This is a genomic window from Nitrospirota bacterium (assembly GCA_016214855.1).
GTDB lineage: Bacteria > Nitrospirota > Thermodesulfovibrionia > Thermodesulfovibrionales > UBA6898 > UBA6898.
The window spans coordinates 229,241-459,926 of record JACRMT010000004.1; the positions used below are offsets into that span (position 1 = coordinate 229,241).

Consider the following 230,686-nt stretch of genomic DNA (forward strand, 5'->3'; position numbering starts at 1 on the left):
GCAGACCTTCAACGGGATCCTGAATGACAGCGGCCAGAAGTTCCCGTAAATGCTGCAGCGGTCTTCCCTGCAGAACGGTCCTTCTGCCCATACCGTTGATCTCGATGAGGCTATCCTTGACCGTGAAGATCAGATAGGGTTCAATGCCGATGAATGAGTAGCGGGAGATCTGCTCCGGACCCTTCAGACTCTCCATGAGCAGGCTGTTTTCCGTGCACACCTTCTTATACGCGTCAAAAGGGCTTTGAAAAGGGATCTCCCGGAAAACAGGCTGACAGCGAAATGCGGTCGAATCTTTTGGTGAGGACATCGGTCATTTGAGATGGCGTTATGCCCTGGCCATCTCTTCCTGTATAAGTTTGATCGCCTTCTCAGGATCAGCATGATTCAGAATAGCTCTGCCCATGACAAGGTAGTCAGATCCCTCCTGGAGAGCTTTTTTAGGCGTCATCATCCTGTGCTGATCGTCTGCAGATGCCCAGGAAGGCCTGATCCCGGGCGTCACGATAAGAAAACCCCTCCCGCAATGCCCCCTGATCAGGGCCGCCTCAAGGGCAGATGCAACAACACCATCAATCCCTGCCTTAAGCGCAAGTCCGGCGAGGTGTCTCACCTGTGTTCTGAGGCTGTGCTGTATACCGATCTCATTCTTCAGAACTTCCTGCGACATGCTGGTCAGCACCGTAACGGCTATGATCCTCGGTCTCGCGATATTCTCAGCAAGACAGACGTTCACAACTTCGTCCCTGCACTTCTGCATCATATCCAGTCCGCCTGATGCATGGACGTTGAACATGAAAACGCCCAGCCGTGCCGCTGAAATGCCGGCCTTTGCAACAGTATTGGGAATATCATGGAATTTGAGATCCAGAAACACCTTCCTGCCTCTTTTATGAATAGCCTCAATTATTCTCGACCCGGCAATAGTATGCAGTTCAAGTCCCACCTTGAATATCTCTATATGCGGAGAAAATCTATCAACCAGATCGACTGCGTAAGAGTAATCATCGACATCAAGGGCAAGAATGAGTTTTTCGTTTAGGCTCATATTTTCTCTACCTTTGGCAGCACAATATCTTTCTGCGCCTGGTATTTACCCTTTTTGTCGGCATACGATGTCACGCAGACCTCATCCGCACGCAGAAATACCAGCTGCGCAAGTCCTTCGTTCGCATAGAGTCGTACCGGAAAAGGCGACGTATTCGAAACAGAAATGGTTATATATCCCTCCCACTCGGGCTCAAGAGGCGTGATATTGACGACAACACCGCTCCGGGCATAGGTAGATTTTCCAAAACAGATCACGAGTACGTCACGAGGTATCCTCAGATATTCGAGTGAGCGGCAGATGACATAGGAGTTTGCCGGTATCAGGCAATCATCGCCCTTGAAGTGCTCGAAATTGTTTTCGTCGAAATTCTTGGGATCGATCACCCTGCCGGTCTGAGGTTTTGGGACCTTGAAATCATCGGCAATCCTGATGTCATAACCGTATGCACTTACGCCATAGGAAATGACGCCTTTCCTCACCTGTGCCTGCTCAAAGGGCTCTATCATGCCCTTCTTTGCGGCCTCTATGATCCATCGGTCGTTCTTTACCATACATTCACTTCCCCCTGTGCGCGAGCTATTATATCACGGGCAACCTGTTTTTATTGAAGAAGACGATTTTGAAAGAGTATAATTCAGCAGATGGAATGGTGCCAGATATGCGATAGCCCGCCGGATAAGTGCATCTGCTGCCCTGAATGAGGGCATGTCTGCCCCCTGGATCTGGGGGAACTTTTCTGTCCGGTCTGCAGACCTGAACCCAGGAAAGACCGGGAGAAGGATAAAGGGGAACGAATGAATTTAAGATCGAAAGGAGATACAGATGGCAGATGAGCATTCTTTTGACATTGCGAGCAAGATAGACCTGCAGGAGGTCCTGAACGCTGAACAGCAGGCCACAAAAGAAATATCACAGAGGTTCGACTTTAAGGGCAGCAAGAGCTCGATAGAGCTGAACAAGGAAAAACACGAGATCACCCTTATCTCTGACGACGAGCTTAAACTGAAAACGGTTGTCGATATTCTTCAGACAAAACTGGTCAAACGAGGCATATCGCTAAAGGCTCTCGACTACGGCAAGATCGAACAGGCGTCCGGCAATAGTGTGCGCCAGATAGTGACCCTTCAGCAGGGTATTCCGGTCGAGAAATCAAAAGAGATCGTCAAGATCATCAAGGATACGAAGATGAAGGTCCAGGCAGAGATACAAAAAGACCAGGTCAGAGTAAAAGCCAAGAAGATCGACGACCTTCAGGCGCTGATAGCCCTGTTACGGGGAAAGGACCTCGGGATCCATATCGACTGCATTAACTTCCGCTGAGCCTGACACTATTTCAAGCGCTTTTTTTGCAGCAAGGGACTCAGCTTCCTTTTTTTTCCGCCCTGAGGCGATGCCGAGCTGTTTTCCATTCAACGAGACGGCTACCGTAAATATTCGCTCGTGCTCTTCACCCTGCTGTTTGATGACATGGTACTGCGGCAGGTTCCCGAACAACATCTGACTTTTCTCCTGAAGTTCCGTCTTGTAATCAAAAAAGTCTCCGCTTTCCAATGCGCGTAAAATACGCTCGCGAAACAGGTTGTGGATCATCTTTCTGACGGTCTCAAAGCCGCCGTCAAGATAGATCGCACCCATGACCGCCTCAAGCGTATTGGCAAGAATGGACTTCTTTGTTGTGCCCCCTGTTGATTTCTCGCCCTTCCCCAGCAAAAGAGAATTGCCGAGGGAAAGCTCCTGCGCAATCCCGGCAAAGACCGGTTCGCTCACGATATAGGACTTGATCTTCGCCAGGACCGCTTCACTGCAGGTCTGTTCATGAAGGAAAAGGAATTCCACTATAACAAGGCCTATGACCGAGTCGCCCAGGAACTCGAGCCGCTCGTTATGCACGTCGGTTCTTTCCCTGTTCTCGTGATAATAGGACTTATGGGTGAGTGCTTCGAGAAGGAGTTCTTTGTTGCTGAAGCAATACTGAAGGTTCTTTTCCGCTTCCTGAATAAGGTCTTTTTTGTTCAGCCGGATCAATTCTCGAACTTTTTAAAGAGCAGGCAGGCGTTGGTGCCGCCAAATCCAAAGGAATTGGAAAGTGCATAGCGCACTGATGCAGGCCTTGCCTTGTGAGCCACATAGTCAAGATCACACCCCTCGTCAGGGTTGTCGAGATTTATCGTCGGCGGCAGCATGCTGTTATGAATACTGAGCACGCTGAACACGGCCTCAACGCCGCCTGCAGCGCCCAGAAGATGACCGGTCATGGATTTTGTAGAACTCACGGCAAGGGTATATGCGTGATCCCCAAAAACAGTCTTAATGGCATTCGTTTCAAGCTCATCGCCGTGCTTTGTTGAGGTGCCGTGGGCATTGATATAGTTGACCTCGGAAGCCGGTACGGCAGCATCCTTAAGGGCCATGTTCATGCAGCGAACAGCGCCCTCCCCGCCCGGCGCAGGAGACGTGATGTGATAAGCATCGCCGGTCAGTCCATATCCCACGAGTTCAGCATAGATCTTTGCATTACGGTTACGTGCATGCTCGAGCTCCTCAAGGATAACGATACCCGCCCCTTCGCCCATGATAAATCCGTCGCGGTCGCGGTCAAAGGGTCTGCTCGCCTTTTCAGGCTCATCGTTTCGCGTAGAAAGCGCCTTCATGGCATTGAACCCGCCGATACCCATGGCAGTGATAACTGACTCGGTGCCGCCTGCTATCATGGCATCAGCATCGCCGCGCTGAATGATCTTGAAGGCATCGCCGATGGCGTGACTCCCTGTTGCACAGGCAGTCGCCGGAGCGGCATTGGGGCCTTTTGCGCCAAACCTGATCGATATCTGCCCGGCAGCCAGATTAATGATAAGCATCGGAATAAAAAAGGGTGTTATCTTTCTCGGTCCTTTTTCAAGGAGGACCTTGTGATAATGCTCAATTGCCGGAAGGCCGCCCATACCGGCACCCACGTAAACGCCAACGCGCGGAGCCTCCGTTTCGTTGATCTTCAGGCCCGAGTCCTCCATCGCCATGGCAGCAGCAGCGATCCCGAACTGGATGAACCGGTCCATCTTCTTGATCTCTTTGATCTCGATATAATCTTCGGGATTAAAACCATCGACCTCTCCCGCTATCTGCGTGGGAAAGGTCGATGCATCAAAATGCGTTATTCTCCGGATCCCTGATCTTCCCTGCATGAGTCCCGCCCAGCTCTTTTCGACGCCGATGCCGAGAGGGGTAACAAGGCCGAGCCCGGTTACGACTACGCGTCTTCTGTTCATTAAGCCTGTTTCTTGCTTATGTAGCTGATGGCGTCCTTGACCTTCGTGATCTTCTCTGCATCTTCGTCAGGGATTTCTACATTGAACGCCTCTTCAAACGCCATAACCAGTTCAACCGTGTCGAGCGAATCGGCACCCAGATCCTCCACAAATGAAGACTCTGTCGTGATCTCTGCAGCATTCACCCCAAGCTGCTTCGCTATGATCTCTTTTACTTTTTCCTCTACCATTCTTCTTCCTCCATAATAATTTTCTTATTTTGTTTCCGAGCTTGAAAACTACATGTACATGCCGCCGTTCACATGGATCACCTGGCCGGTGACATAGCCGTTTCCCGGCGCAGCAAAGAAGGCAACTGCACCGGCAACATCCTCCACAGAGCCGAACTTGCCGATAGGGATAGATTTTAACATTTCCTGCCGTATATTTTCACTCAGCCCATCAGTCATGGCAGTTGAGATAAAACCCGGCGCAACCGCATTTGCAGTAATTCCCCTGTTGGCATATTCCCGGGCCGTTGTCTTTGTCAGGCCGATGATGCCCGCCTTCGACGCGCTGTAGTTGGCCTGTCCGGGATTGCCCATGAACGCCACAACAGATGCAATATTGATGATCCTGCCATAGCGCTGCTTCACCATCACTTTTACCGCTTCCTTCGTACAGAGGAAAACACCCTTGAGGTTGATGCCGAGCACAAGGTCCCAGTCTTCCTCCTTCATCCTCAATAACAGGCCGTCCCTGGTGACGCCCGCATTATTGACCAGTATGTCCACTCTGCCGAAATCCTTTATTACTTCCTCGAATACGTTGGCAACTTCGGCTGATTTCGAGACATCCAGCCTTGCTGCCCTTGCCCGGACGCCTTTTTGGGCCAGTTCCTTTGCCGTTTCTTCTGCGCTCTCGAGGGATACGTCAGCGATCACGAGATCTGCTCCCATGAGGGCAAACTTCTCAGCAATGGCCTTGCCTATGCCACGAGCGCCGCCGGTTACCATTACCACCTGTCCCTTAAGTTCCATAACACCTCCTGAAAATCGGTGTTAATTTTAACAAAGTATGGCGTGCTTTCGCCAGCTTTTTCTCCTGATTTTATGGGTACTTATTGAGGGCGCCAGGCTCTTCTTACGTGAAGACTGACGTTTATTTGATTTTTCTCTTTTTATAACATAGAATGAAGTAAATAAGTTTAGCACCTCAATACCTGTGTAAGGAGACCGTCTATGACTGAAACAACAATAGTGATCGATGGAATGTCGTGCATGCATTGTGCCATGAGAGTAAAGAAGGCCATTGAGGCCCTTGCCGGAATCAGCAGCGCAAATGTCGAAGTGGGCAAGGCAGAACTGCAGTACGATGAATCTCAGATAAGCCGGCAGGATATTGAAGCGGCTATCATCAAGGCAGGCTACAAGATCAGGGCCTGATCAATCAGCTCCCCGAATTCTTGCACCTGCTTTTCCGGCAACATGCTCAACAAGCGCAAGGTGTACAGGTTCAACATCTTCTTCAGCGAGCGTATGATCTTTGCTTCTGTACGTCACACGAATGCCGAGACTCTTCGTCCCCTGCGGCAGGTTCTTTCCCTTATACTGATCAAACAGCTCAACATGCTCAATAATATCGGCCGGATATGCCTTGAATAAGGCGATAATATCGGCTGAAGCGATCTGATCATCCATAATAAGGGCAACGTCACGTTCAACAGACGGGTATCTCGGCATCGGATGATAGACGATCTTCTGTTCCAAAAGCAACAGCATCTGTTCCAGATCAATTTCAAATACGATCACCTGAGGCTTCTGGATCTTGAGTGACAGCTTCTCTATAACCTGTGGTCCGAGTTCGCCCAGATACCCGATCTTTTGATCACCCGCGTATATGTCAGCAGACTTCCCGCTATGCAGGAATATCTCCCGGGACGGAACAAAGGTGTACTGCCGAAGGCCTGTTTCCTCGAACAGTGCTTCCAGAACACCCTTGACCTGATAGAATACCGGGACCGCCTCTTTCCACAGGGAAGGCATCATATCCTGGAAAAAAAGGCCTGCCAATCTCAATCCCTCTGAGGGAAGCGGCTTTCCCCAATCAATAAAGACACGTGAGATCTCATACAGCCTGATATCCCTGATTCCCCGGGACAGGTTATAGATAAAGTTATTCACTATGGCCGGCATTAGAGTGGTCCTCATAAGGCACTCCTCCTGCCGCAGCGGGTTTCTGAGCGTCACATGCTTCCGTCTCTGCTCATGTTCATGCAATTCGATCGAAAGGATGTCGAGATCTGCACGGTTCATAAAGCTGAAATTGACGACCTCTGTAAAGCCGTTCTTCCGGATTGATTCACGCACCGCAAAAAGAGTGCGTTCGGCAGCGTTCAGCACGCCATCAGAGACCGTTGCACGCGGGGGCCTCGCAGGGATACGGTCATAACCGTAGCAGCGCACCACCTCCTCAATGATATCCACGGGAGCGCTGATATCTGCCCGGAAGGGAGGCGGCCATGCAACCAACTCCTCGCCTCTGTCCTCTGTTTTGATGCCGATCGCATTCAGAAGAGCAAGCACTTCTTCCTTGCCGATCGATATGCCGATCAGCGCATTGATCTTGCGATAGGAAACCGTGATCTGAACAGGGACATAAACTACTGGATACTTATCAACCATGGCGCAGATACGTCCGCCTGCAAGCTCTGCGATCAGAAGCGCAGCCCTGTTCAATGCCGTTTCGAGAAATACCCGGTCAGTGCCGCGTTCAAAGCGGTAGGATGACTCGCTTCTGAGGCCGAGCGCCTTTGACGATCTTCTGATCGATGCAGGTGCAAAGTAAGCGCTTTCGAGAAAAATATCCGTAGTATCGTCCGTAACGGACGACCCTTCCCCGCCCATGATGCCAGCAACTGCCACGGGTGAAGCGGCATCCCAGATGAGCAGCGTCTCTTCGGGAATTATTCTTTCGATCGTGTCCAGCGTAGTCATAACCCGGTCTTTGCCTGCCCTTGCAACGCGGATCTCCCGGCCGGAAAGCTTTCCGGCATCAAAGGCATGGAGCGGGTGTCCAAGTTCGAGCAGTACATAGTTTGTGATATCGACCACATTGTTGATCGACCGTATGCCGCATTTTTCCAGTCTGTTTTTCAGCCATGCAGGAGAATCGCTGACCGCAGCGCCTACTATCGATCTTCCCGTATAACGCGGACACAGGTCAGGATCATCAATCGTCACCTGAATATCGGAAGGGAGAAGATCATGCGGCATTTCGGTCCGCGGTGATTTAAGAGGCAGCCGGTACAAGGCTGCAACCTCGCGTGCAAGCCCGAAGACATTAAGACAGTCCGGTCTGTTGGGTGTAACATTAACCTCCATCACAACGTCGTCACCGATCTTTTCCATGCCCTCGATCTCGAGTCCTGCCATGGTCAATTGATGAGCAACATCCTCCGGAGATGCGGTGACATCCACAAATTCCTTTATCCACTCAAGTGATACGCGCATGCTCTCCCCTGTCTCTCAAAATTGCCGCAGGAACCGAAGGTCGTTCTCGTAAAAAAGACGAATGTCGTCGATCGCGTATTTCAGCATGGTGAGACGCTCTACCCCCATCCCAAAAGCAAAGCCGGTAAACTCATCCGGCGCATAGCCCGACATTTCGAATACGCGGGGGTTCACCATGCCGCATCCCATAACCTCAAGCCATCCCGTTGTCTTGCAGACCCTGCAGCCTTTGCCCGCACAGAAAATACAGCCGATATCGACCTCTGCGCTCGGTTCCGTAAAGGGAAAGTAGCTCGGCCTGAACCTTACCGGCGTGTCCTTGCCGAAGAAACTATGGATAAAAAGCCCGAGCACCCCTTTCAGGTCGCAGAAAGAGATGTCCGTGTCAACCATAAGACCTTCCACCTGGTGAAACATGGGCGTATGCGATATGTCGGCATCACAGCGATAGACCTTGCCGGGAGCAATGATCTTCAGCGGCGGTTTCTTCTTCTCCATGACCCGGACCTGCACCGGAGAAGTATGCGTCCTGAGCACTACGTCATCGGAAACATAGAATGTGTCCTGCATATCACGGGCTGGATGATGTTTCGGGATATTAAGGGCCTCGAAATTATAATAGTCGAGCTCTATTTCCGGCCCCTCATGAATGCTGAAGCCCATCGGGACAAAGATGTCCTTGATCTCATCAAGGACCTTATTCAAAGGATGGGTTTTGCCAAAGAGACAGGGTTTCCCGGGAAGCGTGATATCGATCTTTTCGGAAAGCAGTCGTTTTTGTTTTTCGGCATCCCTGAACAGTAATTCTTTCTGTTCGATGGCCTGATCGACAAAGTCTCTCAGTTCATTGACTGACTTGCCAAAAGCGGGTTTTTGTTCAGGCGGGACAGTGGAAAGGGCCTTCATCTGGGCTGTTACCAGCCCTTTCCGTCCTGTATATCTTGCCTTGAGCTGCTGAAGTTCTGCTATATCCGAAACCGTATCGATCTCGGAGAGAAAAGATTGCTTTAGGGAGAGCAGATCACCCACAGCAGACTATGATGCAAGCTTTGCCTTGGCGGCCTCTGCGATCTCACTAAACGCCTTCGGATCATGGTAAGCAAGATTGGCAAGAGCTTTTCTGTCAAGAGTTATCTCCGCCTTCTTAAGGCCATTCATGAACTGACTGTAGTTCAGTCCGAGCGTCCTCACAGCCGCACTTATCCTTATGATCCAAAGCGCCCTGAATTCACGCTTCTTTGCTTTTCTGTCACGGTAGGCGTATTGAAGGGCCTTGTCAACGGTCTCTCGTGCCGCTTTAAAAAGACGGCTCTTTGCCCCGTAATATCCCTTGGCCTGCGAAAGGAGCTTCTTTCTCCTTCTTGTATTCTTTGTACCACTTTTTGCTCTGGGCATCTTCCTATCCTCCTGATTCTATATTACTCGCGATGGGCACACAGTACCGCCCGCTGATCTCGTGTCTTAACCGTACGGTAAAAGTGTCTTGATGTTTCTCTGGTCAGTCTTGTCAACAACCGTTGACTGACGCAGACTGCGTTTCCTCTTTGCCGGCTTGCTGGTAAGCAGATGGCTCGTAAAACCCTTGTTCCGCTTGACCTTGCCAGTACCGGTAAGCTTGAACCGCTTGGCAGCACCCTTGTGCGTCTTCATCTTTGGCATCGTTTCCTCCAATAATAAATATTCCTGTCCCGAGCAGACAATCCTGTCCTGCTCCTGAACAAGAGTGGGTAGTATACCCCAAATGGATTTATTTTGTCACTCAGAAATTGCTATGATTTCGGCGCGACAACCATAGTTATGTGATTGCCCTCAAGTCTGGGATTCGTCTCGATCTGAAATTTACCGGTAAGGCTCTGGATGATCTTGTCAAAGACCTTCATGCCCAATTCCGGACGGATGATCTCACGCCCCCTGAAATACATTACGACCTTTGCCTTGTCGCCGTCCTCAATGAAGCGGTTGATATTCCTGATCTTGAGCTGAAGATCGTGCTCGTCGATCTGCGGCCTGACCTTCACCTCTTTGAGGTCAATGGTCTTCTTCTGCGTATGCTTCTTATGGAGCTGATATTTGTATTTGCCGAAATCAAGGATCTTGCATACCGGAGGTGCTGCCGTAGGCGACACCTCAACAAGGTCAAGCTCCCTCTGTTCGGCAACATGAAGGGCTTCACGCACGGTCATTACGCCGAGCTGACCGCCGTCGCTGTCAATGACCCTGAGCTCTTTTGCCCTGATCTGCTCATTTACCCTGATATTTTTGCCAATGTCCCTGTTACTGATGTTTTCACCTCCTGAGGTTGATCTCTTCACAAAGAAAAGATATAAGTTCATCGATCGCAAACGGGCCGACATTCTCCCCATTGCGCTTCCTTAAGCTTATTGAGCCCTGCTCCATCTCTTTATCGCCGATCACAACGGCATACGGGATCTTCTTAACCGTGCTTTTCCTGATCTTGTTGCCGATCTTTTCACTGTCTGCATCAAGCTCGGCACGAATGCCTTTCCGGATGAGGTCCGATGCGATCTTTTCGGCATATTCCCCGTGCTTCTCTGATATCGTGAGCACGGATACCTGCACCGGCGCAAGCCAGAGAGGAAAGGCTCCGGCATAATGCTCGACCAGCACGCCAAAAAAACGTTCCAGAGAACCCATAAGCGCCCGGTGGACCATGATCGGCCTATGCTCTTTTCCGTCAGAACCGCGGTACGTCATATCAAACCGTTCCGGCAGATTGAAGTCAACCTGGATCGTACTGCACTGCCATGCCCTGCCGAGCGAGTCCTTCACTTTTATGTCGATCTTCGGCCCGTAAAAGGCGCCGCCACCCTGGTCAATATTGTAGCTGAGACCCTTTGCCTTAAGTGCATCCTCAAGAGCGGACGTGGACTTCTGCCAATGCTCGTCACTGCCGACATACTTTTCAGGGCGCGTCGAAAGATAGGTTTCGAACTGCTCGAATCCAAAGGTGCGCAGGATGAACAGGATAAAATCCAGGACCTGCAGGATCTCGGTCTCTATCTGATCCTCACGGGTAAAGATATGCGCGTCGTCCTGCGTAAAGCCGCGGACGCGGAGCAGCCCATGGAGTACGCCCGACCGCTCAAAACGGTACACGGTCCCGAGTTCGGCATACCGCATCGGGAACTCACGATAACTCCTGAGCGAATTCTTGTAGATATAAATATGGAACGGACAGTTCATCGGCTTGAGCTCATACGGCGCGCCCTCGACTTCCATCGGCGCGAACATGTTCTCATGATAGAAATCGAGATGGCCGCTCGTCTTCCATACGTCAAGACGTGCGATATGAGGACTGTACAGGAGCTTGTATCCTGCCTTCTGATGCTCATCACGCCAGAAATCCTCGATCGTTTTCCGGATCATGGCTCCGTTGGGGTGCCAGAGGATCAGGCCCGGTCCTACCTCTTCATTGATACTGAACAGATCCAGTTCCTTGCCGAGGCGCCGATGGTCACGCTTCTTCACCTCTTCAAGAAAATCGAGATATTTTTTCAGGTCCTTCGGATTATTGAATGCTGTGCCGTAAATCCGCTGGAGCATCTTGTTCTTTTCATCACCCCGCCAGTAAGCGCCGGCAATGCTCAGAAGCTTCACTGCAGCGATCTTTCCGGCAGAAGACAGGTGGGGGCCTCTGCAGAGATCCATAAAGCCGTCCTCATCATAGACCGTCACGGTCTCGGCATCAATGCCCTGAAGCAGTTCCACTTTGTAGGTCTCTCCGCTCTCGGCGAACAGATTCATCGCCTCGTCCTTTGTCAGCTCCCTGCGCACAAAGGGCGCGTCCTTCTTTATGATCGACTCCATCTCTTTCTCTATGGCAATCAGATCTTCAGGAGTAAAGGTCCGGTCAATATCAAAGTCATAGTAAAAGCCGTCCTGGATGGATGGCCCTATGGCTACCTTTGCCTGCGGGAAGAGTTTTTTGACCGCGTGGGCCATGACATGGGAAGTGCTGTGACGATAAAGGTCTTTTCCCTCGTCGGAGTCAAACGTAACTGCCTCGACAGTATCGCTATCCTTGATCTCCTTAAGGGAACTGAGGTCTGAAAGGTTTCCGTTGATCCTGACCGCTAAGGCTCTTGCTTTTGCGAGATATTTTTCCAGATCGGAAAGTTGGCTGAAATGTCTCTCGCTTCCATCACTTGCTCGTACGTTAATGTGCTCTTACCTCCAAACGCCAGAATGACTGCAGAATGCGGATATGATACAGGATAGTTTAATTCAATTTCAATCACTTTGGCATCATGCCGCTGCCCCGCCTGTAGCCTTATGGACCGGTTCCCCCTGAATATCCTGTCATTCTTTTCGCTCTCTCGTGGTATGATTGTGAAAATAACTATATCTTTTTTCGTATGATCATCCTCACATCGTTCAGAAAACAATGGTTGACAGACTAACGAGCTTCCGAAAGAGAAGCGGAACCACAACCGGGGAGGACACGATGGAACTGACACATGCAGACCTCAGGAAGTACACCTATTTTTCCGGCCTTTCTCAAAGTTCATTGCAAGTCCTTGCTGACAGGATCAGGACCGTTGATTTCCCGGCTGGATCGGTGATCGTGGAGGAAGGTTCTGTTGGCGATGCCTTTTATTTCGTACAAAAGGGCGAACTGATCGTAACGAAAAAGACGAATTCCGGTCCTGAGGCTCAACTGTCCGTTGTACGAAGCGGTCAGGGTTTTGGCGAGATGGCCCTGCTGACCTGTTCCATCAGATCGAGTTCTGTTCATACCATAACTGACTGCACACTGTACGAGCTGCAAAAAAAAGATTTCGAAGAAGTCCTGCTGCATGAATCAGCATTTAAGGAGCGCCTGAACAGAAGGGCTGATGACCTGTCAGAGATAACGAAGATCAAAACCCTTCAGCCCTTTGCACTGCTTGACCCGGAAAAGATGTGCGCGGTCATGGAAGCGATGACAGAAGAGAGTTATGCTCCGGGTGAGAATATTATTGTTCAGGGGGACAGGGGCAATACCTATTACATAATCAGGTCAGGCCGGGTAGCTGTTCTGAAAAAGAAAAAAGGGGATGAGGAACTGCATCAGATAGCAGCATTAGGTGAAGGAGAGGCCTTTGGGGAAGAGGCGCTTATACGCGATGACCCGCGTAACGCAACGTGCCGGGCAATAGAGGCCACAACCGTTTTTGTACTCCAGAAGAAGGATTTCAATCAGATCGTCAGATCTGCTTTTATTGACAATATATTCCCTGAAGAGATCTCTCTGGATACATACCTTGACGATTACATGCTCATTGATGCAAGGATCCCGTCAGAATATGAGGAAGAACACATTCACGGGGCAATTAATATCCCCGTTGAACTACTGCGTCAGAAATGCACTGAGTTCGACAGGTCAAAGCGCTACATTACCTACTGCCTCAACGACTCACGGGGTATGGTTGCCGCATTCCTCCTGAAGAACCGCGGCTTCGACGCAAAATGTCTGCGCGGCGGTGTCAGTGCCTGGCCCGGTGCGCTGGTAACCGGTTCTGATGGGATACATCTGCCAGGTCAATAGTTCCACCGGTATGGCAGCGATACGGAATGGATCGACCGGCCTGAGCTGAGACGCGGCTACTGCGGTCTGGCCGGATTACCAAAGTTATAAAATGAACTTCCTGGTATTTAACATGCCCTATCTTTTATATTATTCGGCTCAACCTGCTATTCGGCTCTGCTCTTCCTGCTCCCGCTATAGAGTTCATATGCAAGCAGGCGGCATTCGATCGGTCCGTTGAAAAAGAGCATCTTTTTGCTGCTTCTGAGGCCTATTATTTTTGCCAGATCAGGATTGCCGGTCAGCACATACCCCGTATATCCACGACATTTCTGTTTCAGGAAATCCCCTATTCTTCCATATACCTTCTCAAGTTCTGCTGCCCTGCCCAGCCGCTCCCCGTATTCAGGGTTCATCACTACAACGCCGCCGCCTTCAGGGACCTCAGTATCGGCAAAGTCAGATACACTGAATTCGATCAGATGTTCAACGCCCGCAGTGCGGGCATTTTTCATGGCCGCTTCGACAGCTTCTGGACTGATATCGGTCGCAATGATCCTGCTCTGCAGACCCTTCTTAACTTCAGTCTTTGCATCGTTTCTCAGCTCTTCCCAGGCATGAGCATCGTAACCCTTGAGGTGCATAAATCCAAAGTTGTTTCTCAGAATACCTGCCGGCCTGTTCAATGCGATAAGAGCAGCTTCGATGGCAAGCGTGCCACTTCCGCACATGGGGTTTATAAAAGAACCGCTGTCATTCCACCCTGATGCCTTAACAAGGGCAGCTGCAAGCGTCTCCTGCATGGGTGCCTTGTAAGGAATCTTGCGGTATCCCCTTTTGGAGAGCGGTTCTCCCGAGGTATCGATATAAATCCTGCAGTCCTCGCCCTGCCAGTGAAGATGAAGCACTGCCCGGTCGCGTTCAGGACCCGAGTCAGGCCGCTTATTGAATTTCTTCAAGAACCTATCAACGATGGCATCCTTGCACTTCTGGCTTGCGTACCGCGTATTGTCTATGGTGGGAGTATCAACCGTTGAGGTGATGCTGAAATATCCGCTCAGGGGGATTACTTCTTCCCAGGCAATATCATGGATCTTCCGGTACAGCGCTTCAGGATCTTCCGCCGTAAACTCGGCGACAAGAAAAAGCACCCTGAGCCCTGTCCTCAGGCGCAGATTAAGGTCCATGGCATCCATCATGGTACCCTCGGTCTCTATGCCGGCCTGTGTTCTGAAAAAAATCGAGAAACCGAGCTGCGCTGCTTCCTGCTCGATATAATGATCTATGCCGCGGCTGCAGGTAATGAATATCCTGTTCTTTATCACGCGATCATCCGATGAGCCGCTTTCCAGACCGCTTCTTTGTCCTCATCTTCGGCCTGATATCAGCAAAGACCCTGAAATGTTCATTAATAAGAAATCTCACTTCCTCCGGCTTATCAACCAGAGAAAAGAGCGCAAAGTCTTCTCTCTCGATAGTACCCTCTGCAACAAGCGTCTTTTTCATCCAGTCGATCAGACCCGCCCAGTATGCCGACCCATAGAGAATTATCGGGAAGGACTTGATGCGCTTAGTCTGGACAAGGGTAAGTGCCTCGAAGAGTTCATCCATTGTGCCAAACCCGCCCGGAAAAATAATGTACGCAATGGCATATTTTACGAACATCAGCTTCCTGATAAAAAAATAACGGAAGGAAAGGCTGATATCCTGATATTTGTTCGGTATCTGCTCACTCGGTATCTCAATGTTCAGACCGACTGAATGGGCCTTTCCTTTCTTTGCCCCCTTATTCGCTCCCTCCATGATGCCAGGGCCGCCGCCCGTGATGATGGCAAATCCGTCATCCGCAAGTTTTCTTGCCACGGTCATGGCATCGTCGTAATAGTTATTGCCCGGTTTCAGCCGAGCGCTGCCGAAGATCGTGACCGCAGGGCCAAGATCATTGAGCGTTTCGAACCCTTCCACGAGCTCTGACTGTATCCTGAATACGCGCCATGTTTCAGATGTCTTAAGATCTTCCATATGAGCTATCTCCTTTATCTGACTTTCAGTTCTTTCAGCAGCCGTGCAATATCAAACTCTTTCTGCATGATCTCTTCTGTCTTCTGCACCTTCTTCTGCTCCCTGATACTGATCTTGCCCATCACTGATTCGATCTTCTGCACCGTTGCAAACGTGTCCTCATGCACTGAAATGATCGGCGTGTTGGTCAATTTTGCCTTGCCGATGATCACGTCGTTCGTATAGAGCCCGCCGGTCAGGATAATGCATCGGGTCGAGGTCTCAAGCGCTGCAAGCTGAATATCAGAGCGGTGTGCGCCGGTAATGACAGCCTTGTTCGGTGTCCGCCTGAAATATTTCAAAGCACTGTCTACATCCATGGCTCCGATCGAAAATGATTCAACGAATGCATCCAGACCCTCTTCGCAGCAGAGCACCTTGCCGCCGAGGATCTCGTTCAACTGCCGCACGGTTATCGCATCAAGCAGCATATCCTTCTGGAGAGCAGCAAATACCGCAATGCCCCTTTTTTCGAGGAAAGGACGGACAGATTGTTTTATATGCTCATGGACCGCATCGGGCACCTTATTGATCACGGCACCCATAAAGTCCTGACCGAGCAACTCCTTTGCGCCGACAATTGCGTCAATCGAACTATCGCCATTCCAGGGCTCTACGATCAGCGTCCTTGCCTTAAGGTGACGGATCAGCTTCAGACCATGAATACCAAAGGTAACTCCTTCGTAAAGATCAGCCGCACCGTTGACCAGCACCAGATCTTTGTTCGTAATAGAAGAAATCGCCCTGTTAATATCATCGAACTTATCCGAGGGTCTGCCTTTCAGAAGGTTATTCTGAAGCTCATAGGTCACGACAAAGGGAGAGACAATCTCTGCGGGCTCGCTGATATCGAGCGCTTTTCTCAGGAAATCGGCATCAGCGTCAACAATGCCTGTGCCCTGCTGCAGGGGGATCTTGCCGTATGGTTTGATGTACCCGATCGAAAGACCCTTTTCCTTCAACATAAGGCCGAGTCCCAGAGTGATCAGGCTCTTGCCTGAGAACCCTGTAGTGGACGCTATATACAGGTAATGCATTTACGTACCTCCTTTATCTTCATGACTGAGGATGATCCTTGAGTCAAGGGCTACAGCCCCATTATTCAAAACGACAAGGGGATTGATATCAAGCTCATGTATCAGCGGAAAATCCGTTGCGAGCATCGAGAGCCTCACAATGCTCCGGGCAATGGCATCAAGATCAGCAGGCTGCTCTCCGCGAACACCCTGAAGAAGCTGGATCGTCCTGATCTCATGGATCATCTCACTCGCCGCTGAAAGGCTGACCGGCACGATCCTGAACGAAACATCCTTTAATACCTCAACATAAATACCGCCAAGGCCGAACATGATCATATGGCCAAAGGTCCTGTCAAAGGTGATGCCGAGAATCACCTCTTTGCCCTTCGGCACTGTCTCATACACCGTTACGCCGTTGATGAACGCCTTGGGCATGAATTTCCTGGCATTCAGGGTGATGGCGGTAAAGGCATCCTTTGCCTCTTTTTTGGAATTGATATTGAGCTTCACCCCGCCGATATCGGTCTTGTGGAGAATATCAGGCGATGAGATCTTCATGACGACCGGAAACCCAATGGCAGCGGCAGCATTTGCAGCCTCATTCGGTATCTTTGTCAGCTGCTTCGTCGGGAACCTGAACCCATAGTGCATCAGGATCTCGCGCGCACTGTCCTCTGCAAACTGTATCTGCCCATTCACACGTGCCTTTCTGATGATCTCTGCAACAGCATCCCGGTTCACTTCAGGACAGAAAGACAGATCCTCTTCCTTCTTCTTCCAGAGTGCGTAGTTGTAGAGTTTCCTGAACGACTTCACTGCAGGCTCAGGATAGGAAAAATTCGTTATCGCTGCAGCCTTGAGCATGGCCACTGACGACCGCACCCTTTCCTCTCCCATGAAGCTCGCGATCAGGGGCTTGTCGGTCTTCATCGACGACTCGATCACGGTCTTTGCAGTCTCCTCAACATTCACCATAGCCTGCGGCGTGAGAATGATCAGCATGCCGTCCACATTCGGGTCATTCAGCGTGCGCTCGATCGCCGCAGCGTACCGCTCAGATGTCGCATCGCCGATGATGTCAACCGGGTTATAGAGCGATGCGTTCTTCGGAAGCGCGGTCATAAGCTGTTCGATCGTTTCCCTGGAAAGCTGCGGCAGATTAATACCGAGCTTTTCCGCCATATCTGCAGCGATAATGCCAGGGCCGCCCGCATTCGTGATAATAAGCAGGTTATTCCCTTTGGGCAGCTTGCCGAAATGAAATGCCAATGCTGACTCAAAAAGGTCTTCTACGCCTTCTGCCCTGATCACCCCGGTCTGTTTGAACGCAGCGTTAAACGCATTTTCAGAGCCCGCAAGCGCACCGGTATGGGACGATGCAGCGCGGGCTCCAGCCTGCGTGCCGCCGGATTTGACAAGGATGATAGGTTTGACCTTTGTGGCTTTTTTGGCGATCTCAAGGAACCTCCTGCCCTCGACCACATCCTCGATATACCCAAGGATGATGTCTGTCTCAGGGTCCTGCATAAAATATTCTATGAAGTCCGTCTCGTTCAGGTCAGCCTTGTTGCCGAGACTGATGAACTTTGAAAAGCCGATCTTGTTGCCGATGGCCCAGTCGAGTATCGCAATACCGAGCGCCCCTGACTGGGAGAAGAATGCAAGTCTGCCTTTGGGGAGCATGCCTGCTGCAAAGGTGGCATTCAGGTCATTTGTGGTATTGATGATGCCAAGACAGTTCGGGCCGAGTATCCGGATATCGCCGGTCTTTCTGAGGGCTTTAAGCTCTTCCTCAAGCAGTATGCCTGCAGAGCCAGCCTCCTTGAATCCGGCGCTGATGATGACCGCTGACCTGATTCCTCTTTTTATGCAGTCCCTGATGCAGTCCGGTACCATGGCAGCAGGGATCGAGACAACGGCTAGGTCGATCTCTTCAGGAACGTCAAAGATGCTTTTGTATGTCTTGATGCCGAGGATCTGGTCTGCCTTGGGATTGATCGGAAAGATCTTATCCTGATACCCGAACTTTTGGAGGTTATTCAGGATCGCAAAGCCGACCTTCTGGGAGTCCTGCGACGCGCCGATGACAGCAACTGACTTTGGATAGAAAAGTGTATCAAGCACGCTTCATCATACTAAAGAACCGGTACGATGGCAAGGACGAATGACAAATGCATACCATAAGACCGGAGCGGGATAAATGCCTCTGCATATGCTATTACTATGGTATAAAATCAGGATCAGGAAAGCCGGGGACTACCATAAAAATTGCGGAAGTATATGCGCATCAGAAGAGTTTTACGATGCTCCGGCTGTCATGGAAAGCATGACAAAAATCCTCATGTCCACTACTTGCCTTCTATCTTTGTCTTGTCCTCGATTACTCCCTCAGCGATGCCCTTTTTGAAGTTCCTGATCGCCTCACCGAGGCTTTTCCCTGCAGAAGGCAGCTTGCTGGGGCCGAAGAATACAAGCGCTATCACCAACACAACGATCATCTCAGGCAATCCGAGTCCGAACATGTTTCCTCCATATGAAACGCTTATCTCTATAATATGCTTACATTGCCAACAAGTTCAAGGGCAGGCGGAAGAACGCCAATAACCTCATCCCCTCCCAGCTCCTATCGTAAAGAGGGGGTGCTGAAGGCCGGCGCGTTATTGTCAGACGCCTTCCTGAATCGGGTCATGGACCGTATCCTCAGAGGCAGCTGCCGACGACTCCGAAGAAGAAACCTCGCCTCCTGCCGGACGCTTTTTCCCTCTGCGGGGTCTCCGCTTTCTGCGTCTCTTCTGCTCCTGCGGCAGAGCAGGCACAGCTTCGTTCACCGCGCCTGCCTGTTCTGTCGGTTCCTCAGCCTGAGCAGGTTCAGCCGCCTTCGCATGTTTCTGGGGAATCTGTTTCTGCTGTGACTGCTTCTGCTGGGCATGCTTCTGTTCAGGCCGGACATGCTCTTTCGGCGGTTCAGGTCTGTCTGTTTCGATTTTGTACTGGCCGGTCAGGAGCTTCGGGTCAGCGATCAGGGCGACCGTAATGCCGAATTCTTTTTCCGTGGCCGCAATATCAGACCGCCAGGTATTGATCATATAGTTCATGCTCTCGACCGGGAGACGGCAGGTGATCTCTTTGGCACCTTCCTTTGTTGCCTGCACATGCATCTCACGGAGTGCAGCGACCGCTGCCATCTCGGCGCTCTTGACAACACCGGTGCCTCCGCAGAGCTCGCACTTATGGTGGCTCGACTCCTGGTACGCAGGCCGCATACGCTCCCGGGTCATCTCGACAATACCGAACTTCGAAATGGGGGTCGTCTCAAAATGAGCCTTGTCCGGGCTCATCGCATCCTTCAGACGCTGCTCGACCTCACGCCGGTTCTTGGAGGATTCCATGTCGATAAAATCAATCACCACAAGTCCTCCCAGATCGCGAAACCTGAGCTGCCGGGCTATCTCATCAGCAGCCTCAAGGTTCGTATTGAGCGCTGTTGCCTCGATATGCTCCTCCTTGCGGGACCTTCCAGAGTTGACATCAATTGCGGTCAGTGCCTCGGTCTTGTCGATCACAATATACCCGCGGGAAGGAAGGTACACAAAGCGCTCATGGATCTTGGCGATCTGTCCCTCGATGTTATGGCATGCGAAGATTGGTTTCTTGTCCTTGTACTGCCTGATGTTTATCTTGCGCCAGGGAACGGTCTTTCGAAGGAATTCCTTGGTGTTCTTGAACGCCTCCGGATCATCGATCAGGACCTCATCGACATCCGAGGTGAGATAATCACGAACGGTCTTAACTGCAAAATCCTGTTCCTTATAGATAAGCGCCGGCGCATGCACCTTCTTTGATTCTGCCTGTATTTTTGCCCAGAGCTTGGTCAGGTACTTCAGGTCATTATCAAGGTCCTCTTCTGTCTTGTCGCTGCCTGCGGTCCGCAGGATAAAGCCCATCTTCTTCGGAAGTTTCAGGGAATTGAAGATCTCCTTCAGTCTGCCCCTGTCCTCCCGGTCCTCGATCTTCCTCGATACGCCAACCTTTTCCTGGCCGGGCATCATGACGATGTACCTGCCGGGGATAGAGAGATAGGTGGTCAGACTTGCGCCCTTGTTGTCCCGTTCGTCCTTCTCGACCTGTACGATAAGCTCATGACCCTTTGCTATGACGTCCTGCATCCTCGGCTTCTTGCTGCCTTCGACCGTGTGCTGATAAAATTCGGGTTTTATCTCGCGAAGCTGGAGGAAACCGTGCTTCTTCTGGCCGAAATCAACAAAAGCAGCCTGCAGGCCCGGCTCCACCCTCACCACTTTCGCCTTATAAATATTGCCTTTGAGATGCTCCTTGCCTGCGGTCTCGACATAGAAGTCGATCAGGGCGTCGCCTTCCACAATAGCCACGCGCTTCTCCTCGGAATGAGCAGCGTTAATCAGTATTCTTTTCTTCACCTTCACCTCGTTGTTCCGTATTCTTTTTGTCCGGTTCATCTGCATCCCGGTCAGGATCTTTGTGAACCAGCAGTATTGATGCTCTCAGCGGCATGTCCGGATACAGGACCGTCGCTTCAATGATCTCCTCAAGAGGATAATCATGAAAATGGGTATCAGGGAACACGATCCTCAGAAACCTGCGTTTCAGCAGAAAACAGCGCCTCGATCTGCCGTCCCCAGAAACCAGAGGGATTATAACATGTTCAAGGTCTTCCTCAAGACCATATTTTCGAATGAGCTCCTGTAATTGCTCCATACATGCAGTTCCTCACTGTCATTCTATCAAATAAATCGGAGAAGACCAACTACGCAGAGCCGGCGGCGTGGGATCTCATTGCGGATTTGACTTTACGCCAAATTGGAATTTAGACTGTATCCCTATGAAAAAAGACCTTATTGCCGTTTTGACAACAGCGCTTGAGACGCTCAATGTTTCCCCGCTGCCGGTCATCGAGATCGAGACGCCGCGCGAGGAATCCTTCGGCGATCTTTCAACGCCGCTCGCCATGGGACTCGCCAGGGCATTGAAGAAAGCCCCGAAAAAAATAGCAGAAGATATCGTGAATGCGATCAGGGAAAGGCAGATCTTTGAGAAGATCGAGATCGCAGGTCCCGGATTCATCAACTTCACCTTTACCCGGGAATATCTCGCGGCATCGTTCAAAGAACTTCTGAAGGCGGAAAGATCATTCCTGCGCGAAAATGTAGGACAGGGCCGCAAGGTGCTGATCGAATATGTGAGCGCCAACCCGACCGGGCCGCTTCATATCGGCCATGCCAGGGGCGCAGCAGTCGGCAATGCGCTCTGCAATCTGCTCGAGGAATCGGGGTACCATATCGAGCGCGAGTACTACATCAATGATGCAGGCAGGCAGGTGAAACTCCTCGGCATGTCTGTGCATGCCAAATATCAGCAGCTTCTCGGCATTGAGGCTCCGTTTCCTGAAGACGGGTACCGGGGTCAGTATATTGATGACGAAGCAACAGCACTCCATGCGGAGAGGAGCGACGCATTCAAAGGCCTCCCCTTTGAGGCCTGCGGCAATGAAATTACGACATGGACATACAGGCGGATGATCGAACTCATCAGGCGAGACCTCGGCCGCTTCGGCATCAGGGACTTTGATACCTGGATCAGTGAAAAAGAGATCTTCGAAAGAGGCGAGGTCCAACAGGCGATCGATGACCTGCAGCAAAAGGGCTTTTTGTACGAAAGCGGCCATGCGCTCTGGTTCCGTTCCACGGATTTTCGTGACGACAAGGACCGCGTCGTGATCAAAAGCGACGGGCAGCACACGTATTTTGCCTCTGACATTGCGTACCACAAGAACAAGCTCGACAGACATTTTGACATCATCATAGACATCTGGGGCGCTGACCATCACGGGTACATCCCGAGGATCGAATCGGTGATGCAGGCATATGGGTACGACATTGCACGGTTCAAGGTGATCCTTGTGCAGATGGTCAATCTCCTGAAGCACGGAGAGCCTTTCCAGATGTCAAAGCGGGCAGGCACCTTTGTAACCCTGAGCGACATAATGGACCTTGTCGGTCCTGACACGACCAAATTCATCTTTCTTACCAGAAAGGCAGACAGCCATCTCGATTTCGACCTCGACGTCGTGACCGCGACCACTGCGGAGAATCCGGTCTTTTATGTGCAATATGCCAATGCCAGGATCAACAGCATCATCGCCAATGCACGGGAAAAGGGCATCGATGCAACGGATGCAGACCTCTCCTTCCTGTCTGAGCCTGCAGAGGTCGGTCTTATCAAGAAACTTCTGACCTACCCCATGGTCCTCGAAGGCGCAGCACGCTCCTTTGAGCCGCACCGGATAACCTTCTATCTCCAGGAATTAGCCGCCATGTTCCACACCTACTACCATAACCACCGGGTCGTCGGCGATGACCCCGGTCTGACCAGCGCCCGCCTCGCCCTCTGCGCAGGCATCAAGATCGTCATCGGCGATGCACTCGGCATCCTCGGCGTTACTGCGCCGGAAAAGATGTAAAGGGTTTTCGGCGCTCCTGACTGCTCCCGCATGAGTTGACAGGGCCCTGAATATCCTGTTTTAATAACGCACGATGATAAAGAAATCAGACAAAATATGGATGGACGGAAAACTTGTTGACTGGGACAAGGCACAGGTCCACGTACTTACGCATACGCTGCACTATGGCCTCGGCATGTTCGAGGGTATTCGCTGCTATAAGACAGACAAAGGCTCAGCGATCTTCAGACTTGACGAACATGTCGACAGGCTCTTCGCATCAGCCCATATCTTTAACATCGAGATACCCTTTTCCAAAAAAGAGATCAGGGATGCGATCATCAAGACCGTCAAGGTCAATAAGCTGAAAGAATGTTACATCAGACCGCTCGTGTATATCGGGTACGGGGCCATGGGGCTCTATCCGAAGGGAAATCCGATCAGCGTTGCCATAGCTGCCTGGCCGTGGGGCGCATACCTTGGCGATGAAGGCATCGACAGGGGTATCAGGATCCAGGTCTCTTCTTTCACACGGCACCATGTGAATTCTTCCATGACGCGGGCAAAGGTCTGCGGTTATTACGTGAATTCCCAGATCGCCAAGAAAGAGGCTATTGCCGGCGGGTTTGACGAGGCGCTGCTTCTTGACCCTGAAGGCTATGTCTCTGAAGGCAGCGGCGAGAATATCTTTATTGTCCGCGACGGACAGATCAAGACCACGCCTCTTACCACCATTTTGGAGGGCATCACACGAGACAGCATTATGAGGATAGCGCGGGACAATAAGATCCCGGTTGTGGAGGAGCGGTTCACCCGTGACGAGATCTACATAGCGGACGAAGCATTTTTTACCGGCACTGCAGCTGAAGTGACGCCCATCAGGGAGATCGACAACAGGAAGATCGGCACAGGAAGCCGCGGCAGGATCACAAAAAAACTGCAGTCCGTATTCTTTGATGTCGTCAAGGGCAAGAACAGGAAATACGATTCCTGGCTTACGAGAATTTAATCGGCAGACAACAGCTGTTCAGGTTGTTCAGCCTGCAGCTTTTAGTCCTAACCCTACAGACTATCAACCTAACCTGCTTTGTATGCATAAATAAAAAAGCCCCCTGAAAGTTCAGGGGGCTTTTTTATTTAATCGAGGCTGCTTATTTCTTGTGGCACTTTCCGCAGTTCGCTGCGTCGCTGGTCTTGAATGCCTTGGTGCCGTTATGGCACTCGCCGCAATTCTTGCCTGCGTTCATGTCAGCCATAAGGTATTTGCCACCCTTCTTCATCGGGAAGATCTTGGTGTGGCAGTCGTTGCACTTCAGGCCCTTGTCAGCGTGGGTCTTGCCATCAAACACGACCTTTCCTGCGCTGCCGCCTGCGAACTCAACGTTCTTTCCCGGAGGAACTGCAAGCGCGCTGCCTACGAATGCTACAATAACAAGCAGAGCTACAAATAATACTGTCTTCTTCATCTCTTCACCCCCTTCCTTTGTTGAATTTTATTCCCTGAATGATCAAGGATTACAAGAACTATGCCAGGCGCATTATACCCCACAAGGGAGTATAAATAGCAAACAAAAAAGGACCTTTCTGCTGATACACCCCCCTTGTGGGATATACGCAGATTCCCGATACGGTCAACACGGTTTCCCGTTTCGGAAAGAGAGCTCAGCAAGTATATCTCAGAGGTAATCCTGTATGTCAAGTATAAAATCTGCGGTTTGCTTTATCGATTACCACCGTGGTAATATTTCTGAAAACTTCCAGGAGAATTTCATGCGTGACAAGATCAAACCAGGATTAACCTTTGACGATGTCCTGTTGCTTCCTGCCAAGTCAGAAGTGCTGCCGAGGGACGTTAATATTCATACCCATCTGACGCCAAAGATCAGGCTGAATGTTCCCCTGCTCACCTCTGCCATGGACACGGTAACCGAGGCATCCATGGCGATAGCTATTGCCCGGGAGGGCGGCATTGGCATTGTCCACAGGGCCATGGCGCCGGACCGGCAGGCCTTTGAGATCGACAAGGTAAAAAAATCTGAAAGCGGCATGATCATAGACCCTATCACGGTCTCTCCTGACTCACCTGTTTCAGAGGCCACAGGCCTTATGGAACGGTATAAGATCTCAGGCGTCCCGGTCACGGTCAATGGAAAATTGGTCGGCATCCTGACGAACAGGGACCTCAGATTTGAGAAGCATTACAGCAAAAAAGTATCTGAGATCATGACAAAAACCAAACTCGTTACCGCAGGGGTCGGCACGACGCTTGATGAAGCAAAAGACCTCCTCAACAAGTACAAGATCGAGAAACTTCCGATCGTAGACAAGGATTACAGGCTCAAAGGCCTGATCACGATAAAGGACATAGAGAAGAGAAGAAAATACCCGAACTCCTGCAAGGACAAAATGGGCAGACTCATGGTCGGCGCTGCCATAGGCACAGGCCAGGATACCATGAAGCGGGTCGAACTCCTGGTCGCTGCAGGTGTTGACGTTCTTGTCATTGATACCGCACATGGCCATTCCAATGCAGTCATATCCACGCTGAAAGCCATAAAAAAGAAATATGATATCGAGATCATTGCAGGAAATGTTGCAACGGCTGAAGGCACGCTTGACCTTATCAGGGCGGGCGCTGATGCAGTAAAGATCGGCATCGGTCCCGGCTCGATCTGCACAACGCGCATTGTTGCAGGAGCGGGTGTTCCGCAGCTGACTGCCATTATGGACTGCTATGCTGTGGCAAACAGAAATAAGATCCCGATCATCGCAGACGGCGGCATCAAATATTCTGGTGACATTGCCAAGGCTCTTGCCGCAGGTGCGAGTTCGGTCATGATCGGCAGCCTGTTCGCCGGCACCGATGAATCACCGGGCGAGGTCGTTCTCTTTCAGGGAAGAAGCTATAAGGTATACCGCGGCATGGGCTCGATCGGGGCCATGACCCAGGGAGCAAAGGACCGTTACCAGCAGGAAGGCGTAGAAACGCAGAAGCTGGTCCCTGAAGGCGTTGAAGGCAGAGTGCCGCACAAGGGTTCTCTGGCCCAGACCGCTCATCAGCTATTAGGCGGCCTTCGTTCAGGTATGGGTTACTGCGGGGCAAAAAATCTTGCTGATTTCCGCAAAAAGGCACGTTTTGTTCAGATCACCAATGCAGGACTGAGGGAAAGTCACGTGCATGACGTCATAATCACCAAGGAGGCTCCCAATTACCGGCCAGAGTGGTAGAACGCTCACCGTGCACACAGGGAGACAGACGAACAGCCATGCATGAAGAAAAGATATTAGTCCTCGATTTCGGCTCACAGTACACTCAGCTCATTGCGCGAAGGATCCGCGACGGTAAGGTCTATTCCGAGATATTCCCGTTCAATGCCCCCAGCGAAAAAATCAGAGCCTTTAACCCCAAAGGCATTATCCTGTCGGGCGGGCCGTCGAGCGTGTACGACGAAGGTGCGCCTGCCCCTGATCTGGAAGTATTAAGACTGGGCATACCCGTGTTAGGCATCTGCTACGGCATGCAGGTTATGGCCCATTATCTGGGCGGCAAGGTCGCCCGGTCAACAAAGAGGGAATACGGCCATGCTGAGCTTATCATCGATAATGACAGGGACTTTCTCTGGGGCATCTCGCAGGAGTCCAAGGTCTGGATGAGCCATGGAGACAAGATAGAGCAGCTGCCCAAAGGTTTCTCGGTCATCGGCCATACGGCCAATTCTCCGGTTGCTGCCATGGCGGATGTCAACAGGCATTTTTATGCGGTCCAGTTCCATCCCGAGGTGGTCCATACGGACGAAGGCACTCGCATACTGCAGAACTTTGTGCACACGGTCTGCGGCTGCAGACCTACCTGGGAGATGTCATCCTTTATTGACTGGTCTGTGGCGGACATACGGACAAGGACAGAAGGCAAAAAGGTAATCTGCGCATTGAGCGGCGGCGTGGACTCATCGGTCGTTGCGCTCCTGCTTCATAAGGCGATCGCCGACAGCCTCACCTGCATCTTTGTTGACAACGGTCTTCTCCGCAAAGGAGAGGCTGAAAAAGTGAAAAAGACCTTTGAGGGTCATTTTCATATCAGACTCATCTATATCGACGCACGGAAGCGGTTTCTGGAAAAGCTGAGCGGCATTACTGATCCGGAGAAAAAGAGAAAGATTATCGGCAACGAGTTCATTGCCCTCTTCGAAGAAGAGGCTAAGAAGATAGCGGATGCCGAGTTCCTTGCGCAGGGAACGCTCTACCCGGATGTGATAGAAAGCGTATCCTTCAAGGGGCCCTCAGCCGTGATCAAGAGCCACCATAATGTCGGCGGTCTGCCTGAGGTGATGAACCTGCAGCTCGTGGAACCGCTCAGGGAACTCTTCAAGGATGAGGTCCGCATACTGGGCGAAGAGCTGGGCCTGCCTGAGGAGATCTGCTGGCGCCATCCCTTCCCCGGCCCCGGATTGGCCATACGCTGCATCGGTGACATAACCGGGGAAAAGCTGCATATCCTCAGAGAGGCTGATGCGATCGTGCTTGATGAGATCAAGGCCGCAGGTCTGTACCGCGAAATATGGCAGGCCTTTGCCGTGATCCTGCCGATCAAAAGCGTCGGGGTCATGGGAGATGAACGCACCTACGATAATGTTGTCGCTGTTCGGGCGGTCACCAGTGTCGACGGCATGACCGCTGATTGGGCAAAGATCCCCTATGAGGTGATGGGAAGGATATCGAACCGGATCATCAATGAAGTGAAAGGCGTCAACAGGGTAGTGCTTGACGTAACCTCAAAGCCTCCCGGAACGATCGAGTGGGAGTAGAAATAGTAATAAGTAATAAGTAACGGGTGAAAGATGTTACCCTTCACTCATCACTCATCACCTATCACGTAATATTATGGATATAAAATTTTATCTTAAAGATAAACAGACGCTGATAGATACGTTCTTCAGGGAATTGTACGGCAGACAGCATCATCCCCCTATTCTGCAGGAAGCTATGCTCTATTCGCTTTTTGCCGGAGGAAAACGAATACGGCCTATCCTTGCGCTCGCAGCATACGAAACCTGCGGCGGCGATCCGAACGAGATCGTTCCCTATGCGTCGACACTCGAGCTGATCCATACCTATTCCCTGATCCATGATGATCTTCCTGCCATGGACAATGATGATCTGAGGAGGGGTAAACCCACGAACCACAAGGTATATGGCGAGGCGGTCGCTATCCTTGCGGGAGACGCCCTTCTCACCGAAGCATTCAGTATCCTCTCGGATACTTCCCTGTCATCTAAGGTTCCCGTATCTCACCAGATGGCAGCACTGCGGGAAATAGCCCTCGCCTCAGGCCTTGACGGCATGGTGGCCGGGCAGGTTCAGGATATGCTCTCCGAGAATCAGGAGCCTGATGCTGAAACCCTTCAGTTCATCCATTCGCACAAGACCGGGGCCTTGCTGCGCGCGTCAGTGCGTATCGGTCCTATTCTCTGCGGGAGCAGCCAGGAAGTGCTTGATGCCCTGACGACCTATGGGACCAACATCGGCCTTGCGTTCCAGGTGATCGATGATATACTTGACATAGAGGGCGATACCGAGGAAATGGGCAAAACAGCAGGCTCTGATGAAAAGATCAACAAGATGACTTACCCTCGTTTTTACGGCCTGCAGAGGTCAAAAGAGATAGCCCAAAACCTTATTACCAACGCAAAGACTGCTCTCTCTCTCTTTTCATCTGAAGCTGATCCGCTCAGGGAAATTGCCGATTATCTCCTGACAAGGAGGAACTGATGATCCTCGAAAAAGTATCTTCCCCGCAAGACCTCAGAACGCTCAGTGCTGATGAGCTTAAAACATTGTCCGATGAGCTCAGGACCCTGATCATAGAGACCGTTGCCGTAAATGGAGGGCATCTGGCATCCAACCTCGGCATCATCGAGCTGACCATTGCACTTCATCATGTCTTCAACTCGCCCGTTGACAAGATCGTATGGGATGTCGGCCATCAGTCCTATGCCCACAAAATTCTGACCGGCCGAAAAGAGACATTCACGACCCTCAGGACAGAGAAGGGTATTTCGGGTTTTCCAAAAATAGCGGAAAGTCCGCATGACGCCTTCGGCACAGGCCATAGTTCAACATCCATATCCGCCGCCCTCGGACTGCTTGAGGCGCGGGACAGAAATCATGAGCAGTTCAAGGTGATAGCGGTGATCGGTGACGGCGCCCTCTCAGGAGGCATCGCCTTTGAAGGCATGAACAACGCCGGCCACGGCAAGAAAGACCTTATCGTGATCCTGAACGACAATGAGATGTCCATATCCCCCAATGTCGGGGCCCTTTCAGCATATATGAACAGGATCCTTACCGACGAGCGATATCGCAAATTCAAAAAGGATACGATATCCTTTCTTGAGGGCATACCAAAGCTCGGCGGCTCTGTTGCAAAGATCGCGAGAAAGACCGAAGAGACCCTGAAAGGCATGATCCTTCCCGGCCTGCTCTTTGAAGAGCTCGGCTTTGACTATATCGGTCCTATTGACGGCCACAACACCGAACTGCTGATCGAAACATTGAACAGGATAAAGTCCTCGACATCGCCCACCCTTGTCCACGTGATCACAAAAAAAGGCAAGGGATATGAGTTCTCCGAAAAAGACCCCTGCGTGTTCCACGGCATCGGCCCGTTTGAAGTCGAGACAGGCTCGCCGCTCAGCACCGGCTCGGTCAGCTACAGCGCTGCCTTCGGCACCTGTCTTGCTGAACTGGCAGAATCAGACCCGAAGGTTATCGCCATCTCTGCGGCAATGAAGGAAGGGACCGGGCTCGACTGCTTTGCGGAACGTTTCCCTGACCGTTTTTATGATGTCGGCATTGCAGAGCAGCATGCCGTAACCTTTGCTGCAGGCCTCGCTGCCGGAGGACTCAAACCCGTGGTTGCTGTGTACTCTACATTTCTGCAGCGCGCGTACGACCAGATCATCCATGATGTCTGTCTCCAGAACCTTCCGGTCGTATTTGCCATAGACAGGGCCGGTCTCGTCGGTGAAGACGGTCCCACTCACCATGGCATCTTTGATATATCCTTCCTCAGACATATCCCAAACCTCACCTGCCTTGCACCGAAGAATACCGAGGAGCTGAGATTGATGCTTGCCTGGGCATTGGACCATGCAGGCCCGGTGGCGATTCGCTATCCGCGCGGCAGGGCGCCGCAGTCCGGTATTCCTGCTTCTCCCATGGCTCCGGGACGGGCGGAACTGCTCCATGAAGGTAATGACATGATCATCATGGCGATCGGCAACACTGCCATCGATGCTCTCCGGGCAGCAGTTCGTCTTGAAGCCGCAGGCATTCATGCTTCCGTGATCAATGCCCGGTTCATCAAGCCCCTTGACCGCGACATCATCCTGTCCATGGCATCTCGCATACCCAGAATCCTTACCGTAGAGGAGAATGCCCTTCAGGGAGGGTTCGGCAGTGCTGTTATGGAGTGCCTCAATGAAGCAGCGATATCACACACAGCCGTGAAACGACTCGGCATTCCGGATCATTTTATTGAACAGGGCAGCATGAGCAGTCTCAGAGCCGCCTGCGGCATTGACGAAGAAGGCATCTATCAGGCCGCCCTCTCCTTCATGAAAGAACCCCTGAAGACAGGTGGGTAATCTGCAGGTATTTAGGGGGATACGTGGAAACAATGTTCCGGGATCTCAAAAAGTTCATACCTGACAGACTACGGTCTAAGCAACCTAATAAGCTCCACCGATGAAACAAAAAGACAGATTGGACAAGATCATGGTTGACAAACAACTGGTGAAGAGCAGAGACCGGGCAAAGGCGCTCATCATGGCAGGAAATGTCCTCGTTGACGGAAGACAGGAATCCAAGGCAGGCGCTCTCATTGATGTCAACGCTGTTGTAGCTCTCACGGAAAAGGATATTCCGTTTGTGAGCAGAGGCGGCGTCAAGCTCGAAGGAGCGCTGGCCTTTTTCAGGATCGATCCTGCCGGCAAGACCATAATGGATATCGGAAGCTCCACCGGCGGTTTTACCGACTGCGTATTAAAACACGGAGCAGCACGCGTCTATGCCATTGACGTCGGTTATGGCCAGCTTGACTGGTCTCTGAGGAATGACCCGCGCGTCATCCTGCACGAAAAGACGAACATCCGGCATCTGGAGCATGACCGCATCCCTGAACTGGTCGATCTCGTCGTGATCGATGTATCATTCATCTCCCTCACCCAGGTGCTGCCCAGAGCGCTCGATTTTCTCTCTCCCGAAGGCAACGTGCTGGCCATGGTCAAACCTCAGTTCGAGGTCGGCAGAGAAATGGTCGAAAAAGGCGGCGTCATACGCGATGAGCAGAAAAGACGCTCTGCAGTACAAAAAGTAAGCGAATTTTCCGCAACTGCCGGGTTCCTGGTCATGGGGGATTACGAGTCTCCCCTGCCCGGACAGAAAGGCAACAGGGAATATTTCATTCACCTAAGGAGAAAGAATCATGTATGAGCCGAAAATTCTGATAGGACTCGACTACTCCGTCGCGTCCAAAGAAGTCATAGAGATCCTGATCGAGGCGGCAGATGACGCGGAGATCTTTCAGGAGATCGCGAGGACGAACACGAACAGACCGGAAATCCTGGAATTGCTGCATGAACACCCGGACACGCCTGCTGATGTCAGAAGCCTGATCTCAGGGTCTCTTCATCTGCCTGCCAAAACTGCAACAGAGATTGCAAAGGTGGAGAGGCCGAAAGAGGCCCGCGTGCAGAATGTCCTTCAGAAGATCCAGACGCTGACCGTCTCCCAAAGGGTCCAGCTTGCCATGAAAGGAAGCAGGGAGATCCGCGGGATCCTGATCAAGGACACCAACAAAGAGGTCATGCTCAGTGTGCTGGACAACCAGAAGATCACTGACACGGAAATTGAACTGATCGCCCGCTCCCGTTCGGTCAACGAGGAAGCACTGCGCAGGATCGCCAAGAACAGGGAGTGGCTCAAGTGCTATGCTGTGGTTTATGCATTGGTGACAAACCCCAAAACACCTCCCGGGATCTCGGTCGGTATGGTAGGCGATCTCAAGACCAAGGACCTGATAATCCTCGAAAAAAATAAAAATGTGCCTGAAGTCATCCGGAGTGCAACGAAGCGGCTGCTACAGATGCGAAAACCGAAATGAGCTGCACCTCCCCGGAGCGTATGATTTGAGAACAAGACCCGGTTTCCGATGAAGCTGTCCGCCGGGCGCCTCCGCAGCAGCCTTGCATTCCGGACGATCGCTCCTGTTGTAGCGATAGCGCTGATAGCCTGGATCAGCCTGTACATCTTTGTCCTGCGTTCAGTCTCCCAATTCGCTGACAATCGGATACGCGAGTCATTTGTCGAAATGGCCCATGATGTATACCTGGTCTGTGACCGGAGCCTGAACGAACTGTATAAGACCGGCACGTTTGATGAGGAAAGCACCATACGGATAAAAAAGACACTTGCGCTCGACATGATCGGGGATTTCATGCGCCAGAACAAGCTCGCAGGCATGGTCATGCATCAGGGGAAGATGCTGTTTGCTGCAGAAGGCACCCCAAAAGAACTTTCAGACGCTGCCGCAAAGCTGAACAACAGCAATGCCGTTACGGCCTTTCCTCTCGGCAGTCGTACCTACTACGCCTACCAGATCAGATTTCAGCCCTGGGAATGGGACATTACGCTGATCAAGGACGCTGCAGATTACGCGTCCCTGCTGCACAGCGTCAAGCTCGCTTATGGCATTACCGGCTTTATGCTGACCGCCGTGACCCTGCTCTTTATATATTCTCTCAGAAAGAATATCCGTTATCCTCTCAGCAGCATCCTCGACCCGATCAGCAGAGGGGAGATGCCTGTCTATAGGGGTATCACTGAATTCGAGCACTTGAGCAACAGCATTAGAAGTGCCATGGAACTCCGTGACCGGGAGACCCGCATGCTGAACAATATTTATCACCTTGCGGCAGTGAAGCGGGGAAAGGATTATTTTGACGAAGTTGCGATGACGATCTCGCGGCTCTTCTCCCTGCACGCCTATCTGTCTAAGCTTAACCCTGACGGAGAAACCGAGCAGATCGTTTCCCTGCATATAAACGGCGCCATCCGCAAGGGTTTCGGCATGCCCCTCAGGGGTACCCCGGACGAAAGCGTGATCGAGAAAAAACATATTGTTGTCATCGAAGCTGGGCTGAGGCAGCAGTTCCCTGACGTAAAGGCCTTTGCTGAGGTCAATGCCGATTTTTTCATCGGCTTCGCGATCTTCAACAGTAAAAGTGAGGCGATCGGTATTATCGGCGCTTTTGGCGAGAGGCGGGAGATCACAGAATCGGACATCAAGGTTCTTCAGACCATAGGACAGATCGTTGCAGCAGAGTTCGAACGCAGCGACGAGGAAAAAGAGAAGGAGAGCATCAGGGAGCAGCTTTTTCAGGCGCATAAAATGGAAGCTATCGGCACCCTTGCGGGCGGTATAGCGCATGATTTCAATAATATGCTCCAGGGCATTCTGGGACATGCATCCCTGCTGAAGGCTCTGATCAAACCGGGGACATCCCTGTATGAATCAGCGGATACGATCGAACATATTGCGGACCGCGCTGCACAGCTTACCCGGCAGCTTCTTGGCTTTGCAAGAAAGGGGAAATACCTTATAGAGCCCATTTCGGTCAATGAAGTTATCAACGCTGTTCTGAAGATCATTACAAAGACCTTTGACAGGAACATAGAAATAGAAACCGACCTCAGCAGTGAAGGCATGACCATTGAAGGCGACCGAAGCCAGATCGAGCAGGTTATTCTGAACCTCTGCCTGAATGCCAGGGACGCCATGCCGGGCGGTGGGACACTCCGCATTGAGACAGCCATAAGGAGCGATGCGCCGGACAGCATCGGCCGCGGAGATACGTTTTCCCAAAAGGTGACCATAAAGATAACTGACACAGGGTCAGGCATTGCCGAATCAGTTAAAGAGCATATATTCGAGCCTTTTTTTACGACAAAGGAACTGGGCAAGGGAACCGGCATGGGTCTTGCCATGGTTTATGGCGTTGTCAAGAATCATGCAGGCACGATCAATGTTGAAACTTCTCAGGGAAAGGGCACTACATTCACCGTAAGCTTTCCGGCTTCAAATCCGGTCGCCAGTGTCATACAGGCAGTGCAGCCGGCGCCTGCTTCCGGCAGAGGAACGATCCTTATCGTTGACGATGAAGATTACATCAGAAGCATACTCCAGACCATGCTTGAGAAACTTGGATACCGCGTGATCTCTGCGGTCAACGGCAAAGAGGCTCTTGAGGTATATGCCGAACAGCAGGCAGACATTGACCTCGTGATCCTGGACCTTATCATGCCTGTCATGAACGGCGAGGAAGCATTCCACCGTCTCAGAGAAATCAACGAAAAGGTAAAGGTCCTTATAGCCTCCGGACATACCACTGCAGGAGATCCGGGTTTTCCGCTTCAGCAGGGCCTGCACGGCTTTATCCAGAAGCCCTTCTCTCTGCACAGTATCGCTGATAAAGTCCAGTCCCTGCTTTCCGTCTGATCCTGCGCTGCCTTGCGCAGAAGCCGACAGGCGGCTCTGTTTACAGCGCAGTCGATCTCATCAATCCTCCCGGGACGTTCTCGCGCTTTCTTATGCAATTACCTTTGAAATAATGCTTCTGCCCATTACACTCCCCGTTCGTTCGGGTCGAATATAATCTTATGCAGCTGCATATTAAGCCTCACCTCAAGCCTGTCCTGAAGGATCCAGCCCGCAAGCTCCCGCGGCTCAATACTGCCGGCTGCCGGAGAAAAAAGGACCGTGCAAAGGTTCGCAAGTCCCTGTTCCCTTACCAGCTTCCTTGACCATTCATAATCGTGCCTGTCGCAGATAACGAACTTGATCTCGTCTGCCGGTTTTATGTGTTCAAGATTGGCAATATCGTTTTTTCCGCTCATACGGCTTGAAGGTGTCTTCATGTCCATGATCACGATCGCGCGCCTGTCCAGAGCGCTGATGTTCATGCTGCCGTTCGTCTCAATAAGCACCCGGTATCCTGCATCCAGCAGCCTCTTCGTAAGTTCCACGACCTCATCATGCTGCAGCAGCGGTTCGCCGCCGGTGATCTCCACAAGGTTCAGCCCGGCGACTCTTACTTTTTCGATGATCTCTGCAACGGTCATTTCGGTCCCGCCCTCATAGGAATAGGAGGTATCACAGTACGCGCACCTGAGATTACAGCCGCTCAAACGGATAAATGTGCAGGGAGTCCCTGCATAGGTTGATTCGCCCTGAATGCTGGTAAACAGTTCGCAGACCTTCATGGATTTCCGTTATGTCCCTGATCTGATCGTCATATAGCCTGAGAAGAGTATAAGAGCTCCGCCGAGAAGAGAATTCTGGCCCGGCACTTCCTGGAGAAAAAACATGCTCAGCAGGATTGCACACACCGGCTCCAGATAACCGAGCACTGCGGCCCTGCTTGCCGATACTTCCCGGAGCCCGCGGTAATACAGGACCGGGGCAATGATCGAATGAACCAGGCCCGTGAAAAGAAAGCTCCAGAGCGCATGCATGGGAAACTCCCGGATAAAGGGTGCAAGACATACAAGGATGGTGATATTCACGATGTAGGCAATCATGAAGGGTCGGTATTGTGCGGCATATCTCCTTGCGATAATAATGATTACAGCATATGAGGCACCGGAAGCAAGTCCGGACAGGATCCCTATCAAATGACCCGGTTGCACCGAAAACCCGTCGAGCATGATCCAGAGTCCTATGGACGAAATGACAATAGATCCGATCAGCAGCATCGTGATCTTTTCCTTAAGAAACAGGGCAGCGAGAACAGCAACAATAATAGGGGCGGAATAATGCGTAAGTACGGCATTCGATATGGTCGTCATTTTAAATGCATAGAAAAAGGCAAGGCTGTTCACCAGGCTGACAAGACCTAACAGAACAGGTGCTGCAAGCTTTTTCCTGCCCCCTACTTCTTTGATGTAGCCCTTATGCCATACAATAAGCGACTGCACCGTGACAGCAATAACCAGTGAGTAGAACAGAAATATATGCACCGGCACGTCAGAAAGTCTGACTATCACACCGAGGGAACTCCAGAGAACAATGGCAAGAAGGATGTAGAACTGGGCCATGAGGCGGCGTTACGGTTTCCGGAATCTCTTTTTTAAGGCTTTTTCGACATGGGGAGGGACCAATCCTCGCACTGAACCGCCGAGGGATGCCATCTCCTTGACGATCGTGGCGGTAAGATACGAGTACTCCTCGCTCGGCATCATAAAGACCGTCTCAATGTCAGAAGAAAGTCGTCTGTTCATAAGAGCCATCTGCAGTTCGTACTCAAAATCCGATACTGCCCGAAGCCCCCTTATGATGGCAACCCCTTTTCTCCCGGACACATAATCCACCAGAAGGCCGTCGAACATCTCCACCCTCACCTGTTTATATTTCTTCAGCGTTTCGCGAATCAGGTCCAGTCGTTCTTCGATGCTGAACAAGGGGTTCTTTTTCGGATTCGGAGCAACACCCACAATAAGATGATCGAATATCCTCAGACCCCTCTTCACAAGGTCAAGATGACCATTGGTGAATGGGTCAAACGTACCCGGATAAATGCCTAATTTTCTGTTCATGGTCCATTCCTGTAGAGGGCAAGTCTCGTATCGCCGTACCGGTACTGCTTCATGAGCCTGAGGCGGCCTGCAGCATCGGGTACAACCACCTTTGCTCCATGCTCACAAAGCAGCACGCCCTGTGCATCTAAAATACCATATTTGCTGATCAAGGGAAGGATTTTCTCTATCTCATCCGAGTTATAAGGCGGATCTGCAAAGATAACGTCATATGTCTCTCCGGTCAAAGAAGCTCTCTGCAGGAATGATTCAACCTCCTCGCAATGAACAGATGCCTTTGACGCCAGATCGAGCTTTTCGATCAGTTCACTGATCGCCCTTGCCCTCGGACGCACGGATTCAATGAAAACCACATGTTCTGCTCCGCGCGACAGCGCCTCTATGCCCATTGTGCCGGTCCCTGCGTAGAGGTCAAGAAAAGATGCGCCCCCGATCTCATTTCGCAGGATATCGTAAACAGCCTCCCGGACCTTTGCCGGCGTTGGCCTGAGGTCGTCCTTCCCTGCCCTTTTGACAAAGAGTTTCTTTGAACCGATCTTTCTTCCCTTAAATTCCCCTGCCGAAATGCGCATATATTACCTCAGCCTTCTAGTGTACGATCCTGATGTAGTCTACACCCTCAAAGGTCGTAGCCACCACCCTGCCGGTCACATGCACCGGGACATGCGTCCCGTTCGACAGAAGGGTGATCACCGCATTGCGGTTGCACTTGACCATCAGATCAGGTATTCCGTCATGATCATAGTCGCCAAGCGCATAGGGCCATGTAACCGCAGGGATCGATCCGCCCAGCCGCAAGAACCTTGCCCTGTTCGTTATACGTCCAGCTCGTTATAACTGCCTGTCCTGAGCTTGTCGAATGGGTCTCTGAAAGCCTGTTCTTCTTGCTATCGTAGGTCCATGTGGTTGTGTTGCCCAGAGGGTCTGTTTCCGACAGTTTGTTTCCTACCGCATCGTAGGTGAAGGTTGTGCTGTTGCCTGCAGGGTCTGTCTTTTGGAGCACCCTGCCTTTGTTGTCATAGATGAATACCGTCAGGTTGCCGTTTCTGTCTTTGACAATCTCCTGTCTGCCTGCGATGTCGTGGCTGTATTCGATCTTATTGCCATATGCATCTATATGGGCAGTGAGTCTGCCTGTTTTGTCATAGATGTTTCTGACCGGGGTTATACCCCTGGGGTCTTTGATGTCTGTCAATCCATGGTTGCTGTTATACGTATATGTGGTCTTGTTGCCAAGCTGGTCGGTGACAGAGGCCAAGTCTCCCTTTGTGTTGTATTCATAGGTGATCACTCCGTTGTTCGGGTCGGTAATCTTTGTTATGCGTTTTTGGCTGTCCCTGACAAAGGTCACCCCTTTACCTGCAGAGTGGGTTATGCCTGCTGTGTTATATGTAACTGTGTTGCCGTTGGGGTCTGTGATACCCTTTACCCCGAAGCTCTGGTCAAGGTCAAAGACCATGCCCTCAACCGTGGTGAGGATATAACCATTAGGGTCGTAGGGCTCAAGGGTATCGAGGTCAAGGAGCAGGCCACTCGTAAAATAGAGCTGGCCCAGGTTTTTTGGCCTGAGGGTCGAGGTCGTGCCGGGCCGTGCATTATACCCTATGGCAAGGGTCAGACTCTCAAAGGGCATAAGGTATTGGCAGTTGGCCGGGATGCCGGACTGGTGATAGGTGTCTGTGGCAGTGACTGCCATGTCGAACTCCTCGACCTTGCCGTCAGGCAGGGTTATGGCAACATACGGGCCGAAATCGTTCTGGATACAGTATGTGGTTGATAATCCGGTCCCGTAGGCGATCTCATACCAGCCTACGCCCTGAAGCGTGCTCTCCTCGATCTTGATGTTCTGAATATCAATACTCCAGCCATATCCGAAATCACGGCTTGCCTTGTCTCTGCTGTCATACGTGCGGGTGACGGTCACCGGTATGCCGGCAACAGGGATGTTTACATCGGTAAACGATACGGTGAAGTTGCCTACCTTCATATCGCCGCTGATCTGGTATGTAACCATGGAAGACTGGGTTGCACCGTTTACGTCTGTTACGGTCAGGAGGATGTCATACAGTCCGTTCTTGAGAAGCGTTGGATCGAGGCTGCCGAGCGGGCTGCTGGTGACTGATGTGGTACCACGACTGAACTCAAGGAACTGGCTCTTTCCAACAGGCGAATACCAGAGCTGGTAGTACAGGAGGCCCTGACTGTTGGCAGTCCCGGTGATCGTCACCGGGGCAGAGACGTTTGTACCATCTGAAGGGCTTGTGATTTCGACCGAGGGCTGTGACGTAACAGCAGGGTTCCTGATACCAAAGGTCATTGTGCTGCTGGTGGTATTGGAACCGGCATCCGTTGCCGTGACAACTACGGTATGACTGCTTCCGGCTGCATATCCGGCTGTGCTGATCTGCGTAACCGGCAGGGTCGTTGTCTGGGTCAAGCCGTCAAGGGTCATGGCGATCACCGCATTCCCGGAGTTGTCAGTGGCAAAGGTCTCCTGGTCGCCGTTAGCAGCAGAGAGAGGCTCTACACTGTCGCATATCGAAGCTAAGGCAATAAGCCGCCTAAGGACAACAAAGGCGATTGCAGCCTTCAGAAGCATGATCTGTTGTTGTCTTTGTCTTATGTGGTCAATTGGTGCCATGTTTTTCTTCGTACTGCTACCCTTGCTCATGTTGTATGGTTTAAGTTGGCAACGTCCCACACGAGCTCTCATAGTTGATCTTCTTGAGGGCCTGCAGGGCCATGACGGTATCAAGGTTGGTCACTTCATACCCATCATGGCCTCCTCAGGCATAACTCAGCTCGTCGATATAAGAAAGAAGAAGGTTGCTGTCTGTGCCTGCCATGGAAAGAGCCTGTACGCGTTCGGAAAGGTGATCGCTGGTCTCAAGGCCCTGTGACCTGAGCCAGGTATCGGCATATTGATACTGGGCGGTGTATGGGTAGCTGAAGCGCTGCAGGGTTTCGATGACAGCAACGGTGGCAGGGAGAACGTCTCGCTGTGATATCTCGTTGCCCCATGAGCCGTCAGGGTTCTGGACGGAGAAGAGGTAATTCAGTCCCTGTGTGATCGCAGGCGTCTGCGCAAGGGCTGCAGATGCAGAGATGAACTGGATAATCACCAGCAGCATGATTGCTATCTTTTTCATGTATTTCCCCCCAAGTGGTGTATCGTTATAGTGTTGTTATCGCTCTTAATGATGCCTTATAAATTCAATCTCTGGAGCATCCGGGTATAACTACTACGGCTTTCATAATCACGATTTATCGTTTAACCTTGCGCCTTTTAAGGAAGGCAGCAGCAGCCTGCATCAGCATGATCTGCCGGTGGTGCCGCTGTTGTCTTCTATGGTCAATTGCCATTATCGTCTTGTTTGCCTGTATCTGTCATTTCGTCAAATTACATCGCCACGGTCATCACAAGATTGTATCCTGTGAAGGGCGTGGGCATGGCCCTGATTGCTGTTTTACAGCTAATTGTCCCTTGCATGTTAAGGTCTTAAGCTCTTTTGGCAAGGTGAAAGAACTACCATCTTGCGCGGTATGTCAGGCACTTTTCCAGAATGGAGAAGTGCCTCAAATGGCACAGCAGCAGGATCATAATCTTTCTCAATCATGATCGTATCTGACACAATGCTTAGAAAATCTTTATCATCAGATGCTATGCTTAACTCAACAATGTAGTCTGTGTTTAATGAGCTTATGAAATCTATAATTTGTAGGTATCTCTTCCCTTTTTCTTTATATACATACACGGGATATGTTTGATCAATCGTCTTAGTCTGTCTACTTCTTTCTCCTTTTTTAGCAACATCAACAGAAATATTGAAACGATATCTTTTATTCATGAAGTTCAATGAAATAGTTGGACCAGCCTCATTTTGTAGTAATAAGAAAATATTGGTCTTACCTGAACATATTCCCTTAAATTGTCCGCAGTATATAAGGCGTTTCTCTGCAGCCATCGCTATGGATGAACTGACCATCAGGACAATAATGATAATGACCGTAAGCATAATAGCTCTTTTCATTCGCAATATCCTCCAAGTTTGTTTTTTGCCCATTTTTGACAATTAAAACCAGTTAGGCAATAACGTTCCTCTGTTTCATCGAGTGATGCATCAGCTTTGACTGCGCTCAAAAGAGCTTGGGTATTTTTGCATTTTTTCTTCTCGCACTTACCCTGCATATCTCCATTATCAGCTGCTTGTCTATCTAAATTCAGATCAACCATTACATGACCGGGGCCTTTAATAATGCACGGCGATATGCCCTTTTGGGGGCTAAGAGAGGAACATACTTTGGGGACGTTGATTCTAATAGTGTCATTAATCCTCACTTCGCTTTTCCGCCCTAGCGATAGTTCTTGATATGCTCGAACTATTTACACCCACATGCCGGGCTATCTCTGCAGACGTCAGTCCAAGCTCATCCCTGCCTTTCAGAGCAATCTGTGCCCGCGCCCCGCTCACCTTGCGCCGCTTGCTCCCACCCCTAAGCTCCACTGAACTTATTCCATGCTGTTGACATTCCTCTTCAATTATCATCTCGATCGTCAGACCGCTACGCTTATTCCTGTGTTGCCGCAACTGCCGGCCTTCAGCATCGTTAAGCACCTTGTTCACAAAATCACCACCACCTAAAATGCGCTCATCAAAGGCCTCTTTCTGCCCCCTTCTCCTCATGGACAATACCTGGGACCATCCCCCCTGACTCCTGATCAGCCCTCCTCCTCTTAGCTCCTTTACGTGGTCTTCTCCAATTTCTTCGTTCATATACTTCCGGTATCCATGAAGGGCTTCCCGCCGGGTAATGCCAAACTGGGCCAGTACATAATCAGTATCCATCCAGGTGTTCCTGTCCTTGCCGATAATGGTACGATGACCGCTCCATTTATAGCTGTCCAGTTCTTCCATGGTCTTTACGATCCCCGCACGAAGCGGATTCAGATGGATGTACCGGAGAAGCGCCAGAAGGTATGTATCTTCGTCGCAGAGAATCGATTTATATCTGTTTTCAAACAGATGCCCGGTTCGATGATGGCGACGATTATAATACTGGGCATACCACGTCAGGAGTTTTCTCATGACAGAGGAAAGACCCTCCCTGCCACTCTTAAATAATAGGTGCACGTGATTGCTCATGAGCACCCATGCGTAGATCGTAGAACTGCCCTCTGTGACATTCTTCTCCAGACGTTTCAGGAAAAGAGCCCTGTCCTGGTCATCGTCGAATATGTCTGCCTTGTTGATGCCCCGCACCATAATATGATGCAGGGCTCCTGATATATCCAAACGGGCCTGTCGTGGCATGAACTATCCTATCGGGCATTCGCCTGTCTGTCAACTATATTACGCGTTTAGCATCTACGTCCCCAAAGTTCTTTCCTTTGAGATGGTCAATGCTGACGAAGATGCTGCTGGCTGCTGCTGACGAAATGGTACAGGTGATCGATACGGGACAGCTGCTATAAGAGTAATAGTGACAGTAAAACAGTTCGTCGGGGAGATAAAAGAAACTTTGACAACTTAAAGCATATGTTTATGTAATATTCATTAATTATTTGGAAATATTAACTTTTTATATATCTCCCGTTCTTCATTGCTGAGTTCATGCCAGAATTGTGAGCGCTCAAGCCTTCTCATCCTCTCCTCAGGCGGAATATGCTGCATTCTCCTGATCCTTCGGGTCATATCCTGACTATTTCCGGCAGATTGGGGGGCAACTCTCTGCAATCTTTCCCTCAGTCTTTCCTTTCCATGCGGATCAAGATCTCGGTATGTCCGATACCGTTCTCTCAGTTTCTGCCTTTCCTCCGGATTAAGCTCCCGGAACGTCTCAAAATTGCGCTGTATCCGTTTCCTGCTCTCCGGCGGCCGGGATTTCCATGCCCGGTAATTCTCGATCACCTGCTTCTTCTGATCAGGAGGCATGGATTGCCAGCGCTTTCTATTGTTCTCATTGTGGTCATCGCCGGCAGAGGCTGTACCGAGTTGCATCACCAGAAGCAATGCCGCAGCAGCCATGTATAACATGTTAGTCATGTAAGGCTCAGCTCCAGGGAGCTTCTTTCCGGTTCCTTTATGCTCCTGGACGGCTCTTCAGCAAAGGGCAGATCGTCAATCTTGACGAGCTCATCAAGCTCTTCAAAAAAGTCACCCTCCTGCAGAATGAGCAGATTTGCGATGATCTCATCCTCACTGATATCGCCGGCGGTGACTGCCTGGATCGGAGACTGCTTCCTGGCAAGCTCCTGTATGGATCGGCCCTTTAGTCCCGTATAATACACCGCAAGTCCCACGACAAGGATCAGGGCAGCAGCCAGTGACATAATCGCGCGCACTGAGACCGCATTCCTCCGGGGCTTCGCAGACTGAAGGATATTCCTGCGCATTCCGTCGGGAGGGGCACTATCCTCCCATGCATCAAGTACCTGCCACCCCTTGAGCAGTTTTGCGTAGTTAGCAGCGCACTGATCACAAACGCCAAGATGCTGACGAATGCTCTCCCCGGCGGCCGGAGCAAGCTCGTGATCCATATACGCTGACAGATTATCCTTAATTTCCCTGCAGTCCATGCCTGACCTCCTGTTCATTGAACACAGTTAACTGCTCCTGGTTTCATCTCTTAAAGCTGAAAGCTCTTCCGCAAGAACAGATTTTGCCCTGTGGACCCTTAACTTGATGGCATTGACAGAGCAGCCCATGATGCCCGCAATCTCGTCATACGAGAGGCCGTGATACTTGCTCAGGATCACGGCAAGACGCATATTATCAGGAAGCCTGCTCACGGCATGCGTCACCTTTTCCCTAAGCTGTTCCCTGCTGATACGCTCCACAGGATCCTCGTTCTTTGCAGGCAACTCCGGCAGCGACTCGTCATCAACAGAAACGATAACCGCCTGTCTTCTGACCCTGAGGACATTGAAGCAGAGATTTCTGACAATGGTATAGAGCCAGGTGGTGAACTTTGCTTCAGGGGTATAGGTTGCTGCTGCCTTATAGATGCGGATAAAGGCATCCTGGGTCACGTCCTCAGCCTCATCAGAATCATTCAGAAAACGCAGGGCAAGGTTATAAACAGAGCGCTGATGCCGGGCAACAAGGAGTTCAAAGGCCTTTGCGTCGCCCTTCCTGATCAGCCCCATGAGGCGGACATCGGTCTCTTCACTGCTGTCAGTCAAGCGGGGGGAACACGAGGAAACTCTTATCCGGAGCAGCTCCTGCTATCTTCACTTTTCTGCCTATGACCTCAAGCCTGCCTTCGGAAAAGAGTCTGATCGCCTCGGGGAATATCTTATGCTCCAGCCTCAGTATTCGCTCAGAAAGGGAGTCCTCTGTGTCTTCAAATGCAACGGGGACCGCAGCCTGAATAATAACCGGACCGGTGTCCATACCCTCATCGACAAAATGCACGGTGCACCCTGATATTCTGACGCCGTAATCCTGGGCCTGCTTCTGCCCGTGCAGTCCGGGGAATGACGGGAGAAGTGCAGGATGTATATTCATGATCCTTTCCCGGTATGCCTCGATAAGCGGTCTGCCGATGATCCTCATAAATCCGGCAAGCACAACCAGCCCGACCTCCCTGATCCTCAGTTCCCGGGCTACAGCCGTGTAATAATTATTCCTCGTCCCATACTGCTGCGGCACCATGATAAGAAGTTCAATGCCGTGCTTCCGGGCACGCTCGATAGCAAAGGCATTGGGATTGTCGGTTATCAGCAGGACGATCCTTGCCTTGAGTCCGCCCGATTCAATGGCATCGATAATAGACTGAAAATTCGACCCTCTTCCTGATGCGAGAACGCCGATATTCAGCAGTTCCATGTCCGCCCCGGTATAAAATAATGCATGCGTTAAATCCTCTTCAGTAAATTAGAGCCGAACATCAATAAAAGACTTCTCGCGCAAAGACTTGAGCCAGACCTTGTATTTCTCGTTAAAGAGCATCTCCTGGAGAGCCATTCTTGCCTCTTCCTTAAGTTCTGCCGCAGTCTTGGGAGCAGCTATCTGTTCAAGCCTGAGTATATGAAGGCCTCTGTCACTCCAGAAGGGTTTGCTTACGTCTCCCGGCTTCATCGCAGACAGTGCGGCACTAAACTCCTTTGCCAAATTTCCCTTTTCAATGAACCCGAGATCTCCGCCTGCGCTTTTGGTAGCATCCTCGGAATGCTGGCGTGCCAGCTCAGCGAAGTCAGCCCCCTGTCTGGCCCTGGCGTGGACAGCCTGCGCCTTTTCCTCTATCCCGCTTTTTTCGGCCGGATCCTTCGGTATTTTGAAAAAGATCTGGCGAATATGGAAAGCCCCTGTGCTGCCTCTGAAATCCTTATTTTCCTGCATGAATTTTTCTACATCAGCATCGGTCACGAGGATCTTGCTGCGTATCTGCTGATTCACGATCTTGCTCTGCAGGATCTGATCAGTCAGCCGCTTTTTATACTCCCCCATAGTGTAACCCTCTGTCTTGAGTGATTCCTGAAACTGGACATCAGTCATGGCATATTTCTTTTTTATCCCGTCAATGGTCGCCATTATTTCGTCATCAGAGACCTTTATTCTGTTGTTAACTGCTTCCTGGACCTGGAGCCTTAAGACAATAAGGTTCTCAAGAAAAAGGGCCTCATTTCCCTTGAAAAGTTTCGTTCTTTCCTCCTCGGGCAGACTCTTCACCGCTGCAGTAGCATCAGTCTCCATGGAGCGGTACAGTTCACTCCAGGTAATGACATCCTGGTTTACAACAGCAACAACGCGGTCAAGGAGAAATGTTGCCTGCGAACGCGTCGAGAGCATGAAAAAAAAGAACAGGCAATACACTATTTTTTTATAGATCATGAATACCTCCGAATTGATACTATATACCATGTTTTTTCGGAAAATCCATGTGTTTATTTTCTTATAAGCTTATGAGCTTTATTTATATTGAAGATTGTCCGATAATACTGCTATAATCTCGCAACTGAAGGCAACTATTGAAGAAAAGTGCTTTTTTAAAAGCCTGTTTCTCAAGACAAGTATTCATTTCAATAACAATTAAATCATCACGAGGAGGTTTACAATGCCGTATGATGCAACAAAGTTAGCCGACTGGCAGATTTCCGAGGAAGCCGAAAAGAATATGCCTTCCCCGGAGGAGTGGCGCGAAAAACTGGGACTGCAGAAAGATGAGCTGCTGCCCATGGGACGCCTCGCAAAGATCGATTTTCTCAAGGTCTTCAATCGCCTCAAGAACAATCCCGACGGCAAGTACATAGAGGTCACTGCCATCACCCCTACCCCTCTGGGCGAGGGTAAAAGCACGACCTCATGCGGCCTGATGGAAGGTCTCGGAAAAAGGGGCATGAACGTCGGCGGCGCGCTGCGTCAGCCGTCCGGCGGACCGACCATGAACGTTAAGGGCACGGCAGCAGGCGGCGGCAATTCACTGCTGATCCCGATGACCGAATTTTCTTTAGGTCTCACCGGCGATATCAACGACATCATGAACGCCCACAACCTGGCCATGGTGGCGATGACCTCCCGCATGCAGCATGAGCGTAACTATAACGATGAGCAGCTGCAGCGGCTTACGAAAATGAGAAGGCTCGATATTGATCCTACCCGGGTGGAAATGGGATGGATCATGGACTTCTGCGCTCAAAGCCTTCGCAATATCATAATCGGCATGGGCGGCAGGACAGACGGCTATATGATGCAGTCCAAGTTCGGCATCGCCGTCGGTTCCGAGTGCATGGCCATCCTCGCGATAGCAAACGATCTCGCAGACCTGAAGAAGCGGCTGAATAATATCACGGTCGCCTTTGACAAGAGCGGCAGACCCGTTACCACGGGAGATCTTGAAGTCGGCAATGCCATGGCCGCTTTCATGCGCAATACCATAAACCCCACGCTCATGTGCACGGCAGAATACAACCCCTGTCTGGTACATGCCGGTCCTTTTGCAAACATAGCCGTTGGCCAGTCCTCGATCATTGCTGACCGCGTAGGGCTGAAGATGTTCGATTACCACGTAACAGAGTCAGGCTTTGCAGCTGACATCGGTTTTGAGAAGTTCTGGAACGTCAAGGCACGCATAGGAGGTCTCAAGCCCAATGTCTCGGTGCTCACGACCACAGTTCGCGCCCTGAAGATGCATGGCGGCGGTCCCAAGGTGGTCGCCGGCAAGGCCCTGCCGGATGAGTACACAAAGGAAAATATCGGTCTGGTCGAAAAAGGCTGCTCCAACATGGTCCATATGATCAACGTTATCCGCAAATCGGGCATCAATCCGGTTGTCTGCGTGAACCGCTTTTATACAGACACCGATGCTGAAGTTGCCGCTGTCAAGAGGGCTGCAGAGGCTGCCGGAGCCCGTTGCGCAGAGTCCCAGCACTGGCTCAAAGGCGGAGATGGCGCTCTTGAGCTTGCAGATGCGGTCATCGACGCCTGTAAGGAAGACAATGACTTCAGGTTCCTCTATCCGCTCGAAATGAAGCTGCGCGACCGCGTGGCGCTTATAGCAAAAGAGGTATACGGCGCAGACGGCGTCTCCTGGCTGCCGGAGGCTGAAGCAAAGGCCAAGATGCTTGAAGACGATCCCCAGTATGCTGACTACGCCACCATGATGGTCAAGACACACCTGAGCCTGTCACACGACCCGACGCTCAAGGGAGTTCCAAAGGGCTGGACCCTGCCGATCAGGGATATCCTGATATACTCAGGCGCCAAATTCCTCTGCCCCTGCGCCGGCACCATCACGCTGATGCCCGGAACAGCATCCAACCCCGCATTCAGGAGAATTGACGTGGATACTGACACCGGAAAGGTAAGCGGATTGTTCTAAGCATCCTCTCGCCTCATCGCCGTAAAAAGGAACCCCCTGCTCATTCAGGGGGTTCCTTTTTTTTTGATGCAATAATCAATTTCCCTGAGATTATGATATGATGCAGAAAGCAAAGGACACGGGTGATGATAATGCAGCCGACTCTATCGGAAATCAGCAGTTCTACGGAGAGAGTTAACAGTAATGGATGAATTGCCGAAGGGCGGCAGCGAGACGATACTCGTGGCTGAAGATGATGAAACACTCAGAAAACTTGCCATTACGGTATTGAGCGAGTTCGGTTACACGGTCATTCTTGCAGAAGACGGCGACGATGCCGTAGAGAAATTTAAGGCCAACAGAGATGCCATTCGGCTCGTGATTTTGGATATGTTAATGCCGAAAAAAAACGGCATGGAAGCCTACGATGTCATCAGATCTCTCAGTCCTGATATCAAAGTGCTGTTTGCAAGCGGATATGCGCAGGACATGATCCGGAAGGAGGACATGATTGACGCACAGTTCGACTTTGTCATGAAGCCCCTCTCTCCGATCGACCTGCTCAAAAAGGTCCGGGATATCCTCGACAGATAATTCTCCATCCAGTCTCTCATCTGACCATTGCACTATGCGGCAACTCCCTTGGCAGGCAACAGGGAAGCCGTGCCCGAAAAAAAGCAATTCAGGCAGCGCGCGTCCACTTCTGAGGAACTGCGCCAGAAGCCGGGCTGTTAGTGTTTGTCAGAGACTTCGTATAAAATAGGTGGCATGCTTATCTATGCCGGAACAATATTCATCGGCGCTTTTCTGCTCTTCCAGATACAGCCGATGATCGCAAAGATGATCCTCCCCTGGTTCGGAGGGTCTGCAGCAGTCTGGATCACCTGTATGCTCTTTTTTCAGACCTGGCTGTTGGCCGGGTACATTTATGCCCATCTGGTCGTGCGTTATCTCAAACCAAGGATCCAGATCATAACTCACGCAGGCCTGCTCTGCGCAAGCCTGCTGCTCCTGCCCATTGTGCCTGCGGCCTCCTGGAAACCCTCGGGCAGCGAAGCTCCTATTCTGAAAATACTCGGCCTGCTTGCCGTTTCCGTAGGACTCCCCTATTTTCTGCTCTCGACCACAAGCCCGCTGCTGCAGGCATGGTACAGCAGAAAGTATAAGACAGCGCTGCCCTATCGCCTCTTCGCCCTGTCAAACCTTGCATCCCTTCTCGGCCTGCTTGCCTATCCGTTTCTGATTGAGCCGAATATCACGATCCGGCAGCAATCAACCGGCTGGTCCGCGGCGTACGCAGTATTCGTGCTGATCGCGATTATCACCGCATGGATAAGCAGGAATGCAGCAGTTGATGAGGTCTGCCCGGTCAGCGAACAGGCAGCAGCGGATCTGCCGGAATGCCGGCAGCCCTCGTTCACGGAAAAATTGCTCTGGGTGCTCTTTGCAGCCTGCGCCTCGACCATGCTACTTGCGGTTACCAACCACCTGACGCAGAACGTCACATCCATCCCGTTCCTCTGGATACTGCCGTTAAGCCTTTATCTGCTCAGTTTTATCCTCTGCTTTGACTATGAGAACCTGTACAGCAGAAACGCGTATCTCTGGATCGTTGCCCTTGCAGTCGGGGTCATGTCATACGGCCTGGTCAACTGGACTGCCCGCACAAGCCTGACGCTGGTCATTATCTCTTTTTCAGCAGGCCTGTTCGCCTGCTGCATGTTCTGCCATGGGGAGCTGGTAAAGCGCAAGCCGCATCCCCGTTTTCTTACTTCGTTCTATATCATGCTGTCTGCCGGCGGAGCGCTGGGCGGCCTTATCGTCGGTCTTGCCGCACCTTCGCTCTTTTCCGGATATTATGAGCTGCCGGCCTCACTTGCGATCTCTGCAGCGCTTCTCTTTATCGTGCATATCCGGCGACGCTGGTTTAATTTAGTTGGCAGCCTTCTTGTCGTCGGGGTGATGCTGTCCTGCGCTTACTATATCTACTCCTATCAACAGACAGCCCGTGCCATGGCCAGGAATTTCTACGGCATGCTGCGTGTCAATGAATACAACAAGGGCGAAGAGATCGAGACGAGAAGACTGGTGCATGGGGCTATCACTCACGGCGTTCAGTTCGTAGACCCCGAGTGGCGGAGAGACCCGATAGCCTATTATGCCCCGGTCTCCGGCGTGGGCATGGCAATAGAGCACCTCAGGAAACCGTCTATGCGGGTCGGGGTTATCGGACTTGGCGCCGGTTCCCTCGCAGCCTATGCACGAACGGGTGACCTGTTCCGCATATACGAGATCAACCCCCTTGTCGAAAAACTCGCCCGAGAAGAGTTTACCTACCTGTCTGATTGCCAGGGCAGTACAGAGATCATTCTGGGTGATGCGCGTCTGTCCCTTGAGCAGGAGAGAAACCAGCAGTACGACCTGCTCGTGGTCGATGCCTTCTCGGGTGACTCAATCCCGGCCCATCTGCTGACTACACAGGCGATCGAGCTCTATTTCCGTCATCTCAGGCCTGACGGGATCCTTGCTCTCCACATCTCCAATGCCCATCTTGACCTTGAACCTGTTGTCGATAAACTGGGCGCTGCCCTGGGCAAATATGCAGTTTTGATAAGCAATGCAGAAGACGAGGCAGAGGAGATCTATTCTTCAGACTGGGTTTTGATGACCTCAGAGCCCCTGACAGACCCTGATATCGCAAAGGCTTCAGCCAGGCTCAGATCAAACCCCGGGATGCGCGTCTGGACAGATGACTACAATAATCTTTTTCAGATTCTGAAAAAGACCCAGTTCTGGCAATAGACAGGCAGCTCTCCGTTACCTCGATACCAATGAAATGGCGTCAACGCTGCATGCTTTTCTGCAGATGCCGCAGCCAAAACATTTTACCGGATCAATGCGGCTGACTGACCTTCCGCTTACCGTGAGGCTGTCCACTGCATTAAAATGGCAGATCTGGTCGCAGAGTCCGCAACCAGTACAAAGCGCTTCGTCGACCCGCGCCGAATATTCAGCCCTAGCCATGGTCTCGACATGAATCCTTGACAGAGTTGTCATGGCAAGGCAGCCCTCGGCAGAACAGTTGCAGATGGCGCCGATGAAAGGGGTCATCATGGTCCAGATGGTATGGATCGCACCCTGCTCTTCCATCTCCTCCATCTGCTGCAGTGCGATCTCCGCACTCAGGGATTCGAGGCCCTGATCGGATGCTGTGCCAAAGTAGCTCATGTCTATGGCGTTATACCAGGGCTCAGGGCCGTAGCTGACTGCATAGCAGCAGCGGACTTCCTTCTTCTCAATATCCCAGCGGCAGGCACAGGGCATGCGGACCACGGTCCTGGCCTGCCGAACCAGTTCCCGTATCTCCTCGATCGGCAGCACCTGGCCAAAATGCTCCTGCTCTGCCTTTTTGATCAGGGCTGATCGTACCCCTTCGGGCAGACGACCCTTTTTCTGATAGATAGTTTCAAGTCTGCCGAGTGTCTGAAATCCTTCTTTGAAGGCAGAGGTTAAAAAGGTCTCGATATAATTGCGCCTGTTGAGATCAGACAGAAGATCCTCTGCATAGTTCGCCGCATTCTTATACCAGATCTTGCCTTCGCCGTGCTTCGTGCAGAATTCACACATCTCTTCGCTCCTGTCACTTATTGCTTTATTATTAAAGAGTTTTCGTGCACTGATAATAATGAAGAAAACTTAACGATGTTTTTTGCTTGCCATGTGATAATATAAAATATCTTGAAGAAGCTTACGATTATTCCATGCTTATTCCTTTTGTTCTTTGCGTCGTTCCCGCTGTATTTTTCTTCCCCGGCCATGGCCTATGATCCAAAGAAAGATCTCGTTTCAGCCATTGATCTTAAAGCAACCGGGCTTATGATGAAAAAGACCCTGTCTGCAGATGGAACAGTAAAAGAAGGGAGCCCATCACGTGAATACAGCGTTCCTGTCGGCGACGGTCTCAGCACCTATGTTGATTGCAGTGCACCAAGCCGTCAGGACCAGACCAAACAGACGGCAAAGGATTTCCGCACTATAATCGGCTTTCATATTCTCCTGAAATAGCGCTCAATAGCTATCTCCTGATCTTCTTCAGTTTTACTGCCAATTCTCTCGTCTCCTGAAGAAGGGCCTCGATCTCGTCAAGCCCTTTATCCCAGAACCTGCGGTCTGCGATATCAATACCGAGCCTCATGAATATGTTCTTCGGGCTGTCCGAAAGGCCTGCGCACAGGAATTCCTTCACCTGTTCAATGAACTTCCGGTCTTTATGCACAGAGTTCTGCAGAGACTTGGAGATGAGCAGTCCGCTCGCATAGGAATAGACATAGAAGAACTGGCGGATATGGCTCCAGTAGACCCACCACTTGTCAGATCCCGCTGACTGTTCAACAGCGTCACCCATATAAGCAGCCATATGCTTCTGAAATATCCCACCGATATCTTCCTTGGACAGATAGCCCTTCTCTCTGAAGCTGCGGTGAAGCTCCTGCTCGAACCGATAGCATGCAACCTGCCTGCAGATGGTAGAGACCTCATCATTGAGCTTCATCATCATGATGCTCAGTCTGAGTTCGTCATCAGCTCGTCGCAGTATCTCCTTCAGAACGAAATCTTCCATAAAGGTGCTGGCGACCTCTGCAGTAGATGTGGGCGTGCCGAAGTTAAGGGCATGATGCTTCTTTCGTATCAGTTCATTGTTGATGCCATGGCCGAGCTCATGCGCAAGTGTCAGCACGTCAGAAAGCTTGCCCGTATGGTTCAGAAGAATGTAGGTCGGTTGTGATATGAGATGATGCACACAAAAAGCGCCGCCGCCCTTGCCCTTTCTCGGATATACATCGAACTGCCCGTTGCCGACAAACCCGGTAAAAATATCAGCGAACTCCCTGTCCAGATCAGCAAAGACCTTCCGGGTAAGCGTCAGGGATTTGCCGTAGGGATATTTGGCATCAATCGAGCCGTATTCGACATTTCGCTCATGGTATTTCAGGACCTTTACGCCCATGAGTTCAGCCTTCAGTTCATAAAAGCGCCGGGAGATATCGAACCGCTCAGAAACCGCCTGGATCAGGGTATCAACCGTCTCACTCTCCATATCATCGCTGATATGGCGCAGCAGATCAGGCCGGGCAACGCCCCTCAGTTCATCGTCAACCTTCTTATTGGCAAGAATAGAGTTGATCTCGATCTCGGCAATATCTACGTTCTTGTCCATGATGTCATTGAATGCCTTGGCAGCAGTGTCACGCACCTTCCTGTTCCTGCTCTTCGTGAGGCTCGAGATATCAGGCAGGGGTTTTACGGCATAACTGCCGTCCTCAAGCTGGACCCTGCGCTCCTCACGGGAGAGAAAGTCAGACGTCATCCTCACCCAGTTGCCATAGGATGTCGTTGCCTTGAGGTTCATGATCTTCTCTTCCGGCTCGGAAAGCATGTACCGGGACTCTGCAAAAATACGGTCAAGGTAATGCTGATATTTCCGGAGACCCTTATAGGCAAGAAATCTCTTCTGCAGGGACCGCGGGATCTTTGCGATCCTGAGATGGAAAAACTGGATATCATTGCCGATCTTCTTGCTGAATTCCTCGATCTTGTTGAATTGGGCCTTGAGTGCCGGATTATTTCTGTCGATCTGATTTCTGAGCCAGAAATAGTAACCGGGATTGCCGTCTGAGCCATAGTTCCGCGTCCAGATCTCATATTCATCAAGAGCCTCTCTGAGGACTGCAGGATCTTTCAGGTAATCCCTGCGCGGCTTCCACTTATTGATGAATGCATAGCTCTTGTCCTGGATCAGTTTCTTCTGTTTATCGATGCGCGGGTCTTCGTCGCTCAAAAAAAGATGTTTCAGGTTCCAGACAACATTCCTGCTTTGTGCTTGTTTATTGCTCTTCTTGATCAAAATTATCTCCTCGTGGTATGTGTATCAGGTACTTAGACTATAGTCTGCCAGACTATTAGCCTGAACACCTTCAGACTATCCACCTATGCGGTTACTTGAACTCTGCAAAATCCCTGACAGAAGCGGCAACAATAATAGCCCCGTTAACAAGGTCCTCGATTTGGATGAATTCATCATGCGAATGGACCTTCTGCATACCCGAAGAAAGATTAAGCGTAACAATGCCGTGCTGGTTAAAGATATTGGCATCTGATCCGCCGCCGGTCACTGTATGCTCCGGCCTGATCCCTGCCTTGAGAAATATACCGTCCATGTATGCAAGAAACGGTTCCTTTCTGCTGATCCTGAAGGCCTGATATTCTTCGCCTGCCTTGACATGGATCCTGGCGTTTCTCTTTTTGGCAATGCCCCTGGCCGCGTCAAAGATCTCCCTGCTGACCGCTCTCAGCGTAGCAGGCGCATGACTTCTCACCTCACCATTGATCACAACCTCTCTTGGCACCACATTCGTAGCAGTGCCGCCTCTGATCATGCCGATATTGGCAGTCGTCACTGCATCGATCCTTCCGTCAGGGACGGCAGCGATGATCTCTGAAGCGACCCGTATGGCGCTGATGCCCTTCTCCGGCTCTATTCCTGCATGCGCCGGCTTGCCGGTGACACGCATCTCATAGGTAACATGCGTCGGAGCAGCCACAACGATCCTGCCGACCGGGCCGCCTGAATCGAGCACAAGGGCATGTCTGCTTTTTATCTTCTTGTAATCGAGATTTTTGGCCCCGCAGAGCCCCTTTTCTTCAGCAGATGTTATCACTACCTCTATATCACCATGGGGAATATTCTGCTCCTTCAGCGCTGTTATTGCTTCGAGGATCTGGGCAATCGCACTCTTGTCATCAGCGCCGAGCACCGTCTCACCTGTTGACCTGATGATGCCGCCCTTAACGGCATATCTGATGCCCTCTGTCGGCTCGATAGTGTCCATATGACCGCTCAGAAGAAGGGATCTGACGTTCTTCAACGATCCCTTCTTGCGAGCAATGATATTGAATGACCGGTCATAGCGCTGTCTCGTGACCCTGAAGTCCAGATGTTCAAACAGTTTTTCAAGATGCCTGCCAAGCAGGTCTTCTTCAAAAGAAGGCGAGTTGATCTTAATAAGGTCGATGAAAGTGCTGACCAGCCGTTTCTTATTAATGAGCAGTTCTTTTCTCATGGCAGTAAGCATACCAATTATGCTCTCTTCATTTCCATGCAGCGTTAAGATAAGCCCTGATTCCCTGATAAGGATTTGATCAGGGGGATCTTGGGGTAAAAAATGGCAGCAGAGCACTGAGTGGACGTTTTAAGATGTAGTGAAGTCATAAATGAAACAATGAGAAGGGATTTTTCCGCAGAGTTTAGCCGAAGCATTTGGTTTTCAAGCGTACCAGTCCCCTGGATATATCTGAGGTGTGTTACTGAAGGATAAACGTATAACGAGGCAATAACACCTGTCTTCATACGTCGAGCGCACCACTACATAGGCCTGTTCCTGTTTCCATCTGCCGGGACGATGATAGATGAATGCTGCATGTTCTGTATAATCATCATTGATAGCAGTCCTGTCTTCTTCACAGTCCTGTCTTCTTCACAGTCCTGTCTTCTTTGCTGCCCCTGAGAGAAACACTGCTCCAGCTGATGCTGTTATCCTCTCATCCGTGAAGTCTATTTCGATCTTGCTTGGTATAATATTCATAAGGCACCTCCTGGGTGATATGTCGTTTCTCGCGGAAACATTGACATTATAACCCTCGGGTGCCTTTTTCGTTTCTCTTATCAGGGAATATTAGGATTGTACACCATTGCCCTGCAATAGCCTTTTTGGATAAAATAGTCTGGCTCATACTTGTCATTCTCATGGGGCTATGCTTGGACTACATCAGGGTGATAAAATAGGCTTTTGCGCTTCTAGTACGACAGCTGCGATGCAAACTTCTCTGTGAGGTTTCATTGTTTTTTTTGAGAAAACCGTTTAATACAAAAAAATACGTGAGGATCTAATTAGATGAACCACCGTTTTCGCATAACAAAAGCGCATACCAGCATTACGCAGAAGTCGACCATCCAGAAGGCGATCGACTTCATACGGGAGACCGATCTCGAACCGCCCTACCTTCTGATGGACAAGGCAAAGGTTCGCCAGAAGGTCCATGCCATAGGCAAGAATATCCGAAATTCCGAGATCTACTATGCGGTCAAGGCAAATCCGGATATCGAGACCCTGAAGCTGATCAACAGTCTTGGCATCGGCTTTGAGATCGCCTCGGAAGGAGAGATGAGCGTACTCGAGTCCATCGGCGTAACGAGTGACCGGATGATCACGAGCAACCCTATCAAGACCTTCCGCTTTCTCAGGATGGCTGCAGAATCCGGCGTAGACTATTTTTCGTATGACTCGGAGGCAGAAGTCCTCAAGATGCGGGAATACACCCCCGGCGCAAATGTCTATGTAAGGCTTACCGTCCCCAATGAAGGCAGCGAATGGCCGCTCAGCAAGAAATTCGGCGTGGAGGTTGAAGAGGCGGAGGAACTTCTTATACTCGCAAAAAAGAAGGGGCTCAACCCCGTCGGCATCACCTTCCATGTGGGATCGCAGTGCACGAACATGTACAACTGGAATTCTGCACTGGACAAGGCAAAAGACCTCTGGGACAGGGCTGAAAAGGCAGGCATAAGACTTTCTCTCCTGAACATTGGCGGCGGATATCCGATACGGTATACCAAAGATGTCGTCGGCATCTCTGTCATCGAAAAGAATATCAACAGGGCGATCTGGCAGAAGTTCCCGAAAAAGACCCGTATCCTGATCGAACCCGGAAGGTCAGTGGTTGGCGATGCCGGCATATTCGTGACCAAGGTGATCGGCAAGACCAGCCGCGGAGATGAGAAATGGCTCTCTGTTGATGTCGGCGTCTTCAACGGCCTCATGGAGAGCATCGGGGGCATAAAATACAGCTATGTTGTTGAGGGCTCAAAAGAGATCAAGAAATGGACCCTCGCAGGCCCGAGCTGTGACAGTTTCGATGTAATAGAAAAGAATATTCTTCTGCCTGAACCGGCCATCGGAAATTATATTCTGATCCTTTCAAGCGGCGCATATACCATCTCCTACGCCTCTGAATTTAATGGCTTTTCCATACCAAAGACGATTCTTATCTGAAATTAAGGCTCTTTTCGACAGAACGCCAGACGGGCCTTTTTCGGCTGATAAACTTATTGAAATTAATGAATATTTCAATTTTTCTTGACACCGTCAGTACCTACCTGTTAGATTATTAGCACTCTAACTTGGAGAGTGCTAATGAGTCTGGACGAAAGAAGTGGACAGATATTACAGGCGGTTATTCAGCTTTATATAAGCTCGCCCGGACCTGTCGGTTCACGGGCAGTAACCAAAAAATTTCCACTCGGTCTTTCATCGGCAACCATACGGAACATCATGTCCGACCTTGAGGAGATGGGGTTTCTGCGCCAGCCGCACACTTCGGCAGGACGCGTGCCGACCGATGTCGGATACCGTTTTTATGTTGATACCCTGTCGTCCGAAAGGGCCGACTCTGATGCCGAGCTCGTTTCTGAAATGAACAGAAAGCTTGATCTGCTCAGAAATGATGTCGATTCCTTCCTGGACAACGCATCACGCATGCTTTCGGAACTTTCTCATTATATAGGCATTTCCGTATCGCCGAATGCGAACAGGACCATCCTGAGCAGGATAGAGCTGGTGCCCTATCGGAAGAACCAGATCGCTGTTGTTCTCTTTGCCGACGAAGCGATCATCAGGAGCAAGATCGTTGCCGTAGAACAGGAAATGTCGCGGAGCGATCTGAACCGCCTTTCCGACTATATCAACGACCGGTTTTCGGGATACTCTCTTGACGAAGTAAGAAAAAGCATTATCGAGGAGATATCGAACGAGCGCGTGCTCTGCGACAGTCTCATCGGCAGGGCAACGAGGATCTGCAGAGATGTCCTGGCCATATCAGACAGTGATATTTTTATCTCAGGTCTGTCGGAGATGGTCAATCTCCCTGACTTCTGCGATATCGGCAGGATCCGGGGACTTCTGAAGACCCTTGAGGACAAACATATCATCCTGGGGCTTCTCGACAAGATATCTGATACTGACGGCACACAGGTCTTTATCGGTTCGGAGAACCCTCTGGACGAGATGAAACAGTTCAGCCTTGTGGTCTCTACATACAAAGAGGGTAACAAACCGATGGGCACCATCGGCATCATCGGGCCGACGAGAATGAACTACTCACACGCAATTACACTGGTTGACACAACAGCCAGATTCATAACGGAAATACTCACATACAACAAATAGGAAGGTGCATCTTGGGAGATAACGATCTGGACAGAGAGAACGAAGACTTCGGAGAAGATGACATAGAGCTGGTCACTGACAGTCCTGGAGAAGAAACAGAGCAGCAGAAACCTGCTGTCAGTTCCGGAGCAGACGAGCTGAACAGCAAGTATTTACGGCTGTATGCTGACTTTGAGAATTACCGCAAGCGTGTCAATAAGGACAAGGAGGATCTTGTGCGATACAGCAATGAGTCACTGCTGTATGAGCTCCTGCCGGCCATAGACAACCTTGAGCTTGCGCTGAAGCACGCCTCGGGAGAAATGAACAGCGGGCTGGTCCAGGGCGTAGAAGTGACCCTCAAGGAATTGCAAAGGACACTCGAGAAGTTCGGTCTGGTCCGCATCGGGGCAATGGGTAAGCCGTTTGACCCTGCAGTGCATCATGCCATGTCACAGGTCGAGCGGACGGATATGGACGAAAAGATGATAGCAGAGGAGTTCAGGGCAGGATACAAATATCGCGACAAAGTGCTCAGGCCTTCACTGGTAGCCGTATCAGTAAAAGCGCAGAAACAGCAGAATGAAGATGCAGAGGCATCGGAAATTAATAAACAGGATTCCATAGAGGAGGAACAATAAGATGGGAAAAGCAATAGGAATTGACCTCGGGACCACGAACTCTTGCGTTGCAGTTGTACAGGGCGGAGAGACCGTTGTCATACCGAACCAGGAAGGGACAAGAACAACACCGTCGGTCGTGGCGATCACTGACAAGGGCGAGAGGCTCGTCGGTCAGATAGCAAAACGGCAGGCCATTACGAACCCGGAAAATACCATATTCTCGATCAAGAGGCTCATGGGCAGAAAATACTCGGCACCTGAGGTCGAACACGCAAAGAAGAGGCTGCCCTACAAGATCGTGGAAGCAGCCAACAACGATGCCCATGTCGAGATCTTCGGCAAGAAATACTCACCCCCCGAGATCTCTGCCATGATCCTTCAGAAGCTGAAACAGGCTGCTGAAGATTATCTCGGCGAGAAAGTGACCGAAGCGGTCATCACCGTACCGGCATATTTTGATGACAGCCAGAGGCAGGCAACCAAGGATGCCGGCAGAATAGCCGGTCTTAACGTGCTCAGGATCATCAACGAACCTACAGCAGCAGCCCTTGCCTATGGCATGGACAAGAAGAAGGAAGAGAAAGTTGCCGTGTACGACCTTGGCGGCGGAACCTTTGACATCTCGATCCTTGAGATCGGCGAAGGGGTCATTGAGGTCAAGTCAACAAACGGAGACACCTATCTCGGTGGCGATGACTTTGACATCAGGATCATTGACTGGATGATCGATGAATTCAGGAAAGACCAGGGCATTGATCTGAAAAATGACAAGATGGCCCTGCAGAGACTGAAAGAAGCTGCTGAGCGGGCAAAGATCGAACTCTCTACCGCGACAGAGACCGAGATCAACCTCCCCTTTGTCACTGCTGATGCAACCGGTCCAAAGCACCTTCTCCTGAAGATCAAACGCTCCGAGTTCGAACAGTTGGCTGCTGACCTGTTCGAAAACACCATCGGCCCCTGCAAGAACGCTCTTTCTGATGCCGGGCTTACTTCCGGCAGCATTGATGAAGTACTGCTCGTTGGCGGCCAGACACGGACGCCGAGAGTCCAGCAGACAGTGCAGGGCTTCTTTGGCAAGGAGCCGAACAGGACGGTGAACCCTGACGAGGTCGTTGCCGTAGGCGCAGCCATACAGGCAGCGGTTTTGAAGGGTGATGTGAAGGAGGTCCTGCTCCTTGACGTTACTCCTCTGTCATTGGGCATCGAGACCCTCGGCGGTATATTCACCAAGATCATCGAGAGGAACACGACAATCCCTACCAAAAAGAGTCAGGTATTTTCGACCGCAACGGACAACCAGCCTGCGGTCACGATCAAGATCTGCCAGGGTGAACGGGAAATGGCAGCAGACAACAAACTGCTGGGCAACTTCGAACTCATCGGTATTCCGCCTGCACCGCGCGGCGTACCGCAGATCGAGGTCTCCTTTGACATCGATGCAAACGGCATACTCCATGTCTCGGCAAAGGATCTCGGCACGAATAAGGAGCAGTCGATCAGGATCACTGCATCAAGCGGCCTCTCTGAGGACGAGATTAAAAAGATGGTTCGTGACGCAGACGATCACGGGCAGGAGGACCATAAGAAGAAGCAGATGGCAGAGGCCAGGAACAACGCCGATACGCTCTGCTATACGGTCGAAAAATCCCTGAGCGACTATGGGGACAAGGTCACTGCCGATGAAAAGCGCGAGATCGAAGAGGCCCTTGAGCACTGCAAGAAGGTCAAGGACGCGAGTTCTGATCCTGCAGAGATAAAATCGGCTACAGACAAGCTTATGCAGATCTCGCACAAGCTTGCCGAGCATCTGTACAAGCAGACCGGGGCCGGGGCACAGCCTGGAGACGCGTCTGCAGGCCAGGGCGCAAAGCCGGCAGAAGAAGAGGTTGTGGAAGCAGAGTTCGAGGACGTTGACAAGGACAAGAAATAGCAGCTCAGCATCGGCTCGAAGGGTTCAAGGGAACAGCACCTGCCTCCTGAAGTGCTTGCACCCTTGGACCCTTTTTCATGTATACTTTGAGATAAAATTATGAAGGAACTATGGTGAAAGATTACTACGAATTGCTTGGTGTTTCCCGGGAAGTTACGCCGGAAGAACTGAAAAAGGCCTACCGGCAGCTTGCCATGAAACATCACCCGGACAGAAACGCCGGCGACAAGATATCAGAGGACAAGTTCAAGGAGATCAGCCACGCCTATTCCATTCTTTCCGATCCTGACAAAAGGGCCCATTATGACCGTTATGGGACTGCAGACGGTTTCGGTGCCGGTCAGGGACCGTTCGCCGGCGGAGCAGGGTTCGGTGATATTTTCGAGGATTTCTTCGGCGATATCTTTGGCGGCAACTTCGGCGGACAGAGACGGCAGCGTGCTGCCAGGGGAAATGACCTCAGATATGACCTTGATATCAGCCTGGAAGAGGCGGTCTTCGGCACAGAAAGGGTGATCACGTTCCCAAAGCTCCAGAAGTGCGGGGAATGCAATGGAACCGGCTCTGAGCCGGACAAACAGCCTGAGGTCTGCAGCGGCTGCAAGGGTTCAGGCCATATCAGATATCAGCAGGGTTTTTTCAGCGTCTCAAAGCCCTGCGGCAAGTGCCACGGCACAGGCAGGTTCATCACGAACCCCTGCAAGAAATGCAGAGGGCAGGGATCCATACAGGAGCAGAGGACCGTTAATCTCAAGATACCGGCCGGTGTGGATGAGGGCTCACGGCTCAAGGTCGTCGGTGAGGGAGAACCCGGGATGAACAGCGGTCCGAACGGCGACCTTTATGTGATACTGGACATCCAGGAACATGCCATATTTAAGCGGGAGGGCACTGAGCTCTTCTGTGATTTCCCCATTTCCTTCACCAATGCAGCACTCGGCGCTGAGATCGAAGTGCCGACGCTCGACGGTTCCGCAAGGCTCAAGATCCCTGCGGGCACGCAGTCCGGAAAGATCTTCACGCTCAAGGGCAAAGGAGCTCCCCGGATCGGCAGCCAACAGCGGGGCAGCCAGCTTATTCGGGTCTTTATTGAGGTTCCGAAAAAGCTCTCGCAGAGACAGAAGGAACTGCTTGAAGAGTTTGCAGAACAGAGCACGGATGACAGCAATAAGAGCTTCAAGGACAAACTGAAGGATCTTTTCACCGGGGTCGAGAGCTGACACCAGTTCAGTTCATTTTTTGCATCCCATGACCAGACTTTTTCTCGACAGCGCCGTTCAGGCTCAGGGCGTAATCCATCTCACCGGAGAAAAAGCCCGCTATTTATCCGCCGTCCTCAGGTGCAGGATCCATGATACGCTCATCGTAACAGACATCAGCGGCAATACCTATTCTGCAGAGATCTCCGCGATAACGAAAAAACAGACGACGCTCGATATCATGGCCCCCCTCGATCACGATAACGAGTCCCCGATCGATATCATCCTTGTTCAGGGACTGCTCAGAGGTGAAAAGATGGACCTCGTGATCCAGAAGGCAACTGAACTCGGAGCAAAAGAGATCGTGCCGATGATCACCGAGCGGAGCCAGATAAGAGAGACCCGAAAACTTCAGCGCTGGCAAAAGATCGCTGAGGAGGCATCACGCCAGTGCGGCAGGAATATGGTTCCGCTGATCCGTGAGCCGGAAGCCTTTGAGATCGTGATCGCCTCCGATGGATTTCACAAAGGGATCATCTGCTGGGAAAAGGAAGGGGCGCCCTTCTCCACTGCCCTGGAGCTGTTGTCCGGAGAAAAACGGCTTGTCCTCTGCATCGGGCCGGAAGGCGGGTTTTCCGAAAAAGAGATCGGGATTGCCGAAGATAAAGGGTTAACGGTTGCATCACTGGGAAAACGAATTCTTCGGGCAGAGACCGCAGCATTGACCGCCGTCGGTCTTGTGCAGTATGTATGCGGCGACCTCTCAGGCCGCGAATAACTGCTTCTGACAGCGAACCCTGTTTCGGCAGATCAGAAACAGACAAGGACGCCCTGCATCTGCTGCTGCCGGTATCCGGCTATGGCTCTTCGCAGATATCATGGTGCGGTCCATTCCTCTTCTTCTTTCGGCCGCACATAAGCGATCCGTTCAACCGGGACCACGATCCAACCTGATTCAGACTCAAGATGGATCTCGTATTCGTTGATCTCAATAAGCTTCCCCACATACAAAGCCTCTCCTGTTCCCACTTCAACGATCGTTCCGATCAGGTCTATCATGGTCAGCTCCTCACCTGTTTCTGGTTCCCTAAATTATGCACTATTTCGGCGCCGATTAAAAAGATGCCTGATGAATAGAACATCCAGAGCAGGAACATGACAAAGGCCGTAAGCGGGCCGTAGATCTTACCCATTTGGGCCACTTCACTCACATACCAGCTGAATATATGCTTGGCGATCTCGAGCATGACTGTTGCGAAAAAAGCGCCGGCAAGGGCCGAAGAAATTCGCACCCTGGTCTTCGGCACCATAACGTAAAGCAGTGCGAACGAGCAGAGGATCAGGAAAAAGGGAAGAACAAAGCTGAGCAGAATCTTTGTTATTTTGCCGATCTTTATGCCGGTCAGGGTCGGACCAATTGTCTTGAGAAGCGGCACAAGCGAGGCAGCTGCGAAGGAAGCAAACAACAGGGCTATGAGCAGCGTCACGACCATCAGGGACACCAGCACCGAGAAGAATACATGCCGTTTCTTCTGTATTTTAAATATCCTGTTAAGGGCGGTCTCCATGGAGGCAAAGACCTGATAGGAAAGAACCCAGTAAAGCAGAAGGCTGAACTTCCCGAGCCCTTTGTATGAGATGATTTTCGTGAGGTCATCCGTGATATCCTGTGTAACGGTCGGGAAAAACCCCGTCAGCTTGGCAAGAAAGAAGTTGTAAAAATCAGGATACTGGCCAAGAAAATATCCGAATACCGTTATCAGGAACATACAGAGGGGCACAAGCGCCATCATGGTGAAATAGGACATGGAACCGGCAAGCATCAGCCCATTGTCCCTGAAAAAGTCCAGGAAGCTTCTGCCGATGAGTCTGATCATCCTCATACCAAGTCGCATTCAAAATGATAACAAGGCGGCAAGGTCAGGTGCCTCTCTTCTTCGGCCTGATATGGATCTTCAGCGGCGTTCCCCCGAAGCCGAAATACTCGCGCAGTTTTCTTTCGATATACCTGAGGTGCGCTTCTGTCACTGCATTGCGGTAATTCGAGAAAATGACAAATGCAGGGGGCTCAATGCCCACCTGGGTCATGTAGTACATCTTTACGGTCTTTCCCTTATACAGGGGAAGTGATATCTGAGCAATGATCTCCCGGAAGAACCTGTTCAGTTCCCCGGTCGTGATCCGCTTCCGTCTTTCTTCTATAATGACATCGACCACCGGAAAGACCTTGGTGATCCTTTTTTTGGAGACACCTGATATGGTGATAGCAGGCGCGTACTGCGCAAACCAGACCTTCCGGTACAGTTCAGGCAGGGCATTCTTGAAGGTCTCCTCCGGATCGGTAACCAGGTCCCATTTATTCAGGAGGAATATAACACCCTTATTGTAGTCTTTGACAATGCCCGCGATCTTCTGGTCCTGCTCAGTGATGCCTACGCTCATATCGAGAACAACAAGAGCCACATCGCACCGCTCAATGCTTCTGACAGCCCTTACCATTGAGAACCTCTCCAGCGAATACCCGATCTTGCCTTTTTTTCTGAGGCCCGCAGTGTCAATGATCACATACTTCTTTCCGTGAAAGGTACAGGTGCTGTCAATTGAATCCATGGTGGTTCCTGCCACCTCGCTCACTACCATCCGCTTCTTGCCTGTAAGGGCATTGACCAGTGTTGACTTCCCGACATTCGGCCTTCCCACAACCGCTATCTTGGGGTAATCGGACTTCTCTTCGTGGTATTCAGGAAGCAGGGCGCCAAGGCTGTCCATAAAATCATCATATCCATAGCCCGTAGCTGCAGAGACCGGATAAAGGTGATCAGCGCCTATGGCGTAGAAATCGTAAAACCTGTCATCCCTGACCGGTGCATCGATCTTGTTCACCAACCAGACGACTTTTTTCCCGGATGTACGGAGAAGGCGTGCCAGTTCCATGTCAGCAGGGGTAAGACCGTCTTTTCCGTCAAGGAGATGAACGATAATATCGCCCTCCTCAATGGCAAAAAGAGCCTGCTCCTTTGCCTGGGCAAAGATATCCTCAGGAGGATCAATATAGAAGCCTCCGGTATCGACAAGCATGTAACTCTTGCCTTCCCACTCTGCATCAAGGTAGTTCCGGTCCCGTGTAACACCGGGGATATCCTCAACTATTGCAGAATGCGTTCCGGTCATCCGGTTAAAGAGGGTTGACTTTCCGACGTTCGGTCGGCCTACGATCACAACAAGAGGTTTAGCCATAGCGTTTATTGTATACTAAAAGCATGAATAAGGTTCATAAAGATGCCCTATAGCGCTACTGAGAGTTTTCAAACAGACTGCGGGAAATGCAACGACCTGCTTGATAAAATAGGGATAAATTGCTTATATTTTAATGAGTTTAGCCTCCTTTTGAGGCATGCATCTTGCATTCAATAATGCCAGATATGATTATCAAAACAAAGATCATTGCCATTATAGCCCTCACTATCATCATAACGGTCGGCATCACCACCGCTATCGTGCTCAGGGCGCAAAACTCCAAGATGATCGAGTCAAAGGTTGCTGACACTGTTTTTCTGGGCGACATCATTGAACGGACCATATCTCACGACATGAAACTGGGCAACCCGCAGGAGGTCCAGAAGATCCTTGAGAACATCGGCAAGAACAAGGAAATCGTCCATATCAGGATCCTTTCACCGGCCGGCATGATCCTGAAATCTACGAACATGTCCGAGATCGGCTCAAAATCCCAGGACTATCTCAAGATCGCTACCCATGACTTTCAGAAGCCAATAATCCATCAAAACAACACGATCGATTATTTTAAGAACATCATGAACAGGCAGGAGTGCTTTGGCTGTCATGACAGCAGGGGGGCGGTCAATGGCATCATCCAGGTAAGGCTCGACCTATCGAGGTCGTTCTCTACCATGCTGTCCATCAAAAGAATGCTCGTCTTTTCGAACATCATTATTGTTCTTGTCATATCGCTCGTTCTGAGCCTGATCTTTTCTCGCTTCGTAATGAAGCCGCTGAAAAACCTCCTTGCTGCCATTCACGAGGTGGAGGCGGGCAACTGGAACGCCGCGGTCCAGGGAATCACCAGCGACGAACTCGGCACAATCGGCACTGCCTTCAACAAGATGATCGATGAGATGAACAAACTGTACAAGAAGAATCTGACCAAGGAGCGGGAGCTGTCCAAGATAAAGATGGATCTTGAGCACAAGAACAAAGTTGAGGACCTGAACACCCAGCTTGAGTTCAGGCTCAAGGAACTTGAAACAGCAAACCGGGCCATCACCTCGCTCTCAAAGGAAGTAAAGGGCAAGAACAAGGAACTCGAAAAGGTCGTTGAGCGGCTCAAGAAAATGAACGAGGTCGGCAGGATCCTGACCTCGATCGTCGAGACCGAAGAGGTCATGAAGATCATCACCAGGACGACCGCTGATCTCTTCAATACCGACCGGGCAATTCTTCATATACGAAACACGAACAGACCGCCTCTTATCATTCAGTACAAGCGGGGGCTCGGCACGGAGAGCATTACTGATGTGCCTCTTGAGTATCAGGCGTATTACTCTGAGATCATAACGCAGGGCAAACCCATTCTTCTGCAGCAGGGCAACAGCCCTTCGTCGAAGATCGGGGTACCGCTCAAGATGAAGGGGGAGATCATAGGGACCATGATCCTCGAAATGTTGAGAGAAGGCTCAGCGTTCACTGACGAGGACATGGAGATTCTGACTACGCTTTCGAACCAGGCCATCGTTTCCATGGAAAACGCCTGGCTCTATGAAAGTGTGAAGCGGAACTATTTTGCCACGATCCAGTCTTTGGTCAATGCTCTCGAGGCGAGCGACCTCTATACCAAGGGCCATTCTGAAAGGGTCAAGCTCCTTGCCCTCGAGCTCGGCAGGTACATCGGCCTCGACTTTAAAGAGCTTGAGATCCTCGAACATGCCGCCATACTGCACGACATCGGCAAGATCGGTATCGAGAGCTTCATCATTCAGAAGCAGGGCAAGCTGACAGCAAAGGAATACAGCCTGATCAAATCGCATCCCCTCATAGGAGAGGAGATCCTGGGGCCGATAGATACCCTCGAAGGAGTGCGGCAGACGATCATACAGCATCACGAACGGTATGACGGCAAGGGGTACCCGTATGGGCTGAGAGGAGAGGAACTTCTGCTCAAGGCACGGATCCTTTCTGTCGTTGATACCTTCGATGCCATGATGTCTGAAAGACCATACCGAAAAGCCCTCTCGCTCTTTCAGGTCAAGGAGGAACTTTTCCTGAATGCAGGCACACAGTTTGATCCGTATGTGGTGGAATCCTTTATCGAATTGATGAATCTCAGGGGAGAGTCGCTGCTCGGCTCATCCGGTTATGCCAAAGTTCACAGTATCTCATAAGCTCTGATCACCGCCGATCTTCTTTCCTTCCGATTCAGCACTCATCCCTTTCAGCAGCTTGATAAGCTTAAGATTATGATCATGCTTCATCACCGAGATCCTGAGGAAGGTATCATTAAGCCCGTCAATGCCCGAACAGCGCTCAACCGCAAGGCCTGCCCGCTCTGCCTTGCAGGCGATCTCTTCAGCCGGGTCAGCAGCCTTCAGAAGAAATATATTCGTATCAGAGTCATATATGACCATTCCCGGCAGCGTTCCAATGGCCTTCCTCAGGAGTTTTTTCTCTTCTTTCATGAACTGTTCTGTTGATCGGCTGTACGACTTGTCCTTAAGCGCAGTGCGCGCTGCCTCCATGGCAGGGATGCCCGGATGGCTCAGCAGCCCCGGCCGCAGGGACTCGATCACCTTAGGGATGGCTACTGCACAGGCAAGCTCAAGCCCGGGCAGACCAAAGTAATATGCCGTTGTCCGGAGAACAATAAGATGGCTGCTGCCGACAGCGCTCCTGATGCAGCCCTCACCTTCCGCAAAATCCATGAGCGATTCATCGATAACCGTAACACAGTTTTTCAGGGAAAGCGCTGCAAGCATCTGATTCAACACGGTGACCGATATGGCCTTGCCGCTGACCCTGTTGGGGTTTGCGAAGAAAATAAGATCACAGCCCTCTGCCTTTTCGACAAGTTCCTTAAGATCAGGAAAAAAGAAGCTCTCTTCACTGCCGGAGACATTCTTGATAACCGCACTCGAAGCCAGAGCCGCCTCCTGATATATGCCCAGTGCAGGTCCCACGATCAGTATTTTCCTTGGCCGGAGGCGCCGGCATATGACAAACAGAAGTTCTTTCAGGGAATTGGAGAAGAGAATGCTTTCTTTATCGACGCCGTATTTCGAAAAAAACAGCCGCTCAAGCCGTGCCCGTGTCTCGTCGCACGGAGCATTGATAGCCTTAGCCGCTTTGCGGATAGCTGCCTTCACCTTCCGCGACGGCCCAAGCGGGTTTGTACCAAAATAGTAGCGTTTCATCTTTAAATGTCACTCCTTTTTTTCTGTCGCTTCTTCAATTTATCGGGCGAAGACAATAGACTTGTGTAATTGTGATAGAGTTCAAAGAGGAACGCTACCCGCTCGGCATCTGACTCAAAGTTCTTCTTCCCGTATGCGGCTTCAACGGCTTTATCCAGCGCCTGATGAGCCTGTCTGAGATCCGCGGCATAGCTATGGGATTATAGAGGTCGGCGAGGGACGAACCGGAATGCGCAGCCCGAGCATCAAGCACCCCCTGCGCCGCCACTCTTATCCCGCTAATGTCGGATACAGGTCCGGGAAGAACCAGCCGGCTGCATGTATGGGAAACCCTAACCTGACCTCTCCCTTCGGGGTCTCCGAAGCCAGCAACCCTTCCTCAAGAAGCAGCCCCAGCAGATTTCGTCCTGTCCGTTCCTTCAGACCAGAGGCATGGATGACGTCACCCCGCGCTGAGATGCCGTTTATCAGGACCTCCTGAAGCATCCTGGACGCCTCAGGACGGAGCGGTTCTTTTTTTCCAGACGGGCCGGGGACCATGCCCCTATCGCGAAGGTCGACATAGTGCCTGATCCGTTGGATCAGTTCCTCCAACTTAAGCAGATTGCCCATATAGTCCACCTGGTCATGGCAGATTTCCAGAAAAAAACGGCAGAACTTTATCAGTCCCTCATTCGACAGATTCCCCCTGCCGTCCAGATCATTTCTCCGGGGTGCATCCGCCCAGGTCAGAGCAGCCTTATAATCAACGTTCCGGCGGGCAAGCCCGCGGCTCACCGACCAGAGACCGTAACCAAGTACGGGAATCCGATGAAAATATGCCTCTGTGAAAAGACGCGCCACCCGGCCGTTGCCGTCGAGAAAGGGGTGAATCCACATGAACCGGTGGTGCGCGGCTGCCGCCGCAACAAGCTTTTCAGCGCCGTGATGGCGGTCCGGCGCATAGAAGTCCCCGAAGCGACCAAGGAGGGCATCCAGAGAGCCGCTTTCCGGCAGCAGATGACGGCCGACTTTTACCGGTTCTCTACGCAATTTGCCCGGAACAACCCGGCTTTCGTGGCCTGTATCAGGGTCCTTCACGATCAGAAATTCCTCCGGCAGTTGATTATAAAATTCTCTGTGTATCTTGCAGAGAAATTCCCCGCCTGCAATATTAAGCTCAGGCTCTTCCTGTAATCTTTTTTCCATATCCCTTTGAACGGTAATATGGGCAACACTCTCCAACTGGAGGTTACGCTTTGCCGGTTCGGTATCGTAATGCCTCTGCATTGCGCGGACAATGTCATAAGGATGCGTGTTATGGCCCTCGATCAGGTTGGAATAATAACTGTTAATGATCCGGAGCAATTCATGCAGAGATTTGAGCGTGACAGGATGCTGCCGGCTGCCAAGGGCCGCTGATTTCTGGATTACATTAAGGGCAAGGTCATGAAGCATCTCAGCCCTTTCGGGATACAGGGGCGTCATTTTGTGTATTTGCGAAGTCATATCTATCGTATTATTGCCGATATTATTGCCTATTCCTAACCGTTATAAGTATATATCAAATAATAGTAATTACAACAATAATAAATAATATGAATATTTTATTGCCGATATATTTGCCGATGTTTTCCAAGCCGCCCCTAAATACCCCATCCCTGCAGCTCATGTCAATGGCATCACCCATTGACAGACTCAGGGAATGAGCGGAGATTGAAGATATTACGGATTCACTTCGAAGATGAACTCTATCTCTACTGGCGAGTTCATCGGCAGGATATGCACGCCCACAGCAGCGCGGGCATGCCTGCCTGCTTCACCGAACACCTCGACCAGAAGATCGGATGCGCCATTGATAACCTTGGGCTGGTCAGTAAAATCCTGGGCTGAAGCGACAAAACCGGTAACCTTGACACATCTCTGCAGGGCATCAAGACTGCCGATGGCTGACCTCAATACAGCAATGGCATTGACCGTGGCCCTGCGCGCAGCCTTTATCCCGTCATCAAGAGAAACCGTTTCACCGATTCTGCCTGAATAAAGGAGTTTGCCGTTTTCGAGCGGCAGCATACCGCTCAGGTATACGAGATTTCCGGTCCTTACAAAAGGGACATATGAGCCTAACGGCTTCGGCAGATCAGGAAGCTCAAGGCCAAGTTCCTTAAGTCTTTCTTCAGGCGACATCTCAGTACTTTGCATCAGCAAAACCGACCCAGCCGTCTGCCTCGATCAGCGCCCGGTCAAACTCTGCGATCTGAAAGGCTATTGTTTCCGTGCCCTTGCCTGAGCTGACCGTAAACGTGCTCTGCTGAAAATCAAGGATGATCTCTGCAGTGCCGTCATTGTGCCTGAAGAGCCGGTCTATCGTCCCCTCGGAAAGTTCAATGGCAAGCATGCCGCAGTTGAACATATTCTGCCTGAATATCCTGGCAAAGCTTGAGGCGATCACGACATTAATATTATTGACCTCAAAGACCCACGGTGCATGTTCGCGCGAGGAACCGCATCCGAAGTTTCCCCTTGTCACAATGACCCCTGCCTCAAGCGTCTGGCGGGACTGCGGATCAAATCCTTCAAGCTTCAGGTCCTCAAGCATATGAGGCTTCAATGCCTCCTTGGATATCTCGGTAAGGTATTTTGCCGGTATGATCTCGTCAGTGTTAATGTCAGACCTGTCTAAAAAGAGGACCTTGCCTCCGAATCTTTTCATTTCAGTCTCTCCTTTGCATACTTCCTCGGGTCAGCGATCCTGCCCTCAAGAGCAGTCACCGCTGCCACTGCCGGGCTCATGAGATGCACCATGCCGCCCTTGCCCATCCTGCCGTTAAAGTTCCGGTTCGTTGTTGAGGCACAGACCTCGCCGGGTGCAAGTACGCCGCTGCTCATACCCAGGCATGCTCCGCAGGTGGGGTTGGTTACGCAGAACCCTGCGTCCATGAATATCCTTATATAGCCCAGTTTGTCAGCATCCCTGAATACCTTGGGCGTGGCTGGAGAGACAATACCTCTCACCGTCGGGGCAATGTTCTTCCCCTTCAAATACTGAGCCGCAACACGAAGGTCTTCGAGCCTGCCATTCGTGCAGGACCCGATATAGACCTGATCTACAGGCGTGCCCACAACCTCCGATACATTTTTCACTTCATCCGGCTTAAATCCGACAGTCACCTGCGGCTCCATATTCGTCACATCAAGGTCAATCACCTTTTCATATCTGCAGCCCCTGTCAGACCACCATTTTTTAAAGTCGGCAAGCGCAGCTTTCTTGTCCGCATAATCAGATGCAATAAAGGGCCAGAGATAATCGACCGTCACCTTGTCAGGCATGCAGATACCTGAGGTGCCTCCAGCCTCGATCGCCATGTTGCAGAGCGTCATCCTGCTCTCCATGGACATCTTCTTCACTATGCTGCCCTGGAACTCTATAACGCAGTCTGTCGCGCCTTTGACTGTAAGCTCCTTAATGATCCTCAGGATAACATCCTTTGCATAGACCGCATCGGGCAGTGTGCCGTTCACGTTTACCCTGATCGTTTTCGGTTCACGGAATGCGCAGACACCCTTCAGGATACCGACCTCAAGATCGGTCGTTCCGACTCCCGCAGCAAAAGCACCGAAAGCGCCATGCGTGCAGGTATGGGAATCTCCCATGATGACTGTGTACCCCGGCCTTATAAAACCCTGCTCAGGAAAGAGCGCATGACAAACACCATTCTTGCCGATATCGAAAAAATCCTTTATCTTCTGCCTTCTGGCCCAATCCCTCAGGATCTTGCCCTGCAGCGCGGTCTTGGTGTCTTTCGCCGGCGTGACATGATCGATAACGACCTTTATCTTGTCCGGATTGAATACCCTGTCCATGCCGCGCGCCACGAGATCGTTGATCGCGATCGGCGTCGTGATCTCGTGACACATCACAACATCAAGATCGAGCACCTTGGTCCCGGGAAATGGTTCATCCCTCAAATGAGATTTAAATATCTTTTCTGCCAATGTCAATGCCATAGTGTTTCCTTTCAGTGTCTGTACAGATAATTATGAAAAACGGTGTTTCTAAAATATCATATACGCGCAATTTTATAAAGAACCGCCGTCCGTTGCCATAACCATAAGGCAGGCTGAATATGCTACACTTTTCCTATGAAAGTCCCTGATTCCGGACCCCAGCCTCCAGGTGTCACACGCATTTTTCTTGTCTTTCTCAAGATCGGCACGTTTGCCTTCGGCGGCGTATATTCCATGCTCTCTTTTTTTGAAAGAGAACTTGTAGAGAAGCGCAGATGGCTCACCCACGACGATTATCTGGAAAGCATTGCGATCGGACAGATAACGCCGGGAGCGCCGATCGTCAACACCGGTATCTGCATCGGGTACAGGCTGCAAAAAATGCGCGGTGCGCTGGCATCAACAGCGGGCCAGATATTTACCGGCACGCTCGTAGCGATCCTGCTTGCGGTCTTTTATATGAAGATAAAGGAACATCCCATACTTAAACCGTTCATGAAAGGCATTGGAGCTGCTGTCGTTGGACTGCTCCTTTCCATTGTTTTCACCATGTCCAGAAAGACCATCAAAGATTATAGAACTCTGCTCGTTGCTGCAGCTGCGTTCGTTTTACTCGCCGTGTTCAGGCTCAGTCCCATCATGATCATCCTGACAGCCGGTGCGGTCGGATGTGTCCTCTTCAGGAACAAGTCCTCATGAGCCTGCTCGTCTTCTGCTGGATCCTTTTTTATATCAACTCCCTGACCATCGGCGGGGGGTATGCCATGCTGCCTCTCCTTCAGCGTGAGTTCGTGGACAAGCACCACTGGCTCACCAACCAGGAGTTCCTCGACGCAATTGCTATTGGGCAGCTATCTCCCGGCCCGCTTACGGTCATGAACGCATTTATCGGATTCAAGCTCCACGGTCTCACAGGCTCATTGTTGGCAGTAGTATGTTCCTATCTTCCGAGCCTGATAATCGTCACACTTGCCGTGAAGTATTACTACACATACAAGAAATCCGTGCTTATCGCTTCAGGCTTTATTGGTATTAAGAGTGCGGTCATTGGCCTTCTCGCTGCGGTTGCGGTCTCCCTTGGCACCGCGTCGCTCGTCGATCCGGGCACGTTCGCTATAGCTTTCTGCAGCTTTGCAGTCATTACGTTCACAAAGATCGATCCGTCATTCATTATTCTCGGCGCTGGTCTTATCGGTGCTTTTTTCTTCTGATCGGCCCAATTCGTCTTTGCCCCTTCAACCGCTGATAGACTCTGCATGCCTGAGTCTATTCTGTGATAAAATATCTCCATGACAAGATCAGCTGTTTTCAGAACATCCACGGGTCTCTTTCTTGGCGTTATGTTATTTATCCTTATGGCCGCTTCATGCAAGCGGTCAGATGAAAAGGTCGTTACCGTTAATCTGGCGGAAAAAATGGAGACGCCGGCCGGCACAAAGCCGCTCAATGGCGCTCCCCTGAAAATTGCGATCGCAGCAGTTATCTCGCCCAGGGAAACAGCCGCCTACTACGATCAGATGATGCAGTATGTGAGCAGTAAGATGGGCAAGCCGGTAGAGATCATCCAGAAGAAAACTTACCAGGAGGTGAACGACCTGCTGGAGAAGAAAGAGATCGCTATTGCCTTTGTCTGCGCTGGGCCCTATGTAAGCGGCAAAAAGAAGTTCGGCATGGAACTCCTTGTGGCCCCTATGCTCTATGGAAAACCCTTTTACCAGGCATATTTCATTGTGCAGAAGGGCAGCCCGATATCCAGCCTGGAAGACCTGAGGGGAAAACGCTTCGCATTCACTGACCCGAACTCGAACACCGGAACGCTCGTGCCTACGTATACGCTTTCCGCAATAGGGGAAAAACCCGAATCATTTTTCAAAAGCGTCATCTACACTTACAGCCACGACAACTCTATCAGGGCCGTTTCAAAGGGCATTATTGAAGGCGCTTCAGTTGACGGTCTCATATGGGATTTCTATTATGATAAAAAACCGGAGCTGGTAAAGAACACAAAGATCATCTATAAGTCTCCGCTTTACGGCATACCGCCTGTTGTGGTCCATCCCGATACGTCTGCCTCAATAAAACAGACACTCAAAAAGATCTTTCTTGAGATGCATACTGACCCTGGAGGCAAAAAGATCCTTGATGAACTGAAGATCGAGAAATTTATCGTACCGGAAGATGCGTCCTATGACTCGGTTCGCAAAATGCAGGACTGGCTTGATTCTCACCAATGAAGAACCTTTCCCTGAAAGCAAAGCTTTTTATGGCCATGACCATGTTCGTGCTTGTCTTTGCGGTTGTCATCGTCCTTTTCATCGAACTCTATCTTAAGAATGTGCTGCTGAAAGAGAGCATTGAAGATGCAAAGGTTGTTGCGGCAACGATGGCAAACCATATTGTAGATCCTCTGCTGATAAGCGATTTTGTTTCCATAGACGGGTATTTTGAGGAAATGATGAAGGCCAATCCCGAGATCGCCTATATTTTTATCGAAAAGAACGGCACCATTCTCCTTCATACGTTCAAGGAGGGGTTCCCCAGGGGTCTTCTCAACCTCGGACATAAACAAAATACCATTGACCACGTTACCGTAAAAGCAGACCCAAATATTTACCTCGATATTTCTGCGCCTGTGCATAGCGGCCAGGGGGGCACGCTCAGGGTCGGCATCGATGAGAGAATGGGCGAGGAGGCAATACGGAATGCACTCAAGACCATTGCCGTTGTTACCGCACTGCTCCTTGCCGTTGCTTTCGCGATCGCTATAGTCATCGCCAGACGGCTGACTGCGCCCCTGACCTTGCTGACCGTTTCTGCAAGTGAAATAGCCGCCGGAAACTATTCCGGTTCCGTTCCTGCCATGGGATATGATGAGATCGGAAAGCTTGCGCTCGCCTTCAGCACGATGCTGCAGGCTGTCAGGCTTCGTGAAGACGAACTCAAGTCCCTGAATACGGAGCTGGAGACGGTCAATGTCAGCCTGCATGAGTATATACTGAGGCTCAATGAGGTCAGCGAGGAGCTTATCCGGGCAAAGCAGAATGCTGCGGTCAAAGATACAGGGAGGACCTTTCTTCATCATCTCCGCCAGCCTCTGACCTATCTTATTATGGCCTTAGAGCTGCTTTCCGATGATCTTGCAGAAGGGAAACCGCTGTCCCGCGCTTCCGTCGGGAATCAGATCGCTGCGGTCAAAGATGCTGGTGAGCGGCTTGCAGAGCTGCTGAAGAAGTTCGAAGGCCTGCATGGATACAAGGTTATTGATTTCGACGGCATGACCACCATAGTGGATATAGAGAATCAGGGCAAATAGGCATGCTCATCGGAATCGTTTCAGATACCCACGATAATATGCCGGCCATCCGCAGGGCCGTCGGGATCCTTACCGAAAGGAACGTGGAGCACGTGATCCATGGCGGAGATTTCTGTTCTCCGTTCACATTCAGGGCATTAAAGCATCTTACATGCGGCTTTACCGGCATTTATGGCAACAATGACGGGGAACGGGTGCTGCTCCAAAAACTCTCGAACAGCCGCATATTCACACAACCCTATATTCTTGATCTGGCCGGAAAGAAGATCGTGATCATGCATGAACATCATGTTGTGGATGCGCTTGCAGAGAGCGGCCATTTTGACCTTATTGTGTACGGTCACACCCATGTCCCTGACATTCGAAAACAGGGCAAGACCCTCATCGTAAATCCGGGGGAATTAAGCGGCTGGCTCTATGGCAGATCGACCCTGGCAATTGCAGACCTTTCTTTGCTCACCGCTGAACTGATCGAGCTCTAACTGACTCAATTTCTCAGATCTCGAAGGCCTCTCCCGGTTTTGGCAGATGCGTTAAATAGGAGAACCTCGCCGTTATGGCTTCCTGCAATGCAAGCGATGACTGCTCCTCGCCATGGACAATAAAGATCTCAGGTCTGTTCCTGAACTGCGATATCCAGTCAAGGAGTTCGCGCTGGTCTGCATGCGCCGAGAACCCTCCAAGCGTGTGGATACCTGCCCGGACAACGATATTTTCACCAAGCAGTTCGACAACCTTTGCACCGTCCACGATCTGACGGCCAAGAGTTCCTTCTGCCTGGTATCCGACAAAGACAATACTGCTCTCTCGCCGCCAGAGGTTATGTTTCAGGTGATGCCTCACCCTGCCGCCTTCGCACATGCCGGAGCTCGATATGATGATCGCCTCTTTTTTGATCTTGTTCAGGGCCATGGAATCTTCCTGTTTTTTCGTAAAATAAAGCCTGAGGGCATCCCTGCTTTCAAGCGTGAAAAATTCTTTTGCCTCTTCATCAAAATACTCGGGATGAGCTGCATAGACCTTTGTGATACGTTCACCTAGCGGGCTGTCGATATACACATTGATCCTGAAAAGCCTGTCCTGTTTGACGAGTTTATTCAGCATGAAGAGCAGATCCTGCGTCCTGCCGAGCGCAAAGGACGGGATAATAACATTCCCTCCCCTCCTGAACGTGGTTCTGATCACATTCACCAGTTCATCGATCGAAGCCTCCATGCTCTTATGATTGCGGCTGCCATAGGTGGATTCGATCGTAAGGTAGTCGGTCTCCTCGACAAAGACCGGATCATTCACAATAGGATTGTCCTTCTTGCCGATATCCCCGGAAAAGGAGATCTTCTTTTCCTTGCCTCCCTCGGTATACCAGAGTTCAAGGGTCGAGGAGCCGAGGATATGGCCGGCATTCACAAAACGGTAACGAACCCCTTCGCAGAGCTGTTCTATCCTGTTGTACTGTTTTCGCTGAATGAGCGGCAGCACCCTCTCGACATCCGGGGACAGATAGAGCGGCTCCTTAAGCTGAAGCCCTGTCCTCATGGCCTTCCGATTGTGCCACTCGGTGTCAGACTCCTGGATATGCGCCGAGTCGCGGAGTATGAGTTCAGCAATATCTGCCGTTGCAGACGTGGCGAGGATCTTTCCCCTGAACCCCTCCTTCACGAGCCTCGGCACAAGGCCTATATGATCAAGATGGGAATGGGTCAGGAAAAGACAATCGATCTCAGAAGGATCAAAGGAGAACTGACGCCTGTTCACCGCATCCGCATCATGCCCCTGATACATGCCGCACTCGACCAGTACCTGGATATTCACTCCCTGCAGAAGATAGCACGAGCCTGTTACGGTCCGAACCCCGCCCAAAAACGTAAGTTTCAAGAGATCACCTTATCCATTGCTGCTGTCCGTCGTTTGAGCATATTTATAAGCCTTATTAGATTTCTGCAATCATCCATCCGCCGTTATTTTAGCAGAATTTCGACGGGAATCCCTGCTTGCAATCAGCATCGTGCTTCCTTATAATGAAGACTTAAGATGGGGGACGACACAAAATATTGTTTATGCTGCGGGGACCAGGTCCCGTTCAATACCTTTAAAAGGAATGAACGGCTTGAGGTGACATGCGCTTATTGCGGGTTTACCCTTGATATTCAGAACCTCTGGGAGGCAAAGAAACAGGAACCGGCGCAGAAACAGCCTGCGCCCGCGGAAAGCTATGCACTGGTAACAGACGATTCCCATTACACCCGCAAGATCATCGAAGACCTGCTTATTGCCCGGAAGTTCTCTTCCCAGGTCCTGGCTTTTCAGAACGGCCTTGAACTCATTTCAGCCTATTCCAAGCTTCTAAACGAGAAGAAGACGATCGACATCGCGATCATTGATCTCAACATGCCGGTCATGGACGGCCTCACCGCAGCCCGTCTCATGCGCTCTCTTGAATCACAAAACGATACAAAGAAGACGCCGATCATGTTCTTCTCAGCTGAAAAAGCTGACGAAAACCTGAGGCGACAGATGGAAAATCTTGAGCCCGCAAACTACGTGAACAAGGGCTCTGACCCGGACCCGGACAAGCTGGTATCAAGAGTAGAATCCCTTATCGGCTACCTTATGGAGAAGTACAAACAGAAGAAGTAACCGCCTCCCTCATTCCTTTTTATCCTGACAATGACAATAATCTCCTCTGCAACAGCAAAATCTGTCTTCGAAGCATCCGCGAAGAACCAACAGACAGACGTTAATATTTCAGCAGTCTTGATAATAGCTGACATACTCAGCATAATAACCAAATGAAAAAGAGACTGCTTTTTCCTGTTTTCATATACCTTTGTCTGATACCAGTCTTGGCCTCTGCCGGATCAGCTCCGGTCTTTTCCGATCAGGACCTGGATCGGTACCGCAAACCTTCTGAGAGCATGACACAGCCGGCGGAGCAGCCTGTTCCTGCAGTAGTCAACCGGGACCATGGCAATAAAAAGGAAGAGCAGCAGACCTTGCGGAAGATCGAGGTCCCCTATACTGCCTTTGAAGGCAGTTCGCGGAGGGTGATTATTCCGGTCCAGTTAAACGGCTCAGTCACTGCAAGGATGGCCCTGGATACCGGCTCTCCCGGCATGATCATATTCGACCGGCTTGCCAACAGACTCGGTCTTTTTGAAAAAGATGACGGCAAGCTCCTGACCTATTCAGCAGGCATAGGCGGTAATGCACCGTCCATACTGACCATCGTTGACAGCGTGCAGGTCGGCAGGGCTGAGGACAGATTCATCCCCACGTCCATCGTTGCTTCTCTCTCTGACGCCTTCGACGGCCTTATCGGCATGGACTTCATGGCGAACTATGCGATCAGGATCGACACCGCACGGCGCGTGGTTGTTTTCGAAGAGCTCCCGGACAGAGATCATATGCCGGGCGGTCATGATGAGATGTGGTGGAGGAGCAACTTCAGGAATTTTGCCTCAATGCGGGCTGAGTGGAAACAGTTCATAGCTTCCCTGAATGCACAAAAAATGGACCGGGACTATTTTGATAGAGTGAAGCAATTTGCAGACAAGCAATACCGGGAGGCTGACAGGCTGTTTACCAGACTGAACAGCTATGCGGTCACCAACTCGGTCCCTATGCACTGGCGGCATTACTGATCATGGACGAAACGACAAAAAAAAGAATTCTGAAGATCCTTCTGGCGCAGAATCTGATCGCCAAGAAGCAGGCCGAAGAGATATGGTCAAAGGAAGAGCACTTCCGAACACGCCTTATCAAGGCCAAAGGCGTAACGCGGAAGCCGCTCCGGCTCATGCAGCAGGAGATTTCGCTCATCGATATCATTGATTCCCTGCAGCTGAAGCTGCCGGACGACAGCTCTTCACTCCTGACAGAAGAGCTGATCATGAAAGCCATAGCAAAGAACCTCAATCTTCCCTATCTGAAGATAGACCCCTTGAAGCTCGACTCGGACACGGTCACAAAGATCATCTCCAAACCCTATGCCCTCAAACACCAGATCGTTACCTTAAACCTTTCCGGCACTAACCTTACCCTTGCCACCTCGAACCCCTTTGACCGGGAGGGCGTTGACGGTATCAGGCAGTTGAAGGGCTTTGATATAGAAATTATGGTGGCCCCCAAGTCAGATATCATGAAGATCATCACTGAATTTTACGGCTTCAAGTATTCCATATCGGCTGCTCAGAACGAGCTTTCATCAGGGGCTGATATCGGCAACCTCGAACAGTATGTAAAGCTGAAGTCGATCTCCGAGATGGGGGCCACTGACCAGCATATCATCAATGCGGTCGAGTATCTTCTGCATTATGCCTATGCACAGCGCGCATCTGACATACATATAGAACCAAAGCGGGAATACAGCGTCATTCGCTTCAGGATAGACGGCATGCTTCATGCGATCCACCGGATGCCAAAACCGGTTCATTCTGCTTTTGTCTCGCGCATCAAGACCCTTGCACGCATGGATATCGCTGAGAAACGGAGACCCCAGGACGGCAGGATAAAGACGTCGCAGGACGGTAAAGAGGTCGAACTCCGGGTCTCTACGCTCCCTGTCTCGTTCGGGGAAAAGGTGGTCATCAGGATCTTTGACCCTGCCATTCTTATGCAGAACATCGAGAGCCTCGGATTCCTTGAGCGCGAAATAGCTCTCTTCAAATCCTTTATTGCAGCCCCGTACGGCCTGATCCTGGTGACCGGACCGACAGGAAGCGGCAAGACAACAACGCTCTATTCTGCGCTGAGAGTGCTGTCAACGCCGGACGTGAATATTACGACCATAGAGGACCCTGTTGAGATGATCTATGAGGATTTCAACCAGACGTCGGTCCAGCCGCAGATCGGTATAACCTTTGCGAGCAGCCTCAGGACGCTTCTCAGGCAGGACCCCGACATTATCATGGTCGGAGAGATCCGGGACATGGAAGCAGCTGAAAACGCTATCCAGGCAGCGCTCACCGGCCATCTGGTCATGTCAACACTCCATACCAACGATGCGCCGAGCAGTATTACAAGGCTCCTTGATATCGGCGTCCCGTCTTTCCTGATCAACACCACGCTTATCGGCGTCATAGCACAGCGCCTGGTCAGAAAGGTCTGTCCCCACTGTGCCGAATGGTATCACCTTTCAGAGGACGAATGCACCTTGCTCGGCATGGCCCGCGAAAAGGCAAAGACCATCAAGGTGTCGATCGGCGCCGGATGCCCTCAGTGCAGGGGTACGGGCTATTTGGGAAGGACCGCTGTCTTTGAGATCATGGAGATTACTGATAAGGTCAGGGCTACCATTGAAGAGCGTACGACACCGACAAAATTAAAAAAGATTGCGCAGAGCGAAGGGTTCACCACCCTGAGAGAAAATGCGATCAGGATATTGCTGAAAGGAATTACAACCGTAGATGAAGTCGTTCGCGTAACCGGTATTTCGTCACCGGGAGAGACAGCCTGACTCAGGGAGACTCTGCATAGATCTTTGTTTTGGACTGATTTCCCATCGTCTCACCGCATTACGTTATTCTCCGTTCAAATTGCCATGACATCCTATGTGCCCATACCCTCTGAGCCGCCATCTGCATGACAGCCTTTCTTGACGTTGATCAGCACAAATCATTATAATCCATAACATTTTCGAAAGAGGTTATCGTGGAAGACACTAATGAACTTATAGAACAGCGAATCAAGAAGGTTGGAGAGCTGAAAGAGCTTGGCATCAAGCCCTACGGCGGGACTTACGAAGCTGATGACCATGCGGCAGAACTGACGGCGGCATACGGTGCTACCCCAAAGGAAAGCCTGGAGGCGGAAAAAATATCCTGTTCGTTGGCAGGCAGGATCGTTGCCATGAGGGACTTTGGCAAGGCCGCCTTTGCACATATTCAGGATGCAACAGGCAGGATCCAGATCTATTTCAAGAAAGACCAGCTCGGCGAAGATTATAACCTGCTCAAAAAACTTGATCTCGGTGACATTATCGGGATACGAGGTTCTCTCTTCAGGACAAAGACCGATGAACTGACCGTTGAGGTCGAGTCGGTCACTCTGCTCACCAAGTCGATCAGGCCCCTCCCCGAAAAATGGCATGGCCTAAAGGATATTGAGATACGCTACCGGCAGCGGTACATCGATCTTATCGTAAATCCGGAAGTGCGGGAGAATTTTGCAAAGCGTGGGAGGATCATCAAAGGCGTCAGGGATTTTCTCGAAGCAAAGGGTTTCATTGAAGTAGAGACCCCGATGATGCACCAGATACCGGGCGGAGCAACAGCCCGCCCCTTCAAGACCCATCATAATGCTCTGGACATTGACCTTTATCTCAGAATAGCTCCTGAGCTCTATCTGAAGAGACTTCTGGTCGGCGGCTATGAGCGCGTGTACGAACTGAATAAGAACTTCAGGAACGAAGGCATCTCAACACGCCACAACCCCGAGTTCTCAATGCTGGAGTTCTACATTGCGTACAAGGATTATCATTATCTTATGTCCCTGACCGAGGAGCTCTTTGCAGAGGTTGCCATGAAAGCCATCGGCACGCTCCAGATGCCGTATGGCGATGCAATGATAGACCTCACCCCGCCCTGGCCCCGTTTACCGATGCTTGAGGCACTTGAAAAAGCAGGGGTTCCCCCTGAGGTTTTCAATGATCAGGAGAAGGCCATGCAATGGGGCAGGGCAGAGAAGATCGATATCCCCAACGGCTCGTCCATGGGCAAGATCCTCGATGAAATCTTCAAGGAAAAAGTCGAGCCAGGGCTGGTCCAGCCGACGTTCATCATTGATCATCCTGTGGAGCTCTCTCCCCTGGCGAAAAGAAAACCGGAGAACCCAGGGCTTGTTGAACGGTTCGAGCTTTTCATCTGCGGCCGGGAGATCGCCAATGCCTTTTCTGAACTGAATGATCCCTTTGACCAGAGGGATCGTTTCGAGACACAGGTCGCTGCAAAACAGGCAGGCGACGATGAGGCTCATGAGATGGATGAGGACTTTATCAGGGCGCTTGAATACGGCATGCCGCCTGCTGCGGGTGAAGGCATAGGCATTGACAGACTGGTCATGCTCCTTACAAACTCACAATCGATCCGCGATGTGATCCTCTTCCCGCAGCTCAAGCCAGAACAATAAGTCCTGCAGATGAAGCTGCCCTATCAGATATTCATCGCCTTCAGATATCTCAAATCAAAGAAAAAGCACAAAGGGGTATCGGTAAATACGGCAATATCGATCGGCGGCGTTGCTGTCGGCGTCATGGCGCTCCTCGTCGTTCTTTCCGTCATGTCGGGGTTCCATGAGGACCTGCAGAAGAAGATACTCGGAGCAAATGCCCATATCATCGTCAGAGATTACAAAGGTGCAATAGCTGACGCGTCCCCGATAACGGAAAAACTCACCTCCAACAAGGAGATTATTTCCTATGCGCCCTTTGTGATCGGGCAGGTCATGGTCTCTTTCAACAACAGGGCTCACGGAGTCTATATACGCGGCATTGAGCCTGAGGTGGAGGCAAAGACGACAGAGGTCCTTTCACACATCAAGGACGGCGATTTCAGGAAACTTACTGAGGATACGGAAATTCCCGGCATCATCATCGGCAAGGACCTTGCCTCGAACCTTGGGGTCCTGCTTCATGACAAGATCAATGTAGTCTCGCCGATGGGTGAGATAGGGCCGATGGGCATGCTGCCCAAGGTGAAACAGTTTCGGGTCGTGGCCATATTCGAGATCGGCATGTTCGAATATGACGCAAATCTGGTGCTCACTGCCATGAAACCTGCCCAGGAATTCTTCGGATTCGAAGATAGCATTTCAGGGATCGAACTCAAACTGAAAGACATTTACCGGGCATCGGAGGTTAAAAAACAGCTCCAGCAGAGTCTCGGCATGCAGTATCTCGTGCTCGACTGGATGCAGATGAACAAAAATCTTTTTTCTGCGCTGAAGCTCGAGAAATTTGCAATGTTCGTGATCCTCGTTCTGATCATCCTCGTTGCCTCCTTCAACATCATCAGCAATCTGATCATGAACGTCATAGAAAAAAGCCGGGAAATTGCGATCCTGAAGGCCATCGGTGCAACGAATAAGAGTATCATGACCATTTTTATGCTCCAGGGTCTCTTCATCGGTCTTATCGGCACAGTGACCGGCATCACCGGCGGATATCTGCTCGGCATCATCCTGAACAAATACCAGATAATCAAACTGCCGGCTGACGTCTATTATCTCAGCCACCTGCCGGTAAAGATGAGCCTCTTTGACTTTGTTACGGTCTCGCTCTCTGCCATCATCATCAGTTTTGTCGCTACGCTCTATCCTGCATGGCAGGCTGCAAAGCTGAACCCTGTGGAGCCCCTGCGCTATGAGTGAGCTCATAGCCGCAGTTGACATCCAGAAGTCTTTCAGGACAGAGGCAGGGGAGCTCCAGGTCCTGAAAAATATCAACCTTTCCATCCAGACCGGGGAGATGGTCAGCATTACCGGCGCGTCAGGGGCCGGCAAAAGCACGCTCATGCACATTCTCGGCGCTCTCGACAGGCCCACTGCCGGCAAGATCCTCTTCAGTGGAACAGATGTCTTTTCGATGGACGAATCGTCGCTTGCACTGTTCAGGAACAGGAGCATCGGTTTTGTCTTCCAGTTTCACCACCTGCTGCCCGAATTCAGCGCGATAGAGAACACCATGCTGCCGGGCCTTATCAGCAAGAGGCCCTATGCCGATGTCCGGAAAAAAGCATCAGACCTGCTGGGTGATCTCGGTCTTTCCCGAAGACTGCATCACCGCCCGGGAGAGCTGTCAGGCGGAGAGCAGCAGCGTGTTGCTGTTGCGCGAGCACTCATGCAGGACTCCGGCCTTGTGCTTGCCGACGAACCTACCGGCAATCTCGACACAGCGACAGGCAACAGCCTTTTTGAGCTTTTCCTCGATCTGAACAAAAAAAAGAACATTACTTTCGTTATTGTCACCCACAACATGAGCCTCGCTGACCGCTGCCACAGGATCCTCCCGATGGCAGACGGCATGTTCGTCTGATCTCATTGACTCATTTATCCCATTCTGCTTAACTAAAGGTAAGCCCCCCCTAAAAAAACGTTAGCGGAGATTTGGGCAACAATATTTTTTTGGAGCATGACGATGACAAAGATTAGATCACTTTTTTTTACGCTGGTAATCATGGGCATCGGCACGGCCTTGTCCTTTGCCTCAGAGGTAAAACCGGTAAGTACAAAAAAAGATGATAAATGCCCGGTCTGCGGCATGTTCGTGGCAAAGTACACGCATTGGCTTGCAGAGGTCGTTTTCAGAGATGGGACCTATGCTGTCTTTGACGGACCAAAGGATATGTTCAAGTATTATCTGAATCTGCAGAAATATGCTCCGGCAAAAAAAACAGCAGACATCACGGGGATCTTTGTCACCGAGTATTATTCTACAAAGCTTATTGATGCCAGAAAGCTGTTCTTTGTGATCGGCAGTGATGTGTACGGCCCGATGGGAGATGAGCTTATTCCCCTCTTCTCAGAGGCGGATGCACGCGAGTTCATGAGAGATCACAAAGGTACGCGCATACTAAAATTCCCGGAAGTCACAAACGCGCTTCTGCACTGACGGCATGAAGCAGACCTCGATCTCCGTCATGTTCATATCTTTTCTGCTTCTGTTTGTCAGCTGCAGCAAATCGCCTGCACGCTATCAGAATGCCCTGGTCAGGGACAGCAGGGTCGTCATTTCCCTCAGCGATGTCAGTGACGGAAAGGTGCATTTTTACACATACAGTAAATCCGGAAAGCAGGTAAACTTCTTTGTCAGGACAGATGGAAAAGGGACTGTTTCTTCATACTATGATGCCTGCTTCACCTGTTACAAAAAAAAGAAGGGGTACCGTCAGGAGGGTCCTGATCTCATCTGTAACGAATGCAGCATGAAGTTCGGCGTTGCTGAGGAGAAATGGGAGGAAAAAGACGGGTGCAATCCTATCTATCTAAAGAGTTCTATCGAGGGTAATAACCTGGTCATTGATACTGCGGTGATAGAGAAAGGGGCAAAACTATTCTGACGCTCAAGCTCCGGCAAGAATACCGCGGGTCATCCGAAGTTGCCGTGAAGCCATACCCGCAAGCTCAAGATTATGCGTAATAAAAATAAAGGTCATCTTCTTTTCCCTATTCAGTTTTCTGAAGAGCTCCATGATATCGGCCTCTGTCTCTTCATCCAGATCTCCTGTAGGCTCATCAGCAAGAATAACCGGCGGGTCATACATCAGTGCCCGGGCAATGGCAACACGGCGCTGCTGACCGCCTGAGAGCTGCGACGGATACGCAGATGCCTTGTCTCCAATGCCGACAAGACCGAGATACTCCTCTGCCTTCTTAACGGCATTCAAATCCTTCCTTCTGCTGAAGAGCCCGGGGAGAAGGACATTTTCAGTCGAAGTGAGCATGGGGAGAAGGCTCGCGAACTGGAACATGAACCCGATATTCTCATTCCGGTATGCAGAGAGGTTTTCATCATCGAGACTGCAGATATCCCGGCCGTCAAAGAGCACCTTTCCAGAGGTCGGCTTCATGATACCGCCGATGATCGATATGAGCGTTGTCTTTCCCGATCCTGAATGGCCGACGATCGAAACGAATTCTCCCCTTTCGATGCTGAGGGAAACATCATTAACCGCAGCAATATCCTGTTCACCCACTGAAAAGATCTTTGAGAGTCCTGAAACTTCGATCTGGGCCATGAGCTATTCCTTCTTGATCGCCATGAGCGGTTCCATTTTCTTGATCTTCTGTATCGGGGAAAGGGCGCCGGCAATGCATATAGCGTTTCCAATGAGGAACCCGACGCACGCGATAAGCAGACGATTCATTATCGTAAGATGCATGGGCAGGCTCTTCATGATCGCAAAGTTTTTTGCAAGCACTATCGACAGCACGGTCCCTCCGATGATTCCAATAATGCTGCCGATACTGCCGACGATGATAACTTCCGTAAGGAATACCATGACGATATGTGCCTCCCGTGCGCCGACAGCCCGCATAATGCCAACCTCGCGCGCACGTTCATTGGCAATGGCAGAGAAGATCGCCCAGGTAAGGAAGCCCGACAACAGGGAAATAAGGATCATGGTGAAGATAAATATCTGATTAATATCCCGCAGCGTCGTAATAATGCTCTTGCCGATATCTTTCCGCGCCATGGTATCAAGGTCAACAAAGGCGTCCTCAATTTCACCGGCCACCTTATAGGGATCCATCCCTTTTTTCACTTTAAGGAACACGATCGAGACCTGGCCAGGCTTCAGATCCGTCTGGCCCTTGATCATGATGTCCTCGAGATTATCGTCATTGATAAAGAGGGCCGTATCAAGTCCGGTGCCTGTCTTGTCGAGAACACCGACCATCTTGAAGATGTTGCCGAAAAGGACCTTGTCAACATCAACAAGCCCTACTCTGATATTGAAGGCAGACTCGTTGCCGACAAGGGCCTCGCCCTTCTGCAGCTTTCTGCCGAACTTTTCGCTCAGCCACGGTTTAACCACAAAATCAGTATCCTGATTAAAGGCGACAACAACCGTTTCAGGCACATCGCAGCACTTCCCCTGCATGGTCGTGAGGTACGTCTGATAGGTCATCTGATCAATGCCTTTGATCGTCTTCAGCTTGCCAAGTACATCGCGGCTCATATAAAAGGACTTTGCCTTGTTCTCTAGGAGCACATCCTCGGCAGCTCCCCGGGAACCTGCAGGGACGACAAGGATATCAGCGCCGAGCCGCTCTGAGGCAAGTCTGATGCTCGATGATACCCTGCTGACAAAGGACAGCGCAAAGACCAGGGCAGAGACGAGGATTGCAATGGCAGCTATAAGTATAGCCGTGCGAAGCGGTTTTCTCTTAAGGTTCCGCAGCGCGAACGAAGTGATCGTAAATTCGGTCAGCATAGTCATTTATTATATCGAATTAAAGATAAACTTGCTATGCGGCTTCGGCCGCATAGCAAGTTTAAGGGTGGGATACTATGATCTATTTCTTAAAGTTTGCGTCAATGCCGCAGAGCACAGCGCTCTTGTCACCAAGGCCCATGCCCTTATGGCAGGCCTGACAGGTGGAAGCTGCCTTACCAACGATCTTCTTTGCATCAACGTCATAAAGCTGAATGGTTCCGTCCGTGATCGTCTTGCCTGCAATCGGCTTGCCATCAACATCGCAGCCCTCTGTAGAGGTCCTGAGCGTCAGGATAGCATACTTGCCGTCAGGTGTCGGGATAGCATCATGGTTCTGTCCTGCAGTGGACATCTTCTCATCGACCATCTTCAGGTCGTTGCCGTCAAGAAGCCAGAACCTGTCAGCAGCGGACTGGAAGATGAGCTTGTCGTCCTTGCTGAAGTACTGCCTGAAGGTGATGGTCTTGCCCGGCTCGCCCTTGTGGGTTGCCTTTGCAAGGACCTTCCACTCGCCCTTCTCCATCGCAGCAAGGTCAACAAGAACGAAATCGATCGCGCCGTTTGCCTTGCCGTCATCGCCCTTCATGGTTACGGATATGAGGAATTTCTTATGGTCGTTCGAGTTCGTGCCATGAAGAAAGACATACGCACCTGACTTATACTTCGGGTCGAGGTCGCTGATAAAGACCCTCTTCTTGTGATCCATGGTCTTTTTGTCAAAAACATCAATATAGCCTTCATTGCCCATAAATACCGGCAGGTAATTAGCCTTGGACTGGCCTGATGCGCAATATACAGGAGGCTTTTCGCCGGGAGATCTCTTTTCTGGATCCATGGCAACATCCTTGACCACTTTACCTGTCTTGAGGTCTGTGACGCCTACATGCTGCTTCTTGTTGGCATCAAGCACATAGGTCGACCAGAACATTCTCGTGGCGTCCTGGTCATCAATCCTTGCATCATGGGACGGATGCGAATTCTTGTCGCCAATCACAACGCGGTCAACATTAGCCACCTTGATCGGATCGTCCGCATTGTTCGGATCAACGGTCACATCAGCCTTTGCAAAATGCCCGCCCATACCGGCAACAAAAACCGTTGCCGAATAGGTCTTCTTCGCTGCTGTAGCTATAGATACTTTCGTATCAACCGCAGTAAAGGTAAGATACCCGCCGATCACCAACGTCAACATCAGAGCTACAAACAATACTTTCTTCATAGTTTCTCCCCGTTATATTTGGTTTATACACCTGCACAGCACATGCGATGCCTGCACTGCACCAATCCCTCATTGTTCGTTTCCAGGACCACCACCTTTCGTCACGACATATTAGAGATTTCGATACTCTTGTGCTAACCATACCTTAGCATCCCATTCAGGCAGTTATCAACTTGAATTTCTAACTTTAGAAGATCTATGTCATTGATTTATCATAAAAAATAAACGATTTCTCATGATCATGATTAATTGTGAAAAACACTGCAGAACGCACTGCGGGTAGAATGCTCTTAATAGGGAATAACCGTATCGTAATGAACAAGCTCGCGGGCGATCGCTTCATTATGCATGCGTTCAAAGGAATTGTCAGGGCAGTTCGAAATAATGCGCGTTTCAAGTTCGTTCAGCATGGCAAGATTTGCATTGATCCCCTGGTTATGATCGTCGAACCTGCAGTCCAGGATATAGATATGCACTTCGTCGTCTTCGAGTGAAAGGCCTATCGCCATGCGCAGGGCCTCAGCATGCCTGTCTCTCACGATCACCGCTATTTTTTTGGCCATATTAAAGATCCTCAGAGCTGAATCCTGATCATTACCCGGCCGCTCTATGACCGAAGGGATTGCACCCCCGGTACCATTAATGCTCTATTGGCGGTAAAAAGGACGACGACTGCCCTTCTCTGTCTGGAACTGAACAAAGGCCTTTGCAAACTTACCCTTCTGCACCGCACCGCCAGGCTTTGTCGAGAGAACGTCAGACCCCTCAAAATTCTGAAGCAGGTCGATCATCTTGTCGAGGGACTCCTGATGCAGCAGCTCGATCGCGTCACGGTCAGGCATGGACGTGACCAGCCTCCGGTCAATGAAATCGCCGATCTTCTGCTGATTCATAAAGGAAAAGAAGACCATGCCCTTGAAGATCCTCTTATTCGTTTTGAAGGAAAAGAGGAAACGCTCAAGCGAGTTCTCAAGGAAGAGGTCGTTGCGCACCTGGGTTTTTCTGTCGATCAGCATGGCCTGGAACCAGTATTTCTTATCAATGATGCTGTCCGCCTTCATTTCTAGGAGCGTATGGCCCAGGTTCTTCTTGTGTACGGTGTATGAATTGTGGGCAACAGAATCAGATGCGAGATGGCAGAGGTACCCATAGACAAAAGCCTTCTGCTGCGATGTCTTGGCAGCCCTGAGCAGATCAAAACCGACTTCCCAGCTGTGTGAACTCTTGCTGTCAGGAAGATACTTCTTGCCGATAATGATATCTGCCATGATGTTTCCGTAGAGAAAGTCCTTTCGGTATCTCCTCATGAGTTCAAGAATGCCTGCGGGAAGAAGAGCACCGAAAGAAAAAAGCTCATTGCCGAGATACATGTGTGTCAAAGGCCCCCATGCAGACGCAAAGGTCGGGACAAGAAGAAACGCTATGATCCAGACAAGTTTCGATAGTTTCATTGCACCCTCTCGATAAGATTCAGGATAAGCCGCACCCCGATGCCTGTTGCACCTTTCGGAATATAGGGACGGTCCTTATCTACCCACGCAGTCCCGGCGATATCAATATGCACCCAGGGGGACTGACCTGCAAATTCATAAAGAAAATATGCGGACGCCATAAGTGAACCGATCCGGTTGCCGATGTTTCTGATATCAGCGATATCGCTTTTGAGATATTCCTTGTACTCTTCAAAAAGAGGAAGTTCCCATACCCGCTCATAGGTTTCCTCTCCGGCCTTCCGGAACTCATCAAGAAACTTTCTGTCATTGCCCATCATTGCCGCTACCTCACCGCCAAAAGCCACGGCACAGGCACCGGTAAGGGTAGCGATATCAATGATCGCCCTGGGTTTGAAACGCTTTGCATACTCGATAGCATCAGCAACTGCAAGTCTGCCCTCTGCGTCAGTGTTTGCGATCTCAATGGTCTTTCCGCTGATTGACCGGACAACATCGCCGGGCTTTATGGCAGAACCACCCGGCAGATTCTCTGTGGCCGGAAGCAGACATATGAGATGCACAGGCAGCTTCAGTTCTGCAGCAGCCTTGACAACACCGAGGACTGCAGCACCGCCCGCCATATCGTATTTCATCTTTTCCATGCCATCGGAAGGCTTGAGGGAAAGACCTCCGCTGTCAAAGGTGACCGACTTGCCGATCAACACGACAGGAGGCTTTCTGCTTCCACGGTATTCTGCCACTATGAATTTCGGCTGCTCTCTTGATCCATACGACACTGCCAAAAATGCTCCCATACCGATCTTTTGCATATCCTTTTTTTCGAGAACTTTGACCGAAAGATCCTTCCGCTTCAGGGAACAGGCTGCATCCGCGAGATCAGCCGGTGTCATGTCATTGGCAGGAGCGTTGACCAGGTCTTTTGCAAAGGCAACGGCAGACGCGATCACCTCTGCTTTCCGGACGCTGACGGAAAGGCCCTTCGAAGGTTTTGAGATCAGGATGAGAGAAGATATCGTCAGGGCATGATCGTCGCTCTTATACTTCTTATGCGTATAAAGACCGAGAAGTGCTCCCTCGACAAAGCAGACCGCCGGCTGTTTCAGCTGGTCGAGAAGAATCGTTGAGAGCGCTGCTGTTTTCATCTCCTTATCGCGAAGACAGGCAAGGGCTTTGCCTCCTGCCTGCCTGACCCTTTCCGCCGTCAGGGCATCCTTCTTGCCCATACCTACGAAAAGAATTCTTTCAGGTTTGATATCTTCCGGTGTAGGCACAAGCAGGACTTCGTTAAGGCCGGCCTTAAACTCCCTTTTCCGAATGTTATCGATCAACCGGCTGATCGAAGGCTTGAGCCGGGAATAAGGATTCACCCCCTCTTCAACAAAAGGAAGTATTAATACGTCACAGGCACAGTCCGCTTCCTTTATGTTCTTTACTCCGATATGCATGTAGGGATGACCCCACTCCTGTCACTCGATTATTTGCTCTTTTTAGTCTAACCAATCGAAAGGTAATTATCCACAAAACAGATCATTAAATTTTTTTCATTTTGCGATTGACAGCTTCATGATCTTTCAGTAATCATCAATCATGAAAAATGGTGTAACATCCTCTCCCTTCTCGATAAAAAGCATCCAGAAGATCTTTGGTTCATCCTTTACCGAGGGCAATAATGTGACCCTTGTCTGGAAAGACAGGGAGTCCTTTCAGGGCATATTTGATGCCGTCCGGGAAGCAAAAGAGCTCATATGCCTGCAGTTCTATATCTTTCGTAACGACGAAACAGGCAGGGAGCTGGCAGATATCCTCAAGCTCAAGGCAAAAGAAGGGATAACCGTCTGCCTTATTTACGATCATTTCGGCTCACTCTGCACGCCGGAGGCATTCTGGAAGGATCTGAGGCAGGCCGGCGTTCACATACGGGCATCCCGGCCATTTGCCTGGACCACGCCTTTTCTCTATGTACACAGAGACCATAGAAAACTGATCATCATCGACAGCGCAAAAGCCTTTACCGGCGGCCTTAACATTGCCAATGAATATCGCGGTTACTACAGGCTGAGAAAAAGAAGCGGATGGCGCGACACTGGAATATTTCTGAAAGGGCCGATTGTCAAAAGACTTCTGGATGAGTTCAGAAAAAGCTGGGAGATCTGGAAGGGAGACCCGATCCAGCCACGCCAGGATGTCGTGATGCCGGAACAGGGCCTGCCCGTGCTGCCGATCTTCGCAAGCTCGGCGAAGGGCAGGAGAAGAATGCGCAAGGTCCTTTATTACAGCATCAACAGCGCACAGAAGAGCATTTACCTTACGACCGCTTATTTCACGCCGAGCAGACGCATGGTCCATATCCTTGAGGCCGCAGTCTCACGGGGAGTTGACGTGAAGCTGCTTTTGCCCGGCATCTCCGATGTATCAGCCGCTCACTTTGCAGGGAGGGCCTTCTTCTCGAGACTCCTGAAGGCAGGCATAGAGATCTACACCTATAACGGCGTGATCCTCCATGCAAAGACCTCTGTTTTTGACGAGATCTGGTCCATAATCGGCTCTGCGAACCTCGATTTCCGGTCATTGCGCCGAAATGATGAGGGAAATGTTGGGATCATGGACGGCAGTTTCGGCCGACAGATGGCGCAGATATTTTATGATGACATCACCCGCTCAGAAAAGATAACACCTGAGGGCTGGCGCAGGCGACCCTTGCATGAAAAAATGAGAGAATACTTCTTTGCCTTCTTCAGAAAAAGGCTGTAGCAGAGGCTGATCAGGGCCGATACGCAAAGAACCCCAGAAACAGAATATTTGCTGCAAAATGGAATATAACAGAAGGCAGAACATTAGAGGTCTGCAGATAAAGAAATCCCATCACCAGCGACGGAAAAAAAGTCATAAGGGAATACCAGTCACCATAAAATACCAGTTGCGGCAGATGCATAACGGCAAATAAGCCGCTCGTTAAAAAGACTCCCCTCATGGTATTTCCGAGACTCTCCTGGAGATAACCTCTGAAATAGACCTCCTCGGACAATGAAACGCCCAAGAGCTGAAACATGAGGACCTGAAGCGTCGGCGGTTGAGGACGGTTGTTGATCATGATCATAACAAGCCAGAAGGGTACCAGGATAATTGCCGATGTTATAACACCGAGAATGCTATCGCGCAGGTTGAACTGCATTTTGATGCCGCCCGCCAGAAGAATGGGGGTTACTACAAGAAAAAAAGGGATCAGGTATTTAAACATGCCAAAAGAAAAGGCATGATATACAGTGACCATGAATAAAAGAATCAGGTATGTATATAATGCCTTTCTCCTGTTGGCAATATGCTGACTTTTCAGCTTGTTACTTCTTTTTTCGCCTCATAATAGCCACAACAACGAGAGGTATCAGCATAACCGCGATATTACCGGCGGCTGAGGCAGCGTTCTGCCGCGTGCCTATGGAACAGCCCCCTCCACCACCACTCGTCTGGACCGGAACAACAGGCTCAACCGCCAGGGTTGTTGTAGAGGCTTCATTAGACATCAGCGGAGACTCCCCAATGTTATTAAATGCCCTTACACGATAGGCATAGGTGGTAATGGGCTGAAGACCCGAATCAGTAAAAGTGGCCGTGGCTGTGCTGTTCGGTCCGATGGGACCGATCTGAACAAAGGGCCCTCCCGCTGTAGATCTTTCAATCCTGTAGCCGTCCTCACCGGTTGCGCTATCTGACCATGAAAGAGTTATCGTTGTGGGGGATGTTGAAATCGCGGTAAGGCCAGTTGGCGAGAGCAGCGATGAGATCGCCCGGTACGCATTGACTCTCCCGCCCGTCATTATCCATCCCTGAAGTGTCGGCAACACGTCGACATATCTCAGAACAGTTGCACGTATCTGCTCATGGGTAAAGTTCGTGTAGTAACTGTAAAGCAGTCCTGTAATGCCCGATACCTGAGGGGCTGCCATTGACGTGCCTTCACAGAAATCATAGCCCGGATACGGAGAACCCGTGCACATGCCAAATGATGTGCCCTGAGGAATCGTGCTCAGGATATACACTCCAGGGGCAGCAACATGAACAGAAGTCGGTCCAAAATTACTGAATGTTGCCCTCCGGTCATTCTGATCCGTTGCAGCAACTGAAATGATATTAGGAAGCGCATAACCAGAGGGATATTCAGCGGTTTGATCATTATTGTCACCCAACCCATCACTGCCGCCGTTGCCGGCAGCAGCGATCAAAAGCGCTCCTGCAGAATTAGCAGCACGTATCGCATCATACTCGGCAGAGGAATAATCGCTTCCGCCGTAACTCGCATTAATAACTCTTACTCCCTTTGATACGGCATATTGAATGGCAGCTATTGAATCTGATACAGTTCCTTCGCCGCGTGAATCGAGGATCTTCAGCGGCATAATCTTAACATTCCAGAGCACACCGCTGACACCAATTCCGTTATTGCCGGTTGCTCCTATTATGCCGGAAACATGCGTGCCATGACCATTGTCATCCATGGGATCGTTATTATTGCCGACAAAATTCCATCCTCTCCAATCATCTATCTTTCCGTTGCCGTCGTCATCAACAGCATTATTAAACTCGTTAGGGTTTGTATATATATTACCAACGAGATCGACATGATTATAATCTATGCCGGTATCCACGACAGCAATCACCGCACCGGTCGTTCTGCTTATGTCCCAGGCATCCGCGATCTTCGCATCTGCACCTGACGTCCCGCTTGCAAAAGAACCGGTATTCCTTAATGCCCACTGCTGGCCAAAATAAAAATCACTCGGCAGAGTCGTGGCAGATCGTTTTATGTAATTCGGTTCAGCATATTCGACATCCGGGTTGGACATATAATTTACGACAGCATCCCTGACAGAAAGACCGTTGGGAAGCTTCACATGCTCAAGGTTAGGAATAAGGTTGTACGACCTCAGCGATGTTGCGCCAACTGACTGATGCGTCCTCACTGAGGACGCAGACAGGATGCCTGCCTTGAACTTGACCAGCAATTCCCCTTCCTTATATCTTCCTTTCTCCATAATTGAGATAACCGACTGAGTCGTAATTTTCGCGCTACTCACCTCTTTTGATGTATCCGTGGAAATGCTTGCAGTCTTTTCACTTCCGCAGGAAGCCACAAACAGAACCAACAACAAATAGATAAGCTTCTTCATAACTGACTTTCCCTCCATAAATAAATTTAACTAAAATCCGGTTTACTATAGAACAAAAAATACTGTAATTACGCCGACATCTGACTTAATTACTATCATGAAATTTCTGAAAAAAGTATAGTTCATATTGACTGGTGAGTCAAGGAAAATTAGTCTGATGCGTGGCAGCAACAGGAAAGTGTCCCCATTAAGTGCAGAGGAAAATATCCCCTTCTCAGCAGTGAGATCCTTGAGGGAGAGCTGGTGTTGATCAGAAGGGGATACAGAGAGTTAGGGTTATGGGGCAGGTCATACAGGGAGTTTGACAGCCCCATTCCATGCACAACAAAAAGACACGTATCGGCATGATACGTGTCTTTTTGTTGTGCCGTATAACATAGGCAGTGTTCAAAAACTCCCCATGAACCGATCAACTAATCCATAATACTTAACTCTTTATTATTATTTAAATATTTTTAACTGGCGCGCCCTGAGGGATTCGAACCCCCGGCCTACAGATTCGTAGTCTGACGCTCTATCCAGCTGAGCTAAGGGCGCATACCCCGTAATAACTGCTTATTTCTTTATACCGTTCTTCAGCATAACTGCATACTTCGGATGCTCGAACGGATGGATCGCAGGAAACTTGGAATACAGCCACCCCTTGAAAATTTCCTTCTCATCTTCCAATACCTTCAGGCCCACTGCCGGATTGTTTGGCTCATTCGAGCTGGAGGTAATGGTGAGGCCGTCCATCCTGAAATCAGGAATAAACTCACCGACTGCAAGCTTGAGGTTCGAACCTGGAACCTTCAATTCACCATTAACGTTGATCGTATACTCGGTCTTCTTCTTGCTGCTCTTGTCCTCAACAATGACGACAACCGCTTTCCACTTGCCCTTCACCGCATCAGGAAGAGAGACCGTGGTCTGGCCTTTCGGCATGGTAACCTGCTGACTACCTGGTGCACCCTGCTGCGCATGTCCTGCAGGAAGCTGCTGACCAGGTGCTCCGACCTGGGGAACCGCCGGTTTATCCTCTTTTTTCTTGCATGCACCAAAACTCAATACAAGCGCAATACCACAAACTGCCACTAAGATCTGTTTCTTCATTTACTGCTCCTCCTTAAAGATGATTGAATAAATTTATTCTCAATACCAAAAATGGCGGAGAGGCAGGGATTCGAACCCTGGGAACGGTGTTACCCATTCAACCGCTTAGCAGGCGGTTGCCTTCGACCGACTCGGCCACCTCTCCAAAACGAGATAGTTTAACAGCTCACTTTATCTTTTGTAAAGAAATGGCTGCAGAAAAGAACGGCATAGTGCAGGCTGTCACTTCTGTCTGGAACGGTAATCCTCGATCGCTTTTTTCAATGCATCTGCGCCGAGATTGGAACAGTGCATCTTCTGCGGAGGCAGTCCGCCAAGCTCGTTGGCAACAGCTTCCTTGGATATGGCGAGCGCTTCATCAAGGGTCTTGCCCTTCACCATCTCGGTCACCATGCTGCTGACGGCAATGGCAGCGCCGCAGCCAAAGGTCTTGAACTTGGCATCAACAATGCGGTCATCCTTCACCTTGATATAGATCTTCATGGCATCTCCACAGGTTGGATTGCCTTCCTGTCCTACGCCGTCCGCATCAGCCATGTCCCCCACGTTGCGGGGGTTTGTGAAATGGTCCATCACTTTGTCGCTGTACATGATCCACCTTCCTGGTTATCTCCCCAGCCTTGCGCATAGGGAGAGATTTCTCTGAGTCTCTTGATAACTGCCGGGAGCTCTGCTGCAACATAATCTATATCTTCAGGCGTATTGCCCATGCCGAGACTGAACACGATCGAACCCTGTGCAAGACCGGACGGTATGCCCATGGAGAGCAGTACCGGCGAAGCCTTCAGTGCCTTTGAAGAGCAGGCGGAACCGCTTGCTGAAAAGATACCTTTTGCAGCAAGAAGAAGAAGCATCGCCTCCCCTTCAATATATTCTGCGCAGAAGCTCGCATGACCGGGAAGTCTGTTGCTCCTGTGTCCGGTCAGGTAAACTCTTTCGACATTTGCCATCGCATCTATAATTTTATCCCGCAGCGGCCTGAGATAGTCCATCCTGCTCTGCAATTCCGCCTTCGCCAGCTCAGCTGCTTTTCCCATGCCGACGATCGCAGGCACGTTCTCGGTACCTGCGCGCCTGCCTGACTCCTGTATGCCGCCATAGATGAGCGGAACGATACGAGTGCCCTGTTTCACCACAAGCGCGCCTGCACCCTTCGGCCCATAGAACTGGTGCGCGGCCATGCTCAGGAGGTCTACGCCGAGATCGGCCATGTCCACAGGGATATTTCCGGTCGTGGCAACCGCATCGGTATGCACAGAGATATTTTTCTCTTTTGCGATCTTCACGATCTCCTTTATCGGCTCGATCGTTCCGACCTCACTGCTTGCATGGGTAACAGAGATCAAGGTCGTCTCTTTTGTGATCATCTTCCTCACGGTCTCAGGATCAACAATGCCCTGTTTGTCCACCGGAAGATACGTGACCGTAAAGCCGCTCTTCTCAAGGAAACGGGCAGCATTGAGTATGGAATGATGCTCCATCCTCGATACCAGCACATGCTTTCCCTCGTTCTGCCGTGCAAGGGCAATGCCGCGCAGGGCAAAATTGTTCGCCTCAGCGCCGCTTGCCGTAAAGATAACTTCAGCAGCCTTCGCATTCACCAGCCCGGCCACCTGCTCGCGCGCAGTCTCAATGGCCGCCTTCGCCTTCATGCCATACTCATAGACGCTGAGGGGGTTGCCGAACTCCTCCGTGAAATACGGCATCATCGTCTTGAGCACGTCCGGATGAAGGGGATTTGTAGCAACATGGTCTACATAGTATTTCTTCATGATCACCTCATACCCTTCTTAATATAAAATTTAAAGAAATCCGGTGTCTCGTCTATTCCCAGAAATTCATTGTTCGTCTTTTTGCACCAGTCAGGAATATCCTCAAGCGCACCGTCATAGTCAGTCATGATCTCAAGTATCTGGCCGGTCTCCAGCTCTTTCATCTGCTCCTCAAGTTTCAGCAGATGCATGGGGCACATCATATATACGATGTCGGTAGTAACATCAGGCTTTACGTCCTGGACAAATTTCATATTCTGTCAGGCAGCCCTGATGCCTTTCCCCTGCCTGCCTTTCTTCGGCCGCTTCGGTATCGTCATGAGCTGATTGCCTGCAAGAAGGTCCTTCAGGGACATGCTGTCAAGGAACCTCTCGATATTCTCGCCAAGGGATTTCCAGAGAAGGTGCGTTACGCAGCTGTCGACGCGGATGCAGCCCTCAGCCGGGTCAAGGCAGGAGGTGATCGCCACCGGCCCTTCCAGTTCTCTCAGGATCTCGGCGATGCTGATCTTCTCCGGCTCCCGTGAAAGGACATAGCCGCCGCCGGGCCCTTTCACGCTCTGTATAATCCCGGATTTGCGCAGCGTGTTCAGTATCTGCTCAAGATACGAGACCGAAACATCCTGCCTTTCAGATATCTGTCTGATCGTGACCGGACCGACGCTGCCGGCTTTTGCGATCTCGTACATCGCACGCACGCCATACTGCCCTTTTGTCGATAATCTGAGCATGCTTTACCTTATAAAAGTTTAGTAAATCTGTCAAGTATTATCAGGACAATGCGGGGCACAGAAAAACAGGGGGAATTACGGAATACTTTGTATCTCGACCGTATTGCCGATCGCGATATTGAACAGTTTTGCTGCGCTGCCCCGGTTCACGAAGAACTCGACATATTCCGAACTGTTGATCACGGAATGAAGTTCCTTGTCCAGTGCCTCGCCGTAATACATCTTCATGGGAACCTCTTTGCCGGCGAGAAATACCTTCAGCGATGTGCCCGGATTTTGACTGTCAAGGGCGTCGATCTCGGTCTGGCTGATGTTCGTCGTAGCATTGCCGAATTTGTCCACATGGATGATCTCACCTTTAATGACGCCCTTCCCGACAGTCGGCATCTGAAGATCGATAGAAAGATAATCCGTAATGACCTCTCCGAAATTCTGAACGTTCTTGCCTCCTGAAAGCCATGCGGCAACAGGTGCAAACACATCCCTGCCCTGGAACGTAGAGCTCTTTGATTTAAGGAAATAGTGGTCTGCGGTGATATGGATCACCTGGAGCGTCCGCGCTTCCAGCTTATATATGTAGGAGAAGATACCATTATCCGGACCGATAAAATATTGACGCTCTGTGACAACAAGGAGAGGCCGCCTGCGGGAGCCCACGCCCGGATCTACAACGACCACATGGCAGGTCCGCTCGGGAAAGAACTTGTAGTTCATGCCGACCGTAAAAGCCGCCTCACGGATATTATGCGATGCGATCCCATGGCTGAGGTCAATGATGTTTGCCTCCGGGTTGATGCTGAGTATTGCTCCCTTCATAACTCCTACAAAGGGGTCATTGAGCCCGAAGTCTGTCGTAAGCGTTATCACCGGATTAGATGGCATGAGCGGCTCCTCTCAAAAGATTAATATCCTCGACCTTCCCGTCCTTCATATACGCCATTATACCATCAAGGATATCAATTGTAGCGTTTGGGTTCACAAAATTTGCCGTGCCGACCGCAACAGCTGTTGCCCCTGCCAGCAGGAACTCTATCGCGTCATCGCCATGCATGATACCGCCCATGCCGATCACAGGGACCTTAACCGCCTTAAAGACCTCATATACCATGCGGACTGCGACCGGCTTGATCGCCGGCCCTGAAAGCCCGCCTGTCCTGTTGGCCAGCTTCGGCCTCCGCGTTTTGATATCGATAACCATGCCGGTCAGGGTATTGATCACCGAGAGCGCATCAGCACCCGCATCCTCGGCGACCTTTGCCATCAGAGAAATATCAGTGACATTCGGGGAAAGTTTCACGATAAGGGGAAGTTTTGTGGCCTTCCTTACTGCGCCGACAACCTCGGTCGTAACCCTGGGGTCAGTGCCGAATATGCACCATCCGGCCTGCTTGTTCGGACAGGATATGTTCATCTCCAGGCCATGGATGCCCTCAACAGAACTCAGCCTTTCGGCCGCAGCCACATATTCCTCGATCGAGTCTCCGAAGAAATTGACGATCACCTTTGTGTCGTAGGTCCTGAGAAAGGGGATCTTCTCATCAATGAACCGCTGAATGCCGATGTTCTGCAGCCCTATGGCATTGAGCATGCCGGATGCAGTTTCAACAATACGCGGAGGAGGATTGCCTTCTTTCGGTAAAAGCGAAAGACCTTTTACCACAACAGCGCCCAACCTGCTCAGGTCAAGGAATTCAGCATACTCCTCGCCGTATCCGAACGTGCCTGAAGCGGTCATCACCGGATTTTTCAGTTCAAGACTGCCGATCCTGACGCTAAGGTCCATGCTCACCAAACGATCTCCCTGGCCTCAAAAACCGGTCCTTCCTTGCAGACCCTAGCGTATCCGTCACGGGTCTTTACCACGCACCCAAGACATGCGCCGATGCCGCAGGCCATATGCTCCTCCATAGAGACGTATGAAGGTATCTTATGCGCCCCGGCGATCTCTGAGACTGCCTTGAGCAGCAGATGCGGACCGCAGGCGTAAATGCAGTGATGCGTGATGGGTGATGCGTGATGAGACAAAAAATGCCGTAACGAATCGGCAGCCGTTCCCTTTGTGCCGGCTGAGCCGTCGTCCGTGCTCACCCGGACCTCTTTTGCAAACCCCTGCAGTTCATCAAGCATCAAAAGATCGTCTTTTGTACGCGCACCGTAAAAAACAATTGCCCTGCGGGAAAACTGTTCAACGAAAGAAAATACCGAAGCAATGCCGATGCCGCCCGCAATCACAAGAGGGACAGCGTCTGCGGGGGGAAGCGGATAGCAGGTCCCCAAGGGACCCAGGACCTCAAGCAGCGTTCCTTTTTTCATCTCCTTCAGGATAGCCGTGCCCTTCCCCCTGACCCGGTACAGTATCTGCACCCCCTGCCCCGTTTTTCTGAAAAGACTGAAGGCCCTCTTCAGCAGCGGGTCTGTACCCTTATTCGCCTCGATCATGAAAAACTGGCCGGGCCGGGGCTCGGGCATGCTCACAGGGACGTTAAGGGTTAAGAGGTTATGGACTGTGTGGACCGGACGGTTTTCCTGGATCTCTGCCTTAAAGTATCTACTCAAAGGTGATCTCTAATATCTCATATTCTATGGTCCTGGCAGGGACCTTGATCTCGACGGTATCACCGACATCCTTGCCGATGAGGGCCCGGCCGACCGGAGAACTGATAGATATCTTGCCCTGCTTCACGTCAGCCTCTTCCGTTCCGACAAGAATGAACACGTATTCCTCATCCGCTTCAACGTCAAGCACCTTCACTTTTGCACCGAACGCGACCTTTGACTGCTTTATGGTCGCAGGGTCGATCACCTGGGCCATGGCTATTTTTCCCTGCAGTTCCTGTATCCGTCCTGCAATAAAGGACTGCTGTTCCTTTGCTGCATGATATTCCGCATTTTCAGAGAGATCGCCATGCGCGCGCGCCTCTGCTATGGCCTGTATGTTCTGCGGCCTTGCGACCTTCATCAGCTGCTCAAGCTCGGCCTGCAGTTTCCGGTACCCGTCTGGTGTTAAGGGGATTCTTTGCACGATTCGTAACTCCTTATCAGAAAATCAGTTATACTCTACCATGTCGCCTTTTTTTTTAAAAGATTCATCCGGGCAGTTTCTGCTTGAATTGACGGTACGCATATACTAATCTTTAGGTACAGAGTTTATACCAGAACGCGGAGGCATGCATGCTGACAAAGATCGTTGCAAAGAAGAAGGACGGAGCCATGATCAAGGGGACTTCCAGAGACTTCCTTCCTTACAGGAATATGTTTCATATGGCCATTGACGGTTCTCCTGACGATACTGTCGAAGTGCTCGTGGACGACCTCAAGGCCGTTTTTTTCGTGAGAAAGCTCGCGGGCAGCAAGGCGCCGCACAACAGACCTCCGGTCAGGTCTTCCGGCACACAGTCAGCCGAGCGCAGGATCTCTGTCACCTTCATGGACAACGAGGTCATAGAAGGGTATTCCCACAGTTTTCATCTTGACAGACTCGGTTTTTTCCTGAACCCGATAGACCCGAACGACAACAATGAGCGGATATTCGTTGTGCTTTCCTACGTCAAAAGCATCCTTTCTGACGGCAAACCGATCGACCTGAACGCAGGCGCTGTGAGCGAGAGGACCTGCGAGCTGTGCGGCAAGAAGCTTGACCTCAGATGGAAATACTGCCCCTATGACGGCACAAAGATAAAATAACCGGCTTGCCCCGGCCCTGCTGCCTGCATTGACTCAGGAATGACAATGCTTTAGTCTAATCCATACTTTTTTCCCCGGAGGACGCAATGCGATTTTCTAAGATGTTCATCCCGACACTGAGAGAGGCCCCTGCTGATGCAGAAGCCGTCAGCCATGTCCTTATGCTCCGTGGCGGCTATGTCAGGCAGCTGGCAGCAGGTCTCTATATATTCCTTCCGCTGGGCTGGAGGGTCCTGGACAAGATAGACGCAGTCCTGAAAGAAGAGATGGAGTCCATCGAGGCTCAGGAGATCTCCATGCCGATCCTCCACCCTGCCGAGATCTGGCAGCAGACCGGCCGCTGGGACATTATCGGCGGCGAGATGTTCCGGCTCAAGGACCGCAATGACCGGGAATTCTGCCTCGGCATGACCCATGAGGAGATCATGACATGGCTCGCCTCCCGGGAGATTCGCTCATACCGCGACCTGCCGCAGGTATGGTATCAGATACAGACAAAGCTCAGGGATGAGGCCCGGCCCAAAAGCGGCGTACTGCGCACACGGGAATTCATTATGAAAGACAGCTACAGCTTTGACGCTGACGAGGAAGGTCTCGATAAGAACTATCAGCTCCATGCAGAGGCTTACCACAGGATCTTCAACCGCTGCGGCCTGAAGTTCATGCAGGTCGAATCAGACCCCGGCATGATGGGCGGAGGATACTCTCACGAGTTCATGGCGCCGAGCCCTGCAGGGGAAGACCAGGTAGCGGTCTGTCCAGGCTGCGGTTATTCAGCCAATGTGGAACTCGCGCTCTCGATCCCGAAGAAGATCGAGGACAAAAACTGGCAGTCAGAAGAAGTGCATACACCTGAAAAGAGAACGATCCACGAGGTCACAACCTTCCTGAAGCTATCTCCTGAATTTTTCATCAAGAGCGTGCTGGTGATATCCGATAATGGCCCGGTGCTCGCACTGGTGCGGGGAGATCAGGAGGTCCATGAGAAGAAACTGGCCAAGGTGATCGGACCTCACCGCCCGGCACAGAAGATCGAGGTCAAGGAAATTCTTGGCGTCGAGGCCGGCTTTATCGGTCCGATGGGACACAAAGACCTGCGTATTGTCGGGGATGTCTGCCTTAGGCAGGGGACCTATGTCAGCGGTGCGAATAAGCAGCATTATCATATAAAAGGCGTAAAGGCCGACAGGGACTTTACCGCCGAATGGCACGATATCCATATCGCAAAGCAGGGGGAGGCATGCACAAAATGCGATGCTGAACTCAATGTTGAGCGGGTGATCGAGATCGGCAACATCTTCAAGCTCGGCACAAAATATTCTGCGGCCCTGAAGGCAGTATTCCTTGATGAGCAAGGCAACGAAAAACCGATCATCATGGGCAGCTACGGCATCGGCCCTGCACGCATCGCAGCAGCTGCAATTGAACAGAACAATGACAAGGACGGCATCATCTGGCCGCGAAGCATTGCTCCCTTTGATGTTGAACTCATCCCGCTGAATATGAACGATCCGAAGACTGTCGAAACAGCAGAAAAGTTTTACAAGGAGCTGAAGAAGGACCGTATCGATGTGCTCATGGATGACCGCGATGAACGTGCCGGCGTGAAATTCAAGGACGCTGACCTGATCGGTATTCCAACGCAGATAATTATCGGTGAAAAGAATATCAAGGAAGGACTTGTCGAGGTCAAGGACAGGAAGACCAAAGAAGCGGTAAAGGTGAAGGTAGAAGAGGTTGTTGCAAAAATGCAGGACCTGATAAGAAGCTGATTATCAGGTCCTGATAACTCTCAATGTTAATGCTCGGTCGGGGGGGCCATATGCCTGATGATCTTGCCGTCAACAAGATAGATAACCATCTCGGCGATATTCGTGGCATGGTCAGCAACCCGCTCAAGATACTGCGCAACAAAGCTGACTTTCATGGCGCGTGAGACCGTGGCAGGGTCCTTTGCCATATACAAGGCCAGTTCCTGCAGGACATCCCGCTTGAGGTCATCCACCTGGTCATCTCTCATGATCACGTCCATCGCCAGCTGTTTGTCCTTTCTCACAAAGGCATTCAGCGCGTCACGTATCATCCCCTGGGAGATCTCGCGCATCTTCGGTATATCAATGTACGGTTTCAGTACCGGCTCTTCATTCAGTTCGAGCGCCCTTTCCGCAATGTTTACGGCAAAGTCGCCCATACGTTCAAGGTCAGTCGTTATCTTCATGGCCATGGTAATGAACCGGAGGTCTGTTGCCATCGGTTGCCTGAGTGCTATAAGGCGGATCGACTCCTCATCGATCTCGACATCAAGGGTATTCACGAGACGGTCGTTGTCTATCACCTTCTGCGCAAGCGCATTGTCCCTTTCAACCAGGGCCTGAATGGAACTCTTGATCGCATCCTCCACCAGAGACCCCATCTTAAGAAGCTTCTCCTTCAGATGCTGCAGTTCTTCGTCAAAAACAGTCATTATCCAAACCTCCCGGTCACATAGTCTTCAGTCAATTTCTCGGACGGCGCAGTAAAGATCTTATCGGTCCTGCCGAACTCGATCAGCTCTCCCAGCATCATAAATCCGGTCCAGTCCGAGATGCGGGCTGCCTGCTGCATATTATGGGTAACGATGATGATTGTAACATCCTTCTTGAGTGTTGCGAAGAGTTCCTCTATTTTTGCAGTGGATATAGGATCGAGCGCAGAGGTCGGCTCATCGAACAACAGCACTTCCGGATTGACAGCCAGTGCCCGCGCGATGACAAGCCGCTGCTGCTGGCCGCCCGAAAGATCGTACGCGCTTGCGCTCAGCTTGTCTCTGGCTTCATCCCAGAGTGCCGCATGCCTGAGGGCCTTTTCTACCCGCTCCGAGAGCTCAGCCCGCTTTTTAATGCCTTTCAGCTTCAGACCGTATGCAATATTATCGAATATGCTCATCGGAAACGGCGTCGGTTTCTGAAATACCATTCCGATCCTGCTCCTGAGGCTGATCAAGTCCATATTAGGGCTGAGGATGTTGTCCTTGACAAAATAGATCTCGCCCTCATACCGGTTGCCCGGATAGAGATCATGCATCCGGTTAAAGCACCTCAGGAGGGTTGTCTTTCCGCAGCCGGACGGCCCGATCAGGGCTGTTACCTGATTGCTGTATATCGGCAGACTGATCTGTTTCAGGGCGTGAATCCCGCCGGAATAATAAAAATTCAGTCCTTTTACTCTCAGCTCTATCTGCTCCTGCACTATCTGTACCTCCATTTAATGATAAGCCTTCCGGTGATGGTCAGAAGAAGAATGAATATCGTGATCACAAAAGCTGCTGCCCAGGCCTGCTCATGCCAGTTGTCGTACGGCCCCATGGCATACTGAAAGATGGTCACGGTGAGCGAGGAGATCGGCTGATTCATATTGAGCGAGAAAAATGAATTATTGAATGAGGTGAACAGCAGCGGCGCAGTCTCTCCTGCCACGCGCGCTATCGAGAGAAGAATGCCGGTCAGAATGCCGGTTGCTGCCCCGCGGTACACGACCTGAGTGATCACTTTATAATACGGTGCGCCGAGCGCAAAGGCAGCCTCCCGAAGGGTCCAGGGCACGAGCGAGAGCATATCTTCTGTTGTCCTGAGCACGACCGGAATCATGATGATCGAGAGCGCGATAGCACCCGCCCATCCGTTGAAGTGGCCGAACGGTCTTACCAATATCGCATAAATGAATGTGCCGATCACGATCGAAGGCACGCTCACCATGATGTCCGAGAGTATGCTTATGATCCTTGCGATCTTTCTCCCCCGCGCATACTCGGCAAGGAAGGTCCCGCCAAGCACACCGATCGGCACGCCGATCAGGGTCGCAAAGACGGTAATGATAAGCTGCCCGACAAAGGCATTCCTCAGACCTCCTCCCTCTGTGCCGGGAGGAGATGGATCGTTCAGAAACAGACTGAGATTCAGGGCCTTCAGACCGTGCACCAGTACATCCCCAAGGATAAAGATCAGCCAGAAGAGTCCCAGAAGCGCGGCAAGGGTGCTGAGCGCCAGCGCGATAAATCCTTCAATTCTTCTCTTCCGCTCTCTGGTCATCGCGAATACTTCCGCTCTGCCTTGAGCAGAAAGAACTTGGCTATGGCCAGGGTGATGAAGCTCATCACGAAAAGCACCAGGGCAAGATAAAAAAGCGCTGACAGGTACACGTCATTGTCAGCCTCTGCAAATTCATTGGCGAGCGTGACCGTTATGGTTGCTGCTGCATCGAGGAGCGAGGTGGTTATCCTGTGGTTATTGCCGAGCACAAAGGCGACCGCCATGGTCTCGCCAAGCGCCCTGCCGAGAGACAGGACAATGCCGCCGAATACCCCGAGTTTCGAATACGGTATGACCACGTTCTTCACAACCTCCCACTTGGTAGCGCCGAGTGCATATGCTGATTCCTTGACCACTGCAGGGGTAAGGTTAAAGGAGTCTCTTGAAATGCTCGCCGTGAACGGGATGATCATGATGCTCAGGATGATGCTTGCGGTCAGGATATCAATGCCCATAGGTGTACCCTGAAAGAGAACGCTCACCAACGGTATGCCGGCTGTGATCTTCTTCAGAAAAGGCTCGACATAATTGGACATGATCGGCGACAGAGTGAAAAGTCCCCACATGCCGTAGATGATGCTCGGTATGGCAGCGAGGAGCTCGATGGCAATGCCGATCGGTGTCTTCAGAAAGTTCGGGGATATCTCGGTAACGAATATCGCAATGCCGATCGCAACCGGGATCGCGATCAGGAGCGACAGAAAGGTCGTGACGATCGTGCCGTAGATATTCGTCAATGCGCCGAAAGATTCGGTGACCGGGTTCCAGTCTGTTGACGTGAGGAATTTGATGATGCCGAACCTGCTTATGGCAAGAGATGATTCAGAGACGAGCACATACAGGATGCCCAGAATGAAGATGATCACCGAGAACGATGCGATCGCCGTGACAAATGAAAAGATCAGATCGACCGGGTTCTTTTTTGATATGGCTGCCATTCAAATTCCTTATTGTACGGGTCTTATAATAGAATTCGGATTAACAAGAAATCTCCCCTAACCCCTCTTTGCCAAAGAGGGGGATATGCCTCCCTTCAGCAAAGGGAGGTTAGGAGGGATTTATTGATGATCTACTGCAAACCGTTTGCCTTCCAGTAAGCCTTGATCTTCTCCTTCAGGGACTTTGGCAGAGGAACATAGACCAGTTCTTTGGCCTTATTATCTCCGTTTTTGAATGCCCAGTCAAAGAATTTTACGACATTCTTATTGGTATCGGTCTTTTCCTTTGCAAGCAGTATGAACGTCGCACCTGCAATGGGCCATGACCCCTTGCCAGGCGCATTCGTGAGCCAGAGGTGAAAGTCTTTTTTTGCGTCAAAGTCTCCTGTCTCGGCAGCATCCTCGAAACTCGCAAAGCCCGGCTCTACAAAGTTTCCTGCCTTGTTCTTAAGCTGCGCATAGTCGAGCTTGTTCTGCTTTGCATAGGCAAATTCGACATACCCGACCGCATTTCTTGTCCTCTTCACATAATTGGCAACGCCTTCATTACCCTTGCCGCCTATGCCGATCGGGAATTTCACTGCCTTTCCTTCTCCGACCTTGTTCTTCCAGTCAGGACAAGCCTCAGCCAGATAATGCGTAAATATGGCAGTAGTGCCGGAGCCGTCAGAGCGATAGACCACGGTGATCTCACCTTGAGGGAGTTTGAGTCCCGGATTCAACTTTTGGACTGCAGCCGCATCCCACGTTTTAATTTCACCAAGGAAGATCTTGCAGAGTGTATCAGAATCGAGCTTAAGCTGGCCCGGATTAATGCCGTCGAGGTTAGCGACAGGCACAACGCCGCCGATGACCGCCGGGAACTGAAGCAGCCTATCCTTCTGGAGCTGTTCAGGCTTGAGCGGATCATCCGATGCGCCGAAATGGACGGTTCTCTCGGTGATCTGCCTCACCCCGCCGCCGGAACCGATCGACTGGTAGTTCAGCTGCACACCGGTGATCTTGTTATAATCGAATGCCCACGCTGAATACACAGGGTATGGGAACGTCGCACCTGCACCGTTCAGTGTCTCAGCCGCCTCAACATGGGTCATAGAGAACATGACCGCCAATACCAACGCTATTCTTAATAATACTTTCATAAATTCCTCCTTGTTTGTCTTTATTTAGAATATACTCCTTTTGTTACAACTCTGTTACAGAATAGTTAACGTTCTGTTACATATACCTTTAACCCCCTTTCATGAGCAGAGAGACTATGCAGATTGGGAGACTCAGTGCCATTACGATCATGCTCTACGATAGCACTCAAAATGTTACGGCATTATGAAGAAGACGTTACATTATGAAGAAGATTACGAAATGACCTAATCATACTTTCACCTTCTCTAAATACGATTTTTCGAGTCTGCTTGGAGCACGTCGTTTCTTCATCTTTTCGATCCGCTTTAATGGGCATTTCTGATGATTGCTTTCACAAAAGTAATGCCTGAAGAGTTGTCCAACCGGTATCCCGAGCTCACATCGCGAATATTCTGACCGAAACTCAATGCATTTCATGTTACCCTCCCTTCTTTTTGTGCATGTTGATCCGATGAGCTACAATAACTACCGCAGTGTTACAGGAAAATGTCGGGTTGATTAATTCGGGGTTAAATCTTGCGGAGATACCGGGATGGAAATAGAGGCTTGCGCGTACGCTGCCCTTTTTATCAGATCAGCACGCAGGCATCATCGAAATTATTGATCGGCCCTGCCCTGCAAAGTAGCTATCCTTTGCCTCTGCATGGCCTCAAAGTCTTCCACCATGCGTTCATAAGGTTCCTGCATCAGGTGGGACGAGATCACAAAATCTGCTGAAGCCCTGTTACAGGCAATCGGTATGTTGTAAACAACCGCAATGCGCAGCAACGCCTTTACATCCACATCATGAGGATGAGGCTCGAGAGGGTCCCAGAAGAAAACAACCATATCGATCCCGCCCTCCGCGATCTTGGCCCCGATCTGCTGATCTCCGCCCAGAGGACCACTCTTGAAGCAGCGTATTTCTACACCCAATGCTGCAGAAAGCAGGGAGCCGGTACTGCCGGTGGCATATAATTCATGCCTGGCCAACAGGTCCTTGTTATATCGTGCCCACTCCAGAAGCGCCTTCTTCATATTGTCATGTGCAACAAGGACGATCCGTTTTGAGTTCTTCATGGTTACAACGTTCATATGATCATCTGCTTTCATGGTCTTCACCTCTTTTTTTTGTACCGCTTTCTATGAAAGTCCGAGCGCTATTTTTCTTTCTCTGTCACAACTGCTTCCTTTATCCATGCTTCTATTCTTGCTTTGATCTCATTACGGATTATTCTCGTTGCCTGCAATTTTTCATCATGCGTCCCTTCGATGGTTGAAGGATCGGAGAAGTTCCAATGCAGCCTTTTTGCATAGCCCGGAAATATCGGGCATCGGTTATTGCTGGTCTCATCGCAGACCGCTACTACAAAGTGGAACAGTTTTCCCTGCTTGATGAAGTCGAAAACACCTTTGGTTACATGCTGCGAAATATCAATCCCGATCTCCTTCATAACTTCGACCACAAGCGGATTCAGCACTCCAGGTTCAAGCCCTGCACTTTCAGCCTCGAACCTGTCACCGGCCAGTAAGTTTAAAAATGCCTCGGCCATCTGGCTGCGCGCGCTATTGTGAATACATACAAAAAGCACCTTCTTCTTTTCCATGACTATTACCTCAAATCAGCAGCAATAAGGTTCGCATAAGACCCGAATTCGATCATGTTCTGCAAGGACTGCTTATATACTGAACATGCTTCATGACGATGGCTCATGCACAATTTAACGGTGAAGCCTTCCATGTCCTTGATCAGACTACAGGTGATAGTGCAAACAGACCCTTCCTTACTGCCCTTAAGGTTTGGACAGAGAACAAAGCCAATTGTACTCATATCTTTTTTCTCCTTTTTTTTAGTATAAAATACTGATTGTTAAAAAAATGTTACAGCAATATTAAGAATTGCACCGGCAAGGGAAAAACAAGGCCGGAATATCAGCGTTCCCGCAGTATTCTGGCCAGAAATACGGGGCAGTTATCATAATTATCAGTAGAACAGTAATTCATTCTATTACCTGAACCGATAATCATTGATGACAATGAGGCCATACAGATATTAGTCTCTGTTTCGCTGTAGGGACAAACGTCAAGGGCTGCTGAACTTCTGTACGTTTCAAGCTGAAGCGACAACATAATTCACCTCCTTTCTATGTTTTTGACCATGCCAGCCTTGTTCTGATAGCTGTCACGATCCTCGGACCCCGTACTGCCCTGCCTTTCTCAGGATAGGGGGACAGCAGCGAGTCCTTTCCGATAATGTATCGATTGCCTCTCCAGGCTACGGTGCTGCTCAGGATCGGCACGAACCATGCGACGCCTATGATGAGGTCCTTGATCGGGGATAACAGATAGAGCAGGGGATTCATATCCGCACAAAGCTTCTTGCCAATATAGTAGTCATGAGCTATTTTCAGGGCGCTGACCGTGGCAGCCAACAACAGAGATAGCCAGGATATCGGCATTAATACCAGCGGCATGAAGGAGATGAATACGGCATTGCCTGCCAGTTCAGAGATGTACTTTGCGCCGCCGATCTGCCATCTCAATTTTCCCCATCTTGTATGACGGTTTACAAATCTCTTTATGCCCCAATATTCATTGATATTATTAATAAGGTGGCTGGAAAGAACTACCCTTTTGCCCAGTCTGTGGATTCTTTCTCCGATGATATAGTCTTCAGCAAGAAAGTCCTTCACAGACCTGAAGCCCCCTATTGCCTCAAGTTCGGTCTTTCTCATCAGCATGGACTTGCCTATCACACAGGGCATCTTGAGGTATTTATCAAGAAAACAGACACTGCCAACGATAAAGGAATTGAGATGCAGGTTTTCCATAACAGCCCCAAGAGACCGACCGCTCATGCCCCTGATCAGATTACTTACAAGACCCACAGACGGATCTTCCATGTGCCGGGAGATCTCGCCAAGATAGTCTGCTTCCACCCTGACATTGCTGTCGCTGATCAATATAAGGTCGTATTTGGCCCTCGCATAGGCAGGGATCAGATTGTTGACCTTGGGGTTCAGCCCCTCATTGCAATGCTCAACGACAATGGTGATATCTTTCAAAGGGTATTTATCCTTTATCTTGCCTACAACCTTATAGGCCGGATCATTCCGGTTCTGAAGCGCAAAGATGAGCTCATAGGCAGGATAATCGAGATTGCAGAAGCTTTCAAGATTATCGAACAGGCCGTCGTCAAGACCCTTGAGCGGTTTCAGAATCGAGACAGGAGAAAAAGAGCGGGGAAAGCGCATGCTTTCCCCTGAGTGCAGGGGAGCAGTGTATGACCTGACTGCAGCAATTTGAAGCAGATAGCCGATTATCCCGAAGAGTGTAATACCTGCCAATATCCAGAATATGATCATGTTCACCTCCTAATTTCTAAAGAGTGTCAAGGCAACACCCTTGTTATGTTTAATGCATTGTTTGACAGCGTCGGTGTCTTTTGTGCAGTTCAGAAGTGTCTTCCAGGAGTACAGATGTCTCGGTTTATGGAAATCGCTGTTTGCGATATACGGATACTTCTTCAGGCTTATCACATTAAAGACGTCATCTCTGTTGGCGATTTCCCATGCATCGATGTACCGGGCATATTTGTCCCTGTTGTTCCAGAGGAAAAGGGTGTCCCGGTCGCTCTTGGCCGACATATAATGCGGGTGGCAGGCTATGGTCAGGGCGTTCTGCTTCTTTGCCTCAAGGAATATCTCTTCATAACTTATGCAGGCGGGTATAAAGTCCTTGATATCAATGATAAGCATATGTGCCGAGTTATCTGTAGTGAGATGGTTCTTGGTTATTTCGATGCCGGGAATTACGAGCATGCCATACTTGTCGAGAGCCCTTTCGGCCTCTTCTCTTATATGGGCCATATATTGGCCAAAATTTGCCGCCGTTATAGAATATTTAAAACGGTGTGCAAGCTTGCCCACCGGATTATCACCATTTACTGCATGGTCTGTTATTGCAATAACATCAAAGCCGGCCTGTCCGAAAAGGTCAATGGTCCTTCTGAGTTCTACTGACCCATCTGAGTATGTTGTGTGTATGTGAAAATCACACAGAAGCATTAGGGTTAGTATAGATACCGCACGTTACATCATCATGACGGGGATATTACATTTGCATGAAAAGAGGAAGAAGGAAGAACTGGAATATTAAAAGCGCCTGCTTTTTATAAGATAGGAATAGTATGCAGCTGCATTGGTCGGCGTTCTTCTCAGACTGGTAAAATCAACCTTGTATAGACCGAACCGGGCATCCAGCCCCTGAAGCCACTCATAATTGTCGATCAAAGACCAGTAAAAGTAACCCCTGATATCCATGCCCTGTTTTTTGCACTGCTCGATAACATCGATATGTCTCTTCATGAACCTGATCTTTTTCTGGCTGTCCTTTGTAGCTATCCCGTTTTCCGTGATTATGAGAGGGAGATTGAGCCTTGAGGCATAACGGAGTACCCTTTCGAGACCGCGGGGATGGATTTCCCAGCCCATATCCGTAAGTCCGTGGCCGTCAATGTCGCTGTGTCTCATCTCAACCGCCATTGCTTTCAGGGGATTGAACCGCATATGTATCCTTGTGTAGTAGTTCACCCCGATGAAGTCGAGCTTGCCCTTGATAGGCACGGCAATGGACAGCTCTTCTTTAAAGGGGAATTTGATCCTGAGTGAGCCGGTCAGAAAGGCATCGAGCAGGGAGTGATTGTAGAAGTATTTCGCAATCCTTGAGAGGAGTCTGTCGAAGGGGTTCCACTTACTCCACGGCGCGAGCGCAGCCATATTGTGGGCCACGCTCACCTTTGCATGCGGGCAGGCCTCATGGATGATGTCATAGGCCCCTGCATGCGCCTTAAGGATATTAGCCAGTGCCCTGATCCCAAGCGTTGCGTTTTTTATTCCTGGGGGAGTGCATCCTTCAAAATACCCGGCAAGGACGAGGACATAGGGCTCGTTGAAGGTTACCCAGTAGATCACATCGCCTATTGCGGCCACGACCCGCTTCACGTACGCAAGAAATTTCTCTACTGAAGTATCCTCATGCCAGGGGTATTTCCTGCTGAACCAGAGGGGGTGCGTGAAGTGATGGAGAGTAACCAGCGGTTCGATGTTATCTTTTCTGAGAATAGCGACGATTTCCCTATAATGTTCGACGGCCTTTTCGTCCCAGCTGTTTTCCCGTGGCTCTATCCTGCTCCATTCGATCGAAAAGCGGTAGGCATTGACACCGAGGTCTCTCAGGAGGCAGAGGTCTTCTCTATACCGCTTGTAGTGGTCAGTTATGTCCGGCTTGTCAGAAAGGATCTCATCCCATGATGTCCAGTCAGCATGCGGCGATCCCTCAAGCTGAAAGGCGGATGTCGCAACACCCCAGAGAAACTGATGGCGTTTCGTTTGAGATAAGGCGATATCAGAGACTGACGGATGATCCACCCGAGACCTCTCCGTCAAAGAAATATCCCAGCCCTCTTCTGGTCTTTACATAGACCGGCATGGAAGGGTTATCCTCTATCTGGGTCCTGATCCTGCTTATATGCACATCAACGGTCCTCGGCTCGACATAGGCCTCATCCTTCCAGACGGCACTCAGGAGATGTTCGCGGCTGAATACCTTCCCCTTTTTTTCGACAAGATGAAGAAGCAGCCTGAATTCGGTAGAGCTGAGATTGAGCGGCAGGTCATTCTTAGTGACCGAATAGGTCTCGGTATTGATCGCAAGATCTCCGGTAACAAGGACCCTGTCCAGGACCGGCTCTTTCGTCACCCTTCTCAAAACAGCCTTTACCCTGGCGATCAGTTCCCGCGGACTGAAAGGCTTTGTGATGTAGTCGTCAGCGCCCATTTCAAGACCGATGATCCTGTCCACCTCTTCAGTCTTTGCTGTGAGCATGATTATCGGGAGGTTCTTTGTTTCCGGAGCATTTCTGAGGACACGGCAGATCTCCAGGCCAGACATACCCGGAAGCATGAGGTCAAGAAGGACGAGATCAAAGCCTTTCGCCCTGATCATCTTCAGAGCTTCCTCGCCGTCTGTTGCGGTAGTCACCGCAAAACCTTCTCTGGAAAGGTTATAGAAAAGCAGTTCCAGAATGTCCTGCTCATCATCGACGGCAAGGATCCTTTGAACTTTGGATCGCATCAGTCTTCTGCTGCGGTCAATATCTCAGTTCGGCCCCCCTCTATCTTATGCCGGAACATAGTCCCCGGCATTACTCGACGCATTGAGATCCCTCTGAAAGAATGAACACTTCCCATGCGCCTCGCTCTTGCAGTACCCTTCCAGTTCCAACAGACTCGGCACATACGGTCTGCAGTCAGCCTTGCAGGATTCAATAATCCATGTGATAAGATGCGGACATTTCATGCTATCCTCCTTCTGTTTTACTTTTTTCATGATTTACAATATCAGTATAGTGTTACAAGCGGATGACAGGAATATTACGTTTTGATGAAATATCTTTTTTCTTGACAGAGGAAAGAGCGAGCGATATAGTAAAAACATGTTTTTGAATCTGCTGAAAGCGATTAATCATCATAATGCCGCGTGGCTTGTCAATGCCGCGGCCGGAGGGATTTCTATTAGCTGAAAGCAGGAACATAATCTGAAATACCCGAAGGCCGTGGAAATAAAATCCGCGGCCTTTTTTATTTGGAGGTGCAGCATGAGATGGGATGCAGCAAAGTACGACGCAACACATTCGCCCCAGAGCGATGTTGGCAGGGACCTGATTGCCATGGCCAAGGTAAAGGCCGATGATCATGTATTGGACATCGGCTGCGGCACGGGAACGCTTACCCTGAAACTCGCGCGTCTGGCGGCAGGAGGAAAGGTTGTGGGGCTCGATCCATCCGCAGAGATGCTTGAAATTGCTGGACAGAAGGCCCAAGCTGCAGGCAACATCACGCTGATACGGAGATCCGCACAGGAGATGAACTTCAGCGCAGAATTCGATATCGCCTTTTCGAATTCTGCGCTCCAGTGGATACCGGAGCAGGAAGCGGTCATGGCCCTCACCTACAGGGCATTGAAGAACGGGGGCAGGCTTGCGCTTCAGGTGCCGGCAAAGGATTTCTGCTGGGAACTGACGGATAATATCCATATTGCAGCCGGCGTGGTAGGCATGCAGTCGGCCTTCTCGAAGATGGGGTCTCCGTGGAGATTTCCGTTAAAGGAAGAATTTGGCGCTCTTCTGCAGGATGCCGGATTTTCAGATGTACAAACCTTTTACCGGGAATATAAGCTTTCCTTTGCAAGCATAAACGATGTGCTCGACTGGGGAGAATCTGCCGCGTTAAGGCCGTATCTGCCGCTTATGAACGAAGAAAAGCAGGAGCGGTTCAAATATGCCTTTGCGATGAACTTTGAGAACTACCGGACAGAAAGGGGTATAGAGTTCGAGTTCAGAAGGCTTTTCGCCCTTGCTGAAAAAAGATAGGACAGCAGGCCGTTGATACGACAGGGCGTCTCAGGAGCAGGAGAGCTGGTTTACGGGCCCGCTCCTGATACATAGTGCGTCTGTGATACGCTCTGGCTGCGGCATGCAGTTAAAGCCGGAGTTGCCATGTCATCTAATGCATTGAAGTTCAAATTGACCGGGACGACATTTGAACTATAATGGAATTAAACGTCAGGAGGAAATATGAAAAATTCAGAGGCCTTAAACAGTGTGCTCAAGCAGCTGTCTGCTGACGTGAAATTGTTCATCGAACTGTCCCTCAGGGAAACAGACGACTCCTGGGACGAATGGCTAAGCCTGACAACACAGGGTGTGGTTGTTAAATGCTGGGAAAAGAAAAACTGCCGGAATACGGACTGTCCGGCCTTTATGAGAACCGATGGAAGATGCTGGCTGATCGCCGGCACCATGTGCAGCGGCAAGGTCAGGGGAGAGTTTGCCCTGAAATACAAGAGCTGCACACAGTGCGAGGTGTATCAGGAATCTGTCTTCGGAGATCCGGTCACCGAAATATATGAACATCTGCTGACCCTTGTCCACAGTTTCAGGCACACGCAGGACAAATTAAGAAGCCTTGCCACCAGGGATCCCCTGACCGGGCTGCATAACAGGAACTATTTCAATGAGATCATCATGAATGAAGTGGCGCGGACCAAGCGTTACGGCAATTCCTTCTCGATCGTCATGCTCGATATAGACAATTTCAAATGGGTCAATGACAACTACGGCCATGTCTTTGGGGACAAGCTGCTACGGGATTGTGCAGCAATTATGTCCGAGGCGGTCAGGGCCTCTGATATTATCGTCCGGTTCGGTGGTGACGAGTTCCTTGTGGTAATTCCGGAACATGACAGCATGATGTGTCAGGAGATTATCAACAGGATCAGGGACAGGATCGACGACTGGAACCTCTCCTATTCCAGCGCAGACTATTCTCTTGCTGTCAGTGCAGGCTGTGCCAATTTTCTTCCGGGCAAAGAGATCATGTCTGTTCTGAAAGAAGCGGACACCAGGATGTACGCAAACAAGGGGAGAGGGTAGAAGGGAACAGAGAGGGTTCCTCTATACGATAAACCGGGGGTTGCAAAAACACTGAGAGAGACTCACGGTCTCCTGTTTGTTCTTCAGGTTCTCCCTGTGCTGCGTGAAGCGGAAGCCGGCGTTTGAGTAACGATCACCCTCTTCTGCGGAACGGAAGCCGGCACATGAGTAACCGTCACCCTCTTCTTTTGCACTGCAGACTTCCTTGCCTCTTCAGTCAGCTGTTTCCTCATTTCCTCTCTTTTCACCGTCTCTTTTTCCGCCAGAAGCTCTGCTGACCTTTTCATGAGATAGGAATTCAAGGCCTCCTCGCTCCTGGATACGGTCTCCTGATCGACCATCGGTCTTGCATTGTATTTTTCCAGATCAGAGTCCGTAAATATCTTTCTCTCTTCAGCATGAACTGCAGGGGCGAAAAAAGGCACGAGAAGAAACATAATGACAAACGCTGCTGGATACATGATCGTAAAATACAAGAGTGGAAGTGGTTGAGTGTTAACGTTGTTAAAGCAGATAAAAGCCAGTTTCCTTGTCATCAATCCCTCCATTTCAAAGTCCCCTCTGTGCACCTAAATCCCATAATAAGCAACGGCAGAGATATTTTCAAGACAATTTTCTTAAGTCATCCCCAAAGCATCAGTTTTTTATATTGAGGTTCCGGACGCCACTGGGTCTCCATGCCGGGGATATGACACTTTGTGGTTCTATCGTTTTCAGATATGATGCCCAGGTGACCGTAAAATCGCCAAACTTGTCGTTGAGGCTGTCAACCGCCCTTAATATGGACCTTTCCTTTTCATCATCATTAAACAGTGCCAACTGGTCGTCGTTCTGCCTCATTAGTTGCGAGAGGCTGACACCAAGCAGCCTGACCTTGTCAGCAAGACTTATCGAATCCAGGACAGTTAGGGCGTTATGGTAGATCTCGTGAGTGCAATTGGTATGGGCCTGTAGCGTGGCCTGTTTTGTAAAGGTCTTAAAATCGGCATACCGTATGGTAAGCGTTATCTTCTTGCCGACAAAACCGTGCTTTCTTGCCCGCCTGCCGACCATGGAGCTTAATTTGAGCAATTCTGCCTTTATGGCCTCACCGTCAGATATATCTTTTGGCAGAGTCATGCTATGTCCTATGGATTTCGGGTCTTCTTCCTTAACAATGAGGGGTCTGTCGCAGCGGCCCAGTCCCATATGCTTCAAGGTTTCCCCCATGATGCCGAATTTGCTCCTTAACAGGCTGACCGGCGCTCTGCCCAGTTCGCCACAAGTCCTGATGCCGAATTGCTCAAGTCTTTCCGCAGTGGCTGACCCGATGCCCCAGAGCTCTTTGACCGGGAGGTCTTTAAGCACTCGTTCCGTATCTTCAGGCCTTATCCATTTGAGACCGTCCGGCTTTGCGATGTCGCTTGCCAGTTTTGCCATGAGGATATTGGGCGCTATCCCGACCGTGCAGTTGATACCGAACTGATCTTTCACCTCTTTTTTGATGGATAATCCTATTGCCACCGGGCCGCCAAAGAGATAATGGGTTGTGGTCACGTCAAGAAAGGCCTCATCAATTGAGTAGATCTCGATATCAGGCGTATATCGATTATAGATTACTGAAAGTTCCCTGCAGGTATGGGTGTATTTTTCGTTATCGCCGACTACCAGGATGAGATGGGGACAAAGCTTTTTCGCCTCGTAGATATTCATCCCTGTCTTTACGCCGAATTTTCGGGCCTCATAGGAACGCGTAGTGACGACGGTCCTGCCTCCCGAACCGATAACCGCTATGGGTTTGCCCCTGAGTTTGGGATTAACCTGCTGCTCCACAGAGGCAAAGAAGGCATCCATATCTATGCAGATGATCATAGTGGACATCCTCGGGGTCTCGCCTGATCAGGTCTCGATGGACTCAACTCTCCAAAGCAGAGAGACAACATCAAACGACAGTTCGAAGAGGGTGCTGCCGTCGGTTACCGAAAAGTGATGCAGGTCTTTCTGCCCTTCCCTTGTCTTCCAGGCGTAGGTCACTTCCTTTACCGTGACGGTTCTGCCGGACCAGGTGAAGCTGAGAGGTTTGATGCGATAGGGCTTACCAAAGGACGCCAGCACTGTTATGTCCTCTCCGACCTGCATTACATCTTCCTGATAACGCCCAGGACTTTGCCGATGATCGAGATCTCATTGATCCGATAAGTGACCGGCTGCATAGTACTGTTTTCCGGTTGCAGCGTTACCTGCCCCTTGCTTATATATACCCTTTTAACGGTTGCCTCATCGCCGATCAGCACAATGCCGATCTCTCCGTTTTTTATAACCTGCTGCGGCTTCACCACGACGTAGTCGCCGTTGTATATGCCGGCATCTATCATGCTGTCTCCCACGACCATTAAAGAGAATGCATCTTCAGCGGGGAAAAGTGTGCTGTCCACAAATATATGAGACTCAATATCTTCAAAGGCAAGGATGGGCTGCCCTGCCCTAATCCTGCCGGCTACCGGAATCATACGGCCTTGTGGCGCATTCTGTCTGTCCGGCAGATCTATTCCCCTTGACTTCGACGGGATTATCCTGAGAAACCCTTTTCGCTCGATCGCCTTGAGATGCGCCCTTGAGGCAGCCCATCCAAACTCGAAATGCTCACCTATCTCCCTGAAGGTTGGCGGGTACCCATGCCTGAGTGCATAGGCCTTCAGAAAATCCAGAATCTCCTGTTGTCTGTCGGTTAAGTTGTTCATAGCCATACATTTGTATAGTGATATACATATGTATACTCTATGGCCAATATTTTGTCAAGTCGCGGCGGTCAGTTAGCCGCGATCATAGCAATTGACATCGCTTCCCAAAAGCACTACTATTATATTAAGTAATACTAATTGGAAAGGTAAGGTGAATTTAAATGACGACCTCTGCAGTCAAAATCACGCAAAAGGGACAGGTGACGATCCCAAAAGAGATCCGGGAAAAGCTCAAGGCCAGTGCCGTCTATTTCGAGGTTGAAAATGATACGGTTATGATCAGGCCGGTAAGAGACGCTGCCGCTTCACTCAGCGAATACACAGGCAGCGTTAGACCTGGGGTGAGCATGAAGCAGATGAAAGACAGGGCATGGGAGGTGGCTGTCCGTGAAAAGACCGGCAAGAAGTCTTCCTGATACCAACACCATTGTCCGCTATCTTGTGGCTGATGAGCCCGCTCAGCATGCGAAAACTAAAGAATTCTTCGATAAAGTAAAAAACGGCAGTGTCAAAACAGTTATTCTCGAAAGCGTTATCACTGAATGCATCTATGTCCTGACGAAGGTATATAAAGTCCCCAGGGACCGGGCCGCAAGCAGTCTCATCGATATCCTGCACTATAAGGGCATTGCAAATATTGATCAGCAGGTGCTTATCCGGGCATTGTCCCTCTTTTCAGATCAAGGGCTTGATATTGTTGACTGCATCCTCTGCGCCAAGGCCGTGGCAGACGGTGACCACCTTTTCACCTTTGATGCTGACCTGATCAAGCTCCTTCGGCGAATAACTACGTAAAGAGGGAATCAGGAGAGGGGGCTAACTATGGACCAGTCATCGAAGACCAAATTCCGTTTTTTTCTCAAAGACAGTGTGAGACAGATGGTCGATTTCAGGAATACCGATCAGAACAGAGGGATCGCCCCGCCTCCTGTCGAAAAACCGGTCCCTGAGGCTGCTCATGTCATTGAGCTCATTCCTCCTGAACAACTGCATGACATTTCAGATATGAATGTCTTTACCGCAATTGCCAATAGAAGGAGCCGGCGTGTTTTCAAAACGGATCCGCTTACGCTGAAAGAGCTTTCTTTCCTGCTCTGGGCTACCCAGGGGATCCGAAAGCTTGCTGCACCAGGCACTGCACTCAGGGTTGTCCCGTCTGCAGGCTGCCGCCATGCATTTGAGACCTATCTCTGCGTTTTTCATGTTGAAGGAGTCCAAGAGGGAATTTATCGGTACCTGCCATTAGAACATAAGCTTCTGCTCATAGCACAGCCTGCAGATCTCCCTTCCCTGCTCTCTGAGGCGGCCCTCGGCCAGGACTTCGTTGGAAAGTCGGCGGTCACCTTTATCTGGACTGCCATACCATACCGCATGGAGTGGCGGTATGACATTGCCGCACACAAGGTCATAGCAATCGATGCCGGTCACGTCTGCCAAAACCTGTATACTGCGTGTGAGGCTATCAGCGCAGGCACCTGTGCAATTGCTGCATATCATCAGGAGGCGATGGACGAGCTTCTGGGGATCGATGGGGATGAGGAGTTTACGATCTATCTTGCACCTGTAGGAAAAGCCTGAACCAGGCCGGGCAGAACTCCCAGCCTCTGACAGTCCGGAAATTATCTGAAAGGTTTCTGTCTGTCAGGTCGGTATGCGGCATAATGAAATAACCCTTCTGCCCCACCCTGTTCCCCACGAGTTATCGTCTAACGCCTCGATGCGATGGTATGACGTTACTTACCGGCAGACAGCGGCGATAAGCTCCTTATCTATCACAACCTCGTGCGGCTTCCATGCCGGGTCGAGTGACTGCATACCCTTGATGAACGGCTCAGATGTCATCAAAAGCTGCCTTCCGACCATGCGCAGGAGGTCCACGGTCTTACGCGGCAGGCTGAATGAGGTCGGAAGCTCCTGCATGCAGTGACGCAGGCGGTCGTCCGGTATCCGGTCAAATGAAAGCTCGGCAAAGGTGAAATCCGTAACAATGGGGTTGGTGACCGGCTTTGCCGAAGGACAGTTGCGTGCAAGGACCTTGTTGCAGGAATCTACGGTACGTGACAGCTGCTTCATCTGTCTGAAGTGATCCCCGGTCATTTGAACGCTGTCAAGGGAGACATCGTCCATCGGTCCGCTCGTGGTAACACCCAGCACGGCAGTGATCCCGGGCGGCGAGCTCGTCCTGTCCCACTCATTATGTTTGGTCGTCTTTGCGTTGGCTGCAATTACGATCAGCCTGCCAAGCTGCGACAGATTGGCCTGGGTCAGGATGCTCCATGCGCTGTCTGTCGTGGTCACCGCCTGATAGGGCCCCCGCAGGCCGAGGTTGTCAGACAGACCGCCGTCCAGCAGGTGGGCATAGCTCCTGCTCTGGTCGCGGTACGAAGCTGCAGAGCGCGCTTCAAAGTAGCGGCGGTCAGGGTTCGCAGCAGCAGAAAGCGCAGGGTCGATCCACCCCGGCAGAGGGCCGCAGGGCTTCCTGTTGTATATGTTCATGGTCATCGGCGCAAAGGCAACAGGGAAATTGGATGATGCGGCAACAGCGCGGGAAACAGAGACCTGCGAGAGGTCTGAGCAGAGCAGATCGAACTGGTCCTGCGTAAATTCAAAGCGATGGGTAATTGAGATGTCGGTAGCGTTCAATACAAGAAAAGGGACGCTTCCTTTCGGCTGCCGGAGCAGGTCTGCAAAGGTTCTGCCCTCAAAAACAGTTTCATGGTAAAACTCGTCGGCCATATCAATGCGACTGAATTCCGAAGAGAGAAGCCTGAACCAGTTGTACGGATTGAAAAGTTTCGCCACCAGTTCACCCTCTATGTTCCGGTAGAGAAACCGGTCAGGGAAGTCGCTGAAAAAACGGTCAGGGAAAAGCGCGTAATAGGACGAAGTAAAACTGCCGCCCGAGACTGACGAGATGATCTCCACATCATCCAGGAGTCTGCGTCTGGCGCCCCCTTGTGCGGCATACTCGACAGTCCGCAGTTCTTCCATAAGCCCAAAGGCCAGGGCAGCAGCGCGCGTTCCGCCGCCGGAAAAGGCAAGAAGAACGAACGGCTTGTCCTCTGCAGGCTGATTCCGCACAACGCTGTACCGGTATCCTCTATCAGGATCAATGGAGTCGATCGGCTGGTTCTCATTATAGTGGGCGCAGCCCATAAGTGCCAAAAGCGCAATTGCAGAGAGAAAGGCCGAAAGTCTGTCTATGGCGTGCATCTGAACGGTATCTCCAAAGGCTCTATAGGATCGGTCTCAATAATCGAGACCCGCTGAATCGGCAGTTCGCATTGCCTTCCGATAAGGCACTGCATACCAATGTTATGCATGCCTTCACCGCACTGGAAGACGAAAAGCCTGTCGTGTCTTACGCTTGCTCCCTGGAAACTTTTGTCGATCCAGACCTCTCCATTGCCGGGGCACGGCACTGTAAAAAATTCCATATGCGTTCTCCCTGGAGTTTTGTAGCAGATTTATTGATTAGGCCTAAGGGATTCTCCGGAAATACACCTGGCAATTCGTAAGCAGCCCCCAGAACCCCTCATCATTTGCCCCCTGGCTAAATCAGCTTTTGATTTTTTAAAAAAACATTACGTCATAACAGTAATTCTGTCAATATTATTTTGTTGCCTTTGCGATCACCCTTCTCGGATCAGTGTTGGTCGAGCCGTCAGGGCTATTGCTGTCCGCTTATCTGACTATACCCCAGATGTCAATAAGCAAGTCTGACCCCATGGTTACTTCCCTAATGGGTTTCCCTGCATATTACGTGATGCAATGTGCCAGGAAAATCAAGTCTCGCTTGCCTTGGCATAAACTACTATTTCAACCCTCCCCGATAAGTTAACTAATTCAACAACGTCCCCTAATAGGTTCTCTTTCATCGACAGCATGTGCTTTTTTTTGCGAAAAAAAAGCTTATTATTTGATCGGTAGTTGAGCATCAATTAATCTATCCCCACCTGAACGCCTGGGAAAAGATTCTTGCCATATTCTAGGTTCTCTTTCATCGACAGCATGTGCTTTTTTTTGCGAAAAAAAAGCTTATTATTTGATCGGTAGTTGAGCATCAATTAATCTATCCTCACCTGAACGCCAGGGAAAAGATTCTTGCCATATTCAAGGTTTCTCGTATAGTCAGGGTTAAGGAAGTATTTGAACTCAAGACGAGCAGTGTTCTTAGGTTTGTTCGTCGGGAAAAAACTTATATCACCCTGAATTTTCCCATACATGGCCTTTATTAATTTGCCGTCTTTTACCTCTGATCTAACTCTGAAGATATAGTTATTGTCGTCCTTAAAATCGCTTTCCAGAAGCCCAGGCCCTTTGCTCTTTATGTATCGTGTCAGTTTGTTCTGATAGCCTTCTTCAGAAGCATGTCGCGGAAGCTTGAAGACACTGCCGCCTTTACGGTTGTCCTTAATAACTTGTATGCCATCAAACTTATTTGGGAATGTTATTGTTAGATTGGCGTCATAGTCGTAACCACTTACATATCTCATTTCAAGATTGAAAATGAAATCAGAATGCTTACCATTCCCATATGGTGATACCCAATCATACTCAATCAGATCAAACCCAACCGGCTTGCCCACAACTGGCAACACTATATTTGGATGACTCAATATCAGATCCTGGGCATACATCGGCACCGGATTCTCAATCTTCCTCATGACTACCTTGATCTCTGGGTTCCACGGCTGCCATTTGCCAAGCTTATTATCTTTAAATCTATAATTGCCAAAGCTCTGATAATAATCTTCCTTTTCAACTCTGAATCCTACAAAGTCCATGGCTGATGCCGAGCCTGTAAACTCACCATTCTTCGCTGAAAAGCCGACAACGGGAATTTCCTTTGTTCCACCACCCGTGTTTCTCTCAAAGCCGATACCAACTTTAGCGCCTTCAATGAGTTGCCCCCCTTCGTCAATTATCATGATCGTGATTTTTGCGGTAGGAAGACCAATCCCCCATGTGCAACCAGGTGTTAGCATAAGAACACAGATCATTGTTGCCATAAAATGTTTAATAATCATTATCTCAAACCTCCTCTAATAACAAAATCATTGAACAATAAATATACATAAGAAAAAGCTATTTCTCTTACATCGCCGTGCAGCCATTCTCCTTTCAATCTCGGCCAGTAAATCCCCGCCGTTTTTCTTGTCTTAAAGGTGGTCTGCATGTCAATGTTGATTCCATCTGTCTGAGTGAGACCAACTACAATAGTTTTCCCCGCCGCCAAAGTTCTTGCAGGAATCGCATCTGCAAGCAGACGATACTTGTGCGTTGCAGCATAGTTACTTCCTGCTACAGCGTCGAACAGAATCCCATCATTTCCCTTCTTGAAAAATGGTCTCGTCATCAACTGTGAGTTCTGAATTCCATTAGCCTGAACTGGAGCTATTTGTTTTACATATCCATCAGCGTCAACGGTATATTCCGGATCACTCAAGTTGAAACCCCAGCCTCCATAGTTGCTTCCGAGCTCATTATTAGAGTTGGTGGCACCCTTTAGTTTCTCCTGCAACGCCCAGGCATACCGGCCAATTCCATCCGTCACTATATCCAGGACTTGGGGATAACCCGTATGCACGTCAAGCACGTCTTCACCGGATGAAAAATAGTTGTAATATGTTACGGTGCTCGGTCGTTGGGAGAAGATATTCCTCCAGGTCAATTTCTTTCTGTTGTCCGGGGCATCAAACAGTGTATGCCACTCTGACGCCCAGAGCTTCTCCTTATATCCCAGCCATGAAGGATGCGTCATGTCTGGGTGTGTATTTGCCAGTGCCTCACTGCCGTCATCTGCAAACCCATACGCTTCAGCTGCCACAGCAGCGTCCAACATAAAGTAATTCTTGATCTTCTTGTTTGCATTCCACTCGGCAAGATTATCGGTGAGCATCGAAGACACAACCATATTGCCAAGGCTGTGTGCCGCAAGCGAGATTTCGCCTGTAACCTCATTATTCAGAAAAGTTTTCAGATGAGGTGCAGTCGCAAAGGCATGTTCAACATTGATGTGAAAATTCCGTGTAACACCGGCAACCTGACTATCCCATCCGTACCACGTCACCCCATAAAACTTTGCCTTTGACCCTGACCAGAACATCCGCTTGAATATCTCAACCTGCCTGCCTCTCGCCTCCTGTCCATTATTGCCATAACCATGAATATATACAAAGCTCTTGATCTTCTGCGGGTCAGCGCCCATACATTCGACATCAGGACAGTTTGGCGTGCTGAGACGATCTTCTTCTCCTGACTTTGAGTCAGGTCCCGGAGCCACATCCTTATAGAGCTCAGATGTCAGGTTCTTGTGCCTGAACATCTTCTCAACACCTGCCATGTTCAGATTAAGCTTCATCGAAAATACGATCTTCTGATTGGCATCCAAAACTGCAAGCTCAAGGGGCGTTATTGACTCTTTCTTTCCCTCAAGCAGTATGATCCCCTTGCTGCTTTCTGCTGTGCTGGACGTTATCTTCTCCAAAAACGGCGTGATCGAATATGGATCAACCAGTTCTCTGCCGGTCGCTGAGATCGGATACGAAACAGCGCTGCCAAGTTTAACCGGAATATTCAGGTTGTTATCATCACCGGTCAGATAATACCCTGTGTGCTGGGCTTCGATGTCTGTAAAGACAAAGTTCAAGCTTGCATCTTCTGATTTAAGGACATATTTATGTTTTGATGGATCAAATGCCTTCAGCACACTCTTTATGTCCAGATACACCGGGAAGAAGTCTATGAGGTCGCGTATACCATCTACCTGTGTGTCTTCATGATCAAGACTGAATGATGTCAGCATCTTGTCTCCCGGTATATCACTGCCGTCTGTCTCCCCACCATCATCGTCATCGTTGATCCAGAAATAAAACTTATCCCCTCGCATTGCCCTTTCCCGATCTGCGTCATCGATAATACCATTGCGGTCATAATCCGGGATCAGCGCGGCATTAATCAGCGGTATCTTCTCGCTCCTCACTTCAGCCCTTGTCCCCCGGTTTAAGACCACCTCTGCGTAATAGCTCTTCTCCCTGTCAAACTTCGCGCCTCCTGCCGACAGGACGAGCCTGCCGTTACTGTCGGCCTGCACAAACCCTGCATATGCATCGCTGAGCTGCTCTGAAATCACAAGACTCACTTCAGATTTCTGATATTGATACAACAGGGGGTCTATGCTGTATTTGATTTCAAGGTCTGATACGGGATACCCATTATTGTTTAAGACAAGCTGCCGATACTTAGGTTCATCAACCGCTATCTTGATCCCCCATAGCTCAATCGGGTAAGAAGCGGCCAGTGTCCTGTCCGTGCGGGTAACATTCCCTTGTTCGTCGTATGACGGCACCGAGGCTGTAACCGTGCCGATGGCATTGATCCTGTTCATGCCCGGCGTTGAGCCAAGTTTCAGATTTGCTGCATAGGTCCCTTTATTAATCGGATCATCAACTGTCTGTAGAGCGCTTAGTTCGAACTTCAACTGCGTTTTCGTGTCCACCGGCTGATAATTGCTGGGCCGCACTCCCCCTTCATCCGAGACCACGAAGAATTCTACCTTAGCGTCGTTTTTGTAAGGAGCATCGACTGGCGGGTCTTTCACCACCGGCATGATCTTCAATATGCCTTCTTTTGTCCTTTCCGTGTAGAACATTGCTGCACTCAGTGGTTCGGGGAATATCTCGCCGGCCTTCCAGGCATCTATCTTATTGCCCTTTGCATCAATCGCGTATGGCGCATACAATGAAACATACGCGTTTTCGACTGCCTTGGTATAGAACGTAAAGGCTGCGCTGTTCAGAGCTGTTTTATTGTCGATACGCCTGCCTTGACTGTCAAAAACATCCTTAAAGGCTGTTGCTGTTATTGTATACTTTGTATTCTCAGTATTTCCCATAATCAAATAGGGATGCACACCAAAGTATTCGGTCCGCTTTTCAAACGGGGTAACATCAGCCTCTTTTGCCTTGGAGCAGTCAATGGTGGCTACACCGGGGCAGTCAGTCATCTCGCCAAAAAGCTTTGCGTTGATCGCCCCTGAGGATGGAGGGGTTCCAAGGTACTCCCTTTTTATCTTGTATTGCACGTTTTTGTCCGAAATCGAATTGCCATATTGGTCAACGATCTTTACCCATAGAAGCGACGCAAAGACGCTGGGAGGGCCATATATGTCAGTTGTCGGATTAAGTCGGACCATCTGTGCTGCTGCCCCCGGCTTTCCGTACGCCTCAAACGGTTTATCAGTGGTCATGCGCTTCTTAGTTGTGCTCGCAGAGACTGAAACGAGATTAAGTCCTTCCAGTTCCCAGTATTTCCCGCCGGCTGCATTTGTTTCCTGCCGGTAATAGGGAGAGTCTGCTGTTTGTGTCCCGAGGGTGAGCCTCGCCCGTGCAATGCCGTCCGGGCCTGTCAGCACCGTGACCTCTGAAGCAGGTGCAATAACAACCTCTGACTTGCTGTTTTCCCCCTGCACCTTGCTGCCACCTGATACTACTTTAAAATTAATGCTTACGCCTTTAACCGGTATGCCCTTGCTGTCAAGAGCTATAACTTCAAATTGTCTTTTTAGTTGTTTACCGACTATTCCGGACCGATAATCGTTTCCGCTGCCGAAGCGCACAATCTTTTCAACTGCATCAGGGTTATCGTTTGCAGGTATTGAGGATGGTCTGCTCAGGGCATTCTTAACATCCTGCTTCTTCCAGTCTTCTTTTTTTATCGCTGTCATGCCTCCTGCTATCATCCCAGAAAGCATATACCCTGCCTCACCGGTAGAGGGATTCTCTTTGGTGTATCCAGTCCCTGTCCAGTCTTTATAGCTGATAGCGTTCAGCAATAAGCCGTCAGCTGAGGGGATGCGAACAATGTAATTCTGATTAACTGCGTTGATGATGTCTTCCTTGATGTTGTCGTCAAGGTCAGAGGCAGAAAGTACTGCTGTGATATTCGTCTTGTCTACGGTAAGTAGCTGTCCGCTAAAAGCTGATTGCTGATCGCTTAGTTGAAACAGCTTTGCTGTTGAAATGCTTTCTACCTGAAAATCATTCTCAAATATCCTGTGCTCAAGCACAGAGCCCTGAAGTCCGGATAACTGCATGAAGGTCTTTTGCCTGTCGGCAGTAATGGGTGATGCGTTATGGGTAATGGGTGATACAGCACGAAGCGACGCATCTATGAACACGCCTTTCCACTCAAATCCATGGGGCATATCAAGGAGATAGGTCACATCTATCACGCCGCCGACTGTTACGACTGTCGGGATCGGTCTTGAGATGTTCAGGTGCAGGAGTGAGGCAAGCTCGTCCTCTGCCTCGTTCCACCGGTCAATATACCGGTTTGCCTCTTTATACAGGATAGTCTCTGCATCATCCTCTGCGCTGATCGCTGAGTCCTGACTGCTGAGAGCTCTCTGTGCCACGATGCCGATTGCCGTCAGATTTCCTGTTATATGGGTGTTGGTAATCCTCTCAATGCCGTTTGGGGAGATCAGTTCTATTATGAGTTTATAATCCTCTCCCATCGCCAAGCCGTCTTTGCCGACGACTGCTCTCTGATAATTCACCTTCAGCACAGGCCGCAGCCTGACAAGATACGCAGGTGTATTGTCCAGCCCGCCGTAGGAATCCATGATCTGCTGATCTTCCACGGTCTCTGGCTCGTAGGTCATGATTATCTGCTGGTTGCTGAGGTCATAGAGAGGCAGCGTGATCTCAAAGAGAGGCCCGCTATTCACTGTTGGCTGATTGCTGAAGGCTGACAGCTTTACGTTGTGCTTCAGGTCTTCAGGTATCTCTGTATATTCATGCGTTATCTTCTTCTGATCAAACTGCATGCTGTCTGGAAGGATCTTCATGCTCTCGGGTATCAGAGAACGTGTCAGGTATCCGGCTTTCGATCCAGATATGCTCTATCTGAAGGTTTGTTATCTTTCCTCCCTGTATCACAGGCTTATGCGGTATGCCAGCCTTCTGGAAGAACTCTGCCATCTTTAGAGGGTCTTCAATGCCTGTAAGGTTCTTTGCCTTTTCGATATCAGGGAAGAACTCTATGGTGCCTCTTACATATCGCGTCGGAAACCCCGAGGCCCTAAGCATTGCAGCAAGGAGTGTTGCCTGGTCGCAGTCATTGCCGCTTCTCTGTCTCAGGGTCTCTTCAGCCCCTTTCATGCAGCCCCAGTACCACTCGGTAGAAATATTGTTCTTTACATATTCGTAGATTGCAACCGGTTTCCAGTTGAGGGACTGCGCAAGGGTCGCTATTTCGAGAGATAAAGGGGCCTCTTCCGTATCTTTTGTATCATCAGGGCTGACCGTCTGGTTGCCGCCCCTGTATGCAGGTTTTATGATCGGGGATGATAAGGGCTCTTGTGAGGGGTAGTTCAGGTTCTTATAAGGAAGGCTCCCATGTATCGGTCTTTTGCCTTTGGGAAGGATTCTTTCGAGAAGGTCCGTAAGGCTGTTGAGCTGACTGCTGAGGGCTGATTGCTGACTGCTGCCTTGCTGAAGGCTTTCTATCAGCGCCAGATACTCTCCAAGGGCCTTCAGATACCCCTCTTCCATGGCCCGGTGCCGCTGCCCTGCTCTTGCCCCCAGTTGATCGGCGGTTTCCTGCCGCAATCTGAATCGCTCCTGAAGCAATGCATGCGCTACCTTAGTGCTTTCTGAAATGTCTTTTAGTTTGGCTATCTCATCGTCAATAACAGAGGCATTATTCAGCTTCTGCCGGGCTTGAAGGACAATGGCCCTGCTCTGGATCAGTGACTGCTCAAGTTCTTTCTCAAGGTCAGGCTCAAACGCCGCTGCTAATAAAGGAATGAATAGGAGAATGAAACATGCGGCGGATAAAACAAACCTGTATAGTTGTGCGCAACCCCGATAGCCCCGTTCCACTTGCCCCTCCACAAGTCAAATAAGCGTCTCTGTATATAGTGATCGCAGTAAGCCTGCAAAATATATCAGGCGGTTAATTCACCTGTCAAGGATAATTTAATGGACTGCATTGTTCACGTATCAAACGCAGGGAGAAATAAATGACTGTCCATTTCAGGAAATTCTGATCACTGGTATTGCGGACATAGGCAGAAAGCGGTAAAATTACAGCACATATCATTCCGCAGGGAGGTTATCATGCTGCTGAACGCAACAGAAGCAAACGAAAAATGGTGTCACATTACTATTTCAGCAAACGCAGCAAAATGTCTTGCCTCGGCATGTATGGCATGGAGGTGGGCCGAGTACACACCGCATGTCTGCGAGAAATGCGGGACAGAGGAAACAGAATGGACCGATCAGCCTGAGCAGAGACGCGGCTATTGCGGCCTGGCCGGAATACCAAAGTTATAAGCAGAAATCGGGTTTACGGTATTCCTGAAGGAGTTCCAGTCCATGGATGCCGAAAAACGTGAGATGATCCTCGAAGTCCTGAAGATGCGCCCCGAGAAGCTGAAGATCGATAAGCCCTCTATTTCTGATGATAAGGCAACCTTAAAAGTCTCAGGCAAAGAGGGTTCAGCTGACTCGACACGGTCGATCAGGATGGTGAACGAGGGAGGTGCCTGGAAGGTGCTTGAAGACAAGTGGCATACCGTCTCAAAGTAGCGGCAATGATGGGCCATCAGGAATGCGGCAAATAAACAGGACAAAGGTTTATCAGGAAGAATAAAAAAACCGTCAGGGAGACGCCGCGGTTTTTGGAGGGGACAGCGACGCCTCGTGGTCCTGACGGCAATTCTTTTTATCAGAAGATGTGCCGTTTAAGTATAACATATCTGCAGCCGATACTGCAGCGCTATACTCTTTTCAGAATCCTATCGTAAACATCTTTTCTATTTATTATCCCCAAGACCCAAACCTCATTTTCAATCACCTTAAAGACAACTCTGTAATCCCCTACCCTCATTTTCCAATAGCCTTTCAGTGTTTTCCGCAAAGGCTCACCGTATCGCTGAGGCGCTGTCATGAGACGTTCTTCTATGGCCTTCCTGATTCGTTTTTTGAGGGTAGCGTTCAGCAATGGGATATCAACAGACCTAACGTCAGGATGGTATCTTACTTCGTAAGGCAAAGACTACCACACCTCGTCATGTTTCAGGCTTTTCTTGCGGCTAAAGGACTTCTCGCGAGCGTCTGCAAACTTTGTCAGAGCAACGTCCTCCTCAATTTCCAGAGCAACACTAACAAGATCACGCACTTTCATGGACAATGAAACGCCATCCCTCCTGGCAAGCCGTTCGACGTTTGCATAAAGTGGTTTTTCCAATACAACATTTACTCTCGGATTGTTTGTCGGCATAGGGACCCCCTAAAAAGTGATACACTTATGATACACCGCTGACTATCTCATGTAAAGCCAGGCAAGGTGATTGCAAAGCAATATTAGAAAGGAGTTAATGGTAGGCCCGGGCGGTTTCGAACCGGCACATTTTTCCTTATAAATAAGTAAGTTACAGGCTTTTTATGCGCTCTATTCTGTCCATGGTTTGTCCAAAAAAATCATGTTAATTTCAGGCTACGCTCACACCTTTGCAAGACGGTATAGTAATTTACGATACCGGTTTATGAAGTCAGGAATTCTTGGCCCTTTGTTATAAAAAATATCAGAATCACACCCGTGCGCTTCGTCAAGCTGCAGTTCTCTGCGAATTCTATGGATAGTCTGAGGATCAACCTCCCTACCATCACCTTCGTAGTGGAGTATAGTTTGTAATCCCCTACAAGTTATTTTGAGCTTGTTACTGCCACGAATTTGAGTATCGAACTCACAGTCGTATTCGGCTAAGATACTTTTTAGTTGGCGAAACTGAAGCGGGTACTCTCCGAGACGTATTCTCTTAATATTATTTTGAAGGGCGTTAGCTATATGCATTACTTCTGGATCTGAGCCGATAATTACCTGGGCTGTAGTCTTATCAATAAGGTTGTGAGAGGCAACTGCAATAAGATAATCATAAAAAGAATCCTGATCTAAGGTTATCTTCCATCCATTCTTATCAAGAAATACCAATAATGCAACTAATGCAGTTCTCTTATTACCATTATGGAAAGCATGATTATTGACAATTGCATGTAACAGGGCAGCGCCAGCCATTGCTATAGTTGGGTACTTAGTCTCCAATCCCAGAGATGTAGTGGGCCGACTCAGCGCAGACGCAAGAAGTGCTTCACTCCGAACACCAGGAGGCTCGACGGGGTCTTTTGAACTCTTGAAGTCCTCTACGAGAATCCAATGGATATATTCAACATCTTTAGGTGTTAGGTAGGTTATGTCTTCTTCTATCGGCCCAACAATACGCCATTTGTCTTTGCGGTTTCGTTTTGTTCTTTTCTTTTTTCCCTTTTCAATATTCTCTAAAGGCTCAGTCGCTTTCTCTACCTGTATTTTTTTTGGCCTTGGATTCAAAAAGTCACCAACAAGCTTTTCAGCGCGAGAAAGTAAAGCATGAGGTATTCTTTTAAGTCTTTTCTTTGTCAGCAGACCTTTCTCATAGAGGAGATTTCGCAGCTCGTCTTCGGATAAGCTAAATCTTTTTGCAAGCAAAGATAAGTCAGATAACTGTTTTCTTTGAGATATATCATCCAGACCAAGTAAGCGCCTTGCTTTCTTAAAGTCTTCTTTCGAGATATCATTAACTTTGTTTCCAAGGTTAATTGCTCCGTCCATCAACATGATGCGAACATCATCAATTGGAAGGTTTGCCTCATGGGCTAATCGTTGAACTGATGTTTTAGTGATCTTCATTTATTTGATAATTTACGCTCAATCACGATCAATGGTTGATTACAGGTCAGATCTGTTCTCTTCTGCCTCTGGCATAATGTTTCATCGTGATATCACTCGAAGTATGGTCTAACTCTTGTCTGCAAACCTCGGCAATCTCTTTTTCCTTCTCAAGTCTCTTCTGACTCGCCCTACTCCGGCGCGTGCCACCGGCGGGAGATTCAAATCAATCAGGAGCTTCATGCAGCCTGAAAGGGGACCTCAACTTCTTCAGAACGCCATGCGGCGTACGAAAGCGCCTCGTCGATATCCGAGGGCTCCAGATAAGGATAGAGTTTTAAAACATCTTCTCTGGAATGACCGGCAGCTATCATCCCTACGATCATTCCGACCGTGACGCGCATGCCTCTGATGCAGGGTTTGCCGCCCATTATTTCTGGATTAAAGGTTATCCTCGTCAGTTTTTTCATGGCTTCACCTCACATTGTCTTAATATCAGAAAGTAACATTGCAAAAAGTGATTAATGATAATAGGTTGTAATGCTTTAAAACAAGGCCTATTTACGGAGGGTATCAGACATAACCCTGCTAAGCGCACTGTCCTCTTGCTTCGTCTTGCAGGAGGGCGCTGTCATATCGATCTTTTCTTTCTTTGCCAAATCGAAACAAGCGGAAAGTGGATAGTAAATCATCAGATATTGCCTTAGCCCCCATTTCGTCCCTGCGATATGTCTGAGTCTTGCCGCAACCAGCATAAGCGCGCTGAATTACCGTCAGGGAATGCCCCTACTACCCGCGTCCTTCGTCTGATCTCCCTCATGATCCTCAAGGGGATTACCGAGATGATCAGCTCAACCCCTTTCAATCCTTGCTCTTCTGGACAGGATTACACATCATTGTGATATCATCGAGACAGGTAACGACAGCTGGAGAATCAAGACCAGAAACTCTAAGAAAAACTAACCGCCGGGGTGGGTCAAAATTGGACGCCGATGGTGGGTCAATTTTCAATGCCGATTAACAAAAAGAATTATTAAGAGTGTTACACACCGACAACATGAGAGGTATGTCAAAGTGAAACTATTGAGAATTTCTCGAAGAAACTCTCAATACAGGTAGTTAATCGATAATTCCATTTTCCTTCCAACGTCTCACTGCAGGATCAAGATGTTGACGGAAAAAATCTTCATAGGTTATAACATTTGGCGCTGCCTTATAGGCGGATATTTTATTTTTGATGTTTTCAGGAACGACAATATAAATCCTGTGATTTAGCATCTCTCCAAGCTGGGGTGCGCTGATCCCCTCATCGATTGTAGCAAGGTAGAAACCAAGGCCTCTTGTACCTTCCGTAACGATCTGACGCCACTTTTCCCGTAACGTCCTTTTTGCCGTGAAGATTTCCGAATAATGGAGACATCCGTGATAGATACTTTACCAAAGGTTAAGTTAAAATGACACTATATTTTTGAAAAAAGGAGGTTATTGAATTGACTACTATTTATAACTTGAAACTTTCCGCTATAGATGTTTTTCAAATTATTGATGCGTTAAATTCGCGAGCAGTTTCATATCAAAAAACTGCTTCTTATTTGTCAGGTGAAGAAAATGAACATATTATGATAGAAGAATGTTATGGTTCCTTTGAAGCTCAAGAAATCGCGAGGCACTTTCATAACATCATAAAAACTATTGAAAGGCAAATTTAATAAAAATATATCCCGCTAAGATATTGGCGCTCGCGGCATTATTTTATGCAGCATATGAGTCACCGTTTGCAGTAATCGTGATACAAAGTTACGATATAAAAATATTCTTGTTGTGATAATCGAGAAATTCTATCATTGGTAAAAATTTTTCCGGCAACTTAATCTTCTTGCCTTCTAAGAAAACAATCGCCATTTTGCAGAAAGCATTTTTTGATCCATCCAGATGCTTTGATACTCTTATTTCCCAATTTGGCAGTACAGTAATAAGCCCTTGGTCAAATGCTTTATCATGTAACGCGCTCAAACAAAGTCCATTGCTCGGGTTTAATCGATTTGCTTTGTCTTGACTCCAGGGGATGATATGACTGGCAACAAGCAATCTTGGGTCAGCTAATCCAGTCATACAGCACCGCGCCTGATAACTACTCAGAACAGCCTGTCTAAAAAAAGACTGTTTCAATCTTACCTCAACCGTCGCTTTTTTTGTTTTGCCTGTGAAATCGGTGGCTTCTATCTGTGGCAATTCTTTAGACGAAAATACATTTGCTCTGTGTAAATAAAGCTGGCCTTCAAGCGCTAGATTTTCCCAGTCTCTATGAAATTCCTCCCAGACTTCTCTGTCTGCATTTGACGCATTACCAAGGCCATGTCTTCCGCTATCAGTGATGATTGGATCAAGACTGGCGAAATTCAACATTTTCATGGCTACCGATGAAGATGTTCGATTTAATTGTTTTGCAACTTGCATGATGATGGGATTACGGCTATGAATTTTTCCAAAAGGCATTTGGCAGTAAAGATTAAATGCTACAATTAACTCGCGTCTCGACCATTTTTTCATGACAAGCCCTTTTGAGAAGATATTACAAAAGGCACGATTGATTTCGCAATTGATTTTACGACTGGCACAACAGAGGATGTTCCAAATAGTCTGTATGCCTGCGAGTCAGACACGGGAATTACAAATTTATCATCGAAGCCCATCAGGCGCGCACACTCGCGCGGTGTCAGCCTCCGGGGATTCGAGTTCGGGACTTTAATAAGTATTTCAGACCCATCTTTGTAATAGCGCGCGCTCAGGGTGCGGGCTACCGAACTGCCGTCAAAAAGCCCGTAACCGAAGCCGTTCCCTTTTTGTCTGTGCTTTTCGGCATAGTTCTGAAGATACTGCCACAGGTGGTCAGAGAGAATATATTTATTATCGAATTTCTTTTCAAGAATACTGCCAAGGGTTGGTTTCTTCTTTGGAGGTTTGGGAAAGGAAAAGTCCGGTTTATCCCTGAATATCTTACGGTCGAAGCCAACGATAAAAAGACGTTCGCGGTGCTGCGGCAGATAGTGTGCGGCATCGATTACATCAAAACAAACATGGTAATCAAGTTCCTTCAAGGCACCCTCAATTACCCTGAAGGTATTGCCTCCATCATGATTCTTGAGATTCTTGACATTTTCCAGCATAAAGGCCTTGGGCCGCTTCGCCTCCAAAATCTCTGCTATGCGGAAAAAAAGCGTGCCCTGTGCTTTGTCCTTAAACCCATGTTCCTTGCCAAGGCTTTTTTTCTTTGATACGCCTGCAATGGAGAATGGCTGACAGGGAAATCCAGCAGCAAGAATATCGTGGTCTGGTATTTCCACAGGTTTTATCTCATTGATATCACCATGAGGCATTTCTCCGAAATTCTCAAGATATGTCTTCCGGCACCAGTTATCCCATTCCGAAGAAAAAACACATTTTCCGCCATGCCCTTCAAATGCCTGACGGATGCCACCGATCCCGGCGAACAGATCTATGAATATAAACTTGTAATCCCTGTTTTCCTGCTCCGGAGATTTGAAGGCGAAATACAGCTGTTCATCTTCCGCTGCCTTTATCAGGGTACGTTCGACAAACTCCTGCAGGCTATAACCATATTCACTGGCTTTCTTTTGAAGCTTTTTGTGCGTCTTAGGATCGAGTTTTGTATGAATTTGCGGCATTTAATCCTCTGGGAATTTATTATACCAAATTATACCCAGTGCTATGCTTCTTGTAAAGCCGAAAATGCGAGCAGAACAATTGAACTTTTGTAATCTGTTTTGAAAGGTTTTCTTGTGGCAATTGAAAGAAATTCTCATTATCCAGAAGAGATGTTTGTCCATGGTTTGTCCATGGACTCTTTTTTGGCAAGAAAATATCCTTACTTATCAATCAGTTAATGGTAGGCCCGGGCGGTTTCGAACCGCCGACCTCTACCGTGTCAAGGTAGCGCTCTCCCCCTGAGCTACGAGCCTAAATCGAGAGATGCTGCGAGGCGATATACATTAAACCTAAAAGGGCTCTTTTTTGTCAAGGGAAGGCCTGTGAATGCGCATGGAATAAGGCTTTCAAAGTTTTTCTAAAAGAGTCTCACTTCAACATTCTCACCCTTTTCAATGCCGTTGATATTGACCGGGATCACAAAGGTCCCGTCAGCATGAACTAAGGTCCTGATCAGGCCTGACTTTCCGAGCAGGGGAACTGCCCAGAGGCCGTCCTCCCGTTCTTCTATCACCGCCCTGATATGCTCTTCCCTGCCCTGGGATGATGATACATTTCTGGAAAGCCTTGCCTGAACAACTCCCTTCAACCGGTCAGCGCAGCGTTCTTCAAGACCGCAGAGGGCATTCAATACCGGCCTCATGAATATGTCCAGACAGACGCTGACCGCAGCAGGATGCCCGGGAAGACCAAAGATAGGAATATTGTTCATGACACCGCCGATCATCGGCTTGCCCGGCTTGAGTGAAAGACCGTGGAACAGGATGCCGGGATTGCCGATATCCTCAATGATCCTGGCTATCATATCCTTTGTCCCGACTGACGTGCCGCCTGAGACAGCGATGGCGTCAGAATCCTTCATCGCATCTTCAACAGCATTGCGTATTACCGTATAGTCATCTTTGAATATGCCTTTTCTCCCCGGTATTCCGCCGGCCTGAGCGACCATACCCGTAATGACATACGAGTTGGTATCACGTATCTTTCCTATCGACGGAGCCTGGTCTGCGGGGACGATCTCGTCACCCGTAGAGATGATCGAAACAACCGGCTTATCATAGACCTTCACCTCAGTTACGCCAATGCCTGCAGATGCGCCGATGTCGGCAGGCCGCATGCGCCGCCCCCTGCTGATCACGATCTCACCCCGCTTCACGTCCTCCCCGGCCTGAATGACATTTTCTCCGGGAGCGACAGATTTCATCACCTCTATCATCTTGTTGTCAATGATCTGCACATGCTCGAACATGACAACAGCATCTGCCCTGACAGGGAGCATGCCGCCGGTCGGGATCTTGTTGGCCGTATCATCAGCCAGCATAAAATCCGCAGCCTCGCCCATGAAGATCTCCTGTGCGAGGTTCAGATATACCGGCATGGTCTCTGAAGCGCCAAAGGTATCTTCTGCCCTCACCGCATAACCATCTACCGTTGAGCGCGCAAAGGCCGGCAGATCGTCTGCTGCAACAATATCCTCTGCGCAGACCATGCCGAGAGATTCCGCGATCGGCACCGCCCTCACCGCAGTTCTTTTATCCTTAAGATTTCCGAGGAGCAGGTCCAGCGCATTTTCCGAGGTCATGACACGTTCGCGGCCAAGCATATCTTTCATGGCTGTTATTATAGTGGAAATGGCAGGAACAAGATATCGCGTTTAATGGTAAACCGTTACGAGTGTCTGATGCCGGAAGACCTTGTCGCTGATGCCGAACGTCCGCTTCCCGGAAAGATGCGCGGTCTTTTCCCGGATCAGATCAGGCAATTTCCTTTCCGTGCTGTCCGTGATCATCAGGACGGCCTTCTTGCCGGATTCCTCCGGGTCTTCCTGATAATAGAGCGGGTTTTTGTAGGTCCAGGTAAAGCGGAGCGCCGAACTGTTCACATCTTCAGGCAGAGGATATGCAGTCTCGTCATATCGATATACGATCTTCTTCTTCGTATGCAGATCAAGGAGCGGCACGGAAACAGCAGGGTTCATGACGTAATCGTCAGGCAGGGAAGTGAAGACCTCGACAATCTCGACGTCAAGACTGTCCAGATAGGCTGCAGCGTCTCTCAGATTGGCAGCGCTCGTATGCTGCAGAAACGGCAAAAATCCTGATAAGGCAAGCGTCAGTGAAAACGCAGCGGTCGCATACGCGATAAAACGGGCACTCATCCTATCCCTGACCGCTCCAAGTCCGTATGCGGCCATCAGGCTTAACAGGGGGAAGACCATGATGATATACCGGATCCTCCTGACCTGCAGAACAAGGATAACAAGGACCAGCCAGGCGATCATGACATAGGTCATCTCCTTTTTCCTGGCAGCAGCAAAAAGCGAGACCGCAGCAAGCACAGGGATGAAGGGGTGCATCTGAAAGAAATACGTCGAAACAGGACTCTCGCCCCAGCGTTTCAGTCCCGGCTTTTGGTATGAGATCAGGAGATGGATCTGCTTGACGATCTCGTCATGCTTGAACGCTATCACGATCGAGATGAGGAAAAAAAAAGCGAAAAATACGATCATGCCCCGCAGGGCAAAGCGGTCAAGCTCCTCTTTTCTGTTTTGATAAAGTTCTGCCGCATACATGACCGGAATCACGGTCAGCATGAGCCATGTCGAATACTTTGTAAAAAAAGATATACCTATGGCCAGACTCGCAGCTGCTACCATCATACCGCCGCGCCTCAGGGCAAGAAGAAAGGTATAGAGCGAAAGCATGAAGAAGAACATGGACGGCAGGTCGACCATCATCAGAGGCACCTGGGTATACAGGTACGGAATGCCGAGGAGAAATACTGCGCCATAAAGACCGCTGTCCCTGCCCCAGAGCTCCTTTCCGGTCAGATAGGTGAGCACGATTGCTGAAGAAAAAAAGAGGCTGTTAAAGACCTGTATGACGAGTCTGCTCTCACCGAATACCCTGAAGAGCACCCCGTACAAAAAAGGTATGGCAGGAAGGTCTGTCCATGCATTGATGCCGTTGCCCCATTCACGGAAAAAATACCCGAAGCCGTAAAGCTCAAGATGTTTTGCCTGCGTAAAGTACCGCGATGCATCCACGATCATCTCAGGTTCCTGCCAAAAAAGCGAAGAGACAACAAAGGACCCCATGAAGAGGGCTGCCGGCGCATATTTTTCGACCAGGGCAGAGCGCGAAAGAATGTAGGCTGCAACAAGGCTGAAACAGAGCAGAACTCCTGTCCGCAGAGGCCTGACAACAGAAAATACGTCCTCCCAGCTGGTGAACCTGCTGTCATCAAAAGATCTTGACCGGTAAAGAACATAAAACAGCAGAAGGGACAGGGAAAAGATAAAGAATGAAGTCCCGGCATTCCTGAGCCGACCTCCAGCGGACTTCATGGTATCAGCGCATCGACGTTGAATCGATATATTCTCTACCAGGATATGACCCGGTCATACGAGAATATGTCATCAACGATCATATCATAGGAAAGATCAGCTTGAGAGAGATCAATTATCCTGATCTCATGGACCTTCTGCTGCTCCCGGATTATAAGAGTGGAAAGATCTGACGGCCCGTCATTCAATATATGCAGGATCTTCATTATGTTTTTTCCCTAAAGGACGATCACTTTGTCAGCATGATGGTTCATGATGGCATTGTTCAGTTGGCTGCCTGCAATGATCTCAGAGCTAATGCCTTCGTACGCGATCCCGAGCCTCCCTGCGCTCTGGGCACAGAAACTCATCTTAGTCCCCTGAAGCAGGGCAAGTGCCCGCACTACAGGATCGTTCAGAAGTCGCGTGCCGATATCCGTGAGGAATATGTTCACCTCATGCCCACGGGCACGCGCTGCATGGGTCAATCCCACAAGATGGCCGCTGTGCCTGTCCGTATTTACCAGGATGCCAAGCATCATCTCTTTTCTCCCCTCAATATCCGCTCAGCTTCGTGAAAAACTGCGTCAGGCGTGATCTCCTTCATGCACCGCATGTCAGTGCAGTCCCTTTTAAAGCAGGGCACACACCCGGCCTGTGACTGCAGAACAACATGGCCGCTGCCATACGGCCCCGTCTTCAACGGGCTTGTCGGGCCGAAGAGCGCCACAACAGGCACGTTAAGCGCAGCAGCAATATGCATCGGACCCGAGTCGTTGGTGATGACCAGTTGCGCAGCCCGCATGACATCTATCAATTCCTTCAGACTTGTCTCCCCGACCACGGAAATCGCCTTTCCGCCTGCGTGCGCTACCACCTCATCCGCAATAGCCCTGTCAGCTTTGCCTCCAACGATCACTGACCGAAGAGGCAGCAGAGCGGCAACTTTTCCAAAGCTCTCTGCCGGCCATATCTTGGTCTTCCATCTCGCGCCCGGCACCAGAACAGCATAGGGGCCTGAATCCGCAAGCCGGCCTCCCTTATCCCCGGCATTGCCGGCAAGGGGAAACGGGAAGACCCTTCCGGCCGCATCGCAGCCGAGTTCTGCAGCGATCTGCATGTACCGGTCGACTGCATGCATATCCCTGGCGGTTTTGACCTTATGCGTATAAAAGAGCCTGCTGCCCTCGCGAGCCGCTTGAAACCCGATCCTCAGCGGCGCATGCGTAGCACGCGTGATCAAACCGCTGCGAAGCAGACCCTGAAGATCGACGACTACATCGTATCTTTCCTGTGTGAGCTGCCGGTAAAGTCCCCTGATCTCTTTCAGGGTATTGCCAGTTCGGGAGAGGTCCTTCCAGAGGTCCTTATTGATAATGATCAGCTTATCGATCATAGGATGGCCATCGAGCAGACCTTCAAGGCCCCTTGCGATCACCCAGTGGATCTCGGCCTTCGGAAAACAGGCTCTCATGGCGTTCAGGAACGGAAGGCTATGCACCACATCGCCGAGCGAACTCGGTTTCACGATCAGCATCTTGCTGCAGACAATTCTCTCAGGCATTTCCCAGCCCGCTGCTCATTGATAAAATTGCGCTGACCGCCTCATCAAGCCCTTCAACAACTGCGTCTGCATAGGGTGATGTCTCTGCCTTGCCGGTCTTCACCAATATGGCCTTTGCTCCAACAGCCCGTGCAAGGAGCATGTCATCATCCTTGTCGCCGACGACAAAAGAGCGTTTCAGGTCTATGCCATGATCGCACCTGCCTGTGATCAGCATGCCGGGCTGAGGTTTTCTGCAGGAGCAATGATCAAGAGGGTGATGAGGACAGTAATAAAAGTCATCAAATCCGTATAGATCAATGAACAACTGATTCACCTGTTTCGTAAAACTCTCCTGCACCATACCGCGCGCTATTCCTGACTGGTTCGATACGCCGATCAAACTGAAATCCCGCTCTTTCAGTTTTGAAAGGGCCGCGATCTCCGGAAAGACCTCCAGGTCCTCCATCCTGCTGAGGTAGTGCGCATCCCTGCAGAGCGTTCCATCACGATCAAAAAATACCGCTCTCTTTGTGAAGGCCAGTTTTTTAACCGCAGAATAGACCTCGTCAGAAGTGATAAGGTCCATGCAGGCCAGCTCGTTCTTTCTGCATTCCCGCTCAAAGCATGGCGAGCATGCCACGTTTTTCCTGATCACAATATCAGCTTTGCCGACAGGGCCGGTATGCTCAGGAGAGGTCGAGCCGAAGATCGCTGCCAGGGGAGTGCCGACCGCATACCCGATATGCATGGGACCTGAATCGTTCGTGACCAGAAGATCGGATTCTGCAATAATGGCCATCAGCTCGCGAAGACCTGTCCTGGCAGAGAGATTCAGCAATGACGGAGGCTTAACGAGCTCAGGGGCAATATGCTTAAGGATGTCATCTGCGATCCCGGCCTCATTCGGTCCGCCAAGAATGACCACACTGCCGTTGAGCTCTGTTATTACCCTGGAAGCCACACCGGCGAATCGTTCAGGAGGCCATCTCTTGGATGATCCATAGGCTGCCCCGGGATTCAGCGCGATGACCGGCCTTTTCAGGCCTTCCAGTACACGCCTCGCCCCTTCCCTCTCCTCAATATCCAGGAACAGCCACGGGCGATCAGGCATGCCGTTGAAACCGGCCTTTCTTATCAGATCGAGATAATAGTCAATATGGTGAAGACCCCTTGCCGCCGCATCGCACGGGATTGCCTGCGTAAGAAGAAATCCCCTTCCATCCCTGCTGTACCCGATCCGGCTTTTGATCCCCGCAAGAAAGGTTATCAATGCAGCGTCAAAGGCATTTTGAAAGAGCACGGCAGAATCAAAACCGCAGCCTTTTAATCGTTGGCCAAGCCTGACCTTTCCTGCTAGTCCCCTGTATTCATCCGCATATATGATGATCTCATCAATATCAGGATCTTTCTCGAAAAGAGGGGCTACCCAGGGCTTTACCAGGAGGGAGAGCCTTGCATCAGGCAGAGATCTCTTCAATGCCCTTAAAGCAGGTATGGTCATAACAGCGTCACCGATCCAGTTAACACCCCTGACCAGGACTGCATTCCGCTTTTCAGTCTGTTTTCTTTGCTCGCCCATGATGAGTTCTTCGTATCCTCAATGATTCAGAACTATGCCCAATATCCATTCGCGTATTCCTGAAAAAACAGTTCTATGATACTATAATTCTCAGATCGGATACATTGTCATGGACAGATCGAATAAAAGGATAGCCCTTCTTGGTATTGGTTTTGCTGTCGTATTCCTGCTCATCAGTATTGTGCTCTTCATGCCGAGTGGTGAGGGATTGTTCAGGGAGCAGAGATGCATCTCCTGCCACAGGTTTAAGGGACAGGGGGGCATGGCAGGCCCTGATCTTACGGAAGTAACAAAAAGACGCGGCACAGTCTGGATCATGCGCCAGATCAGAAACGCACAGTCACACAACCCTGAATCACGTATGCCTGTGTACGACCATCTCGGTTATCTTGAGATATGGGCGATCATCTCTTACCTGAGGTCCGCGTAAGCAGTTATCGGAAATACTTCAGGATGAACTGTTCTATGCCGCTGCTATAGAACAGCCCGGACATGAGAAAGCCCTCATTATGACTCCCCTGCAGCTTCAGGAACTCCTTGGGTTCAGCCGCCTTTTCAAAGAGTTTCCTGCCCTGGTCATAGGGGATTATCTCATCATCCGGACTATGGATAAAGAGCTTGGGCAGCGCAAGGCTGCTGACCTTGTCTATGGTTGCATAATGGAAGCGCGTGACAAGGCCGACCGGCAGATAGGGATAATACTTCCGGCCGAGATCAGGAATTGATGTGAATCCTGATTCAATGATCAATGCTCCGGCCTTTCTCCTCAGCGCAAGTTCTGCTGCCACAGCACTGCCGAGTGACCTGCCGAAGATCACGATGCGTGACGGGTCGATCTGCTTATCCTTTACCATAAAATCCCATGCAGCCTCAGCGTCGAGATAGGTGCCCTTTTCCGTGGGCTCGCCCTCGCTTCGTCCATATCCGCGATAATCAAAAATGAGTACGCTGAGGCCAAGATCGTGAAATATCCTGATCGAGTCGAGGCGGTGAGAAATGTTGCCTGCATTGCCATGACAGAAAAGCAGCACAGCCCGCTCATCAGGGGCAGGTATATGCCATGCAGCGATAGTCAGCCCGTCCGCCGTCTTAAAATTCACTTCTTCATAGGAAAGGCCGATGGCGGCAGGGGTCATCTCAATATCTCTTGAAGGAAAGTAGAGCATTTTGGGCTGGCGGAAATACACAAAAACGATCAGGGCAAGATAGCCAAGCAGAAGACCGATCAAAGCGGTGAAGAGCATACGTTTCAGGCCCGGCAGCTTCCTACTCAGAAAGGCCATAATAAGGGCCTGGCGCATAGGCCATTACTTTATCCCCTTAATATACCGGATCCCCTCTCCGGGATATATTCTGCGCTCTGCGGCCGGGGTGGGCCTCACTGCCGTCGGCCAGACATCCGTATTCTGATCAGGGCCCTCCTGTGCGATTGCGGTCGGCGCCGGGTCTGTAAGCACCGGTGTCTTCCTGATATCAAGATCCCCGGCATTACAGCTGAATTCAATAGGGATACCATTGGGGTCAAAGGAATATATGGAATGGATGATCCCGTGATCGATCATCTCTGATACCCAGAAACCGGCAGCATCGATCCTGTCCTTTAGGGCCCAAAGATCATCTGCTGTCTCCATACCGAAAGATACATGATCAAAGATAAACGGTCCCGAGACCACCTGTCCATGCTCCTTTTCTCCAACAGGCCTCACCGACGGCCACTCAAAAAAAGCAATGGCACAGGTCTCTGATATCTCGAAAAAATAGTGTCTGTATCCCGGCTGGCCGAGACCGGCAACAAGCCTCATGCCAAGCAGATCACGCCAGAAGCGGATCGTGCTGTCCATATCACCCGTGGCCATGGCGAGGTGATTAACACCGTTGAACGTCACCCTTGACATTAATAAAACTCTTTAAGTATATCGCATAACTTAGCGATATCATGAGATTGTTTTACAAGAGGTCTCTCATGGATCATCGGAATTCTCTCTTCGAGCGAGAGACGACTGTTCCGGTAAATGACGCCGATAGGGATCCGATCCCCCCATTCAAGGGAGCGCTCGAATGCCTTTACCCTGTCAGCAGGGTCATATTCTGGCTCAATATGATATACCCGCTGCCTGTACCATTCGTGGGTATTCAGTTTATTGAACGATACGCAGGGCTGGAGAATATCAACAAGACAGAACCCTTTGTGCGCTACCGCCTCCCTGACAATCGATCTGAGATGCTCCGGATCGCCGGAAAAACTGCGGGCAACAAAGCTGCAGTCAAGCGCGACAGCCAAAGCCATCGGGTTCAACTGCTCAGAAAAAACACCGAACGGCATATTCTTCGTCACCGTACCTTCATGGGTTGTGGGCGATGCCTGGCCTTTTGTGAGACCGTACACCTGATTGTCATGGACAAAAAGCTTCACATTCACGTTCTTTCTCATGGCATGCATCAGATGATTGCCGCCCTCGCCATAGCAGTCGCCATCCCCGGCAACAGCAAATACCAGCATCTCATGGTTGGCGAGCCTGAGTCCCGTAGCAACAGGAAGGCTCCTGCCGTGAAGACCATTAAAGGTGTTGCATTTGAGATAATGCGGGAACTTGGCAGCCTGTCCAATACCGGAGACTATGGTAAACTGGTGCGGTTCAAGACCGAGTTCAACAAGCGCTTCCTTGAATGTCCTGAGGATGCTGAAATTGCCGCATCCGGGACACCATGCAGGCGTCTGCCCTTTATAATCATCCAATGTGGCCATGCAGTTCTCCCAGGAGGTTCTCTACGGTAAAGGGGCGACCGTCATATCTGTTTATTGCAGCCGAAAACTCAAAGCCTGTCTCAGCACGCACGAGCCGCGCAAACTGGCCCATGGCATTCTGCTCGATGCATATTGTTTTCTTCGCATTCCTGAGCAGCCCGAGGAAATCAAATCCGTCAGTGCCGGGAAATGGGAATATTTCGCTGAAATGGAGCATGGCAACGGACTGTTTTCCTGAAAGCTCATCAACCGCTTCTTTTATCACGCCATAGGTCGATCCCCATCCCACGAGCACAATTTCCGCATCTGCAGCGCCATAGAGCATGGGAGGAGCGATCTCTTTTTGTATCAGGGGCATTTTCCTGAGAAGTCTTTTTTCGACCATCTTCTTCCGCGTTTCTGCATCTTCAACAAGATGGCCGTCCTCATCATGTTCATCACTGTCTGTAACAACTATATGCCTTGACTGCCCGGGCACTGCCAGGGGAGAAACGCCGGTTTCGGTGTATGCATGTCTCTTATATTCTGAAAGACCGCTAAGGCTATCCGCCCTCAGCCGGTAGTCCGTGTACACCAGCCGGTTCAGGTCCAACCCCGCATAGGTCCACTGTGTATCAGCCAGATACTGGTCAAAGATGACAAATGCAGGCACCTGGTATTTTTCTGAAAGATCAAATGCCTTGTTGGTAAGATATAAGGCCTGTTCAGGATCTCCCGGCGCAAAGATGATCCGGGGGAACTCACCGTGAGCTGTATAGAGGGCAAACTGCAGTTCTGCCTGTTCCGTCCGCGTAGGGAAGCCTGTTGCAGGGCCCGGTCTCTGGCCAAGTCCTATGACGATCGGCGTTTCCGTCATTGCAGCAAGCGAGAGACCTTCCACCATCAGCGCAAATCCGCCTCCTGAACTTGCGGTCATTGCCCGGACGCCGCCAAAGGATGCGCCGAGAGCCATATTTATCGCAGCGATCTCATCCTCTGCCTGTTCAACAATGATCCCGAATTCCTGCGACTTGCCTGCGAGGTAGTTCATGATGCCGGTCGAGGGTGTCATGGGATACGCTGCATAAAACTTGCAGCCCGATGCCAATGCTCCAACCCCGATCGCGTCAATGCCTGCAATGAGCATCTTCTGCTCAGCCCTTGCTGCCGCGGAAAAAGAACAACTCGCGCACCCTTTGACCGCAAAATCGTATCCGGCTGCAGCTGCTGCAACATTTGCCTTTATGACATCATCTCCTTTTTTCTGAAAGGTATCAGAAATGATCTTAAAGAGAATATCCATATCCATGCCGAGCAGGCCCAGGATAGCGCCTGTTGCAACGGTGTTGGCCATGATCCTGCTCCCGCCATGCTCGATCGCAAGGGAAGTAAAGGGGATATCAAGAAATTTCCGGCCATCGGGCTTCTGCTTCAGGACCGTGGAGTCATAGATAATCTGTCCCTGCTCTGCAACGAACAAAGCATCCTTTTCCATGCTTTCAACGTCAAAGGCAATAAGGATATCGATGCGGTCGCATGCTGCGGTCAGCGGTCTGTCAGCAATGCGGACCTGATAGAAGTTGTGTCCTCCCCGGATGCGGGACTCATAATCCTGATGGGTAAAAACATGGTAACCGTTCCGTGCAAAGACCCGGGAAAGGGTATCACCGACCGTCTGGATTCCCTGGCCGGCCTCTCCGCAGATCCTGATAGAATAGTCCATGCGATATAACGCTATTTAATGAAACTGTCCCTGAATTTCGCAAGCCACATGATATGGCTCCTCTCTTCATTGATGATCTCGTCAACCACATCTTTCTGCTGCACCGCATCCCTGAGAGCATAAAAATAGAGCAATGTCTCCTTCTCAAACCCCATCGCAAAACGCACTGCGTCCTCGACCGTTTTCACATGCTCAAGGGAGGGAAGAGACTTATGTTTGCCGAGGAAAAACTCCGATTCCACTATTGCACGCATATATTCAGACACGTCAGCCCATGCCTCCGGCTCCTCTTCGCCCATGATATCCTTCAGCTCAAGGAACATCTTCTCATGAACAAGTTCTTTGCCTGCAAGCGTGTCGAAAAGCCTCTTCAGACCTTCATTCTTTTCAAATCTCTTTGCTATCGTTGTGTAAAACTCATACCCCAGCCTCTCGGTCCTGACAGCCTGCTCCACCACTTCCCTGATAGAATATCGCTCCATAGTTCCTCCCTAAAAGTGTCATGCACAGCTTCCAACAGCAACTGATTTAGATTACCCGATTTATATCCTCAATATCTACCGTGCCTTTCTCTATGCAATGCCCGAGGCAGAGAAGCCCGCCGCAGGGATTCACTGCCTTGCGTGTCATATCCCTGCCTTCCCCCCTCTTCCATGCAGCAAAATCGCAATCCTCTTTAAAAAAAGGACATCCGCCGCAGACCAGCTGAAAAAGATCGTTCTCTGACCTCATGCTCATTACTGTCTTTTCCGTCACGGCAGGGAGCTCCTTGCCCTGCCGCAGAAGTTTTTCGATAATAATAAAACCCCGGCAGGCAAGTTCTTCGTCTTTCCCTGGTTTATAAAACGAACAATATCCTGCACAGAGCCGGTCCGGAAGCTCCTCTTTGTCCATGAATTCCATCTTAGCAGAAATAAGGCTTGTTGTATAATGAAGCATGCGCTATTACCTGTCGCCGCATGTCTGTTTAAAGCAGCTTGAAACCCCCTCGGTCTACCATCCGGGAACAGATGAGCTCTATGAGCTGGATGGAGACTCGTTCGATCTCCTCAGAGCATGCTCTGCAGAAGAAGGATGCTCTTCCGCAGAAAAAGAATTCATTGACTACTGCGTTCAGGAAAAGATACTGATCACAGACCGTATCCCGATACAACGGCCTCCCCTGATCAAGGCGCCAGAGCCGTCCCTCCGCTATCTTGAACTCCAGATCACGGACAGATGCAATCTGCACTGCAGACATTGCTATATTGGGCCGTCCTCGGGTCCGGATATATTTCATGAACTTTCTCTCGATCAGATAAAGACCAGTCTTCGCGAGTTTGAAGAACTCCAGGGGCTGCGGGTACTGATCACCGGCGGCGAACCCCTGCTGCACAGGGATTTCGCGTCTATCAACAATATGCTGCCTGATCTCCTGATTCGCAAGGTGCTCTTCTCGAACGGACTCCTCCTGAACCGGGCAGTTCTGAAAGATCTTCATGTCGATGAGATCCAGGTCAGCATTGACGGCCTTCAGCAGGCACATGATATCCTGAGGGGAGCTGGTACGTTTGCGCGATCAATGGACAGCATTCGTCTCTGTCTTGATATGGGCTATGAGGTCTCAGTATCTACCATGGTTCATGCCGACAACCTTAATGATTTCGATGATATGGAATTGCTCTTCAGAAAAATGGGGATCAGGGACTGGACCGTTGACGTGCCCTGTGTTGCAGGAAGACTTGCGGACAATGAAAGATCCCAGGTCACGCCGTCAACAGGAGGAAGATATCTGAAATACGGATTTGGTGAGGGTCTTCACAGCGGCGGCGAGGGGTTCGGATGCGGGCTTCACCTCATGTCGGTCATGGCTGACGGGAAGGTCTCAAAATGCACCTTTTTTGCAGACAGATCTGTCGGGACTGTGCAGGACGGTCTCAGAACGTGCTGGCAGAGGATCTCCCCTGTCCGGTTAAGCGACCTCACCTGCGATTGTGAATATCTTGCCTCGTGCAGAGGCGGCTGCAGATACCGCGCAGAGGTCCTTGGCGATGCCCGGGGAAAAGACCTTTACAGATGTGCGCTCTATGATATAATTAACAAAGAAAAGTGATCGGGCACGAAGTCCGTATCTTTGCACAAAGGAGGTGTAAAGCATGACGATCAGGAAGATCTCGAAAAAGGCAGCAACGACCTGTAAGTGCAAGAGTTCCTGTTAATCAGGACTGATAATGAAACATAAAGAGGGTCCCGAACCATAATCGGGACCCTCTTTTATTTTCAACCCCGCTTTTTGGCAGGATAAATACCGGGTATCTCTTACGTAAGCCTTGATTCAGCCGCACCCCAATTGATGTTCTTGAAGAATGCCTCGATGTAATCAGCGCGTTTGAGGCCGTAATCGATCATATACGCATGTTCGAAAACGTCCATGATCAAAACCGGGGTGCATCCGGCAGGATGGGACACGTCATGCTCATTCACCCAGACGTTAAAGAGCTTTCCATTTGCAGGGTCAGCATAAAGCGCAACCCATCCGATACCGCGCATCGTGCCTGTGGCCTTAAAGTCCTTTTCCCAGTTCTCATAGCTTCCGAAATCGGCCTGCATCTGCTTCATCAGCTTCCCGTCCTTATTCAGGCCGCCCTTGCCCCCAAGGTTCTCGAAATAATATTCATGAAGCCTCATCCCATTAAATTCCCATCCGAATCTTCTTTTCAGCTCCGCATACTCGGGTGTGGCGGTTTTGCCATCCCTGAGCATCTGGTCAAGGATATCGGCGACCTTGTTCGTATTCGTCACATATCCCTGGTACAGGGTAAAATGGTTCTTTATCAGTGTTTCACTAAACCCTTCCATTCCAACCAATGCGCTAAAGTCCCTGGCAGTGTATGACATGATCTCTCCTCCTTGCGTAATTTATATGATCTGTTTGGCAGCAGCAACTGCCTTTTCATAATCCGGGTGGTCCGTTATCTCGGGAACGATCTCAACATAGCGTATCACGTCGCCTCTGTCCAGCACAAAGATCGCCCTGGCAAGCAGGCGCAGCTCCTTTATCAGCACGCCATACGCCATACCAAAACCTGCATCCCGATGATCCGAAAGTGCCTTTGCCTTGTCAATGCCGGCACTGGTGCAGAATCTTGCGACAGCAAACGGCAGGTCCATGCTTACATTCAGGACCATGACGTCACCCGGAAGACCGGCAGCCTCTGTGTTAAACCTGCGCAGCTGGAGGTCACAGACCGGGGTGTCCAGCGACGGCGTCACGCTGATCAATTTGACCTTTCCTGAAAGATCCTTCAGGCCAAATGGCTTCATCTCTCCGTCCAGGAGACTGAAGTCCGGAGCCTTATCGCCCGGTTTGAGAGCAGGACCGAGCAGTGTAAGGGGGCTGCCCTGAAATGTTATTACTCCGCTTCTCTCCATATATATCCTCCTCCTTTAATAACTGTCAAACGTCACAAAATCCTCAAAACTCTTCCTGTACGCCCTGGGCAGAAGGGTTATACCAGACCTCAGGTATCCAACCGTGATCAGCATGGGGATGATCTTGTCAGGCGGAATAGTAAATTCTTTCTTGATGCAGTCCTCGTCAAAACCGTCCATGGGATGGGTTTCGAGCCCTAATCCTCTTGCTGCAAGCATGATGTTCATGGCGAGTATTGACGTGTTCTTGACTGCAAAGACCTTCCGCCTGAGACTGTCCACAGTGCCGTACAGCCCCCCTGCCATGCCCTTATAAGTCTCAACCATCTCCGGTTTCATGTATCCGAGATCAACCCAGCTCTTGAGTACCGTCTCGATGCTCTGCTCCAGGGACCCGGGATCAGCGATCATGATAAGGACCGCAGAGGCCTCTTCAATCTTCGGCTGATCATATGCGCACTTCCTCAGGGCTTTTTTCTTGTCATTGTCCTTAACCACAATGACTCTCCAGGGCTGGAGGTTCATCGAAGACGGCGCCAATTTCGCGGCTTCAATGAGCTCTCTGATCTTTTCATCAGACAGCTTCCGGCCCGGCTCGAAAAAATTGATCGAACGTCTCTCTTTTATCGCCTGTATAACGTCCATGCCACACTCCTTTCTCTCCATGACAGATTGGAAATTATGCTGATGGTACAGGTTACCACACTGGAATATACTGTCAAGACAAATACTGAATTATCAATTCGCGGTATAAAAAAAGCCTTGAGAGGCGCGTTTCACCAGGTAATACAAGTGATATTACACTGAGCACTCGCGTCAGGAAAGATAGATCATAATGCAGTAATTTATCACATAAAAGCAGCCCGCGGCCAATGACCGCAGGCTGTGCTGCCTCATTTATCGCCCGCTCTTCGCTGACTCAATACTAAAACCCCATCCCTATCCCTCCGCCTGATGCCTTTCCTGTTCCCGTCAGAGAGATTGTTGCGTTACCACCATTCGAAAGTATATTAAAGCTCCCGTTATACACTATCGCATTTGTCGGGGCAAACCGGACGGTAATGGCGCATGTTCCATTAGGAATCAGTGTCGCTCCAGTGCAGGTGTCGCTAATCTTGGTAAACGGAGCCGCAGGGGATGTGACTGAAGTTATCGTAAGATTTGCGGTACCCGTATTTCTTGCTGTCAAAGCTGCGTTTGCTGTTGTATTCACGGTAATTGTGCCGAAATTAAGCAGAGTGGCGCTTGGAGTCAATATCGGTGTTCCCACAGATACTAAGGTTATGTCTTTGATAGTATTGAGGAAAGGCTGACCGCCACTGTCGTGAAAAACATATGCCGTGCCGGCTGCTGCGTCACAGGCAAGGCTGACATCGGTATGCTGAGCATTCGCTTCAATAAGACAGAGATTCGTCGTTGAACTGTCCGGATTCAGGCAATGGAAGGGCGGAGCCGCTCCTGAAAAAGCCTTGATTTTGTCGTGGGTTACGAGTGCTCCGGTTAACGGGTCAGTAACCTCGAGAACAAAGCCAAAGGGATTTGCTACTCCCTCTGACACAACCCGTATTATCCAGTTATTCTTAGTCTGAAGACAACCAGCCTCTTCACAATACCCTGTCCCTGTCAAAAGGGGAAGTAACAGCACCGCGCATATCCATATCTTCTTCATTGTGCACCTCCATAGTAATTTAAAAGCATTCATTTCCCTTGGGTGAACCACACCTCTATCAAATTTCATCAGGCCCCTCCCTTCCGTATGACCTCTTCGGCCTTAACATAGCAATAAACCTATGGCGTTCGAGATAATCTCAGAAATTTCCCGTTCGATCCTTATCTGATTTTCGGCAGTATGGATAAGCATCAGATATTCATTACTCACGACATCCATATCGTACCTCCTGCTTGTCAATGTCCTCAATGCCGTATACCGAATATCTCAGATATGACCTCTGCACCTGTATGGTCATACGAGAAAATATAGCCCTTGCCTGCAGGCTCGTCATAAACGAAGGTGATATCCGCACTGCTGGCAGAATCAAGAACCAGATACGGGTTCGTGGGAAGCAATACGGACCCAACCGGGACCAGAATATTGCTCTGTGCATCCAGAACTGCCACATATACCTGGTAAGAATCTGAAACAGCCAAATAGGTTGTATAGGCCTTCACAAGCCAATTGTCAGATATCCGGAAAAAGCTGTTTCTTGCCATCTGGCCGATTTCCGTATAGGTTTTTACCACAAGAGCTTCACTGTTGCCGGCCTTATCAATTGAGTAAAAACGCAGATCTTCTGTAAAAGTAATTCTGATCGGAACCCCTGTATAAACAGTAGTCGGGGCACAGCCGATCCCAAGACAATAATATGTCCTATCACAGCCGGTTTCAGAATCTGCACAGGTGAGTGTCACGAATACTGAAGACCTGAACTGTCCGTCTGATGGCTCAGGAGTTGTTACCGGGGCTGTTACGTCTTTCGCAAACGTAGCGTTCACCGTTATATCACCATTAACCAGTACAACACATTCACCCACACCCGTACAGCCGCCTCCTGACCATCCGGTGAATATGGATAATGTGTCCGGAACTGCGGTCAAGGTCATTGTCACCTGCGGCAGGGAAGTCTCATCACAGTCATTACCGCAGGTTATCCCCACAGGAAGACTGGTAACAGTGCCCGTCCCGTTGCCAAGCTTAACAACCCTCAACCGGTAGTGAATTGTTGTGTTTTCAGTCACCGTATTGTTCGATAAATCAGCATCGTTTGTATCTGAAAGCACACGCGCAGTGTTGGTGATCACTCCGCTCACCATGGGGGCAGTAATGTTTACGACCACTATTGCCGTATTGCCCGGAGCTGTTGCACCAAGGTTTCCGACAAGGCAACTAACCTTGCCGTCGGCTGCACTGCATGAGGGGTTTGACCCTGCAGGCTCAAAAGACGTGCCGGTGGGAAGTGTGTCCTCAAGCAGAACGCCGGCTGCTTTGTCAGGACCGTTGTTCGTCACTGTGTACGTGTATGTTATGACATTACCAACGACAGCCGGGTCAGGGTTATCAGAAACCGTTACTGAGAGGTCAGCATGGCCGATAGCCCCGCCCTTCTTCGAACGCACACAGCGCACACCGAGGAGTTGGTCCTTTGCACGGGTTATCACATCACCGTTGCTGAAGGATACACCCCAGGCATACATCGGATTCAAGAGGGCTGTAGCAACGCTGGTCGTAGAACTCCAGTACACGCCCTGACTCACAGCGGTAAATACTGCCGGATCTGTCGCCGGTTTGTTCCTGGTATCAACGGTGATGGATTCCAGTTCCCTCACATCAGGCAGACGCCAGTCAATTATTCCTGACAAGGCAGGGAATTCGAGATTTTCACAGTAATCCAGCGCGTCCAGCCACGTCTTGGCCACTGTTTCTCCCTGCAGCCAGATAAGGCCGGTGGCATTGTCCGAGACTGTCCCGTCCCCGTTTGTATGAAGGTCAGGATAGATCAGGGCCTTTCCGCGCACACAGCGTGTTAGCGACGTCGTTGTAACAGCATGGCCATCCGCATGACCCATAAAAAAGTCGAGGTTCCATGCCATTCCTGCACTGTCCTTATATTCCGTATCCACCCAGTAAGGAGCAGGATCCGCTGCAAGGAATGGGGCACTGAGGGACGGATTATAGATCCCAAAGTTAACAATGCTCAGAAGTTCCTTCTTGCTCGGCAGACGCCAGTCAGGATAGAATCCGCCAGGATACAGCCCAAGGGACATTCCTTCACAATACGCCTTGGCCGCTGCCTTTGTCCTCAGCGCGTTATCATCGATCTTCTGCCACATCAGATGGGTATTATTATCGGTAACCGTGCCGTCGCCATTGTCAGTAATAGACATTGGGTTTGTAGCATAGTCTGCGTCTTCACCCGGGACATGCGGATTGGTGAAGGGTATAAGCTGACCTGAATCAGGGAATTTAATCTCGCACGCATCACCGATACCATCCCCATCCGTATCCGTCTGTTTCGGATTATTGACCAGCGGACAGTTGTCCACCCCGTTTAAGACGCCATCATTGTCCTTATCCGGGTCACACGCATCACCGAGGCCATCCCCATCCGTATCAAGCTGATCGGTATTCGCGATAAGCGGGCAGTTGTCCACCCCGTTTAAGACGCCATCATTGTCCTTATCCGGGTCACACGCATCACCGAGGCCATCCCCATCCGTATCAAGCTGATCAGGGTTATAAACAAGTGGACAATTGTCAATGCTGTCCGGGATCAGGTCTAAGTCATTATCAGAATCGACCTGGGTAACAACAGCGGACGTATTATTGGCCCTGTAATCATCATTGGTTATAGAGCTGACTGTCACCGTATTTGTCATAAGTCCCGGTGTGCCCTGAGCCTGAATGATGAGGTCAACTATAACATCACTGCCGCTTGCCAGTGATCCAATTTCACAGATTGCTTTACCGAGATCGCACGCCCCGTTGTTCCAGGAACCGGAGACAAGAACAGTTCCGGCAGGAAGCACTTCGGAAAGTACTACCCCTACGGCATCAAAAGGACCATTGTTATGCACCGTTGCCATAAACGGCACTGGAACATTCACAATCACCGGCGCTGCTGGACCGGTCGGACCAGTAAGGACAACAGAGAGCTCAGCCTCTCCCAGTGACCCTGCACGTCCTCCACGGACGCACCTGACAAGATACTGCTTAAGTGGTGAAATACTGTACTGGCTGTCTGTCTTCGTCCCTGCGGTAACACTCCCTTCCAGGAAATCAACTGTCCAGGCTTCTGCGCTGGCAGACTGCCTCGTTGTTGACGACCAGTAACGTGCGCTATCAGCACCAATCAGTAGCGGGTTAATCGCAGGATCTGTTCTGTCCCTGGCGGCAAGAGACTGCAGCTCCTTGATATTGGGAAGCCGCCAATCATTCACAAGAGGTGATGTCGGCAATTCAAGATTCTCACAATAGCCCAGAGCCTCTTCCCATGTCCTCGGAGTATTATCATCCGACTGCTGCCACGTCAGCCCGGTAGTAAGATCAGAGACTGTGCCGTCAGTATTGTCCGTAAAACTGCCATAGACAATTTCAGTTTCCCGAACGCAGCGAACCCTTTGCGGAATACTCTTTGTATGAATATTCACAAAGCCACCCGCAAAGTCTATTGCCCATGCATCTGACGGTGCGCTGCTGAATGTATCACGCGACCAGTATTTCGCCGGCTCTGTACCCGGGAAATACAGAGCATCTATGGCAGGAGAGCTTTGACCGAAGTCGACAATACCCATAAGCTCTTTGACTGACGGCATCCGCCAGTCACCCACAAACCCGCCGAGCATCAGAGAAGAGCAATAGGCTCCCGCATCGTCCCATAAATATGAGGTATTGTTATCTTCTGCCTGCCACATGAGATGAGTGTTCAGGTCAGTAACCGTACCGTCTCCATGGTCAATAAATAAAGGCAGATTAATCGCGTAGTCCGAGTCTTCGCCGAAGGTCTCGGTAAAATCACCAGTCTGACCGGTATCGGCAAGCCTGAGTTCGCAGGCGTCTCCGATTCCATCTCCATCCGTATCAGCCCGATCAGGGTTCGGCACAGAAGGACAATTGTCAATCCCGTTGGGAATACCGTCGCCATCCCGATCATCATCACAGGCATCGCCAATGCTATCCCCGTCGCTGTCGGCCTGTCCGGGATTCCAGACAAATGGACAGTTGTCCGCAACATCAGGGATTCCATCCTCATCCGAATCAAGGATAAAGGTGGCTGTCACCGTAATATCTGCATTTATCAAGACCGAGCACGTTCCTGTTCCTGAGCACCCGCCACCTGACCAGCCTTCAAAGACTGACCCGATACTCGGCACTGCGGTAAGAGCAACCTCAGGCGGACCGATTGGGAACGATTCACTATAATCATTGATTGCGGTATCTATTCCTGAAGGAGAGCTCGTTACCTTCCCCGAGCCGGTCCCCTTCAAAGAAACTGAAAGCGTCTGATGGTCATATCCTGCAACCGTGCTGAGAGACACCGCGTTGTTCGATAAGTCGCCATCATGGGTCAGTGCTGTAACAGTAGCAGTATTCATAATCGTCGCCGGTGCAGACGGAGCAGCAATAACGATCGTCACCAGAATGTCCCCACCAATTCCGATATCCCCTATTGCACAGGTCATTGTACCTGAGGAATTATCAATACAGCCCGTTCCTCCTGTCCAGTTTCCTGAGACGAATGTGCCGGCAGAATAGGTATCTGTCAGGACAACTTCGTGCGCCTCAAATGGCCCGTTATTGGAGACTGTTATCGAATAGGTAATATTGTTGTTCACAACAACCGGGTCAGGTGAATCTGTTGCCGCAACCTTCTGCAGAGAGAGCTCTGCCTCTCCAATTGAACCCGATCTGCCTCCACGAACACACCGGATGCTCTTGAAGCCGTTCTTGAGGGCATAAGAAGTACCGCCGCTTGCAAAATCGGCGAACCAGGCATTATCAACATATTCCGAACTGGTCGTTGATGACCAATAGCCGGTTGCATTTACTCCATAGAAGAAAGAATTATCGACAGCGGCATTATTGGAAGCAGATGGTAAAGCATCATCAGCAATTGTCTCCAGTTCTCGTATATTCGGAGCTCTCCAGTCGGTTACGCCGCTGGCGCTGGGGAGTTCGAGATCCTCGCAATAGGAGATGGCCTGCTCCCATGTCCTGGATGTCGCAGGTGTCTGCTGCCATACAAGACCGGTAGAATTGTCCTGTATGGTGCCGTTTCCGTTATCGTGGAAATTATCAAATGATAAAGGAGTGTGCCTGACACACAAGACCCTGTATTTATTATCTTTCCGTGAGAAAGTTGTCTGCCCGCTGCCAAAGTGCACGGCCCAGGCATTTATCTGGCCGTCGGCATATGTGGTGGCTGTCCAGTAGTTCTGCGTATTCATGCCCGGGAAAATTGACGTCTCAACAGCCGGGTTCTTGAATTGGTAATTCACAATGCTGAGTAGTTCCTTCTTCTTTGGCAGTCGCCAGTCAGAATGTCCTCCAGCAACAAGACTACCGCATACGTCAAGCTTTGCATTGGGATTGAACGCATCGGAAATACCCATTGCCTCATACCAGTTGTAGTTTGTATCGTCGTCAGCCCTCTGCCACATAAGATGCGTGTTCAGGTCTGTTACTGTGCCGTTGCCGTTGTTAATCAACGAAGGCGGGTAGATGAAATAATCGGAATCATCCCCCGTCACAGATGCATAGTGTGTGGTCTGGCCTGTATCAGGGAGTCTCAGTTCACAGGCATCCCCTACCCCATCATTATCAGTATCAGCCTGGTCTGTGTTGGGAACATATGGACAATTATCAATTGAATCCCATATAAGGTCATTATCGAAGTCAGAATCATATGCAAATATTGCGGTTACGGTAATGTTTGCGTTTATCGTGACCTCACATGTATCGCCTTCCGGATCGCCCGTGCTGAGACAACCGCCTCCGGACCATCCCACAAATCTGGTCTGTGTCGCATCCGGAGGAGATACGGAAGGCCGATTCGGCGTTGCGGTAAGGATCACCTTTTCCTCGAATGCATAGATATCAAAACATGCATCCTGCTGGTCACCCGGACAGTTAATCATGTTTCCGTCACCATCTATGCCGTCATGGTCTGCCGTCACCTGTCCCGGCACATCACCCTGCACTACAACCGTCAACACTGCTTCACGGCCGCCCCTGACGCAACGGACATAGTTGGTTTCGTTCTTGTAAAACGGATATGAATAGCCATAGTCAAAATAGATGCCCCATGCAATAGTCTTATCAGCAACATTCGTCGTAGATGACCAGAACTTTGACGTATCGTTCTCATCGAGGAAGCCCCGGAAAACAGTCGTATCGCGGGTATCGATCGCAGGGTTGGCCATTTCGAGGCTGGTTAAGGATGCAAGCTCCTTAATATTGGGGAGTCTCCAGTCTGAACGTAGCGCTGTCCCTCCTGCCATATTCAGGTCAACCTTGGTTATATTCCCTGATACCGTGCTGACAACAGAGAAGGTGTTCGGCCCGGTCCCTGTCAGCGCTGCAGCACTGATCGTAACGATAGGGCCTGAAGATGTTGCCGTATACTCAGGCGTAGAGCTATATGCATTGATATTGGCTGCAACTGCTGTAGCCAACTGCTGGAGGTTCGTGGTAAATGGCACCGGTGACCCAGTATCCATGATCTGCACGCCGTCTACCGTAATGCCGGTCACCGAACCGGAGTTGCCGGTCATAAACCGTACTGAACCTGTTGCCACAGTTTGACTTAATTGACTATTCTCGCAATAGCTCGTAGCAGCACTCCAGTCCAATGGACCGGAGAAGCCCCTTTCCCACATGAGGTTTGTCCCTTTGTCGAGCACCCAATCGTCAGATGTGTCGCCGGGAGTGCCATTGTCAAACATCGCATACTCGTTGAAATGCAGGGGATTACCTCTTACGCATTTCACATACGATTTGCTTGACTTGCCGACAGGGAGAAACGTTCCTGTAGCAAAGTTAACATTCCATGCTATATCAGAGGAAAGGGCAAAGGAATCAGAAGACCAGTAATCGGTCTTGGTGGACAAAAATACTGAGGTATCAATCGACATATTGTCAGTACGCTCAGCATAATCCATCAAGGTAACAAGTTCCTTCATGGAAGGGAGTCTCCAATCGTCATGTCCATTCAGAGTAAGATTGCCACAGATATTCACAACGCCACCGGGATTATCGCCAATTCCAGTATTGGCAGATGCAGTCCCGCTCGCCTGATTCCAGGTATAGGTCTGGGTTCCTGTCATCTGCTGCCACACAAGGCCGGTAACATTATCAATCACCGTGCCTCTGTCCACCGTGAAAGAGGGGGATTTAATCAGATAACTGCCGTCCTGGGCCAGTATACTGCCTGCTGTCGGACATGCTATAGGTGAGCCAGAAGCATTATAGCAGATAGTCTGACCTGTATCAGAAAGATTCACCTGACACGCATCACCCCTGCCATCATGATCAGAATCCCGTTGGTCGGGATTAAACACTGAAGAACAATTATCCTGCAGATCCGCAATACCGTCACCGTCAGCATCACCGTCACAGGCGTCACCAATGCCGTTGCCGTCAGCATCGGCCTGATCAGGATTATGGACATTCGGGCAGTTATCGTCACAATTAACCGTATTACCACCCCTGCACTTATTGTCACCCGCTGTACCGCTCAAGTCACCGTCATCTGCAATGCCGTCGCTGTCAGTGTCCTGTCCAAAGATCGCATTGACCACACGGTTTGAGGTCATCACCAGAGTGCATGTTTTTGAAGCGCCGGTGCAGTCGCCTGTCCAGCCGATAAAGGTCGAGACGAGATCATTTGGAGTTGCCTCAAGCGTTATGGTATCGTTTTTTGTATAGATCTCAGAACATGCTCCAGTGCATGAAATAGCAGGTCCAGACGGGATGACGGACGTTGAACGTATAGTCCCGCTCCCTGTTCCGAGTTTGTTTACGTTGAGCGTGAAGTCATTATCAATGATCGTAACCGTAGCAGCATCGACGAAGACCAGCGCGTTCGATGAACTGATGTGGACAGTAAAAGTTTCGTCACCTTCAACCTCGTGGTCATTTCTGATCGGTATCCTGATTTCAGCAGAAGGTTGATTGGGAGAGATGGAGCCCGACAGAGGTAACGCAACAGTGCCGCTGATGGTATAATCATCCGTCGTACCGCTGACACTGCCGATCGCAGTACCATCTTGCGTATAATAGCTGAAGTGCACGGTCTCGTTAGTCGTCTTGCTTAACGATACAGTCAGCACTGCATCACCAGCATCTTCATTGACAGAAACATCTGTAATGCTGAGGATTGGCCGCTTTTTCAAACCATATTCCTCGCCGTTGATTGGGTCGGCACCTTTCCTGCCTGTCAGTTTTATCCAGCCGAGGTTTTCGGACCAGACAGCACCGGTGAATTTTTCGACATTTTCACCGCCAAGTGCAGGCACATTATACTTTGCTGCTACTACAGGAGGGCACAGCTCTGTACATGAAGGATTGAAGTTGATCCATCCTGCGAGTTCGCTCCATCCATAACCTGAGAGCAAACCGTTAACAAGGTTGACATTGACGCCCCAATTAGTCCCATTTGTGTTGGTATAAGGACCGGCAGAACCATACCCGAGCTGTATCCAGCCAATATTTTCAGCCCAAATATACCCAGTCAGATAGCCGGTACTGCCATCAACAATCTGCATGCCTTCTGCGGCATTAAGCCAGCCGGCTGTCTCGGACCATGCAAAGCCGCTGACATTAGTGCCCGGAAGCGGCGCTGCCAATGCAATGGCCGGCAGCAGGAGCACCAATATCATGGTTTCGATGAGTATTTTTCTATATCTGGCTTGGGCCGTTTTCATAAGAGCTCCTTATTATTGAACTTTATTGTCATCTGCTTATAATCTTCTGCCCTGTGAGTCTTTCAGACAAAGCATGATTATGATTGCTCTCGCTCAGTTATAAGGTAATATTAAAAGTGGTAGAGCCGATTGACCCGCCTGAACCGTCAGATACGGTAAACGTGAAACTGTCAGTGCCTGTGCTTGCCGGGCCTGTGTCACTATATCTCAAGTCGCAATTATCGATATCAGCCTGCAAAAATGTCCCGTTTACCACTACTGCTGACCATGTACCTGTACCGGTACAACCTGAACCGCTGCTTCTTAACTGCAGCTGTCCCTTTGTAGGAAGAGTTGTCACCGTGTAAGTAATCTGTGCAGTAGTATTATCAACATCGGTAACATTAAGAGAAGTGTTCTGGATAACAGCAAAACTGCCGGAAGTCACTGTGAGGAGATTATTCGCTGCAAGCACAGGAACGTCATTGACTGCAGTGATGGTAATACTGATGGTTGCAGTTGTTGAATTTACTGTCCCGTCATTTACCCTAAACGTAAAATCGTTAGAAACATTTGCCTGGGTCGGTGGCTCATACGCTGATGCGTCAAGTATAAATGCATTTGTATTAGGAATGATCGTAACTGTGCCGTGAGGGGGTGCAGCAACAATACTGTAAGTCAGGGTACTGCCTTCAGGATCACTTCCGACGAGGTTTCCGTTAAGTATCCCGTTTTCGGTTACTGTGAATGAACCATTTGAGGCAGTCGGCGGATCATTTACTGCGGTTACGGTTACAATGACCGTGCCTGTGTCTGTTAAGCTGCCGTCACTCACCGTGTACTGAAACGAGTCCTTGCCGTTGAAATTGAGGGGGGGGGTGTACGAGAGAGTCTGGGTCGTTCCAACTCTGGCTACGGTACCCCCATCGGCTGATGCTGTGTTAAAAGTGGATACGGTCAATGTATCGCCATCATCATCAGTATCGTTTGAAAGGACAATTATCGCTGCTGACGGTGTGTCTTCATTTGTCGTAACGCTGTCATCCACTGCCTTGGGCCGTCTGTTGCATGTGCGACTTCCTGTTATATTACCCCAGCCACCGGTTCTAAGACCCCAGAAGGTCTTGGTATTGCAAACCTCACTCTGCAAGGCGCCGTTTGTGTTATCCAGCGCAGGGAGCAGGCCCATAATGTCGTTCAGAGGATAATCTGTCGTGCCAGTTATGGTCGGACTGATCGCTCCGACCGGGGGCTCGGCAAAGGGTGTGGCAGGAAGCGGGGTCCCTGCAGTACCGTCGTTTAATCGGTCATAGATATTCTTTAACGTATATCTCGTTGTGCTCTGCGCCCCAGGGCCAGCCGGTGCATTAAGCGAACCGGCAAAGACCGCTGTCGGGCATAGCAGCCCAAGCAGGAGCGATACAGCTATTCCATATGTTGCCAACCGTGAAGATCTTCTCTTTTTCCAGGATCTATCCATTGCAGCCTCCCTTTGCTAATACGTTTTTATATGCTGTCAGTCGTATATCCGATTCCATTTTTTCGTCAATGTCCGTTTCTGCAACACCCGCGTCAGCTGTTAATATTCTTCCCATTTCAATACCTCATCCCCTGTGTCAGCAGGCTATTGACCGACAGGCACTTTCGTCAGGACCTGTCCGGCAGCTGTTGTGTACAGCATATAAGCGGCCGATTCGGCCTCATCAAATACCATCGTAATATCCGATGCTTCACCCTCAGACGAAATCAGAAGAGGGTTCGTAATCATCCTGGTAATTGCCGAAGCTGGACGCTGGCCGGTCGTGTCTATAACCTCAAGGTATACTGAATAGAGCCCGGTTGACTCCCTCATGGTATAGGCCTTGATTATCCAATTCTTTGCTTTCAGATAATGACTGTTGCGGCACATCTTGCCATCATCACCGACACACTGATTGTCCACTATTCCATCACAGTCATTGTCCTTCTTGTCACATATCTCAGCTGCGCCAGGATAAATAGAGGCATTGCTGTCATCGCAGTCAGTATTATTGGAGACATATCCGGCAGGAAGTGAGCAGGCAATAACCGTAACCGAGGGATTTCCATATCCGTCGCCGTCAGCGTCTCTATAGAAGACAACACCGGAATGGATCGAAGCGTCATTGTCATTACAGTCAGTATTATTGGAGATGTATCCGGCAGGAAGAAAGCAGGCAATGACCATAACCGAGGGATTTCCATATCCGTCGCCATCAGCGTCTCTATAGAATGCAGTACCGGAATGGATCGAAGCGTCATTGTCGTTACAGTCGGCAGCACTCGAGATCAACTCCTGCAGAGTCTTATACCCCGAGGGCCTGACACAAGAAGTTATGATCCCCGAACCAGGGTACCCGTCATTGTCAGCATCTGGATAATAGGTTGTCGGCGTAGCGCAGTCATCAAGAGGAATTTTCGTGACCGAACCGCGCGGCCCTATGGTTGCGCTCGCAATAAGCTTGCCGTTTAGAAAAATACCTGCAGATTCACCCGGAAGAGCGGCCGATGGATCGCGGGGGGTCTGCGAATCTATCGGCACACGCAGGATAAAGGTATCCAGTGCACTCTTATTACTGCCTAATGTATAACGAGCAATCGGAGAAAAACTGCCGTTTATTGACAGCGTGACCTCGCCGCTCGTGACCGGTTGCCCATTAAGCGTCATGGTTCCATAAAATATATTGTCCGGCTCCGTGAGTCTCGCAAGCCCCGTTCCGGCTGTAAACAGCACACAGCCCAGTATCAGCAAACAGATTCCCATCCTGTTCGACCTCATTGCTTTCACCCCGCCTTCTGGATTCTCACCATATATTAGTAGCTTTTTCATCTCAGTTCCCCGAATACCCATAGGATTCAAAGTAGATCTTTATATCCGAGACCCCTGACAGGAACCTGCTGAGCCCTATTGTTGGGTTATAGTTAAGCGTGCCTCCAGGGATGATCAGCATCCATTTCGTATTCCAGACTGAACGACCTATGAGCCTGCTTTCGATAGTTGTTCCTGAAGTATCTTCATCAGGAAATGCCCTTAAGCTCGAGAACTTCCGTATGCCGCCCAATTGATCGGAAAGGCTGTCGTTGATCGGAATCCAGTCAGGGTTAGCAAGATCCGAGGCTCCGATAGGGAACGGCACAGGGATTTTCTGGTCAATGATCTTCCACTGCCTTGTCTGCATCATATTGCCGGTCGACGCCCGCATAACATCCATGCCTGTCGGGACCAGATAGACTCTCGGGGTGTTAGGCAACTGTGTTGTATCGTAATCAGTGAACCATACCCCTACGGACCGTATTTTTGTGGCAAACATGGTCGGATCATAAAAACTATCGCCAGCCCCAAGCTGCTGACCGAAGAAGTTCCTGCCAAAATTAACTTCTGTACTGAACGGGATCACCAACCCCGGCTGGGGACCGGCACTCTCGAGCGTAAAGGGTCGGCAGTATTTTCTGAACTCAGGTATCTGCCAAAGGTCAGCAGCATAGTACCCAGTGCCACCTACAGGATCATACGGGCTCGAAAGGAGGGTCCTGAAATCTGCGATATCCGTGAGCCTGAAGAGTTCGCTCCTGAGCGAGAACCGGTTCGTCTCTATCTGCGGATTATTGAAACCTATCTGCCCCTTGAGAACACCGAAGTTCTGTCCCAAACGGGAAAGCGGATCAGATAGTCCCTTGGCACCGACAATAGGTCTGCCGTCAATAATCTGTCCAAGGCTCCTCTGCTTCACGATATTGGTAAGGAATTTCTGTCCGGAGGCCGTGTCGCTTCTGAGCAGACCTGTCTCGAAGTCATATGCCTTAGCAGCCAAATAGGTAAATCGCGCTGCCAGATCAAACTGGGCCCGATATTTCTGTATACCGTCATTCCTGAATATCCGGAAGGTCATATCCCGGTAACGGGCCTCCTGGACTTCAGAGGCTACCCATGCACGGTACCCAAAGATTTCGGACTGGAGTCTCTGCCCCGTTGCAAGCACCGAATAATAATTCTGTATGGCCTGCTGCGCGACTTCCTTCTGCGCAAAGACGTCAAGACGGGCTGCAGGCTCCTGCCTGATAAGCGCCTCAAGCTCAACAAACGCACTTGCGAACTCGTAGTTCTGCCCTGTCCTTTCTATCGAGATTTCAAAGGCCTTCTCCGAGACATTCTTACCCCACTCTGTCCATAATTTGAGGATGTCGACTACATCAGCGACTGTGTCAAAGGCAAAGGCCCCACCATCTCCTGCAATCTCAACCGTGCAGGACACAGGGTTTCCGACAGAAACAGCAAGCCCGACATTCTGCGGTACACAATGGGCTGCATCTTCAGAGACAAAATTTAACCCTGCTGAAATCCGCCTCATAATGATATTGGCACTCTCCATTACTTTTATAATGGCATCCAGTCCAAGACTTACGGTAGAACTCTGCTGCATCAATGACAGTTTGTCGGTCTGGAAATCATAAAGCGCCTCTAAACTCTTTACCTTGTCATTTATATCCTTGAGGTAGTTTTCGTAGTTCCTCAGGGAAACTTCATACGCATTACGGGCAAGATATAAATCCGAGAGCGCCCGCTGTATCTCTCCCTCTGCCCTTCTCTGCCCCGCGTTATCTGGCTTGACAATTCCCAACCCTTGAGTAGAGAAGCGATAGGTTACATTACTGGTAGTCGGATCCGTCGGCGGATACGCAGGTGCCTTACATTTCGCTATTATGGGGTTCAGAATAGCTTCTATAGGTGACTGTCCGTAGCATATGGGCGTGAAACTGAGGGTTACGGTGTGAACCGTATCTGGTGGAGCAGATTCACCGGTCAGTTCTGTCTTATCCAGCCACATATAATGAAGGAGGTCAGGTCCGTCATAACCGCTCGGATATGTACCAGTTGGCCCCATATCTCCTGAATACGGGTACCCGTAGATCTCGATCAGACGATTCATGTAGTCAAGTTCCTGAACATACACATCACCGCTGAATTCATAGAGGGTATTTTCATTCTGCCTCAGCATATTGCTGGCCTTGTTCGCATAATCCCAGACACCTTCCACATTCTGAAGCGCCACGGCTGCACGATCATAGATCTGTTCAAAATGAGTCTTTCCCTGAATACCTGACCCTATGGTATTAAAGGCAGGATCAATATCAAACGGAACTATGTCCCGCGCAAGCCCGAGCGGATTCAGCCCCGCATCAGCCTTATCAAGCTGAACCTGGACCTCCAGGAAATTCGCTGGTATTTCTGAGAGATCCTGGACAGTCTTCCGGTCTATCTTCGTCAAATAGGTGCCGGTGACAGCAGGGTCATGAAGCGGATCATTGTCAACTTCTGGCAAAATCGAATTGGCCACGACCCAGTCAAAGTATGCCCCCTGTCCTGTCCTTCTGCCCCATTCCGAGAGTCCCCACGCGCGTGCTGACTCTGGGTCTGCAGGGTCCATCAGGGTATTGTCCTTATACCCCTGCCACTGACCGGCCGGGTCCTCCACATATTTAAGGCGGTACGTAAGGTTCATAATTTCGGCCCCTGCCTTGGCCTTTGCAGCTGCTGCTTTGGCAAACTTCCTCTCATCAAGGTAATCGACCCGAACAGCACCTCCTGCGACCGAAACAGCCTCAGATCTGGGATCCCATGTATAGAACGGATGCCTCAGCAGACGGTAATATCCTTTTACCGAAGTGAGGTAATGACCCCACGCATCTCCGTGGCCCTGTGGGAACATGGTCCTCGCATCATACTCGTCAATAAATCCATCGCCATTGTGGTCCTTGATATTGTAAACCTGCGAATACGCAACCTCGCCGTCATTAGAGGTGAAATTCCAGACCGCGCGGTTATAAACCGGTCTGGCAGAACGGTAGTCAAAGCCCCGGAGCAGCACAAGTTCCTCTTCCAGGAGTGAATCGGCCTGGTTCTGGAAGGCAAAGATCGAGGAAGCAGCAGAGCCGTATTCGATGCTGTTTGTGCCAAAACCTATAGTCGGATCCTGAGCGTCACCATATGCCTCGTTGCCCAGCAGCATGTAGAAATCGGATATCCTGGATGCTGCAAGCAGCAGCGCAGCATTTGCCGGTGCATAATTGACCGGAGGAGTACCGCCAATCGAAAGACTGATGCCTCTGCGAAGCACCGTCTCGTACGCAGAAATCAGCCCCATGCTGTTAAGGTTGTCAGGATCGTTATTCATCGCAACTGCACCTTCATACCGCTCACCAAGCTGGATAAGCATACTGCCATACGTGTTTGTGGGTGCAGATGCAAAGTCTTTTACCCGTGCTTCAAATGGGTTCAGAGCCCGAATTACACGCTTTATCCAACCCTCTGCAAGCGCAGGCCTTGGTGTATCAGCAGTTCCTGAAGGGTCACCTGCCCATGGCGTTGCAACTGATGTGTTGTTGCAGACAGGATATCCCTTGTACCTGACATAGAACCAGTTATCAGATATTGTTGTTTCCGTAGCACCCTTGATAGTTATATCTATGGCACCAAACGGATCCGGAACATTAAAGGGAAGCCATCTTCCTGTAGGTGTCGAAAACTCAGCGGTCTCAGGTGACGGTGGCGGCTCCGGTCCCCTGCCTGTGCCAGGGTCGGGATGATAATACCACTCGAACTCGAAATTCTCAGGTCTTCCGCCGAAATCACCACTATGGCGCAGCACCAGTTTTTCATCAAAAATGATATCTGACTGAATGACCTGTATCTGCCCCTGATAGGGAGCACAGTCTACACGTATAATCTGGAGGCTCACCGGCAGCGAACCGAGACTCGGATCGTCGTTAAAGGCAAGCGTCACAAATCCTGTTCCTGCGGCTGCACCTGCGGTCAGGGCAAAGCCTCCGCCTAAGGCTTCAAGACGCTCAGGATCTCCATCACTGAGGTAATTGCCGTTCAGGTCCTTCATCTTCTCCTTGTTAGCATCATACTTAAAGTCCTGTAAACCTATCAGAGACGGCATGCCCTGCAGCAATGTCCTTTTTTCTGCGCTGTCAAGATTCTCCCAATTCGATAGGTCAACCGACTGCGGCGCAGCAGGCCGTGTTCCTCCGGAATTCTTTAGACGCAGTTGCTGAGGGTTCCTTGTCAGATTAAACAGTGCCTTTACTGTCCTGACATAATCCTCATCATCGCTGAGGGCAAGCAGTTCATCAAGCTCGCTCGCAGACATCACATTAATGAGCATGAGCGGATCACCCATGCCGGTATTATCAAAATAGCCCTTAAAGCCGAGTTTGTGGGTTATGGGGTTATAATAAAATCTGACCATCAGATGAAACGGCAGGTCATTGAAGATTAACTGTCCATTGTCCTCACTAGTGCTGATTTCAGAAGGAATTATCACCCATTTCCCATTTCCGTCATCAAGGAGCAGTTCACGCGGCTCAAGCGGATTGATCAGTTGAACCAGAGAATTATTCGGATCCTGCACATTTGGATCAAGTTCATCATAAACGACCTTGACTGCTGACTGGTTCATCATGTCCGGCAGACCCCTTTTTGCGGTCAGCAGAGTTTCTCCAACATGCAGCACCGGCACGTCAGTAGGCCAGCTTATAGAATATGAAACCTGAATTGGCTGTCCTCCGCCACCCGATCTTCTGTCAAGCCAGCCTACGCACTGTCCTGCAGTTCCATCGAACTTCTGAGGCAGTGTTGGATTATTTGGGTAATCAAAATCGCTCAAGAGCGGATAGTAATACCCTACGTTTACAGTCCCCGCAGAACGAGCCCAATACTGGTTATTAACGCTATCCTGCCAATAGGGGTCACCCTGGGGAATCGACTGAGGACATCCGCTCAGAAGTCGAATCGGATAGGGCGGGTTGATAGTCGAACCCGCTGTCCCCTGGTAATTGAACGAGTTGTACCCATACCCGGTAGTCAGTACTTTATAAGTCAGCATAGACCACTGGTTGTCCACCGGGTTCTTGTATTTAAGCAGCACGTAGGGCTTTGACGGCAGATTGGTCAGAGGATTATACAGGTCATTTCGAAGTGCAAAGACCGCCGCAAATCCGTTGCCTGTTGCAGAGGGGAAGAGAGAGGCATGCTCCTCATTCGGATTATACCCTGCCTGATCCGACTGCGACTGACGATAAACGTGCGCCTCCGGATAGACTGCCGTATCCAAAGCCGGCTGGTTCAAAACATCCGAACCGAGTTCACTGGCTATAATGATCTTGTAAACAACATTGTCCTTCGGCCATTCACATTTATATCTGACAGATCTTACCGGCCACGGGATGTTCTTCAGGTTTGTCTCTGACCAAACGACCACCATATCGCGTCCTGCATCAGGGTCGGTCAGATTCGTACTCTTTGTGGTGGTTACCTCATTGACAGGAATGATCGGCCCCATTCTGGTCTCCTTATCATACGCCCGCTTCGTGCCGAATCCGTCGTAGAAGGCCTTGTTGAAATAAACAAATCCGTTTCTCCCGAGAGGGTCATTATGAACAAAATCCGTTATCCTCTGCCCGACCGTGCAGGCAGCGTCGTCCTGAAATACCGCGCTGTTATCCCAGACGTGCGTCTTGACCACCTCAAAAGCGACAGGGAAATTGGTCAGGTCAAACCCTCCATTGCCGTAGCGTATGACAGAATAGCCCTCTTTTGCAGCATTGAAAAGGGCCCCACCGGTAGCGGTCTTGTCAGTATCAGTTGCTCCATTACCGGTGCGCTGGATACCGGTGTAGCTATAGGTCGTGGTCGACGGCTGCAGTTCAGTCGGCACGCCGGCAATATGGATCTGCGGTCTGTCCGGCCATTTGCTTACACCTGTGGTGAGCACCCGGGTCATGTCCAGAAGGTCAGTCGAGACGCGCCATTTGATCACTGCACCCTTGTCGCCCCATACTGAATAGAGTTTCTTGCTATATTCGCTCCAGAAAAAATTGTTCTCTGCATCCGGTGGAGACAGAAACTCCGGCTTCATTGCCACTGCCCCATCAGGCATTGGGACTTCTTCTCCAACAGTCCAGACCTCGCTTTCCCTCCAGTGTCCAAGCTGGCTGACGCTGGCGAGAAAGACATCGGAATTCCCATCAGAAAAGAGGATCTTGCCGCTTGAGGTATTGCTCGGCTTCTTATTGGGGTCCAAGAAATTACTCATTATAGTCTGCGCATTCAGAACGCTTCCGAACTGCAGACCGGAGATCATACCAGTAAAATAATTGGTGCCGCTCACACTGCTTGCATAGGCTATTGTTACGCCGGTATGAATAGTTTTCGTTGAACTCGTCTTTGTCCCTGCGGCCCTCTCGATCCCGTCGACATACAGCTTCTGCGTTATGCCTGCTCCGAAGGTATGCACCGCATAGTGCCATTGATTGTCAGCAAAATTAGTCCCGATGGTCTGAATAATCTCTTCTGTTCCGTTAAATAACTTGGCCTTAAGATTGCCGTTAGAGAGCCAGATATCCCTGTCCCCGTTTCCCACTTTCGGACCGTTTGTTATCGAAAGGATACCCTCATTAGGTTCACCTGTCTTGAACCAGAATGAGACAGCATAGCTCGTATCGCTGACGGTTTCCTCCCCGAAGATATATTGCTGCTTGCTGCCGTCAAAATACATGGTCGAACTTTCGATAAAGCTGGAGGCAGTCTTAAAGCTGCCGGCAACAAAGGTGGTCCCGGAACCGTCAGTGACAATACCCCGAGCATTTTCGTCATCATACAAGCCCCCCCTCGTAGACCATGACAGGCCGCCGCTGGCCGCCACATACTTACTGACAAAGGCATCGTTCTGGGAATTACCCTTTGCGTTTATCGTATTGATAACACTGCTGTTTTCGAACATCTGGAGATTGCCCTTGAAATTACCTGTTACATAAACTCCGCGACTGGCCAATGCCAGCGAATCGACCGACAATGAGAATGCCTCAGCAGCGTTTAAAGTTGTTGAAGGACCTGCGGACCTGGCCCATTGCCATTGAGCAGAAACGTTGCTTCCACCATTCAATCTTGCGACAAAGGCGTTTACCGGGGCACTTGTGCCGCCGGTCGTATCATGGAGCTGTATTGATCCAAGCTTGGGGGCATTCTTGTAACCGCCCGCTATGTACAGGTCTCCATCAGGGTCCATGGCAATAGCATTCGCCCAGATTGAATCAGTTGGGGCAGTATTTGAAGAATCAACAAGCCACTTTATCGACGGGTTAGGCACCGGGACGGAATTGTTAAACATATTTTTCCCCTGATCGTATATTTTCATTACGAAGAGGTCCTTATTGCCTGTGCCTGAGGCCATGGCAGTCTTAACATTTACCCCATCAGAAAATCTGAAGTCAAAGGTGCTGCTGCCGTCGGAGTTGCCGCCCTGGAAATAACCGGTCACGTAGATCATTGTTTTGGGAGTTGTATAATCTGACTCGTCAAATTTCACCACAAGGCCCGCGGCACGGTCATCACTTTCACGATATCCGGAAGGGCTTGAGATGCAGACATTTTGGCCATACAGATACTGGGCAGCACGGTCTTCAGTGTAGGGCTTGGGAAATGAAGGCTTATTTATTCCGGTGCTATAATCGAGATAGTTGGAGAAAGTAAACGGCGCGGAATAAACAGGCGTTGGGTTCTGTCCATACCACTGTCTGCATTCGTTTTCGTTGAGACCCCAGTTGGAGTCCCAATAGCCGATCTCGCAGGCATGGTGATAGTTAAAGGAAGTCCAGGGTGCTGCTAATGTGTGGTCGTGCTTGTAATATGCATTCGGAGAGTTGCAGCACCAGTTGCCGGTCAGACATTCTATGCCGGGAAAATTCCCTCCCCCTGAAAGAGCCCATTTCCAGTCTCCATTTTTAGTCAGTTTAGCCACGAATACATCGTAGTCAGGATTATCCGGTTTGGAGGGATAACTCTGCGTTGTCAGTGTTTTTGTTGTTATCGTACCGTCATCGTTTAAAATCTGAAAGATCTGGTTTCCTGAAAAAGTCCCTGCCACATAAACTTCAACATCACGGGTAGTATTGATCCCAACGGGTGTAACCCCTATGGCTGTCCCATATCCCTGCCAGTCTCCAGGGATGCTTTTTGCCCAGAGCCAGGTCCCGTTCGCATCGAGCTTTGCCACAAAAGCATCATGCAGCCCTTGCGAGATAAGAATAATATTTCCGAAACTCGCAGTTGCACCGAATTTCCCTGTGATATACACATTGCCTTCATGGTCAACGGTAATGGCATCTGCTGTGTCTTCCCATATGCCGCCCGCACTGACAACCCAGTCCCAACCGCCGCCTGCATCAAGCTTACCCACAAAAAGATCTGAACAATAACCGTTTGTACAGCTTGCGTTTGGGGGTGCCTGGAGAGTCGTTGTCCCAATAGTCGCTGTGCCGGTAAAATAGCCGGCAACATAAACATTCCCGTTCTTGTCGACTGTTGTTGCAAGTGCCTGGTCATTCAAAGAACCGCCGGCCCTCTGCGGCCATCCGGAATCCGCATAAGCCTGTCCTGCATGCAAAAGAAAAAGACAGGAGAACAGAAGGAAAATTGCGGACAACAACCTGGTAAGCATCAGTTTCTTACGATCCCTCATAGTTGTTTCGACGAATGTTTTCATTGGTTCAACTCCCCTATAGCGGTCACCTTTTGCAGGCGGAAAGTGCCGGAAACTTTTATTGTATTTTTGTGAAGACCTTTAAGGGCCTCCTCATACAGGCCTCCCATCAGGCTGCTGCCCCATGCAGGTGATGCGTTCGGATCAGTTGCGCTAAAGGTAAGTGACATGTCCCTGGTGACGCGATAGACCTCAAGAATAGGAGTGTTTACCGCACATATTTCTCCGGCAGGGCAGTCTGCATCGATTGTGCAGCTTCTTCTTGGCAGCGTAAGTGAACAGACTTTCTTTGCCTCATTTCCGTCGGCATCAAAAACTGCAAGATTATTGAGAGGCTTAAATTCCTCGGTCAGATTGTCATGCTCAGGATTAAACCGGTGCATAAAAGGATTTGTCGGATTCGCAGGAGTAAGTATGAGCTGTCCAGTGAGAAGACCGGTAAGAGAAAAGTCACCGTTCATGCTCACATGCAGACCGTCAAAATCATACGCTGCCGTACTGATCCGGTGGCAGAACTCCGTATCAGCCAGATTGTCACATACAAAATTATTCGGAATAAGGGTATCGTCGGTAATAAGAGCATAATGACCTGGATTACCCGGCTTCCACATCTGAATAACATCTTTGATGATCCTTGTGTTCCCATTTGCATCCACATGCAGCAGTATCCTGAATTTAAACGGTGAAGCGACCGGAGTAGGAGTCGTAAAGGCATCATTTGACGGAATCTGCGACTCCGTAACCTTGTCAACAGACACGGTACCGACCCACAGGCCGGTATATGGCGCAGCATGAATCATTCCTGCGGCGCTCAGCAAACAGATGCAGAACATCATCAAAACAGAACCGAAGATTTTCATGGGTACTCTTCCCCCTTGTACCGTATTACAGTATTGATCGATATTTCTTTGTACCATCTTAGAACCCACCCTTCTCAGCACTTACAGGAATAAGGTATCTGCTCCCTGCATCATCAAGTATCTCTATCATCGACTCCGTACGCTGAGTTGATATACCAGCCCTTTTAAGAACAAATCTATAAACCTTCTCCTGGCCTGCAGCAATAGCAAACGTCTCCTCTGCGTTGAACGAAGGCCAGATAATTCCGCCCATAGTGCTGATCTCAAACTTTACAAGCGGTACCGGAGTTGCCATGGGGATATATCGAACGGTGACTGTCTTTACAGATGGGGATGCGTTCTTTATCAAGAGCTTGTTCTCATTAAGTAATTTTTGAAAATCAAGTCCGTCACCAAAATCGGTGCGGACTGTTACAGGACCTGAATATGTTGATGCTCCCTCGGTATAAATCCAGAAGGCCTCGCCAGAACGCATCTGTGCTGAAGCTGGGTTCTGGAGCATCTCCCAAATCCCGGCATTGTTGAGGCGGTATATCGCCTGTCCGGAATGGGCTGCAGAGCTCCCGAAGAAATTGGCAAATGTGGGACCGCCCGCACTATTTATGGAAAAACCGGTGAGATTAAAAGAATTCGGCTCCCATGCCTGGCGCTTGAGCGACGGCCGTCCGGTCACATTCCAGGTGACATTATTATTGCCCCGTATTTCAATTAGATACGCCCGGTTTGCCTGAAGCGTAAAGAGGTTGCTCAACATATTCTCTTCTCCCCTTGACTTAGGGAAATAAACATGCCATCCCTTTACGCCGAGCAGTTTCTCACTCGGGTCCTGGACATACTGCATTGCAATCCCTCGCGGGACCCATGTCCATATGCCTGCCAACGGCAGCCCCTGCAATAGGACCTCCATATCTTTTTGCTCAGGCTCAACCTCAAGGAATATTGCATTCCAGCCAGGATGCAGGTTGAATGTCTGCGTCACCACCGGCCCGGCATGAACTGCGGCAGAAGTGACTATCAAGACAAAAACAACAGACACCAGTAATTCCATCGTGCGAGCAACAATATTCTTCTTCACAGTATCTCCTTTACAAGCCGCCCCTGTAACCCAGGCGCGTAAATAGTTCCGTGGCCATTACATGCTTTTTTGTCATCACTATCTCGGCACTGCAGGAGGAGCAGAGCTGCCTCCTGCGTTTGGCAGTTCTATCTTGCTGAGAAGTTCTCTATTGATCTCGATTTTCAATGCTGATGCGAGCTTTTCATAGAATTCCTTCTCTTTATGAATCTTCTTCTCAAAGAAAAGTCGGCTTTGTATGATCTCTTTCACATCAAAAAAGGGACGGGTTACGCCTGCCTTCGTCTCCATAAGTTTTACGATGTAATAGCCGTCAGAAGAAACGATCACCGAACTGACCTGTCCCGGTTCCTTCAGTGAAAAGATAGCATCCATCACCTCTTTGCCCCACCTGACATCAGAAGCCCCTCGCTTCATTAATCCTGTGTCGCCTCCGCGGTACCGGCTCATCTGGTCGTCCGAAAATTTAATCGCCACTTGTCCAAAAGACAGGGTAGCACGATCAAGAGCCATTGCCTCTGCCCTCGCATATTCTGCCCTTTTGAGAAGCTCTGTCCTCTTTTCATCCGGGGCTTTTGCAGGGACAGATATCTTGATGACCGCAGCCCGCACCATCTGAGGGGTCGAGAATTCGGATGTGTGCTCGTTATAAAATAAACGTATCTCATCATCTGTCACGGTTATTTTTGCCAGCTCCGGTTCAAGATGGTCCTGCCTGTACTGATTGACGATAACCCGCTTAAGCGCGTCGAGTATCGCTGGCTTCTTGTCATATCCCGCATTGATTGCATTGGCATAAAGCACCTCGAACCTGACCATGTCCTCAAGCAAGGTCTCTCGCTGTTCCGGTTTTTCAAATCTGCCCGGCAGGCCGGATCCGCCCTTCTCCATCTCAGCCTTGAAAGCCTTCTCCGTAATATTGAAACTGCCAATTACGGCAATCGGCCTGTCAGCATCACCAGCCGTCTCGGCAGTTCGGCTCCCCCCGACAACCAATATGACACATATCATCGCGGCTGCTATTCCGACCCGAATAGTTATACTAAATTTCATACAGTCCTTTAGTCCCTTCAGGAGATATGACATTCAGTCTCACCCTCACATCTGAAATTGCGGAATCTATCCTTACAGACTTGAAGCCTGTTACAAACAATAGTAAAGTTAAGATTAATAACTAAGTTTAGAACAGCAGATTAAATAAATTTAATCTTGATTGCAGTATATCACTTCGAAATACAATGTCAATTATTTTTTGTGTTCAGTTTTTGTGTCATGTCAAGCCAAAGTAGAAATGTCCTGTTTTTATGCTACGGCGTCCACCCGCGAGGTTCACCCGATAGCTTCCACAGCTATTCAGATAGCTATTCAGATGTGTCCTGCACACGAGTAGGCTTTCTCAAATTCAGGTCCTTCTCCTCCATAAACTTCCAGAATTTCAAAGATATTTTTTCCGCCGATATCACTGCATGTCGTGATTTCGTCGCAACATTTCTGCTTTTTTCGAGACAAAAAAAACCCACTGAATCTTTGTTTTCCGTTAGATTCAGTGGGTTATATGGTCGGGGCGACCTGATTTGAACAGGCGACCACTCGCACCCCAAGCGCTGTTAAATACCCTATCTATTTGATTTTATTTGCTTTTTCTTGTCCTAATTTACCCTATTTTTGCACTATTTATCATAATTTTTCCGACATTCTTCCGACATTGAAAACAACTGCCATTCACGACTCATATCTCGACCCATTTTGCCACTTTTTCAATGATCGGGCACCCTATTGCCGCTCGCTCTATATTATATATTACCAATCATAAGCTCATCAATTCTATAAAGCAGGTAAAAGGGAACTGAAAAGAGTGAATAGCTTTTTTTGTTCAGCGTAGTAATCCTTTCGGTTTTCATATTTCCGGAATATATCCTGACCGCAAAGTCACTATTGCCTTCATCAATGAAATTGTGCAATGAGCGCAACGTGCCTGTCTTGCCGGATTTAACCTCAATCGGTATGAGCCTCTCATTCATCACAACCAGGTAATCCACCTCAGATGTGGCGCCCTTCTGCTGCCGGTACCAGAAATGCAGATTTGCATTCTTCCTGACATTCAACGACAACAGCATCTGCCCAACGATCTGCTCACTAATCTGGCCATGATAAACAGCATTGATATCCGTAATATTAGCTATTTCATTTCTTATTCCCAATTGGTAGTTGACCAGCCCAACATCAAGATGCAGGAGTTTGGGCGCTTTCTTCAGATTGCTCATCAAAGGCAGCTGCTTTGACGTGGAAGCATGAACCCTGCTGATTATCATAGCCTTCTCAAGCACATCAAAAGCCTCGCTCATCTCCCTGCTTCGAAAGTTGGACTCTCCAAACTTCTCATACTTCACCTGAAGGCCTACGTACTGAGCAGCATGTTCAATGATATGTTGTATATATTTTGTCCTGGCAGCGCTTGAATACTTGGAGACATCATCCCTGAAGCCGGTGAGAAGTGATTCATATACAGGGTCAACATCTATAAATGACCGGGTATCGGCATACCGGGCAACGGCCTCAGGCATGCCTCCTACCAGAACATATTCCTGGAATTTTTTCATAACGAGGCTGTGTATCTCTTCAGGGATCACCGAATCAGAGGTTATGGCAGCTATATAATTCAAAGTCTCTGTCTCCTGCAGGGCGGCCAGGAACTCATCAAAGGTCACTGGATACATATAGCAATACTCCACCCTGCCGACCGGAAAGGTAAACCCCTCTGTTTTCATCTTGACCTCCAGAAGGGAGCCTGCAGCAGCTACATGAAGATCAGGCATTTCTTCGTAGAAGTAACGCAGCTGGTTCATGGCTATGGCAGAGTTCTGCACCTCATCAATAAAAATGAGGGTGGAACCGGGGATAATCTTCTTGTTAAATTTGAGCTGAATAAGCTGGAGCAGTTCCCTGAGCGGATACATACGAGAAAACAGGGCGCTGTCATCTTTAAGCTCAAGGTTGATATATATGTATGTTTCAAATGCCTCCCTGCCGAGATGATGCACTGCCGAAGTCTTGCCGACCTGGCGAGCACCCCTGATAATAAGAGGTTTTCGATTCGCCCTATTCTTCCATTCAAGCAGGTATTTGTGAATATTGCGGTTAAACATTATGTCATATTATATAACATATCTTAATGCTAAATTGTAATGGTTTAGAGGCTATACCTGAAGAATATGTAATGATAGCTAACCTGTCTCATACCCTTTTTAACCAATTTCAATGGTCTCATCCTGATCTGACGGATCCATGCACAGATTTCTTTCCGGTTTTACAATATGCTCAGCGAGGATCTCGTTCAAATTCCGAGAGGCACCACCGCCGGATTCCTTGGAGATCCCTTTCGACTTTGCCGAGGCTGTCCTATTTGTCGGGATTTTTTTCTTACCTGCAGACTCCTGTCGATCGGCATTATTGGATTTGATAGCGTCTTTTTTGGGGGCTGCAGGAAAACCATCAATATATGAGGTAACCATATTTCTACCTCCCTGCTTTGATTGATACAGGGCATCGTCAGCCTTTTTGAAGAGATCACTGAGGCTCACAGCTTCGTCTTGATGGAGTTCAGTAAGGCCCATGCTTATCTGAATGTGGTGCTTCACATCCTTATATTCAAATATTTCTCTGTCAACCTTGTTCCGGATCTTGTCCAGTGCAGTAAATGCCTCTTCTTTCTTTGTTTCGGGTAAAAGTATGGTGAATTCTTCTCCTCCGTACCTTCCAAAGACATCTGTGGTTCTTATGCACGAGAGCACGAATTTGGAAAGGACCTTGAGCACATAATCGCCAACCTCGTGCCCATATTCGTCATTGAATCTTTTGAAGTGATCGATATCAAACATGCAGAGGCAAAACGGGTGCTTGTAGCGTTGAGATAGCTTCATGAGTTCGTAGGCACGTTTGAACAGGGTCCGACGGTTAAAAAGCCCGGTCAGCTGGTCCCGGGTTGCTGAATACTGGGCCCTCTCATAAATGACAGCGTTTCTAATTATTCCGGATAAGTCGTCGCTTATGTATTTGTGCGCTTTGGTAACTCCCCTTCCGGTGACGGCAAAGACCCCCACCGGGAGGAAAGAGCGGCAGTTCATGCACCTGGCCGTCTTTTCTTTGTATGTCTTAAGATCATCCCCCCTATATCTCTTATCGCTTTTTACCCAGCATTTATGTTCCTGCTTGTGATAGCAGCTGCAGCCGGTGTCGTTGCAATCGTTTACTTGCCAGCAGGGTCCTTCCCATTTCATATTGACAGGAAGAAAGGACAGTTTTCCCCCGTATTTCTCCTTGATAAAATTATCTGCCTCGTTGTCCCCGAGCTCATCATTAGGGATGGGGTCCATCGTGAGAAAGGACCTTACCATGGTGTTATGCTGCAGAACGGGGATCGAGTGGGTATCGTCCTCCAGAGACATGGTTTTCCTGTTCTTTACAAAAATTCCCTTAATTTTCAAGCCGAAGCCAGATAGGTCCTCACTGATAACTTTAAGCATTTTCTCGATTCCGGCCTCTGGATTGAGGTTGTTATAGATTTCTTTCAGCTTTTTATTCTGGCGTTGCTTTCTATGGAACAGCAAAAAAAGAACGGCATTCGCTCCGAGACTTATGACAAGAATAGAGAGGAGAAGAATGGAAAACATCGCCTACTCCTCCTTATATTATGTCGTCAGATTTCAGGTTACTACTTAAGACATATTACCTTGGAGTCGGAGATAAGATTTTAGACATCAAGGCTATCCCGTCAGGCATCAGGCAACCCAAGCTCTCTGCCGATAACGGTTGCGGCAAAGCGTTGACCCGAGGATTGCGATTTCACAAGTTTACGGATGCGCTCAAATATCTCTTGTTTGCAGCCCTGGTTTTCAGCAGCGATCATTGTATAGTTGTATGCCTCCCGAACTTCCATAGCCGTAATTTCGTACCCATAGCCTTCTAACAGCCATCTGAGAGCCGCCATGCCGGCTTCAACTGCAAAACCCGGCTGGGTCGTAGACATTTCCTTTGCTGCTCGTGTCAGCGTCCTGGGGTCGCAGGGTGTTCGGTTGGCTAAGGTTATAGCCTCGTCATATAAACCTGCAGACTTAGCTGCAGCAAACCACTTACCTTCCTCTCCCGGAGTACTGGCGACAAGATCACTCAAGATTTCACTTGCCGTTTTGTGAGGGTATTTGTTGGCAACGGCACGAAAGGTTGCAAGGTAGGTTGTCCCCTGATTGACCTCTACGGCATAACGGTTATAGGCTTCCGCTACCAGTCCGCTTGAAAGCAGGATCTCTTCGCAGGCTTCTGCTATGGCCCCTGAGGGCTCATTAATGCCGCGTGAATCCTCTGCATAACGGATGGCCTCAGCCTTTCTTCCCATTGCTGCAAGCGCCTTAACTCCCCACTTCCTGTAATACCAGTATTTATTTGGAGAAAGTTGAAGTAATGACAGGATTTCATCATTCCGCCCGGCCTTAAACAAGGAGCTCAAGCAAGCTGTTGTGCCTTTGAAATAGCTATATCCCCCCGGGCGAGGTCTCCACGATAAGCGGACCATCTCAATAAGACTATCAGCCCACCGCGAGGCTTGCTCGCTGGTGGCGCACAGTTCACCCCAAAAATCCGGCAGAAGCTCCAGATATGGTATTTCATCCTCCTCCACTGCGTGCCATAAACGATCCAACCACTTATCACGCACTGCAGTGTCGGCCGGAGCGACGGCAATAATAGTCACCAGCGTATCCATGGCATTATTCACTGCAGTTCCGATGGAGCCAGAGGAACTATCCACATGGGCCAGAGCCGGAGACACCTTTTCCAGAAACATAACAGCGCCTTCCGCGGCCAGGACAGGATCCTTGCGCGCCGCTTTCTTTATTTCTGACACTGCCTCTCTGATCCTCGTTATAGCTGGTTGTGAGCGCCAGCCGAAGGCATTCCGACGGAAGCGAGGGGCAAAAATCCATTTGTGAGTGGTTCCTGTAGCCATTTTGTGCATTTTCAATTTTAACCAAATAATGCAGCGGATTCCTACTGTGTCTCAACGAATCTATTATTGCTCTTGTTCTATTGGACTTGAAGGTAGATTTTCCGTGTATAATTTTAAGTATCGAATTACCACTATGGGAGGCAATATGACAAAGGCAGAGCTTATCGACAAAATGGCAAAGGATTCTGACATCTCAAAGGCAGCAGCAGATAAGGCACTTGCTTCCCTCATCGATGGGATCAAGAAGACTTTGAAGAAGGGGAATAAGGTAACGCTGGTAGGTTTCGGGTCTTTTTCGGTATCCCACAGGAAGGCAAGAACTGGTCGGAATCCGCAAACAGGAGAAGCTATCAAGATCAAGGCTTCCAAGGCTCCTAAGTTCACGGCGGGGAAGACCTTCAAGGATTCGGTTAAGTAGGAAAAGCCTAAGACTATATATCTCAGGCCAATTATAAAGTCCTTCAGTGATAGCACTTTTTATCCAGAGTTTGTAACACGGCTTATCGATAGACTGGATATTTTCGACTGAAGCAGCTGAAGTCATACCAACAGGGGAAAGATAGTAACTATGGGATATGATGATAAATTAGCAGAAAGGGTCCGGGCGCTCTTAATAAAACAGCACGAATGTGAAGAAAAAAAGATGTTCGGCGGTATTACCTTCATGCTGACCGGAAAAATGTGCTGTGGTATTCTCAAGAACGACCTGATGGTAAGGGTTCTCCCCGAACGGTACAAGGAGCTTCTGAGAAACCCTGCAGCCAGGGAGATGGACTTTACCGGAAGGCCGATGAAAGGCTTTCTGTTCATCAGTCTCGACGGTCTCAGGTCGGATTCAGACCTGAAGTTCTGGATCGATGAATCTCTCAGATTCATAAAGAAAACACCGGTAAAAGCAACAAGGAAATCGTAATGAAAAGCCGCAGATACTGGTCAGTTAAAACCTCGTGGCATATAAATATAACGATATCAATATCGCTGGCGCACGTCATGCCTGTATTACTCATTATTCTCGCTTTTCCGGTCTGGACATCTGGACAGGAAAATGCTCCTTCAACTGACAAAGTCATCGCCAAAGTCTTCGAAACCAATATTACTGAGAAAGACAAGGATATGCTCAGCGGCATTATCATCAGGGCTCTGCTTGACCAGTTCGCCCTGGAGAACAGGATTGAGCCAACTGAGGAAGAAGTGGACATCTTCATAATCAGGACCGCAGAATTGGAAAGAAGAAACAGAATAAAATTCGAGAGGGATCGCCTAAAGCTCATCGAAGAGCTTAAGTTCAATTCACTCAATGTTAAGGCCCGAAAAGAGAAAGAGGACCATCTCAAGAATCTTGAGTTCATCATAAAAACCAATAGGGAGATGGATGAGCGCGCCAGAGAGATGGAATCCAAATGGCGCCCAATGAAACTCAGGATGGCAATAGATACGGTAAGGGCCTGGAAGATCAACAAGGCTCTTTATCATAAATACGGCGGCAGGCTCATATTCCAGCAGGCGGGGATAGAACCTCTTGACGCATACAGGGACTTTCTCAAAGAGCAAGAGAAGAAGGGTGCGTTCAGAATCATAGATAAGAGATACGAGCCGGCTTTCTGGAGGTATTTCGTTGACGAGAATATGCACACATTCTATTCAAAGGACGACGGAGCGAGGCTCATGGAAAGACCATGGTGGATGATAGAAAAGCTGTCGGATGAATAGTTTCACATGAACAGTTACTTATAAAGCTATCTAATTGAAGCGATGCGTCTCCTAAACAGAATAGAACTGCCGCATCGGGAGGTTTGCCATGAAGAAGAGTAAGAGTGCCATTCTGCTGGCCGGTCTCATCGGCGGTTTCGTGGGTAATGGCGTTTTAGGCGTTCTGTTCACCCTTCCGGTCATCAAAAACCTTCTTTATGATCCGACCATCCAGAGCCGATTATTCATCGACATCACCCCTTCACGCAATATGCCGGTATCCGTGACAGGATTGGTAATCTTAAGCATCAGCCATGGCTGGTTATTTTCGGTCTTCCAGCCGTCCATTCCTGGCAATTCCTGGTGGAAGAAAGGCATCTTCTGGGGGCTGACCATCTGGATCATGTACTGGGTATTCCAGGAATGGTTCATTTATCATACTCTGCTTGCAGAACCGATCATTCTCAATATACTGGAATTAACGCTGCTCCTCGTGGGCTCCTTGGTCGAGGGAGTGATAATTGCGTACATTCTGGCTCGGAAGTGATTTCGTCACAAGTGAACAATAGCAGTTATATAATGAAATCAGGTCGTTTGGCCTGTTCGGGTAGAATCAGGACGATAACGGTCACAATGCTGATCACCCTCTTCCTCATGGTGGATCTGGCCCCGGCGCAGATGCAGATGACAGCGAGCAGGCGCGACATGGTATCAAAGGAGCGTGCGCAGCGCATGGAGGCTATGATCGATAAGGCATACCCCGGCGTCAGCCTGGATTGGGACAGGGAACAGCTCGTTTATCCTAATGGAAACCGAGTTTCCTTCACATTCCAGCTCTATAAAGAACTTCCCCAGCCGAACGATAATGCTGTTCTCGTGATCGCAAGCCACACTATGAACGAGAAAATGAAGAACGATGCTGTTCAGCAGATCCAGAACTTTCGCGGACAGCCCACTGAATTTCCTGTGTGCAGACTGAGCCTGATGCGCTCAGCCCCCTACGGCCGCGTTCTCGGTTACAAAGAGATAACCATCGATGTCCCGGATGTGCCTTCCTCATGCAGCAATGTCAATTTCGACTATGCCTACGGATCTGCCGGCGTGCTACCGCCTTTTTCGTCTGCAGCCTCAGCACCGAACTGGCCCTGGGTGATCATTAATTACACTACACTGCATGCGCTTCCGGATGCCTGGGCAACCATAACCTGGGCCGCAGTCCTTGACACCGATACACTGCGATGGGTCACCCGTCTGCCGGTCTGGTTCGAGGGTAGAAGGCGTGACGGAAAGGCGACGGTTTTTGCAATACATAATGATCACGGCAAATCAGGAGGCAATGAATGGGTCTTCAGCGGTTATGACGGACGTGAAGAGAATGTGCCATGGCAATATCGGACTGCCTGCAGTGCTGGTGACTGCCGGGTGGACCCAAGACTTGTTCTGGACTCTGTACTCAGCAGCGGCAGATGGAAATGAGGCCACAATTTGAGATTTAAGACTGGAGTTTTCATTCTCATTGTTTTCATACTCATGACCGCTACGGGCTACTCAGCCATAGCGGCTGCCGACAACTGTGAAGAGCTGCGCGGAGATGAAAAGATCCTGCCCGGTGAAATATACGGTAGCCGGTATTGGAGAAGTCAAAAGCTGCCACTCAGAGGCGATCTTAACAAGGCGCTTTCGGACTTGGATTACCGGGACGAATTGCCATTTGCTTTATTCATTGACCTTAATGATGACGGCAAACAGGAAATACTGCTCACCTCTCCTGATGGCAGGTTATGCGGCAACGCAGGCTGTCCGTATCTGCTACTTGATCCCATTACGATGGAGCGCATCGGAGAGTTCTTCGGGCACCCGGCCATACTTGACGAGCGCATAAACGGCTTCAGGATCATCCAGATCTATAGCCGTTACAGGGTTTCCGCCTCAAGTCTCGATACCTATGTGTACGATGGCAAGGCCTACCGCCTGGTCTCCCACACGATAGTCGATTATTGCGGTCTGGAACAGTGGCAGCGCAGAATGCGTATACGAAAAGAACCGGAACGGAATGAACCATCAGGAGGCAAGAAATGAATATCGGGAAACTTAAGGCGGCTGAAAGAGATTTTCTCAATGATTACCCCGGAGGGTTTGCTCACCCGGTCATGCTGGAGTTGGCCAAGAAGCACAAGTCAGACAAGATGACCGCCCTGGCAAAGGAAGCGTTTGCAAAAGACAATTTCAGGGACCCTGTTAAAATAGTAGAGGATATGGAAAAAGTGGTCAGTCGTTCTTCAATGGTCTCATTATTCGAAAAACCCAAGTTCAGGGACTACGCTCGATCTCTGACACTACCAGGAAAAGAGAAATTGTCAAAGGGACTTTACGATTTTCTGCATGGCGATGAAGAACGAGGGTTTGAAGTGCTTGTCGATATCCTGCGAAAGGGGAAACTGGCAAAGTGGTCACTGGTCACCATATGCCCTGCCTATTTCCGACCAACGACCGAGGTTTTTATCAAGCCGACTACCGTAAAGAATGTTATCCAATATTTCGAAATAGAGGGACTTGAATATAATCCGACCCCCACTTATGCTTTTTATAGGCAGTACAGATCAGTGATTAACAAAATGAAAAAGCAGGTTGATAAATCGCTATCTCCGGATAATGCCCACTTTTCAGGGTTCTTAATGATAGTTGTGGGTTGGCCAGGCAGGCCACAACCTGATAAGGATTGAACATCAAATCTAATGACTTCCTGATATTTCGCTGGAAGTTTGTTTATGCCCCCTTGTTGGGCATCAATGAAGAGAACGCTGCATGCTTATGACAACGAAGATATTTTAGGGATATATTTTATTCTGGAGGCAAAATGGCAAAGTCAACAATCACCTATTGGAATCCTCTGAGTAAAGGAGAGTGGACGCCGATCAGAGGACTGGAAAGGATGGCAGAGGAACTGACTCTGAGCATTGATGAGGCCACCGGTGAATATACCAGATTGACAAGATTCCTGCCCGGGGCGGATACCATGCCTTTTGGGGGAAAGAGCCATGAATATCCTGAGGAGGTCTTTATAGTGAGCGGCCGACTTTACGATAAGGCTTTTGATATGTGGCTTGAGAGCGGTCATTATGCAAGCAGACCACCCGGTGAGGTGCACGGCCCATTCACAACCGATATCGGGTGTGTTGTATTGGAAATATCCTTTCCGAATAAAATGAGATAATCTGCACACATGAGGGCTACAGGAGGATCGTATATGTCTCTGAAAAATAAAGCATTGATAGCTGTAACTGTTATTATCGCCATTATCGCGGTCTATTCCTTTGTAATGATCAGAAAAATATATACACCGACGACAGGCGATAAGATCGGAACTTATGCTCATCCGGCAAAGGCCCTTCTGGTTATCGACGTTCAGGAAGATTACACGGGAGCAAAGAGCAAAACACCACTCTTCAAGAATGTAGATGGCCAGATCGCTGCCATTAACGGGCTTATTGATACAGCATCGAAATCGGGCATGCAAGTGGTCTATATCCGGCAGCTTTTTGATAACAATCTGATGACGAGAAGATTTATAGGCAGGACTATCGAAGGACTGCCAGGAGCCGAGCTTGATTCCCGGATTAAAGTGATCAATGATAATGACTTCACCAAGAAGATATCCGATGCTTTCTCGAACCCGAGGCTTGACGACTTCCTGAGATCGCGTCAGGTGGATGAATTGTATCTCACGGGACTGGATGGCGTCTATTGCGTGCACAAGACAGCTTTGGGCGGAATGAATCGGGGTTACAAGGTTGCCGTGGTTACGGATGCCGTCATGTCACAAAAAAAGATGCCCGAGGTTCTAAAGCTTTATGAAAAAGACGGCATCGGGAAGATAACCAGTGATCAATTGCTTGCGATGTGAGGGTGACCAATATCACCCGGCTGCCGATGTTGGCTTAGGTGAGAAGATGTACCAGAGCAGCTCAATTCCCTTGCGGTACACTCGGTGTAATGGTCCACAGTTCTACTGAAGACGCTGGAGCTTCTCTTCGGGATTTGATGAACCGCTCTGATAGCAGCTTTAAGGCGTATTTGTAAGCACTATTACAGTCTTTTCCCTTCATAAAGTTTATCGTAATACATGACAGGAATACGCATTATTAACGTCAGTGATAAGGAGATCATGATTGATACGCGCGGTTATATTCGATCTCGATGATGTAATTGTAAAGACTGAACACCTGAAGGCTATTTCCTATGCTCGCGCCATTTCTCAGCTTTGCCCTGGCAAATTTGATCAAAAGACAGTCGAAACAGCATATGATGAATTTGTCGGCCAAACGGTAAGCAGGGAAGATGATCAGTGCAGCTGCATGGTAAGTGAGCCTGATGTCATGGAGACCTATCGGGAAATGGTCGGCAGATCTCGTCGCGATATGGCTACTGCCATGGTGAACCGCTTTGATCTTGAACCTTTTCTCCTTTCATATACGGGACAATATGGTATCAGTGAGCCCTGGCAGGCATTGATCAAAGTAAGGATGCCTATCTATGAAACAATACTGGAGGATCCCGAACTTCTTCGGGACAGCCAATGGTCTCACAATGTTGCTCTGCTCCATGTGGTCAAGAAGAATAAGCTCAGAGCGGCACTGGCAACGATGTCTGAACGGAGACACGTTTTGAAGATTCTCGCTGCCATAGGACTTACGGATTCATTTGAATGCATTGTCACCGGTGAGGATGTCAACCAGGGCAAGCCCGATCCGGAAATTTATCGGCTTGTTTCACAACAGCTTAAGGTTCCACCTTCGGAATGTCTTGTTATCGAGGACTCACCATCCGGTATCAGGGCCGGTTTATCGGCAGGAATGCGGGTTATTGCTGTTACCACACCGTTCAGCCGGGACAAGGTACACGCTGCAGACCTTCTCGATAACAAATGGGTTGTAGATGAACCCAGTCTTCTGCTGGATGTCTTTGACACGATGATCCAGGAAGCGAATATCTGACGCGGAGAATTGAGTGACGGATCATACTGAAATATGCCGGCTTGACTATCTTGTCGGTACGCTCGCTACTGCATACAAAGGCCCTATTTCGTCGCTGGTTCTCAAAAACCTTTGTGTAAACGAGATGCAGGAACAGACTGTAATCAAGGGATCACTTCTTGCGATTCCAGCGGGCAATTATGAAGCTTGCCTGATGCGGGAGGGTTCAGAACTGTGCCGCTCAATTCTTCAAAATGGACATATGGAACTGACCGCAGATACAAAAAAGACCAGCAGCGCCGCAAGCTTGCAGATAGACATCATTCAACAGGGAAGACATATCGGCACATTTCTATTAAAAAGGGCCCATCCCAATGAATTCTTCACAAGCGCTTTCGAGCTATCGGCAGAAGCTCAAGAGATAAATCTGAGTTGTCTAACTGTTGGAGTCAGGAATAAGCCTGGGCTTCTGAATGATGCCGAGAGCATTATTGCCGGATTTCTTTCGTCAAAACGCGACTGGAAAACCCTCTCGGAGCAGGTTAACTCATTTTCAAAGGATCTCTTCTGGGGGAACAGAGAGGCTTATTACCTCTGCTTCGATACCTTTGCAATCCTCCTATTGAAGGCCTTGGTGCAGACGGATGCACGGGTTTCAGGAAAACTTGCGGCAAATTTTATTTCCCTTCTCGAATTGCCCCTTGAAAAAGAAGATGACGTGAGCAAGCTTCGCTCCTCCATTGAAGCATGGCAAGAGCACCTTGTGGACTCCTGCTGCGATCTTTCGTATTCACTGAATACTGCGAAGAGACTGATCCGGAATATACGTGAGCGCACACCTTCGGTTGACATCAGTGGCATGTCCAGCTGCATTGTTGCATCGTTGAAAAAAAGAATATCTGGAGCCCCGGCAATAGGTAATGCAGCGCTTGACGATCTTAGGGCACTGCTTACCGGAGAGGCTTTCACCGGACTGTCAAAATATGGCGGGCAATACAGAGATAGTCTCAGCAAGGTACTCTCTTCTGCTGAGTCGATGATTGCAGCTGGTGAACTGACTCATGCTTCAGAGATGATTCTCAATATTGATGCAAATCTATTTGATGATGCAGACATGATAGATGCATACTTTGATGCCGTTACGAAGGCGATAGATACAGTAACTGCCGACAGGGCTGTGCGCACTATTATTACGGGGATAACGACATTCAACGCGCTTTCTTCCGGTGCTGCAAAAAATGTGGCATTGGGCGTTGCCGGAATTATCGAAAAACTTGCCGTGCAGGGCAGCATTTCTGCAGGCAAGGCATTAATTGCCTTCATTGGATCTGAGGAGCTGGCTTTCAGGGATGAGGCATTACTCAATCCTAAGGTTGCTTCATCAATAATTTCGACAGGAGATCAGGATCTCATTATGCTCTATACGGATCTGGTCTCTCGTATAGTAGTCCCTGTCCCGAGAGTAACGTCATTTTCGCAGGATACGTGGGCAGAGGTTATTGACCCCCGTCATTATGAGAGACTCTCCAGGTTCTTTTCCATATTGGGTCTTCACAACGAGACACTTTCATCGATCATAATGCATCTAATCTGCAACCTCTTTGTAACGGGCGTGTATATATCTGATGACAAACTATTCCAGAGAGACATCTCCACATATCTCAATTCCGGTGCGATGCGTGATAATTTCCTGCCGAACTATATACTGCTCCAGAAGCTGCCTGTCTATTATAATGAGGTTGCTGCTACCGGTAAGCTGCGCGATTACTCGACTGAGATCGACTCTTGGGGAAATGACCCCCTTCTCTACTTCCTGAGAAAGCAGGTCCATGTAAACGCAAGTAATAACAATATTCGCCTTATAGAAGATATTATCAGAGCATGGTCAAGCGCAAATGCAGTGGTCCTTAAAGGCAGTGTCCCGGATGAAGTATTTGACAAGGTGGATTCTGCGGTTCTCGAATCCTACTCTGTCGCGATGAGGCCTTTGCTTGTCTCGATCGGTGCATACGATGGCAATACCATCAATTTTGGGAAAATTCTCATGGTCGCAGAAGGCGAAATAAGCAGACAGGCCGACGCCATTTCGACGTCCCGGGAAATGCAATCGAAGATTAGACTGATCTGCATGCTATACCGCGAGCTGAAGAAGAAATACTCCCTTCTTGCAACCAGCGCTTCTGACGGCGGCGATCCCCTCTCCTTGCTCTCTGATCTGGTGGGGAGGGTCAGGAGGGCAAGGGAAGTAATCGGGTCGCCGATCAAGACAGAGGCAGTAGAGTCGCTCTACTACAAGCGCCATATAGCCTTTGGCATTCCTTCTGTTATGGGTTCATACCATGAGCCAAAATTTGATGCCTTAACTGAGCTTTACCGAAGTGAAGAGAGCATTCGCGTAATCCTTGAAGGCATCATTGCAGAAATAGATGCGAGTCGTAAAAATTTCCGCAATGATGAACTGAAGAAATGGCTTCGCTGTCTCAGTGCTCTTCGCGATCTTTACACTCTGCATGACCATGAAAATTTCCAGATTGATGAGATCCTCGCGGTTCTACAATCCAATGCTCTCCGCTTATCGCAGATAGTCGATCTTCTTAAACTATGGCAAAAAGAACTTGTTTCCATGGTTGAATTCTGCTACAGGATGTTTCATGTCCCTCTCCAACAGGTTCTGACCGCCTTTTCTTCTGAAGAACTGCCGGAGCGCTTAACTAATCTTGCACGCGGAAATGGCGACTTCCTGAATAAAGCAGCCGATATTGTTCTTAGAGATATCATCGGCAGTATTACAGGTCTTATGGAGCTTGACAGGCTTTTGATCAATATCATGAACGCACTCAGGGCGCGCGTCGCTGCCGGGTCTGACGATATAATAAATTTGACGAATACGACCGTCTTAGCAAAAGACCACTATCTGATGCAGGATCTGCCTGATAGTGAGATCATGACATTGTCTCCATTTCTGGGGAGTAAAGCAAAAAACCTGTTTTATCTTTCGAATCGCGGACTGCCTGTGCCGTCGAGCGCCGTCTTTTCCTCTGCCCACACAGATGATTGTGAGACTTATACGAAAAGTGACCCGTTCCATCTGTCGCTCAGGGATGCGATCGGGCATATCGAGCGGATTTCAGAAAAGACTCTGGGTGACCCTGAAAATCCGCTATTTCTGTCTGTAAGAAGCGGATCATATATTTCGATGCCGGGGATACTTTCTTCCATCCTCTATTGCGGCATGAATGATGCCACACTGGCCGGTCTCATAAAAAAATCGGGCAATGCCATTCTTGGATGGGATTCGTACCGCAGGTTTATCGAGCATTACTCCACTGTCGTCTTTGGTGTCCAGCAGGATGTTTTCGAAGATCTCAGGGGTGCTGTCCTTGCTGAAAAACCTCGTGAACAGGGCGCTGGGGAAATCGAAAGGATAGTTCAGGCGTATTTGAAATACCTCTCTTTAAGGGGACTGAAGATACCTTCTGATGTTTACGAGCAGCTTATGACAGCGGTAAATGCTATTTATCTCAGCTGGAATCGGGATCGTGCAGTTCAGTTTAGAAAGGCCATGGGGGTATCAGACCATTGGGGGACCTCGGTCATGCTTGTTGAGATGATTTCAGGGAATGCAGATGGTTCCGGGGCCTCGGTCTTCTTTACTCGCGCCCGCTCCTCGCTGCTGAAGGGGATTTACGGGGAGACGCGTGAAGAGGCAACAGGCGATGACCTCGTATACGGCAAAATGCTCAATCGGCCGCTTGCGAAAACACAGACAGGATCAGACCAGCTCAGCCTTGAGGAAATGGATCCTGACCTGTTCTCAAAGCACAAGGAAATGGCTGAGCGGATCGAAACTGCAATGGGAGGACTTCCGCAGGAGGTCGAGTCAACCTATGTTCTGGACGGCAGCGGCCATAGGTCTATCTATATTCTGCAGACAAAACGTATGGAGCAGCACTATGGCCTGGCAACAAGATTTGACGAAGTATGCAAGATGGAGCCGAAGATCGTCGGCCGGGGTGTGGGAGTTTTCGGTGGCGCGCTTAGTGGAATCGCGACATTCTGCCCGTCTGTTGAGGAATTGAACAAACTCCGGCAGGAAACCAGCAGACCGATAATCCTTCTGCGTCGGGCTGCAAGCACCGATGATGTTTCTTTGATGCCCTTGATCAACGGTATTATCACCTCTACTGGTGGTCCCACCTCCCACGCATCTATTCTTGCTCAAAAGTTCAATCTGACTGCTGTAGTAGGGTGTTCGGATATGCAGATAAATGAATCAAATAATGAGCCCTACGCCTTCATGAATGAGCACCTTATACGGGAGGGCACAGAAGTGAGCATTGATGGATCCACAGGGCTTGTCTACCTCGGCTCATGTATGTTCACTGTTCAATCGAGACTCGTTTGATTATAATTTAAATAGAGGCAATAAGATGTTTGCTGCAGGAGAGAAAACAACATGAGGAGAAGACACTTTTTAATTCTGATTGCCTGTTTGATTTCCTTCCAGGCATTTGCCGCTGCCAGTGAGTATGCCCACGATTCTCGAAACGTGGAGATGATTGTATGGGAGCAGCAAAACTGGGAGCCTAACGGAGGATACAAGCGGCTCACGATCTGGCACGATGGCCTTTCAAAGGTTGAAGTGTCGCCACGTGCGCACTGGTCCATCAGCCAGATGAATATCCAGCCCAAAAGTGGATGGGTGGCGGTAAGACAAGAGCATCACGTCATGTTTGTTCGCAAGGACGTCTTTCCTCCCGAAGTCGCACGAGAGAAGATGCAACGGGCGATTGAGGCAGGCATTCAGTTTCTCGAAGCGTTTCGGCCCGGGTACCGAGATGGCAGTGGGATCCGAGTTGTTGTCCAGATTAACGGTCAACAGAAAGAAACGGTCATTCCAATGTTCATGGACAATGACAAGAGTACCGCCAATTACAAACGATTTCTGGCTGTATCGAAAATTCTGAACGGTTTCGACACGGATGCATATGAAATACCGAGCAAATGATAACAGCTAATCGGGTAGCGGAGGTAATTAACCCCCAGACCCCTCAACACTCGCCATGCGGGTTCGCAGTGTGCGTATGGAAGTGAGCCTCTGTTTCTTTAGATGCGCATTCGATAGCTCGCAATTCGTTGAAAGAGCGACTGACTTATGTCGACCGAAAATAGAATACTTGACTCTGGACTTGACTCAAGGGTTTATAATATGAAATATGATCTCTTAATCATTGGCGGCGGCTCTGCGGCTTTTGCTGCGGCCCTCAAGGCGGCAGGCATAGGAAACAAGAAAATCGGCATCATTGAATATGGACCTATCGGTGGGACCTGCGTTAATCGAGGTTGCATTCCTTCAAAGAGTCTCCTGAGGGCGGGTGAGATCTTGTACTATGGCACTCGTCCACGCTATAAAGGCATAACCCTCAAAGGCACAATCGACCTTTCAGAGATAGTCAGACAGAAAGACAGTCTTGTAAAAGAACTAAGAAAAAAGAAATACCTCGATATCCTAAGAGCCGTCCCGCAGATCGAGCTTATCAGGGGAAAGGCTGAATTTGTCGCGTCTGATGAGGTCAGGATCGGTAAGAAAAGGATCTCAGCAGAAAAGTTCATCATCGCAACAGGAGCGAGACCGGCTGTTCCTGCTATTCCCGGTATCGAGAAGGTCCCGTCTCTGACGAGCACCGAGGCATTGAATCTGACCAAAATTCCGGGGTCCATCACGATCATCGGCGGGAGGTTTACAGCTCTTGAGTTCGCTCAGATATTCAGGCACTTCGGCTCCGAGGTGACCGTCCTCCAACGGAGCGGCAGGATAGTGCCCGAGGAGGAAGAGGATATTTCGGAGGAAATGAAGAATCTCCTGATAGGGGAGGGAATTAGAGTTTACACAGGCGTGAAGATCATGGGCTTCGATAGGCGGAAGGACAAAATTTATACCCATGCCGAAATTTCAGGAAAGAGCCGTAGGATAGCTTCTGACAGTCTCATGATGGCGACAGGGATAACACCAAACACTGACCTGAATCTTGAAATCGCCGGAGTGAAGTTGGACGATAGGGGTTTTCTCATCGTAAATGATTCCGTGAGGACGACCGCTGACCATATTTGGGCTGCAGGTGATGTGACTGGAAAGATGCCACTTGTTACAGTTGCGGGATACCAGGGCGCTATTGCAGGAGAGAATGCGGTGGCCGGCTCTCAGAAGACAGCGGACTACGTGACAGTACCGCACACGATATTCACTTCACCGCAGATCGCATCAGTGGGTCTGACCGAAAGAGAGGCGGAAGCGAAGTACATCAAGTGCATATGCAGGGAGCTTCCCATGAAGTATGTTCCACGGGCAAAGGCGGTCCATGATACAAGGGGGCTTATCAAGATGGTCGCCGAAGCTGAAACCGGACGTGTTCTTGGCATCCATATCCTTTCGCATGAGGCCTCAGAGGTGATTCACCAGGGCGTTCTGATTTTGAGAAACAGAATGACCGTGCAGGAAGTGGCTGAAAAGATAGACGTATATCCAACAATGAGTGAGATGATCAAGCTTTGCGCGCAAAGCTTTTTCAGAGATATTGAGATGCTCAGTTGTTGCGCTGAGTAGAGAGAGCAAGAATGGAAAAGAGAGAACAGACTTTGAGGAAAAGATTTTATGCGGCGCTCAGCGGTACGTTCATCGTGGCGATATGCTGTTTTACGCCCGTTCTTGTTGTCCTTTTTGCAGTGGTGGGCCTGAGTGCTTTTACGTCCTATCTGGATTATGTGCTCTACCCTGCTTTGGTGATTCTCATAATTCTGACTGTCTATTCTTACCGGCAATGGAAGAAGTCGCAATAGTATAGATTGCAGGAGGTGTTTTGTGAAGATCGAGTGCTATATGTCTGCAGGGTGCGGGGCTGAGGAACTCTTGCGGGCGAATGTGAGGGCAGCCGTCGAAAGGGAAGACGTAGCCGCAGAGGTGATATTCCGCCGCATAACGGATAAAGAGGCTTCTGCGCTTGAGATCAAAGGTTCGCCCTCTGTGCTCATTAATGGCGTGGACATCGAACCGCAGGAGATGGCGGGATTTTCCTGAAGGATGTTCACTGACGAGTCAGGCAGACTCATGAACGTACCGTCAGTCGAGATGTTGAGAAGAGCAATACGGAAACATTAGCAACCTTTATTAGCACATCCCCTGTCCTTCGGGGAGATCATATGCTGAGATCCTATTTCTCCAAGTCTTTCTTCTTATCCTCAAACTCCTCTTTGTTTATCTCTCCATGGGCGTACCTTTTCTTGAGAATCTCGATCGCCGAATCATCATGACCCTTGTTGCGCGAACCGGAGCCAGTAGACGTTATAATCCATCTGATAAGAAGAACAACAGCCACAATTACAACGATCCAAAATACGAACATGAAGAAAAAACCCGGCCAGCCCATTCCAAATCCCCAGCCCATCATTCCGGGTCCCATCACTCCCGGTTCGTGAGCATCAGCGGAAGTGATCGTCATCAAAGAAAGTATCGCGGTCAAGAAACCCAATAGCTTTTCCATTGTATTCTCCTTCACTAACGTTTGCGCGACGGCTCAAGCCCACCGATATGAGGCCTACACGTCAAACCCTAAAAAAAGGACCTACGTCGCCCTTGCATAATCTATCATCCCCTGGAAATCTACGACAACTGCAGGCTCGTCACCGACCACCCAGGCATCATGGCCCGAGGGGAGCAGGGATACATCGCCAGGCCGACACTCAAACTCTGTTCCGTCATCCATGAGAATCTTCAGCACGCCGGACAGGTGATACTGGAAGTGCGGCGCTTCGCAGCTCTTTGTCTTGGCAAGAGGCTGAACCGAGGTCGCCCACCTCCAGCCGGGCTCGAAGATAGCCCGACCAATGGTCGCACCGCCGATCTTTATGAGTTCGAGTCGCCCCTTCGGAAATTCTCGGACTTCATCCGGGTTCCCAAAGCTTTTCAGTTCTGCCTGTTCCATATTGCGCCTCCTCTTCCCTTGCTCTCAGAATGCTGGCTTATCTCAACTATATAATAAATTCTATCACAAAATAACTTCAATGATTCACTCAACCTTCACCATAAAATCGAGAAGTATCACTTTTCCTCGCTGCTGAATCTGGCTGAAAATATTGTATGTGCCCCTTTTCGGAAATACCACATCAGATTCGATTTCGGGTCCGACTTTCTCCCTGACTGTTCCAATGCTATTGTCTGAGCGGGAATGGTCATGTGATGCCCCCGGAACATCTCCATGAGCATGAATGAAACCGTTCAGGTCCGTCATAACAACGGCAAGATGCATGGGTGCACCGAGGTACTGCTCAAGATCCTTTACCGGCTCGCCGTTTCTTGTTATCGCATAACGCAATAAGTTTTTCTCTCCTGCGCGTAACTTCTCAGGAATGCTCTTTAGCGATACATCATATCCACCAAAGGACTTTCTCTGGGTAAAATCCCTTTTTATTGATGCCATCTTCGGTATTCCATCCACGGTTACATGAAACTGTTTCGAGACATGGGTGCCCTCTGCCGCTGTGTCAACCGCGACAAGATACCGGCCTGCCTTGGGGAATGCATATCGTACCGAGTACCGGGCATTCTTCATCATCTCGTCAGTAATCGGCCCAAAATCCTCGGGATGGATATGGGCAAAAGAACTTAAATCTTCGCTGATAATGATTACGTGAAGAATCCGTTCATGAGAAATAGTCAGGTTTTCAGCAGGCCTTCCTTTCCCGTCCGTTATACGGAAGGTGATCGCCACCTCGTTTTGCGCTGTCCAGGGAGCAGCACCCTTCTCTATCTGAATGAGGAATGATGAGAGCTCTTCGACTTTGTCGGAATGCATGTCGTTCATCTGTCCGTGATGAGAGTCATGATGACCGGGTTCACCGGCAAACGTGCCTGCTCCCGGCAAAAAAAGACAGGACACCAAAGCAATGACAAAACAGAATATTTTTCCAACTGCAGATTTCATCGCACACCTCATATCTGAAAATGGAGAACTGCAAAGCAGTTTATGGTCAGTTTAGTTGTGCTGCCCACCGCATGCGTGAACTCGGCAAGCCGGGTAGCTGTATTGATTCCATAATGAAAGGGGGTTTTTCTGAATGATGTTCTGCTCATTTTTCTATAAATCGCCCATATATCGCTTTAGCTGCAAGGGGAAACAAGGCAAGCAACCCAAAAGACAATATGACGCCGGGCGACAGGATATCGTCTGACGAGTTCATCGACTGAAGCCTGCTTCCGGCATTGACAAAGATAAATGAGACAGGCAGCATGCCAAGCTGTGATACCCAATAGAACGTGAATAGCGGCATTCTGGTGAGGCCTGCAGCCATATTTACCAAAAAGAACGGAAACAGCGGCACGAGTCTCAGGATAAAAAGATAGTAAGGCCCATTTTTCTCCAACGCAGAGTTGATGGCCGCAACTCTCTTTTGAAAAACAGCTTCAACCCAGTCCTTCAGAAAATATCGAACAACTATACAGCCGAGCAGCGCGCCTATGGTGCTTGCAAACGAGACGACCACAGTACCTGCAAACAGTCCAAAAACAGCACCACCTGCTATGCTCAATATCTCTGCTCCTGGCAGTGATAGAGCGGCAATCAAAATATACAACGCCATAAAAACAAAAATCACTGTAGCCGGCTGCTTCTGAAATAGGTGAGCAAGGTTCCCCTGAAGTGCCTTGAGATTGGCAAAGGTGAGATAATCTCCAGCACCGTAGGCCCAGAAAAGGGCTATTACGCCAATCAGGATAAATAGAAATAAAGCCTTCAGTGCACGCGGTCCTCTAATACTCATAACCTGAAAGACTGCAGATTCATCATTTTGCCGTGTTACAGGGAGAGTTTGTCTACCGCATTGTGTGCCTGTATGCCATGGATCAGGGACGCGCCCCCCCTGACTGCAGAAGCTACATGCACAGCCTCAGTTATGTGCTCCAGGCTCATGCCCTCCTCAAGGCAGCTCTTGGTATATGCATCAATGCAGTAAGGGCACTGGATGGCGTGAGCAACCGCCAGCCCAATTAATACTTTTTCTCTTTTACTAAGCACCCCCGGCTGGAGGGCGGCAGTGTACCAGCTCATGAATTTCTTGAAAAGCTCAGGACTGCATTTACCAATCTCACCGAAACGGTCGAGGTCTTCACTATTGTAATACTCGGTCATATTTTCTTCTCCTCACGCCAGTAATGGGACATCTCATTTAAACACTTCTATAAAATCAATATATGAAACTGATTTTTCGCCGGTATTGTCTGAATCATTCATAATCGCGAGGCTCGCAGTTGATGGAGGGAGAGTGCCAAAGACCTCCTTATAGTCCTCCACAATATTGACTTCCTCCGGCCTCCATTTCCCGACATTGTCGCCGCCGGCCTCCAATATCAACATCTTTGATTCTTCGGCAAAAGGATTTGTAATAATACGCCTGTCATGTTTTCTGCTTTCCCATATATAGGTCAGGCTGCTGTGTGGGGGGTATTCCCCATAAATTGCCTTTGCAAGTCCATACCTTATTCGCTGGCCAAGAGAGGCTTTATCGGGATCATATTTGAAAATGACATATACTCTAATCGGATAATCGTCCCCTGATTTTTCTTCGGCATTTCCCTTTATGTAGACATTGCTTATCTTCCAGAGCCACTTTATCCTTGGATATGCAGAAACATTGAATTCCTTCTTCAGAATCAGTCCTGACGCAGATGCATTACTCTCAGCTCTGAGATAGCTCCTGTCGCCATCTTTTTCTATGGTATACTCCGTATGTTTTTTAATCTTAGGAAAGAACAGCGGCCTCCAGTTGTGGAGATCGTTGAAATCTTCCCGTAAAAATACTCCATCATCCTGAGCATAAAGATTGATACAGCTCAGCAAAATAAGTAATAACGAACCTGCCGCGATAAACCAACTTATTACAGCAAAATCCCGCTTTTTCACTCAGCAGCATGCCCCTCCGCTGCATCCACTATCGGCATTTTCCGCTTTCGCAGAGGCAGGCGCACAATCAAAGGGTCCATAGTGAGTCTTTCTATCGCCCACAATCCGAAAATGTTCGAAGAACCTGGTATTTTGAAGCATGGATGCCGTATTGCCACACACGAGCATTGGCTTGCCGGCAATAAATCTATGGTGATCATCCAGATCGAAGAAATGGGGACTTCCCGGCATCGTTCCCTTGTAGATTGCTACCTGTCCGTAGTCCTCGCAGATGTCCTCAAGGTCGCTCAGCTTAAACGCTCGTATGGTCATCGAATAAAAATCGACCATCCCTATCTTCTCACTGATCTGAGGATTATCAATGGCTATTCTTCGCTTTGAGACCACCCGATAATCCGTGCATCCGATGTCGCGTAAGAGCCGCCGAAAGTCTTCGATGTACATCGCACCGGCCAGGCACTCTCCCCGAAGCACCTGATCGTCTTTAAGCTGGTCAGGAATTCTTCTGCCTGCAAACACGTCCGAGAAATAGAGCTCTCCGCCCGGTTTCAGTACTCTGAAGATTTCACTGAAGACCGCAGCTTTATCCGGAGAAAGGTTGATGACACAGTTGGAGATCACTACATCAACGGAATTATCCTCAATGTCAGCAGTCTGAAGGTCCTCAATATATCCGCATTTAAAGTCGACATTCGGCCTGTCGTATCCAAATCTCTTCATCTGGGATTCGACATGTCTTCGTCCCACCTCAAGCTGCTCCTCGGTCATATCGACACCTATAACAAAGCCCTGATCTCCGACAAGTCTGGATACGATATAAACGTCCCTGCCGGTCCCACACCCCAGATCCAGAACCGTAGCCGAATTGAGGAGCGGTGGGATTGGCGAGCCACAACCGTAGAAGCGATCGAGTATTTCCTTGTCAATGTGGCTAAGGGCCTCTTTTACCTCCGCCGGTATACCTTCATCCGTGCAACAGCAGGCACTTGTTTGAAGATCTTTTGTTCCACCGAGGATCTTCCCGTAGTATTCTCTCAGATTATCATGTGTTTTCGAATCAGTTTTCATTTATATCTCCTTGATAGTTTAATTGCATTTGCACATACCCGTATTTTTCTTGCTTTTCATCAGCGGCTCAATAAGTCCTGTAAACACCAGCGAAGCAATACCGGCTCCTAAAATCGGTCCCCCAACGTAGACAGCGAGCGATCCGTACCAACCATTGGCAAGAGCTGCCCTGTCCCATCCCAGAAGCATTGAGAAAAGCCTTGGGGAAAGGTCCCGTGCCGGATTGAGACCGGTCTGTGTAAGGGGAGCTGTCACCGAAATTATAAGAGCAACAGTCAATCCTATGAAAAGCGGGGCCATCATATCATCAGGTCTTCCCAGATTGCAGCCTTCAGTCAGAGTAAATATCAAGAATACAAGGATAAAAGTACCGATGCCTTCCGTAATTACAGCAGTAAGCGTACTAACCGATGCAGCCGCTCCTGCGCCTGGATTAGGATAGAACTCTCCGAACATCATCGCTGTCTTAACCGATTCAGTCCCTCCTCTTACAATTCCGTGAATCTCCTCGAAACGCGCAATAGATTCGCCAAATATGAGATAGAGCACCGCAGCGGCGAAAAACGCTCCGGCAAACTGGGCGATGATGTAGACTGGCAGCCTCCGGGCTGACATCCTTCCCCCTATTACCATAGCAATGCTGACAGCAGGGTTCAGGTGTGCGCAGGAGAGATGTCGTGTTGCGTAAATCGCTATGGTGACACCAATTCCCCAAACAGCCGCTACCTGAAAAAGGCCCACATGAGAGGAGAACATTACAGTGACGGCAACTGAGCTGCATCCGAAAAAGACCAGCAGGAAGGTGCCGATAAATTCACCCGCAAAATCATGCTTATATGTCAATGGGTACCTCCCAATATTATCCAATATATAATCGAATATACGTAACAATTTAATAATTGTGAACTGAGGTGGGAGAACATTGCGCTGCTCTCCCACCTGAATCAGCTTTAATATCCTGCAGCTTTTTTGTCCATCTTCTTGCCCAACGACTTGATATAGGCCACTAAGTCCGTCATCTTTTCAGACTTCGAATCAATAGCTTTACCCTTGCTGGCGTTTTCAATGCAGAAATTCACAGCCTCTTCGATACTTTTCTGTGTTTTTCCCATAATCTTAAACTCTTTTTTTGCGCCGGCTTTCTCCAGTCCCTTTCCATCAGGATGACACGCACTGCAGGCCTTCTCGCCGCCGAATGCCTTCGGATCAGTGAAAAGATTCTTCCCCTTTCCCGCATCCCCCGCTGCGAATGCAACAGAGAATATCAATCCAACAACTGTCAGAGTGATCAACATCATTCTTGTGATCTTCATTCTTTCTCACCTCCTTTCCATGAAATCTCACTTACACCAGCACCACCGGATCATTTCGGCCACAAGTGCAGTCCATCCGGTTTGGTGACTCGCTCCAAGACCCTCGCAGGTATCACCGTGAAAATACTCATTGAAGAGAACCAGATCCCTGAAGTGCGGATCGTTACGATATTTTTCTTTTTCGCCGTGAACAGGTCTTTTCCCATCTGCACCCAGCATAAAGATTCCTGATATTCTCTGCGAGAGCTTCTGGGCAACATCCATGAGGTTCAGGAAGTTGCCGGACGCAGTCGGGAACTCAACTTTCAGTGATTCGCCATAGTAGCTGTAGTATTTCTTCAGGGATTCTATGAAAAGATAATTTATCGGAATCCATATTGGGCCTCTCCAATTTGAGTTGCCGCCAAAGAGATTGGTTGTCGATTCCGCGGGTTCATAATCCACTCTATATTCATTTCCATTGACCTTCAGAACAAAGGGATTGTCTTTATGATATCTGGAAATGGATCTGATGCCACCGGAAGCAAGGAATTCATTTTCATCAAGCATCCTCTGCAGTATTCTAACCAGTCGGTGCTTCGGTATCAGCGAAAGCAAAATATCCCTGTCTTCAGCAAGTTCCTCGATCGGCCGGTATTTACCAAGCTCAGTCCGGTTGTTTCTGAACCAGAGAAGTCTTTTTCTGAACCCTTTCAGTCGGTTAAAGAGGTCTTTGTTTATCACGGAAACAGCGAGCACGGAAGTAAGACCCACAAGCGATCTTACCCTTAAAGGAATAGTGGTTCCGTTCGGAAGATGGAGGGAGTCGTAGTAAAACCCGTCTTCTTCATGCCAGAGACCGCTCTCCCCAAGCGTATTCAGGGATTCAGCGATATGGATGAAATGCTCGAAGAACTTTGAAGCGACATCCTCATACGCCGGGTCCTCCTGCGCAATTTCGAGGGCCATGTCCATGAGATTCAGGGCATACATCGCCATCCAGCTTGTTCCGTCTGCCTGCTCGATATGTCCGCCGGTCGGCAGTGTACTGCTTCTGTCAAAGATGCCGATATTGTCCAGACCGAGAAATCCGCCCTGAAATATGTTATGTCCTTCGGAATCCTTTCTGTTGACCCACCAGGTGAAATTAAGCAGGAGTTTCTGAAACACCCTTTTGAGGAAAACAATGTCCCCTTTGCCGGAATTTTTCTTGTCGAGTTCATATGTCTTGAGGGAGGCCCATGCATGGACAGGCGGGTTCACATCGCTGAAATTCCATTCATAGGCAGGGAGCTGCCCGTTGGGGTGCATGTACCACTCCCTCAGAAATAAGATCAGCTGTTTCTTGGCGTAATCAGGATCGATCACCGCAAGGGGGACACAGTGAAAGGCCAGATCCCACGAGGCATACCAGGGATATTCCCATTTGTCAGGCATTGATATAATGTCCCTGTTGAAAAGGTATGGCCAGTCGTGGTTACGTCCCTGCTTTCTTGCAGCAGGAGGCACGGGTTGCCCCTTGTCCCCGCTTAGCCAGGTCTCTATCTCATAGTTGTAATACTGCTTGCTCCAGAGCAGACCGGCAAAAGCCTGCCTCTGAACCTGAAGAACATCGCTTACCGGCTCATCTGGAGACACAACTGCATAAAATTCATCGGCCTCGGCGATTCTCTGGCTGAATATCTCAGAGAAAATGCCCTTAAAAGGCTCATCGAGTTTCTTTTCGGAAAGTCGCAGTCGTACGGAAGCAGACGCTCCAGCCTGTATACGGAAACGATAAACCACTGCGCTCTTGGTGCCGGAATTCTTATCTTCCAACAGGTTGTCCTTTCCTCCGGCGATCACATCGTGGAAAGCATCTTTCACAAAAGGAGAAGCGTTCGGAACATTAAAAAGCCTTGCTGCATTCGTCTCATTTTCGGTAAAGAGCACCTCCCTGCCGCCATCGCAATGGAGATAGCATATCCCTGAATGTTCATGTTCCGCTTCCAGCACAGCATCCTGACCTTCATCCGAGATAAGCCTCAGCTGGGGTCTCTTTTTTACTTTTCCAAATGACCAGGTATTTCTGAACCAGATGGTCGGCAGCACAGCGATGTCAGCAGCTTCTTCAGCGCGGTTGAAGATTTCAATCCGAATCAGGATATCGTCAGGTTCGGCCTTTGCATATTCGACAAAGACATCAAAATATTTGTTCTGATCAAAGATACCGGTGTCAGCCAGCTCATACTCAGGGGCTTTGCGGGAGCGTTTCCGGTTTTCTTCAACAATTTTACGGTATGGAAACTCTCCCTGCGGATACTTGTAGAGATATTTCATGTACGAGTGAGTCGGAACATTATCAAGGTAGTAATAAAGCTCCTTGACGTCCTCACCGTGGTTTCCCTCAAAAGCGCTTAAACCGAAGAGTCGCTCTTTGAGAATAGGGTCTTTGCCGTTCCAGAGGGCAATGCTGAAGCAGAGATTCTGCTGAATGTCGGATATACCTGCGAGACCGTCTTCTCCCCACCGATAGGCCCGCGACCGTGCATGATCAAAGGGGAAATAATTCCATGCATCGCCATTTGGACTATAGTCTTCGCGGACTGTGCCCCACTGTCGCTCGCTCAGATAAGGACCCCATTTTTTCCAGAAGACCTGGTGATTGGTATTCTCTTCAAGCCTTTTTCCTTCAGCTGTCACTTTTCCATGTCCTCTTCTCTATCTATTAGGCAGGCGACCGCCTGCTATGCAATTGAGCCTGTTCAGGTAGATCCCTGCCCGGCAGTGCAGCCGTAACAGTGATCACCTACGTGTATCTCCCTGCCCAAAAGACGTTCAAGGTCAAATTCCTGAATGTGCTGGGGACAGGAATCGTGCATATGAAGATCAAGCACCTGGTTGAAATCGCAATCATAAAGAGCGCCATCCCATCCGACACTTATGAGGTGCCTGCACATAAGTCCATTCAGCGTTGCGGGGTTAAATGCCTGCTCAAGCTTCTCCAGGTAGCTATCAAGAGTTCCTGTCTTTTCGAGATGATTTCTGAACCTGCCGACCGGCATATTAGAAAAAACAAAGAGATGGTTAAAAGAAATTTCGTGCCGCGCTCCAAGCTCCCGTCGGTACTCGTCTTCAAGACACTTCTGTTCAGGGGCGAGAAAGGCTCCCGAGGGGTTAAAAACGAGGTTCAACTTTCTCATGCCTGAGCCGTTTCCGTATCCCAATCCGTTGAGCACCTGAATTGCCTTGATGCTTTTTTCAAAAGCCCCATTTCCTCTTACCCTGTCAACGCTGCTGTCAAGGTAATACGGAAGAGATGCTGATATTTCTATGTTATGCTCACGGTAGAATTCAGGCAGGTAATCAAACCCCTTCTCAAAGAAGATGGTAAGATTTGAACGAACAATAACATGGCAGCCAACCCGCTTTGCCTCCGTTACAAAGTAGGTGAAATGCGGATTCATCTCAGGAGCGCCGCCTGTGAGGTCAAGCGTCTGAATATTGTACTTTCCTATCACGTCAAGAATCTGATCAACGGTATCCTTTTTCATAACTTCCGGCCTGTTCGGTCCGGCTGCTACATGGCAATGCTTGCAGGACATGTTGCATGTATAGCCCACGTTGACCTGGAGGCTTTGCAGCCCAGCTGATATCAGAGGGGCCTTCATTACCTCATACACTTTATTCTTAAATTCCATAGTCATGTTTTTTCAGCTCTGACAAACTCTTTCATATCCGCTTTCATTTTAATCCATTCAACTCCCACAGGTAATCAAAGTAATTCACCGTGTATTTCTGCGTGTCGATATATCTTCTCTCATCCGCCTTAAGAAAGGGGGATATGATATCAACGGCACTGAGCGCACCTTCAGGAAAAGTCTTACTGTCGAATTTGAAGATCTGGGAAAAATAGACGGTATTGTTTTTAGTATCAATCAGAATGCCTTTTTTCGTATTACTCAGAAATCTGCGGGCCTGGTCTTCCAATTGTTCCTTGAGACGGGCGCCGACATAGACCTCTTTTCTCATGTCGGGACAGCTGAGAGATGCGCAGACAATAGCATAATGTGCCATGCGAGCCCTAAATGTGCCCATGAGAATACCGTGTTCGATTTCATCCAGACTGTATTCCCTGCCACCGATGTTCAAGACATTCTTTTTCCATGGGTTTTTCAGTAGATTGATCTTCGTGCTCCTTATGCTGTCAACCGGGTAATGGTCCAGAATCATCTTAACCGCGCCGATATTATAGGCGTTGATCCAGAAAGCAATCCTGTCTAAATGGGAAGATATAGTTTCAGGATTAAAGGAGCTCAATTGTCTAAGAATAAATGCATAATCGGACGACGAGGACGTGGACTCTTGATGAAGACCAGCATAGTCGACTGCGCTAATTGTTATTCCACTGATCGTTTTTCCTTCCTGCACGTAATTGTTCAGGAGCCTCTGGTACTGCTCTCCATCAAAAGGCGACGCGTTTGCCATTGCCGACATGACGGAAATAATAAAAACCACCAAACCGATATTCATGCTTCTATTCACGATTTGACCTCCATCTTTTCTTGCTTAAATTATAAAGCACAAACATTGCTTTTGCATGTAATAGAGCTTACAATATAGGCCATTAGGATAAGCACTTTATATAGAAGGCTCCTCCTCGCGCAAGCTGGGGGGAATAATGCTCTTGGAGGAATTAGACGAACAGTGATAGGGTCAAAAGCATGACACAGGAAAAATCAAAGCTCTGGTATCTTCGCAACCTCGAAATATGTGCTCAAATGGGAGATGCCGGACACACGTTGATTCACGATAATTCCGACATGAAAGATATAAAAAAAGGCGAATCTCTATATATGCAGGGGTCTGCGGATCGGAATATCTACATATTAAAAACTGGCACGGTAAAAATGACTAAGCTGTCACCGCAGGGGAAAGAGATTATCCTCGATATCGTTAATAAAGGTTCAATTTTTGGGGAGATGACCTATACAGAGCCAAGAGAGCGCAACGAATCTGCAGTAGCCATGGAAGACAGCGTAATCTGCATCATCTCGAAACAGAATTTCGATAAACTGCTGGATATGATCCCGGGGCTCTCGATACAGTTCACCAAGATATTCGGAAAAAGAAGATGGAAGATTGAAAACAGGTTGTTCGACCTTCTTTATAGCACCGTAGAGCAGAGGCTTGCGAAGACCCTGTTGAATCTTCTCGATGAGCATTCAGTCCCGCATGATCATGGGAAGCGCCTTACAATCAAGCTTACACATCAGGATTTCGCCGACCTCATTGCATCGACACGCGAAACAGTAACTGCCACCCTGAACACATTGAGGGAACGCGAGTTGATTAATTATGAGGGAAGACATATTGTTGTCACTAATGCTGCGAAACTTAGGAATCTGGCGGAACAGCAGTAAATCTCACATCTTCACTCCGATGCTTGATCAATTTTAGATCAAGGACAATCTCGACATCCAGTCAAAGCATAGTGTCACCTTTGCCAGCGATTGGCCAATACAATTCCTTGCGTATCAGTTAAGCAGAAAACACTGCGGGTCCTCCGCAAGGTAACTGCCCTCGCCCTGTGACTGGGAGAAAGCATAGGCTATTGCCCTGCATCCTCTGCAGGCAGACCACTTTGAGCAGGTACCGCATCTGCCCTGATATTGGGTCTTGTCCCGTAATGCCCTTAACGTTTCTGATGTTGCCCAGATCTCTCTCAGGGAGTCCTCCTTTACATTGCCGATTGGCAGAGGCATCCTCCTGCAGGGCGTGATAGTACCGTCCGGGAGTATCGTCAGGCCGGACACTCCTGCCGCGCATCCTCCTGAGGGCAGAGGATCAGCAGCATCTCCGGCGGGATTTCTGAACTGCGATGCAACCGGGTCACCGGTCACGATTTTCAGCCCCGGTATATGCAAAGAAAATATTTTATGGTATATCTGTTCCACAGCCTCGTTCGTCAGCATCCTGCCGAGCAATATTGCACCGCTTCCCGACGGCACAAGCCTCGAAAAGCCGACCCGCTGCGCGCCGGTTGAAGATGCGAGATCTATCACGTCCATGAAACAGTCTGCGTTCAGTTCAGAGAGGGTTGTATTCAAGGTCAGTTCGATCCCGGCATCGAGGATATTCCGTATGCCCTTGAGCGATGAGGCGAAGCTTCCTGCACCACGGATGCTGTCATGCACTTCCTCAGACCCCTCGATGCTTATCTGCACGCCTTTTACCCCGATCGCGGCGAGTCTGGCGGACAGCTCGCGGGTTATCAATGTCCCGTTCGAAAGCATATAGGTATCAATCGCGTTCTTTCTTAATTCTTCCAGGACCTCGAAAAGATCCGACCGCAGGAACGGTTCACCTCCGGTTACCGTAAAGCTCGAAGAAAGGTCGATCGCATATGCCTGCCTCCAGTCGTCAAGCATGCAGGACACTTCATCTATCAATAAGACTATTTCGGCCAAAGACATCTCTTTTGGCCTGTCTTCGGTCTGATAGCAATGTTTGCATTTGAGATTGCACCGTTCGGTAAGGTGCAGCTGGATAAAGAACTCGAAAGGATCAATTACCGGCATATCATTTCCCTGGCTTATTATTTGATCGCGAAGACAGTTTCAGCGCTCCTGCGAAAAAGGCAGATATGAAAGCGTGCACAGGAACAACTGGCAACGGCCTTTCATATCTGCCCGGGCACCTTGTTGCCTGACCGGCAACGTCAGCTCTTTCAACCCTTTCACTTGTGACATACCTTGCCAGGATTTTCTTTGGTCGCCTTCTTGAGATTATCCCAGTAAGTGGCCTCCTGAGCGAGGGCTTCTTTGGACAGTGTCTTTTTCATCCTTCTTCACCTCCCTTCTTCCTATGGATAGAGAATTACAGATAGATCGGCTCTATGATTTAATCTTATCATGTTAATTATGCATGTCAATACAAAGAGACATTGTGAAATAATGTCAAGCCTCGGTTACAAAGCTTGCAGGAATTACCCTGACGCATATTGTCTAATAGTAATCCTGCTTACATCTTCTGACAACGAATTAAATGATAATTAATCATCAGGGATAATGTTACTAATGGAAGAATCTTTGTATTGTGAATCGTATTTGCAGTGTTTACAATACTCTTATTACAAACGTCTCTTACAATAGAGACTATTAAAGTCTGGAGATTAAGGACATGACTACAGAAAAAACGAAGCTCTGGTATCTGAAGAACCTCGACATGTTCAGTCATCTGCGTGATGAGGAACATAATATGATCGAGAAATACATGGAGATGAAAGAGATAAAAAAAGGAGATACCTTGTATCTGCAGGGGGCAGCTGATAAAAATATTTACCTCCTGAAAAAAGGCGCGGTGAAGATCACCAAGCTCACACCACAGGGGAAAGAGCTTATCCTCGATATTGTGAAGGGAGGCTCGATCTTCGGCGAAATGACCTATACAGATCCGAGAGAGCGTGATGAGTGCGCCGAGGTTATCGAGGATGGGCTGATCTGCACTATAAAAAAAGAGAGCTTCGATAAGCTGCTTGAGATGGTGCCAGGGTTGTCGATTCGGCTCACAAAAATGATCGGCCTCCGACGCTGGAAAATAGAGAACAAACTGCTTGATCTTCTTTTTTGTACGGTCGAGCAAAGGATAGTCAAAACAATTGTGAACCTTCTCGATGATTTTGGAGTCCCGCACAGCGGAGGCTATCTGCTAAAGATCAAGCTGACACACAAGGATTTCGCAGATTTGATCGCATCCACGCGGGAAACCGTTACTGCCGCACTTAACAGGCTCAAAGACGGAGGATATATCGATTTTGAAGGAAAGTATCTTACTATCAGCAACCTGGAGAAGCTGAAGGGGCTCCTTGACTGATAGCTACAGCAAGGCTAACGTAAGGAGTATGCGTGGGATATGAAGATCGTTCCTGCAATTTTGACCGAGTCCGGTGATGAATGCGTAAATCTCATGCGCCTCGCGCAGTCCTTTGCTGACTTCATCCAGATAGACATCATGGATGGCCTCTTTGTATCGACAAGAAGTTTTCCCCCTGAAACCCTCAATGGTATGCCGACATCAATATTCTTTGAACTGCATCTTATGGTAAAAGACCCAATGTCAGTGGTGCAGAGTTTGAACAATAGACATATCAAAAAAATAATATTCCACGCGGAAACCCTGAACAATTATCAGCCGATAATTGTTCAGATAAGAAGCATGGGAATCTCTCCGGGCATCGCTGTCAAGCCTGAAACCGAGTTAAACAGGTTCATTCGCTCGGCTCCTCTGCTCGATACCATCTTTTTTCTTACTGTTGACCCTGGCAATTACGGTAGCCCCTTTAGGCCTGAAGTACTCAATAAGATATCTCGGGCACGAAAGCTATTTCCTGCAGCAGAAATCGGGGTTGACGGCGCTGTTTCGCTCGATAATATAAGATCTTTTGTTGATATTGGGGTTGATTATGCCTGCGTGGGAAGCAGAATATTTCGAAGTGAATCTCCCAAAGCAAGCTATCTGCAATTTATCCGAAAGCTGAAAGAAATCGAGGTGCAAAATGAATTTTGAAGAGCGTTGCATCACAACGATCAGGATGCTCGCCGTCGATATGGTCCAAAAAGCTGATTCAGGGCACCCTGGTCTTCCCATGGGCGCTGCTGCCATGGCATATGTGCTATGGACAAGATTTCTCCAGCATAACCCGGCGAGCCCTTCATGGGCAGACAGGGATCGCTTTGTATTGTCTGCGGGCCATGGCTCCGCCCTGCTCTATTCGCTACTGCATCTCACCGGATACGATCTGTCTCTGGATGAACTCAAACGATTTCGTCAGTGGGGGAGCAAGACCCCGGGGCATCCCGAATATCGTGTCACTCCCGGTGTGGAATGTACGACAGGACCTCTCGGGCAGGGGATTGCAAACGCGGTAGGCCTAGCCATAGCGGAACGTCATCTTGCTGCACGTTTTAACAAACCGGAGCATGAAATCGTCAATCATTTCACCTATATTCTTGTGGGTGATGGCGATCTTATGGAAGGCATTGCCTCTGAAGCGGCTTCTCTCGCCGGGCATCTTAGACTTGGAAAACTTATTTGCTTATACGACAGCAACCGTATCACACTTTCAGCAGAAACAAGATTGCTTTTTACGGAGAATGTAAACAAGCGTTTCGATGCCTACGGTTGGCATGTGCAGATAGTACAGGACGGCAATGACCTATCAGCTGTCGAGCAGGCGATAACCAGTGCACGCATAGAGTCTGATCGGCCTTCCCTTATCACCGTTAAGACCCATATCGGGTATGGGAGTCCGCACAAGCAGGATACCTTTGGTGCTCACGGCTCTCCTCTCGGTCCTGACGAAGTCCGGGATACCAAAAAGAACCTGGATTGGCCTCTTGAGCCTGATTTCTTTATCCCCGAAGATGTTCAGAGATATTTTAGAGATGCTGTGCGAAAAGGAGAAGAGGAAGAGGCGGCATGGGATACTCTTATGCGGTCCTATGAGTCTATATTCCCTGACCTGGCAAAAGAGTGGGAGATGATTATGATCCATGATTTTCCGGAAGGATGGAAGCGAAATATCCCGGTATTTGAGGCTGACAAGAAAGGGATTGCCACACGCGCTGCCGGCGGACAGGTCATGAACAGCATTGCGAAGGATATCCATAATCTCATAGGAGGCTCTGCGGACCTCAATCCCTCGACCAATACCGAGCTGACAGGGAAAGGCAATTTTCAACCGGCAGAAACAGGAGTGGAGCATATTCAGGGAGCAGTATCTGGCCCTTGGGGATATGAAGGCCTAAATATCGCTTTTGGAGTAAGGGAACACGCCATGGGAGGGATCATGAACGGGATAGCCTACCATGGTGGGCTTATCCCCTTTGGCAGCACTTTTCTCGTTTTTTCCGACTATATGAGGCCGTCCATACGCCTTGCCGCCCTTTCGCAACTGCACGTCATTTATGTATTTACCCACGACTCTGTTGCAGTCGGCGAGGATGGTCCAACCCATCAGCCTGTTGAGCATCTTGCAAGCCTCAGGGCAATCCCCGGATTGACTGTGTTAAGACCTGCTGATGCTTCTGAGACCGCTGAATCCTGGAAATTTGCGCTTGATTACCGGGGCGGTCCCGTCGCGATTATCCTCAGCAGGCAGAAACTACCTATTATTGATCGGAAGCAATATGGTCAGGCATCGGGCCTTGAAAAGGGGGCTTATATTCTGGCTGATTCAGAAGAGCATCCTGATATTGTCGTAATGGCCACAGGATCGGAAGTTCATCTCGCCCTGGAAGCTCGTGAAAGGCTTCTCGGTGAGGGCATTCGGGCAAGGGTTGTCAGCATGCCCTCCTGGGAGCTCTTTGAAGAACAAAGCCCTGAATACAGGCAAGCTGTCCTTCCCGAATACGTCCCTAAAGTATCGATTGAGGCAGGTATCACTCAGGGATGGCACAAGTTTATCGGCAATGATGGTATTGCGATAGGCATTGATCATTTTGGCGCATCAGCTCCGGGAGATGTTTTACTGAAGGAAATTGGCTTCACCACTGATGAAGTTGTACGAAAACTAATGGAGCTAACGAAAAGACAGAGGAGCGCATAATGAAAATAGCGATTGGTGCTGACCACGGCGGATTCAGTCTGAAAAATATTGCAGTGCCTTTTCTGAAAGAGCTTGGCCACGATGTGTTCGATGTCGGCACTGATAGTGGGGCTCCTGTTGATTATCCGGATTACGCCCGGGCCGTATCTATGGAAATTCTGGGGAAGAGGGTTGAAAGAGGCATACTCATCTGCGGCAGCGGAGTGGGCGCCTGCGTCGCGGCCAACAAGTTTCCTGGAATACGAGCAGCTCTTTGTCACGACTCTTTCTCTGCCAGACAGGGGGTGGAAGACGACAATGTAAACGTTCTTTGCCTCGGTGCAAGGATCATCGGCCCCGAGCTTGCCAAGGATATCGTAAAGATATGGCTTGCTGCCACTTTTTCGGGGGCAGAACGGCATGTGCGAAGACTGGCGAAAGTGGATGAAATTGAAAAAGAATTCACGGTAAATTCAGAAAGAGGTGACGGCCATGGTCAATAATCCCCTGCGCGAACTTGGAGAACTTGGGCAAAGTGTCTGGCTCGACAACCTGAGCAGAAAACTCATTACGTCCGGCAGGTTAAATCAGTTTATTGTAGAAGATGGACTCAGAGGGATAACCACAAATCCGACAATATTCCAGAAAGCTATATCCGGAAGCGCTGACTATGACGGCCTGATCAAAGGGCTTCTGGAGCGCGGAATTACAAACGAAAAGGAGTTGTTTCTCAGTCTCGCCATGCGTGATGTGTCGGATGCAGCAGATATGCTGTTGCCGATCTATGAAGAGACTGGAGGACGGGACGGATACGTGAGCATCGAGGTGTCTCCTGATCTTGCCTATGCCCCTGATAAAACTATACAGGAAGCAGAATATCTTTATGCCACAATCGGACGGAAGAATATTCTTGTCAAGGTTCCGGCCACAAGCGTCTGCATCCCCGCTATCGAATACCTCATCGGCCAGGGCATCAATGTAAACGTGACGCTTCTTTTTTCGGTGGCACGCTATGAAGAAGTTGCAGAAGCATATATAAGAGGTCTTGAGAAGAGAGCGGGGGAAAACCAGCCGATCAATATGATCGCATCAGTTGCCAGCTTCTTTGTAAGCAGGGTAGACACATTGATTGACAGACTCCTGATGGAAGGAACTATGGCAGAAACATCAAACACAAGAAAAGAGGATTTCCAGCGCCTCATGGGAAGAGCTGCGGTTGCCAATGCCATAACCGCTTATGGTCGCTACCAGGATATTTTCTCCTCCAAACGCTTTCAGTCCCTGCAGCGTGAGGGAGCAGCGACTCAGCGGGTGCTCTGGGCAAGCACAGGTACGAAGAATCCGGACTACAGCGATGTTAAATACGCAGAGGAGTTAATCGCCCCTGATACGGTCAATACTATGCCCGAATCACTGATGGAGGCTTTCAGAAATCACGGCAGGCCTGTGACTGCCATACGGGGAGACATTGCCGGACAGCCTGACCCTCTCATCACTGAACTACGGGATGCAGGCATAGACATTGAGCTGATTGCCGCGGAACTCGAAAATGAGGGAGTAAAGCTCTTTGCAGACTCTTTCTCGTCAGTTCTGAGCGAAGTTGCCAAAAAAAGAGATATTCTATTATCTAAACAGTGACTTATACCAGGGAGGAACTATGAAAATTGGAATGGTCGGACTTGGAAAGATGGGAATGAATATGGCCCGACGTCTGATTCAGAACGGGCAGGAGGTTGTAGCATTCAATAGGTCTCCGGAAAAAGTAGACGAGATAGTGAAAGAGGGGGCAATAGGCGCCTATACCCTCAAAGAAATGCTTAATAAGCTTACGGCTCCCCGCATAGTTTGGCTTATGCTTCCGGCAGGAAAGCCGGTTGACGATGCGATTGAAAATCTCAAGCCATTGCTTGAAGAAGGAGATATTATTGTCGACGGCGGCAACAGCTTCTATAAAGATGATATCAGGCATGAGGAGTCGCTCAGGGCAGAGGGCATTCACTACCTTGACGCAGGAGTAAGCGGTGGAATCTGGGGCCTGAAAATCGGTTATTGCCTGATGATCGGAGGAGAAGAGGAAGCATATGAAAAACTTGCCCCGATATTTACAGCTCTTGCGCCAGAGGACGGCTATCTCTATTGCGGACCGGCAGGCGCGGGTCACTTTGTCAAGATGATACATAACGGTATCGAATACGGCATGATGGCTGCCTATGGGGAAGGTTTTGATATACTGAACGCCTCACCTTACGGAAACACGCTTGATTTCGGAGCGGTCGCCCACCTCTGGAACCAGGGAAGTGTCGTACGGTCGTGGCTGCTTGAGTTAGCAGAAGATGCCTTCAAAAAAGACGGTAAGCTTAATATGATCGAGGGTTTTGTCGAGGATTCAGGTGAGGGAAGATGGACTGTCCAGCAGGCAATTGATTTTGCGGTGCCCGCCCCGGTAATCACTGCATCCCTTTTTCAGAGGTTCCGTTCGCGCCAGGATAATTCATTTTCGGACAGGCTTCTTGCAGCTTTGAGAAATGAGTTTGGGGGCCATGCCGTACAAAAAAAGGGGGAATAACCATGACAGAAGGGCATCTTTTTGACATGGCAGGGAATGTTTCAGGCAAAATTATTTCCAGCTCTGACTCCCACTGTAATATTGATATCCCTTCCCCCTGTGCTGTGGTTATATTCGGGGCTTCAGGTGATCTCACCAAAAGGAAGATAATCCCATCGCTCTATCGGCTCTTTGCGATTAATCTGCTTCCGGATCCCTTCTTTGTAATTGGAACTGCCCGAACTCAGCTCGGTGACAACGACTTCAGAGAATCGATGAGGGAAGCAGTAAAAGAAGCTGTCCCCAAGGACTTCTCAGAGAGCTCCTGGCTGACTTTTTCTGAAATGCTTCATTATCACCGCGTCGAATACGACGTGCAGTATACCTATGCAGGGTTGAAGGACAAGCTGCTGATTCTTGAGAAAGAACATGGCACTGGTGGAAACAGAATATATTATCTTGCCACCCCACCCACTGTTTATGAGCCGGTCATCGAAAACCTCGGGATAGCAGGGCTATCGAAGGAAGATGGGGGATACAGGCATATCGTTGTAGAAAAGCCTATCGGCAGTGATCTTGAGTCGGCTGTGCATCTGAACAAGACACTTGCCGCATTTTTTACCGAGCGCCAGATATATCGCATGGACCATTATCTCGCAAAAGAGACTGTCCAGAACATCCTGATGTTCAGGTTCGCCAATTCGATATTTGAGCCGATATGGAACAGTCGATATATCGACCATGTTCAGATTACTGCCTCTGAGACCCTCGGCGTCGAGCACAGGGCTGGATATTACGAGAAGGCCGGCGTGGTACGAGATATGTTTCAGAACCACATCTTCCAGCTTCTTGCCTTGACGGCAATGGAACCACCTGCGCTCTTTGATGCCGATCGGGTAAGAGATGAAAAAGTGAAGGTCTTCAGGTCTATCCGACCCTTCCAGCTTGACAGCCTCAATACGCAGGTTGTAGTCGGGCAGTATGGGAAAGGAACTATAAACGGAAAAGAGGCAGTTGCTTACCGGGATGAGTCCGGCGTATTCCCTGAATCAACAACACCTACTTATGCAGCGCTTAAAGTTCATGTGGATAATTGGAGATGGAAAGGAGTTCCCTTCTATCTCCGGTCGGGAAAGAGGCTGCGTTCACGGAAAGCGGAGATTGCTATTCATTTCAAACCGGTGCCTCATCTTATGTTTTCTCATGCGATTGAAGATGGCATTGAGCCGAATGTATTGATTCTCAGGGTCCAGCCGGATGAGGGCATAGGGATCCATTTTCAGGCAAAAAACCCAGGTTCAAAGGTATGTCTCAATACCGTCCTTATGAACTTCTCATACCAGAATGTTTCTCTGCTCGATGGCTATGAGCGGGTGCTGCTCGACTGCATGCAAGGGGATCAGATGTTATTCGTGCGTTCTGACGGCGTGCAGCAGACATGGACATTATTGACTCCCCTGATAGATAAATTGACGGCAGCTGTACGACCCAATGAATTTCCTAACTACGAATCAGGCTCTTCAGGTCCCGCTGCTGCAGAGGATCTCATGAAGAGAGACGGCAGGGTATGGAGACCTCTCTGAAAGACGATATCCGAATATTGCCTGATCCGGAAAGTTTGGCTCATGCAGCGGCAACCATTTTTGCAGATGCTGCTAAGCAAGCCATTGCAGCTCATGACAGATTTTCTGTAGCGCTTTCGGGAGGTTCGACTCCACGACAGCTGTTCCGAATACTCGGTTCAGACTATCGTAATTCGATCAGGTGGGACTCAGTTCATCTTTTTTGGACCGACGAACGAGCTGTACCGCCGCAGCATGAGCAGAGCAATTACAGACTTGCACATGATGAACTGATCTCAAAAGTAGCGATACCTTACAATAACATCCATCGGATACAGGGGGAACTCGCTCCTTCCGGGGCGGCAAAAGAGTATGAAAAGGAACTTCGACACCACTTTGGCGACCATGACATACCGGTATTTGATCTCATTCTTCTCGGTCTCGGACAGGATGGACATACTGCTTCTCTCTTCCCGGAATCAGAGGCATTGCTGGAAAAGGACCATCTTGTTGCTCCTTCATATTCTAAGTCCGCTGATAACTGGAGAGTTACATTGACCTTACCGGTTCTGAACAATGCAGCGAATATAGTCTTTCTCATAGCAGGAAAGTCAAAGGTCAGTATTATCAATGAGATTTTTTCAAGAGGAAGAGGACATCTTTATCCCGCCGGTCAGATCAATCCCGCAAAAGGCCACATTACCTGGCTTCTGGACAGAGAATCGGCATCTGAGCTGCAGAGATGATCTCAGTAATTATCCCTGCGCTTAATGAAGAGAGAACTATTGAAAAATGCATCGTAGAGATACGTCACGAAAGCTGTGACCTTGAGATTATTGTTGCCGATGGCGGTAGCAGCGATAAGACGGGAGAGATCGCCTCAGGCTGCTCGGAAGTGGCTGTAGTTACTTCGAGAAAAGGTAGGGGGCTACAGTTGAATGCAGGCGCTGCTGCTGCTACAGGCGATATTCTTCTCTTCCTTCATGCTGACACCACCCTTGAAAAGGGCTGGTCACAAAGCATTCTTAAAAGCCTCGATGAGAATTCTGTGGTTGGTGGGGCTTTTACTTTCGCCGTTAACAATCCTTCCTGGAAATATAGACTTCTAGAGGCATGGGTAAAACTGCGCTGCACCCTCTGCGAATTACCATACGGTGACCAGGCCATATTCATAAGAAAGGATCTTTTCCATAAACTGAACGGGTATCAGAATATCCCTCTTATGGAAGATGTTGAGCTCATCGAGAAAATGAAAAGAACCGGTAAAATAACCATTCTTGACAAGAAGGCCTTCACTTCAGAAAGACGATGGAGCAATAAAGGACTTATCAGGACGGCAGCAATTAATCAGCTAACCATGATGCTCTATAAGCTTGGCGTAAGTCCTGAGGCACTATTTCGACTCTATTACCGATGACCACGAAGAATTACTACGGCATCATGATAAAGTATCCAGAGCCGGGCAAAGTCAAGACTCGACTGGCCCATGAAATCGGTAAGGTCAGGGCCTCTGCAGTATGCAAACATATAGCCGAGCAGGTTTTGAGAAATACAGCTCCCTCTGAAGATGATCGATACAGCCGAATTGTCTTTATTGATCCGCCGGAAAGGGAAGATGACTTCCAGGGCTGGCTGCCGGGGGAGCAGTTTGCAGGTCAGCAAGGCAGCGACCTTGGTGAGCGGATGGACAATGCTATCAGACATCTTCTATCCAGAGGGACAGAAAAAGCTGTTATTACCGGTGCTGACATCCCTGATTTGAGCTGCGATATCATCATGCAGGCCTTCAAAAAACTCGATCATGTGGATGTTGTAATAGGTCCCGCTGCAGACGGAGGGTACTATCTCATCGGAATGAAGTCACCCATGACTGAACTCTTTCGCAACGTGTCCTGGAGTACCGGGAATGTTTTCTCTGAGACGGTTAAGACTCTTCAGCGGTCAGGCAAAAGCTATGGAGTTCTCCCTATCCTTTCAGATCTTGACACGATTGCAGATCTTAATCGCGTTCTCAAATAGTCAAGAGCTGCTGCGTTGGAATTGAAGCTAACTCAGCTTATCAATGGCCAGCATCATCGCCCCACAGCTCCTTGAGTCGTCGGTCACGACCGCAGCTGGTACGATAGTATTTATAACGAATCCGGCTCTTCTTGTAGGATACTCCTCTGCAGGGTAGAACTCTGTGCCCTGCACAATCTCATTTACAACAGGCTCCAAAAAAAAGTCATGTTGTAATCCAAAGACGATAGGATATCAGGTGACCTCCCCAAGCACTTTATTTTTCGTGCTTAGGGAGGTAATCCCAGGTAAAAAGGACGCTTCGTACATATTAAATACATCAGTTAACTTTAAATGGTTTGCTTGATCGAAGTTACCGTAACTTCAAGAACACGAGTTAAAAAGGAGAATTTAGACTTCATCATGTCATATTCTGAACCTGAAGGTATGAATTTTGCTATTCCTTCAATCAAGAAACCACACCCTTGTCCCATGCGCCCTGCTACTTCTTTACTCCCGACAGTGAGCAAAACTTTATTACTCTGAAGTACTTTTTTTTCTGTCTTTCTCATCGCATAAGCAGGAATTAGCAGCCTTCCGTCGTTTGGGCTCACAAGATAGCTATTCCAGGTATTAACCACGTGAGCCTCATTGTCAGCGCATGAAACTATTGAAACAACGCCTTCCTTACCTATTACCTCCAAAAACTTGTCTGTGAACATGCTTATGTTCCTCCGGAATTGTCCGATCTATTGCCGGCGTTAAGGGGGGGTACGAGTTGGCAAAAAGAGCGGAAGATGTCTCCTTCTGGGATATTATAGAGGCAATTGAAGGGGCGTCTCATCTATTTCGATGTGCAGAGATTCGCAAGAAGAACATTTTTGTCACGAATCCCAGAATATATACGGATAAGTGTCCTTGCTTAATAAAGGTGGTTATGCAGGAAGCAGAGGAGCTGATGCGAGACAAACTAAGGAAAAAGTCACTTCGTTGGTTGTACGGACAAGTACATAAGGATTTCTCAGTAGAGAAAAAAAAGGCAATAGCTGGTTGGTCAAAAGAGTTATAGCCTTCCAGCAATCGCTTCAACGCGATATTCAGGCTAAGCACGTCCAGGAAACAGCGGAAGTCGGGTTTCAAAAGTTGAATAAGATGTCTTATGTAGCTTCTATTTAATGCCCTGATGACAACCAGCGCGTCCACAGCGACGCGCCAAAGGGCGGCGCGTTACGCGCATTCTTTTCCAGTTGTGTCTTTGTACCCCTCGCCCGGACAACAGGATTCCCCAGAATATGGTTGTATATTTCATTTAAGACCTCCTTTATTTCTTGCGAAGCATTCGGGGCCAGTTCTCGTCAGCCTTCTTTATATATGCCTGCATATCTTTCTCCCACAACATCTGGACATCTTTGTTGAGATTCAGATACAGTCTGTCCTCAAAGATGGTCCATGAAGCAGGGTCGATATCAGCGGTTTTCCCCTGACTGACAGCATAAGCACAGTACCCCCCATACATGGGCGCATATTTTTCAGCATCTTTTTTGAACATTTCAAGGTGAGCTGAACTGGCAAATCTCCATACTGCACCCTTCCAGACATACTTGAATTCAGACATTCCCTCGATTGGTCTCTTGTCGGTGAAATATGCAACTGGGTCATAACCTTTGATCGCTAACCCTTCATCAGTTACATTGACAGGAGGGACGGATACGCTTTTAACACAAGAAAATAGAGTATAGAAAATGGCAATGGCTATAAGAAGACCTCTTGTCCATGCACTCAAATTCAAATTGTTGTCCTCATTTCGCCCCCCTGAAACTTCGAAATCCTGATTTTTCATTCAGGATGTATTACATAGTTATTTTATACGATATTAGCTGAATATGTGCAAATGCGGCGCTTAAGATCAGATCTCAATCTTCCTGTACGAAAAATAGAATAGTTAAAGAGCAACCGGTGGACTTTAGTCCGGGACTAATAATAGATTGTTTGTCTATTTAGAATCGGGGGTTGGCGTTCTTTATTTCGGAAAACTCAGGGGACCGCTTAGTGTTCGGAGAAACGCCTCTATTTTTGCAAGTTCGCTATCTGTAAGAGACTGGTGCTCAAGTTCTCTGCTGGTGCTTTTCCTATAGAATTGCAGGACATCAGAAAGCGTTTTCAGTTGTCCCCGGTGCATGTACGGAGCCCGATCAGCAACGTTACGAAGAGTCGGTGTTTTGAATGCTCCGACATGCTTTGCCTTATTCTTATCGATGAAGCTCAGCTCAGCGCATTCCTCAGGCTTCGCATCGCTGTACTTTCCGAAACAGTTGAACTCATCGTTCAGGACCTTATCAATGCCTTCAGCCCTTCCCTTATCTGTCCGGTTTTTCAGCCCGATATTATGAAAACTACTATTCGTAAAAAGTGGGCCCATGTGGCAGTTTGTGCATTTTGCCTTGCCGATAAAGAGACTGAGACCTTCCACTGCCTCCTGACTAATAATTTGTGCTCCTTCCCGGTTCTCCCTTACTACTGCTTCAACATAACGATCAAAAGGTGCCGGCTGGGGCAGGATCTGCCTCTCATAGGCAGCAATTGCCTTCCCTATGTTGACATAGATTCTGTTAACCGATTCCCTGTCCCCAGGTTTCATAGCATTCCATAGCTTGAGTGCAACTGGATTTCCCGTTCCAGGACTTGCCTTCGGCGGACAACTCTGATGATCTATCTTCGGCAGCTTCCCGAAGATATCCTCGTATTCCTTCTTGTATTTGCTAATGATAAGGTGCGCGCACAGGGATCGGGTAAAGCCATGTTCCACGGAGCTTTCGATCGGTCCGATTGCCTGGGACCAAAGGCTATCCTTCCTGCCATCCCAGAAAAACCACGCATTATAGGCAGTCCCGATTATAGGCATGGTCCTCCGGGTTGTCGTCCCCATGCCTTTTGCTAATGGTAATTTATCAGTAAAGCTCTCTGCCGGAATATGGCAGGTTGCACAGGATACTTTCCCGTTGGCACTGAAGCTCACATCAAAAAAAAGCTTTTTCCCGAACGCTACAGCTCTTGAATCCTCAGTGTAGGCATTGGAAGGATCCTTTGGTAACGGAGGAAGGGCAGAAAGCGAAAGGGAGCGAAGAGTCCTTATTTCCTCTTCGCTCCACTTATGCATTTCTGGTAGAGACTTAGCTTCTGCAGAAACCCGTACCGCCACATGCAAAACAGACAGAATGACCGTTATGAATACAACAATAATTGTTGCGGTCCTGATAGAGAGAACATTCCGACAGTTTCGCATATTCATCCCGGCTGGGTTACTTGACCTGAATATTGAAGGTTACGCTATCAGTCTTGTCTCCAGCTTTGATATCAAAGGTCATCCTCCACCAGCCGAGCATGCTGAATTTGATGCCCTCAATAAGACAGGTGCCGTCAGAGGTATTCTTAGTCACTTTTGGCACGGTCGGCAGGCCATGACCGTGCTCGGGCATTTCACCGCTGACTGTTATCTCAGCGTCTTTCACTGCCTGTCCTTCAGCTGTCTCCACCTTGAGCTTCCAGGAGATGATCTTGTTCACAGGAATCTCGCCAGTGTACGTCGCCTTGAATAGCCCATCCTTTGATTTCATGGTTGTCGCATAGTCTGCATCGGATGTTGGTTTTAATTTTGCTTCGTCGCCAAGAGCACAATGGCTGCACTTACAATCTTTTCCGCACTTGCAGCCGCCGTTACCTTTCCCCTTGCAGTTACAGGTACCTTTACCAGTCTTGCAGTGATCACAGGTGCAACCCTTGCCGCATGCGCAACCCTTTTCTCCTGCCTTGCATGTACACTCGCCTTTGCCGGTTTTGCAGTGTTCGCATTTGCAGTCCTTGCCACAGTTGCAACCCTTACCATCTAAGCTGCAGTTACAATTTTTTCCTGCCTTACCTTTTTTCCCCTTAGCGCAATGACCACAATTGCAGTCTTTACCACACTGGCAATCGCCCTTGGCACTGACTTTACACTGACACGTTCCCTTGCCGGTTTTGCAATGTTCACAGTTGCAGTCTTTTCCGCACTTGCAGTCCTTGCCGTCACCCTTACACTGGCATTTTGGCGCAGCATCAGCGAAGTCAAACACCTGTGTCAATGACATTGATCCGAGAAATACAACCGCCAACAGCACAATCATCATTTTTCTAAACATGTACATCCTCCTTAGAGTATTTGATTCGACATTTACAAGCCCTACGATTTTTTCCATATGACGCATCATTCTCTTGAGCCATCCAAGTCTGTTTGCAATCATGGAACAGCGTTCTTTCATCTGAGAGACTGCCTATTGGTAAAATACTATCAGAAATAGCATCAATAATTATGTATGCAAGCTTACACATTATCGGGAATCATGATAAACAAGTCACTGAGATTGACTCTCATTCCTCAGTCTAAGCCCATAATTAATCATCGTTCCCGTGAGCATCATCCCTATGCTCAGGATCTGGCCCATCGTCAGAAGTCCGATAACAAATCCGACTTGCGCGTCAGGTTCCCTTAAGAATTCGATAAGAAAACGGAATAGGCCATAAAGGATGAGGAAGCGGGATGTGAGACCGCCAGTTCTTGTCCCTCTATCCCTGGCGACCCATAGGATGATGAAAAGAAGCACCCCTTCGAGCAGGAATTCATAGAGCTGCGAAGGATGCCTTGGCATAGACCCGCCGCCCGGAAAGACCATCGCCCAGGGAACAGAGGTGACCCTGCCGTAAAGTTCAGCGTTTATGAAGTTTCCGATCCTGCCGAGTCCGAGCCCGATCGGGACGGTTACAATCACGAGGTCGGCGGTCTGCCAGAAACTGACCTTCGCCTTCCTGCTGAAAATAATACCGGCGATAACACTACCGACAAGCCCGCCATGGAAGGACATGCCCCCGTGCCAAACAGCGAAAGCCTCAAGTGGTTCGCGGAGATACGTATCGAGATCATAGAAGACGATGTAACCGACGCGTGCCCCAATCATGAGGCCAACGATGAGAAAGGAGTAGAGAGAATCCACAAAGTCACGTGAGACGGGAAGTCTGTTTTTGCTGATTTGAAGCTTTACGAGCAGATAAGACGATGCGAATCCGAGGAGATACATCATTCCGTACCACCTTACTGCAAAGGGACCAATTCTCACGATCTCGGGACTTATGTCGGGATAAGGGATCAGATTACTTCTCCTTACGGACCTGCTCGGTTAAGTTAAGTCTATCACGCCTGTAATTCAGGAAAGCCTATAAATCATTTCCCGAACCCGGTCAGCATGGGATCTGGTTTCTGAGACGAGCTTCTGCAATGACATAAGGAGAGGTGAGTCAGAAGTAGCAGGCAATGTCTTTGTAAGGAAACTTTCCAAAACAGTTTCTTCCAAGTGTAGCGCGGCTGATAGGGCTTCCCGGATTGTAACCGGTCCCTCCGTAATCCTGCTGTATATCGTTGCAGCAAGGAAAAGGGCCTCTTTCATATCTGGGAGCAACGACGCTTTCAGATCGGCTGCCACCTTGCCATCCCTGAAAAAGCCTCGCGCAATAATCAATACACTAATATGCTGCTCTTCTTCCCTGGCGAGGTCCTCCCAAAAAACTGCAGTTTCCGGAAATAACGTAGCATACTTTTTATAGATTCGGCAGCAAAGCGTCTCCATATCAATGCAGGCCTTTAGCTCACCGGGCAGATTATCCTGCATTAATATGACCCTCCGCAACAGAGATTCCGCAGTCCCTTCCAGTATTGATCTCCGGTTCAAACATGCCTTATCAATATGTTTTTTCCATAATATATTTCTTGTCGCCAAAAGTTTGCATAACCAATTACCGCCATTTTACCAGATGGCAGGATCAAAAAAATGTAAGGAGAATTACCACCTTTAGCTTCATGCAGGCAAACTTAAATTACTTAAATTTACCGGGCAGCAGTCGAGCTGTGATATGTTATCATTATAGCCAGAGAGGTAGAAACTCCTGATGGACAGAGCAATTTCAAGAGACCATATGACATACAAAAGCATGGTTATTATAACGTTTCTGGCTCTCACAGGATTATTCGGCTGCTTTATGGTTTTTCCGCCTTCTGCAAAGGCAGAACCTCGCTGGCTGCTTATGGCCCGCCATGGCGACTGTGTAGAAATCGAAAGCTTGAAAAGAAAAATACCAGACTTGGGTGATATTAATGATCCATTTTCTTTTATCAGGTTCATGAATGAGAAGGGACATCGGGCAGATTCTAACGAACTGCCTGCGGGCAAAGGAAGGGCTGTAGAGGTAAGCGTGCCGGAACTGCAGTTATTCCTGCTATTTGTGACATCCGAGATGTGCCAACAGACCGGAGCAGAGTAGTTGCATGAGGCTTGGCATGTCACCATTCCGAAACTGTGGCACAAATGTATCCAAGCCAGCGTTGTCATCGGCGGTCAGCATTCTCTTGAGGTGCTGGCTGCCAGCTGCATTTGCCACCATAGTAACTCTCTCTGTCACCGCGTGCCACACCTCAACGAAAAAGCTGGATGAAGCGATTATATATAACGGCCCAAAATTCAAGCTAAAACTTGTTCGATACCACGAAAATCTTCCGCTTCATTATACAGGCGAAGTTTTTCGCGTTCAGTGTTCTTCAGACAAGACTGCTAACTCCCCCGGGCATAATATGCAGGATCCCGGCTGGGTGACGCTGGGCAACGGAAGCGCGATTGGATCAAAAAGTGCTGTCGAACTTGCGGCACGTGAGAGCTCAAATTATCGAGTTGTGAGCGACGATATCCTGGTCTGGACAGGCAACGGATTGAACGTCAGTTTCGATGCCTGCGGTGTGTTCAGAGGATGGTATCCTTCATCTCTTCCGGAAACACTCATTAATCCTGTAGAAAAGCCCGACTATTGTGCTCCAAAGGGCAAGGTTGACTGCCGCAACTACGATTTCATGGACGATCGTCGTCCTATTTTTGAGGATATTCGAGTTACCGAAAAAGGTTCAATTTCCTTTATTGTCCTTTCGAGGGCTTTCAAGAATGACCAACGCTTTCTCGTCCGGAGCGACGATTACGGACGCAGCTGGTCATTCTTGCACGAACAAGTGAAGTGACAGTGCTCGCGGCAAGCTGCCGCTATTTTGCTCACACAGCCCAGAGTTTAGTTGCTGCGTCTCGTAACACTGATAAATAATCATCTAACCAAAATGGTCATGACAAGCATATCATCTTTTGGTTCGGCGTGGTTCCTTTTTATCGCTTCTTCAATCAGAGCATCGTTCAATGCGACACTGGAAAGATGGGAATTGATTGCGATAAACTTCCCGAGATTATCGATTCCATTGGACATACTCTCTCCCCATCCGTCATCAATCAAACCATCGGTATAGAGAACAACTTTATCACCTGAGTGCAGTGTTCGCTTATGTAAAGAACAGGCCGGGTACAATGGATGCTGGAGACCAAGAAATGTTGTTTCTGAGGATAACATCTCTGTGGTTCTTCGTCTATGATCATAGTAGAGGACCGGAGGATGCGCAGCTCCCGTCATTTCCATCTCGAGTGTTTCAGTGTTGAGAAAAATTGCGCAAAACGTCGTGAAAATTCCGGAATTTGACAGGCGACGACACAAAAACTCATTCAGCGTCTGAAGCAGATCGCATGGATCGATATGGTGCGGACAATGGCTAAGCACAAAGGTATTGACCCGGGCGGCATAAAATGCTGAGGCAATGTCATGCCCTACTGCATCGCACATGCAGAGAATAAGCCTCTTTTCGCCTAAAGTAAGGATGCTGCAGTAGTCCCCGCCAATTTTGTTTCTGGGGCGCGCCTTTATGGCAATATCAAAGCGATCACTGGAATAATCCTCAGGCAGAAAACTGTAATGTACCAAGGCGGCAGTGTTCAGATCCTGTTCATCCACGGAAAAGAAACCTCCGGCAATTACTGTCGCACTCAAAATCGGTTTCGATAGTCATACACTCTTTTCCCCCTGTCCGGTGGTCACTGCCCGTTCACCTTCCTGAAGCGAACTCTTCTGAAGATGAGGAAACAGGGGCCTCAGCCTCAAGATATTATTCCTCTCAATCCACAGGGGCAGAAGAAAAAAGATAGCCACCATAACGACTCCAAAAGAAATGGCAACTCCTGTATTCACAACAAGTATAGTTCCGAAATAATTATAAACAAATGCCAGAGGGACAAATCCAACCAGGGTTGCCAAAGCAAAACTTCTGAGAGACATCATCGTAAGACCGGCCCCATAACTGATGATGTCAAACGAAATAACAGGCATAATACGCGAAAAGACAACAACCTTGAACAGTAACTTATCGGAGCAGGCCGTACAGAAATTGATGTGCCCGCCAAGGAAGCGTTCTATAATGTCTCTTCCGAGGAGACGTGCAATGGAGAAACTGATAATCGCACCAGCGGTCGTACCCAATACCGAATAAATCGTACCAAGCACAGGGCCGAAATATGCGCCCGCAGCAACTTCCATCGGCATATTGGGAAATGGACTGAGTTCCGTTACTGCCATCAGTGCAATATATACGAGCGGAGCGAAGGACCCCGACGATGAAAGCACCTGAAGGACACGGTCCTGGCTGACATACGATGACAGTTTCCAGTGATACTCCACCATGAAAAGAATCACAACAAGCGCTGCCAGTGCAAGACCTTTTATTATCCTGCGGCGTCCCATCAGTGGCTACAAAATGATCTTGATCTATTTAAAACCATTCTTTCTCATTTTATTGCACGCACTGATCAGTCCGGCGGTTGAAGAATCGTGGTCGGATATAGGCTTCTCTCCTGTAAGCTCCGGAAGAATCCTTTTGGCCAACTGTTTGCCGAGCTCAACGCCCCACTGATCAAAGCTGAAAATATTCCAGATCACTCCCTGGACAAAGATTTTGTGCTCATACATGGCTATGAGACTGCCGAGAGTTCTTGGGGTCAGCTTTTTTATAAGAATCGAGTTCGAGGGCCTGTTGCCGGTGAAGGTTTTGAAAGGGGATAGCCTTGCAATCTCAACATCGCTCTTGCCGGCATCTCGCAACTCATACTCAACTTCTTCGCTTGTTTTACCGGACATAAGCGCTTCTGTCTGGGCAAAGAAATTTGATAAAAGGATCATATGGTGATCGCCGACCGGGTTATGGCTGAAGGCAGGAGCGATAAAATCGCAGGGAATCATCTTTGTTCCCTGATGAATTAACTGGTAAAAGGCATGCTGGCCGTTAGTGCCTGGCTCACCCCAGATGACCGGTCCTGTCTGATATGTCGCTCTTTTGCCATCCCGGTCAGTTGACTTTCCGTTGCTCTCCATATCCCCCTGCTGAAAATAAGCAGGAAACCGATGCATATACTGGTCATACGGCAGAATAGCGTGTGTCTGGGCTCCAAAAAGATTGTTATACCATATGCCAATCAGCCCAAGAAGAACCGGGATATTTCTTTCAAACGGTGTGTCCCGAAAATGCCTGTCCATTGCATGGCCGCCCGCAAGCAGTTCCCTAAAATTGTCAAAGCCGATAGTACAGGCAATTGGAAGGCCTATTGCCGACCAGAGAGAATACCGCCCCCCTACCCAGTCCCAAAAGACGAACATGTTTTCCGGAGCAATTCCAAACTTTCTTACTTCCTTATCATTCGTTGAAAGCGCCACGAAATGCTTTTTGATATGGTCTTCATCCCTGGCAGCATCAAGGAACCACTTTCTGGCGGTCAAAGCATTCGTCATCGTTTCCTGTGTGGTAAACGTCTTTGACGCGATCATGAAGAGAGTTGTCTCAGGGGATACATTCTTCAGGGTCTCAACAATATGTGTTCCGTCGATATTCGACACAAAATGCGGTGTTATTCGGGGATTATGGTAAGGCTTTAGCGCTTCGGTCACCATGACCGGACCGAGGTCAGATCCGCCGATGCCTATGTTCACAATATCGGTAATTGCCTTTCCCGTATAACCTTTCCATTCCCCTGAGCCAACCCGATTTGAAAAAATCTCCATCTGCCTGAGAACTGCATTCACCTCGGGCATTACGTCCTTGCCGTCGAGATGTATAGGCGTATCTGACAGGTTCCGGAGGGCCACATGCAGGACAGCACGGTTCTCGGTCTCGTTGATCTTCTCCCCCGAGAACATCTTTCCTATCGCAGCTCCAACCCCAAGCTCGTCAGCAAGTTCAAGCAGGAGACCTACGGTTTCATCGCTTATGATATTTTTGGAATAATCGACTAACATTTCCTCAAAGTAGATGGAATACTTTCCAAACCGGTCACTATCCACGGAGAACAGCGTTTTCATCTCAATCTGTCTCATCACCTCGTAATGATCTGCAAGCTTTTTCCACGCATTCGCCTGTAAGGGATTTTTATGGAACAACATAGCATCCTCCTTCTGCTGATGACATAAATTCACATGTCCATTTAACGCGTATCCTTTGACAGCATACTACCAGAAATTATGGCTAACAATATGTATGAGAGCTTACAGTATCAGAATTTTATCATGGTCACTGAATAGCAACATTTATAAACAAGGCTCTTACTGAAAAAGTAAGTTCCCTTACAGATTAATTAGCGAGGGGGCGTTACATTTTAATCAGAGATGATTGGGACTGGGCAGAAGCTGATTCAACAATTGGTCTAAGCCGTATATAATGGAGGAAAGGAATTGTCATGAAAAAGCTGCTTTTATCCGTAGAAAAGGATTATTGTTCGGAATGTTCTCTGGCTCTGACAAGATTTATCGGAAACATGGATGGTATTGATTCTCTTGGCATAGAAAACGGTTCCATAGCAATTGTCTTTGACGAATCGAAAATATCCGCAGCAACGTTGGTCGAAATAGCAGAGGAAAACATTCGCAGATTCGGTTATAGTCTGCTGAACGCGGATGTCAATAATATTTAGAACTTCTGGAGGAATTCCTATGAAAGCAATCAGCAATATCGTCCTGACAGCAGTCGTGTTATTATCGATCGGCATCGCACATGGTAAGGATTACGAGATCAATAAAGTTGTGGGCGGTTGCAATGTTGTGATGAAAAGCGACAAGAATCCACCGGTTGCAGGGGATAATAATGTCAGTGTGGATATTACCGATATATCCGGCAACCGTGTCAGTGATCCAATAGTAGTCGTCGAATATTCCAGACCGGCGAGAAGCGGCATGCCTCCGATGAACTATACGGCTGATACCGTTATGAAGAACGGGAAATTTGTAGGTAAAATGAGCCTTTCCCTACCAGGCCCCTGGAACATAACAATAAAAATAATTCGGGGCGGGGAAACAGCGCTGGCGCGACTCACGGTTGACGTTGAATAAGGGAATTCTTTCAGGGAGGTGTTTGCATGGATGCGCACTACAGGGTAGTAATTTTCGGATCAGCGAGAATCAGGGAGGGTGATCCCGCTTATAGAGATATTTACGAGATTGCGCGGGGATTGGCTGAATCCGGATTCGACATTGTGACAGGAGGCGGTCCGGGCATTATGCAAGCGGCCAATGCAGGACACAAGAGTGCGGCAAATGGCACACATTCGATCGGACTGCGCATAGCGCTTCCTTTTGAGCAGGAAACCAATAAATTTCTCGATATCAAGCAGGATTTTGACAGATTCAGTAGCAGGCTGGACTCTTTTGCTTCACTTTCGGATGCGATAATCGTGGCGCCTGGAGGCATAGGCACTTTGCTTGAATTCTTTTATTCCTGGCAACTTATTCAGGTGCATCAGATGTGTGAGACGCCGATTATTCTGTATGGCAATATGTGGACTACTCTTCTGACTTGGTTGAAAACAGAGGTTTTGGGAAAAGAGCTATTCAGCGGTACCGATCTTCACAATATCTTTCATGTCACCTCCGTTGAGCGAGTCCTCAGTCTTATCAGGCAAATTCATGAAGACCGTTTACACATGGAGCATGTATGTGTAAATTATGACAAATACCGCGTCGAGTTTGAAAAAGCGAAGGGGTGACCAATGAATGATGAAATCCACAGAATTCTTATCATAGGGTCTGGTCCTGCGGGCCTGACTGCTGCAATCTATGCTGCAAGAGCCCAACTTGCTCCTGTAGTAATAGAGGGTATTGAGTCCGGTGGCCAGCTTCTAACGACTTCCGATGTTGAAAACTATCCGGGGTTTCCCGAAGCGGTCACAGGCCAAGACCTTATGGACGCAATGCGCAAGCAGGCATTGCGATTTGGAACTGTGTTGATCCCCGAGATGGTTGAAAAGATAAATTTTCTTGAAAAACCTTTTAGGATATGGACAGATGGGCAGAAAATACTGACTGCCCGTTCTATCATAATCGCTACAGGATCATCTCATAAGTGGCTGGGGCTTGAGGCAGAAGTGAGACTTCGTGGCCGCGGCGTCAGTGCCTGCGCGACCTGCGATGGCTATTTTTTCCGTGGAAAAGAGGTTATTGTCGTTGGGGGTGGAGACACTGCCATGGAGGAGGCCCTTTTTCTCGCTCGTCTCTGTTCCAAAGTAACGATTGTTCACCGAAGGAATCAGTTCCGGGCGTCAAAGATAATGAGCGACCGGGTCGTCATGCATCCCAAAATAACGGTCATATGGGACAGCGTCGTGAACGCTATCCATGGAGAGGCTGAAACGACCGGCGTAACTGGAATTGAGACAAAGAATCTGGTGACAGGAGCAACAGAAACACTTGAGTGCTCAGGAGTTTTCATAGCGATCGGACGGAACCCTAATACTAAGCTTTTCAGTGGTGATCTCGATATAGACAGAAATGGTTATCTGGTAACTAAACCGGGGACTACAAATACAAGCGTCGAAGGTGTTTTTGCCTGCGGTGAGGTACAGGACAATATCTATCGGCAGGCCATAACTTCAGCCGCGAGCGGTGCCATGGCAGCTATCGATGCCGAGCATTGGCTGGAAATGTGCGGATACTGCGGGTGAT

223 protein-coding genes, 3 tRNA genes and 12 pseudogenes (1 of these 238 only partly in view) are annotated in these 230,686 nt (G+C 49.5%); 82 read left to right on the top strand and 156 right to left on the bottom strand.

Translation table 11 applies throughout. The annotated features are described in order from the left end of the window. The 3 genes in view from HZB62_03115 to HZB62_03125 are tightly spaced (at most 18 nt apart) and all read right to left on the bottom strand, a layout consistent with a single transcriptional unit that may run on beyond the window. Window positions 1-310, bottom strand: the beginning of a protein-coding gene (locus tag HZB62_03115; protein MBI5074152.1) for an anthranilate synthase component I family protein. 1,148 nt of this gene lie to the left of the window's left edge; 310 of the gene's 1,458 nt are visible here — the first part of the coding sequence; it begins with the start codon at window positions 308-310; its stop codon lies off the left edge, out of view. 18 nt (window positions 311-328) lie between these two features. Then, window positions 329-1,048: an orotidine-5'-phosphate decarboxylase gene (pyrF, locus tag HZB62_03120; GenBank protein MBI5074153.1), complete on the bottom strand. Its 720-nt coding sequence runs from the start codon at window positions 1,046-1,048 to the stop codon at window positions 329-331. Next, window positions 1,045-1,602 (bottom strand): dCTP deaminase, encoded by a 558-nt coding sequence (locus HZB62_03125; GenBank protein MBI5074154.1) that lies wholly within the window; start codon window positions 1,600-1,602, stop codon window positions 1,045-1,047. Before HZB62_03125 ends, pyrF begins: the two co-directional genes overlap by 4 nt. A 271-nt stretch (window positions 1,603-1,873) precedes the next feature. On the opposite strand from HZB62_03125, the gene HZB62_03130 reads away from it, so the two are divergent. Further along, entirely contained in the window at window positions 1,874-2,371 is a 498-nt protein-coding gene (locus HZB62_03130) for a YajQ family cyclic di-GMP-binding protein (protein MBI5074155.1), read from the top strand. On the opposite strand, the gene rnc is transcribed toward HZB62_03130, so the two are convergent. Genes rnc through fabG form a run of 4 tightly spaced genes read right to left on the bottom strand, consistent with a single transcriptional unit; the run spans window position 2,321 to window position 5,336 of the window. Then, complete coding sequence (gene rnc, locus HZB62_03135) at window positions 2,321-3,076, bottom strand: ribonuclease III (protein MBI5074156.1); 756 nt, start codon at window positions 3,074-3,076, stop codon at window positions 2,321-2,323. The two genes, HZB62_03130 and rnc, sit on opposite strands and share 51 nt — an antisense overlap. Further along, window positions 3,073-4,317, bottom strand: a complete 1,245-nt coding sequence (gene fabF, locus HZB62_03140) for a beta-ketoacyl-ACP synthase II (protein ID MBI5074157.1) — start codon at window positions 4,315-4,317, stop codon at window positions 3,073-3,075. The genes rnc and fabF overlap by 4 nt, the downstream gene beginning before the upstream one ends. After that, a complete protein-coding gene (acpP, locus tag HZB62_03145; GenBank protein ID MBI5074158.1) occupies window positions 4,317-4,547 on the bottom strand; it encodes an acyl carrier protein in 231 nt (76 codons plus the stop codon). Before acpP ends, fabF begins: the two co-directional genes overlap by 1 nt. A 48-nt stretch (window positions 4,548-4,595) precedes the next feature. Further along, on the bottom strand, window positions 4,596-5,336 hold the full coding sequence (gene fabG, locus HZB62_03150; GenBank protein MBI5074159.1) for a 3-oxoacyl-[acyl-carrier-protein] reductase: 741 nt from the start codon (window positions 5,334-5,336) through the stop codon (window positions 4,596-4,598). 201 nt (window positions 5,337-5,537) lie between these two features. Between fabG and HZB62_03155 the strand changes: the two genes are divergently transcribed. Next, the gene (locus HZB62_03155; protein MBI5074160.1) at window positions 5,538-5,741 is read left to right on the top strand and encodes a heavy-metal-associated domain-containing protein; all 204 of its coding nucleotides are present in this window, start codon (window positions 5,538-5,540) and stop codon (window positions 5,739-5,741) included. Here HZB62_03155 and HZB62_03160 read toward each other — a convergent pair whose 3' ends face one another. The 6 genes from HZB62_03160 to thrS all read right to left on the bottom strand — a co-directional run bounded on the left by HZB62_03160 (window position 5,742) and on the right by thrS (window position 11,990). Beyond that, complete coding sequence (locus tag HZB62_03160; GenBank protein MBI5074161.1) at window positions 5,742-7,808, bottom strand: phenylalanine--tRNA ligase subunit beta; 2,067 nt, start codon at window positions 7,806-7,808, stop codon at window positions 5,742-5,744. Window positions 7,809-7,823: 15 nt separating this feature from the next. Further along, the gene (pheS, locus tag HZB62_03165; GenBank protein ID MBI5074162.1) at window positions 7,824-8,837 is read right to left on the bottom strand and encodes a phenylalanine--tRNA ligase subunit alpha; all 1,014 of its coding nucleotides are present in this window, start codon (window positions 8,835-8,837) and stop codon (window positions 7,824-7,826) included. 6 nt (window positions 8,838-8,843) lie between these two features. Further along, window positions 8,844-9,203, bottom strand: coding sequence for a 50S ribosomal protein L20 (gene rplT / locus HZB62_03170; protein MBI5074163.1), 360 nt, complete (start codon window positions 9,201-9,203; stop codon window positions 8,844-8,846). Between the two features lie 66 nt (window positions 9,204-9,269). Next, window positions 9,270-9,467: a 50S ribosomal protein L35 gene (gene rpmI, locus HZB62_03175; GenBank protein ID MBI5074164.1), complete on the bottom strand. Its 198-nt coding sequence runs from the start codon at window positions 9,465-9,467 to the stop codon at window positions 9,270-9,272. A 110-nt stretch (window positions 9,468-9,577) separates the two neighbouring features. Further along, the gene (locus tag HZB62_03180; protein MBI5074165.1) at window positions 9,578-10,141 is read right to left on the bottom strand and encodes a translation initiation factor IF-3; all 564 of its coding nucleotides are present in this window, start codon (window positions 10,139-10,141) and stop codon (window positions 9,578-9,580) included. Then, window positions 10,095-11,990 carry a threonine--tRNA ligase gene (thrS, locus tag HZB62_03185; GenBank protein MBI5074166.1) on the bottom strand — a complete coding sequence of 632 codons (1,896 nt, stop codon included), beginning with the start codon at window positions 11,988-11,990 and terminating at the stop codon, window positions 10,095-10,097. Before thrS ends, HZB62_03180 begins: the two co-directional genes overlap by 47 nt. 283 nt (window positions 11,991-12,273) lie before the next feature. Between thrS and HZB62_03190 the strand changes: the two genes are divergently transcribed. Next, window positions 12,274-13,356, top strand: coding sequence for a cyclic nucleotide-binding domain-containing protein (locus HZB62_03190; GenBank protein MBI5074167.1), 1,083 nt, complete (start codon window positions 12,274-12,276; stop codon window positions 13,354-13,356). A 146-nt stretch (window positions 13,357-13,502) separates the two neighbouring features. Here the strand turns inward: HZB62_03190 and HZB62_03195 are convergent, their stop codons facing one another. The 7 genes from HZB62_03195 to HZB62_03225 all read right to left on the bottom strand — a co-directional run bounded on the left by HZB62_03195 (window position 13,503) and on the right by HZB62_03225 (window position 21,149). Continuing rightward, on the bottom strand, window positions 13,503-14,660 hold the full coding sequence (locus HZB62_03195; GenBank protein ID MBI5074168.1) for a class I SAM-dependent RNA methyltransferase: 1,158 nt from the start codon (window positions 14,658-14,660) through the stop codon (window positions 13,503-13,505). Between the two features lie 4 nt (window positions 14,661-14,664). Continuing rightward, on the bottom strand, window positions 14,665-15,357 hold the full coding sequence (locus HZB62_03200; protein ID MBI5074169.1) for a TIGR00730 family Rossman fold protein: 693 nt from the start codon (window positions 15,355-15,357) through the stop codon (window positions 14,665-14,667). 14 nt (window positions 15,358-15,371) lie between these two features. Then, window positions 15,372-16,433: a phosphotransacetylase family protein gene (locus HZB62_03205; GenBank protein MBI5074170.1), complete on the bottom strand. Its 1,062-nt coding sequence runs from the start codon at window positions 16,431-16,433 to the stop codon at window positions 15,372-15,374. Continuing rightward, window positions 16,434-18,539, bottom strand: a complete 2,106-nt coding sequence (locus HZB62_03210) for an acetate--CoA ligase family protein (protein MBI5074171.1) — start codon at window positions 18,537-18,539, stop codon at window positions 16,434-16,436. A gap of 224 nt (window positions 18,540-18,763) precedes the next feature. Further along, window positions 18,764-18,937 carry a twin-arginine translocase TatA/TatE family subunit gene (tatA, locus tag HZB62_03215; GenBank protein ID MBI5074172.1) on the bottom strand — a complete coding sequence of 58 codons (174 nt, stop codon included), beginning with the start codon at window positions 18,935-18,937 and terminating at the stop codon, window positions 18,764-18,766. A gap of 141 nt (window positions 18,938-19,078) precedes the next feature. Continuing rightward, entirely contained in the window at window positions 19,079-20,890 is a 1,812-nt protein-coding gene (locus tag HZB62_03220; protein MBI5074173.1) for an Rne/Rng family ribonuclease, read from the bottom strand. Continuing rightward, window positions 20,829-21,149: a hypothetical protein gene (locus tag HZB62_03225; GenBank protein ID MBI5074174.1), complete on the bottom strand. Its 321-nt coding sequence runs from the start codon at window positions 21,147-21,149 to the stop codon at window positions 20,829-20,831. Before HZB62_03225 ends, HZB62_03220 begins: the two co-directional genes overlap by 62 nt. A gap of 124 nt (window positions 21,150-21,273) precedes the next feature. On the opposite strand from HZB62_03225, the gene HZB62_03230 reads away from it, so the two are divergent. After that, entirely contained in the window at window positions 21,274-22,911 is a 1,638-nt protein-coding gene (locus HZB62_03230; GenBank protein MBI5074175.1) for an arginine--tRNA ligase, read from the top strand. A 73-nt stretch (window positions 22,912-22,984) separates the two neighbouring features. Then, window positions 22,985-23,899 (top strand): branched-chain amino acid transaminase, encoded by a 915-nt coding sequence (locus HZB62_03235; protein ID MBI5074176.1) that lies wholly within the window; start codon window positions 22,985-22,987, stop codon window positions 23,897-23,899. A gap of 142 nt (window positions 23,900-24,041) precedes the next feature. Here the strand turns inward: HZB62_03235 and HZB62_03240 are convergent, their stop codons facing one another. Next, window positions 24,042-24,356 carry a cytochrome c3 family protein gene (locus tag HZB62_03240; GenBank protein ID MBI5074177.1) on the bottom strand — a complete coding sequence of 105 codons (315 nt, stop codon included), beginning with the start codon at window positions 24,354-24,356 and terminating at the stop codon, window positions 24,042-24,044. A gap of 304 nt (window positions 24,357-24,660) precedes the next feature. On the opposite strand from HZB62_03240, the gene guaB reads away from it, so the two are divergent. From guaB to HZB62_03275, 7 genes are all read left to right on the top strand, one after another. Beyond that, complete coding sequence (guaB, locus tag HZB62_03245; GenBank protein ID MBI5074178.1) at window positions 24,661-26,118, top strand: IMP dehydrogenase; 1,458 nt, start codon at window positions 24,661-24,663, stop codon at window positions 26,116-26,118. A 38-nt stretch (window positions 26,119-26,156) separates the two neighbouring features. After that, window positions 26,157-27,695, top strand: a complete 1,539-nt coding sequence (gene guaA / locus HZB62_03250) for a glutamine-hydrolyzing GMP synthase (GenBank protein MBI5074179.1) — start codon at window positions 26,157-26,159, stop codon at window positions 27,693-27,695. A gap of 76 nt (window positions 27,696-27,771) precedes the next feature. Then, window positions 27,772-28,659, top strand: a complete 888-nt coding sequence (locus HZB62_03255) for a polyprenyl synthetase family protein (GenBank protein ID MBI5074180.1) — start codon at window positions 27,772-27,774, stop codon at window positions 28,657-28,659. After that, window positions 28,659-30,536 carry a 1-deoxy-D-xylulose-5-phosphate synthase gene (locus HZB62_03260; GenBank protein MBI5074181.1) on the top strand — a complete coding sequence of 626 codons (1,878 nt, stop codon included), beginning with the start codon at window positions 28,659-28,661 and terminating at the stop codon, window positions 30,534-30,536. The genes HZB62_03255 and HZB62_03260 overlap by 1 nt, the downstream gene beginning before the upstream one ends. A 100-nt stretch (window positions 30,537-30,636) precedes the next feature. Continuing rightward, window positions 30,637-31,383, top strand: a complete 747-nt coding sequence (locus HZB62_03265) for a TlyA family RNA methyltransferase (GenBank protein ID MBI5074182.1) — start codon at window positions 30,637-30,639, stop codon at window positions 31,381-31,383. Beyond that, window positions 31,376-32,053, top strand: coding sequence for a hypothetical protein (locus HZB62_03270; GenBank protein MBI5074183.1), 678 nt, complete (start codon window positions 31,376-31,378; stop codon window positions 32,051-32,053). The genes HZB62_03265 and HZB62_03270 overlap by 8 nt, the downstream gene beginning before the upstream one ends. A 48-nt stretch (window positions 32,054-32,101) precedes the next feature. Beyond that, window positions 32,102-34,447, top strand: coding sequence for a response regulator (locus HZB62_03275; protein MBI5074184.1), 2,346 nt, complete (start codon window positions 32,102-32,104; stop codon window positions 34,445-34,447). 125 nt (window positions 34,448-34,572) lie between these two features. Here the strand turns inward: HZB62_03275 and HZB62_03280 are convergent, their stop codons facing one another. The 14 genes from HZB62_03280 to HZB62_03345 all read right to left on the bottom strand — a co-directional run bounded on the left by HZB62_03280 (window position 34,573) and on the right by HZB62_03345 (window position 45,377). Further along, window positions 34,573-35,211, bottom strand: a complete 639-nt coding sequence (locus tag HZB62_03280; protein ID MBI5074185.1) for a radical SAM protein — start codon at window positions 35,209-35,211, stop codon at window positions 34,573-34,575. Between the two features lie 9 nt (window positions 35,212-35,220). Beyond that, the gene (locus HZB62_03285; protein ID MBI5074186.1) at window positions 35,221-36,045 is read right to left on the bottom strand and encodes an EamA family transporter; all 825 of its coding nucleotides are present in this window, start codon (window positions 36,043-36,045) and stop codon (window positions 35,221-35,223) included. A gap of 9 nt (window positions 36,046-36,054) precedes the next feature. Next, entirely contained in the window at window positions 36,055-36,543 is a 489-nt protein-coding gene (coaD, locus tag HZB62_03290) for a pantetheine-phosphate adenylyltransferase (GenBank protein ID MBI5074187.1), read from the bottom strand. Then, window positions 36,540-37,115 (bottom strand): 16S rRNA (guanine(966)-N(2))-methyltransferase RsmD, encoded by a 576-nt coding sequence (gene rsmD, locus HZB62_03295; protein ID MBI5074188.1) that lies wholly within the window; start codon window positions 37,113-37,115, stop codon window positions 36,540-36,542. Before rsmD ends, coaD begins: the two co-directional genes overlap by 4 nt. 167 nt (window positions 37,116-37,282) lie before the next feature. Next, window positions 37,283-39,184 carry a hypothetical protein gene (locus HZB62_03300; protein ID MBI5074189.1) on the bottom strand — a complete coding sequence of 634 codons (1,902 nt, stop codon included), beginning with the start codon at window positions 39,182-39,184 and terminating at the stop codon, window positions 37,283-37,285. Window positions 39,185-39,329: 145 nt separating this feature from the next. Next, window positions 39,330-39,692, bottom strand: a complete 363-nt coding sequence (locus tag HZB62_03305) for a hypothetical protein (protein ID MBI5074190.1) — start codon at window positions 39,690-39,692, stop codon at window positions 39,330-39,332. A 342-nt stretch (window positions 39,693-40,034) separates the two neighbouring features. After that, window positions 40,035-40,574: a hypothetical protein gene (locus HZB62_03310; GenBank protein ID MBI5074191.1), complete on the bottom strand. Its 540-nt coding sequence runs from the start codon at window positions 40,572-40,574 to the stop codon at window positions 40,035-40,037. Continuing rightward, window positions 40,571-40,777: a hypothetical protein gene (locus tag HZB62_03315; GenBank protein MBI5074192.1), complete on the bottom strand. Its 207-nt coding sequence runs from the start codon at window positions 40,775-40,777 to the stop codon at window positions 40,571-40,573. Before HZB62_03315 ends, HZB62_03310 begins: the two co-directional genes overlap by 4 nt. Before the next feature lie 94 nt (window positions 40,778-40,871). After that, window positions 40,872-41,855, bottom strand: coding sequence for a transposase (locus HZB62_03320; GenBank protein MBI5074193.1), 984 nt, complete (start codon window positions 41,853-41,855; stop codon window positions 40,872-40,874). A 243-nt stretch (window positions 41,856-42,098) separates the two neighbouring features. Beyond that, window positions 42,099-42,587 (bottom strand): DUF3106 domain-containing protein, encoded by a 489-nt coding sequence (locus tag HZB62_03325; protein ID MBI5074194.1) that lies wholly within the window; start codon window positions 42,585-42,587, stop codon window positions 42,099-42,101. Beyond that, window positions 42,584-43,120: a zf-HC2 domain-containing protein gene (locus HZB62_03330; protein MBI5074195.1), complete on the bottom strand. Its 537-nt coding sequence runs from the start codon at window positions 43,118-43,120 to the stop codon at window positions 42,584-42,586. Before HZB62_03330 ends, HZB62_03325 begins: the two co-directional genes overlap by 4 nt. 27 nt (window positions 43,121-43,147) lie before the next feature. After that, window positions 43,148-43,726, bottom strand: a complete 579-nt coding sequence (locus HZB62_03335) for an RNA polymerase sigma factor (GenBank protein MBI5074196.1) — start codon at window positions 43,724-43,726, stop codon at window positions 43,148-43,150. Next, window positions 43,719-44,372 (bottom strand): phosphoribosylglycinamide formyltransferase, encoded by a 654-nt coding sequence (locus tag HZB62_03340; protein ID MBI5074197.1) that lies wholly within the window; start codon window positions 44,370-44,372, stop codon window positions 43,719-43,721. The genes HZB62_03335 and HZB62_03340 overlap by 8 nt, the downstream gene beginning before the upstream one ends. A 48-nt stretch (window positions 44,373-44,420) precedes the next feature. Beyond that, the gene (locus HZB62_03345) at window positions 44,421-45,377 is read right to left on the bottom strand and encodes a peptidylprolyl isomerase (GenBank protein MBI5074198.1); all 957 of its coding nucleotides are present in this window, start codon (window positions 45,375-45,377) and stop codon (window positions 44,421-44,423) included. A gap of 223 nt (window positions 45,378-45,600) precedes the next feature. Between HZB62_03345 and HZB62_03350 the strand changes: the two genes are divergently transcribed. From HZB62_03350 to HZB62_03360, 3 genes are all read left to right on the top strand, one after another. Continuing rightward, window positions 45,601-47,364, top strand: coding sequence for a formate--tetrahydrofolate ligase (locus HZB62_03350; GenBank protein ID MBI5074199.1), 1,764 nt, complete (start codon window positions 45,601-45,603; stop codon window positions 47,362-47,364). Window positions 47,365-47,547: 183 nt separating this feature from the next. Next, window positions 47,548-47,937, top strand: a complete 390-nt coding sequence (locus HZB62_03355; protein MBI5074200.1) for a response regulator — start codon at window positions 47,548-47,550, stop codon at window positions 47,935-47,937. 174 nt (window positions 47,938-48,111) lie between these two features. Next, the gene (locus HZB62_03360; GenBank protein ID MBI5074201.1) at window positions 48,112-50,145 is read left to right on the top strand and encodes a fused MFS/spermidine synthase; all 2,034 of its coding nucleotides are present in this window, start codon (window positions 48,112-48,114) and stop codon (window positions 50,143-50,145) included. Window positions 50,146-50,160: 15 nt separating this feature from the next. On the opposite strand, the gene HZB62_03365 is transcribed toward HZB62_03360, so the two are convergent. Next, window positions 50,161-50,970, bottom strand: a complete 810-nt coding sequence (locus tag HZB62_03365) for a 4Fe-4S binding protein (GenBank protein ID MBI5074202.1) — start codon at window positions 50,968-50,970, stop codon at window positions 50,161-50,163. Between the two features lie 111 nt (window positions 50,971-51,081). On the opposite strand from HZB62_03365, the gene HZB62_03370 reads away from it, so the two are divergent. After that, on the top strand, window positions 51,082-51,408 hold the full coding sequence (locus HZB62_03370; GenBank protein ID MBI5074203.1) for a hypothetical protein: 327 nt from the start codon (window positions 51,082-51,084) through the stop codon (window positions 51,406-51,408). Between the two features lie 10 nt (window positions 51,409-51,418). On the opposite strand, the gene HZB62_03375 is transcribed toward HZB62_03370, so the two are convergent. Next, entirely contained in the window at window positions 51,419-53,248 is a 1,830-nt protein-coding gene (locus HZB62_03375) for a M3 family oligoendopeptidase (GenBank protein MBI5074204.1), read from the bottom strand. 91 nt (window positions 53,249-53,339) lie between these two features. Further along, window positions 53,340-54,476, bottom strand: coding sequence for a M20/M25/M40 family metallo-hydrolase (locus HZB62_03380; protein MBI5074205.1), 1,137 nt, complete (start codon window positions 54,474-54,476; stop codon window positions 53,340-53,342). Between the two features lie 819 nt (window positions 54,477-55,295). Here HZB62_03380 and HZB62_03385 point away from each other — a divergent pair. From HZB62_03385 to HZB62_03410, 6 genes are all read left to right on the top strand, one after another. Next, the gene (locus tag HZB62_03385) at window positions 55,296-56,450 is read left to right on the top strand and encodes a type III PLP-dependent enzyme (GenBank protein ID MBI5074206.1); all 1,155 of its coding nucleotides are present in this window, start codon (window positions 55,296-55,298) and stop codon (window positions 56,448-56,450) included. 141 nt (window positions 56,451-56,591) lie between these two features. Beyond that, window positions 56,592-57,623 carry a heat-inducible transcription repressor HrcA gene (gene hrcA, locus HZB62_03390; GenBank protein ID MBI5074207.1) on the top strand — a complete coding sequence of 344 codons (1,032 nt, stop codon included), beginning with the start codon at window positions 56,592-56,594 and terminating at the stop codon, window positions 57,621-57,623. Window positions 57,624-57,634: 11 nt separating this feature from the next. Continuing rightward, window positions 57,635-58,243, top strand: a complete 609-nt coding sequence (gene grpE / locus HZB62_03395) for a nucleotide exchange factor GrpE (protein ID MBI5074208.1) — start codon at window positions 57,635-57,637, stop codon at window positions 58,241-58,243. A 1-nt stretch (window position 58,244) separates the two neighbouring features. Continuing rightward, window positions 58,245-60,158: a molecular chaperone DnaK gene (gene dnaK / locus HZB62_03400; GenBank protein MBI5074209.1), complete on the top strand. Its 1,914-nt coding sequence runs from the start codon at window positions 58,245-58,247 to the stop codon at window positions 60,156-60,158. A 110-nt stretch (window positions 60,159-60,268) separates the two neighbouring features. Next, window positions 60,269-61,378 carry a molecular chaperone DnaJ gene (dnaJ, locus tag HZB62_03405; GenBank protein ID MBI5074210.1) on the top strand — a complete coding sequence of 370 codons (1,110 nt, stop codon included), beginning with the start codon at window positions 60,269-60,271 and terminating at the stop codon, window positions 61,376-61,378. Window positions 61,379-61,406: 28 nt separating this feature from the next. Continuing rightward, on the top strand, window positions 61,407-62,135 hold the full coding sequence (locus HZB62_03410) for a 16S rRNA (uracil(1498)-N(3))-methyltransferase (GenBank protein ID MBI5074211.1): 729 nt from the start codon (window positions 61,407-61,409) through the stop codon (window positions 62,133-62,135). Window positions 62,136-62,233: 98 nt separating this feature from the next. On the opposite strand, the gene HZB62_03415 is transcribed toward HZB62_03410, so the two are convergent. Genes HZB62_03415 through der form a run of 3 tightly spaced genes read right to left on the bottom strand, consistent with a single transcriptional unit; the run spans window position 62,234 to window position 64,594 of the window. After that, window positions 62,234-62,416, bottom strand: coding sequence for a hypothetical protein (locus HZB62_03415; GenBank protein ID MBI5074212.1), 183 nt, complete (start codon window positions 62,414-62,416; stop codon window positions 62,234-62,236). A 2-nt stretch (window positions 62,417-62,418) separates the two neighbouring features. Next, complete coding sequence (locus tag HZB62_03420) at window positions 62,419-63,240, bottom strand: YihY/virulence factor BrkB family protein (GenBank protein MBI5074213.1); 822 nt, start codon at window positions 63,238-63,240, stop codon at window positions 62,419-62,421. 37 nt (window positions 63,241-63,277) lie between these two features. Beyond that, window positions 63,278-64,594, bottom strand: coding sequence for a ribosome biogenesis GTPase Der (der, locus tag HZB62_03425; protein ID MBI5074214.1), 1,317 nt, complete (start codon window positions 64,592-64,594; stop codon window positions 63,278-63,280). Between the two features lie 185 nt (window positions 64,595-64,779). On the opposite strand from der, the gene HZB62_03430 reads away from it, so the two are divergent. After that, window positions 64,780-66,756, top strand: a complete 1,977-nt coding sequence (locus HZB62_03430) for an HD domain-containing protein (GenBank protein ID MBI5074215.1) — start codon at window positions 64,780-64,782, stop codon at window positions 66,754-66,756. Here the strand turns inward: HZB62_03430 and HZB62_03435 are convergent. From HZB62_03435 to HZB62_03455, 5 genes are all read right to left on the bottom strand, one after another. Further along, window positions 66,751-67,782, bottom strand: a complete 1,032-nt coding sequence (locus HZB62_03435) for an aminotransferase class I/II-fold pyridoxal phosphate-dependent enzyme (GenBank protein ID MBI5074216.1) — start codon at window positions 67,780-67,782, stop codon at window positions 66,751-66,753. The genes HZB62_03430 and HZB62_03435 overlap by 6 nt on opposite strands. A 270-nt stretch (window positions 67,783-68,052) precedes the next feature. Continuing rightward, window positions 68,053-69,270, bottom strand: coding sequence for a Fic family protein (locus HZB62_03440; GenBank protein ID MBI5074217.1), 1,218 nt, complete (start codon window positions 69,268-69,270; stop codon window positions 68,053-68,055). Window positions 69,271-69,486: 216 nt separating this feature from the next. Next, complete coding sequence (locus HZB62_03445) at window positions 69,487-69,948, bottom strand: RidA family protein (protein MBI5074218.1); 462 nt, start codon at window positions 69,946-69,948, stop codon at window positions 69,487-69,489. A gap of 1 nt (window position 69,949) precedes the next feature. Continuing rightward, entirely contained in the window at window positions 69,950-70,474 is a 525-nt protein-coding gene (locus tag HZB62_03450; GenBank protein ID MBI5074219.1) for a 3-isopropylmalate dehydratase small subunit, read from the bottom strand. Continuing rightward, window positions 70,471-71,769 carry a 3-isopropylmalate dehydratase large subunit gene (locus HZB62_03455; protein ID MBI5074220.1) on the bottom strand — a complete coding sequence of 433 codons (1,299 nt, stop codon included), beginning with the start codon at window positions 71,767-71,769 and terminating at the stop codon, window positions 70,471-70,473. The genes HZB62_03450 and HZB62_03455 overlap by 4 nt, the downstream gene beginning before the upstream one ends. Before the next feature lie 135 nt (window positions 71,770-71,904). Between HZB62_03455 and HZB62_03460 the strand changes: the two genes are divergently transcribed. The 5 genes from HZB62_03460 (at window position 71,905) to HZB62_03480 (ending at window position 75,564) form a co-directional block, all read left to right on the top strand. Further along, window positions 71,905-72,468 carry a chromate transporter gene (locus tag HZB62_03460; protein MBI5074221.1) on the top strand — a complete coding sequence of 188 codons (564 nt, stop codon included), beginning with the start codon at window positions 71,905-71,907 and terminating at the stop codon, window positions 72,466-72,468. Beyond that, complete coding sequence (locus tag HZB62_03465; protein ID MBI5074222.1) at window positions 72,465-72,980, top strand: chromate transporter; 516 nt, start codon at window positions 72,465-72,467, stop codon at window positions 72,978-72,980. The genes HZB62_03460 and HZB62_03465 overlap by 4 nt, the downstream gene beginning before the upstream one ends. A 78-nt stretch (window positions 72,981-73,058) precedes the next feature. After that, window positions 73,059-74,003, top strand: a complete 945-nt coding sequence (phnD, locus tag HZB62_03470) for a phosphate/phosphite/phosphonate ABC transporter substrate-binding protein (protein ID MBI5074223.1) — start codon at window positions 73,059-73,061, stop codon at window positions 74,001-74,003. Then, a complete protein-coding gene (locus HZB62_03475; protein ID MBI5074224.1) occupies window positions 74,000-75,082 on the top strand; it encodes a HAMP domain-containing protein in 1,083 nt (360 codons plus the stop codon). The genes phnD and HZB62_03475 overlap by 4 nt, the downstream gene beginning before the upstream one ends. Window positions 75,083-75,084: 2 nt before the next feature. Then, the gene (locus tag HZB62_03480; protein MBI5074225.1) at window positions 75,085-75,564 is read left to right on the top strand and encodes a metallophosphoesterase; all 480 of its coding nucleotides are present in this window, start codon (window positions 75,085-75,087) and stop codon (window positions 75,562-75,564) included. Between the two features lie 13 nt (window positions 75,565-75,577). On the opposite strand, the gene HZB62_03485 is transcribed toward HZB62_03480, so the two are convergent. Then, window positions 75,578-76,957, bottom strand: coding sequence for an MBL fold metallo-hydrolase (locus HZB62_03485; GenBank protein ID MBI5074226.1), 1,380 nt, complete (start codon window positions 76,955-76,957; stop codon window positions 75,578-75,580). A gap of 156 nt (window positions 76,958-77,113) precedes the next feature. Here HZB62_03485 and HZB62_03490 point away from each other — a divergent pair, with 156 nt between their 5' ends. The 8 genes from HZB62_03490 to HZB62_03525 all read left to right on the top strand — a co-directional run bounded on the left by HZB62_03490 (window position 77,114) and on the right by HZB62_03525 (window position 85,134). Further along, on the top strand, window positions 77,114-77,719 hold the full coding sequence (locus tag HZB62_03490) for a response regulator (protein ID MBI5074227.1): 606 nt from the start codon (window positions 77,114-77,116) through the stop codon (window positions 77,717-77,719). Between the two features lie 152 nt (window positions 77,720-77,871). Then, window positions 77,872-78,723: a clan AA aspartic protease gene (locus HZB62_03495; protein ID MBI5074228.1), complete on the top strand. Its 852-nt coding sequence runs from the start codon at window positions 77,872-77,874 to the stop codon at window positions 78,721-78,723. A gap of 2 nt (window positions 78,724-78,725) precedes the next feature. Further along, window positions 78,726-80,537: a type II/IV secretion system protein gene (locus tag HZB62_03500; GenBank protein MBI5074229.1), complete on the top strand. Its 1,812-nt coding sequence runs from the start codon at window positions 78,726-78,728 to the stop codon at window positions 80,535-80,537. 194 nt (window positions 80,538-80,731) lie between these two features. Continuing rightward, the gene (gene lysS / locus HZB62_03505) at window positions 80,732-82,207 is read left to right on the top strand and encodes a lysine--tRNA ligase (GenBank protein MBI5074230.1); all 1,476 of its coding nucleotides are present in this window, start codon (window positions 80,732-80,734) and stop codon (window positions 82,205-82,207) included. A gap of 9 nt (window positions 82,208-82,216) precedes the next feature. Next, a complete protein-coding gene (locus HZB62_03510; protein MBI5074231.1) occupies window positions 82,217-83,446 on the top strand; it encodes a lipoprotein-releasing ABC transporter permease subunit in 1,230 nt (409 codons plus the stop codon). Beyond that, window positions 83,439-84,110: an ABC transporter ATP-binding protein gene (locus HZB62_03515; GenBank protein ID MBI5074232.1), complete on the top strand. Its 672-nt coding sequence runs from the start codon at window positions 83,439-83,441 to the stop codon at window positions 84,108-84,110. The genes HZB62_03510 and HZB62_03515 overlap by 8 nt, the downstream gene beginning before the upstream one ends. Before the next feature lie 102 nt (window positions 84,111-84,212). Then, a complete protein-coding gene (locus HZB62_03520; GenBank protein MBI5074233.1) occupies window positions 84,213-84,686 on the top strand; it encodes a nitrous oxide reductase accessory protein NosL in 474 nt (157 codons plus the stop codon). A 4-nt stretch (window positions 84,687-84,690) separates the two neighbouring features. Further along, on the top strand, window positions 84,691-85,134 hold the full coding sequence (locus HZB62_03525; GenBank protein MBI5074234.1) for a DUF2318 domain-containing protein: 444 nt from the start codon (window positions 84,691-84,693) through the stop codon (window positions 85,132-85,134). 3 nt (window positions 85,135-85,137) lie between these two features. On the opposite strand, the gene HZB62_03530 is transcribed toward HZB62_03525, so the two are convergent. The 6 genes from HZB62_03530 to HZB62_03555 all read right to left on the bottom strand — a co-directional run bounded on the left by HZB62_03530 (window position 85,138) and on the right by HZB62_03555 (window position 91,133). Next, the gene (locus HZB62_03530) at window positions 85,138-85,812 is read right to left on the bottom strand and encodes an ABC transporter ATP-binding protein (GenBank protein ID MBI5074235.1); all 675 of its coding nucleotides are present in this window, start codon (window positions 85,810-85,812) and stop codon (window positions 85,138-85,140) included. 3 nt (window positions 85,813-85,815) lie between these two features. After that, a complete protein-coding gene (locus HZB62_03535; GenBank protein ID MBI5074236.1) occupies window positions 85,816-87,012 on the bottom strand; it encodes an ABC transporter permease in 1,197 nt (398 codons plus the stop codon). 82 nt (window positions 87,013-87,094) lie between these two features. Continuing rightward, on the bottom strand, window positions 87,095-88,234 hold the full coding sequence (locus tag HZB62_03540) for a hypothetical protein (GenBank protein ID MBI5074237.1): 1,140 nt from the start codon (window positions 88,232-88,234) through the stop codon (window positions 87,095-87,097). Between the two features lie 290 nt (window positions 88,235-88,524). Then, window positions 88,525-88,797 (bottom strand): hypothetical protein, encoded by a 273-nt coding sequence (locus HZB62_03545; GenBank protein MBI5074238.1) that lies wholly within the window; start codon window positions 88,795-88,797, stop codon window positions 88,525-88,527. Between the two features lie 84 nt (window positions 88,798-88,881). Beyond that, window positions 88,882-89,685, bottom strand: coding sequence for a zinc dependent phospholipase C family protein (locus HZB62_03550; protein ID MBI5074239.1), 804 nt, complete (start codon window positions 89,683-89,685; stop codon window positions 88,882-88,884). Then, window positions 89,682-91,133: a leucyl aminopeptidase gene (locus HZB62_03555; GenBank protein ID MBI5074240.1), complete on the bottom strand. Its 1,452-nt coding sequence runs from the start codon at window positions 91,131-91,133 to the stop codon at window positions 89,682-89,684. The genes HZB62_03550 and HZB62_03555 overlap by 4 nt, the downstream gene beginning before the upstream one ends. Before the next feature lie 142 nt (window positions 91,134-91,275). On the opposite strand from HZB62_03555, the gene HZB62_03560 reads away from it, so the two are divergent. After that, window positions 91,276-92,439, top strand: a complete 1,164-nt coding sequence (locus HZB62_03560; protein MBI5074241.1) for a hypothetical protein — start codon at window positions 91,276-91,278, stop codon at window positions 92,437-92,439. Window positions 92,440-92,449: 10 nt separating this feature from the next. Here HZB62_03560 and HZB62_03565 read toward each other — a convergent pair whose 3' ends face one another. The 13 genes from HZB62_03565 to greA all read right to left on the bottom strand — a co-directional run bounded on the left by HZB62_03565 (window position 92,450) and on the right by greA (window position 101,470). Beyond that, window positions 92,450-92,959: a CPBP family intramembrane metalloprotease gene (locus HZB62_03565; protein MBI5074242.1), complete on the bottom strand. Its 510-nt coding sequence runs from the start codon at window positions 92,957-92,959 to the stop codon at window positions 92,450-92,452. Between the two features lie 67 nt (window positions 92,960-93,026). Continuing rightward, entirely contained in the window at window positions 93,027-94,853 is a 1,827-nt protein-coding gene (locus HZB62_03570) for a S8 family serine peptidase (protein MBI5074243.1), read from the bottom strand. Between the two features lie 460 nt (window positions 94,854-95,313). Further along, window positions 95,314-95,390, bottom strand: a tRNA-Arg gene (locus HZB62_03575). An 18-nt stretch (window positions 95,391-95,408) separates the two neighbouring features. Further along, window positions 95,409-95,945, bottom strand: coding sequence for a DUF2155 domain-containing protein (locus HZB62_03580; GenBank protein MBI5074244.1), 537 nt, complete (start codon window positions 95,943-95,945; stop codon window positions 95,409-95,411). Between the two features lie 52 nt (window positions 95,946-95,997). Beyond that, window positions 95,998-96,090 (bottom strand) — tRNA-Ser (locus tag HZB62_03585). 77 nt (window positions 96,091-96,167) lie between these two features. Beyond that, entirely contained in the window at window positions 96,168-96,536 is a 369-nt protein-coding gene (gene nifU / locus HZB62_03590) for a Fe-S cluster assembly scaffold protein NifU (protein MBI5074245.1), read from the bottom strand. Next, window positions 96,518-97,717 (bottom strand): cysteine desulfurase, encoded by a 1,200-nt coding sequence (locus HZB62_03595; GenBank protein MBI5074246.1) that lies wholly within the window; start codon window positions 97,715-97,717, stop codon window positions 96,518-96,520. The genes nifU and HZB62_03595 overlap by 19 nt, the downstream gene beginning before the upstream one ends. A 2-nt stretch (window positions 97,718-97,719) precedes the next feature. After that, window positions 97,720-97,971: a sulfurtransferase TusA family protein gene (locus HZB62_03600; protein MBI5074247.1), complete on the bottom strand. Its 252-nt coding sequence runs from the start codon at window positions 97,969-97,971 to the stop codon at window positions 97,720-97,722. 6 nt (window positions 97,972-97,977) lie between these two features. Beyond that, a complete protein-coding gene (locus HZB62_03605; GenBank protein MBI5074248.1) occupies window positions 97,978-98,448 on the bottom strand; it encodes an Rrf2 family transcriptional regulator in 471 nt (156 codons plus the stop codon). Window positions 98,449-98,523: 75 nt separating this feature from the next. Beyond that, complete coding sequence (locus HZB62_03610) at window positions 98,524-99,330, bottom strand: SAM-dependent chlorinase/fluorinase (protein MBI5074249.1); 807 nt, start codon at window positions 99,328-99,330, stop codon at window positions 98,524-98,526. After that, window positions 99,320-100,240 (bottom strand): dihydroorotate dehydrogenase, encoded by a 921-nt coding sequence (locus HZB62_03615; protein MBI5074250.1) that lies wholly within the window; start codon window positions 100,238-100,240, stop codon window positions 99,320-99,322. The genes HZB62_03610 and HZB62_03615 overlap by 11 nt, the downstream gene beginning before the upstream one ends. Continuing rightward, window positions 100,234-101,004, bottom strand: a complete 771-nt coding sequence (locus HZB62_03620; protein MBI5074251.1) for a dihydroorotate dehydrogenase electron transfer subunit — start codon at window positions 101,002-101,004, stop codon at window positions 100,234-100,236. The genes HZB62_03615 and HZB62_03620 overlap by 7 nt, the downstream gene beginning before the upstream one ends. Next, a complete protein-coding gene (gene greA / locus HZB62_03625; protein MBI5074252.1) occupies window positions 100,997-101,470 on the bottom strand; it encodes a transcription elongation factor GreA in 474 nt (157 codons plus the stop codon). The genes HZB62_03620 and greA overlap by 8 nt, the downstream gene beginning before the upstream one ends. 149 nt (window positions 101,471-101,619) lie before the next feature. Here greA and HZB62_03630 point away from each other — a divergent pair, with 149 nt between their 5' ends. Together HZB62_03630 and HZB62_03635 are read left to right on the top strand one after the other, a co-directional pair. After that, window positions 101,620-102,132 carry a hypothetical protein gene (locus HZB62_03630; GenBank protein ID MBI5074253.1) on the top strand — a complete coding sequence of 171 codons (513 nt, stop codon included), beginning with the start codon at window positions 101,620-101,622 and terminating at the stop codon, window positions 102,130-102,132. Between the two features lie 86 nt (window positions 102,133-102,218). Next, entirely contained in the window at window positions 102,219-103,904 is a 1,686-nt protein-coding gene (locus HZB62_03635) for a proline--tRNA ligase (protein ID MBI5074254.1), read from the top strand. A 26-nt stretch (window positions 103,905-103,930) separates the two neighbouring features. Here the strand turns inward: HZB62_03635 and phoU are convergent, their stop codons facing one another. The 12 genes from phoU to HZB62_03695 form a co-directional block, all read right to left on the bottom strand. After that, a complete protein-coding gene (phoU, locus tag HZB62_03640; GenBank protein MBI5074255.1) occupies window positions 103,931-104,596 on the bottom strand; it encodes a phosphate signaling complex protein PhoU in 666 nt (221 codons plus the stop codon). Beyond that, window positions 104,596-105,375, bottom strand: a complete 780-nt coding sequence (gene pstB / locus HZB62_03645; protein ID MBI5074256.1) for a phosphate ABC transporter ATP-binding protein PstB — start codon at window positions 105,373-105,375, stop codon at window positions 104,596-104,598. The genes phoU and pstB overlap by 1 nt, the downstream gene beginning before the upstream one ends. After that, window positions 105,360-106,199 (bottom strand): phosphate ABC transporter permease PstA, encoded by an 840-nt coding sequence (pstA, locus tag HZB62_03650; protein MBI5074257.1) that lies wholly within the window; start codon window positions 106,197-106,199, stop codon window positions 105,360-105,362. Before pstA ends, pstB begins: the two co-directional genes overlap by 16 nt. After that, the gene (gene pstC, locus HZB62_03655) at window positions 106,196-107,137 is read right to left on the bottom strand and encodes a phosphate ABC transporter permease subunit PstC (protein MBI5074258.1); all 942 of its coding nucleotides are present in this window, start codon (window positions 107,135-107,137) and stop codon (window positions 106,196-106,198) included. The genes pstA and pstC overlap by 4 nt, the downstream gene beginning before the upstream one ends. A gap of 131 nt (window positions 107,138-107,268) precedes the next feature. Then, on the bottom strand, window positions 107,269-108,279 hold the full coding sequence (pstS, locus tag HZB62_03660) for a phosphate ABC transporter substrate-binding protein PstS (protein MBI5074259.1): 1,011 nt from the start codon (window positions 108,277-108,279) through the stop codon (window positions 107,269-107,271). Window positions 108,280-108,877: 598 nt separating this feature from the next. Beyond that, window positions 108,878-109,354, bottom strand: a complete 477-nt coding sequence (locus tag HZB62_03665; GenBank protein ID MBI5074260.1) for a methylglyoxal synthase — start codon at window positions 109,352-109,354, stop codon at window positions 108,878-108,880. Between the two features lie 65 nt (window positions 109,355-109,419). Then, entirely contained in the window at window positions 109,420-109,866 is a 447-nt protein-coding gene (locus tag HZB62_03670) for an arsenate reductase ArsC (protein ID MBI5074261.1), read from the bottom strand. Between the two features lie 537 nt (window positions 109,867-110,403). Beyond that, the gene (locus HZB62_03675; GenBank protein ID MBI5074262.1) at window positions 110,404-111,624 is read right to left on the bottom strand and encodes a glycosyltransferase; all 1,221 of its coding nucleotides are present in this window, start codon (window positions 111,622-111,624) and stop codon (window positions 110,404-110,406) included. A 9-nt stretch (window positions 111,625-111,633) separates the two neighbouring features. Beyond that, window positions 111,634-112,326: a phosphotransferase gene (locus tag HZB62_03680; GenBank protein ID MBI5074263.1), complete on the bottom strand. Its 693-nt coding sequence runs from the start codon at window positions 112,324-112,326 to the stop codon at window positions 111,634-111,636. 87 nt (window positions 112,327-112,413) lie between these two features. Beyond that, complete coding sequence (locus tag HZB62_03685) at window positions 112,414-113,688, bottom strand: glycoside hydrolase family 1 protein (protein ID MBI5074264.1); 1,275 nt, start codon at window positions 113,686-113,688, stop codon at window positions 112,414-112,416. Next, entirely contained in the window at window positions 113,666-114,394 is a 729-nt protein-coding gene (locus HZB62_03690; protein ID MBI5074265.1) for a response regulator, read from the bottom strand. Before HZB62_03690 ends, HZB62_03685 begins: the two co-directional genes overlap by 23 nt. Window positions 114,395-114,439: 45 nt before the next feature. Beyond that, entirely contained in the window at window positions 114,440-114,649 is a 210-nt protein-coding gene (locus HZB62_03695; GenBank protein ID MBI5074266.1) for a hypothetical protein, read from the bottom strand. A gap of 268 nt (window positions 114,650-114,917) precedes the next feature. On the opposite strand from HZB62_03695, the gene HZB62_03700 reads away from it, so the two are divergent. Continuing rightward, window positions 114,918-115,691, top strand: coding sequence for a methyltransferase domain-containing protein (locus HZB62_03700; GenBank protein MBI5074267.1), 774 nt, complete (start codon window positions 114,918-114,920; stop codon window positions 115,689-115,691). Between the two features lie 204 nt (window positions 115,692-115,895). Further along, entirely contained in the window at window positions 115,896-116,753 is an 858-nt protein-coding gene (locus tag HZB62_03705) for a GGDEF domain-containing protein (protein MBI5074268.1), read from the top strand. 83 nt (window positions 116,754-116,836) lie between these two features. Here HZB62_03705 and HZB62_03710 read toward each other — a convergent pair whose 3' ends face one another. The 4 genes from HZB62_03710 to lexA form a co-directional block, all read right to left on the bottom strand. After that, a complete protein-coding gene (locus tag HZB62_03710) occupies window positions 116,837-117,289 on the bottom strand; it encodes a hypothetical protein (protein ID MBI5074269.1) in 453 nt (150 codons plus the stop codon). A 100-nt stretch (window positions 117,290-117,389) separates the two neighbouring features. Next, window positions 117,390-118,613, bottom strand: a complete 1,224-nt coding sequence (dinB, locus tag HZB62_03715; protein ID MBI5074270.1) for a DNA polymerase IV — start codon at window positions 118,611-118,613, stop codon at window positions 117,390-117,392. A gap of 18 nt (window positions 118,614-118,631) precedes the next feature. Then, a complete protein-coding gene (locus HZB62_03720) occupies window positions 118,632-118,871 on the bottom strand; it encodes a hypothetical protein (protein MBI5074271.1) in 240 nt (79 codons plus the stop codon). After that, window positions 118,871-119,473, bottom strand: coding sequence for a repressor LexA (lexA, locus tag HZB62_03725; protein MBI5074272.1), 603 nt, complete (start codon window positions 119,471-119,473; stop codon window positions 118,871-118,873). The genes HZB62_03720 and lexA overlap by 1 nt, the downstream gene beginning before the upstream one ends. A 161-nt stretch (window positions 119,474-119,634) precedes the next feature. Here lexA and HZB62_03730 point away from each other — a divergent pair, with 161 nt between their 5' ends. The 3 genes from HZB62_03730 to HZB62_03740 are packed head-to-tail and all read left to right on the top strand — an operon-like array spanning window position 119,635 to window position 121,051. Next, window positions 119,635-119,889, top strand: a complete 255-nt coding sequence (locus HZB62_03730; protein MBI5074273.1) for an AbrB/MazE/SpoVT family DNA-binding domain-containing protein — start codon at window positions 119,635-119,637, stop codon at window positions 119,887-119,889. Continuing rightward, window positions 119,861-120,268 (top strand): PIN domain-containing protein, encoded by a 408-nt coding sequence (locus tag HZB62_03735; GenBank protein MBI5074274.1) that lies wholly within the window; start codon window positions 119,861-119,863, stop codon window positions 120,266-120,268. Before HZB62_03730 ends, HZB62_03735 begins: the two co-directional genes overlap by 29 nt. A gap of 27 nt (window positions 120,269-120,295) precedes the next feature. Continuing rightward, window positions 120,296-121,051, top strand: a complete 756-nt coding sequence (locus HZB62_03740) for a SagB/ThcOx family dehydrogenase (GenBank protein MBI5074275.1) — start codon at window positions 120,296-120,298, stop codon at window positions 121,049-121,051. Window positions 121,052-121,210: 159 nt separating this feature from the next. Here the strand turns inward: HZB62_03740 and HZB62_03745 are convergent, their stop codons facing one another. The 5 genes from HZB62_03745 to HZB62_03765 all read right to left on the bottom strand — a co-directional run bounded on the left by HZB62_03745 (window position 121,211) and on the right by HZB62_03765 (window position 130,362). Further along, window positions 121,211-122,686 carry a patatin-like phospholipase family protein gene (locus HZB62_03745; GenBank protein MBI5074276.1) on the bottom strand — a complete coding sequence of 492 codons (1,476 nt, stop codon included), beginning with the start codon at window positions 122,684-122,686 and terminating at the stop codon, window positions 121,211-121,213. Next, window positions 122,674-122,910: a hypothetical protein gene (locus HZB62_03750; protein ID MBI5074277.1), complete on the bottom strand. Its 237-nt coding sequence runs from the start codon at window positions 122,908-122,910 to the stop codon at window positions 122,674-122,676. Before HZB62_03750 ends, HZB62_03745 begins: the two co-directional genes overlap by 13 nt. A 630-nt stretch (window positions 122,911-123,540) precedes the next feature. Further along, window positions 123,541-124,503 (bottom strand): hypothetical protein, encoded by a 963-nt coding sequence (locus HZB62_03755; GenBank protein ID MBI5074278.1) that lies wholly within the window; start codon window positions 124,501-124,503, stop codon window positions 123,541-123,543. Beyond that, window positions 124,503-129,326, bottom strand: a complete 4,824-nt coding sequence (locus tag HZB62_03760) for an alpha/beta hydrolase (GenBank protein MBI5074279.1) — start codon at window positions 129,324-129,326, stop codon at window positions 124,503-124,505. Before HZB62_03760 ends, HZB62_03755 begins: the two co-directional genes overlap by 1 nt. After that, window positions 129,295-130,362, bottom strand: coding sequence for a transglutaminase domain-containing protein (locus HZB62_03765; GenBank protein ID MBI5074280.1), 1,068 nt, complete (start codon window positions 130,360-130,362; stop codon window positions 129,295-129,297). The genes HZB62_03760 and HZB62_03765 overlap by 32 nt, the downstream gene beginning before the upstream one ends. A 237-nt stretch (window positions 130,363-130,599) precedes the next feature. Between HZB62_03765 and HZB62_03770 the strand changes: the two genes are divergently transcribed. Continuing rightward, window positions 130,600-130,815 carry a hypothetical protein gene (locus HZB62_03770; GenBank protein MBI5074281.1) on the top strand — a complete coding sequence of 72 codons (216 nt, stop codon included), beginning with the start codon at window positions 130,600-130,602 and terminating at the stop codon, window positions 130,813-130,815. A gap of 42 nt (window positions 130,816-130,857) precedes the next feature. Further along, window positions 130,858-131,070, top strand: a complete 213-nt coding sequence (locus HZB62_03775; GenBank protein ID MBI5074282.1) for a hypothetical protein — start codon at window positions 130,858-130,860, stop codon at window positions 131,068-131,070. Between the two features lie 190 nt (window positions 131,071-131,260). Here the strand turns inward: HZB62_03775 and HZB62_03780 are convergent, their stop codons facing one another. The 15 genes and pseudogenes from HZB62_03780 to waaF all read right to left on the bottom strand — a co-directional run bounded on the left by HZB62_03780 (window position 131,261) and on the right by waaF (window position 143,365). Next, window positions 131,261-131,536 (bottom strand): type II toxin-antitoxin system RelE/ParE family toxin, encoded by a 276-nt coding sequence (locus HZB62_03780; GenBank protein ID MBI5074283.1) that lies wholly within the window; start codon window positions 131,534-131,536, stop codon window positions 131,261-131,263. 3 nt (window positions 131,537-131,539) lie between these two features. Then, window positions 131,540-131,764 carry a toxin-antitoxin system, antitoxin component gene (locus HZB62_03785; GenBank protein MBI5074284.1) on the bottom strand — a complete coding sequence of 75 codons (225 nt, stop codon included), beginning with the start codon at window positions 131,762-131,764 and terminating at the stop codon, window positions 131,540-131,542. A gap of 222 nt (window positions 131,765-131,986) precedes the next feature. Next, window positions 131,987-133,210, bottom strand: a complete 1,224-nt coding sequence (locus tag HZB62_03790; GenBank protein MBI5074285.1) for a type II toxin-antitoxin system death-on-curing family toxin — start codon at window positions 133,208-133,210, stop codon at window positions 131,987-131,989. A gap of 218 nt (window positions 133,211-133,428) precedes the next feature. After that, a complete protein-coding gene (locus HZB62_03795) occupies window positions 133,429-133,659 on the bottom strand; it encodes a DUF433 domain-containing protein (protein MBI5074286.1) in 231 nt (76 codons plus the stop codon). A 222-nt stretch (window positions 133,660-133,881) separates the two neighbouring features. After that, window positions 133,882-134,015: pseudogene (locus HZB62_03800) on the bottom strand (transposase). Window positions 134,016-134,308: 293 nt separating this feature from the next. Further along, window positions 134,309-134,620, bottom strand: a complete 312-nt coding sequence (locus tag HZB62_03805) for a hypothetical protein (protein MBI5074287.1) — start codon at window positions 134,618-134,620, stop codon at window positions 134,309-134,311. Window positions 134,621-134,986: 366 nt separating this feature from the next. Further along, entirely contained in the window at window positions 134,987-135,739 is a 753-nt protein-coding gene (locus HZB62_03810; GenBank protein MBI5074288.1) for an HNH endonuclease, read from the bottom strand. Further along, window positions 135,736-136,875: a DNA (cytosine-5-)-methyltransferase gene (dcm, locus tag HZB62_03815; protein ID MBI5074289.1), complete on the bottom strand. Its 1,140-nt coding sequence runs from the start codon at window positions 136,873-136,875 to the stop codon at window positions 135,736-135,738. Before dcm ends, HZB62_03810 begins: the two co-directional genes overlap by 4 nt. Window positions 136,876-137,094: 219 nt before the next feature. Further along, window positions 137,095-137,169: transfer RNA gene (locus HZB62_03820), tRNA-Val, on the bottom strand. Between the two features lie 104 nt (window positions 137,170-137,273). Next, window positions 137,274-138,518 carry a molybdopterin molybdotransferase MoeA gene (locus tag HZB62_03825; GenBank protein MBI5074290.1) on the bottom strand — a complete coding sequence of 415 codons (1,245 nt, stop codon included), beginning with the start codon at window positions 138,516-138,518 and terminating at the stop codon, window positions 137,274-137,276. 51 nt (window positions 138,519-138,569) lie between these two features. Continuing rightward, a complete protein-coding gene (locus HZB62_03830) occupies window positions 138,570-140,261 on the bottom strand; it encodes a glycosyltransferase family 39 protein (GenBank protein MBI5074291.1) in 1,692 nt (563 codons plus the stop codon). 35 nt (window positions 140,262-140,296) lie between these two features. Continuing rightward, window positions 140,297-140,467 (bottom strand): hypothetical protein, encoded by a 171-nt coding sequence (locus HZB62_03835; protein MBI5074292.1) that lies wholly within the window; start codon window positions 140,465-140,467, stop codon window positions 140,297-140,299. 12 nt (window positions 140,468-140,479) lie between these two features. Then, window positions 140,480-140,782 carry a DsrE family protein gene (locus HZB62_03840; protein MBI5074293.1) on the bottom strand — a complete coding sequence of 101 codons (303 nt, stop codon included), beginning with the start codon at window positions 140,780-140,782 and terminating at the stop codon, window positions 140,480-140,482. Then, a complete protein-coding gene (waaC, locus tag HZB62_03845) occupies window positions 140,779-141,804 on the bottom strand; it encodes a lipopolysaccharide heptosyltransferase I (protein MBI5074294.1) in 1,026 nt (341 codons plus the stop codon). Before waaC ends, HZB62_03840 begins: the two co-directional genes overlap by 4 nt. Further along, entirely contained in the window at window positions 141,797-143,365 is a 1,569-nt protein-coding gene (waaF, locus tag HZB62_03850) for a lipopolysaccharide heptosyltransferase II (GenBank protein ID MBI5074295.1), read from the bottom strand. Before waaF ends, waaC begins: the two co-directional genes overlap by 8 nt. Window positions 143,366-143,474: 109 nt before the next feature. On the opposite strand from waaF, the gene HZB62_03855 reads away from it, so the two are divergent. Further along, entirely contained in the window at window positions 143,475-143,795 is a 321-nt protein-coding gene (locus tag HZB62_03855; protein ID MBI5074296.1) for a c-type cytochrome, read from the top strand. A 4-nt stretch (window positions 143,796-143,799) separates the two neighbouring features. On the opposite strand, the gene HZB62_03860 is transcribed toward HZB62_03855, so the two are convergent. The 6 genes from HZB62_03860 to HZB62_03885 form a co-directional block, all read right to left on the bottom strand. Further along, window positions 143,800-144,609 carry an alpha/beta hydrolase gene (locus tag HZB62_03860; GenBank protein ID MBI5074297.1) on the bottom strand — a complete coding sequence of 270 codons (810 nt, stop codon included), beginning with the start codon at window positions 144,607-144,609 and terminating at the stop codon, window positions 143,800-143,802. Window positions 144,610-144,672: 63 nt separating this feature from the next. Next, entirely contained in the window at window positions 144,673-145,260 is a 588-nt protein-coding gene (locus tag HZB62_03865) for a VOC family protein (GenBank protein MBI5074298.1), read from the bottom strand. Further along, a complete protein-coding gene (locus tag HZB62_03870) occupies window positions 145,260-146,111 on the bottom strand; it encodes a 2-oxoacid:ferredoxin oxidoreductase subunit beta (GenBank protein MBI5074299.1) in 852 nt (283 codons plus the stop codon). Before HZB62_03870 ends, HZB62_03865 begins: the two co-directional genes overlap by 1 nt. Beyond that, window positions 146,095-147,813, bottom strand: coding sequence for a 2-oxoacid:acceptor oxidoreductase subunit alpha (locus tag HZB62_03875; protein MBI5074300.1), 1,719 nt, complete (start codon window positions 147,811-147,813; stop codon window positions 146,095-146,097). Before HZB62_03875 ends, HZB62_03870 begins: the two co-directional genes overlap by 17 nt. 11 nt (window positions 147,814-147,824) lie before the next feature. After that, entirely contained in the window at window positions 147,825-148,295 is a 471-nt protein-coding gene (locus HZB62_03880) for a ferritin family protein (protein MBI5074301.1), read from the bottom strand. Window positions 148,296-148,341: 46 nt separating this feature from the next. Further along, window positions 148,342-148,707, bottom strand: coding sequence for a hypothetical protein (locus HZB62_03885; GenBank protein ID MBI5074302.1), 366 nt, complete (start codon window positions 148,705-148,707; stop codon window positions 148,342-148,344). Window positions 148,708-148,750: 43 nt separating this feature from the next. Between HZB62_03885 and HZB62_03890 the strand changes: the two genes are divergently transcribed. Beyond that, window positions 148,751-149,905, top strand: coding sequence for a radical SAM protein (locus HZB62_03890; GenBank protein MBI5074303.1), 1,155 nt, complete (start codon window positions 148,751-148,753; stop codon window positions 149,903-149,905). A gap of 206 nt (window positions 149,906-150,111) precedes the next feature. Here the strand turns inward: HZB62_03890 and HZB62_03895 are convergent, their stop codons facing one another. The 25 genes and pseudogenes from HZB62_03895 to HZB62_04015 form a co-directional block, all read right to left on the bottom strand. Then, window positions 150,112-150,690, bottom strand: a complete 579-nt coding sequence (locus tag HZB62_03895) for a superoxide dismutase (GenBank protein MBI5074304.1) — start codon at window positions 150,688-150,690, stop codon at window positions 150,112-150,114. A 21-nt stretch (window positions 150,691-150,711) separates the two neighbouring features. Next, window positions 150,712-151,224: a thiol peroxidase gene (gene tpx, locus HZB62_03900; GenBank protein ID MBI5074305.1), complete on the bottom strand. Its 513-nt coding sequence runs from the start codon at window positions 151,222-151,224 to the stop codon at window positions 150,712-150,714. Window positions 151,225-151,239: 15 nt separating this feature from the next. Continuing rightward, a complete protein-coding gene (locus tag HZB62_03905; GenBank protein ID MBI5074306.1) occupies window positions 151,240-151,869 on the bottom strand; it encodes a nitroreductase family protein in 630 nt (209 codons plus the stop codon). Between the two features lie 280 nt (window positions 151,870-152,149). Then, on the bottom strand, window positions 152,150-152,893 hold the full coding sequence (locus tag HZB62_03910; protein MBI5074307.1) for a choice-of-anchor D domain-containing protein: 744 nt from the start codon (window positions 152,891-152,893) through the stop codon (window positions 152,150-152,152). A 245-nt stretch (window positions 152,894-153,138) separates the two neighbouring features. Beyond that, window positions 153,139-154,416, bottom strand: a complete 1,278-nt coding sequence (locus tag HZB62_03915; protein ID MBI5074308.1) for a DUF11 domain-containing protein — start codon at window positions 154,414-154,416, stop codon at window positions 153,139-153,141. A gap of 315 nt (window positions 154,417-154,731) precedes the next feature. Beyond that, a pseudogene (locus HZB62_03920) lies at window positions 154,732-155,106 on the bottom strand (DUF1566 domain-containing protein). A gap of 84 nt (window positions 155,107-155,190) precedes the next feature. Next, a pseudogene (locus tag HZB62_03925) lies at window positions 155,191-155,805 on the bottom strand (thrombospondin type 3 repeat-containing protein). A 144-nt stretch (window positions 155,806-155,949) separates the two neighbouring features. Then, window positions 155,950-156,390: pseudogene (locus tag HZB62_03930) on the bottom strand (DUF1566 domain-containing protein). Window positions 156,391-156,765: 375 nt separating this feature from the next. Then, window positions 156,766-157,401 (bottom strand): annotated as a pseudogene (locus HZB62_03935) (thrombospondin type 3 repeat-containing protein). A 51-nt stretch (window positions 157,402-157,452) separates the two neighbouring features. Next, window positions 157,453-157,650 (bottom strand): annotated as a pseudogene (locus HZB62_03940) (DUF11 domain-containing protein). After that, window positions 157,636-158,118, bottom strand: a pseudogene (locus tag HZB62_03945) (DUF1566 domain-containing protein). Before HZB62_03945 ends, HZB62_03940 begins: the two co-directional pseudogenes overlap by 15 nt. 432 nt (window positions 158,119-158,550) lie before the next feature. Beyond that, a pseudogene (locus HZB62_03950) lies at window positions 158,551-158,856 on the bottom strand (thrombospondin type 3 repeat-containing protein). 93 nt (window positions 158,857-158,949) lie between these two features. Beyond that, window positions 158,950-159,663 (bottom strand): annotated as a pseudogene (locus HZB62_03955) (DUF1566 domain-containing protein). 30 nt (window positions 159,664-159,693) lie between these two features. Continuing rightward, window positions 159,694-160,044, bottom strand: a pseudogene (locus HZB62_03960) (DUF1566 domain-containing protein). A 180-nt stretch (window positions 160,045-160,224) separates the two neighbouring features. Further along, a pseudogene (locus HZB62_03965) lies at window positions 160,225-160,533 on the bottom strand (thrombospondin type 3 repeat-containing protein). A 276-nt stretch (window positions 160,534-160,809) separates the two neighbouring features. Next, window positions 160,810-161,643, bottom strand: a pseudogene (locus tag HZB62_03970) (hypothetical protein). 97 nt (window positions 161,644-161,740) lie between these two features. After that, window positions 161,741-163,102: a tandem-95 repeat protein gene (locus tag HZB62_03975; protein MBI5074309.1), complete on the bottom strand. Its 1,362-nt coding sequence runs from the start codon at window positions 163,100-163,102 to the stop codon at window positions 161,741-161,743. Between the two features lie 144 nt (window positions 163,103-163,246). Then, complete coding sequence (locus tag HZB62_03980) at window positions 163,247-163,828, bottom strand: putative metal-binding motif-containing protein (GenBank protein MBI5074310.1); 582 nt, start codon at window positions 163,826-163,828, stop codon at window positions 163,247-163,249. Window positions 163,829-164,471: 643 nt separating this feature from the next. Further along, complete coding sequence (locus HZB62_03985) at window positions 164,472-173,186, bottom strand: LamG domain-containing protein (protein ID MBI5074311.1); 8,715 nt, start codon at window positions 173,184-173,186, stop codon at window positions 164,472-164,474. Beyond that, window positions 173,183-174,043, bottom strand: a complete 861-nt coding sequence (locus HZB62_03990) for a hypothetical protein (GenBank protein ID MBI5074312.1) — start codon at window positions 174,041-174,043, stop codon at window positions 173,183-173,185. Before HZB62_03990 ends, HZB62_03985 begins: the two co-directional genes overlap by 4 nt. Window positions 174,044-174,101: 58 nt before the next feature. Then, the gene (locus HZB62_03995; protein ID MBI5074313.1) at window positions 174,102-175,118 is read right to left on the bottom strand and encodes a hypothetical protein; all 1,017 of its coding nucleotides are present in this window, start codon (window positions 175,116-175,118) and stop codon (window positions 174,102-174,104) included. Between the two features lie 78 nt (window positions 175,119-175,196). Further along, entirely contained in the window at window positions 175,197-176,171 is a 975-nt protein-coding gene (locus HZB62_04000) for a peptidyl-prolyl cis-trans isomerase (GenBank protein MBI5074314.1), read from the bottom strand. Between the two features lie 740 nt (window positions 176,172-176,911). Next, on the bottom strand, window positions 176,912-178,264 hold the full coding sequence (locus tag HZB62_04005) for an ATP-binding protein (GenBank protein MBI5074315.1): 1,353 nt from the start codon (window positions 178,262-178,264) through the stop codon (window positions 176,912-176,914). A gap of 99 nt (window positions 178,265-178,363) precedes the next feature. Further along, window positions 178,364-179,788 (bottom strand): GGDEF domain-containing protein, encoded by a 1,425-nt coding sequence (locus HZB62_04010; protein ID MBI5074316.1) that lies wholly within the window; start codon window positions 179,786-179,788, stop codon window positions 178,364-178,366. A 101-nt stretch (window positions 179,789-179,889) separates the two neighbouring features. Next, window positions 179,890-181,119, bottom strand: a complete 1,230-nt coding sequence (locus HZB62_04015; protein MBI5074317.1) for a hypothetical protein — start codon at window positions 181,117-181,119, stop codon at window positions 179,890-179,892. 145 nt (window positions 181,120-181,264) lie between these two features. Here HZB62_04015 and HZB62_04020 point away from each other — a divergent pair, with 145 nt between their 5' ends. The 15 genes from HZB62_04020 to HZB62_04090 all read left to right on the top strand — a co-directional run bounded on the left by HZB62_04020 (window position 181,265) and on the right by HZB62_04090 (window position 194,856). Beyond that, the gene (locus HZB62_04020; GenBank protein ID MBI5074318.1) at window positions 181,265-181,537 is read left to right on the top strand and encodes an HU family DNA-binding protein; all 273 of its coding nucleotides are present in this window, start codon (window positions 181,265-181,267) and stop codon (window positions 181,535-181,537) included. Window positions 181,538-181,687: 150 nt separating this feature from the next. Beyond that, a complete protein-coding gene (locus HZB62_04025; protein MBI5074319.1) occupies window positions 181,688-182,032 on the top strand; it encodes a TfoX/Sxy family protein in 345 nt (114 codons plus the stop codon). Further along, entirely contained in the window at window positions 182,032-182,829 is a 798-nt protein-coding gene (locus HZB62_04030; GenBank protein ID MBI5074320.1) for a hypothetical protein, read from the top strand. The genes HZB62_04025 and HZB62_04030 overlap by 1 nt, the downstream gene beginning before the upstream one ends. A gap of 88 nt (window positions 182,830-182,917) precedes the next feature. Next, window positions 182,918-183,355 (top strand): hypothetical protein, encoded by a 438-nt coding sequence (locus HZB62_04035; GenBank protein MBI5074321.1) that lies wholly within the window; start codon window positions 182,918-182,920, stop codon window positions 183,353-183,355. 32 nt (window positions 183,356-183,387) lie between these two features. Continuing rightward, complete coding sequence (locus tag HZB62_04040; protein ID MBI5074322.1) at window positions 183,388-184,284, top strand: hypothetical protein; 897 nt, start codon at window positions 183,388-183,390, stop codon at window positions 184,282-184,284. Between the two features lie 9 nt (window positions 184,285-184,293). Beyond that, window positions 184,294-184,887, top strand: a complete 594-nt coding sequence (locus HZB62_04045) for a hypothetical protein (GenBank protein MBI5074323.1) — start codon at window positions 184,294-184,296, stop codon at window positions 184,885-184,887. Next, window positions 184,884-185,531 (top strand): hypothetical protein, encoded by a 648-nt coding sequence (locus tag HZB62_04050; protein MBI5074324.1) that lies wholly within the window; start codon window positions 184,884-184,886, stop codon window positions 185,529-185,531. Before HZB62_04045 ends, HZB62_04050 begins: the two co-directional genes overlap by 4 nt. A 134-nt stretch (window positions 185,532-185,665) precedes the next feature. After that, window positions 185,666-186,022, top strand: coding sequence for a cupin domain-containing protein (locus HZB62_04055; GenBank protein ID MBI5074325.1), 357 nt, complete (start codon window positions 185,666-185,668; stop codon window positions 186,020-186,022). Window positions 186,023-186,055: 33 nt separating this feature from the next. After that, entirely contained in the window at window positions 186,056-186,712 is a 657-nt protein-coding gene (locus HZB62_04060; protein ID MBI5074326.1) for a cysteine hydrolase, read from the top strand. Between the two features lie 265 nt (window positions 186,713-186,977). Further along, window positions 186,978-187,802 carry an HAD family phosphatase gene (locus HZB62_04065; GenBank protein MBI5074327.1) on the top strand — a complete coding sequence of 275 codons (825 nt, stop codon included), beginning with the start codon at window positions 186,978-186,980 and terminating at the stop codon, window positions 187,800-187,802. 241 nt (window positions 187,803-188,043) lie between these two features. Continuing rightward, window positions 188,044-192,186 carry a hypothetical protein gene (locus HZB62_04070; GenBank protein ID MBI5074328.1) on the top strand — a complete coding sequence of 1,381 codons (4,143 nt, stop codon included), beginning with the start codon at window positions 188,044-188,046 and terminating at the stop codon, window positions 192,184-192,186. A 51-nt stretch (window positions 192,187-192,237) separates the two neighbouring features. Then, the gene (locus tag HZB62_04075; GenBank protein ID MBI5074329.1) at window positions 192,238-192,789 is read left to right on the top strand and encodes a hypothetical protein; all 552 of its coding nucleotides are present in this window, start codon (window positions 192,238-192,240) and stop codon (window positions 192,787-192,789) included. Between the two features lie 201 nt (window positions 192,790-192,990). After that, the gene (merA, locus tag HZB62_04080; GenBank protein ID MBI5074330.1) at window positions 192,991-194,385 is read left to right on the top strand and encodes a mercury(II) reductase; all 1,395 of its coding nucleotides are present in this window, start codon (window positions 192,991-192,993) and stop codon (window positions 194,383-194,385) included. Between the two features lie 11 nt (window positions 194,386-194,396). Further along, the gene (merF, locus tag HZB62_04085; protein ID MBI5074331.1) at window positions 194,397-194,618 is read left to right on the top strand and encodes a mercury resistance system transport protein MerF; all 222 of its coding nucleotides are present in this window, start codon (window positions 194,397-194,399) and stop codon (window positions 194,616-194,618) included. A 22-nt stretch (window positions 194,619-194,640) separates the two neighbouring features. Continuing rightward, window positions 194,641-194,856, top strand: a complete 216-nt coding sequence (locus HZB62_04090; GenBank protein MBI5074332.1) for a hypothetical protein — start codon at window positions 194,641-194,643, stop codon at window positions 194,854-194,856. A gap of 133 nt (window positions 194,857-194,989) precedes the next feature. Here HZB62_04090 and HZB62_04095 read toward each other — a convergent pair whose 3' ends face one another. The 12 genes from HZB62_04095 to HZB62_04150 form a co-directional block, all read right to left on the bottom strand. Beyond that, the gene (locus tag HZB62_04095) at window positions 194,990-195,226 is read right to left on the bottom strand and encodes an SHOCT domain-containing protein (GenBank protein MBI5074333.1); all 237 of its coding nucleotides are present in this window, start codon (window positions 195,224-195,226) and stop codon (window positions 194,990-194,992) included. Between the two features lie 174 nt (window positions 195,227-195,400). After that, on the bottom strand, window positions 195,401-195,760 hold the full coding sequence (locus HZB62_04100; GenBank protein ID MBI5074334.1) for a cupin domain-containing protein: 360 nt from the start codon (window positions 195,758-195,760) through the stop codon (window positions 195,401-195,403). Window positions 195,761-195,844: 84 nt separating this feature from the next. After that, a complete protein-coding gene (locus HZB62_04105; protein MBI5074335.1) occupies window positions 195,845-196,759 on the bottom strand; it encodes a hypothetical protein in 915 nt (304 codons plus the stop codon). A 145-nt stretch (window positions 196,760-196,904) separates the two neighbouring features. After that, window positions 196,905-197,594: a TVP38/TMEM64 family protein gene (locus HZB62_04110; GenBank protein MBI5074336.1), complete on the bottom strand. Its 690-nt coding sequence runs from the start codon at window positions 197,592-197,594 to the stop codon at window positions 196,905-196,907. A 35-nt stretch (window positions 197,595-197,629) separates the two neighbouring features. Next, complete coding sequence (locus HZB62_04115) at window positions 197,630-197,962, bottom strand: carboxymuconolactone decarboxylase family protein (GenBank protein MBI5074337.1); 333 nt, start codon at window positions 197,960-197,962, stop codon at window positions 197,630-197,632. Window positions 197,963-197,995: 33 nt separating this feature from the next. Further along, complete coding sequence (locus HZB62_04120) at window positions 197,996-198,733, bottom strand: DUF3047 domain-containing protein (GenBank protein MBI5074338.1); 738 nt, start codon at window positions 198,731-198,733, stop codon at window positions 197,996-197,998. Continuing rightward, window positions 198,734-199,801 carry a methyltransferase domain-containing protein gene (locus tag HZB62_04125; protein ID MBI5074339.1) on the bottom strand — a complete coding sequence of 356 codons (1,068 nt, stop codon included), beginning with the start codon at window positions 199,799-199,801 and terminating at the stop codon, window positions 198,734-198,736. A gap of 18 nt (window positions 199,802-199,819) precedes the next feature. After that, window positions 199,820-200,644 (bottom strand): MIP family channel protein, encoded by an 825-nt coding sequence (locus tag HZB62_04130; GenBank protein MBI5074340.1) that lies wholly within the window; start codon window positions 200,642-200,644, stop codon window positions 199,820-199,822. Between the two features lie 107 nt (window positions 200,645-200,751). Then, window positions 200,752-201,114: a hypothetical protein gene (locus HZB62_04135; protein ID MBI5074341.1), complete on the bottom strand. Its 363-nt coding sequence runs from the start codon at window positions 201,112-201,114 to the stop codon at window positions 200,752-200,754. Window positions 201,115-201,141: 27 nt separating this feature from the next. Continuing rightward, window positions 201,142-203,775 (bottom strand): glucosidase, encoded by a 2,634-nt coding sequence (locus HZB62_04140; GenBank protein MBI5074342.1) that lies wholly within the window; start codon window positions 203,773-203,775, stop codon window positions 201,142-201,144. A gap of 62 nt (window positions 203,776-203,837) precedes the next feature. Beyond that, window positions 203,838-204,743 carry an arsenosugar biosynthesis radical SAM protein ArsS gene (gene arsS, locus HZB62_04145; GenBank protein MBI5074343.1) on the bottom strand — a complete coding sequence of 302 codons (906 nt, stop codon included), beginning with the start codon at window positions 204,741-204,743 and terminating at the stop codon, window positions 203,838-203,840. Between the two features lie 73 nt (window positions 204,744-204,816). Next, window positions 204,817-205,617 (bottom strand): DUF547 domain-containing protein, encoded by an 801-nt coding sequence (locus HZB62_04150; protein MBI5074344.1) that lies wholly within the window; start codon window positions 205,615-205,617, stop codon window positions 204,817-204,819. Window positions 205,618-205,796: 179 nt separating this feature from the next. Between HZB62_04150 and HZB62_04155 the strand changes: the two genes are divergently transcribed. Further along, window positions 205,797-206,495 carry a Crp/Fnr family transcriptional regulator gene (locus HZB62_04155; protein MBI5074345.1) on the top strand — a complete coding sequence of 233 codons (699 nt, stop codon included), beginning with the start codon at window positions 205,797-205,799 and terminating at the stop codon, window positions 206,493-206,495. 114 nt (window positions 206,496-206,609) lie between these two features. On the opposite strand, the gene HZB62_04160 is transcribed toward HZB62_04155, so the two are convergent. After that, window positions 206,610-207,653, bottom strand: a complete 1,044-nt coding sequence (locus tag HZB62_04160; protein ID MBI5074346.1) for a radical SAM protein — start codon at window positions 207,651-207,653, stop codon at window positions 206,610-206,612. Window positions 207,654-208,254: 601 nt separating this feature from the next. On the opposite strand from HZB62_04160, the gene HZB62_04165 reads away from it, so the two are divergent. The 10 genes from HZB62_04165 to HZB62_04210 are packed head-to-tail and all read left to right on the top strand — an operon-like array spanning window position 208,255 to window position 217,786. Continuing rightward, the gene (locus HZB62_04165; GenBank protein MBI5074347.1) at window positions 208,255-208,947 is read left to right on the top strand and encodes a Crp/Fnr family transcriptional regulator; all 693 of its coding nucleotides are present in this window, start codon (window positions 208,255-208,257) and stop codon (window positions 208,945-208,947) included. 39 nt (window positions 208,948-208,986) lie between these two features. Continuing rightward, the gene (locus HZB62_04170) at window positions 208,987-209,640 is read left to right on the top strand and encodes a ribulose-phosphate 3-epimerase (GenBank protein MBI5074348.1); all 654 of its coding nucleotides are present in this window, start codon (window positions 208,987-208,989) and stop codon (window positions 209,638-209,640) included. Beyond that, a complete protein-coding gene (gene tkt, locus HZB62_04175; GenBank protein ID MBI5074349.1) occupies window positions 209,630-211,681 on the top strand; it encodes a transketolase in 2,052 nt (683 codons plus the stop codon). Before HZB62_04170 ends, tkt begins: the two co-directional genes overlap by 11 nt. Further along, window positions 211,681-212,163: a ribose 5-phosphate isomerase B gene (gene rpiB / locus HZB62_04180; GenBank protein ID MBI5074350.1), complete on the top strand. Its 483-nt coding sequence runs from the start codon at window positions 211,681-211,683 to the stop codon at window positions 212,161-212,163. The genes tkt and rpiB overlap by 1 nt, the downstream gene beginning before the upstream one ends. Further along, entirely contained in the window at window positions 212,153-213,298 is a 1,146-nt protein-coding gene (gene tal / locus HZB62_04185) for a transaldolase (protein ID MBI5074351.1), read from the top strand. Before rpiB ends, tal begins: the two co-directional genes overlap by 11 nt. Window positions 213,299-213,317: 19 nt before the next feature. Beyond that, window positions 213,318-214,226 carry a decarboxylating 6-phosphogluconate dehydrogenase gene (gnd, locus tag HZB62_04190; GenBank protein MBI5074352.1) on the top strand — a complete coding sequence of 303 codons (909 nt, stop codon included), beginning with the start codon at window positions 213,318-213,320 and terminating at the stop codon, window positions 214,224-214,226. Between the two features lie 26 nt (window positions 214,227-214,252). Next, window positions 214,253-215,788, top strand: a complete 1,536-nt coding sequence (gene zwf / locus HZB62_04195) for a glucose-6-phosphate dehydrogenase (protein ID MBI5074353.1) — start codon at window positions 214,253-214,255, stop codon at window positions 215,786-215,788. Then, window positions 215,773-216,513 carry a 6-phosphogluconolactonase gene (pgl, locus tag HZB62_04200; protein MBI5074354.1) on the top strand — a complete coding sequence of 247 codons (741 nt, stop codon included), beginning with the start codon at window positions 215,773-215,775 and terminating at the stop codon, window positions 216,511-216,513. Before zwf ends, pgl begins: the two co-directional genes overlap by 16 nt. Then, complete coding sequence (locus HZB62_04205) at window positions 216,510-217,184, top strand: TIGR04283 family arsenosugar biosynthesis glycosyltransferase (GenBank protein ID MBI5074355.1); 675 nt, start codon at window positions 216,510-216,512, stop codon at window positions 217,182-217,184. Before pgl ends, HZB62_04205 begins: the two co-directional genes overlap by 4 nt. Before the next feature lie 23 nt (window positions 217,185-217,207). Further along, window positions 217,208-217,786, top strand: a complete 579-nt coding sequence (locus HZB62_04210; GenBank protein MBI5074356.1) for a TIGR04282 family arsenosugar biosynthesis glycosyltransferase — start codon at window positions 217,208-217,210, stop codon at window positions 217,784-217,786. A gap of 329 nt (window positions 217,787-218,115) precedes the next feature. Here the strand turns inward: HZB62_04210 and HZB62_04215 are convergent, their stop codons facing one another. Next, window positions 218,116-218,487 (bottom strand): FMN-binding protein, encoded by a 372-nt coding sequence (locus HZB62_04215; GenBank protein MBI5074357.1) that lies wholly within the window; start codon window positions 218,485-218,487, stop codon window positions 218,116-218,118. 17 nt (window positions 218,488-218,504) lie between these two features. Here HZB62_04215 and HZB62_04220 point away from each other — a divergent pair, with 17 nt between their 5' ends. Next, a complete protein-coding gene (locus tag HZB62_04220) occupies window positions 218,505-218,834 on the top strand; it encodes an Rrf2 family transcriptional regulator (protein ID MBI5074358.1) in 330 nt (109 codons plus the stop codon). A 252-nt stretch (window positions 218,835-219,086) separates the two neighbouring features. Here the strand turns inward: HZB62_04220 and HZB62_04225 are convergent, their stop codons facing one another. From HZB62_04225 to HZB62_04235, 3 genes are all read right to left on the bottom strand, one after another. Further along, window positions 219,087-219,521, bottom strand: coding sequence for a YHS domain protein (locus tag HZB62_04225; GenBank protein MBI5074359.1), 435 nt, complete (start codon window positions 219,519-219,521; stop codon window positions 219,087-219,089). Between the two features lie 264 nt (window positions 219,522-219,785). After that, complete coding sequence (locus HZB62_04230; GenBank protein MBI5074360.1) at window positions 219,786-220,922, bottom strand: cytochrome-c peroxidase; 1,137 nt, start codon at window positions 220,920-220,922, stop codon at window positions 219,786-219,788. A 142-nt stretch (window positions 220,923-221,064) separates the two neighbouring features. Continuing rightward, window positions 221,065-221,379 (bottom strand): FixH family protein, encoded by a 315-nt coding sequence (locus HZB62_04235; protein ID MBI5074361.1) that lies wholly within the window; start codon window positions 221,377-221,379, stop codon window positions 221,065-221,067. A 60-nt stretch (window positions 221,380-221,439) separates the two neighbouring features. On the opposite strand from HZB62_04235, the gene HZB62_04240 reads away from it, so the two are divergent. Then, window positions 221,440-221,652: a hypothetical protein gene (locus HZB62_04240; protein ID MBI5074362.1), complete on the top strand. Its 213-nt coding sequence runs from the start codon at window positions 221,440-221,442 to the stop codon at window positions 221,650-221,652. Here the strand turns inward: HZB62_04240 and HZB62_04245 are convergent. The 3 genes from HZB62_04245 to HZB62_04255 all read right to left on the bottom strand — a co-directional run bounded on the left by HZB62_04245 (window position 221,649) and on the right by HZB62_04255 (window position 223,461). Beyond that, entirely contained in the window at window positions 221,649-221,792 is a 144-nt protein-coding gene (locus HZB62_04245) for a hypothetical protein (GenBank protein ID MBI5074363.1), read from the bottom strand. The two genes, HZB62_04240 and HZB62_04245, sit on opposite strands and share 4 nt — an antisense overlap. A gap of 361 nt (window positions 221,793-222,153) precedes the next feature. Further along, window positions 222,154-222,942 carry a prolipoprotein diacylglyceryl transferase gene (locus HZB62_04250; GenBank protein ID MBI5074364.1) on the bottom strand — a complete coding sequence of 263 codons (789 nt, stop codon included), beginning with the start codon at window positions 222,940-222,942 and terminating at the stop codon, window positions 222,154-222,156. A 57-nt stretch (window positions 222,943-222,999) separates the two neighbouring features. Further along, on the bottom strand, window positions 223,000-223,461 hold the full coding sequence (locus HZB62_04255) for a hypothetical protein (GenBank protein MBI5074365.1): 462 nt from the start codon (window positions 223,459-223,461) through the stop codon (window positions 223,000-223,002). Between the two features lie 304 nt (window positions 223,462-223,765). Between HZB62_04255 and HZB62_04260 the strand changes: the two genes are divergently transcribed. Both HZB62_04260 and HZB62_04265 read left to right on the top strand, forming a co-directional pair. Further along, window positions 223,766-224,110 carry a hypothetical protein gene (locus tag HZB62_04260; protein ID MBI5074366.1) on the top strand — a complete coding sequence of 115 codons (345 nt, stop codon included), beginning with the start codon at window positions 223,766-223,768 and terminating at the stop codon, window positions 224,108-224,110. 16 nt (window positions 224,111-224,126) lie between these two features. Continuing rightward, window positions 224,127-224,852 carry a hypothetical protein gene (locus tag HZB62_04265; protein MBI5074367.1) on the top strand — a complete coding sequence of 242 codons (726 nt, stop codon included), beginning with the start codon at window positions 224,127-224,129 and terminating at the stop codon, window positions 224,850-224,852. 80 nt (window positions 224,853-224,932) lie between these two features. Here the strand turns inward: HZB62_04265 and HZB62_04270 are convergent, their stop codons facing one another. The 3 genes from HZB62_04270 to pgi are packed head-to-tail and all read right to left on the bottom strand — an operon-like array spanning window position 224,933 to window position 228,136. After that, a complete protein-coding gene (locus HZB62_04270) occupies window positions 224,933-225,664 on the bottom strand; it encodes a serine/threonine-protein phosphatase (protein ID MBI5074368.1) in 732 nt (243 codons plus the stop codon). A 51-nt stretch (window positions 225,665-225,715) separates the two neighbouring features. Next, complete coding sequence (locus tag HZB62_04275) at window positions 225,716-226,447, bottom strand: TVP38/TMEM64 family protein (protein MBI5074369.1); 732 nt, start codon at window positions 226,445-226,447, stop codon at window positions 225,716-225,718. 24 nt (window positions 226,448-226,471) lie between these two features. Further along, entirely contained in the window at window positions 226,472-228,136 is a 1,665-nt protein-coding gene (pgi, locus tag HZB62_04280) for a glucose-6-phosphate isomerase (GenBank protein MBI5074370.1), read from the bottom strand. Window positions 228,137-228,429: 293 nt separating this feature from the next. On the opposite strand from pgi, the gene HZB62_04285 reads away from it, so the two are divergent. The 4 genes from HZB62_04285 to trxB are packed head-to-tail and all read left to right on the top strand — an operon-like array spanning window position 228,430 to window position 230,685. Continuing rightward, complete coding sequence (locus HZB62_04285) at window positions 228,430-228,663, top strand: heavy-metal-associated domain-containing protein (protein ID MBI5074371.1); 234 nt, start codon at window positions 228,430-228,432, stop codon at window positions 228,661-228,663. 19 nt (window positions 228,664-228,682) lie between these two features. After that, window positions 228,683-229,078 (top strand): FixH family protein, encoded by a 396-nt coding sequence (locus tag HZB62_04290; GenBank protein MBI5074372.1) that lies wholly within the window; start codon window positions 228,683-228,685, stop codon window positions 229,076-229,078. 26 nt (window positions 229,079-229,104) lie between these two features. After that, window positions 229,105-229,731, top strand: a complete 627-nt coding sequence (locus HZB62_04295) for an LOG family protein (GenBank protein MBI5074373.1) — start codon at window positions 229,105-229,107, stop codon at window positions 229,729-229,731. A 3-nt stretch (window positions 229,732-229,734) separates the two neighbouring features. Further along, on the top strand, window positions 229,735-230,685 hold the full coding sequence (gene trxB, locus HZB62_04300) for a thioredoxin-disulfide reductase (protein ID MBI5074374.1): 951 nt from the start codon (window positions 229,735-229,737) through the stop codon (window positions 230,683-230,685). Window position 230,686: the final 1 nt, after the last annotated feature.

Excerpts from the sequence above, each read along its gene's own strand:
- pyrF (MBI5074153.1), bottom strand. The coding sequence starts at position 1,048 with ATGAGCCTAAACGAAAAACTCATTCTTGCCCTTGATGTCGATGATTAC.
- HZB62_03125 (MBI5074154.1), bottom strand. The coding sequence starts at position 1,602 with ATGGTAAAGAACGACCGATGGATCATAGAGGCCGCAAAGAAGGGCATG.
- HZB62_03130 (MBI5074155.1), top strand. The coding sequence starts at position 1,874 with ATGGCAGATGAGCATTCTTTTGACATTGCGAGCAAGATAGACCTGCAG.
- fabF (MBI5074157.1), bottom strand. The coding sequence starts at position 4,317 with ATGAACAGAAGACGCGTAGTCGTAACCGGGCTCGGCCTTGTTACCCCT.
- acpP (MBI5074158.1), bottom strand. The coding sequence starts at position 4,547 with ATGGTAGAGGAAAAAGTAAAAGAGATCATAGCGAAGCAGCTTGGGGTG.
- fabG (MBI5074159.1), bottom strand. The coding sequence starts at position 5,336 with ATGGAACTTAAGGGACAGGTGGTAATGGTAACCGGCGGCGCTCGTGGC.
- HZB62_03155 (MBI5074160.1), top strand. The coding sequence starts at position 5,538 with ATGACTGAAACAACAATAGTGATCGATGGAATGTCGTGCATGCATTGT.
- HZB62_03160 (MBI5074161.1), bottom strand. The coding sequence starts at position 7,808 with ATGCGCGTATCACTTGAGTGGATAAAGGAATTTGTGGATGTCACCGCA.
- rplT (MBI5074163.1), bottom strand. The coding sequence starts at position 9,203 with ATGCCCAGAGCAAAAAGTGGTACAAAGAATACAAGAAGGAGAAAGAAG.
- rpmI (MBI5074164.1), bottom strand. The coding sequence starts at position 9,467 with ATGCCAAAGATGAAGACGCACAAGGGTGCTGCCAAGCGGTTCAAGCTT.
- HZB62_03180 (MBI5074165.1), bottom strand. The coding sequence starts at position 10,141 with ATGAACTTATATCTTTTCTTTGTGAAGAGATCAACCTCAGGAGGTGAA.
- HZB62_03190 (MBI5074167.1), top strand. The coding sequence starts at position 12,274 with ATGGAACTGACACATGCAGACCTCAGGAAGTACACCTATTTTTCCGGC.
- HZB62_03200 (MBI5074169.1), bottom strand. The coding sequence starts at position 15,357 with ATGGAAGATCTTAAGACATCTGAAACATGGCGCGTATTCAGGATACAG.
- HZB62_03205 (MBI5074170.1), bottom strand. The coding sequence starts at position 16,433 with ATGCATTACCTGTATATAGCGTCCACTACAGGGTTCTCAGGCAAGAGC.
- tatA (MBI5074172.1), bottom strand. The coding sequence starts at position 18,937 with ATGTTCGGACTCGGATTGCCTGAGATGATCGTTGTGTTGGTGATAGCG.
- HZB62_03220 (MBI5074173.1), bottom strand. The coding sequence starts at position 20,890 with ATGAACCGGACAAAAAGAATACGGAACAACGAGGTGAAGGTGAAGAAA.
- HZB62_03225 (MBI5074174.1), bottom strand. The coding sequence starts at position 21,149 with ATGGAGCAATTACAGGAGCTCATTCGAAAATATGGTCTTGAGGAAGAC.
- HZB62_03230 (MBI5074175.1), top strand. The coding sequence starts at position 21,274 with ATGAAAAAAGACCTTATTGCCGTTTTGACAACAGCGCTTGAGACGCTC.
- HZB62_03235 (MBI5074176.1), top strand. The coding sequence starts at position 22,985 with ATGATAAAGAAATCAGACAAAATATGGATGGACGGAAAACTTGTTGAC.
- HZB62_03240 (MBI5074177.1), bottom strand. The coding sequence starts at position 24,356 with ATGAAGAAGACAGTATTATTTGTAGCTCTGCTTGTTATTGTAGCATTC.
- guaB (MBI5074178.1), top strand. The coding sequence starts at position 24,661 with ATGCGTGACAAGATCAAACCAGGATTAACCTTTGACGATGTCCTGTTG.
- guaA (MBI5074179.1), top strand. The coding sequence starts at position 26,157 with ATGCATGAAGAAAAGATATTAGTCCTCGATTTCGGCTCACAGTACACT.
- HZB62_03255 (MBI5074180.1), top strand. The coding sequence starts at position 27,772 with ATGGATATAAAATTTTATCTTAAAGATAAACAGACGCTGATAGATACG.
- HZB62_03260 (MBI5074181.1), top strand. The coding sequence starts at position 28,659 with ATGATCCTCGAAAAAGTATCTTCCCCGCAAGACCTCAGAACGCTCAGT.
- HZB62_03265 (MBI5074182.1), top strand. The coding sequence starts at position 30,637 with ATGAAACAAAAAGACAGATTGGACAAGATCATGGTTGACAAACAACTG.
- HZB62_03270 (MBI5074183.1), top strand. The coding sequence starts at position 31,376 with ATGTATGAGCCGAAAATTCTGATAGGACTCGACTACTCCGTCGCGTCC.
- HZB62_03275 (MBI5074184.1), top strand. The coding sequence starts at position 32,102 with ATGAAGCTGTCCGCCGGGCGCCTCCGCAGCAGCCTTGCATTCCGGACG.
- HZB62_03280 (MBI5074185.1), bottom strand. The coding sequence starts at position 35,211 with ATGAAGGTCTGCGAACTGTTTACCAGCATTCAGGGCGAATCAACCTAT.
- HZB62_03285 (MBI5074186.1), bottom strand. The coding sequence starts at position 36,045 with ATGGCCCAGTTCTACATCCTTCTTGCCATTGTTCTCTGGAGTTCCCTC.
- coaD (MBI5074187.1), bottom strand. The coding sequence starts at position 36,543 with ATGAACAGAAAATTAGGCATTTATCCGGGTACGTTTGACCCATTCACC.
- rsmD (MBI5074188.1), bottom strand. The coding sequence starts at position 37,115 with ATGCGCATTTCGGCAGGGGAATTTAAGGGAAGAAAGATCGGTTCAAAG.
- HZB62_03300 (MBI5074189.1), bottom strand. The coding sequence starts at position 39,184 with ATGGCACCAATTGACCACATAAGACAAAGACAACAACAGATCATGCTT.
- HZB62_03305 (MBI5074190.1), bottom strand. The coding sequence starts at position 39,692 with ATGAAAAAGATAGCAATCATGCTGCTGGTGATTATCCAGTTCATCTCT.
- HZB62_03310 (MBI5074191.1), bottom strand. The coding sequence starts at position 40,574 with ATGAAAAGAGCTATTATGCTTACGGTCATTATCATTATTGTCCTGATG.
- HZB62_03315 (MBI5074192.1), bottom strand. The coding sequence starts at position 40,777 with ATGGTTGATCTGAATTTAGATAGACAAGCAGCTGATAATGGAGATATG.
- HZB62_03320 (MBI5074193.1), bottom strand. The coding sequence starts at position 41,855 with ATGCCACGACAGGCCCGTTTGGATATATCAGGAGCCCTGCATCATATT.
- HZB62_03325 (MBI5074194.1), bottom strand. The coding sequence starts at position 42,587 with ATGACTAACATGTTATACATGGCTGCTGCGGCATTGCTTCTGGTGATG.
- HZB62_03330 (MBI5074195.1), bottom strand. The coding sequence starts at position 43,120 with ATGGACTGCAGGGAAATTAAGGATAATCTGTCAGCGTATATGGATCAC.
- HZB62_03340 (MBI5074197.1), bottom strand. The coding sequence starts at position 44,372 with ATGGAACTGCTGAATATCGGCGTTCTCGCATCAGGAAGAGGGTCGAAT.
- HZB62_03345 (MBI5074198.1), bottom strand. The coding sequence starts at position 45,377 with ATGATCTATAAAAAAATAGTGTATTGCCTGTTCTTTTTTTTCATGCTC.
- HZB62_03350 (MBI5074199.1), top strand. The coding sequence starts at position 45,601 with ATGCCGTATGATGCAACAAAGTTAGCCGACTGGCAGATTTCCGAGGAA.
- HZB62_03355 (MBI5074200.1), top strand. The coding sequence starts at position 47,548 with ATGGATGAATTGCCGAAGGGCGGCAGCGAGACGATACTCGTGGCTGAA.
- HZB62_03360 (MBI5074201.1), top strand. The coding sequence starts at position 48,112 with ATGCTTATCTATGCCGGAACAATATTCATCGGCGCTTTTCTGCTCTTC.
- HZB62_03365 (MBI5074202.1), bottom strand. The coding sequence starts at position 50,970 with ATGTGTGAATTCTGCACGAAGCACGGCGAAGGCAAGATCTGGTATAAG.
- HZB62_03380 (MBI5074205.1), bottom strand. The coding sequence starts at position 54,476 with ATGCTTACTGCCATGAGAAAAGAACTGCTCATTAATAAGAAACGGCTG.
- HZB62_03385 (MBI5074206.1), top strand. The coding sequence starts at position 55,296 with ATGAACCACCGTTTTCGCATAACAAAAGCGCATACCAGCATTACGCAG.
- hrcA (MBI5074207.1), top strand. The coding sequence starts at position 56,592 with ATGAGTCTGGACGAAAGAAGTGGACAGATATTACAGGCGGTTATTCAG.
- dnaK (MBI5074209.1), top strand. The coding sequence starts at position 58,245 with ATGGGAAAAGCAATAGGAATTGACCTCGGGACCACGAACTCTTGCGTT.
- dnaJ (MBI5074210.1), top strand. The coding sequence starts at position 60,269 with ATGGTGAAAGATTACTACGAATTGCTTGGTGTTTCCCGGGAAGTTACG.
- HZB62_03410 (MBI5074211.1), top strand. The coding sequence starts at position 61,407 with ATGACCAGACTTTTTCTCGACAGCGCCGTTCAGGCTCAGGGCGTAATC.
- HZB62_03415 (MBI5074212.1), bottom strand. The coding sequence starts at position 62,416 with ATGATAGACCTGATCGGAACGATCGTTGAAGTGGGAACAGGAGAGGCT.
- HZB62_03420 (MBI5074213.1), bottom strand. The coding sequence starts at position 63,240 with ATGAGGATGATCAGACTCATCGGCAGAAGCTTCCTGGACTTTTTCAGG.
- der (MBI5074214.1), bottom strand. The coding sequence starts at position 64,594 with ATGGCTAAACCTCTTGTTGTGATCGTAGGCCGACCGAACGTCGGAAAG.
- HZB62_03430 (MBI5074215.1), top strand. The coding sequence starts at position 64,780 with ATGATTATCAAAACAAAGATCATTGCCATTATAGCCCTCACTATCATC.
- HZB62_03435 (MBI5074216.1), bottom strand. The coding sequence starts at position 67,782 with ATGAAACGCTACTATTTTGGTACAAACCCGCTTGGGCCGTCGCGGAAG.
- HZB62_03440 (MBI5074217.1), bottom strand. The coding sequence starts at position 69,270 with ATGACTTCGCAAATACACAAAATGACGCCCCTGTATCCCGAAAGGGCT.
- HZB62_03445 (MBI5074218.1), bottom strand. The coding sequence starts at position 69,948 with ATGTCGCCTGAAGAAAGACTTAAGGAACTTGGCCTTGAGCTTCCTGAT.
- HZB62_03450 (MBI5074219.1), bottom strand. The coding sequence starts at position 70,474 with ATGAAAAGATTCGGAGGCAAGGTCCTCTTTTTAGACAGGTCTGACATT.
- HZB62_03455 (MBI5074220.1), bottom strand. The coding sequence starts at position 71,769 with ATGGCATTGACATTGGCAGAAAAGATATTTAAATCTCATTTGAGGGAT.
- HZB62_03460 (MBI5074221.1), top strand. The coding sequence starts at position 71,905 with ATGAAAGTCCCTGATTCCGGACCCCAGCCTCCAGGTGTCACACGCATT.
- HZB62_03465 (MBI5074222.1), top strand. The coding sequence starts at position 72,465 with ATGAGCCTGCTCGTCTTCTGCTGGATCCTTTTTTATATCAACTCCCTG.
- phnD (MBI5074223.1), top strand. The coding sequence starts at position 73,059 with ATGACAAGATCAGCTGTTTTCAGAACATCCACGGGTCTCTTTCTTGGC.
- HZB62_03475 (MBI5074224.1), top strand. The coding sequence starts at position 74,000 with ATGAAGAACCTTTCCCTGAAAGCAAAGCTTTTTATGGCCATGACCATG.
- HZB62_03480 (MBI5074225.1), top strand. The coding sequence starts at position 75,085 with ATGCTCATCGGAATCGTTTCAGATACCCACGATAATATGCCGGCCATC.
- HZB62_03490 (MBI5074227.1), top strand. The coding sequence starts at position 77,114 with ATGGGGGACGACACAAAATATTGTTTATGCTGCGGGGACCAGGTCCCG.
- HZB62_03495 (MBI5074228.1), top strand. The coding sequence starts at position 77,872 with ATGAAAAAGAGACTGCTTTTTCCTGTTTTCATATACCTTTGTCTGATA.
- HZB62_03500 (MBI5074229.1), top strand. The coding sequence starts at position 78,726 with ATGGACGAAACGACAAAAAAAAGAATTCTGAAGATCCTTCTGGCGCAG.
- HZB62_03510 (MBI5074231.1), top strand. The coding sequence starts at position 82,217 with ATGAAGCTGCCCTATCAGATATTCATCGCCTTCAGATATCTCAAATCA.
- HZB62_03515 (MBI5074232.1), top strand. The coding sequence starts at position 83,439 with ATGAGTGAGCTCATAGCCGCAGTTGACATCCAGAAGTCTTTCAGGACA.
- HZB62_03520 (MBI5074233.1), top strand. The coding sequence starts at position 84,213 with ATGACAAAGATTAGATCACTTTTTTTTACGCTGGTAATCATGGGCATC.
- HZB62_03525 (MBI5074234.1), top strand. The coding sequence starts at position 84,691 with ATGAAGCAGACCTCGATCTCCGTCATGTTCATATCTTTTCTGCTTCTG.
- HZB62_03530 (MBI5074235.1), bottom strand. The coding sequence starts at position 85,812 with ATGGCCCAGATCGAAGTTTCAGGACTCTCAAAGATCTTTTCAGTGGGT.
- HZB62_03535 (MBI5074236.1), bottom strand. The coding sequence starts at position 87,012 with ATGCTGACCGAATTTACGATCACTTCGTTCGCGCTGCGGAACCTTAAG.
- HZB62_03540 (MBI5074237.1), bottom strand. The coding sequence starts at position 88,234 with ATGAAGAAAGTATTGTTTGTAGCTCTGATGTTGACGTTGGTGATCGGC.
- HZB62_03545 (MBI5074238.1), bottom strand. The coding sequence starts at position 88,797 with ATGGCCAAAAAAATAGCGGTGATCGTGAGAGACAGGCATGCTGAGGCC.
- HZB62_03550 (MBI5074239.1), bottom strand. The coding sequence starts at position 89,685 with ATGAAACTATCGAAACTTGTCTGGATCATAGCGTTTCTTCTTGTCCCG.
- HZB62_03555 (MBI5074240.1), bottom strand. The coding sequence starts at position 91,133 with ATGCATATCGGAGTAAAGAACATAAAGGAAGCGGACTGTGCCTGTGAC.
- HZB62_03560 (MBI5074241.1), top strand. The coding sequence starts at position 91,276 with ATGAAAAATGGTGTAACATCCTCTCCCTTCTCGATAAAAAGCATCCAG.
- HZB62_03565 (MBI5074242.1), bottom strand. The coding sequence starts at position 92,959 with ATGGTCACTGTATATCATGCCTTTTCTTTTGGCATGTTTAAATACCTG.
- HZB62_03570 (MBI5074243.1), bottom strand. The coding sequence starts at position 94,853 with ATGAAGAAGCTTATCTATTTGTTGTTGGTTCTGTTTGTGGCTTCCTGC.
- HZB62_03580 (MBI5074244.1), bottom strand. The coding sequence starts at position 95,945 with ATGAAGAAACAGATCTTAGTGGCAGTTTGTGGTATTGCGCTTGTATTG.
- nifU (MBI5074245.1), bottom strand. The coding sequence starts at position 96,536 with ATGTACAGCGACAAAGTGATGGACCATTTCACAAACCCCCGCAACGTG.
- HZB62_03595 (MBI5074246.1), bottom strand. The coding sequence starts at position 97,717 with ATGAAGAAATACTATGTAGACCATGTTGCTACAAATCCCCTTCATCCG.
- HZB62_03600 (MBI5074247.1), bottom strand. The coding sequence starts at position 97,971 with ATGAAATTTGTCCAGGACGTAAAGCCTGATGTTACTACCGACATCGTA.
- HZB62_03605 (MBI5074248.1), bottom strand. The coding sequence starts at position 98,448 with ATGCTCAGATTATCGACAAAAGGGCAGTATGGCGTGCGTGCGATGTAC.
- HZB62_03610 (MBI5074249.1), bottom strand. The coding sequence starts at position 99,330 with ATGCCATCTAATCCGGTGATAACGCTTACGACAGACTTCGGGCTCAAT.
- HZB62_03630 (MBI5074253.1), top strand. The coding sequence starts at position 101,620 with ATGCTGACAAAGATCGTTGCAAAGAAGAAGGACGGAGCCATGATCAAG.
- HZB62_03635 (MBI5074254.1), top strand. The coding sequence starts at position 102,219 with ATGCGATTTTCTAAGATGTTCATCCCGACACTGAGAGAGGCCCCTGCT.
- phoU (MBI5074255.1), bottom strand. The coding sequence starts at position 104,596 with ATGACTGTTTTTGACGAAGAACTGCAGCATCTGAAGGAGAAGCTTCTT.
- pstB (MBI5074256.1), bottom strand. The coding sequence starts at position 105,375 with ATGGAGGTACAGATAGTGCAGGAGCAGATAGAGCTGAGAGTAAAAGGA.
- pstA (MBI5074257.1), bottom strand. The coding sequence starts at position 106,199 with ATGACCAGAGAGCGGAAGAGAAGAATTGAAGGATTTATCGCGCTGGCG.
- pstC (MBI5074258.1), bottom strand. The coding sequence starts at position 107,137 with ATGGCAGCCATATCAAAAAAGAACCCGGTCGATCTGATCTTTTCATTT.
- pstS (MBI5074259.1), bottom strand. The coding sequence starts at position 108,279 with ATGAAAGTATTATTAAGAATAGCGTTGGTATTGGCGGTCATGTTCTCT.
- HZB62_03665 (MBI5074260.1), bottom strand. The coding sequence starts at position 109,354 with ATGAACGTTGTAACCATGAAGAACTCAAAACGGATCGTCCTTGTTGCA.
- HZB62_03670 (MBI5074261.1), bottom strand. The coding sequence starts at position 109,866 with ATGGAAAAGAAGAAGGTGCTTTTTGTATGTATTCACAATAGCGCGCGC.
- HZB62_03675 (MBI5074262.1), bottom strand. The coding sequence starts at position 111,624 with ATGATCATATTCTGGATATTGGCAGGTATTACACTCTTCGGGATAATC.
- HZB62_03680 (MBI5074263.1), bottom strand. The coding sequence starts at position 112,326 with ATGCTTCTGTGTGATTTTCACATACACACAACATACTCAGATGGGTCA.
- HZB62_03690 (MBI5074265.1), bottom strand. The coding sequence starts at position 114,394 with ATGCGATCCAAAGTTCAAAGGATCCTTGCCGTCGATGATGAGCAGGAC.
- HZB62_03695 (MBI5074266.1), bottom strand. The coding sequence starts at position 114,649 with ATGAAAAAAGTAAAACAGAAGGAGGATAGCATGAAATGTCCGCATCTT.
- HZB62_03700 (MBI5074267.1), top strand. The coding sequence starts at position 114,918 with ATGAGATGGGATGCAGCAAAGTACGACGCAACACATTCGCCCCAGAGC.
- HZB62_03705 (MBI5074268.1), top strand. The coding sequence starts at position 115,896 with ATGAAAAATTCAGAGGCCTTAAACAGTGTGCTCAAGCAGCTGTCTGCT.
- HZB62_03710 (MBI5074269.1), bottom strand. The coding sequence starts at position 117,289 with ATGACAAGGAAACTGGCTTTTATCTGCTTTAACAACGTTAACACTCAA.
- dinB (MBI5074270.1), bottom strand. The coding sequence starts at position 118,613 with ATGTCCACTATGATCATCTGCATAGATATGGATGCCTTCTTTGCCTCT.
- HZB62_03720 (MBI5074271.1), bottom strand. The coding sequence starts at position 118,871 with ATGCAGGTCGGAGAGGACATAACAGTGCTGGCGTCCTTTGGTAAGCCC.
- lexA (MBI5074272.1), bottom strand. The coding sequence starts at position 119,473 with ATGAACAACTTAACCGACAGACAACAGGAGATTCTGGATTTTCTGAAG.
- HZB62_03730 (MBI5074273.1), top strand. The coding sequence starts at position 119,635 with ATGACGACCTCTGCAGTCAAAATCACGCAAAAGGGACAGGTGACGATC.
- HZB62_03740 (MBI5074275.1), top strand. The coding sequence starts at position 120,296 with ATGGACCAGTCATCGAAGACCAAATTCCGTTTTTTTCTCAAAGACAGT.
- HZB62_03745 (MBI5074276.1), bottom strand. The coding sequence starts at position 122,686 with ATGCACGCCATAGACAGACTTTCGGCCTTTCTCTCTGCAATTGCGCTT.
- HZB62_03750 (MBI5074277.1), bottom strand. The coding sequence starts at position 122,910 with ATGGAATTTTTTACAGTGCCGTGCCCCGGCAATGGAGAGGTCTGGATC.
- HZB62_03755 (MBI5074278.1), bottom strand. The coding sequence starts at position 124,503 with ATGATTATTAAACATTTTATGGCAACAATGATCTGTGTTCTTATGCTA.
- HZB62_03760 (MBI5074279.1), bottom strand. The coding sequence starts at position 129,326 with ATGAAGATCCTTCCAGACAGCATGCAGTTTGATCAGAAGAAGATAACG.
- HZB62_03770 (MBI5074281.1), top strand. The coding sequence starts at position 130,600 with ATGCTGCTGAACGCAACAGAAGCAAACGAAAAATGGTGTCACATTACT.
- HZB62_03775 (MBI5074282.1), top strand. The coding sequence starts at position 130,858 with ATGGATGCCGAAAAACGTGAGATGATCCTCGAAGTCCTGAAGATGCGC.
- HZB62_03785 (MBI5074284.1), bottom strand. The coding sequence starts at position 131,764 with ATGCCGACAAACAATCCGAGAGTAAATGTTGTATTGGAAAAACCACTT.
- HZB62_03790 (MBI5074285.1), bottom strand. The coding sequence starts at position 133,210 with ATGAAGATCACTAAAACATCAGTTCAACGATTAGCCCATGAGGCAAAC.
- HZB62_03795 (MBI5074286.1), bottom strand. The coding sequence starts at position 133,659 with ATGAAAAAACTGACGAGGATAACCTTTAATCCAGAAATAATGGGCGGC.
- HZB62_03810 (MBI5074288.1), bottom strand. The coding sequence starts at position 135,739 with ATGAAAAAATGGTCGAGACGCGAGTTAATTGTAGCATTTAATCTTTAC.
- dcm (MBI5074289.1), bottom strand. The coding sequence starts at position 136,875 with ATGCCGCAAATTCATACAAAACTCGATCCTAAGACGCACAAAAAGCTT.
- HZB62_03825 (MBI5074290.1), bottom strand. The coding sequence starts at position 138,518 with ATGCTTGGCCGCGAACGTGTCATGACCTCGGAAAATGCGCTGGACCTG.
- HZB62_03830 (MBI5074291.1), bottom strand. The coding sequence starts at position 140,261 with ATGAAGTCCGCTGGAGGTCGGCTCAGGAATGCCGGGACTTCATTCTTT.
- HZB62_03835 (MBI5074292.1), bottom strand. The coding sequence starts at position 140,467 with ATGAAGATCCTGCATATATTGAATGACGGGCCGTCAGATCTTTCCACT.
- HZB62_03840 (MBI5074293.1), bottom strand. The coding sequence starts at position 140,782 with ATGATGCTTGGCATCCTGGTAAATACGGACAGGCACAGCGGCCATCTT.
- waaC (MBI5074294.1), bottom strand. The coding sequence starts at position 141,804 with ATGCCTGAGAGAATTGTCTGCAGCAAGATGCTGATCGTGAAACCGAGT.
- waaF (MBI5074295.1), bottom strand. The coding sequence starts at position 143,365 with ATGGGCGAGCAAAGAAAACAGACTGAAAAGCGGAATGCAGTCCTGGTC.
- HZB62_03855 (MBI5074296.1), top strand. The coding sequence starts at position 143,475 with ATGGACAGATCGAATAAAAGGATAGCCCTTCTTGGTATTGGTTTTGCT.
- HZB62_03860 (MBI5074297.1), bottom strand. The coding sequence starts at position 144,609 with ATGCTCTTCACCGCTTTGATCGGTCTTCTGCTTGGCTATCTTGCCCTG.
- HZB62_03865 (MBI5074298.1), bottom strand. The coding sequence starts at position 145,260 with ATGTCAAGGGTGACGTTCAACGGTGTTAATCACCTCGCCATGGCCACG.
- HZB62_03870 (MBI5074299.1), bottom strand. The coding sequence starts at position 146,111 with ATGGCCACATTGGATGATTATAAAGGGCAGACGCCTGCATGGTGTCCC.
- HZB62_03875 (MBI5074300.1), bottom strand. The coding sequence starts at position 147,813 with ATGGACTATTCTATCAGGATCTGCGGAGAGGCCGGCCAGGGAATCCAG.
- HZB62_03880 (MBI5074301.1), bottom strand. The coding sequence starts at position 148,295 with ATGGAGCGATATTCTATCAGGGAAGTGGTGGAGCAGGCTGTCAGGACC.
- HZB62_03885 (MBI5074302.1), bottom strand. The coding sequence starts at position 148,707 with ATGGACAAAGAGGAGCTTCCGGACCGGCTCTGTGCAGGATATTGTTCG.
- HZB62_03890 (MBI5074303.1), top strand. The coding sequence starts at position 148,751 with ATGCGCTATTACCTGTCGCCGCATGTCTGTTTAAAGCAGCTTGAAACC.
- HZB62_03895 (MBI5074304.1), bottom strand. The coding sequence starts at position 150,690 with ATGTCATACACTGCCAGGGACTTTAGCGCATTGGTTGGAATGGAAGGG.
- tpx (MBI5074305.1), bottom strand. The coding sequence starts at position 151,224 with ATGGAGAGAAGCGGAGTAATAACATTTCAGGGCAGCCCCCTTACACTG.
- HZB62_03905 (MBI5074306.1), bottom strand. The coding sequence starts at position 151,869 with ATGGACGTTATACAGGCGATAAAAGAGAGACGTTCGATCAATTTTTTC.
- HZB62_03910 (MBI5074307.1), bottom strand. The coding sequence starts at position 152,893 with ATGAAGAAGATATGGATATGCGCGGTGCTGTTACTTCCCCTTTTGACA.
- HZB62_03915 (MBI5074308.1), bottom strand. The coding sequence starts at position 154,416 with ATGTATGCCTGGGGTGTATCCTTCAGCAACGGTGATGTGATAACCCGT.
- HZB62_03975 (MBI5074309.1), bottom strand. The coding sequence starts at position 163,102 with ATGGATAGATCCTGGAAAAAGAGAAGATCTTCACGGTTGGCAACATAT.
- HZB62_03980 (MBI5074310.1), bottom strand. The coding sequence starts at position 163,828 with ATGGTCATTGCCTGCTTTCTTCCTGCCGGATACATCTCCAATAATACT.
- HZB62_03985 (MBI5074311.1), bottom strand. The coding sequence starts at position 173,186 with ATGAAAACATTCGTCGAAACAACTATGAGGGATCGTAAGAAACTGATG.
- HZB62_03990 (MBI5074312.1), bottom strand. The coding sequence starts at position 174,043 with ATGAAAATCTTCGGTTCTGTTTTGATGATGTTCTGCATCTGTTTGCTG.
- HZB62_04000 (MBI5074314.1), bottom strand. The coding sequence starts at position 176,171 with ATGAAATTTAGTATAACTATTCGGGTCGGAATAGCAGCCGCGATGATA.
- HZB62_04005 (MBI5074315.1), bottom strand. The coding sequence starts at position 178,264 with ATGTTTAACCGCAATATTCACAAATACCTGCTTGAATGGAAGAATAGG.
- HZB62_04010 (MBI5074316.1), bottom strand. The coding sequence starts at position 179,788 with ATGTTTTCCATTCTTCTCCTCTCTATTCTTGTCATAAGTCTCGGAGCG.
- HZB62_04015 (MBI5074317.1), bottom strand. The coding sequence starts at position 181,119 with ATGGCTACAGGAACCACTCACAAATGGATTTTTGCCCCTCGCTTCCGT.
- HZB62_04020 (MBI5074318.1), top strand. The coding sequence starts at position 181,265 with ATGACAAAGGCAGAGCTTATCGACAAAATGGCAAAGGATTCTGACATC.
- HZB62_04025 (MBI5074319.1), top strand. The coding sequence starts at position 181,688 with ATGGGATATGATGATAAATTAGCAGAAAGGGTCCGGGCGCTCTTAATA.
- HZB62_04030 (MBI5074320.1), top strand. The coding sequence starts at position 182,032 with ATGAAAAGCCGCAGATACTGGTCAGTTAAAACCTCGTGGCATATAAAT.
- HZB62_04035 (MBI5074321.1), top strand. The coding sequence starts at position 182,918 with ATGAAGAAGAGTAAGAGTGCCATTCTGCTGGCCGGTCTCATCGGCGGT.
- HZB62_04040 (MBI5074322.1), top strand. The coding sequence starts at position 183,388 with ATGAAATCAGGTCGTTTGGCCTGTTCGGGTAGAATCAGGACGATAACG.
- HZB62_04050 (MBI5074324.1), top strand. The coding sequence starts at position 184,884 with ATGAATATCGGGAAACTTAAGGCGGCTGAAAGAGATTTTCTCAATGAT.
- HZB62_04055 (MBI5074325.1), top strand. The coding sequence starts at position 185,666 with ATGGCAAAGTCAACAATCACCTATTGGAATCCTCTGAGTAAAGGAGAG.
- HZB62_04060 (MBI5074326.1), top strand. The coding sequence starts at position 186,056 with ATGTCTCTGAAAAATAAAGCATTGATAGCTGTAACTGTTATTATCGCC.
- HZB62_04070 (MBI5074328.1), top strand. The coding sequence starts at position 188,044 with ATGGAACTGACCGCAGATACAAAAAAGACCAGCAGCGCCGCAAGCTTG.
- HZB62_04075 (MBI5074329.1), top strand. The coding sequence starts at position 192,238 with ATGAGGAGAAGACACTTTTTAATTCTGATTGCCTGTTTGATTTCCTTC.
- merA (MBI5074330.1), top strand. The coding sequence starts at position 192,991 with ATGAAATATGATCTCTTAATCATTGGCGGCGGCTCTGCGGCTTTTGCT.
- merF (MBI5074331.1), top strand. The coding sequence starts at position 194,397 with ATGGAAAAGAGAGAACAGACTTTGAGGAAAAGATTTTATGCGGCGCTC.
- HZB62_04095 (MBI5074333.1), bottom strand. The coding sequence starts at position 195,226 with ATGATGGGCTGGGGATTTGGAATGGGCTGGCCGGGTTTTTTCTTCATG.
- HZB62_04100 (MBI5074334.1), bottom strand. The coding sequence starts at position 195,760 with ATGGAACAGGCAGAACTGAAAAGCTTTGGGAACCCGGATGAAGTCCGA.
- HZB62_04105 (MBI5074335.1), bottom strand. The coding sequence starts at position 196,759 with ATGAAATCTGCAGTTGGAAAAATATTCTGTTTTGTCATTGCTTTGGTG.
- HZB62_04110 (MBI5074336.1), bottom strand. The coding sequence starts at position 197,594 with ATGAGTATTAGAGGACCGCGTGCACTGAAGGCTTTATTTCTATTTATC.
- HZB62_04115 (MBI5074337.1), bottom strand. The coding sequence starts at position 197,962 with ATGACCGAGTATTACAATAGTGAAGACCTCGACCGTTTCGGTGAGATT.
- HZB62_04125 (MBI5074339.1), bottom strand. The coding sequence starts at position 199,801 with ATGAAAACTGATTCGAAAACACATGATAATCTGAGAGAATACTACGGG.
- HZB62_04135 (MBI5074341.1), bottom strand. The coding sequence starts at position 201,114 with ATGAAGATCACAAGAATGATGTTGATCACTCTGACAGTTGTTGGATTG.
- arsS (MBI5074343.1), bottom strand. The coding sequence starts at position 204,743 with ATGAAGGCCCCTCTGATATCAGCTGGGCTGCAAAGCCTCCAGGTCAAC.
- HZB62_04155 (MBI5074345.1), top strand. The coding sequence starts at position 205,797 with ATGACACAGGAAAAATCAAAGCTCTGGTATCTTCGCAACCTCGAAATA.
- HZB62_04160 (MBI5074346.1), bottom strand. The coding sequence starts at position 207,653 with ATGCCGGTAATTGATCCTTTCGAGTTCTTTATCCAGCTGCACCTTACC.
- HZB62_04165 (MBI5074347.1), top strand. The coding sequence starts at position 208,255 with ATGACTACAGAAAAAACGAAGCTCTGGTATCTGAAGAACCTCGACATG.
- HZB62_04170 (MBI5074348.1), top strand. The coding sequence starts at position 208,987 with ATGAAGATCGTTCCTGCAATTTTGACCGAGTCCGGTGATGAATGCGTA.
- tkt (MBI5074349.1), top strand. The coding sequence starts at position 209,630 with ATGAATTTTGAAGAGCGTTGCATCACAACGATCAGGATGCTCGCCGTC.
- rpiB (MBI5074350.1), top strand. The coding sequence starts at position 211,681 with ATGAAAATAGCGATTGGTGCTGACCACGGCGGATTCAGTCTGAAAAAT.
- tal (MBI5074351.1), top strand. The coding sequence starts at position 212,153 with ATGGTCAATAATCCCCTGCGCGAACTTGGAGAACTTGGGCAAAGTGTC.
- gnd (MBI5074352.1), top strand. The coding sequence starts at position 213,318 with ATGAAAATTGGAATGGTCGGACTTGGAAAGATGGGAATGAATATGGCC.
- zwf (MBI5074353.1), top strand. The coding sequence starts at position 214,253 with ATGGCAGGGAATGTTTCAGGCAAAATTATTTCCAGCTCTGACTCCCAC.
- pgl (MBI5074354.1), top strand. The coding sequence starts at position 215,773 with ATGGAGACCTCTCTGAAAGACGATATCCGAATATTGCCTGATCCGGAA.
- HZB62_04205 (MBI5074355.1), top strand. The coding sequence starts at position 216,510 with ATGATCTCAGTAATTATCCCTGCGCTTAATGAAGAGAGAACTATTGAA.
- HZB62_04210 (MBI5074356.1), top strand. The coding sequence starts at position 217,208 with ATGATAAAGTATCCAGAGCCGGGCAAAGTCAAGACTCGACTGGCCCAT.
- HZB62_04215 (MBI5074357.1), bottom strand. The coding sequence starts at position 218,487 with ATGTTCACAGACAAGTTTTTGGAGGTAATAGGTAAGGAAGGCGTTGTT.
- HZB62_04230 (MBI5074360.1), bottom strand. The coding sequence starts at position 220,922 with ATGCATAAGTGGAGCGAAGAGGAAATAAGGACTCTTCGCTCCCTTTCG.
- HZB62_04235 (MBI5074361.1), bottom strand. The coding sequence starts at position 221,379 with ATGAAATCAAAGGATGGGCTATTCAAGGCGACGTACACTGGCGAGATT.
- HZB62_04240 (MBI5074362.1), top strand. The coding sequence starts at position 221,440 with ATGGCTGCACTTACAATCTTTTCCGCACTTGCAGCCGCCGTTACCTTT.
- HZB62_04255 (MBI5074365.1), bottom strand. The coding sequence starts at position 223,461 with ATGCAGGATAATCTGCCCGGTGAGCTAAAGGCCTGCATTGATATGGAG.
- HZB62_04260 (MBI5074366.1), top strand. The coding sequence starts at position 223,766 with ATGACATACAAAAGCATGGTTATTATAACGTTTCTGGCTCTCACAGGA.
- HZB62_04265 (MBI5074367.1), top strand. The coding sequence starts at position 224,127 with ATGTCACCATTCCGAAACTGTGGCACAAATGTATCCAAGCCAGCGTTG.
- HZB62_04275 (MBI5074369.1), bottom strand. The coding sequence starts at position 226,447 with ATGGGACGCCGCAGGATAATAAAAGGTCTTGCACTGGCAGCGCTTGTT.
- pgi (MBI5074370.1), bottom strand. The coding sequence starts at position 228,136 with ATGTTGTTCCATAAAAATCCCTTACAGGCGAATGCGTGGAAAAAGCTT.
- HZB62_04285 (MBI5074371.1), top strand. The coding sequence starts at position 228,430 with ATGAAAAAGCTGCTTTTATCCGTAGAAAAGGATTATTGTTCGGAATGT.
- HZB62_04290 (MBI5074372.1), top strand. The coding sequence starts at position 228,683 with ATGAAAGCAATCAGCAATATCGTCCTGACAGCAGTCGTGTTATTATCG.
- HZB62_04295 (MBI5074373.1), top strand. The coding sequence starts at position 229,105 with ATGGATGCGCACTACAGGGTAGTAATTTTCGGATCAGCGAGAATCAGG.
- trxB (MBI5074374.1), top strand. The coding sequence starts at position 229,735 with ATGAATGATGAAATCCACAGAATTCTTATCATAGGGTCTGGTCCTGCG.